This window comes from Glycomyces luteolus (assembly GCF_027622875.1).
In the GTDB taxonomy this organism is placed as follows: domain Bacteria; phylum Actinomycetota; class Actinomycetes; order Mycobacteriales; family Micromonosporaceae; genus Glycomyces; species Glycomyces luteolus.
This window is the reverse complement of record NZ_JAPZVP010000003.1, coordinates 120434-341623: the sequence shown is the minus strand read 5'-3', so window position 1 is coordinate 341623 and position 221190 is coordinate 120434. Positions and strand designations below refer to the sequence as shown.

Below are 221190 nucleotides of genomic sequence, written 5' to 3'. Positions count from 1 at the left end.
AGGAGTTCCCATGCCGTTCCCGCCGTTCAGCCGCCGCCGACTCTTCCAGGCCGCCGGAGTCGCCGCCGCGTCCAGTGCCGGAGTCGGGTTCGCCGCTGGAGCCGCGCAGGCCGCCGACACCCCCGGCGTCCGGTACGTCAACCCGCTCATCCAGCAGCGCGCCGACCCGCACATCTGGCGGCACACCGACGGGTACTACTACTTCACCGCGAGCGTCCCGGCCTACGACCGCATCATCCTGCGCCGCGCGACCACCCTGCAGGGCCTCGCGACCGCCTCCGAGGCCACGATCTGGACCAAGCACGCGAGCGGCGAGATGGGCGCGCACATCTGGGCGCCGGAGATCCACCACGTGAACGGCAAGTGGTACATCTACTTCGCCGCCGGTCGTACCGACGACGTGTGGGCCATCCGGATGTACGTGCTGGAGAACGCGAGCGCGAACCCGATGAGCGGCACGTGGACCGAGAAGGGCCGCATCGTCACGCCGCGCGACTCGTTCTCGCTCGACGCGACCACCTTCACGCAGGGCTCGACCCGCTACCTCTGCTGGGCGCAGAGCGACCCCGAGCTCGGCTCGGGCACCAGCCTCTACCTCGCCGCGATGACGAACCCCTGGACCATCACCGGCACGCCCGTGCGCATCAGCAAGCCGACCAACTCGTGGGAGACCATCGGGCACAAGGTGAACGAGGGCCCGGCCGTCATCACCCGCAACGGTCGGATCTTCATGACCTTCTCCGCCAGCGCCACCGACGCGAACTACGCGGTCGGGCTGCTCACCGCTTCCTCGGGTGCGAACCTGCTCAACGCCTCGTCGTGGACGAAGAGCGCGCAGCCGGTGCTGCGCAGCAGCGACGCGACGAGTCAGTACGGACCCGGGCACAACTCGTTCACCGTCTCGGAGGACGGGCAGAGCGACATTCTCGTCTACCACGCCCGGCCCTACAAGGCGATCAGCGGCGATCCGCTCTACGATCCCAACCGGCACACCAGGATTCAGAAGGTCTACTGGCGCGCGGACGGCACGCCCGACTTCGGCATCCCGGTCGCGGCCGGCGCCACGCCGTACCGGTTCTCGCTGTACGGGCAGAGCGGTGCCTACCTGAACCACTACGACTACCGGGTCCGCGCGGGCACTTCCGTTGCGATGCTGGCCGATTCGCAGTTCCGGATCGTGCCGGGCCTGGCCGGTTCGGGGACGGTGTCGCTGGAGTCGGCGAACTTCCCGGGCCGCTACCTGCGGCACAAGAACTACGAGCTGTGGGTCGAGGCCGACGACGGCGGTTCGGTGTTCGACGCCGACGCGAGCTTCCACCAGCGCGACGGGCTGGCCGACGCCGCCGCGGAGTCGTTCGAGTCGTTCAACTTCCCGGGCCGGTTCATCCGCGCCTCGGGCGGTCTGGCCAACATCCTGCCGGTCGCCACGGCGCAGGAGCGCACCGATGCCACGTTCCGCTTGACCTAGCGGAGTCGCGCTCTTCGATACGACCGTCCGGAGGGCGCTTCGTGGACCGACCTCCATTCTGGAGCGGTGCACGGGGGCGGGCAGTGGATCGACGCTGCGGCTCCGCTCGACGTGATCCGGGTGTCCTCCCGTGATGGCGCTTTGCCGGAATTGGCGGGTACGATCTGATCCTCGACTTGACAGGGCTCCGAAGCGAGGCGTAGGTTACGCCTGACAACGTAGTCAGATTCGCTTTGGAGCCTAATGTCCTCTCCTGCCGCACCCGACGACGCCTCGCACGGCGATGCCCGGCGCCGACCGCCCGGCATGACCGACGTGGCGCGCCTGGCAGGGGTCTCCCAGAAGACGGTCTCCCGCGTCGTCAACAACGAGCGCTACGTCAGCGAAGCGCTGCGCGAGAAGGTCCTCCGCGCCGCCGCCGAACTCGGCTTCCGGCCCAACACCGCCGCCCGTGCGCTCATCACCGGCCGCTTCAAGCGCATCGGCGTCGTCTCCCTCGGCTCGGCCCTCTACGGCCCGGCCTCCATGCTCGTGGCACTGGAGCGCGCCACCCGCGCCGCCGGGCTCTCCTTCATGGTCGCCAACACCCCTGAGGGCCAGCCGGGAGCGATCCAGGAGTCCATCGACTGGCTGCTCGCCCAAGGAGTCGACGGCATCATCCTCTCCGAGCCGAAGGACGAAGGCGAGCGCCTGCGCCCCGATGCGGGCGTCCCGATCGTGAGCCTCGGCCGGGCCGCCGGCCTGCCCGACGAGAACGTGGCCCTCGCGCGCGGCCGCACCGCCGCGTCCTGCCGCGAAGCCGTCGAGCACCTGCTCGACCTCGGCCACGAGCGGGTCTGGCACGCCGCCGGGCCGCAGGACTGGTGGGAGGGCCGCGAGCGCCTCGAAGGCTGGGCCGAGGCCCACCGCGCGCGCGGCATCGAACCGCCCCCGCCGCTGGAAGGCGACTGGACACCGGCGGGCGGGTACGCGGCCGGTCTCGCTCTGCCGCCCGAGGCCACGGCCGTGTTCTGCGCCAACGACGACACCGCGATCGGGCTCTCCCGGGCGCTTCGCGAGGCCGGGCGGCGCGTCCCCGAGGACGTCTCGCTCGTCGGCTTCGACGACATCCCCGCCGCGGCCTACCTCTCGCCGCCGCTGACCACCGTCCAGCAGGACTTCGAAGGCGACGCGGCCTACGCCCTCGATGTGCTCCTGCGGCTCATGCCCGATGCCGTGACACTCGAGCCGGAGGCGAAGGCGGTCGCACCGCGCCGCCGACTCGTCGTCCGCTCGTCGACCGCTCCACCCCTCTCCCAAAGGTAGTGCCAGAGGACAAATCCTGATTCGCACTGGCGCGCAACAGGAAGGACCCACCCGATGACTCCCCGATTCAGACGCAGGACCGGCCTCGCGGCCGCATTGGCGGGCCCACTGTCGCTCGCCGCCTGCGGCAGGCACACTGTGGATCCGCCGAAGAGCGTCACGCAGGCCGAGATCGACCAGGCCATGCAGACGCCCACGGAATTGAACTTCTGGACCTGGGTGCCGGGCATCGAGAAAGAGGTGGCGCTCTTCCAGGAGGCCTATCCGCAGATCACTGTGGACGTGGTGAACGCCGGTCAGGGCAATCCGCACTACGCGAAGCTGCGCACCGCGCTGCGCGCCGGGAACGGCGCCCCCGACATCGCCCAGCTCGAGTACCAGATGATCCCGTCGTTCGTCATCACCGAGGACCTGCTCGACCTGGGGCCCTACGGCGCCGGCGAGATCGGCGACCAGTTCGTGGAGTTCGCGTGGTCGCAGGTGACCGGCGCGAACGGCGAGGTCTGGGCGATCCCGCAGGACACCGGACCCATGGGGATGCTCTACCGCGACGACATCCTCCAAACCCACGGCATCGAAGTGCCCGCGACCTGGGACGACTTCGCCGCCTCGGCCGCCGCACTGCACGAGGCCGACCCCGAGGTGTACCTGACGAACTTCGCGCCCGCGCAGGGCGCGTTCTTCGCCGCGATGCTCTGGCAGGCCGGCGCCGACCCGTTCGGCGGCTCCGAAGGCCCCGACCTCAACGTCGACCTCACCTCGCCCGAGGCGGAGAAAGTCGCCCGCTATTGGGGCGAACTGTCCGAACAGGACCTCATCTCGGTCGACGCCGACTTCAACGACCAGTGGTACCAGGCCCTCAACAAGGGCAAGTACGCCACCTGGATCGCCCCCGCCTGGGCTCCGACCTTCCTCCAGTCCGCCGCGGCCTCCACCGCCGGCCTCTGGCGGGTCGCCCCGCTCCCGCAATGGGAAGCGGGGCAGCAGGTCTCGTCCAACTGGGGCGGCTCGACCTCCGCGGTCATGGCCACCACCCGCAACCCGATCGCCGCCGCCGTCTTCGCCCAGTTCATCAACACCGACCCGGCGTCGACCGGCACCATGGCCAACGAGCAGTTCCTCTACCCGCCCACCAAGGCGATCCTCGAGGACCCGGCCTTCACGGGCCAGCAACTCGACTTCTACGGCGGGCAAGAGGTGAACGGCCTCTTCGCCGAGATAGGCACCACGGTCGCCCCCGACTTCCAGTGGGCCCCGTTCCAGGACAAGGTCTACGCCGACTTCACCGCCACCGTCGGCACCGCCGTGGCCGAGAAGACCGACGCCTTCGCCGCCATGGAGGCATGGCAGCAGCGCATCGAAGAGTACGCGAAGTACCAGGGATTCACCGTGAGGCAGCCATGACCGCGACGACCGAAACCCGCACCAGCAGGCCCGAGAGCGCACCGGGCGGACCCGGACGCAAGCGCCGCGGCGACCGCCGCACCCTCGCCGGGTACATGTTCGTGGCCCCCTTCATGATCGTGTTCCTCGCGATGTTCGCCCTGCCGCTCGTCTACGCCGCCTACTTCAGCCTCTTCCGCGAACAGCTCGTGGGCGGCAACGTCTTCGTCGGCCTCGAGAACTACACCCGCGCCTTCGGCGACGAGCAGCTGTGGACCGGCATCGGCCGCGTCGGCCTGTTCTTCCTCATCCAGGTGCCGATCATGCTCGTAGCCGCGCTCGCCTTCGCGCTCGCACTCGACACCGGCCTGGTCCGTCTGAAAAGGACCACCAGGCTTGCCATCTTCGTCCCCTACGCCGTCCCCGGCGTCATCGCGACCCTCATGTGGGGCTTCCTCTACGGACCCGACTTCGGGCCCTTCGCGCAACTCGCCGACTGGCTCGGCACCAGCGCGCCCGACTTCCTCGGACCCGACCTCATGCTCGGCTCCCTCGCCAACATCGTGTTCTGGGAGTTCACCGGCTACAACATGGTGATCCTCTTCGCCGCACTCCGCTCGGTGCCCACCGAGATCTACGAGGCCGCCGCGGTCGACGGGGCCGGGCAGTGGCGCATCGCCTGGAGCATCAAGATCCCGGCGCTCAGAGCCGCGCTCGCCGTCTGCATGATCTTCTCCATCATCGGCGCCTTCCAGCTCTTCAACGAGCCGCAGCTCATGCAGTCCTTGGCGCCCACCGTGATCGACGCCGCCTACACGCCCAACCTCTATGCCTACAACCTCGCTTTCGTGGGCCAGGAGTACAACTACGCCGCCGCCGTCTCGTTCGTGCTCGGCCTCGTGATCCTGGTCGGCTCGTACGCGTTCATGTTCGCCACCAACCGCAGGAGCCGGCGATGACCTCCACCGTCCTCAAACCGCGCCGCCAGCGGCCCAGGCGCAGCACCGTCCTCACCATCGGGATGCTCGCCGCCGCGGCCTACTTCCTGCTGCCGCTGTTCTGGCTCGTCGTCGCCTCCAGCAAGACCAGCGAGGACCTGTTCTCCACCTTCGGCCTCTGGTTCTCCGGCGACTTCCACCTGTTCGAGAACATCAGGCTCACGCTCACCCAGGACGACGGCGTCTTCCTCAAATGGCTGTGGAACACGCTCCTGTACGCGGTCACCGCCGCGGGCGGCGGCGCGCTCCTGGCCGCACTCGCCGGATACGGCTTCTCGAAGTACCGCTTCAAAGGCAACCGCACCATGTTCATGATCGTGCTCGGCGCGGTCATGGTCCCCACCACCGCCCTCGCGATCCCGACCTACCTGGTGTTCAGCGAGATCGGCCTCGCGGACACGCCCTGGGCGATCATCCTGCCCTCGCTCGTGAATCCCTTCGGGCTCCTCCTCATGCGCGTCTACGTCGAGGCCTCGGTGCCCGACAGCCTCCTGGAGGCCGCCCGCATCGACGGCGCGAGCGAATTCCGGATCTTCTTCCAGGTGGTGCTGCGCCTCCTCGCGCCCGGCTTCGCCACCGTCCTACTGTTCGCCCTGGTGCACACCTGGAACAACTACTTCCTGCCGCTCATCATGCTCAACGACCCTGAGCTGTACCCGATCACTGTCGGCCTGGCGCGCTGGCAGGGCCAGGCCGCGGCGGCGGGCGGTGCGAGCGGAGACCTGATCCCGCTGGTCATCACCGGTTCGCTGCTGTCGATCATCCCGCTGGTGATCGCGTTCCTCTTCCTCCAGCGCTACTGGCAGTCGGGTCTCGTCGCGGGAGCGGTGAAGCAGTGACGTCGCGCCCCAGGCGGATCCGCACCACCGTCTGGGGCCGAGCGCGCGTCCGCATCCCCGGTCGGCGAGAGAGCGTGCCCACCGACCCGCACCCCAGTGCTCAGAGCAGACCGAGCTCAGATGCATCGATGCCCAGTAGTGCTTGCAAGGCGTCGGAGCCGCCATCGGTGAGGCGCACGGCCCGGGTCGAGCCGACACGGCGGATCCAGCCGTGGTCGAACAGGGCCCGGCACAGGCTCGCGCCGGCCTGACCGGCGAGATGGGTGCGGCGTTCGGTCCAGTCGAGGCAGGCCCGCGCCACCGGGCGGCGTCGCCCCCAGGCCGCCGTATCGACGCCGAGTGACGCTTCCATCCAGTGCAGGCCCTTGCCGCTCAAGGCGAACCCGCCGTCGGTCTCCAAGTGCCCGTGCGCCGCCATGGCCTCGGTGAGCGTGACCCCGAGGCGACCGGCAAGGTGGTCGAAGCACGTGCGGCCCCTGGCGAGCGCGGTCGAGGCCGCGGCCGATCTCAGGCCCGTGACCGGAGCGGGCGCCGGCGGCAGGAGCGCGGCCATGTCTTCAATGAACGCGGCCACGCGCGCATCGGCCAGCTCGACGTACCGGTGGCGGCCCTGGCGGCGCTCGGTGAGCACGCCGACCGCGGTCAACCGGTGCAGATGCTCGGTCGCCGTCGAGGCCGCGACGCCCGCGTGACGGGCCAGTTCCCCGGCGGTCCAAGCCCGTCCGTCGAGCAGCGCCAGACAGAACGCCGCCCGCGTCGGGTCCGCGAGGGCCCGCGCGAGCTCGGCCAGCCGATCCGCTCCCACATCGTTCGTCACCCGCACATTGTGCGCCCTCGACGCTTCGGCGCCCGCCGAACCGTTCCAGACCTAGCGTTGCGGCTGTGACAGCGATCCAGCACGGGATCGAAGCGATCCGCGTCCTCACCGACCCGGCCTTCATCCCCCCTCCGGCCCAGAACGGCCCGCCCGGCGGCATCCGGTGGCTACGTGCCCATGTCGCCCGGTTCTCCAGCGGCGAAACGCATCTGCGAAGGCGCAGGCTGGCGACCGGATTCCTTGACCGAGTCGATCCCGCGCTGCTTCGCCGGCGGGCACGCGACCGCACCGCCGCACTGCTCGCCGAAGGCACAATGGACATCGCCGGGCAGGTGCCGGTCGCCGTACTGGGCGAGGCCTTCGGGCTCGCCGGCACCGATACGGCCGCCGTACACCGGGTCGCCGCCCACTACAAGCTCGACACCGACGACGCGGAGGCCGATGCGGCCGTGGCGAGCCTGGTCAAGGCGTTCGGGGGAGCAGCCGACGAACGGACCGCCGCCAGGATCGGGCTGCTCGTCCAGGCCTGCGACGCCACCGCCGGCCTGATCGGCAACGCCATCCGACGGCATGGGGCAACGGCCGACTCGGCTGAACTGCTGGTGGCGGGGGCGCTGCTCGCCGATCCTCCCGTTCGAGCCACCGTCCGCAGGTCGATCGCCTCCGGGGCTCTCGTCCAGGCCGACCTCACCGCCATGCCCTTCGGTGCCGGAGCGCATCGCTGCCCCGGGATCGACCATGCGCTGGCGATCGCCATCGGCGTCTGCGAGGTGCTGCGCGATGCCGAGTGACTTCCACGCCGTGCACTACGGCGACGAACCGCTGCTGCTGCCGAACGCCTGGGACTTCGCCTCGGCGGCGGCCTTGGCGGCCATGGGGTTCGATGCGGTCGGCACCACGAGCCTCGGGGTCGCCGCCGCGGCCGGATTGCCCGACGCCACCGGGCTCGCCCGCGACGCGACCCTCGCGCTCGCGCGGGTACTCGCGGTGTTGCCCGTCCACCTCTCGGTCGACATCGAGAGCGGCTTCAGCGAAACGCCGGAGGAAGTCGCCGAGGTCGCCGCGCAGCTCGCCGAACTCGGCATCGCGGGGGTCAACATCGAGGACGGCCGGGCCGACGGCACCCTCGCCGACCCCGGGCGCCACGCCGAGGTCATCGAGGCCGTGAAGCGGCGCTGCCCGGACCTGTTCCTCAACGCCCGCACCGACCCGTACTGGCTCGGACTCGACCGGCCGCTCGAACGCACGCTGGAGCGCGCCCGGCGGTACCGCGAAGCCGGAGCCGACGGGATCTTCGTCCCCGGAGCGGTCGCCGCCGCCGACATATCGACCCTTGCGGACCGTGTCGACGGCCCGCTCAACATCCTCTTCTCGCCCGCCCATCTGCCTCTCGCGGACCTCGCCGGGCTCGGTGTCGCACGCGTCAGCACCGGCTCGCTCCTCTTCCGCGCTTCCCAAGGCGCCGTGGCCCGTACGGCCGCGGCAGTGCGCGACGGCGCCTCGGTACCCGCCGACCTGCCGGCCTACGGAGAGGTCCAGGACCTCATAGAGGGGTACTGCCCGGCCGTCATTGGGGCGGCACGATCTGGTCGACCGCCGCTGAGATGAGCGCCGCCGCCCGGTCCTCGCCGAACACGTCCGGGAGCGTCAGGCGCTCGAGGATCAGCCAGTTGAGCGAGAGGTAGAGCATCACGACCGTGTCCGCGTCCCCGGGCATCCCCGAGGCCAGGTGGAAGTCGATGTTCTCCTGCACGTTGTCGCGGATCTGCTTGGTGAGCACCTCGCGCAGCTCCGGGCGGCGCGTGGCCTCGAGCCGCAGCTCCAGCATCGCCAGGTAGCCGGAGCGGAACGCGGTGATGCGCTCGACCATCTCGTGCATGAGGCGGTCCACGGACTCGCGCGTGCGCGGCAGCGTGAGCGCCTCGCCCACGACCGCGGGGCCGGGGTCGAGCCGCTGGAACACCCGCTGACCCGCTTGCGTCAGTAGGGCATCACGGTTCGCGAAGTAGTTCGAGGCTGTGCCGATCGGCACACCCGCCTGGGTGTCGACGGCCCGGAACGTGAGTCCGCGTGCCCCCTGATCTGCGAGTACTTCAATGGCAGCGTCGATCAGTGCCGTACGGCGCTCGGGATTCTGGCGCATCGGTCCGCTCCTTCGATTGACACCACTTCATATGTAGTGGTAAGTTCAAACCACTTCAATCATAGTACTTCAAACGGAGTGTGTATGCGCAAGCAGAACCGCGAACTCACCTACTACATCGGCACCTCGCTCGACGGCTACATCGCCGGACCGAACGACGAAGTCGAACCGCTCATGGTCTTCGCCGACGTCCTCGAAGCGATCAAGGAGGAATGGCCCGAGACCTTGCCGAGCTTCGCCCGCGAATCCTTCGGCATCGCCGACGCGCCGAACACCCACTTCGACACCCTCGTGATGGGCAGGCGCACCTACGACCCGGGCCTCGCCATGGGCGTCACGAGCCCGTACGCCCACCTCGAGCAGTACGTCTTCACCCGCAGCCTCGGCGCCGACACCGACAAGGACGTCAACTTCGTCGACCGCGACCCGCTCGAACTCGTGCGCGAACTCAAAGCGCGCGAAGGCAAGGGCATCTGGCTGTGCGGCGGCGCGAACCTCGCCTCGGCGCTGATCTCCGAGATCGACCAGATCATCGTCAAGCGCTATCCCGTGCTCTTCGGCGGCGGCATCCCGATGTTCGCCGGCGCCTACGAGCCGACCGCGTTTACGCTCGCGGACAACCGCGTCTTCGAATCGGGAGCGGCGATCCAGACCTACCGAAAGGCATAGCCCCGTGCGACTCCTCCAACTCCTCGCGCTCCTCGCGTCCACCCTCAGCGTCGGCCTCATGGCCGGGCTCTTCACCGGGTTCTCCTACGCGGTGATGCCCGGCCTCAAGATCCTCGACGACCGCGGCTGGATCGCCGGGATGCAGCACATCAACAGGGTGATCCTCAACGGCTGGTTCATGACCGCGTTCCTCGGCTCGGTGCTCTTCACCGCCGCCGCGCTCGCCCTGAACTGGTTCTCGGGCGACCGCGCCGCGTCCCCGTGGATCCTGCTCGCCCTCGTGCTGGCCCTCGTCATGTTCATCGGGACCGTGGCGGTCAACGTGCCGATGAACGACCGCCTCGAAGCCGCCGGCGACCCGGCCGCCATCGGCGACCCGGCGGCGCTGCGCGCCAGCATCGAATCCCGCTGGATCGCCTGGAACACGGTGCGCGGCGTGGCCTCGCTGCTGTCGCTCCTCGCGCTGGCCTGGGCCCTCGTCGTCCACGGCCGCAACTCATGAGCCGAAACGGAAACGGGGCGACCAGCGATGGTCGCCCCGTTTCCGGTTGCCTTGCTTAGCAGCCGATGCTGTCGAAGCCGTCCTTCACCACGTTCACCACGGACGGGCGGGGAAGGGCCCCGTCCGGGCCGTCGGGCCACTGCGAGAGCGGGGTCTCGGCGGTCGCGCCGTCGATCTCGCCCGGGTGCTGCACGGCGACCAGGATGTGGCGGTCCTGGATGACCGGGCCGCAGGTCTCCGCACCGAGCGGCACGGTCAGGAACTGCTTGGTCAGGCCGCGGGTCGAGCCGGTGAGCGAGACGCCGAAGAGGCCGTCGTTCATGCCCAGGGCGTTGCCGTCGGTGGAGATCCACAGGTTGCCCTGCGGGTCGAACGCGACGTTGTCCGGGCAGGAGATCGGGCTGACCTCCTCCTTCGGGTAGCCCGCGAAGTACGTGCTCGGGTCCTCGGGGTCGCCGCAGACGAGCAGCAGCCGCCAGCCGAAGCTGGTGGCGGCCAGGTCGCCGTAGCGCTCCTCGAGCTCGAGGACGTGGCCGTGCTTGTTGCTGTTGCGCGGGTTGGCCTCGTCGGCCGCTGCCTTGCCGCTGGTGCCGCGCTGCGAGTTGTTGGTCAGGGCCGCGTACACCTTGCCGGACTTCGGGTTGACCTCGACGTCCTCGGGACGGTCCATCTTGGTCGCGCCGACCTTGTCGCCCGCGAGGCGCGTGAACACGTACACCTCTTCGGCGGTCATGCCGTCCACGAAGGACTCGTCGCCGCTGGCGAGCTTGATCCACTCGCCGGAGCCGTCGAAGGCGCCGTCCTCGGGAAGGGTTCCGGTGCCGTCGATCTCACCGGGGCTGTCGCCGGTGAACTTGGCGACGTAGAGGGTGCCCTCGTCGAGGAGCTTGCGGTTGTGCTCGCGCGCGCTCCTGCCCGTGCCGGTCTTCATCTTGAGCTTGGAGACGAACTTGTACATGTAGTCGAAGCGCTCGTCGTCGCCCATGTACACGACCACGCGGCCCTGCCGGTCCACGCGCGGCCCGGCGCCCTCGTGCTTGAAGCGGCCCAGGGCGGTGCGCTTGCGAGGGGTCCAGTCGGGGTCGTACGGGTCCAGCTCGACGATCCACCCGAAGCGGTTGGGCTCGTTGGGCTCCTGGAGCACGTCGAAGCGCGGGTCGTACTGCTCCCACTTGCGCTCGCTGGCGTTCCCGGAGAGGCCGTAGCGGGCGAGGCGGGCCTTCGCGGTCGCGTCGGCGACCTGCCCGGCGTTCGCGAAGTACTGGTTGAAGTTCTCCTCGCCGGAGAGGATGGTGCCCCACGGGGTGACGCCGCCCGCGCAGTTGTTCAGGGTGCCGAGCGCCAGCGAGCCTTCGGCGTCGGCGGTGGTCTTCAGCAGGTCGCCGCCGGCGGCGGGTCCGGAGAGGACGAACTCGGAGGTGGCGGTGATGCGGCGGTTGAGCTCGTGGCCCACGACGGGCGTGAGGTCGCCGTTCTCCCTGTCCTCCTTGAGGACCACGACGGAGAGGCCGTGCGAGGCCCAGCCGATCTCGACCTGCTCGCGCGTGGGCGCGGCCGCGTCGTAGCCGTAGTGCATCATCTCCTCGCTGGTGTACTCGTGGTTGGCGACGAGCACCTTGCGGCGCCGCTCGCCGGGGAGGTCGAGCAGGGCCAGGAAGTCGCAGTTGTAGCCGAACTGCCCGGCGGCGTCCTCGGGGGTCTGCGCGGCGGGGTCGAAGTCGGCGGCGCCGTCCAGGATCGGGTCGCCCCAGCGGATCACGACCTGCTGCTCGTATCCGTCGGGGATGGTGACGGCGTCTTCCCGGTTCGGTTCCACGGCGTCGAAGCGCAGACCGCGGGGGACCGAGCCCCAGAGCGCGGAGGTCTGCGCGTCGTCTTCGGAGGCGTAGACGGCGCTGCTGCCGAGCGCCCCCGCGACGCCCGCGCCCGCGCTCACGACGACGCCGGCCTTGAAGATGGAGCGGCGGGAGACGGCGGAGGCGATGAGGTCGCCCATGTAGGGGTTGTCGGAGGTGTTCGGCACCGGGTGGCTGCAGGCGTCGCCGCAGCGGTAGAGGCAGGTGAGCTGCGAGCGGCCGCCGATGTGGTCGGACAGGAGCGGCAGGCTGCGCCGCTTTGCGGCGTCACGACGATTCATTTGGGACTCCTATGGCAGTACGTCCGGAACAGGATCGCCGATGCGCGGTTCGGGGTGGCGGATCGACGCGTTCCGATTCCGGAGGCTATGCGCCGCGGGTACCCCGCCCGCCAACCATAAGTGAACAAAAGGTGAAGGGGCGCTCTCGGATTGCGCAAGGCCGCTCTGTTTCGGAAACGCTTTCGGAGGCCTTCCGGCGAAGTGGCGTTCCGCAGCATGAGACCGGTGTATCGGTAAACAAGCGACCCGGGTAGCCTGACCGAAAACCTTTTCCGTCCGCCCTCTCCGCCACGCCGAAGGAAACCCCATGCCCGCTCCGCACCGGACCTCGCTCCACCTCGCCGACGTCCAGATCGCCGACGAGTTCTGGTCCCCGCGCCGCGAAACCGTTCGCACCCGGACCATCCCGCACCAGGAGGCCCGCCTGCGCGAAGGCGGCCAGTTCGAGGCCCTGCTCCTCAAGCCGCGCAGCCACGACGACGACGACCGCGAGCGCGTCCCCATCTTCTGGGAGTCCGACGTCGCCAAATGGATCGAGGCCGCCAGCTACGTCCTCGCCACCACCGACGACCCCGAACTGGATGCGGCCGTTGACAAGGCGATCGAGCTCCTCGCTGGAGCGCAGCAGCAGGACGGCTACCTCAACAACTACTTCACCGCCGTCAAGCCCGGGAAGCGCTTCACCGACCTGCGCGACGCCCACGAGCTCTACTGCGCCGGGCACCTCATCGAAGCCGGCGTCGCCCACTACGAGGCCACCGGCAAGACCACCCTCCTCGACATCGTGCGCCGCTACGCCGACCTCATCTGGCTCGAATTCAGCCCCGGCGGCCCCTGCGAAGGCGGCTACGACGGCCACCAGGAGGTAGAGCTGGCTCTGGTGAAGCTCTACCGCGCCACGGGTGAGCGCCGCTACCTCGACCTCTCCCTGCTCCTCACCGACAACCGAGGCAAGGCCCCGTTCTACTTCGACGCCGAGGCCGAACGCCGCGGCGACACCGGCTACTTCGGCGGCGAATGGAGCCCCGGCGGCGTATACGTCCGCAGTGGACAAAGGGACCGCGAGTACAACCAGTCCCACGCGCCCGTACGCGAGCAGGACAAGGCCGTCGGCCACGCCGTGCGCGCCATGTACCAGTACAGCGCCATGGCCGACCTCGCCCTCGAGCTCGGCGACCAGGGCCTTCGCGAAGCCTGCGAACGACTCTGGGACGACCTCGTCACCACCAAGCTCTACGTCACCGGCGGCATCGGCGCCGACCCCTCCATCGAGGGCTTCGGCAAGCCCTACGACCTTCCCGACCACACCGGCTACGCCGAGACCTGCGCCGCCATCGGCCTCGTCTTCTGGGCCCACCGCATGATGATCCTGACCGGCGACGCGAAGTACGTCGACGTCCTCGAACGCGCCCTCTACAACGGCGTCCTCTCCGGCGCCTCCGCCGACGGCACCAAGTACTTCTACGGCAACCCGCTCGCCAGCGACGGCACCGTCGAACGCAGCGACTGGTTCGACTGCGCCTGCTGCCCGCCCAACCTCGCCCGGCTCCTCACCTCCCTCGAGCAGTACGTCTACGTCGCCGACACCGAGGGCCTCTGGGTCAACCTCTACGTCACCGGCTCCGCCCGCTTCGCCCACGGCGGCCAGCGCGTCACCGTCGCGCAGGAGAGCGGCTACCCCTGGGACGGCGCCATCGCCTTCGAGATCACCGAAGCCGAAGCGCCCCTTCCCATGACGCTCCGCCTCCGCCTGCCCGATTGGGCCACCGGCGCGGCCGTCGTCACCGTCAACGGCAAGGTCCTCCCGTACACCACCGACAAGGGCTACGCCGTCCTCGACCGCACCTGGGCGCGCGGCGACCGCGTCGAGCTCACCCTCCCGATGGCCCCGACCCTCGTCCGCGCCGACCCCCGCGTCACCTCCACTGCGGGCAAGGTCGCGGTCCAGCGCGGCCCGATCGTCCACTGTGTTGAAGAGGTCGACAACGCCGCCCCCGTGCCCCGCCTCGTGATCGCCCGCAGCGGCGAACTCCGCACCGAGCACGCCGACGGCCAGGACGCGATCATCGCCGAAGGCCTGGTCGACGGCCCGCCTTCGGACGGCCTCTACGCGACCGAGCCCGTCTCGGCCGAGCCGACCGCGATCCGCACCGTGCCCTACTACGCGTGGGCCAACCGCGGCAAGGGCACCATGGCCGTCTGGGTCCGCGAGACCCCGTAGCCGGTTCGCCAGCGCCTTGTCGGTGTCCTGTGGCAGCCTGGCCGCATGGCTTACGACAAGGCGCTGGCCGACCGCGTGCGCGACATCTTCGACAACCGGCCGTACGTGTACGAGAAGACCATGTTCGGCGGTCCCTGCTGGTTCGCGCACGGCAACATGGCGGCCGCCGTGCTGAGCGGCGGCGGTGCGATGATCCGCGTCGGCGACGACGACTTCACGGACCTGGTCCTGGAGCCGGGCGCCGAGCCGATGGTCATGGGCGGGCGCGAGTCCAAGACGTGGCTCCGCATCGACGAGGAGGCATGCGCCTCGGACGAGCGGCTGCGCGAGTGGATCGAGCGGGGCCTGACGTACGCGGAGTCCTTGCCCCGCAAGTCCTTAGCGCGCCCGGTGACAGCGGCAGCCGCTTGAGCGTCCCCGCAGTGAAGAGCGCGGCGGGCCTGCCGTGGTCTTGGTCTGCCAGACGATCTCGTAGACGCGCCGCAGTTCGGCGATGGTGAACTCGGTGTCGCAGAAGGCGGTCGCGTCGGTCGTGTACTCGAGCTGCCTGCGGGCGTGGTCGACGGCATCCTCGAGGATCTTCACGTGGTCGCCATGACCGACCTGCCGACCGCCGTCCTCTGCCCGACACCATCGTGAACAACGGCGTCATCAACTACGGCAAGCTCCAGACCGGTGCCGCGGGCACCGGTTCGAGCGCCAAGGTCGGCGACGGCGCCCGCGGCTCCGTCGAATCCTCCTGAACGCACTCGTCGGTGCGGCCGCAGCGACCGCACCGACGAGTGCGGCCTAGGCGAAGTCGACGGTCAGGTCCGCCGCCCCGGCCTGAACGAGCTTGAACTCGCCGCCGCGGTCCCCGAACGTGATGCTGTAGTCGCCGAGGAAGCCGTTGAAGCGCACGCGGCCCTGCTCGTCGGTCGTGAGGGTCGTGGCCGGGGTCTTCCACTCCTCGTTCACCAAGTGGTGCAACCGGTCGTAGGAGGGCTTGGGGGTGCCGTCGAGGCGGATGAAGCCACCCGGGGCGCCGAGCCACATGCCCGTGTCGTACATGCCCCAGTAGGTGATCGCCTCGACCGACGGGTGGGCGAACAGGGTGCGGTAGTGGCGTTCGATCTCGTCGGCCTGGCGAGCCTCGCCTTCGGGGGTGGAGGGCCAGGAGTCGACCTGGTGGTCGTTCAGGTCCTCGATCTCGGGCGGCATGACCTCGCCCGAGACGATCGTGGTCTCGGTGAAGTGGATCGGCAGTCCGTAGCGGGAGAACCGGTCCAGGATCGCCTCGGTCTTCTCCTCGCCCCAGTAGCCCTGGTGCATGTGGCTCTGGAGGCCGAGCGCGTCGATCTTGACACCTGCTTCGAGGACCCCTTCGATGAGGCACTCGTAGGCCGCCGACATGTCGAAGTCGTTCAGGAGCAGCGTCGCGTCCGGGCCGGCCTCGCGGGCGGCGTCGAAGACCATGCGCACCATGGGGATGCGGCCGATGTCGCGGCAAATGCGGGTGATGCCGTTGTCGTACTTGTCGAAGATCGGCATGATGACGACCTCGTTGATGACGTCCCACATGTCGATGACCCCTGCGAAATCGGCGACCTCGCGCTTGATGCGCTCGACCTGGACGCGGGCGATCTCCTCGTTCTCGAGGTCGAGCAGCCAGTCGGCGGAGACGGTGTGCCAAGCGAGCGGGTGGCCCTTGACCGGGTGGCCGCGATCGGCGAACCACTGCGCGGCCTTGCGGAGCGGCTCGGTGGCGGGCTTGCCGCGCTCGGGTTCGAAACGGCCCCAGTAGAAGGGGAGCGTGGCGAAGTTGAAGAGGCCCTCCCACTGCTCGGCCTTTCGGGCGTCGAGCTCGGGGTCGGCGGAGGTGCCGTTGGCGTGGTCCATCAATTCGAACCCGGTGCAGCCGAACAGGAATTTGTGCCGCGTCTGCTCAATCTCGACCTCGCGCCCGGCGAGCGGTGCCCCGTCGAGTGTGAGGGTGACCGTCGCGTCGGCGGTGCGATGCTGCCTGATCCGATCGTCACTGAAAGTTTCAGTCATTTGAGGGCTACTTTCCATGGAAGTTTCAACGCCCTGTATTCCAGCAGTCCGGGGCCCCGGAGTCAAGCGATCTTGCCGACGTCACGATCCGGGGTGTCGGTGCCCGTCAATAGACTCGCGCACAGGCCACGAGAGGAGCAGCCATGGCAATGTTCAACCGGTCCGACGATCTCGAGGGCGCGGAGTTCACCGAGGTGAATCTGCGCGGTGCCCGATTCGTCGAGTCCGACCTGTCCGGCGCCGTGATGCGCGGGGTCGAGGTCAAAGACGCGGACATCGATTCACCATGGCTCTCCGAGGGCCAGCGCTTCCATGTCAACGGCATCGACGTGGTCCCGTTCGTCGAAGCCGAACTCGACCGCCGCTTCCCCGGCCGTGCCGAGCGGCGCTCCGAATCTCCGGAAGGCCTGCGCGCGGCCTGGGCCAAGCTCGAACACACCTGGGCGGCAACGGTAGAGCGTGCCGGGGCGATGCCGCCCGGCACGGTCGACGTGTCGGTGGACGGCGAATGGTCGTTCGCCCAGACACTGCGGCACCTGGTCTTCGCCACGGACCTGTGGCTGGGGCTAGCGGTCCTCGGGGCCGATCAGCCCATCCACCCGATCGGACTGATGCACGTCAGCGCCGAGGACGATCCCGGCCAGGGCAGGTGGGCCTTCGTACGGGACACGCCGTCGTACGCAGAGGTGCTCGAGGTTCGGGCCAGTCGCGTTGCACTCGTGCGCGACTTCCTAGCCGCGGTCACCCCTGGCGAGCTGGCCACGCCGCGCCCGAACCCGCACCACCCCAAGTACGAGGAGACCACGCTCTCCTGCCTGCACACGATCCTCGATGAGGAGTGGGAGCACCACCGGTTCGCCGTGCGCGACCTCGACGCCATCGAGGCGGGCTGAAACCGGTTTGCTCAGGTCCGATCCTCTGACTAGGGTCGCGCCATGGAGATACGTGAAGAGACCGCGGGCGATCACGAGGCCGTCCGGAGCGTCCATGAGCTGGCGTTCGGGGACAGCGGACCGAAGGTCGCGGACTTGAACGACGCGCTGCGGGAGACCCGGGATGCGCTTTCGCTTGTCGCCGTGGACGATGGACAGGTCGTCGGCCACGTGATGTTCACGTCCAGCCTGCTCGACGCGCCGCGCGAACTGGTCAGGGTCCCGGTGCTCAGCCCCGTCGGCGTGCTGCCCGAGCGCCACGGCCAGGGCATCGGATCGGCGCTCATCCGCCGAGGACTCGAGATCCTGGACGAACGCGGTGAGCCGCTCGTGTTCCTCGAAGGCCACCCCGGGTTCTACGCGAAGCTCGGTTTCAAAGCGGCCGGCGAACTCGGCTTCCGCAAGCCGTCGCTGCGCATCCCCGATGTCGCGTTCCAGGTGTATCTGCTCGCGGCGTATCAGGACTGGATGACGGGAACGCTCGTCTACTCGCAGGCCTTCTGGGACCACGACTCGGTCGGGCTGCGAGACCCCGACGCATAGTGCCCCGGATCGAGCCCGCTATCGCCCGGCGGCCCTGCGGGCGCTCTGTTCCAGGCGGTTGCGGTAGTCGGCCCACCATGCCTCGCCGCCCTCGGGCAGACCGTTGAAATCGGGGCGCAGCCCGACGGTGCCGTCGATGAGCTCGCGGACGATGTCGGCATGGCCGCCATGGCGGTTGGTCTCGCCGATCATGAGGACGATCATCTGGTGGAGCGTGACGTCGGCGCTCTCGGCGGGCCACCAGGGGACCGTGCCGGGAGCGTCGAGGCCGAGGGCATCGATCGTGGCGTCCGAGTGGGCCCAGACTCGGCGGTAGAAGTCGATGACGTCCGCGCTCGACTCTTCTGCCCGAACCCACATGTCAGTGTTGGGTTCGTCCGGGTCGTCGGCGAACCAGGGCGGCGGATAGGCAACAGGCCGACCGAGGACCTCGCCCAGGTACCCGGCTTCGATGCCGCCGATGTGCTTGACCAGGCCGAGCAGGTTGGTGCCGGTCGGCGTCATGGGACGGCGCAGGTCGTATTCACCCAGGCCGTCGAGCTTCCACAGCAGGCTTTCGCGGGCATTGCGGAGGTCATGGTGCAGCCGCGCCTTCGTGTCGGTCATGGTTGCGATCGTGCCACTGAGGTGCGACACCTGCGCCGTTTTCGGTGGACCGCAATGTCGGACCCGGCGGGTAGCGTCCCCGGCATGGGTGAGATCCAGACTCGGCCGCTGCGCGACCGGAACGAGCTCGTCGCATTGCTGCGCAAAGGCTTCGGCTTGATCGAGCCAGCGGTTCCCCAGCTTCGGTACCGGCTGGTCGGCACAGGTTCGGCCTGCCTGCAGGGTGTCGACCTCCCGGTCGGCGACATCGACATACTGCTGGCCCGGCGAAGCGACCTCGACGCGATCGCCGCGGCGCTCGCGCATCTGCCGTGCGTGACCCCGCCGCAATGGATCGAGGTCTCCCGCCAGTACTTCGCCTGCTACAGCCTCGACGGCGTCGGCTTCAGCTTCAGCACCGTGGAAGCCCCCATCGTCGAGGACGGATGGGAGTGCATGGGCCCCGGCCCCTGGCGGCACTACGTGACCGTGGACTGCGACGGCCTTCGCGTCGACTGCGTGCGACTGGAACTCAGGCTGCCCAGCGAGTTCAACCGCGACCGGCCCGACCGGTATCGGCCGCTGCTGGACCACTTCGCCGCGCACGGGGCGGACCTCGACCTCCTGCGGCAGAGCCTGACCGTGGGCAATGTCGGCGAACCGTTCTTGTCAATGGCCGGCGGCCTGCGGCCGTGAAACGCATCTGCAGAGGCGCGGGCCGGTCGAACGGGTGGCGATCGACCGGCCCGCAACGCGGCTAGGAGCCCGCTGCCTCGTATTCGTCGTAGTCGTGCCTCATGCGGTCCAGCTGCTCAGTGATCATCTGCTTGACGGGCTCGTGGTCTTCGAGGCCGAGGCGCTTGATGGCGTCGGTCGCGGCGGCTTCCCAGTCGTCCGGGTTTTCTCCTTGCGCCTCAAGGCAATCAAGGAGCTGCGAGACGGCCTGCGCGCCGAGCGACCCGTCGAACTCGCCATCGAGGAGGACGCGCAGGGCCTCCTCGTTGAGGGCCTGGCATTCCTCCGGTGTGCCCAGGCCGCGGGCATCCTGTTCGCCGACGAGCATGTTCGCGTGCTGCATGAGGGTCTTCGCGAGTTCGTGGCGGCAGGCCTCCCGGTACCCGGGAGGAAGTTCGGCGTCCTGCCAGTGCTCCCGCAGCTCCGCTGCGAGCGTGCGCATTCCGGCGGTCACGGGCTCGCCTGTGCCGTGCCGGAGTTCGACCCACATCGCCGCGCGGGCCGCGTTGGCCGCCGTCGGGAACGCGCCGAGTTCGCGCCAGGCCTGCATGGAGCGTCGATAGGTCAGGATCGCGTCGTCGAATTCGCCGATCCGTTCGAGCAGCGTTCCGGCCAGGTGCGCGATGCGCGCGAAATAGGTCCGGTCCCGGTGCGCGAGTCCGCCGTCCATCAGTTTCAGGGCTTCGAGCGCTTCGTGGAGGGCGGGCCGGAGCTCCCTGAGCTGGTGGTACGACTCCGCAAGGCAGCCGTGCGAATCGACCAGTCGCCAGTGCTCGTGCTCATGCATCTCGGGCAGGTCGGCGAGCGCCGCCTCGAAGATCACCACCGCCTCCTGGTGGCGGCCCTGCCGGGCGAGCGCGACGCCGAGCAGGTGGCGGGCGACGCCCGCGCAGCCGCGTTCCCCGGCCTGGTCGTAGTAGTGCGCCGCCTGGATGGCATGGGCTTCGGCCTTGGCCGGGATGCCGAGGTTGGTCGTGCATTCGGTGATGGTCAAGTGCAGCACGGCGAGTGCGAACGGGTGGGACCCCGGTCCGGAGTTGGCGAGCCCGGTTTCGGCGACGCGAATCGCCTCCTCGAAGCTGCCGGTTCCATTGAGGATGCTTCCGTACTCGATGGAGCAGGAGAAGAGCTCCTGGCGGTGCTCTCCTGCCGATGCGAGTTCGAAAGCCTTTCGGAACGCGTGCAGGCGAGGCTCGGGTTCGTTGACGCAGCCGGCGAAGTACATCGCGAGCTGCGTCCGGGAGAGGGTGTTGCGGCGGTTCTCGGGAGCGGCGGCGAGTTCGGCGTCGAGCGCTTCGACCTGGGCCAGCAGTTCGGGCCCGGGTTGTGCGCCCGTGGACCGGCAGTGCAGCAGCAGGGCGCTGAGCGCCGCCGCGCGTGCCCTGAACGCGAAGACCGGTTCGGTCGCGGCATGGGCGGGCGCCTCGGCGAGGACTTGAGCGGCCACCTCCGGAATGCTCTCGACGTCCTCTTGGAGTCTCCAGTGGAGCGTGGCGGCCAGGTTCGCGAGGGCTCGGCCCGGCTGTCCCGCTGCGGTGAATCGTTCGCGGACTTGCGCCGCGAGTTCGAGGGAGTGGTCGAGGCCCTTCGACTCGTCGATCCGGCCGAGCAGGACGTTCGCCTCGTCGGCGGGTTCGAGTTCGACTCCGAGCGCTTGAACGAGGCGGTCCACCGCCTTCCAGTGGTCCATGACGTCTTCCGCGAACGCGTCGTTGGCAGCCCGCGCCTTGACGAGGGCCGCCTCGAGCGCTTCCAAGGACGCGGCCTGCGGTTCCGGCATCACCGGTTCGGGCGCAGGCGGAGCGGCGGTGAAGGTCTTGAGTCCGAGCGGCACATGCGGATACGTCCGCTCGGAATCGACGGCCAGCTGCGATTCGCGCGAGACCGCGTCGGTGCCGTTGCGGCGGTCGTAGCGTTCGCAGATCGCGCGGCGTTCGGTGTCGGCATGCGCGTACAGCTCGTCGGCGTTCCATCGCCGCCCGCCCGGGCCGGTGAGCTCCGTGTCCCCGAGCCCTCGTGCGCGCAGCGAACCGCAGACGACCTGGACGCCTTCGAGGAACGTCAGCAGCACATCGGGTTCGAGCCCGAGCTGGAAGCAGCGGGCGTGCGCGTCCAGGATCTCGACGGCGCGGGCCTCGTTGCCGGTGAGGGCGCAGAACCGCATGTGCCGGGCGATGATCCGGACCATGTCGTCGTTGTCGCGGCTGATCCGGTACCCGTGCAGGTGGTTCGCGCGGGCTTCGTCGAGCCGCCCGAGCGCGGCGAGGGGCAGCAGCGACCGGGCGAGGGTCGCGTGGGGCTCGTGCGCGCAGCGCAGCTCGCCCTTGAGGATCGGGCTCCAGTCGGCCAGGGCCCGCTCGTAGTCGTCGCGTTCGATCGCGATCAGCCCGAGGGTGTTGCAGCGGCAGGCCTCGCAGTTGCTCATCGAGTCGGGCTCGGTGGCGAGCATGGCTTCGGCGGCCCGGGCTGCCCGCTCCTTGTCGCCGATGTGGAGGTACAGCCAGTACTCGGACTCGTGCACGGGATGGAGCGAGTGGCCGGCCTCGGCGTACCGGCGCCGCATCTGCGCGATGGCCTCTTCGATCGACGCGAGCGGCACGTCGGGGTGGTCGGTCATCTTGCTGACCACCCACTTGAACATCCAGTACAGGCGCCGGATCAGCTCAGTGTCGAAGTGCTCGGGCTCGGTGTCGTAGTTGTGCAGGAACTTCGCGTACGGCACGAGCAGGCGCGTGGCGTCAGGTGAGAACTCGTAGGAGTTGATGAGGGTCGCGAGGGTTTCGTTGACCAGCGGCCTGTCGCCTTCCGCCTCGGCCGCTTCGAGGTGCAGCTCCAGCGCGGCGGAGCGGGCCTCGCCTCTGAGGGTCCGGCGGATCTGGTCGAGGCGCTGGCGGAGGTCGTCGCTTTGGTGCATCGGGTCATCCAGTTGTATAAGAGCGGTCGGGGTGTCAGCAGTGTGCCATGTGTACACCGCCGGTCAGACGCGACCTGAGTCAGCCGTGCCAGCGCTGCCAGAGGGCGGCGTACGCGCCGTTCTTTGCGATGAGTTCGTCGTGGGAGCCGAGTTCGGTGATGCGGCCGTGTTCGACGACGGCGACGCGGTCGGCGTCGTGGGCGGTGTTGAGGCGGTGGGCGATGCTGACGACCGTGCGGCCCGCGAGGATGCGGTTGAGTCCCTGCTCGATGTCGCTGGCGGCGTTGGGGCTCAGCATGGAGGTGGCCTCGTCGAGGACGATCACCTCGGGGGCGGCGAGGATGACGCGGGCGAGCGCGACCTGCTGGACCTCGGCCGGGGTCAGGGCGTGGTCGCGGCCGCCGACCACCGTGTCGAGGCCGTCGTCGAGGCGGTCGGGGAGGTCGCCCGCACCGACCACGTTCAGGGCCTCGCGCAGCTGCTCGTCGGTGGCACCCGGCGCGCCGAGGCGCAGGTTGGAGCCGAGGGTGTCGTTGAAGAGGTGGTACTCCTGGGTCGCGAGGATCACGAAGCGCCGCAGCATGGTCTCGTCGATCTCGCGCGTCTCCGCGCCGCCGACCCGGACCGTGCCCTCGTTCGGCTGGTGGATGCCCGCCATGAGCCGCGCCAATGTGGACTTTCCGGCGCCGGTGGGCCCGACGAGGGCGAGGCGCTCGCCTCTTCGCAGCGCGAGGTCGACTTCGCGCAGCACCGGCTTCTCCGGGGTATAACCGAAGGTCACGTCTTTGAGCTCGATGATCTCGTCCTCATCGCGGTCCGGCCTCGCGTCCCCGGCGACGGTCTGCTCGCCGCGCACGCCGATGAGCCGCGCCAGCGAGATCGTGCCGTTCTGGACCCATTCGAGCGAGAGGATCATCTCGATCGCCGGGGCGACCGCGAGCTGCATGATGAGCACCACGGTGGTCGTCTGCGCGATCGTCAGGTACCCGGTCGCGGTCAGGACGCCGCCGAGCAGCAGCGCCGTGAAGCAGGGCAGGAACGCCGAGAAGTCCAGCACAGGGAACAGCGTGCCGCGCAAGCGCATCGACCGCATCTGCGCACCGAACAGCTTGTCCACCGCCAAGTCGGTATGCGCCACGCGGCGATCCTGCCAGCCGAGGGCTTCGACGGTCTTGACGCCGTCGATCGTCTCGGCCACAGCCGAAGTCAGCTCGGCCTTGGCCGCCTGCACGTCGTGGAAGATGTTGAACGCCCGCTTGAAATACCAGCGCAGCACCAGCACCATCGGCGGCACCGCGACCAGGATCGCCGCGCCGAGCACCGGCGAGACCCAGAAGGCCCCCGCCACGTACACGAGCACCGTGATCAGCCCGGTGAAGAACTGCGGCGCGGCCTGCACGAGCGAATGCTGCACCTGGGCCACGTCGAGGCTGGTGCGGGACAGCAGCTCTCCCGTCCCGGCCGCCTCGACCTGGCCAGGCGGGAGGGCGAGCGTTCGCTCCATGAACTCCTCGCGCACGTCGGCCACGATCTGCTCCGACAGCACCGCGAGGTTCCGGTACGAAGCCCACGTCAGGCCCGCCTGCGCGAGGACCGCGGCGAGGATCAGCGGGATCTGCCACCGCAGGTCCGAGCCCGGATCGGTCGCGCCGCCGCGGGCCCAGGACGCGAACGCGTCGGTCATCAGACCGACGATGTACGGCGTCGACATGCCCGCGAGGGCCGCGCCGATCGTCAGGGCCACAACGAGACTGAAGCGCATGCGGTGGCGGCCGATGAGCACCCGCAGGTACCTGCGGGTCTCGGCCGGGGTCGCGATGGGGAGCGTCGTCCCGCTCATCGGGTGACCGCCTCTCGGTACTCGGCGTGGTGCAGCAGTTCGGCGTGCGTGCCCGCGACGACCGCGCCGTTGAGGAAGTGGACGCGGTCGCAGACGGCCAGGAGCTGCGGGGAGTTGGTGAGGATCGCGGTGGTCCGGCCCCGGCGGTGCCGGGCGAGCCGATCCGCGATGCGGGCTTCGGTCTGGGCGTCGCACGCGCTGGCCGGATCGTCGAGGATGAGGATCTCAGGGTCGGCCAGGAGCGCGCGGGCGAGGATGAGGCGCTGGCGTTCCCCGCCGGAGAAGTTGCGGCCGCGTTCGCCCGCAACGGTGTCGAGATCGTAACCGCTGGTCGGGACGTCCGCGCTCTCGATGAGCGAGGGGTCGACGCCGACGATGTCGACGGCGGAGGCGGTGTGGAGGGCCCGCATGATGTCGGCGTCCGTGCGGGCGCCGTCCACGTCGAGCTGGTCGCGGAGCGGTCCGCTGAAGAGTTGTGCGCGGGCTTCGAGCAGGTGGAGGTGACGCCGGACCGTGGCGGTATTGAAGGCGTCCAAGGGGATCGAGCCGATGCGGGCACTTTCGCCGGTCTCGCCGTAGCCGCTGAGGCGGTCGAGGAGTCCGGTCGCGCCCTTGCCGTCACCGGTGGCGATGCCGGTGATCAAGCCCGGCTCGAGGGTGATGCCGCTGGCCGGGTCATGCAGGGGTTCGCCTGCGGGCCAAGGGCACTCGTCATCGGTTTCGGGTTCGGGGTGCTCGTCCTGGAGCTTCTGGAAGCGCCCGGAGGCGACGATGGCCCGGGTCAGGGCGTCGACGCCTTGGATGGTGTACCCGAGCGGCCGGGTGAGCGCGACCAGGTACCCGAAGAGCGCCACGAACTCGCCCGCGGTGATGGTGCCGTTGAGGGTCATCTCCGCGCCCATCCACAGGACGAGCACGAGCAGCGTGCCGGGCAGCGCGAGTCGCGCGAATTCGAGGCCCGCGGCGGTGCGGCGCACCTGCACTCCGGCGCGGCGGGACGCCTGCGAGGCGGCCTTGTACCGGCCGATGAAGTGCGCTTCGCCGCCGATGCCGCGCAGGACGCGGAGGCCCGCGACGGCGTCGGTGCCGATGCCGGTCTGCTCGCCGATGCGGGTGCGGAACTCGCGTCCGCGCGCTTCGAGGCGAAGGAACAGCGGCCGCAGGAGCATGAACATGGCCGGGACGCCGACTCCGGCGGCGAGTACGAACCACCACGAGAGGGTGGCGAGGATCGCGAGCGCGAGGATGAACGCGAGCAGCGCGGAAGCCAAGCGGCCGAACATCATCGAGACCGAGCTGAGGGCGTGCGCGTCGGCCGCCGAGATGGCCACGAGCTCGCCCGCGTCGGCCCGCGACCTGATGCGCGAGCCGACCGCGACGACGGTGTCGACGAGGCGCCGCTGGACCCGGAAGTCGGTGTCCATGGCGGTGTACATCATGTAGTAGAAGCTCGCCACTCCCGTGGCCGTGGCGATCCCGATGCAGGCCATGAGGGCCGCCGACCACCAGTAGAGGGCGGTGCGGTCGCCCGCGACGAGGCCCGTGTCGACCGCGCGTCCGACCACGAAGGGCACGAACTGCTGGCAGCCGAGGAACGCGAACGAGACGACCGTGCTCATCGCGAGCATCCGCCACTGCGACCGGAAGAGCCAGCCGATGACGGCGACCGCCGGTCTCGGGTGCGCGAGGGGTCCGCCCGGGTCGCGTGGGGGAGTGAAGCGTGCCATCTGCTGTACTTTCGGTTCGGGGATGCGCGAAAGAACGCTACCGGTTGCCCGTTACGAGGCGACACTCTTTTTTCAACCCTTGGACAATGCGGATCACGTCCGTTGCTGCCCGGCCCGAAAACGGCTGGCGCGGCGCCCTGCGCTCCGGGATACTGTCCCGATGCCTCCAGAGACCGCCTACCACGGCGCGCTCGGCGATGCCTTCGCCGCCCATTCCGCGACCGGCGCGTACAACGCCTACATCGACCGGCCCGCGATGCTCGGCCTCGCCGGAGACGTGACCGGCCGGCGCATCCTCGACGTCGGCTGCGGCCCAGGCCATTACGCGGCGGCGCTCCTCGAACGCGGCGCCTCGGTGGTCGGCATCGAAGGCAGCGCCGAACTCCTCGCCCACGCGAAGGAGCAGGTGGGGGAGCGGGCCGAACTTCGGCAGCACGACCTGGAGCTGCCGCTCGACTTCGCCGAGGACGCCTCCTTCGACGCGGTCCTGTGCGCCCTCGTCATCCACCACATCACGAACCGAGCCGCGCTGCTCGCCGAGATCTTCCGCGTCCTCAAGCCCGGCGGGCGGTTCCTGATCTCGACCACGCACCCGGCCGCGGACTGGCGCCATTTCGGCGACTCGTACTTCTCGGACGAGTGGGTCGACCTGCACGTCCGCGAGGGACTGCCGCCGATCCACTTCCAGCGCAGCACGGTCGAAGGATTCATCGGCGACCTGCTCGAGGCGGGCTTCGCCCTCGAGCGGCTGATCGAGCCCCGCCCAGTGCCGGAACTGGAGGCGGTCGACCCGGAGGCGTTCGCGGAGCTCAGCGCGCGGCCGTCGTTCCTGGCGGCCCGGCTGCGCCGTCCCTAGTCGGCGAGCCCCGCGTCGTTGACCAGCAGCGCGAGCTGCACGCGATTGTCCAACCCCAGCTTGCTGAGCGCCGCCGAGACGTGGGTCTTCACCGTGGGGACGCTGAGGTGCAGCGCGGCCGCGATCGCCGCGTTCGAGCTGCCGCGCCCGACCTCGACGGCGACTTCGGTCTCGCGGGTGTTCAACGCGCCCAGGCGTTCGCGGGCCTCACCGCGGCGGTCGACGGGTGCCCCGCCCGCGACGATGCCGATCAGCCGCCGCGTCACCTCGGGCGACAGCACCGGCTCCCCGGCCGCGACGCGGCGCACCGCCGCCACGATCTCGGCGGGCGGCGTGTCCTTGAGCAGGAACCCGCCCGCCCCGGCGCGGAGCGCCCGCCGCACATGCCCGTCGGCCTCGAACGCGGTGAGCACCAGGACTTCCGGCGCGTTCGGCGCGGCCCGCAGCCGCTCGGTCGCGGTCAGCCCGTCGACTCCGGGCATGTGCAGGTCCATGAGCACCACATCGGGCCGCAGGCGCGCGACCAGCTCCGGCACGTCGGCGCCGCTGCCGGCCTCGCCGACCACGTCGAGGTCCCCGGCGCCGCCGAGGATCATCCGCAGTCCGGCGCGCACCAGCGGATCGTCGTCCACGACCAGGACTTTCACGGAGGGCTGCTCGTTCATGCGGTCCAGGGTAGCCACGAGTGCACCCGCCAGCCCCCATCGGCCACCGGTCCGTATTCGAGTCGGCCGCCCGCGAGCGCGGCCCGCTCCTCCAGGCCGATGAGGCCGTGCCCGGAGCCTGGGCCGGTGTCGCGGCCCGGGCCGTTCAGGACCGCGACGCTGAGCCCGACATCGGGCCGTCCCTCCACAGTGATCTCCACTGGTGCGTCTTCGGCGTGCTTGCGGGCGTTCGTCAACGCCTCCTGCACGATCCGGTAGGCGGTGCGACCGGAGCGCTCGGGCACCTCGCCCTCGACATTCACCTGGAGCCCGATCCGCATCGCGGGCCGGGCCTCCTCGACGAGCGCCTGCAGGTCGGCCATGCGCGGCTGCGGCAGCTCGCCGATCGGGGCGCGGAGGATCGCGATGATCTCCCGCAGGTCCCGCATCGCGAGCTGCGACTGCTCGCGCACGACGCCCGCCGCCCGCGCCAGCTCCTCGGCCGGGGCGTCGGGCCGGTACTCCATGCCGCCCGCGTGCAGGCTCAGCAGCGACAGCCGGTGGCCGAGCATATCGTGCAGCTCGCGGGCGAGCTCGTCGCGCGCCCGCTGGCGGGCCCGCTCGCGCTCGTCCCGGTCCGCTTGGGCCGCACGCGCTTCCAGCTGCCGCCGGTACCGCACGAACAGGCCCCAGCCGGCGACGGCCGCGTGCAGGGACACCGCGAGGGCGATCGAGGCGACGAGGCCCATCTCCTCGGGTCTGAGGACTATGTAGACAGCCGAGGACGCGAGCGACCCGGCGTACACCCATGCGGCGGTGCGCAGCGGCCGCCGCACGACCACCGAGAAGAGCATCACGAGCAGCGGGAACGCGATGGTTTCCGCATACGCCGATGCGACGACGAGCGCCACCGCGGCCTGCGTCGGCCAGCGCCGCCGCATCCACAGCAGCGGCAGCGCCAGCAGCCCGGTCGCCATGTCGACGTCGAACAGCCAAGCGGGCGAAGGCATCTCGGAGCTGAGGCGTTCCCCGGCGATGAACAGCCACGCGAACACCCCGACGGCCAGCACGCCCAAGTCCACTGTCAGGCCCCGCGCCCCGCGCCTCGTTCCCTCACCGCTCATGGGCCCGAACCTATCCGCCCCGGGCTTCGGAAGCGAGGATCGGCGACCGATCCGATACTTTCGTCGGCCCGCGCGGTCCGTCGGTCGCGCCCCGGGCCCGCGGCGCGATGCCTTGGACGGGCCGTTCGCTACCGACAACCGATGCCCCGGACCAGCTCCCGCCCATAGCGTCGAGAGCATGGAAACCACCACCTCCCTCGCGTCGCCGCGGCGGCCCGGCCCGATCCGGTTGCTCCCGGTCCTCGCGCTCCTCGTGCTCTCGCCGATCGCGGCCGAGAGCCTGGTCGGCTACGACGACACCACCGGGAACCCGCTCGCGCTGCTCGCAGGGCTGTTCATCTTCATCCCGCTCTACGGCGCCCCCGCGCTGCTCCTGCGCGAGGCCGCCCGCCGCTTCGGCATCGGCTGGGGCGGCGTACTCGCGATCGCCGCCGCGCTCGGCGTCGTGCAGGCCGGGGTCATCGACCAGTCGATGTTCTCCACGGACTACCGCGGCATCGACTACTGGCAGGACCTCGTCGGCCCGACCTGGATCCCCGCGTTCGGGCTCGCCGCCTCGTCCGCGCTGACATTCGTGATCGGGCACATGATCATGAGCTTCGCCGCGCCGATCGCGCTCGTCGAGGGCCTCGCGCCGCGCCTCGCCGACCGACCGTGGCTGCGCCCGTTCGGGCTGGTGGTCACGGTCCTGCTGTACGCGGCCGGGGCCTGGGCGGTCCTCGACTGGCACTACCGGACCGAGTCGGACCACGCCTCCGCCGGGCAGCTCGCGGGCGCCGGCGCGATGGCCGCGGCACTGGTCGTCCTCGCGTTCCTGTTCGGCCGCAGAAAGGCCGAACGCGTCGAGCGGCGCGTCCCGCCCCTGTGGGTGCTCATCGTCGCCTCCGCCGCGGCGGTGTTCTCGTTCGGGCTGTACGAGACCTGGACCGGCGTCGCCATCACCGCGGCCGTGCTGTGCGCCATGGGTGTCGGAGCCGCGCACTTCGCGCGTTCGGCCGCGTGGGGCCCCCGCCAGGTCACCGCCATCGCGGTCGGCGCGCTGCTCTCGCAGGCGCTCACCGGCTTCCTGGCGACGCCGATCGGCGACGTGGCACCGTTCGCGAAGTACGCGCACAACACGGCCGCGACGCTCCTCGTCGCGGCGCTCGGTTGGCGGGCGTTGCGACGCGCCCGCTGAATCCGTTGCGGGAGGGCGTGAACTGCGCCAGTCTGGTGGTATGCACGAGGCGCTCACCGACGGCACGGTCACGCTCCTCCCGCTCGGCCCCGCCGACTTCGAGGCCCACTACGCGGGGGAGGACGAGGAGATGGTGCGCTGGCTCAGCGGCGATCCCGCAACTGCGCAGGGCCTGCGCGACTACCTCGACGCCTGCGCCCGGTGGTGGCGCGAGGGCGGGCCCTTCCACAACTTCGGCATCCGCGCCGAGCCAGGCCTGGCGCTCGCCGGAACCGTGGACGTCCAGACCGGCCAGTACTACCTGCGCGAGGGCCAGGCCAACCTCGCCTACGGCCTCTACCCGCAGTGGCGCGGCCGCGGCCTCGCCACCCGCGCGGTGCGCCTCGCCTGCACCTACGCCGCCCGGATCGGCTGCACCGAAGCGGTCATCCGCTGCGAACCGGCGAACGCCCGCTCGGCGGCGGTCGCCGCCCGTGCGGGCTTCACGTACCTGCAGCGCCGCAGCGAACCCGACGGCCGCGTCCTCGACTGGTACACGCTCGGCCTGCGGCCCTGAGTCACTTGCCCTCGACGGCCCGCTCGAGCCGACGCTCGAGCCCGCTGAAATCCGGGGCGTCGTCATTCGCGAGCCTGCCGTACAGCTCGTCGCGGAACGCGTAGCTGAACTGCGCATACCGGTCCACCTCGGGGCGCTGGCCCGGCCCCTCGCCGGTCAGCGCCTCGTACATCGCGCCGGCCTCGCGCCGCGGGCCGCCGATCGACTCGCAGTCCCCGTCCGCCACCCCGCTCGCGACCTGCGCCATGGCGTCGAAGTACGGTTCCGGCCGCGTCGCCGCGAACCCGCCGCGGTCGAACAGGAGCTGCTGGCTCGTCGGGCCCGTAAGGAACTCGATCAGCGCCCGGGAGACGTTCTTGCGCTTCGAGTACGCGCTCACGGCGAGGCTCCCGCCGCCGAGCACGCCGCCCGGCATCGGCACCACGCCCACCTCGAACGGCACGTCCGATCCGGCCGCCGCGAACGCCTCGCACGACTCCAGCGTCCGGATCGCCTGCGGCCAGTGCCGCAGGAACGGCGTCAGCCCCGCCTGGAAGGCCGCGAGCGACTCGTCCTCGTTGTGCTGCACCGCGGCAGGCAGCACCGTCCACTTGTTCTGCCGCACCGGCTCCCACAGGTCGCTCCAGAGGTCCTCGAGCAGGCCGACGGCATCGGACCGCGGGCCGAAGCCGATCATGCCGGTGTCATCCGCGACATCGATGCCGTTGGCCAGCAGGTACTCCCAGACGTTGACCGTGAACCCCTCGTACGACGCCAGCTGCATCGCGATGCCGCCGGTGAACCCGTTGTCCTCCCGCAGGATCCAGCCGATGGTCCTCCGCAGATCGTCCCAGGTCCGGATCGACGACGCCTCCAGCTCGGTAAGGACGCCGTTGCGGTAGTCGGGGTCCGACTCGGGGTCGATGTGCTTGCGGTAGTACAGCATCCCCACATTCGTGTTGAACGGCAGCGCGTACAGCTCGCCCTCGAAGCGCCCGGCCTCCAAGGGCCGCTCCAGGAACCCGCCGGTGTCGATGCCGTCGAGCGGTTCGAGGCGGCCCGCCGACGCGAACTCGGCGACCCATGGGATGTCGAGGTCCACCACGTCGACGTCCGGGTCCTCGGACTGCAACGCGGCGTGGATCGCGCTGTACTGGAGGTCGGCGATCGGCGACAGCTCCACCATCTCGACGGGGTGGTCGCCGTGCCAGGCGTTCCACTGGTCGACGAGGAGCCTGCGCTGGCCGTTCGCGGTGTCGTCGCGTGCGGCCAGCAGCTGCAGCGGCTTCCCGTCGAGGTCTTCCCATTCCCTTTCGGTCTCGCGGTTGCCGAGCCAGTAGGCGCCGCCGATCGCGCCCGCCGCGACCGCCGCGCCGGCCAGCTCGAAGACGGTCCGGCGGGACATCCGCAAGCGGGACCTCCAATGCCCGGTCACCTGCCGCTCCACAACTGGTTGAACAGGCTGTCGAAGGGTTCCTCCTCGGCCTCGAGGCAGGTCACCCGAGGGTCCTCGTCAAGCTCGGCGAAGACCGCCGACCGGCAGGCGACATCGCCGACCGCGATCAGGTACAGGTTGGCCTGGTGCTCGGCCAGCACCTCGCGCACCTCATCCACTGTGGTGTCGGAACGGTCGAGGTTGGCCCCGTCGGTGATCACCACCATCGCGCTGGACCCCTCGTCCGGGCCGGCCGCGTCGAGTTCGGCGATCCCGTCGACCATGGTCTGGTGGAGGTCGACCCCTTCGCCCGTCCCGTTGGACCGCAGGAGCTCCGCGACGTCCTCGGGCGGATCGGCGGTCATGTCGAACACCGGTGCGTGCGAGCCGGACCCCTTGACCGGAAACGTCCACAGTGCTGCTTGATCCTCGTCGTTGACGCCGAGGTAGTCCAGTGCCGTGACCACGCCGTCGCTCGCGAGCTCGAAGCGGGACCGGCCGCCGCCCGCCTCCTCGTTCATCGATGCCGAATTGTCCACGGCGAGCAGCACGGTGGTCGGCAGGCGGCTGCTTCCATAGCGGCCTTGCAACGTGGTGAACCCGTCGGCGCTGAGCGGATCGGCTTCGGCCTCGAAGCCGGTGTCGAAGCGGTAGTCCCCCGCCAGCGCGTCGCGTTCGTAGTCTTCACTGCGCATGCTCAGGGCCTCCGGGTACGCGTCGCTGCTCTCTCCCGCGAGCCAGGACTGCAGGGCGTCGGCCACGGCCGTTCGCCGCCCGGCCCAGGGGTCGCCGGTCCAGTCGAGCCGGACCCCTTGGTAGTCGAGCGCGCCCAGCCCGGTGCTGTAGACGGGCACGAGCCCCGAGTGCTCATCATCGGCGCCAGGGCAGTCGTCGCCGAGGGCCTTTCCTGTGTTGTAGTGCGCCAGCGCCATCTCGGTGGTGAGCACCGCCGCGTAGGGGATCGCCCCCTGGGTGCGGCGGACCTCGCACAGCAGGTCGGTGTCGCTGGGGGCCAAGGCGATGCCCGTCGCCGCCGCCGCGCCGGCGAGTCGGCTCTCCGCGAGTGCGGCCGAGCCCTCGTCGTAGAGCGAGCGGAAGAAGAGCAGCCCGGTGGTGGACGCCGCCGGGTCGGACCTGAGCACCGGCGTGGCGTACGCGTCGCCGAGTTCGACGATGAGCTCGTGCAGCGCCCTGTCGGTGGTCTGGAGGCCGCCGTTGAACCCGTGCGTGTCGAGCACCGCCTCCGGAACGGCCAGCACGAGCGGCGTCCGGCCGATCGGTTCGGCGTCTTTGGGTTCGAAGACCTCGTAGTTGACCCCTGAGTCGTTGTCGCTCAGCTTCTCGTCCGCCAGCTCGACCTGGGTCTGCGACTCGGCGATCCAGAAATGGGGGCGGGGCCCGACGTCGCGCAGCGCCTCGAAGGTCCCCTCCTCGCCGTCCTGCGGCGGCTGCCAGCCCTGGGCCATCGCCTTCTCGACCTCGGGCCACGGCGCGCTGTAGGCGGTCACGTTCGCCGCGCGGCAGTCGCCCTCGCCGTACTCGCGGTTGAACTCGGTGATCGACTCCTGGAACCAGGCGGCGCCGTCGGCCGGGACGAGGACCGTGAGCTCTACCGGGTCGGCGCAGGAGTAGTGCTGGTCGTAGATCCGCAGGGCCATGGGGCGCAGGATGAAGCCGAGGATGAAGGAGCAGACGACCGCGAAGACGACGATGGCGAAGCCGGTGAACCTCGCGGTGCGCCTGCCGGTGCCGACCCGGAACAGGCTCCACAGCAGCTGGACGATGATGATGCCGATGCCGATGGCGACGAGTACCGTGCTCCACGGCTGCGGGGCGGTGCCGATGAGCAGCTGGATGAGCGCGCCCAGCAGGCCGCCGATGGTCACCGCGGCCCCGCCCAGGTACATCGCGGGCGGGGGCGGCGCCCAGGCGGACAGCGCCTCGTCCACGATGCGCGCCACGGCGGACGCGTCAAGCCGCTCCCCTTCGGGCGGTGCCGTCGGCGGGGTCGCGGGGGTCTCGTCTTCAGATGATCCGGTCGGGTTCGGTTCGGCGTTGCCTGCTTCGTCTCCGGGCACTGGTGGCTCCGTTGCCGTGTCGCTCTGGAATGTCGTTCGGGGGCGGTTCCGCAAGAGTTGCAGAACAGTATGCCGCAAGCGCGCTCCCATCGGGGAGCGTCGATGTCCGCACCCGTACCCCCAATGCGCTCGCGACACGGCAGAATCAAGTCATGATCACCATTCGTCCCATCGCCCTCGCCGATGCCGAGGCGATCGCCGCGCTGCGCCGCGAAGGCCGGGACTACCTGGCGCCCTGGGAGCCCGACCGGGGCGAGGCCGCGTTCGCGGCCGAGGGCGTGCGGACCGAGATCGAAGCGGCGTTCGCCAGGGCCGAGGCCGGCGTCGGCCTCACGTACGCCATTGAGGACGACGGCAGGTTCGTCGGCCAGATCTTCCTCAACTCGATCGTGCGCGGGCCCTACTTCCGCTCGTGCAGCATCGGGTACTGGGTGGCGAAGTCCGCGGCCGGGCGCGGGATCGCGACCGAGGCCGTGCGGCTCGCAAAGCGGCTGGCGTTCAAGGACCTCGGCCTCGCCCGGGTGCAGGCCGAGACCCTCGTCGACAACTACGCCTCGCAGAAGGTGCTGCAGCGCAACGGCTTCGAGCCGATCGGCATGGCCCCCGTCTATCTCAAGATCGCCGGGAAATGGCAGGACCACCTGCTCTTCCAGGTCCTCAACCCCGAACTGGACGACTGACGTGGCATACAAGGTCAACTACCCCGAAGCGGGCGCGACCCGCGCCGGGCCGCTCCCGCCCGGCTACCGCCACCTCGAGCGCACCGCCGACCTCGACGCGACCCTGCACGACGCCGCCGAGCTCCTCATGACCTGGGGCCTCCACGAACGGTGCGGCCTGCACCCCGAGGCCACCGCCGCACGCGCCGCGCCCGGGGTCGAAGTGCGACTCCGCTTCGCCGGGGTCCTGCATATTCCGTGCCAGGTGGTGTGGGCCGAGGAGACACCCGATAGGGTCGGGTTCGGATACGGCTCCATGCCCGGCCATCCCGAACGGGGCGAAGCCGCGTTCCTGCTCGAAGCGGTCGACGGCCGCGTCCACTTCACCGTGCGGTCCTTCTCCCGGCCCGGCACCGCCGCCGCCCGCCTCGGAGGACCCGTCGTGCGATTCCTGCAATCGCGCGCCACCGACCGGTTCGCCGCCGCCATGCGCGACGCCTGCATACGCACTGAACGGCATTTCCCCTGAATCCCGGAACCCGGGAGACCCGGCCCGTAGATTTCGGGCTGTGGAGCGCTGACACGGAGGTGAGGACATGGACATCGCGCTGCTCGGCGTCGGACATCTCGGCGAGGCCGTGCTCGCCGGACTCCTCGACTCCGGCCTGCCGCCCGCCCAGATCTGGGCCACCGCCCTGCCCGCCGAACGCGCCGCCACACTCGCCGACGCGTACGGCGTCGAGGTCGGCACCGACAACCCCAGCGCGGTCGCCGAAGCCGACGTCGTGCTCGTCGCCGTGCCGCCCGTCGCCGTCGGGCCCCTACTCTCCGCGATCGGCCCCCACCTCGAACCGGAAACGGTCGTCGTCTCCCTCGCCGCCGGCGTCCCCCTCGCCAAGCTCACCGAACGGCTCCCCAAGGGCATCACGGCCGTCCGCGCCATGACCAACATCGCCGCCCGCGCCCGCCGGGCCGCCACCGCGCTGGCCGCGCCCGAGGGCACCGACCTGACCGAGATCGAGGACCTGTTCGACCGCATCGGGGTCACCGTGATCGCCGACGAGTCCATGATGGATCTCATTACGGCCGTTGGCGGTTCGGGCCCCGCGTTCCTCTACTACCTCGCCGACGCGATGACGAACGCCGCGGTCGACGGCGGCATGGACCCGGTCGCCGCCCGCGTCCTGGTCGACCAGATGCTCCTCGGCGCCTGCCTCCACCTGCAGGACTCGGACGAGCCGCCCGCCGCGCTCCTGGACCGGATCGCCACCCCCGGCGGTACCACCGAGGCCGCGCTGGCATCGCTCGACGCGTCGAATGTGGACGAGGCGATCCGAGCGGCCGTGGCCGCCGCGGCCGAGCGCGGCGGCGAACTCCCCGGCGGCTGATACGCTCCGGCACTGCCGCTTGGTTGCCTGAGGACACATGCGACTTAGGTGATAACTCCCTCGTTGCGCCACAACGGAAGTCCCGCCACGATGTTCGCATGAAACATCTTCGCTTCATGGTGGCCGCCGCCGCGGCGGTCATCGGCTCCCTCCTCCTCTCCGTCCCGGCGCACGCCGCCCCGGCACCGGCCCCCGTCGCCGCCGACGACCCCTGGAACGGCCAGATCTTCCTCACCTTCGACGACGGCCCCGGCGGGACCTACACCGACGAGATCCTCGCCGTCCTCGAGGCGAACAACGCCAAGGCGACGTTCTTCCAGCTCGGCCAGAACGCCCAGCGCGACCCCGCCCGCTCCCGCGCCGTCCTGGCGGCCGGGCACGCGCTCGGCAACCACTCCTGGGACCACCCCGACATGACGACGCTGACGCGCGCACAGATGGACTCGCAGATCGGCCGCACCCAGACCCTGCTCGAAAGCTTCGGCGCCGAAGTGAACTGCTTCCGCCCGCCGTACGGGGCCCACAACACCACGGTCAACCAGGCTATCACCGGGGCAGGTCTCCAGCGGCAGATGTGGAACGAGGACACCAAGGACTGGTCGAGGCCGGGCGTGGACGCGATCGTGAACGTGCTGCTCGGGGCCACCCCGGGCGACGTGGTGCTCATGCACGACGGCGGCGGCGACCGCTCGCAGACCGTGGAGGCGCTGGAGATCGCGCTGCCGCAGCTCGCGGCGAAGGGGTACACGTTCGGCATCACCCCGAAGTGCAGCCCCGCCCCTTAGGGGACGCAGGCTCGTACGGCCCATCTGGTCCGCCAGGTGGGCCGTTTGGGCGGGCCTAGTTGTTGTAGTCGTCCTTGTAGTCGTTCACGCGGTCCATCCAGGCGTCCCAGCCGCCCACGGCCAGCGCGATGGCGAAGATGATGAAGCCGAGGACCGTGATCCAACCGAGGACGATCGCCGCCGTGGCGAGGCCGCTGCCGGAGTTGTCGCGGGACTTGATCTGGCTCTTCGCGACGTAGCCGAGGATGAGCCCGAGGAGGCCCAGCGGCCAGCACAGCCCCACGACTGAGAACACGAAGGCCGCGATCGCGGTCCCGTTCATCTCTCTGGCCCCGTCGACCTGCGCGCGCGGTCCGTAGTCCTGCGTCATGACGCCTCCAATGCGTACGTGAGTGTGCGCAGTCTACGGAGTAATTCGGGTGTTCTGGTGCATTTCGGAGGAATCAGGCGTGCTGCTTGAACCAGGTCATGGTCCGCGCGACCGCCTCTTCGTGCGGGGTGACCTGGACGCGGTCGGGAAAGGCGGCGCGGAACGCGGTGTCGTCGACGATCCAGGCGCGGTCGCGCTGGTACCAGGTCTCGCCGAGCTCCTTGACGATCGGGTTGAATACGCCGACGAGGCGCTGCAGGCCCCGGCCGAGGGCGGCGCTCTTGGCCTTGGTTCCAGCGGCTTTCCAGACGAGCGCGAGGAACTCGTCGCCGGTGACGGGCGGCCCGACCGGCAGGTGCCAGGCGTAGCCGTCGGCCTTGGGGTTCTCGCCCAGGGCGACGAGGCCGGCGGCGACGTCGGGGAGGTAGGAGACGGTGTGCGGCTCGTCGGGTTCGCCGAGCCAGCGGGCGGTCTTCCCGGCGGCCGCGGCGGCGAAGATCGGGGGGCCGAGGACGGTGTTCATGCCCCCGGGTCCGAAGTAGTCGGAGGCGCGGCCGAGGGCGGCGCGGATGCGGCCTTCCTTGTGGGCGTTGAGGATCATCTCGGCGACCCGGACGCGGGCCCGGCCCTTCGGGAAGGCGGCCGCGTACGGCAGGTCCTCGTGCATCGGCCCGTCGACGGGTCCGTACATGTAGAGGTTGTCGGCCATGACGAGCCGCGCCCCGGCCTTCTCGACTCCGGTGAGGACCGTGTCGGTGAGGCCGACGAACTCCTTGGCCCACGCGGCGTAGGGCGGCTGCGCGCACTGGTAGACGACGGCGGCGTCGGCGCAGGCCGACGTGGCGCCCTCGGCGGTGGTGATGTCCGCGCGGAAGCCCTGGGGGCCTTCGGGGTTGCGGCTGACGGCGCGAACGGTGTGCCCGCGCGCGGTGAGCTCGGCGACGACGGCGCTGCCGATGGCGCCGGTGGCGCCGAGGACGACGTGGAGATCAGACATGGGGTGCTCCTGATTCACGGTTTAGTAACACTGTTATGTAACCACGTTACGATACGCTTGTCAACATGGCGAGACCCAGGAAACGAGACTACGAGACGCTGCGGCGCGAACTCATCGACGCGGGCGGACGGATCCTGGCCGCGGAGGGCCCGGCCGCCCTGAGCACCAGGCGGGTCGCGCAGGAGACCGGCACCTCGACCACCGCCGTCTACAGTCTCTTCGGCGACAAGGCGGGCCTGCTCCGCGAGATGTTCCTGGAAGGCTTCGACCGGCTCGCCGCCGCCTTCGCGGCGGTGCCGCGCACCGGCGATCCGCTCGCCGACCTGCTCGCCCTCGGCGACGCGTACCGCGCCAACGCCCGCGCCAACCCGCACCTGTACGAGCTCATGTTCGGCCGCCCGGTGCCCGAGTTCCAACCCGATGCCGCGGCGGCCGGACGCATCCAGCCCACCTTCGACGCGCTCGTGGAGGCCTGCGGCCGCTGCGTCGACCAAGGCGTCTTCACCGACATCGGCGCCTATCCGATCGCCGTGCAGCTCAACGCCATGGCCCACGGCCTGTGCAGCCTCGAACTCCGAGGGGCCCTCGGCGACGAGGACGAGGCGAACGCACACTGGACGCGCTCGTTCGCCTCGCTCACCAGAGGACTCGCCGCCTGAGCCGAGGTCCTTCGCCCGCAGGTTGCTCGCACCACGAGCTACGCGCCCTCCTCCGCGGCGCTCCTGCGCGCGGGGAGGCGCTCGATGCCGTCGAGGATGAGGCCGAGGCCGAGTTCGAAGAGGTCTTCGAGGTCGAGGTCGTATCCGTCCGACATGGAACCGAAGTGGCCGAACAGCTTCGAGAAATGAGGGTGGGCGGTCATGAAGGCCTCGTCGCCGAAGCGGTGCTGGTACTGCAGGTCGGTCCACTCCTCGGAGGAGAGCCCGGTCTCGGAGACGGCCTCGTCCTCGGCCTCGAAGTTCGCGGCCAGGCCCACGATGTGGCTGAACAGGAGCACGTGCACGTCGAAGTGCAGCTTCGGCGGCAGCCCGAGCGGTTCGAGCGCGCCGAGCAGGCGGTCGCCGAGACGGATCACGTTCGGCAGCGGCAGCGGCCGGGTGAGCGGCTGGGTGCGGCCGAGCCAGGGGTGGGCACGGTGCAGCCGCCACAGATCCCGGCACAATGACTCCACTTGGGACCGCCACGAGGCGGACTCGTCGCGGTCGAACGCGGCCGAGCCGTACACGTTGTCGGCCATCGCGTTCACCAGGTCCTCTTTGTCCTCGACGAAGCGGTATAGCGACATCGGCGCGACCCCGCACCGGCCCGCCACCGCGCGCATCGAGACCGCTTCCAGCCCTTCGGCATCCGCCATCGCTATCGCCTCGCCCAGGACCCGCTCCCGGGTGAGCTCCGCGGCGGGCTCGCCCGCCTTGCCGCGGCGCGGTGCGACCACCGTGCCCGAACGCGGGCGCGTGATCACCAGGCCCTCGGCGCGCAGCGCATCCAGCGCCTTCGTCGCAGTGGCCAGCGCCACACCGAAATCTTGGGCGACCTGCCGAGTCGACGGCACCTTGTCGCCCGGAGCCAGCTCCCGATCGACGATGCGCCTGCTCAGCTCCGCGGCGATGCGAACGTACGGCGGCTCGGTCGACTCGGCCACGGCGGCCCTCCCTCTGGTCTGTACTACGACAGATCCTAGCCGCACCCCACCCTCCCGATCCCATCTGCACTAGGGCAGTTGGAGCACGTATTTGCAGGTCAACGGCATCTTCCATACGGTTGCCCCAGTCAACCCAGTACAACGTATCCGGAGGGACCCCATGGCCACCGTCCTCATCTCAGGCTCCAGCATCGCCGGCACCGCCCTCGCCTACTGGCTGCGCGAGCAGGGCCTCACCCCCGTCGTCCTCGAACGCGCCCCGCGCCTCCGCCGAGGCGGCCAGGCCATCGACGTCCGCGGCGCGGCCCTCACGGTGCTCCGCCGCATGGGACTCGAGACCAAGGCCCGCGCACTCGCCAACCACAGCAACGGCATGGACATGCTCGACCCCGAAGGCAACGAGATCTTCCGCTCCGAGGAGTTCGCGCTCTCCTCCGGCGGCGTCGACTCCGACGACATCGAGATCCTCCGCGAAGACCTCGTCGACCTCGTCCACGCCGAGAACGACGGCATCGAATACGTCTTCGGCGACTCGATCACCGCCATCCACCAAGAGGCGGAAGGGGTCCTGGTCGAATTCGAGCACGCCGCCCCGCGCCGTTTCGACCTCGTCATCGGCGCCGACGGCCTCCACTCCAACACCCGCAAGCTCGTCTTCGGCCCCGAATCGCAGTACACCGACCACCTCGGCAGCTATCTCGGCGTGTTCAGCCAGGAGAACTTCCTCGGCCTGGAGCACTGGCAGACCTGGTTCAACGACGGCGCCAGCGGCGGCGCGGTGATGACCGTGCGCGACAACCGGGAACTCCGCATCTACCTCGGGTTCGCCTCCGCCCCGATCGAATACGACTACCGGGACGTGAACGCGCAGAAGCAGCTCATCGCCGACCACCTCACCGGCTTCGGCTGGGAGGTGCCCGGCTTCGTCGAGCGGATGTGGAAGGCCGAGGACTTCTACTTCGACGCCATGGCACAGATCAAAATGGACACCTGGTCCGAGGGCCGCGTCGCCCTCCTCGGCGACGCCGCCCACTGCGCCGCCCCCACCTCGGGACAGGGCACCAGCCTCGCCCTGGTCGGCGCCTACGTCCTCGCCCTCGAGCTCGGCCGCACCGACGACCACGAGCTGGCCTTCGCCCGCTATGAGCGGCGTATGCGCCCGTTCGCCGACGTGAACCAGGCGCTGGCCCTGCTGGACCCGCAGGGGACGTCCCCGGAGCAGCGGACCGCGCGCACGGACGCCGCGAAGGACGCGATCGAGCTGGATGCGATCGTCGACTAGTGAAAACAGGAAGGGCCGCACCCGGATTGAACTGGTGCGGCCCCTGAACGCGTTTCAGCTGCTGCGCGGCGGCAGTGGCAGCGGCAGGGCCGGGAGCCCGTCGATGCTCTTCACGTTGTACTCCTTGGACTCGCAGTACTGGGCGAACTCGTCGTCGCTCTTGCGGCCCAGGAACTGCCGCAGGAGCGGCCGGTCCTCCTGATACTCCATAAGGGGCACCCCGAACCCGCAGGTGTCGCTGATGCGCTTGGCGCGCACCACGATGATCCCCCGCACGCCCGGACCGTCGGCCTCCGCGAACCGGGGGATGAGCTCCTCGAAGCGCGGGTCGTCCCGGTAGACGGCCTCGCCGGTGCCGTGGACGCGCACGATGTTCGGCGGGCCGGTGAAGGCGCACCACATGAGGGTGACACGGCCGTTCTCGCGCAGGTGCGCGTGGGTCTCAGCGCCGGAGCCGCCGAAGTCGAGGTAGGCCACGGTCAGCTCGTCGAGGACTTTGAGCGAACCGTTGTGGCCCTTGGGGGAGAGGTTGACGTGGCCGTCCTGGGCGAGCGGCGCGGTGGCCACGAAAAACACCGGCTGCGCCTCGATGAACTCGCGCAGGCGACCGTCGATCACGTCGTACGTCTTTCCCATTATGCGAACCTCGACTCCCATTCCTCGGCGTATCCGCGGTCGAACCTACGCCTGGTCCGACTGTGCCGCAACCGCCTTCCCGGTGGCCGGGCGGTCGCAGCAGCGGGTTCAGGCTCCAGTGCCGAATTCAGCGGCGTACTGAGCGGCGAGCGACTGACGCCGTAGGAATTCGAGCTCGACCCGGTCGAGGAACGAATCGACCTCCTCCACGTCGTAGCCCTCCCGCATCCGGGTGGTCGTGAAATGGCTGTTCCTGACGTCCTCGGGCCGCATCCGCTGCGGGCCCAGCGGCGGATCGTCCAGCGCGGCCGCCGCCTTGTCGAGGAAGTCGTCCACTTCGTCCTCGTCGTATCCCGCGGTGAGCCGCACGGTCTTGAACTGCGCCGCTTCGATGTCGCGGGCGGTCACCAGGGCATCCGCGAACGACCGGTACTTGAGCTTCGGGTCCGCCTTCGCGGGAGCGACCGACCCCGGCGCATTGATCGCCGGATCGCTGAGGGAACCGGCCTCGTCGCTCTCGGCCTGACGGTTCCTCGCGAGCGGCAGCAGTTCGGCGGTGTGCGTCCCGAGTTTCTGCGGTTCGGGGAGGTGATTCGCCTGGGCGTGGTGGAGGAGCTCGAGGTGGATGTCGCCGAGGGTCAGCATCGCTCCCGCACGCGGGCTGCCGTGTTCCAGCACCTTCAGCAGTGCACCGGTGAACACGGTGTGGCCGCGGCCGTCGACGGCGAAGGACGGCTCGTTCGCGGGAGAGGACGTGAGCGTGAACGCGCCGTTCGCCGTGATCTGGCCGAGGATAGTGCTCTCCTCGCCGCTCAGCAGCTGGGTGGCCTTCCCGGAGAAGCAGCAGTCGAGGATGAGCACCTTCGTCTTCGCGCGCGAGACCTGGACGGCGTGGTGCAGCAGCTTGAAGGGGATGCCGCTCCAAGGCAGCAGCCGCTGCGAGGTCTGGGGCAGCGCGAGGTGCAGGAGCCCGTCGGAGGCGACGAGGCCGTGGCCGCTGTAGTAGATGAGCAGGAGATCGGCGGCGTCCCTGGTCGCGGCCTCCACCTCGCGGCCGACCGCGGCGAGGTCGGGTGGGTCGAGGAGCGTGCGGCAGTGCTCGGGCGGCAGGCCGGTGTACGACTCGAGCGCCGACTTCAGCGCCCTGAGGTTGGACCGGATCTCGGGCACGCCGTTCAGGTGCTCGTACGCGCCGGTGCCGATGAGCAGGGCCCGGGACCGCGCGCCGTCGGGGAGGCGCATCCGCTATCCGCCCTGGCCGAGCCGCTTGGGATCGTCGCCGAACACGTTCTCGGCCACGGTCTTCGCGATAGGGCCGCTCGCACTCACCTCTTCGATGGTGCCGTCGGCGCGGAGCTTCACCGCGATCGTCGACTGGCGGGTCTGGAGCCAGACGGCGATGGTGCGGCCGAGCGCGTCGAGCCCGCCGGCGGCGATCGCCGCCAGCAGGATCTCCTGCAGAGCCCCGAGCTCGCCCGGCTTGATCTCGGCGGGCGCGAAGTCGACCAGGCCCCGGTAGTCCTCGTCCTGGTTCAGCCACTGCCGCAAGGACTCCAGCTCGCCCCGGGCATCCTCGGAACCTGCGATCGTAATCTCGACGTCCATCCCCGAATTCTCCCAGACGGCCGCCACTCCCGGAGGACTCGAAAATCCTTCTCGCCGCGGCGATGAATCCCGCTGAGCCCGCTCGTCTATACGGGCATACACCGAACGACACGAATCAAGGAGATCCCGATGAGCGCCGACGACCTGACCTACACCCTCACCGCCGAAGCCGACGCCCCCATCGCCGCCGTCTGGGCCGCCTGGACCGAAGACGAGCCCTACGAGGCGTGGAGCTACTCCAAGGCCGGCTCGGTGTCGATGGACCCCACCCCGAACGGCCGCTACACCGCCACCGTCGTCACCCCCGACGGCCAGGAGTTCCCGATCACCGGCCGCTACATCGAGGTCGTCGAGCACGAACTGCTCCTCATGGGCATGGACACGCCCGGCGGCGGCGAAGAGGTCATGCGCCTCGACCTGGTCGGCCTCGGCGAGGACCGCACCCGCCTCACCATCTCGCAGACCTGCGCGACGAAGGAGGAGTACGACATGGCCAAGGAAGGCAGCCAGATGCTGCTCGACTCCTGCCTCGCCTACCTCGCGAAAGCCTGAACCCCGCGGAGACGCCGGGGCCGGACTACCAGGATCCGGCCCCGACGCGCACTCGACGCCGATCCGCCCCGTACCGGGCACAATGGGAAGCGCACCGCCCCTGCCGCCACACCGCGACCGGGGCCCGACGCTGAACGGAGACCCATGATCGGCATTACCGGAGCCACCGGCGGCGTCGGCTCAGGCGTCATCCGCCACCTTCTCGCCGCGGGCCGAGAAGACCTCGTCGCCCTCGCCCGCCGCCCCGAAGCCGTCGCCCCCGGCATCACCGCCCGCCGTGCCGACTACGACGACCCCGAGTCCCTGAACGAGGCCCTCCGCGGACTCGACACACTCGTGATGGTCTCCAGCGACGGCACCGCCGAGACCATGACCCGCCACCACCGCAACGTCATCGCCGCCTGCCCCGCCGACGTCCACATCGTCTACACCAGCATCCTCGACATCGCCCCCGACTCGCGCTTCTACTACTCGCCCGGCCACCAGGAGACCGAAGCGCTCCTCGCCGACCGCCCCCACTGCCTGGCCCGCACCTCCGTGTTCGCCGACTTCTTCGCCGCCACCTGGCTCGACGACGCCGCGCGCACCGGCGAGCTCGCCCTGCCGCTCGGCGACGGCGCCCCCGGCACCTCCTTCTGCACCCGCGACGATGTCGCCCGCGCGCTGGCCGCCGCCGCGACCGCCCGCACCGAAGGCGTCCTCGACCTCACCGGCCCCGAAGCCCTCACCGGCGACCAGATCGCCCGGGCCGCGACCGAAGCACTCGGAAGACCCATGCGGTACCGGGCGATCGACGACGCCGACTACCGCGCCCGCCTCGCCGCCGACGGCGAACCCGCCTGGCTCATCGAGGCCTACGCCAGCATGTTCCGGTCCGTGCGCGAAGCCCGCTTCGCCGCCGCGCCCGGCGACATCGAGCGCCTGACAGGGACGCCCCCGACGAGCCTCGCAGCCCACCTGCGACGCTGACCCCATGCAGCTCACCGCCGACCAGCTCAACCGCGCGCTCCTCGACCGGCAGTCCCTCCTGCAGCGCCGACCGGGCGACGCGCTCGCCGCCGTCCGCTCCGCCGTCGCCGTCCAGGCCCAGTCGCCCGCCTCCCCCTACATCGGACTGTGGAACCGCGTCGCGGACTTCGACCCCGCCGACCTCGACGCCGCCTTCGCCTCCTACGACCTCGTGCGCGGCAACCCGATCCGCATGACCCTCCACGCCGTCGCCGCCGACGAATACCGGCCGTTCCGAGAAGCCACCGAGCCGTCCCTCTACGCCGCGAAACTCGGCGGCCGCATCGCCGAATCCGGCGTCACCCCAAGTGAAGCCGCCACCCACGCCGCCGACATCCTCGACTTCGCCACCGAAGTGCGCACCGCCCGCGAATGCGAAGCCCGCCTCGCCGAACGACTCGGCACCGAGACCGCGAAAGCCGTCTGGCCCGGCATCCGCCAATACGCGCCCCTCCTTCGAGTCCCGCTCGGCGGCCCCTGGTCCTTCAACGAGAAGGTCGCCTACCTCGCCGCGCCCGACCGGCCCGTCCTCGGCGACCGCGACGCCGCCGACGCCGCCCTCCAAGGCCTCGTCCTCCGCTACCTCTCCGGCTTCGGCCCCGCCTCCGTCCCCGACGTCGCCCAGTTCGCAATGGTCCAGCGCGGCAGGGTGAAACAAGCCGTCAAGGCCCTCGGCGAACGCCTGCGCCGATACCAAGGCCCCGACGGCACCGCACTCTACGACCTGCCCGAAGCCCAGATCCCCGACGCCGACACCCCCGCACCCCCACGACTGATGGCCATGTGGGACAACGTGTTCCTCGCCCACCACGACCGCGGCCGCACCGTCCCGCCTGAACTGCGCACCGCCCTCATCCGCAACAACGGCGACGTCCTTCCGATGATCCTCGTCGACGGCCGCGCCGCCGGCGTCTGGCGCAGTGGCCCCCACGGCATCGAGGCCACCGCGTTCCGGCCTCTCACCGACGACGACTGGGCCGGACTCGCCGCCGAAGCCGAAGCGCTCACCGCGCTCCTCACCGACCGCGACCCCGATGTCTACAGCCGCTACCACCACTGGTGGAAGCGCCTCCCCGCGGGCAAGACCGTGACACTGGCGCCTCGGTTAGGATTCCGTCCCCGCATTCGTCCAACCGGAAGGAGCCCGCCATGAGCGGCCGCGAACACCACTACGAGATCACGATGCGCTGGACCGGCAACACCGGCAAAGGCACCGCGAACTACCGCGAATACGGGCGCGACCACGACCTCATCGCCGAGGGCAAACCCGTGATCCAGGCCAGCGCCGATCCCGCCTTCCGCGGCCAGCCCGAACGCTGGAACCCCGAGGAACTGCTGGTCGCCGCCCTCGCCGACTGCCACATGCTCACCTACCTGTCGCTCTGCGCGCGTGAGCGACTCGTCGTCACGGCCTACGAGGACACCGCGACCGGCACCATGGCAGAAGAGGGCGGCGGCGGGCGCTTCACCGAGGTGACGCTCTCGCCCGTGGTCACGATCGCCGACCCCGCGCTGGCCGACCGTGCGATGGAGCTCCACCACGACGCGAACCAGGACTGCTTCATCGCGCGATCGGTGGACTTCCCGGTCCAGCACCGCCCGACCATCCGCTCCGCCTGAGCGCTCAGGCCGGTGTGCAGGGGACGGTCGCCGGGATCTCGTACCGCCCTTGGACGTCGGCCTGGAAGCTCGCGTCGACGCTGCCGCCCTGATCGATGGCGGCGTTGAGCAGGATGTCGCCGTAGCGTTCGCCCTCGATGTGGGTGAGCCCCCAGGTCGTGGTCACGCTCAGGTGCTTGATCCCGATCTGGATCTCCCAGCCGTCGATCGCTTCGGCGCCGGTGTTGGCGATCGTGACGGCGACCGACACCGACCCGTCCCATTCGCTGTCCAGCGTGAGCGACGCCGTGCACTGCGGGCTGCTGTCGGCGGCCTCGCCGCTGTCGGAGGACTCGGTCGCGGGCGCGCTGCTCGAGGCCGCTTCGGTCGGCGACTCGGAGACGGCTGGGGAGGGCGTCTCCGGAGCCTCGACCGAGGAGCCGTCCAGGGCGCTGTCGCTGCTCTCATCGGTGGCCGCCGGCTCGCCGAAGTCGGCGAGGTCGGGGTCGTGGTCCTCGCGGAGCGCGCTGAACTGCCAGATCGCGGCGACCGAAGCGAGGACGGCGACCGCGACGAGGACGAGCATGAGGCGGCCGTGGATTCGTCCGCGCAGCACGGCGCGGTCCATCCATGGGCGCATGGTGAACTCCTCCAACGGGATCGGCTGCAGCGGGGGTTTACGGCCTTGGGGCTGGGGCGCCGGTCTCTATTGTGCAGCGCCGAACGAAGCCTACAAGGCGCCGCTGCGCGGGCTTGAACGCCTGAACCGCACGTGATGCCGGTGTAGATTCGGGCAGAACGGAAGGGATGTCCATGCGTGCCGTCGTAGTCACCGATTTCGATACCGAACCGAGCCTTGCCGAGCTGCCCGTCCCTGAGCCCGGCCCTGGTGAGGTGCTTGTGCGCCTCGCCGCCGCGGGCGTGAACCCGTTCGACTGGAAGGTCATCGAAGGGGCGATGCGCGACTCGGTCGAGCATGCCTTCCCGCTGGTGCTCGGCTCCGACGGCTCCGGCACGGTGGAGCGCGTCGGTGAGGGCGTCGACTTGGAGCCCGGCGACCGCGTCTTCGGGCAGTTCATGGACCTCGAGCACGGTCGCGGCTCGTACGCCGAGTACGCGGTCACGAAGGCCTCCAAGCTCGCCCGGCTGCCCGCGGGCCTTCCGTTCGACGTCGCGGCCGCCCTGCCGACAGCCGGGGCCGCGGCCCACGACTTCGTGGAGGGCACCGGAATCGGGCCCGGGCAGACCCTGCTCGTCAACGGCGCTTCGGGCGGCGTCGGCCAGGCCGCCGTGCAGCTCGCCGCCGCCCAGGGCGTGCGCGTCATCGGTACCACGGATCCCGAGACGGCCGCGTACCTGCGCGAGCTCGGCGCGGCCGAGACGGTCGACTTCACGGTGGGGCCCGCGGCCGACCAGGTGGGCGCAGCCCATCCCGGCGGGATCGACGCCATTGTGGACCTGATTTCGGATCCCGGCGAGATCGAGCCGATCGCGGCGCTGCTCAAGCCGAACGGCGTCATCGTCTCCTCGAACGGCGCGGTCGACGCCGAGGTGCTCGCCGCCCGCGGCCTGCGCGGCGCGAATCTCTACGCGAACGCCCGACCGGCGACGCTCGCGTCCCTCGCCGACGCGGTCGAACGCGGGCAGTTGCACCTGCGCATCGACTTCAAGGTCCCGCTCGAGGACGCCGCGGACGCCTTGGCGCGCTTGAAGGCGGGCAAGTCCCGCGGCAAGACCGTGCTCACCATCGAAGCCGCATGAAGCGGGCCTGTCCTCTTTCCGTGCCCGCGCATGGCGCTGCCCGAGATCCGCGCGCCTTGATCCGCACCATGCGATGACAGGGCCGGAGGCGCACTCCTCCGGCCCCGCCCCACGTCCCGGTTCAAGCCGCGGCGGCCTTGGGGCTCAGGCGGACTCGACGGGCAGGCCCGCTTCGGTCCAGTCCTCGATGCCTTCGCGGTACTTGCGGACATTCGTGTAGCCCAACGCGGTCAGCCGATCGGCGACCTGGCCGCTGTTGGGACAGCCGGGGTTCGAGCAGTAGGTGACGATCGCGGCGTCGCGGTCGGGCAGCAGTGTCGGCGCCTGGGCGTCGACGTCGGCGAGCACGAGCGGGACGGCCCCGGGCAGGTGCTGCTTCGCGTGGTACTCGCCGCCGAGGGCGTCGACGACGGTCACGTCGCCGTTCGCGATCGCCTTCTGGAGTTCCTCGCGGGTGATGAGCGCGGTCATGGCATCGCCTTCCAAGTAAGTGGACTATAGTCCATATGTGTCTGACGACAGTAACGGACTACAGTCCGGTTTTGCAATACCGCTTGAGCTGCTGCGGACTCCGCCGCCGAAGGAGCGCGCCGATGCGGCCCGCAATCGCGCCGCGATCCTCGACGCGGCGGCGCGGCTCTTCGCCGAGCACGGTGTGGAGGCCGTCTCGATGGACCAGGTGGCGGCCGCCGCGGGGGTCGGGAAGGGGACGCTCTTCCGCCGCTTCGGCGACAAGGCCGGGCTGGCCGCCGCCCTGCTCGACGCCCGCGAACGCGTGCTCCAGGAGGCGGTCATCAGCGGCCCGCCGCCGCTGGGACCCGGTGCGCCCGAAGGGGAACGCCTAGCGGCCTTCGCGGACGCGTACCTGGACTACGCGTTCGAGTACCTGCCGCTGCTGCGCATGTCGGAGACCGCGAGCCCCGGCGCGCGGTACCGCATCGGCGCCTACCGCTTCTGGCACCGGCACGTGTCGATCCTGCTGCCGCAGGGCGAAGACCCGGCATACGCGGCGCACGCGCTCCTGGCGATGCTCGACGCCGAGCACCTGACCGCGCTGCTGCCCGAACTGGGGGAGGAGCGGATCAGAGAGGGCGTTTGTCGCATGTGGACTATTGCTGTTCGGGCCTGAGGGGGCACCCGGTGACCGCTCGTTCGGCCAGTTCCTCGCGCAGGACGGCGAGTTCGCTCATCTTCGCGTCCACGACGGCGATCTTCTCGGCGAACAGCGCCGAGAGCGCGGCGGCCGAATCCGGCGCCTCGCGCAGTTCGGCGCCGTGCGCGGCGATCGCAGCGAGCGTGAATCCGAGCCGCTGCGCGGTGCGCACGTAGGCGAGCCACGGCACCGCGTCGGCCGCGAACTCGCGGTAGCCGTTGGGGGAGCGGTGTGATTCGAGCAACCCGCGCGTCTCGTAGAACCGGATGGCGTCCCTGCTCAGGCCCGATCGCTCCGCGAGCTCACCGATGCGCATGCCGACTCCCCGCTCTGTTCGACTTGACCTTGGAGCGCGCTCCACTGTTTACGGTAGGCCGTCCCCGACACCCGATCGAACGGAGTCCGCCATGGCGGCCCTGACCTTCACGCCCGCAACGCAATCACCGTCGTACCTGCGCCTCGTACGCGCCAGCGCGGTATACGACCTCGTCGTGACGGCGGGTTTCGCGACGCCATGGACGTTCGCGCTGCTGCACGCCGGGCTCGACGCCGCGAGCGGTGCGCTCGGTCTGCGCGGATTCCCCGAGCCCGATCTGATGCAGGTCTTCTACGCCACCCTCATGGGCTCGGTCGTCGTGGTCTGGTCGCTGCTGCGAGTCGTTCGGCCCCAGGCGATCCACGGTCTCTTCGACGGCATCGCGCGCGTCCTGTTCTCGTCCGCGATGGTCTACGCCCTCGCGCACGGCGGCCCGGAACTGCTGTGGGGCTTCCTCGTCGCCGAAGCCGCCTGGGGCGTCGCGCAGCTCGGCCCGTGGCTGCGGCAGGGACAGGGGCGCCTCCTGCCGCGCCCGGGTGCGGGGCGGCAGGGGGCCTAACTGGTTTCCTTGCAGATCAGCGGAAGTCGTCGGCGTGGTCGGCGGTCCAGTCCGCGAAGGTGCGGGCCGGGCGGCCGGTGACGGCTTCGGCGGTGGGGCCCCAGGTCTCGGTCGAGCCGCTCGCGAGCATGTCGAGCAGCGACTCGGGCAGGAACTCGGCGGCCACGGCGCGCGGCAGCTCCTCGACGGCGATCTCGCGGCCGATGGCTTCGCCGATGAGTTCGACCTGGCGGCGCTGCGTCAGGTGCCCCGGCCCGTCGATCACGTGGGTGCGGCCTTCGTGGCCGTCCTCGGTGAGCGCCGCGAACGCGACTTCGGCGATGTCGCGCTCGTGGATCGGGTTGACCGGCGCGTCCGGGTAGGGCAGGCGCACGACGCCTTCGCCGCGGATCGATTCGGCCCACCACAGGGAGTTGGTGGCGAACATGGCGGGGCGGACGAAGGTCCACGGGATGCCGGAGGCCTCCAGCGGGCGCTCGACCGCGAGGTGCATGCGGCCGATCTCGTTGTCCGGGTTCGCCGAGGCGGCCGAGGACAGGAGCACCACGTGCTTCACCCCGGCGTCCTGCGCGGCGGCGACGAACGCGTCGATGCCCTCGTGGGCGGCGTACAGGAAGACCTTCTCGACGCCTTCCAAAGCGGGCGTGAGGGTCTCGGGGGCGGTGAAGTCGACCCGGACGGGTTCGACGCCCTTCGGGAGGTCGGTCGCGCCGGGGACGCGACTGGCGGCGCGCACGGCCCGGCCGGTGTCGAGCAGCTGTGCGATCACATGGCGCGCGATGGTGCCTCGGGCGCCGGTCACAAGTACGGTCATGATTCGGTGTTCCTCTCGTGGTGGTGTTCGGTTTCCTCGGCGAGCCTCGCGATGATGCGAGACAGGGTGTCGCCGTAGCGGGTTTCGAATTCGGGGTCGTCGATGTCGATGCCGAAGAGGCGCTTCGCGGTGCGCCGGAAGACGACCGGGGCGAAGGTCATGCCCATCATCGCGATCTGGACTGCCGCCGGGTCGAGCTCGGCGGCGATCTCGCCGCGCTCCTGGCGCACGCGCATCTGCGTGAGCTCGAGGTCGACGTCCTCTTGGGACTGCTCCTCGGGCTCGTCGTCGGCAAGGGCCTGCCACATGGCGAGGCGGCCGATCCGGGGGTCCCGCAGGGTGTCGTGCAGGTACCAGCGCATGACTTCGTCGGGCGGCACGTCCGGGCCGGCCTGATCGCGCTCGTCGTCGAGCCATTCGCGCTGCATGGCGCGGTAGAGGCCTTCTTTGCCGCCGAAGTAGTAGCTGATCAGCTGCTTGTTCACCCCGGCGCGGGCGGCGATCGAGCCGACCCGGGCGCCGTCGTAGCCGTTGGCGGCGAATTCTGACAGCGCGGCGTCGATCAGCTTCCGCTTGGTGCGCTCGGCATCCCGCACCCGCTCCGCGGATTCGGGGGAGCGCCGACCGGGCGTCTTCGGTTCCATGTCGAAGACGCTATCAGTTAATCAACCAAATGGATAATTGAATTATCTGTGAGGATGATTACCTAGTCGATCCGTGTGCCCTCCGGCTTGCGGACGAGCAGGTAGCCGTAGTGGAAGCCGCGCAGCTCGTCCTCCTCCGCCGCCGTGATCTGGCGGGCGACCTCCTGGAATCCGGCCTCGGCCAGCAGGTCCGCGACGCGCCCCACCGAGAGCCGGTACGCGGTCGTCACGGAGTGGTCGAAGGCCCAGGCGAGCTGCGAGGTGTCGGTGTGCGCCTGGAACATCAGCAGTAGATGCCCGCCGGGCGCGAGGAGGCGGTGGCACTCGCTGAAGACGGCGGGCAGCCGCTCGGGCGGGGTGTGGATGATCGAGGAGCGCGAAAGCACGCCGCCGAGGCCGCCGTCGGGCAGGTCGACGGCGGTCATGTCGCCGGTCTCGAAGACCAGGTCCGGATACGCCTTCCTGGCCAGGGTGATCATCTCGGGGGAGAGGTCGATGCCGCGGGCCTCGAGGCCCAATCCGCGCAGGTATTCGGTCACATAGCCCGGCCCGCAGCCGATGTCGAGCACCCGCGGATTCCCGGAGGCCTCGACGAGTTCGGCGAACGCCGCGATCATGGCCCGGTCGAAGGTCCGCTCCTGCATGGAGTCCCGGAACCGCTCGAAGTACTCGCCCGCAAAGTGGTCGTATCGGTCGCGCGTCGCGCGCTCGTATCCGCTGTCGCCCATGGCGGGACCCTAGCGGGTGCTCGAGAAGCCCCGCCGGCCGTATCCGACTCGCCGGGAATCCGCAAACACCCGCCGGCCCCGGCCGCTTTCGGTCAGGCGGGGAGGTGGCCGGTGAAGGTGGTCTGGAAGTGGTGGCTCTCGTCCATGTGGCTCACGTACTTCGGGTCGGTCGCCTCGATGAGGAGGTCGGCGCGCTCGCCTGCCTCGTCGCCCGTGACGAGGAAGGAGGCGATCACCTCGTCCGTGCGGTCGAGGAAGGCCTTCCGGTCGGGTTTGAGCACGAGATAGTCGTAGCCGTCCCAGCGGCCCCTGGCGCTGTCGAGCCTGCCCGCGTAGTGTTCCTCGGCTTTCACCTTGGGCCGCAGCGGCTCCTTGGTGGCTTCGTCGAGAAGATGGCCCTCCTCGTCGGTCCAGACCTTCTTGCCGAGGAAGAGTTCGAAGCACCCTTCGAACTCCTTGGCCGCGGATTTGTCGATCGTGAACGCGCCGCACCCGTGGAACCAGGCGTCCATCAGCAGCTGCAGGCCGAACTCCGGTCCTTCGTAGAACCGCACCGGTTCGCGCACGAGGCTCGTGAGTCGGACCTCGACCTTGGTTCCCTCACGGGCCCAGGTCATCACATCGAAGATGAACGTCATGGTCGCGAATCATAACCAGTAGGGGCAAACCCGTCATTAAGCGCTACCGCATGGTTACTCGCGGGTAGTAGCGATCGGGGAGGGCCTCGGCCCTCCCCGATGCGCCTGCGGCTCAGCCCCAGTTGTCGACGTGCACGTCGTGCGGCCAGGGCGCGCCCCGGCCCGTCTCCAGGAACTGCTTGAAGCTCATGAGGAACGACCCCCACTTGGTGCTGCAGTGGTGCATGAACTCGATGGGTTCGCGCCACCCTTCGTGCTTGAACAGCACGACCGTGTATTCGCCTTCCTCGCGCAGATCCCAGTGGATCTTCGTGCCGATCCACTCGGGGACGTCGCCGCCGACGACCTCCCAGAGGACGCGCTTGCCCGGCTCGGCTTCGACCACTTTCATGCCGAACTCGCCGTTCTCGAACTTGAACGAGATCTCGCCCCCGACGTCCGTGGCGCCGGTGGTGTTCTCGGTCCACCACCTGGAGAGTCCCTCCAGTGTGGCCAGTGCATCGTAGGTCTCCTGGGAGTCCTTGCCCTCGACCGCGATGCGGTGCAGGATGTCGACCATTGCCTTGTCTCCTTCTACTGCTCGTTCTGCGATTCGCGCCGCTGCTTCTCGATGCTCTCGGCGAGGCGCTTGATGCGCTGGAGCCGGGAGTCCCATGAGGAGCCGACCTCTTCCAGCTGGGCGGCGGCGCGCGCCAGCCGGGTCTCGTCTACGCGGAAGTGCTTCTCGCGCCCGGCGGTCGCGGCGTGCACCAGGCCGACGCGGTCGAGGACGGCGAGATGTTTCGCGACGGCCTGGCGGGTGACCGGCAGGCGCTCGCTGAGGCTCGTGGCCGTGCCGCTGCCCTCGCTCAGCAGCAGGTCGAGCATCCGGCGGCGGGTCGGGTCGCCAATCGCCGACCAGAGGTCGTCGTCGACCGCGGTGCTCATCGCCCCGCTCCGACCTTCTCCGCGTACGGCGCCAGGCGCGGCAGGAAGTAGTCCCAGCCGCGCACGTGGTCGGCGTGCTCCGCCGCGACCTTGGCCTCGGCCCAGCCGCGTTCGCGGAAGCCGGTCTCGGTCATCTTCAGGAGCGTGCCGGTGCCGACGGGCTCGAGTTCGAAGACGACCAGGTACGAATTGCCGAGGACCGCCTTCTCTCCCGCGGGATGGGTCCACCGGAACGAGAAGCGCCGCGGCGGCATCGCGTCGACGACCGTGAACTGCTCCCAGCCGATCCCTTCGCCGCCCTTGTCGAACCCGATGCGGCCGTCCCCGGCGGGAGAGAGCTCCGCCTCGTCGGGCCACCATTCCTTCAAGTGCTCGGGACTGCTCACCACGTCGAAGACGACCTCCGGTGAGGCCTCGATGCGGATCTCCCGCTCGATCGATCCGAGTTCCATGCTCGCCACCTTTCGCAACGTTTGGTTGCACATAACGCTACCGCGTTCCACGGAGACGCGCAACCGTTAGTTGCTAAAAGCCGGGATTCTTTCTCACGAGCGCGCTGCGCGGCCGGGGCGGTTCAGCAGTCGAGGAGTCGCCGCGTCTCAGCACCGCGAAGCGATGGTCAAGACGATCGTTCACAAACGGGCGCAGCGCCCGCGGGACGCGTGGCAGGATTGCCGTCGGAGCACAACGGCAGCAGGACGTCACGCGTCCCGGAAGCACCGACAGCACGGAGGATCGACATGGCCAAGCTCGGCAGGACCGACATCGAGATCTACCCCCTCGTCCTGGGCACCAACACCTTCGGGTGGAACACCGAGGAAGCCGAGGCGCACGCCGTCCTCGACGCGTTCACCGCCGCGGGCGGCAACCTCATCGACACCGCGGACTCCTATTCCGCCTGGGCCGAAGGCAACTCCGGTGGCGAATCCGAGACCGTCATCGGCACCTGGCTGGCGAAGAACCGCCACAAGAACGTCCTGGTCGCCACCAAGGTCTCACAGCATCCCGAATACAAGGGGCTGTCCGGACCGAACGTCAGGGCCGCTGCCGAGGCCTCCCTCAAACGCCTCGGCGTCGAGGCCATCGACGTCTACTACGCCCACTTCGACGACCCCGACACGCCGCTCGAAGAGACCGTCAACGCCTTCAACGACCTCGTCACCGACGGCAAGATCCGCCACATCGCCGTCTCCAACTACAGCCCCGAGCGCCTCCGCGAATGGCTCGACATCACCGCGTCGATCGGCGCGGCCCGACCGGTCGCCCTGCAGCCCAAGTACAGCCTCGTCAGCCGCGGCACCTTCGAACCCGGACTGCGCGACATCGCCGTGGCCGAGGACCTCAGCGGCCTCCCGTACCACGCGCTCGCCTCCGGCTTCCTCACCGGCAAGTACCGCACCGAGGCCGATCTCAAGCAGAGCGTCCGCGGCGGCACGGCCGCCAAGCACCTCAACCCGTCCGGCCTCGCGATCATCGAGAAGCTCGACCAGATCGCCCGCGCCCGCGGCGTCGCGATCGCCTCGGTCGCGCTGGCGTGGACGCGGACCCGGCCCGGCATCGCAGCGCCGATCGCGGGCGCGCGCACCGCCGACCAGCTCGGTCCGCTCCTGGCCTCGGCCGAACTGGAGCTGACCCGCGACGAGGCGGACGAGCTCACCGCGCTCTCCGACGTCATCGGCGCGTAAGGGAACGGCGAAGGCCCTTGCCCCCGATCGGGGGCAAGGGCCTTCATGCATGCGGGCCTTCGCAAGAAGCGGGTCATCTGCGGCGGCAGGTGTCGTAGCCGCCGTCGTAGATCCGGCCCCACGCGACCCGCGCGGACTCGAGGAGGCTGTCGAGCGTGTCGACGCCGTGTGCGCGCTGCTGGGCGACGAGGATCCCGGCGGCGGCGAGCGTGTCCGACGCGGCCTCGTGGTGGCGGGCGAGGTTCACGCCCGCGGCGGCGGCCACATCGGGCAGCCGGTACGAGGGCATCGGCCAGGTCTGCTTGGCGATCACCATGGTGCAGGCGTAGCGCATGGTCGGCCACGGAAGGTCGGCCTCGCTGTTGGCGGCCCGGATCACCGAGGTGTCGAAGGAGGCGTTGTGGGCCACCAGCGGATCGTCGCCGACGAACTCCTCCAGGCGCGCCCACACCTGCCGCCATCTGGGCGCTCCGACCACATCGGAGGCCTGGATGCCGTGGATCTGGGTGTTCCGGTATTCGAACCGGTCATGCCCGGCCGGGGGCCGGATGAGGGTCGCGAACCGGTCGACGACCTCGTCGCCCTTGACCCGCGCGACCGCTACCGAGCAGGCACTCGCCCTGCTGCCGTTGGCGGTCTCGAAGTCGATCGCCACCCAAGAGTCCATCCGCCACCCTTCATGTGAGACGGCCGACGTTAGCATCAGAGGGCGAGCGTCAAGGAAGGTCATCGCTCTTGGACCCGAACGAACCCCCCGAAGGATTCCGCCGCGACTACCAGGGAGCATCGGCCCCGCTCGACCTCATCGCCTTGCGGTTCTGGCTCGAGCGGATCATCACCGACTACCGCGAGCTGATCGGACCGCAAGGCAGGCACAGGCGACCGGGACCCCATCGGGAACCGGCCCACGGTACGGCGGCAGTGCAGGGCAAGCACCGCCTACTGGTCCTGGAGACCGTCCGCGGCAACCTGACCCATCCCGAATGCGAGGAAGGCAAGCGGGCCCTGCGCTCGCTGGCAGCCGGCGGCATCGTCGCCTATCTCGGCCGCGCACCCCGAACGCCGAGTGAACGAGTGCCCGAAGCGGTCCTGCTCGACCTGGTCGTCTTCGCCATGTGGCCGATCGTCACCGCCGAGTACCTCCCGGAGCACTGGCAGGAAAGCCTGGCCGAACTGACCTCACCGCGACTGGCGGCCCTGGTGGACGAGGCGAGACTCAGCCGAGGCGACGGCGATCCGCACGCCGCCGAGACGTTCGCCCGAGCGGTCGCCAACCGCTCGTTCGCCCGGTCTGTGCTGGTGCTGTGCGACGACTTGGCCGACCCGGGCCGCGGGGCACCGGTGCTGACCGCGTTGACGGTGGCCGCCGATGTCCCGCAACCGAAACGGAAGGACGCCGCAGGGCTCCTTCGCTGGGCCCTCGGCATCGGGACCGGTGTCGTGGTGGGGATCGCGGTGCCGCACGGCGATGAGCTGGCGGGGTTCATCGAACGGCTCATCGAGGAGATCCGACCCGAGGGATCGGGAGGGGGCTCGCCGGCGGACGGCGGACAAGACGGCGAGGGCCGTGAGCATAGCGACGGCGACGAAGGCGGCAGCGACGACGCCGGTGATGACGGCCGAGACGCCGGTCATGACAGCGGGGAAGACAATGGAGGTGACAGCGGTGGCGACTGACCTGAGCGGCTCCTCGATCGACGCGGAGATGATCTGGGGGTTCGTCATCGTCATGGTGCTCCACCTTCCGCTCTACCTGATGGTGCATCGCGACATTCGGGGGGACGCGCAACCAGCCCGACCTGTGGTGGGTCGGCCGACCTCACCGCTGCTCAGGTTCCTCGAGGAGTTTCCGAACCATGCGGTCGTCCAGCAGGGAAGCACGCACCGGTCGCTCACGGTCATCGTCTACGACACCGAGACGGACGAGGAACGCGAGGTCATGGTCCCGCCGAAGGTGCTCTACGGCACTCGGTTCAACGATCCCCACAGCCCGAAGCTCCCACCGGAATCCATGCGAACCTTCCGCGAGCACCTACGTCGGGAAGCGCGAATCGCCGCGCGGAGACGCCCGCCCAAGTCGAATCGGACGAGTATGCGGCTGTTCCTGTTCTGGTCCTATCCCGTCGTGCTCTTCCTGCTCCTGCTCTGCGTCTCGAGTACCGAGCCGTGAGGCCCCGGCGCGAGTGGAGACGGCGAAGGGGCCCTTACCGCCGAACGGCGGTAAGGGCCCCGCTTACGCTCGATCCCTTACACGGCAGGGGCCTTCGCGTAGACCTCGATCTCGCTGAGGATGATCCAGCCGGCCGTGCCGCCGGTCCCGGCGGTCATGGCCACCCGGATCGCCGAGGTCTCGGCGTTCACCTCCACGTCGATGATCGGGGCCTCACCGGTGGGCACGTCCACGACGTCACCGGCGTTCTGCCAGTTGCCCTCCGCGTCCAGGTACTGCACCTGCAGCGTGTCGGCGTAGCTGTTGCGGCCGCCGTCACTCCAGAAGTGCGACACCACGCGGGTCACGTCGCGCGTCTCCGGCAGCGCGACGGTGATCGTGTCCTCGGTGTTGAACGGACCCGACTTCCAGTTCGACCAGGCCTTGTCGGTCAGGTTCCCGTTCCGCAGGGCCTCGGTCGAATAGCCCGGCTCCGTGTACGTCGCCGAGGTCGTCACACCGTCCTCAGTGGCCACGTTGACCTCGATCGGGTCGGTCACCTCGACCTCGATGGTCGCGGGCAGCTCCGTCCCGTCGATCAGCGTGGCCGTGCCGTTCAGCGTCACCGTCCCGTAGTCGTCGAAGGCGCCGGCAGGCGGCTCCTCCCATACCACCGGGACCGTGGCCTGCGTGCCGCGGCTGCCGATCGCCGTCACCGTGCCCGGCAGGTCCGGCGTGAAGCCCGGGTAGGTCTTCGCCGAAGCGGGCGCGGTCTCGCTGAACGTGTCGACGTAGACCTTCGCCTTGGCGCGGAACGTGTTCCCGAGCGCGTCGGTCGCCGTGCCCTTCACGGTCACGGTCCCCTTCTTGTCCCAAGTGGATTCACTCGGCATGGTCCACTCGACCGGGAGCGCGCCGCGCGTGCCGTCGCGGTAGATGCCGGCCACGGTGTCCGGCAGTTCGGGCGTGTAGCCCGGGACGGTGTACGTCTCGGCCGTCGCCGTCCCCATCACGGTCTCGTCGATCAGGGTCCAGCGCTGGTTGCTCGCCGAAGTGGGCGTGTAGACCTGCACCGGCGAACCGTCCGCCGTGGCCTCGCCCCACACGTCCAGCACCACGCCGGTCCCGACGTTCACCGGCACGTACGTGCCGTCGCCGGTCGTCGACAGGAACCACTGGGCCGCTTCGGACGGGTCCGCATCGGCCGATTCGAGCACCGCCCTGCCGTCGGCCACCGCGAGACGGGCGCCCGTGTCGGCGTTGACGATCGCGAACTTCTCGCGGTTCGAGTAGCCGTCGGTGAGCTGGTCGATCTCCCACAGCTGCGCGGCGCTCGAAGCGTCGTCGGTCGCCAGCACGATGCCGGTGCCGTCCGCCGAAGGCGCGATCGACTTGCCGCTCTGCACGCCGTCGAAGCGGTACACGTGGTGCTTCTGGATCATCGCCGCGTCCTCGGCGACGCCTGAGACGCCGTCGATCTTGAAGGTGGTGACCGACTTGCCCGGCACCGTCAGCGTCGCCGCCGTGCCGTTCACGACGACCGGCTCGCCTTCGACGAGCGCGCCGTCGGCGCTGGTGGTCACCGGGGTCACCGTGGTGCCGGAGTCGACCGAGCCGAACTTCGACAGGTCGAGGGTCACCTGGACCGAGCCCTCGGCGTTGTTGGTGTACACGGCGACCGCCGCGTCCTCGGAGTCCTTGATGGCCGCGGTGGTCGAGGTGTTGTCCGTGCCGATGATGTAGTCGCCCGGCTCGATGTAGTGCGTGAAGTTCCGGATCGTGTGGTACTTCGTGTTGGTCTCGATCTTGCAGGTCTCGAGGGTGTCCTCGGCCGTGCAGTCGAACGGCAGCTGGATCGAGCCCCAGCTGTGGCCCAGGTTCTTGTCCTCGATCGGCTGCCACAGCACCCACGCCGACGGCTCCAGCTCGCGCAGGTCGTCGGTGATGCGGGTGGCCATGCCCAGGCCGTTCTCCATGGACACGTAGTCCTGGCCGTCGGTCCAGGCGCCGCCGACTTCGCTCATCCACAGCGGCTTGTCGCTGCCCTTGGCGAGGTCGCGGACGCCGGTGCGCCCGCCGGTGCCGTAGGTGTGGACGTTCATCTGGCCGACGTTCGCCCGGGACGCCTCGGTGTAGGCGTTCCAGTTGGTGGTGAACCGGCCCGGGTTGGTCTCGTCCATCGCCGAGACCACAGTGTCCAGTTCGGACTCGGAGAGCTGGGAGGCGAGGGCGTTGATGACCAGCTGCTGCAGCTCGGGCCCGGCGTGCGCGCCTTCCTGGCCGCCGCCGGTCGGCTGCACGCCGTCGGCGCCGAGCTGGGTGCCCCAGTAGTTCGTGTTGGGCTCGTTGAGCGGGTCGACGGTGTCGAACTCGATGCCGTGCTCGGCCTCGACGTGCTCCATGACCTCGGTCAGGTAGATCGCGAACTCGTCGACCGAGTCGGCGCGGATCTGGTCGGCGTTCGAGTCGAAGCCGCCCGAGACGTAACCGGAGACGGTCTGGAAGTACGGCGGGGAGTTGGAGAAGGCCTCCCAGTGGGTGACGTCGTCCTTGACCTGGTCGATCCACCAGCGCTGGTTGGCGTCGGCGTCCCAGTTCCAGTGCTCGGGGTTCTCGGGGTCCCACCAGTCCTTGTCCTCGTGGGTGGTGCCCTCGGGGGCGGCCCAGTAGCCGGGGACGGCGGAGGCGCCGCCGCGCAGGTACTCGTTGTCGATGTTCGGGGCGTTGCCGCCGCCGATGTTGTACCTGGCGATGTTGAGGTTGAGGCCCTCGTCGCCGAAGACCATGTCCACCAGCTGATCGCGGATCTCGTCGGGGTAGCCGCCCGTGGCGTTGGCGAACCAGACGAGGCTCGTGCCCCAGCCTTCGAACTGCTGGCCGCGGTATGAGGGATCGAGGGTGACGTTCACGGCGGTCGCGGGGCCCTCTTGCGCGTTGGCGCCCGCGTTGAGGAGCGGCAGCGCGGACGCGGCGATCACGGCGGCGAGGCCTACCGCACCGGCCGCGGCCAGTGGGCGCCCGCGCCTCGGTCGGGGAGATGACATCGTTGTCTCCTTCAAAGGGGGTGCAATCGAGTTATTTGAATATTGCACAAAAACCAACGCTTGTGAACACCCTTTGTCTAACGGATTGAAAAACCCTGACCTGGAATCGCTCCCGAACCAGGAACTGTCGCACCCATACGTCAGGGTTGATGCTTTTGCGAATTTACGGCTCGCAAGCTCCGCCGAGGCCGGGCCCACCGATGTCCGATTCGCGCAGACCCTCCGCTCCTCCGGCGGCGTGCGTCAACTCCTCGCCACGCGGGTGATCGCCAGGATGCTCACGTCGTCGTCCATGCGCGACGCGAACCGCTCCGCGTCGTCCCACACGAACTCGATCAGCCTCCGCGGCAAGGCCGGCGCCACCAGCCCGTCCAGATGTTCCGCCAGCGGGTAGTAGCCCCCGTCCTCGTCACGCGCCTCGACCAGCCCGTCAGAGAACGCCAGCAGCGTGTCCTCGGCCCCGAACGGCACCGACACCGTCCCGCTCGGCTTCACCGGCGCCGCCAGCCGCAGCCCCAGCACCGGCGCGGGCTTCAGGTCGACCTCCTCCACCCGCTCGCCCCGCAGCAGCAGCGGCGGCGGATGCCCGCACGACAGCAGCCGCACCTCTTCCTGCTCCTCGGTGAACTCCGCCAGCAGGACCGAGGCGAACAGCTCCGGCACGTACCCGTGCGCCGCGTCCTCAAGCATTCGCCGCTCCAGCCGCCAGGCGATCCGGCCCAGCTCGGCCTCGTCGAGGATCGCCTCGTGGAACACCGAGAGCAGCATCGACGCGGTCCCCACCGCGTCGAGCCCGTGCCCCTGCACGTCGCCGAGGATCATCCGCGTCCCGAACGGGCTCTGCCGCACGTCGAAGAAGTCGCCGCCGATCCGCGCGCCCTGCTGCGCCGAGTGGTACAGCCCCGCGCACGCCAGGTCGCCTACGCGCTCGGGAAGGTCGGGCAGCACCGCCCGCTGCGCGGCCTCCGAGACGCTGAGCATCGTCACGAGGCCGGCCTCGAAGCGCTGGCGGACCCAGGAGATGCCGATGGCAGTGGCGAAGACGATGCCGACCACGACGATGTCGTCGCCGTCGAACGGGCGCGAGTACGGGATCGGCGCGGCGACGATGGTCAGGGCGAGTGCCGCGATGACGGTGGTCCAGCCCGGTCCGAGGACGAACGCGGCGAGCACCGGCACCACCGCCGTCGCGATCCCGGCGTGGAGCGGGTCGGACCGGAAGAGCTGGAGGGCGGAGGCGATGAAGAGGGCCCCGAGCGGCAGCAGCCGGACCCACCGCGGAATGGCCGTGCCCGGCCGCAACTCGCCCGCTCGCGGGACCTGCGCAGCCATGGCTGAATTCTAGGTGGATACTGGCTCGCCACCTGCGATTTCGAACAGGTTGAGTGAAGAATTAGGACGCGCGGCGGGCGTCGTATTCGGCCTGCGAGTCGAGCACCTTGGGCATTTCCTCGTAGAGGTGCACCACGAGTTCGCGAAGGCGGGCTTCGAGTCCGGCGCCGACCTCGGTGAGCCGGTACTCGACGCGGGACGGGTAGCCGTCCTCGGGCGCGAGCCGGTCGACGATGCCGTCGCGTTCGAAGTGCTTGAGGCTCTGGGAGAGGGCCTTCTCGTTGATGCCCTCGACCGCCCGCCGGATCTCACTGAAGCGCATCGGCCCCTGATGCAGTGCCAGCAGGATGAGCGTGCCCCAGCGGCCGGTGATGTGGTCGAGGATCGTGCGCGACTCGCAGCCCGCGGCCTGGACTTCGAAGCCGGGGAAGAGTTCGATCGGCTGGGTGCTCATGACGCGATGTTACCTCCGCAACAGTACTTTCCAAATGATTGTGCTTTCGTTTCGTAAGTGCAATGGTAGACGCAATCGACAGTTGAAGGAGCAAGAAATGATCGTCGTCACCGGTGCCACCGGCCAACTCGGCCAGCTCGTCGTCGAAGGCCTCATCAACGAGGTCCCCGCTGAGCAGATCGCCGTCGTCGTGCGCGACCCGGCCAAGGCCGTCCGCTTCGGCGAGCTCGGCGTCGAGGTCCGCGTCGCGGACTACAACGAGCCGTCGACCCTCGAGGACGCCTTCCGCGAAGGCGAGAAGGTCCTCCTCATCTCCGGCAGCGAGGTCGGCCAGCGGGTACCGCAGCACAAGGCGGTCATCGACGCGGCGAAGGCCGCGAACGTCGCACTCCTCGGCTACACCAGCGTCCTCGGCGGCCCCGCCGCCGACTTCGAGCTCGCCCGCGAGCACCAGATCACCGAGCGCTACCTGATCGACTCGGGCCTGCCGTACGTGCTGCTGCGCAACGGCTGGTACCACGAGAACTACACCGGCGCCCTGGGCCAGGCCATCGCCAACGGCGGGGTCCTGACCAGCGCGGTCGAGGGCGCGAAGATCGCGAGCGCCACGCGCGCCGACTTCGCCGCGGCGGCGGTCGCCGTGCTCACCACCGAGGGCCACGAGAACCGCGAGTACGAGCTCAGCGGCGACCACGCCTGGACGTACGAGGAGTACGCGGCGGAGATCTCCCGCCAGCTCGGCAAGGAGGTCGCGGTGAACCGCGTCCCGGCCGAGCAGCACCGCGAGATCCTGGTCGGCGCGGGCGTCCCGGACCCGTTCGCGGCGATCCTCGTCGGCGTCGAGGACGCGATCTCGCGCGGCCTGCTCGCCGTGCAGACCGGTGACCTCTCGAAGCTCATCGGGCGTCCCACGACCCCGATTTCGCAGTCGATCACCGAGGGCCTCCAGGCCGCTCAGGCGTAGCAGGATCGAGTGAACGGCCCGCGGGATTCCTCCCGCGGGCCGTTTCGCGTCTCAGACCTCGATGTGGGCGCCGATGGTCACGGTGCGCTCGCGCGGCAGCTTGAAGTGGTCGGCGGCGTCGGCGGTGATGTGGGAGGTGGCTATGAACAGGCGTTTGCGCCAGGCCGCCATGGTCGGCTCGCGGCCGACGCGCAGCTGGATGGTGGAGAGGAAGTAGGTCGCGCCCTTGAGTTTCAGCCGGCGGCCCTCGGACTCGCGCGATCTGACCAGCCGCAGGGCGGCCGGCACGTCCTGCGGTTCCATGTAGCCGAAGCGGGCGGTGACGTGGATGATGCCGTCGTGGGCGAGGCCGAGGTCGTCGACGAGGACGCGGTCGGCCTCGGCGACGCGCGGGACCGGTTCGGTCTCGACGGAGAGGATCACGATCTGCGCGTGCCGCACATGGTTGCGTTCCATGTTGGCGCGCATCGCGAGCGGGGCGGTCGTGGCACCCCGGTTGAGGAAGACGGCGGTGCCGGGGACCTGGGCGACCTTCGGCTCGCCGGCGTTGAGCCGGCCGACGAACTCGCGCAAGGACCCTTCGAGCCGGTCGCGCTGGTCGGTGACGATCTCGCGCCCGCGCTGCCAGGTGACCATGACGGCGAACGCGCCGATGCCGATGACGAGCGGCAGCCACGCGCCGTGCGCGAGCTTGGTGGTGTTGGCGGCCAGGAACAGCAGGTTGAACGCGAGCATGAGGCCGCCGCCGGTGAGGACGAGCCACCTGGGCGCGTGCCAGTGGATGCGGGCCACGAAGCAGAACAGGAGCGCCACGATCGTGATCGTGCCGACGACGGCCATGCCGTACGCGTACGCGAGCGCGGCGGAGCTGCGGAAGGCGAACACGAGCGTGAGCACGGAGACCATGAGCATCCAGTTGATCCACGGCACGTAGATCTGCCCGATCTCGTGCTCGGAGGTGTGGGCGATGCGCAGGCGCGGCAGGTAGCCGAGTTTCGAGGCTTGGGAGGCCACGGAGTACGCGCCGGTGATGACGGCCTGGGAGGCGATCACGGTGGCGGCGGTGGCGAGCACGAGCAGCGGGATGCGGCCCCATTCGGGCGAGAGCAGGAAGAACGGGCCGCTGACGTTCTCGGGGCTTTCGAGGATCATCGCGCCTTGGCCCATGTAGTTGAGCAGGAGCGCGGGGAAGACGAAGAAGATCCAGCCGGCGGTGATGTTGCGGCGCCCGAAGTGGCCCATGTCGGCGTAGAGGGCCTCGGCGCCGGTGAAGGTGAGCACGACCGCGGCGAGGGCGAAGAACGCGATGTGGAAGTGGTCGACCAGGAATCCGGCGGCGTAGGTGGGGGAGAGGGCGCGGAGGATCTCGGGGTGGCTGCCGATGCCGCCGATGCCCAGCAGGGCGAGGGTGGCGAACCAGACGATCATCACGGGTCCGAAGAGGCGGCCGATGGTCGCGGTCCCTTTGCGCTGGAACCCGAAGAGCAGCACGATGATCACGGCGGTGACCGGGACGACCCAGACGTCGAAGACCGGGTCGATGACCTTGAGGCCTTCGACCGCGGAGAGCACGGAGATCGCGGGGGTGATCATGCTGTCGCCGAGGAAGAGCGTCGCACCGAAGATGCCGAGGGCGGCGAGGACGAGTGTGGTCCTGCGGCCGAGGCCGGTGCCATGGCGCCGGATGAGGGTGATGAGGGCCATGATGCCGCCTTCGCCGTCGTTGTCGGCGCGCATGGCGAGGCCGACGTAGAAGACGGTCACGACGAGCGTCATCGACCAGAAGATGAGGGAGATGATCCCGTAGACGTTGTTGTCGTTGATCGGCACGGGATGCGGGTCGGCGGGGTTGAAGATCGTCTGGAGCGCGTAGATGGGGCTGGTGCCGATGTCGCCGAAGACGACGCCGAGCGCGCCTACGACGACCGCGAGCCGCAGGGTGCCTCGCGGGGTGACGCGACTGTGCGGGGGCGCGGGCAGCGACTCCGGATCCGGGGCGGGATCCGGAGCGCTGGCGTCGAATCTGGAGGTCACGGCTGCTCCTTCTCGGAGGTCAGACATCGGCGGTCCGAGCCCGATCGATGGACGATACCGCGCGGAACGGGTGCCCAGCCGTCGAGTGAAGTAACCCGAGAACCCCTTGCGACCTGCGGGCCGGCTCCGGATCCGGCTACCGGAAGGCGTCGGCGTGGTCCCGCGCCCAGGCAGCGAAGGTCCGCGCGGGCCGGCCCGTGGCGTCGGCGACGGTGGTGAAGACGGTGCGGGCGAACTCCGGCGGGTTCGCCCGCCAGTCGAGCACGTAGCCGATGGCGTGCTCCTCGATGCCGATGGCGCGCATCCGCTCCTTCGCGCCCTCGGGGTCCTCGGCCTCGTACCGCACGTCCTCGCCGATCGCGGCGGCGATGGCGGCGACCTGCTGGGGGACGGTGAGCACCTCGGGCCCGGTGAGGGTGTAGTCCCGCCCGGCGTGGCCGTCCTCGGTGAGGGCGAGGGCGGCGACCGCGGCGATGTCGCGCACGTCGACGGGGGAGTGCCCGACCTCGCCGTAGGCCTCGCGCACGACGCGCTCGGCGCGGATCATCTCGGCCCACCCGAGCGCGTTCGACATGAACTCGCCGGGCCGCAGGTGGGTGTACTCGAGTTCGGAGTCCTCGACGGCCTCCTCGACGGGCCCGGTGTAGCCGTTCCACAGCAGGGTCACGCGCCGCACGCCGGCCTTGACGGCGGCGGCGACCAGGTCGCGGCTGTTCGGGACGGTCTCGTTCCCGGGCCCGAAGGCGGTCATGAGGTGCATCGCGGTGACGCCCTCGAGCGCGGCTTCGAGACTCGCGAAGTCGGTGAAGTCCCCGGCCCGGACGTCAACGCCCGCAGGGAGATCCGCCTTGGCGGGGTCGCGGGTCAGGGCGCGTACCGGCCGCTTCGCGGCGCTGAGCCGCCGCACGAGGTGTCGTCCTACGTTGCCGGTCGCCCCGGTGATGAGGATGGTCATGGCTGCTCCCTCTCGGTTCGCCGGGGCCGTGGGCACGGCCCTGCGGCGGCCCGGCCAACATTAGGGGTGAAGGGGCGCACTGCCATCGGACCAGCGGCGTGGAAGCGGCTACACCGCTGGTCCTAAGACGCTCACGTGACGACGACGAGCTTGCCTTTCGCTCCGTCGGATTCCATGAACGCGTGAGCCTCTCGGACCTGGTCGAGCTCGAAGACCCGGTCGAGCGGCACGGCCGCCCTCCCCGCCGCCACATCATCCAGATAGGACTGCAGCACCTCAGGAGAGAGGTCGGCCGCGTCCCCGGAGTACGCGGTGAGCCGCACCCCGGCGGGTAGGTAGTGGATCGGGTAGAAGTCCTTGACGATCCACTCGTTCGAGAGCATCCCCGTGAAGCACACCGTGCCGTGGACCCTGGTGGCGCGCAACGTGTCCGGCAGGGTCGGCGTGCCCACGAGCTCCAGCGCGGCGTCCACGCCCGCAGGGAACAGCCGCCGCACCTGCACCGCCACATCGCCGTCGTCGACGAGCACATGGTCCACGCCGGCGCGCGCCATCGCCTCCGCCTTCGCCTCGCTCCGGGTCGTGGCGAGCACGGTCATGCCGATGCGCTTGGCGAGGATCGCCGCCGCGAGCCCCACCGAGGAGGTGCCGCCGCGGATGAGGAGGCGCTGGCCCGGCTGCGCGTCCAGGCCCACCGTGAGCGACCCGTTCGCGGTCTGCAGCATCTCCGGGACCGCGCCGAGCACCGCCCAGTCCAGTTCGGACTTGAAGGGCACGATCTGACTGCGCGGGACGCACGTGTACTCGGCATACCCGCCGTCGAAGACCCGGCCCATGCCGCCCATCATCGCCATGACCTGCTGGTCGGCGGCGTACGTGCCGCTCGGGTCGGCGTCCACCACGCCGACGGCCTCGATGCCGAGCACCCGCGGGAACGTCACGCCCTCGGCCAGGCCGAGCCGGGTGTGCAGCTCGGACCGGTTGAGCCCGAACGCCTTCACCTTGATACGCACCCAGCCCTCAGCCGGTTCGGGCACCGGCAGCTCGCGAATATGCAGGTCGGTGACCGGTCCGGGGGCGTCGAGGACGACGGCTCGCATGGTCATGGGCGGTGCCTCTCGGTCGAGATGTCGAGTTGCTCGCGCAGCCAAGCGCGTTCGGCCCTGCTGGTCGCCTTGGCGATCACGAGCATCCCGTGCCGGTACGGGTCCTCGATCTCCTTGGCACGCAGGGGATGCGCGCCGTCATAGAAGAAGCTCGCGGGCTGGTCGAGGAAGTCGAGGCGGCGGCGCAGCACCGCCCGCCGCTCCTCGGGGTCGGGCAGCTGCGACAGGAACGCCAGCACCACGAAGTACCGGCCGGTGTCGGTGATGTCGTACCCGTCCGCGTCCCGCAGCAGTCCCCGCAGCCGCTCCCGGCCGGTCTCGGTGAGCCTGAGGATGCCCTTCTGCGCCGCGCCGTGCCCGGGGTGCATCTCCCGCGCGAGCGCGCCGGAGGCGACGAGCCGGTTGATCGCCGGGTAGACCGTGCCGTCACTGAAGGTCCGGGCGTATCCGTGCAGCTGAGCCATTTTGCGGCGCAGCTCGTAGCCGTGCAGCGGACCCTCCGCCAGAAAACCCAGGATCATCAATTCGATCACAGGTCCTATCGTATACCTCGATTCGTTGTATAGACTGGGACGTGACCGCTTTGCCCACCTCATCCCGGGAATCCGCTGTGATCGAGTTCGAAACGGTGTCGAAGACCTATCCGGGCCATGCCGCGGCCGTCTCCGACTTCTCACTCGTCGTCCCCTCGCACCGCACCGTGGTGCTCGTCGGCTCCTCCGGCTCCGGCAAGTCCACCCTGCTTCGCACCGTGAACCGCATGGTCGAACCCACCTCCGGTCGCGTCCTCATCGACGGCGAGGACGTGCGCGAACGAGACCCCGTGGCGCTGCGCCGCTCCATCGGCTACGTCCTCCAGCACGGCGGCCTCCTTCCGCACCGCTCCATCCTCGACAACATCGCCACCGTGCCCGTTCTCAACGGCACCCCCAAACGCCAAGCCCGCACGGCCGCAAGCGAACTCCTCGAACGCGTCGGCCTCGACCCCAGGCTCGGCCGCCGCTACCCCGGCCAGCTCTCCGGCGGCCAGCAGCAGCGCGTCGGCGTCGCCCGCGCCCTCGCCGCCGACCCGAACATCCTGCTCATGGACGAGCCCTTCGGCGCCGTCGACCCGATCATGCGCCGCGAACTCCAAGAGGAACTCCTCCGCCTCCAAGCCGACCTCCACAAGACCATCGTCTTCGTCACCCACGACGTCGACGAGGCCTTCCTCCTCGGCGACGAGGTCGTCGTCCTGCGCGAAGGCGGCGTCATCGCCCAGCGCGGCACCCCCGCCGAGATCCTCGGCGCGCCCGCCGACGACTTCGTCCGCGACTTCGTCGGCGCCGACCGCGCCGAACGCGAAATCCACATCACCACAGTGGATGGACGCTCGATCGCCGTCGACGGCACCGGCCGGCCCGTGGGGGTGCTCGCGCCTTGAACTGGCTCAGCCTGAACTGGCCGCAGGTCGTCGAACTCGCCCGCGACCACCTGCTGCTCAGCGCCCCCGCCATCCTGCTGAGCGTCCTCATAGCCGTCCCCATCGGACGCCTCGCCCAGCAGCGCCCCCGCATCGGCGGCACCCTCCTCGGCGCGGCCAGCCTCCTCTACGCCATCCCCGCCCTGCCCCTGCTCATCATCATCCCCGCGATCTTCGGCATCCCCCTCCGCTCGCCCGCCACCATGATCATCGCCCTCACCGTCTACGGCGTCGCCCTCCTCGTGCGCACCGCCGCCGACGCCTTCGGCTCCGTCGACCCCCGCGTCCGCGAAGCCGCAGTCGCCGTGGGCCACTCGCCCCGCAGCGTCCTCTGGCGCATCGACCTCCCCCTCGCCGTCCCAGTCCTCCTCGCGGGCGTCCGCGTCGTCGCCGTCTCCACCGTCAGCCTCGTCACCATCGGCGCCCTCATCGGCGTCCCCAGCCTCGGCACCCTCCTCACCGACGGCTTCCAGCGCGGCATCCCCGCCGAAGTCGCCACCGGCATCATCGCCACCATGGCCCTCGCCCTGCTCTTCGACGCCCTCCTCATCGCCGCCGGACGCGCCCTCACTCCCTGGACCGCCACCCGACACGAACGCCCGCTCCCGCAAGAGGAGACGACATGAACCTCTTCCTCGACGCACTCGCCTGGCTCACCGACCCCGCCCACTGGACCGGCCCCGGCGGCGTGCCCGCCCGGGTCCTCCAGCACCTCGCGATCACCTTCGCCGCCGTCACCGCCGCCGCGATCCTCGCCCTCCCCGCGGGCATCCTCATCGGACACACCCGCAAAGGCGCCGGCCTCGTCGGCGCCATCGCCGGAGCCGCCCGCGCCATCCCCACCCTCGGCCTCCTCACCCTCCTCGGCCTCGCCCTCGGCATCGGCCTCAACGCACCCTTCATCGCGCTCATCGTGCTCGCCGTCCCCTCCGTCCTCGCCGGCGCCTACGCGGGCGTCCAGAACGTCGACACCGACATCACCGGCGCCGCCCGCGCCATCGGCATGAACCCCCGCCAAGTCGTCCTCCAAGTCGAGATCCCGCTCGCCGCACCAGTCCTCATCGGCGGCATCCGCGCCGCCACCCTCCAAGTCGTCGCCACCGCCACCCTCGCCGCCTACACCGCCGACTTCGGCCTCGGCCGCTACCTGTTCTCCGGCCTCAAATCCCGCGACTACGCCGAGATGCTCGCCGGGGCGCTCCTCGTTGCCGCGCTGGCCCTCCTGCTCGAACTCCTCCTCGCCGCCGCACAGCGGACGGCGGCCAAGCGCATCGCCGCGCCCGCCCCTGGCAAGAGCGCGGCGCCGAAACCAGACAGTCCCCGAGAGAAGGAACCCGTATGAACACCCGCACCAAGGCCCTGGGCGCGGTCGCGCTCGCGGCCGTCCTGACCGCCACGGCCTGCTCGTCCGGCGACCCGCTCTCCAGCGGCGACTCGGACGGCGACACCATCGTGATCGGCTCGCAGGACTACTACTCCAGCGAGATCATCGCCGAGGTCTACGCCCAGTCCCTCGAGGACGCCGGGTTCACTGTGGACCGCCAGTTCCGCATCGGCCAGCGCGAGGCCTACCTACCGGAGATCGAGGGCGGCTCGATCGACCTCTTCCCGGAGTACACGGGCCCGCTGCTGCAGTACTGGGTGCCGGACACCGAGGCGCGGCTGAGCGACGACGTGTACGCCGCGCTCCAGGAGGCCACCCCCGAGGGACTGCGCGTGCTCGACCAGTCGCCCGCCACGGACCAGGACTCCTACACGGTGACGAAGGCGTTCGCCGACGAATGGTCGCTCACCACAGTGGACGACCTGGCGAACGTGACGGTGCCGATGACCATGGGCGCCAACTCGGAGGCCGAGAACCGCCCCAACGGCCCGCAGGGCCTGCGTGACACCTACGGCGTCGAGGTCGGCTTCACGCCCATCGAGGACGGCGGCGGCCCGCTCACCGTGCAGGCGCTCAACGACGGCGACATCCAGCTCGCCATCATCTACACCGCCGACCCTTCGATCACCGCGAACGACCTGGTGTCGCTTGAGGACACGAAGGGCCTGTTCCTCGCCTCGCACGTGGTGCCGCTCGCGAGCGACAACGTCAACGACGAGGCGGCCGAGATCATCAACGCGGTGAGCGCCGCGATGACCGCGGAGGACCTCCTCGCGATGAACGCCCGCAGTGTGAACGAGGAGCTGCCGGCCGAGACCATCGCAAAGGACTGGCTCGCCGAAGCGAATATCGGTTAGCCGCAATACGACCGCGCCTCCCTCGCCGCCTCGGCGGGGGAGGCGTTTCGCTGTGCGGTGGTCAGGCGGCGGCGAACTTCCGCACGGCTTCGGCGAGGGCTTTCGGCTGGTCGATGGGGATGAGGGTCCCGCAGTCGTCCAGTTCCAGGAGTTCGGCTCCGGGGATGAGCGCGGCGAGGCGGCGGCCGTGCTCGGGCGGCATCATCTTGTCCTGCCTGCCCCAGACGACGAGGGTGGGATTCGGGAACTCGGCGAGTTTCGCCGCGGCTTCGAGCATCTCGGTGGGGCGGGTGGCGCGGAGGTATCTGACGAGGTCGGCGCGGACGGCGCTGTCGGTGCGCAGCGGGGTGAGCCATGCGTCGGTGAGTTCGTGCGGCACGCCTTTGGCGGTCATGACGGCGAAGCCGGTGCCGGGGATGCGGCGCAGCGGCCGCGGGGTGAGCGCGAGGGCGAGGGCGCGGATGCCCCCGGGGATCTTCGCGGCGGCGTTCATCAACGTCCCGCCCGCCTTGGGCGGGTAGTTGTCGAAGGCCTCGCACCCGGCGATGACCATGCGGCCCACGCGTTCGGGGCGTTCGGCGGCGAGCTGCTGGAGGCGCCCGGCGTCGTTCTCGACGAAGACGGTGTCGGCGGGCAGACCGAGGGCGTCGGCGAACTCGCCGATGAGGAGCGCGGTGCTGCGCGGGGTGAGGTCGGCGTCGGGCCGCAGCGGCACTGTGTGGCTGCCGTAGGGGAGGGTCGGGGTGATGACGCGGTGGTCGGCGGCCAGGTCGGCGGCGACCTCGTGCCAGACGCTGGCGGACTGCACGAGGCCGTGGAGGAGCAGGACCGCGGGGCCGGAACCGGTGTCCTCATAGGAGACGGTTCCGAGGGTGAGATCGATGGTAGGCATCGTGGCCTTCTGGTCGCAGGGTGTTGCGTTTGGCCCGATCGTATCCGGCGGGGACCTTCCGCATCGATCGCGGCGCAACGCGGGCCCGGCAAGCATTGCCGAGCCCGCGTCTCGCGCTTAGCGCCTCATGAGGGCGAAGACGCCCCAGCCGAGGTAGTCGCGCTGGTAGCGAACGTGATTGATGCGGTCGACATCGAGTTTGCGCCGCATCTCATCGGCCAGCTCGTGTCCGGGGTTGGCGTCGAGCCAGAGCCGGATGTTGAGCCAGTGCGGGGCCGCGTAGCGGTCCCAACTGTCCTGGTCGGCGAGGACCATCTCGACGACGTCGTACCCGAGTGAGCCGAAGTGGTCGATGAGTTCCGGGAGCGAGAGGAGCGAGTCCCTGCTCTCGGCGTAGCAGCCCTTGACGGTCGCTTCGTCGGGCGGGTCGAGCCGCCAATAGCACTCGCCGATGAGCATCAGCCCGCCCGGGCGCAGGCTGCGCTCGAGCAGTTCGACCGTGCCGGCGGTGCCGCCGCCGATCCAGGTCGCGCCGATGCACGCGGCGACGTCGACGGGTTCGCTCGCGACGTAACCGGAGGCGTCCCCGTGGACGAATTCGATCCGCTCGGCGACGCCGAGCTCCTCGGCCCGGGCCTCGGCCTTGGCGAGGAACGCGGTGCTGATGTCGACACCCGTGCCGCTGACGTCGTGGTCGCGCGCCCAGGTGCAGAGCATCTCGCCCGATCCGCTCGCGAGGTCGAGCATCGTGGATCCGGGTGCGAGGCGCAGCGCCTCCCCGAGGTCGGCCAGCTTGCGGCTATCGAGCGGGTTGTGGATGCGGTCGTTGCTCTCGGAGATGACGAACGATTGTGGAAGATCCACTCGTGTGGTCCTTTGCTTTCGATGATTCATTGACGGTGTCGAAGAGCGGTCGACCGGTGCCGACCGCATACGCCTGGACCTTCAAAAAAATCATCTCCAAAGCTCGTTCGCCTGCGTTTGTCGCCGCACTGTACGACCTCAGCGGCCGGCGTGTCCAGTGCATATCGAGCACCCTGATAGCGTTTTCGGCATGAGCGAGCCGATGCCGTCCGCCTTCCCGCTGCGCCTGCCCGAGATGCCGCTGCACGATCCCTACGTGGTCGCCGACGCCGAGTCCGGCCTGTACCACCTCTACACCGCCAACCAGGGATTCACCTCGGGAGCGACCGGGGCCCTCTCCGGCGCCGGAGTCGGCACGATGTGCTACCGGTCCCCGAACCTGCTCGATTGGGCCGAGCCCGTCCCGGTCTTCCGCGTGGCCGAGGAGGACTCGCCCTGGGCGGTGCACGGCGCGTGGGCTCCGGAGGTGCACCGCTGGAACGGCCGCTGGTACCTGTTCACGACCCTCCACGACACCGATGCCGCACTGCCCGTACCGGAACCGGGGGAGTTCGGCACGCCGTTCCCGGTCCCGAACTACCGCCGCTCCACGATCGTCGCGGTCGCGGACTCGCTCACCGGCCCGTTCCGGATGCTCAAGCCCGAAGCGCCGATCCTGCCCGCCGAGCTGATGACCCTCGACGGGACGCTCTTCGCCGACGGCGACGGCCGCCCGTGGATGGTGTACGCCAACGAATGGCTCCAGCGCATCGACGGCACCATCGAGGCGTTCCCGCTGACGGACGAGCTGGACGCAGTGGCGGGCGCCGCGGTGATGCTGTTCAAGGGCTCCGACGCCCCCTGGCTCACCCGCGACATCCCGGCCGGGGTGCCGCATCAGCTCGCGCCGTACGTCACCGACGGTCCGCAGCTGGTCCGCGCCCCCGGCGGCGCGCTCGTCTGCCTGTGGTCGACCTACGAGAAGAACCGGATCACCGCGGGCGGCGTGGACGGCGACTACGTCCAGACCTGGGCCGTGTCGCGCTCGGGCCGCCTCGAAGGCCCTTGGGAGCAGCGGGAACCGCTGGTCCGCGGCGACTCGGGCCACGGGATGCTCTTCACGACCTTCGAGGGCGAACTCATGCTCGTCCTCCACCGCCCCTTCACCGGTGCGCGCGGCAAGCTCTACGAGATGGCCTGGGACGGCGACGAACTCCGTGTGGTGCGCCAGCGCACCGACCTCGACGGCGACTGATTCGCGGCATTCGTTCGCATTGACATATTGACATGTGGCAACCCCTTGCCTAGGCTCGGTGGACAAATCGCGTTTTATTCGCATTTCCACGCAGCGTAGCGACGCGACGACGAACGCGGGCCGCGCCCGAACGAGCGCGTCCCGCTCAGAGCGACGCCCTTGAAGGAGCGACTCCACATGTCCAGAACACGAACCAAGACCGCGGTCGTGGTCGGCGTGAGCGGCCTCGTGGCCGCGGCGACCACCATGGCCGCCATGACCACCGCGAACGCGGGCCCGGTCGAAGTGCCGCAGCAGGACGGCGCGATCTTCGCCGCCCCGGACGGCGCCGAGGGCGCGGCCGGGACCGAGGAGGACCCGACCACCGTCGCGGCGGCCATCGGCATGGTCGAGCCGGGCGGCACGATCTACATGCGCGGCGGTACCTACGAACTTTCGGAAACGGTTGCCATCGAACCCGGCAACGACGGCACCGAAGGCGACCGCACCGAGCTCTTCGCCTACCCCGGCGAGACCCCCGTCATGGACTTCTCGGCGCAGGCCGAGGACCCCGCCAACCGCGGCCTGGCCATCGGCGGCGACTGGTGGCACGTGCAGGGCGTCATCGTCGAGCACGCCGGCGACAACGGCATCCTCGTCGGCGGCAGCGACAACGTCATCGAGCGCGTCGTCACGCGCCACAACGCCGACTCGGGTCTCCAGCTCTCCCGGTACACAGCTGGGGCCCCTGAAGCAGAGTGGCCCGCGAACAACCTCATCGTCAGCGTCGAGTCCCACGACAATGTGGACTCCGACGGCGAGGACGCCGACGGATTCGCTCCGAAGCTCACCGTCGGTCCGGGCAACGTGTTCCGCTACACGGTGTCCCACAACAACATCGACGACGGCTACGACCTCTACACCAAGGGCGACACCGGCCCCATCGGCGCGGTGACGATCGAACACTCGCTCGCCTACGAGAACGGCACCCTCTCTGACGGCTCGCAGGCCGGCGCGGGAGACCGCAACGGCTACAAGCTCGGCGGCGAGGACATCGGCGTCGACCACATCGTGACCGGCAGCATCGCCTACGACAACGGCAAGCACGGGTTCACCTACAACTCGAATCCCGGCTCGATCACGGTGTCGGACAACGTGAGCGTCGGCAACGCCGAGCGCAACTTCAACTTCGACGAGGGCTCGCACGCGTTCAGCGGCAACACGTCCTGCGACTCCGGCGACGCGGACCGCATCGTCGGCTCCGACGACGGCTCGAATCAGTTCTGGGAGGGCTCGAACGGCTCCCGCTGCGCCGACTACGCCGGTGCGCTCGACTGGAGCTTCGCCGAGGACGGCACTCTCGCGGTGACCTTCGGCGGACAGCAGGTCATGGGCTGACCCGAACACCGTTCAACCGGCCCGCTTCCGCTTCGGGAGCGGGCCGTGACGTTTCGTGTCGGAGGATTTCGTCTTTTCGGCGCAAACCCCTATAGTTGGACATGCCAACGCGAACGCGAACGCGAACAAGGGGGTACACCATGGGTTTTGCGGACAAGTTCAACGAGCTGAAGGACATGTTCTCGGGGGCCGTCGAAGACGCCAAGGGCAAGGCCGAGGAGATGATCGGCGGCGTCACCGACGCGCCGGTCGACCAGCTCGGCGAGCAGGTGGGCGGAGCCGCCGAAGACCTCCAGGGGCAGGCCCAGGAAGGCGTGGAGAACGCGCAGGGCCAAGTGCAGGAAGGCGTCGACGGCGCTCAGGGGTCCGTGGAGGACTTCCGGAACCAGACCGGTCTCTGACCGCATCGCAAGGGCGGGCGAATCCGATGGATACGCCCGCCCTTGCGCACGTCAGCGGGAGTTGAGGGTGCCGCACAGACGTGTGTAGTCGCCGAAGGCGTCCTCCACCTCATGCATCGACAGGCCGTAGCGCGAGAGCGAGTACTCGTGGCGGCGGTCGCGCTGCGGACGGGCCAGCACGTTTTCGAGGTTCCCCGCGTCCTTGTGGGTCCACTCGGCGCCGATCGCCTTGTACAGCTTCGGAACCTCGTTCACCGGGTCCGAGCTGAGCCGGTGGTACGGAACATCCACGATGGACTCACTCGGGAGCGTGAGGCGCGACTGCCGCCCCCGCTCGATCGACTCGACCAGCAGCGTCAGCGCCACCTGCCCGATCTCCTCGAGGTCCGGGCGGCGCTGGTACAGCGACCACGAGGTCTCCATCAGCGAGCACACCGAGCCCATGACCGTGGTCGGATCGCGGTGCGTCCAAACGAATGTCGCGTCCGGGAAGACCTTCTTGATCACGTCGAGGTCGTTCAGGTGCGCCGGGTACTTGAGCGTCCAGCGCTTCGGCTCGCGCCCGTGCTGCAGCACCTGCAGCGTCCGCTTCAGGTACAGGTAGTCGGCGGTGCAGTCCCGCTCGCTCAACCAGCGCCGGTACTCGGGCATCGCCGCGCGCAGGATCAGGTGATAGGTGCCGTGCGGCAGGATCAGCATCGACTCCTCGGGCGAGTGCACCCGCATCGGGTGGATGACCTCCCACGACGGCGAGAACCGCACCATCATGCGCGTGCCGTTCTCGATGGTCCTGATGGTCTTGTCCGCCTCGGCGCGGTGCTGCGGGAGGTCGGTGTGCATCATCTCCCACATCAGCGGGCCGCGGTGCGCGTCGGAGGCCGCGAGGATCTTGTGCGCCAACGTAGTCGCCGTACGCGGCAAACCCACGACGAACACCGGGGCGACGATCTTCTCGTCGGCGATCTCCGGATGCTCGATGAGCCGCTGCCGCACCCGCAGCCGGTTCTCCAAGCGCGCCTTGGCGTCCTCGATCGCCGACTGCCAGCCGAGCGGCGTCAGCTGCCGCTCATCGGCGAGGCACCGCAGGTGGAAGCCCAGATCGGCGGCGAAGTCCTCGTCGCCGGCGGTCGACCATCCGGTCGACTTCTCGACGGACGCGACCGTCCGCTGCCAGGTTTCGAGGGGCCGCTTCCGGCCCTTGAAAGCGGGCCGCAGCATCGCGTTGACGAACGCGGCGGTAAGAGTGGTCCGGCTCATTGAGGGGTTCCTTTCGGAGCACAAGGCCCGCAAGGTGACGCAAGGTGACAGCTGGTCCGCACAGACTACCTCCGCCGGCCTGCGGCGACCAGGGGCCAGCCGCCGCAGCCGGTGGCATCGAATGGACCTAGTGGACGGACAGCCCGCCGTCGACGAAGATCGACTGGCCGGTCACATACGCGGAGGCGCGGCTCGCGAGGAACACGGCCGCTCCCGCGAAGTCCTCGGCCAAGCCGTTGCGGCCGGTCATCGTGCGCGCGGCCAGCGCCGCCACCTGCTCGGGGTCGGAGGCGAGCCGCTCATTGAGCGGCGTCATCACGAACCCCGGCACCAGCGTGTTGCAGGTGACTCCGTGCGGGGACCACGCCTCGGCCTGGGACCTGGCGAGGGATTCCAAGGCGCCCTTGGACACCCCGTAGGCGCCGCTCTGGACGAACGCCCGGTGCGCCTGCTGCGAGGTGACGTGGATGATCCGCCCGAACCCGCGCTCGGCCATGCCCGGCCCGAAACGCTGGCCGAGCAGGAAGGGCGATTCGAGGTTCACGGTCATGGTCGTGTCCCAGACCGATTCGTCGATCTCGCCCATCGGAGGGCGGAGGTTGATCCCTGCTGAGCTGACGAGGATGTCCGGCTCCCCGAACGCCTCGGCCGCCGCTTCGGCCCCGGCGCGGATACCGTCCCGGCTGCCCAGATCGGCGCTCACCCAAGCCGCCTGGCAGCCCTGACCGGTGAGGCCGGTAACCGTGGCGGCCAGCGCCTCCCGGCCCCGTGCGACGACCACGACCTTCGCGCCCGCCTTCGCCAGTGCCGTGGCGATGGCCTTGCCGATCCCGGAACTGCCCCCGGTCACCAGCGCGACGCGCCCTTCCAACGAGAACAGATCAGTGAGGTAATCCTGTGCGCTCATGCCGGAACCTTAGTCCGGCAGGCTTATCCGGACCGCAGCCCCGATCCGGCCACGGGCCGAGGCGCCCGCGAACTGCGCGAATCCATTCGACCACGCGGGCGGTCGCGGGCTAGGCTCCGCAATCGTGACGACTCCGAAGCACCTCCTGGCCCAAGCCGCCGCCCGCAACAACGCCGAGTGGTGCGCGGCAATGAGCCGCTCGCACGGTCTGGCAGGCGAATTCGGGGAACTCGCCTGGGCCGCCCCGACCCGCACACCGCTCTTCTACCCGGATGCGGTGACACTGGCGCCGGGCGCCGACCCGGACGCAATCGTGGCCCGGATCGACACCGCCGCGACCGGTGCCTCCATCAAGGACAGCTTCGCCGACCTCGACCTGACCTCCGCCGGCTTCCAGCTGCTGTTCGAGGCGCAGTGGATCCACCGACCGGCTGGTGCTCCCGCCACCGCGACCGCCCTCTCCTGGGAGGCGGCCGCCGACCCGGACAGCCTGCGCGCTTGGGCGATCGCCTGGGACGACGGGGAGGGCAACGCCGATCTCTTCCGCCCGGAGCTGCTCGAGGACCCGGCCGCGTATGTGCTCGCCGGACTATCCCCCGACGGCCGGGTAGTCGCCGGAGCGGTTGCGAGCCGCAGCGATGAGGTGGTCGGCATCTCCAACGTCTTCGCACTGGACGGCGGCCCTGGCATGGCTTGGCCGGTCGTTCTGGATGCGGTGCACCGGTTGTTCCCAACCCTGCCAGTGGTCGGCTACGAACATGGGGATGACTTGGATGCCGCCGTGCGCCACGGCTTCGAACCCGTCGGTCCACTCCGGGTTTGGCTGCATGGCTAGTACTCAAGTGAGAGTTCATGGTGCGAGCTGCGGGGTTGCTGGTGCTGGGCGCAGCGCGGCCAACGTGATCATTGTTGTTGTGAGGCAACTGAAAAGCACGAGGCCGTTGAGGAGAGTGTAGACGTGGGCCGCTGGCGGTCGGCTTCGCCACCAAGCCCAAACTCGCCGACGACATGATCGAGGCCACGCTCGATGCAGGAATCAGCGCGGACTGCGCGGTTGGCGAGGAAACCTACGGCGCAAACCCTCACCTGAGATCACGCCTCCAGCGCTGGAGACTGTCCTATGTCCTGGCCGCCGCCTGCGCTGCCCCAGTCCAGGTCGAGGCGGGCAAGACCACCGCCGCTGAAGCGATCGAACAGGCCGGTGTCGCCTGGCAGGCCCGATCGGCCGGGAACGGCGCCAAGGGCCTGCGGCTCTACGACTGGGCCTGGATCGACCTAGTCGGTGAAGACGCCGGGCACGCGCGCCTGCTCGCCCGCCGCAACCGGCGCATGCCGCATGAAAACCGGACCTTACCGCTGGAGTATTGTTCGGCCGCGTCGTTCAGAACTCGGCGTAGATCTCGATCAGGTTCCCTTCGGGACCACGGAAGAACAGCGTTCGATGCTGGGCTCTGGGGATGTCGGTCAGGTCTCGGACGATGGGCACGCCGGGCAGAGGTGAGGCCGGTCGGACTCCACCTTGTCCGACCGGCCTCGGAAGAAAGTCTAGAAGTCGAAGCGGCTGGGTTTGGTGACCAACTCGCGGGCATTTTCAAGAATCCACAGGCACCACTCGTCGCCTTGCCACGCGCCGCGCCAGATCACGGGTTCGTCGCGGTCGTCGCCGAAGCGGCAGACCTCGTGCGGGCCGACGCCGTCGTCGCAGTCGACGCGGTAGACGTTGGGCGTGCCGAGCGGCGTCGAGACGAAAATGACGGAGAACTCGGCCGGGTGCCGCCGGAACTTGCCGAGGCAGTGTTCGCCCTCGGGTTCGGCTGGATCGTCGAAGGTCGTCTCAACCACGGCAGAACCGGACGTTTCCGGGGACGACGGGACTGGACGGGTTGGACGGGTCGGCCGGGCTGACGGTGTGGAAGGCCTTGAACGCGTTGTTCCTCGCCCACTCGCGCCACTCGGGTGTGGAGGTGCGCCACTCCTCGCTCCAGGTCGCATGGAGGTTCCCGGAGGTCAGGCCCGAGACGATCAGGATGACATCGGACGGGTTTCCCTTGGTGTGCACCTGGAATGAGTCGGGTGCTTCGGCACCGGAGGCGCGGACGACGAAGATGCGGCTGCCATCGCTGAACTGCCCCCGCTCCAACGGGTCCGAGACGGATTGGTGATTGTCGGGCTTCGGCTTCGCGGCTCGGTTGTACATCGCGACCTCCAATGGAGAGAGTGTCAGATAGCCGACAGTAGGAGTGCCGAGGAGTCCACGAAGAGCTCGACAAGTGCATTGCGAGGCAGCGACTCCCCGGCATTCCCACCGCTCGCGAGCCGGGAGGTGACCCGCGATGAAACTACCTTAGGAGATATTTTGCCTGGTCAGTCGATATGTCTCCCACGAAGTTCCGGTGCTCCGAAGCGTAGTTCCATGATGGGTATCCATTTTCGGTGCACTGTCATGAAGGCTCCGTTACGGTGCACCGAAATTGAGCCGAGTCGTGATGAATGCGGTTGAGGAGGTTCGTGCGATCATCGCTACAAACCGTTATTCGCGCAGCGCAGGGAGCACGGAATGGCAGGCACGGTCTTGTACCAGAAGTTCGCTCGGGCCTACTTGACCGCCGAGGTCAACACCATTTCGCAGGACGCGGGCTGGACGCCGAACAAGTTCGCAAGGGTGATGAGCAAGAGCTCCACCACGATCCGAGCCTGGCTCGACGGGAGCCGCATCCCCGACAAGGGGAACCTGTCACTTCTGTGCGACCAGGCGGAGGTCGAACCAGACCGCAAGAGGTTCATCCTGCATGTCAGTGACCAGCTCCTCAAGAACTCGGAACTGATCTCGGATCTCGATGAGCGCAACCTCTACATCGTGGAGAGCGGCGAGCGAACATACCCAGTTCATGTCAAGTGGAATCCGCTCCTGCTTTCAGCTGTGTTGCAGACAGAGCCGTACCACATGAAGGTTCTGGCTGGACCTATGGAGGACCCTGCGAACAAGATCAAGACCTGGAAGCGGAAGGCGCGACGCGCGACGAGGTTCTTCGGTCGTTTCAGTGACAGCAGTCGCCCAAGGGTGGAGTTCTACATTCCCGCCAGTGCGATCGCTGACCTCGGCATGCTCGACCCTGAAGAGCGGGTGGCGCAGATCGAGCGACTCAGGTGGGTCGACTCGCTTCCTGGGGGCGAGGTTAGGGTCGTTCGACCCCCACACTTTGCAAATTACGCATTCGAAGCGTTTGAATCCGATGAGCAGACATACGCGGGGCCTAGCTTCGTTTACGTCGACAACCTGGATCAGAGCCGCCACGTGGTCGATGAGAACAAACTCGACTTGTATGATCAAGCCCGCAGGTTCCTGCGATCGAACTCGCAAGGTATTGGAAGGTTCCTCGATGGTGGAGTACACCAGCTGGCGGAAGAGCACCCGGAGCAGCGACTCCGGTCAGACCAACTGCGTTGAGTGCCGCCAGACCTGGCGGAAGAGCTCCTGGAGCAGCAACTCTGCACAGGCTGACTGCGTCGAGGCCAGAAACACGGACTCCGGCTTCCAGGTCCGGGACTCGAAGCTCGGACACGATTCTCCCGTCTTCGACCTGAGCGCCTCGGACTTCACCGGCCTCCTGCGCGTCGCCGACCGCAACTGAGCCCTGTCGGGCCGCCGTAACACGTCGCCCTCGACTCCCGTCCCGGAGTCGGGGGCGTTCTGCATTTCGGCTTCTGAACATGCTGCGTCCCAATCGATCGCGTCCGGAGGCGATGTCGTCCCTATGCGTCTGCCGGACTCGTGTGGCTTCCCGGTGGTCTCCCGGCGGGCTGCCGTGTGCTGGTCTTGCCTCCCGATGAGCACCTTGCCGTGCCTTGGGGTCCCGTCGTGGAGGCATGGCCTCATCCGCGCATGGCGGCCTTCGATGGGGGTGGTGCTCGCCATGGACGTGATGGTGCTGCGGAACCGAGTCCTCTCATTGCTCGGCATGGCATCGCCGGTCACGCTGGCGGGTCTTGCTCTGGTCGCATATGCCACCGTGTGCGGCACTGCCTTCTGGTTGGGGTGATCCCAACTAGGAAATCGTCCACCCAGTCACGGCCCATCGGGGGCGCGGACAGCTGCGGGCGATAGCACGGGGATGAGGTCTGGAACCCCCGGTGGGGGCTGAGTGCCTCGAAACAAGTCGGTTTGTCGATTCAGCCAGAGGCTTGTCGTAGTCTGCTTACACCTACTCGACACCTGTACGAATTCCCTGTCCCTGTACGTATCTCAATCATCCTCAATACGCCCCCCCACCGTCATCACCCACACGATGCGAAAACCTTCACGTCCCGCGCCCGCCGCGCACCCCGACCGACTGCGCCCCAACCCCAACCGAGCCGACCGCCGCCTCCCGGCCCCGCCCCGTCACCGCCTCTTCGTCGCTGACCGCCTGAACCCCGACCCAGAACCAACCTCGCTGGGAACACGGCGGCACCTGTGCGTCGGCATCGCCGTCGAGCGTCGAGCGGCGAGCAGTCAGCAGTCAGCAGTCAGCAGTCAGCCGTCGGCGGCGGCGGCGCGACTTACCCGCTTTCCATTCGGCCCGGCGACGCCTACCGTGTTGACATGACCGCAGCAACGCAAGTCGAGCCGGGTTCTGGTGGGAGGTCGCGGCGCGTCATGCCGTCACGGCCGGTCCTCGTCGTGGTCGCGCTGGCGATCGTCTACGTCGTGTGGGGTTCGACCTACCTCGGCATTCGGATCATGGTCGAAGACATGCCGCCCATGATCGCGGCTGGCGCCCGATTCCTCTGCGCGGCAATCGTTCTCGCGGTAATCCTGATGGCTCGCGGCGGCTTGCGGCGACTGGCGCTGACCCGAGCCGAAGTGCTCTCGTGCGCGCTGATCGGCCTGCTGCTGCCCGTCCTCGGGCAGGGCATGGTCACGGTCGCTGAGAACGGCGGCGCGCCTTCGGGCCTGGTCGCGCTGCTCATCGCGGCCGTGCCGCTGTTCGTGCTGATGTACCGCCTCTTCGCCGGCGAGCGGCCCAAGCGGGCCACCGTCCTCGGCGTGCTCATGGGCTTCGCCGGGCTCGCCCTGCTGCTCGCCACCAACGGCATCGGCGGCGACTTCCCGTTCTGGGCACTCGCGCTGGTGGTGTTCTCGTCGGCGTCATGGGCGTTCGGGTCGTGGCTGCAGCCCCGCCTTGAAATGCCGCGCGACGCGTTCGTGGCGGCCGTCTACGAGATGGCGATCGGCGGGGCGCTGCTCTTCGCCGTGGGGCTCGGCAGCGGCGAGCCGTTCACGCCGGCCGAGTATTCGGCGAAGTCCTGGGCCGCTTGGGTCTACCTTGTAGTGTTCGGATCAGTGGTGGCGTTCTCGGCCTACGTGTGGCTGCTGCAGGCGGCGAACATCTCGCTCGTCGCAACCTACGCGTATGTGAACCCGCTGGTGGCGGTGTTCCTCGGCTGGCTGATCTTGTCCGAGGCGGTGACGGCGCCGATCATCGCGGGCGGGGCGATCGTCATCGCCGCCGTCATACTCGTGGTGAGTACCGAGCGGCCGCAACGAAAGCCACCGATCACGGAGGAGCCCGACCATGGCTGACAACGAGAGCGCGACCTTCGTGCTGATCCACGGCGGCGGGAGCAGCGGTTGGGACTGGCACCTCGTCTCGCCGGTGCTGCGCGAACTCGGGCACGAGGTGATCGCCGTCGATCTGCCCATTGAGGACAAGTCGACCGGCGTCTCCGAGTACGCCGACGCGGTCGTGGAAGCCTGCGGGGACCGACCGAACCTGGTCGTGGTCGCGCATTCGTGGGGCGGGCTCGTGGCCCCGATCGTGTGCTCCCGCATCGAGACCGAGCTGCTGGTCTTCGTGACCGCGATGGTGCCTCTCCCGGGTGAAGCACCGAACGACTGGTGGGATGCGACCGGTTTCAGCGGCCTGGAGCCGGGCGACCCGGAGGCCGATGCGTTCTACAACGGCGTTCCGGCCGAGCTGGCCGAGGAGTGCAACGCGCGCGGCCGCGAGCAGACGGGGGAGCGCGACGGCGAGCCGTCGCCGCTCAAGGCCTGGCCCGACGTGCCGACCCGGTTCCTGCTCTGCCGCGACGACCGGTTCTTCCCGCCCGAGTTCATGCGCGGGATGGTCCGCGACCGCCTCGGCATCACTCCCGACGAGATCGACGGCGGCCACATGATCGCCCTCGCCCGGCCCCGCGAGCTTGCCGAACGGCTGCACCGGTACTGGGCGGAGCTGCCGCGCTAGCACCCCGCATTCTTCAACGCGACCTAGTCCTTCAGGCCGAGTGACCGGGCCAGGTCGCGCAGTTCGGCCCGGTAGAGCCTCGCAGGGTCCTTCGCCTGCGAACCCAGGTGCCCGTAGACCTCCAGCGCGACCAGGCCGTGCATCCGGCCCCACACGCGCAGCGCGAGCGCGACCGCGCCGGGCGGGAGGTCCGGGAACTTCGTCTTGATGAGATCGGCGAGCCCCGGATCGAAGTCGTCCCAGGTGTATTCCTCTTGCGGCCCTTGGTCTTGCAGCGGCCAGGCCGCCGCGACGAGTCCGGTGAGTCCGGCGCAGGCCCGTGACGCCGCCTCGGGGGCGGCGCCGACTTCGGGCACCTTGTAGCCGCGCACGGGATCGCCGTAGACGAGCCGGAACCCGGCGGGATTCGCGACGGCCCACGATCGGAACGCCTCGCCCCAGGCCAGCAGCCGGGCGGCCGGCGCCTCCGCCGGATGCGCGTCGCGCGCCGCTTCCGTCTTGTCCACCAACGAGGTGTACATGTCGCTGGTCAGCGCGGTGATCAGCTCGTCGCGGGTCCCGTAGTAGCTGTAGAGCGCCCCGGCGGTCATCCGCATCTCGCGGGCGATGGCGCGCAGCGAGATCGCGTCCGGCCCGCCTTCGGCGAGTAGCGCCAGCGCGACCCGCTTGATCTCGGCGGTGGTGTCGAGCCGGAGTTGCTGGCGCCGAGTGGGAGTCGTGTTCGTCACCTTGACAGTCTACCCCATGCAGAAACTATGCTCCGTATGAAAACTACACGGCGTTCAATATTTGAGTGCCGTTGCATCGAGAACGGAGGTCCGCCATGCGGATCGGAGTCTTCGGCGCCACCGGCGCCATCGGCGGTCAGATCGTCGCCGAAGCAGTCGAACGCGGCCACGAGGTCACCGCGTTCACCCGCGACCCGGACCGGTTCGGCCCGGTTGCGGACGGAGTGGCCTGGCAGGTCGCGGATGCGCTCGACCCGGCGAGCATCGCCGCGAGCATCGGCGGGCTCGATGTGGTCGTGAGCGCGATCAACGCCGGTCGCGGCGTCGCGGAGACCATCGCGAACGCCGACGTGTTCCCCAGGGCCGCAAGGGCGATGATCGAAGCGCTCGCCTCCCACCCTGATATCAGGCTCATCGTCATGGGCGGGGCCGGGAGCCTCGAAGTGCGGCCGGGGCTGACCGTGGTCGACACGGAGGGCTTCGCCGAGGGCCTGCCCGAAGCGCTCGGCGTGCCCGTCGAGTACGTCATTCCCGTCAGGGCCGGTGCCGAGGCGCTGAACCTGTACCGCACGTCGAACCGGAACTGGACCTACATCAGCCCGTCCGCGGGGCGCATCGAGTCCGGCGAGCGGACCGGCCTGTTCCGGATCGGCGGCGACCAGCTGCTGGTCCGCGCCGACGGCACGAGCGACATCAGTCTTGAAGACCTGGCCATGGCGGCCGTCGACGAGGCCGAGACCGCGCGGCATGTCAAGCGCCGCTTCACCGTCGGTTACTGAGCGGGTGGACGCGGGAAGGCCCCGCACTGCGAGGGGCCCTTCCCGAGTCCGTGCGGGACTACATGAGGCCGAGGGAGTAAGCGGTGATGCCGACGACCGTGGCGAGGAGGGCCGAGCCGGGGTGCATCCAGATCGAGGCGCGGATGTCCCGCTTGTCCCAGACGAACCAGACGCCCGGGAGCAGGAACACGAGCTTCGACAGGACCGTCCAGGGCGCCCAGAAGTGGTAGACCGAGAACAGGGTCGTGTTGAACAGCGGGGCCCAGCGGCCGAGCTGCGGGAGGCGGGGCAGGAGCAGGCCGCGGAAGTAGTACTCCTCGATGAGCGGCAGGATGAACCCGGTGAAGGGGCCGCAGATCGCGATCGTGACGAGGACCGTGGACTTGGAGTAGCCGTCCAGATAGGTGGTGGCAGCGCTGCCGGAGCCCTCGAACTGGACCCAGGTGAAGAAGGTGTCGTAGACGATGCCGTCCAGCGGCAGCAGCGCTTGCGAGACGACGGTCATGTACAGCATGAAGCCGATGCCGATCCAGGTGATCCTGCCTCGGGGGTACGGCTTCCCCATGTAGCCGAGCACGCTGCGCAGGTTGTAGCCGCCGGTGCGCTGCTTGCCGAGCCACATGAGGCCGAACATGAGCGGGAAGAGCACGACTGCGAGGGCGATCGCCCAGGCCGCGAAGATCGGGACGCCCATCGCTCGAGTGAGCGGTGCGGCGGCGAGTGCGTAGACGGCGACGATCAGCGCGCCGGGGGCGAGGTGGAGGGCGATGGACAGGGGGATCGAGTGGCGGTCGGCGAGGAGCTTCGCGACGAATCCGTTGGTTTCGGGGGCTTCCGCAGTGGCGGTGGGCGTGGGCTTGTCGCTCATGTCGAATAGGTTCGCCGCGCGTGCTGTCGCCGCCCTGTTCGTGCCGCTGTCCTGCTGGGAGGGAGGGCTGACAGGCGGGCGTTCCCGGCGGCAAGGTCACCGGGAGGCCGGTCGGGGAGGCGTCGAACCCGGGACCGATCGTCTAGAAGGGATCCGCTTCGAGCTCGGATCGGCAGTGCAGGCATCGCAGCACGAGCGAACTGTCCGCGAGCTTCGTCGGACCGCTCGCGAGGAGGCACCAGGCGCAGGTCAAGGTCTTGCAAGAGCCGCACCGGAACCCGTGGCCTCCCATTTGAAGGCCGTCGAGTGCGTAGTACCGCCGCACGCTGCTGCCGTAGGAGACCTCCGCGATCCCCGCGGTGCGGGCGTGGACCGGCAGCACCTGGTACCCGCACCGGCCGCAGTCCCGCATCGTCGACCGGGACCCGTCGCTGCGTTCGGCGAGTTCGACGAAGGACCCGTCGGTCTCCTCGAAGATCATGATGAGGTCCTTGCCGAGATTGCCCTCCGGGTTCTCGGCGATGACGTACACGAGCTCTCGGCGCACTTCGCACCCGCGCAGGTACCGCAGTGCGGTCGCCCGGTCCGGGAAGTCCACGATGAGGTAGTAGCCGCCGGCCTTGTGAAGCGCGCGGAGTTCGCGGGTCTCGCCGTCCCGCGGAAAGGTCACCCGGGCGTCTTCGGGGCCGAGCGGCTCGGGGCGGGGGCGTCGCGGCAGTCCGCTCGTGCGGCGCCTGCGGTGCACGGACACTGCGACGATGGCGGCCACTGCGGCGACCTGCGCCGCGACCCAGATCCACAGCATGCCGCCTCGCCTTCAGAAGTCCGTTCTGAGGGATCGTAAGTCGCGAGGTTCGGGACCGGTCCCGGTCGGGCTCACCAGCATTCGATGAGCGGGGCGTCGTGTTCGCCGCGGCGCCACTGCTCGCTCACTCGGGCCAGCCGGCCCCTGTCGGCGATGCCGCGAAGGGCGGCGATCTTGTCGCCGCGGGGATCGAGCACGACGACGCCCGCCACGCGGTCGCCGATGACGGCGATCATGGCGGGGGTCCCGTTGACGATCCCGGCGTGGATCGAAGGGGAGCCCCCCGCGAGGTCGCGCTTCGCCTGCGTAGGTTTGAACGCCGCCCGGAAGGTCGCAGCGATGCGGGCGGGTACGGATTCAAACCAGGTCTTGCCCATGAGTCCGGCGCCGTCCGACACGCCGATGGCGTCATCGGTCAGCAAGGCCACCAGGCGTTCCGTGCGGCCCGACGCGGCGGCGTCCACAAAGGCCTCGACGATGCGGCGCGCGGCATCGCGGTCGACCTCGTCGGTGCGGTGTCCGGCGGCGACGTGCCGCCGGGCGCGGAGCGCGTGCTGCTGGCTCGCCGCAACGGAGATGTCGAGGATCTCCGCGATCGCTTTGTGGCTGTAGGCGAACGCCTCGCGCAGGACGTAGACGGCCCGTTCGATCGGCGGGAGCCGCTCCAAGAGCATGAGCACCGCCAAGGACACCGATTCGCGCTGCTCGGCGGTCTCGGCCGGGCCGAGCATCGGGTCGCCCTCGAGCAGCGGTTCGGGCAGCCACGTGCCGACCGCGCGCTCGCGCCGCGCCTGCGCCGACCGCAGCCGGTCGAGCGCGAGGTTGGTGACCACTTTGGTCAACCACGCCTCGGGCACCTCGATCCGCTCGCGGTCGGCGGCCTGCCAGCGCAGGAACGCGTCCTGCACGACGTCCTCGGCGTCGGCGGCCGAGCCGAGCAGGCGGTACGCCAGCGAGGCCAGCCGGGGCCGGCCGGCCTCGAAGCGTTGCACGGTGGCGATGTCCATGAACGCCACTCTAGGCCGGCACCGCCTCGGCGGCGCGCGCCGCGGAAGTCGTCGTGCGGTGGCTGCGGACCGGGAGTTTCGCGGTCGGGTTCGCGACGCCCCAGGTGGCACCCTTGAGAATGGACTCCTTGATGCGCGCTGCCGCGCGGCCGGTCACGGCGTACCGCGACCGCACGTCGCCGTCGACGACCTGGAGGATGCCGTCCCGGCGTCCCAGACTGATGTGGTTGCCCACATAGGGGAGTCCCTTGTGCTTGACCTCGCGGCCGGTGAGGTCGCCGATGATCGCGGCGGTGGCCTGCTGGCTCGTGAATCCGGCCGAGGCGCACGACATCGGCAGCGGCTGCCCGTTCTCGCCGATGATGAACGCGGCGTCGCCCGCGGCGTAGACCTCCGGGTGGGAGACCGAGCGCATCTGGCGGTCCACGGTGATCTGGTCGTTGGCCTCGACCGCGAGGCCGCTGGCGGCGGCGATCGGGTGGACGGCGAAGCCCGCGGCCCACACGGTCGCGTCTGCGGCGTAGCGCGTGCCGTCGGCGGCGATCACGCCGTCCGCTTCGACGCGGTCGATCCGGGTCTGCTCGTGGACTTCGATGCCGAGCCGGTCGAAGACCCTCATGAGGTGCTGCTGGGACTTCGGGGCGAGCCAGCCTCCGAGCGCACCGCTGGTGGTGAGTACGACCTTGAGCTCCGGGTGGGATTCGGCGATCTCGGCGGCGCCCTCGATCGCGGTGAGGTTGCCGCCGACGACGAGCGCGGTGCCGTCTTGGCCCATGGTGTCGAGCCGGTCGCGCAAGCGCAGGGCCGCGGGTCGGCTGGTGATGTGGTGGGCGTGCTCGCCCACGCCCGGGACGCCGTGGTCGGCGGCGGTGCTGCCGAGGGAGTAGACGAGGGTGTCGTATTCGAGGAGTTCGAGGTCGTCCGCGCCGGAGACCGTGACGGTCTTCTGGTCGGCGTCGACGGCGGTGACGCGCGCCTGCCTGAAGTGGACACCGGTGTCCGCGAAGATCGTCGCGAACGGCCGGTGCTTGAGCTGCTGCCCGGCCGCGACCTGGTGGAGGCGGAAGCGCTCGACGAAGTCGGGTTCGGCGTTGACGGCGGTGACCGTGACGTCGTCGGTGTGGAGGTGGCGGGCGAGGTAGCCGGCGGCGAAGGTGCCGGCGTACCCCGCGCCGAGGACGATGATGCGGTGCTGCATGGTCTCGCTCCTGTCTGGTTCGATTGACGCCCTTTGAACGGGACAGCCTCGATTTCCATGACAGGTTCGGTCGGTGTCTTGCGTCACCGCCTGGTCTCGTGAAGGGCTGCTGGAGCCGAGCTTCGCGGCGCGGCCGTCGCTACCTGCGCCGAAATGGTTGGATGGCGGCTCGGACCGCCGCCGCGGCGCCCCAGTCGTCATCGCCGTGGGCCCCGCCGAGGTCGCGGAGTTCGGCCAGGCCGGCGGATTCGACGGCGAAGACGTCGGGTTCCTGATCGAGCAGGGTCTTGGCGAAGAGCCGGGTGCCGTCCTGGAGCGTGACCAGCCCGGCGCTGGCGACCACGCCGCCGACGGCCCGTTCCACTTCCCGTGCGGCGTAACCGGCTTCACGGAGCCGGTCCGCAAGGATCTCCTCGTGTGACACGTTTCGAATCCAATCACGTCCGCCTCCGGTCATGGCGGGGGTGGCCGCCGCCGCGGCGGACCGCGGCGACGGCGCTCGGATCGTATTGCGGGGCAGCGCTCAGCGGAACGCGGCGGCGTTGCGCTGCGCCCAGTCCGCGAACGCGGCCGCCGGGCGGCCGAGGACGCGTTCCACGTCGCCGCTGATCTCCTGCTCGGCCGCGTTCGGGTTGCCGATGATGTCGAGGGTGTCCTCGACGACGTGGTCGGGCCAGAACCGGGCCAGTTGCGCGTAGGCCTCGGCCCGGCGCTGCTCGACGAACTGGACGGGTTCGCCGATCGCCGCCGCGATCGCCTCGGCCTGCCGGCGGGGCGTGATGAGCGCCGGGCCGGTCAGCAGGTAGGCCTTGCCGGCATGGCCGTCCCCGGTGAGTGCGGCCGCGGCGACGTGCGCGATGTCGCGCGGGTCGATCACCGGGAGGCCGACGTCGCCGAAGGGTGCGAGGACCTTGCGCTCCTTGCGCACGGACTCGGCCCACAGCAGCGAGTTGGAGGCGAAGCCGCCCGGACGCAGGATCGTCCACTCCAGACCCGAGTCGGTGACGGCGCGCTCGAATGCCTCGAGCGCCGGGGTGGGTCGGGTCACGACGCGCTCCGAGGACACGAGCACGACGTGGCCGATCCCGGCGGCCGCGGCCGCTTCGAGAATCGGCGCGTGGTCGAGTTCAGGGTCGATCGTGAGCAGGAAGAGCTTGCCGCCGCCTTCAAAGGCGGACTTCAAGGTCGCGGTGTCGGCGAGGTCCGCCTTGCGGTGGAGGACCCCGTCGGGGAATGCGGCGTCGCCGCGCGAGACGGCGACGACCTTCTCGCCTGCGGTGGTGAGGGCCTCGACGAGCGGGCGGCCGATGTTGCCGGTGGCTCCGGTTACGACGATCATCTTGGGTTCCTTTCGGTTTCAGGTGCGGAACCCAAGGTAGAGCCAAGACTTACTTTCGGGAAGGGCCTACCTCGAGGTAAGCTCCTGGCGTGCCGGGAGGAAATCAGATCATCGCATGGGCGCCGCCGGACGGTCGTGAGGTCTTTCACACCAACTGTCCCGCAAGGCAAGTGCTCGACCACATCACCAACCGCTGGGGCATCTGGGTGCTGCTCGGCCTGCGGCACAGGGAACTGCGGTTCTTCGAGCTGCGCGACCGCATCGAGGGCATCAGCGAGAAGATGCTCTCGCAGACCCTCCGCCAACTGGTGGCCGACAACCTGGTCTGGCGGCGCGTCGAAGCCACCGTCCCGCCCCAGGTCACCTACGGTCTCACCGAGTTCGGCAAAGGCGCCGCCGACCATCTGGGCGGCATGTTCGACTGGATCCGCCTCAACGCGGCGTCCATGATGGAGGACTGCCCTGAGGAAGCGGCGGAAGGCTAGAACCGCAACTCGGCCTTGACGATCCGGCCCGGCCGCTCATCGGCGCGCGCCGCGACCGAGCCGTCCGGCGCCCAGACCGCCGAGTTCCCCGTCGTCTCCAGGTCGGTACCCGGCCCCGCGAAGCAGGCCTGCACCACCCACATGCCGTAGCCGCGTGCGAGCTGCGGCATCCGCTTGTCACGCCGGACCAGGCCCTTCGAGGTGAAGAGCGAGCCCGCGACGTACGCGTCGATGCCGCCGATCCCGGAGCGCTTCGCGAACTCGGCGACGGCCGGGGCGTGCTCGAACATCATGGAGTCGCGGCAGATCGCCAGCCCCAGCCGCCAGCCGTCCAGTTCCAGTACGGCCGGATCGGCCGCGGCCCGGAAGCGCCGCGACTCCTCCTCGTCGGGGTGCATCTTGCGGTAGGCGACCTCGACGCCCCCGCCGTCGAAGCGGAGCATCGCGATGCACTCGGCGTCGCCCTCCTTGAGCGGCGCGCCCGCCAAGGCGACCGCACCCGTCTCGGCGCACGCCGCCACGATCGCGTCGAGCGCCGGGTCGTCAAGGGCCACAGCGGGAGCCGCCAACACATACGAGGAGAGCGACAGCTCCGGGAACACGACCAGCCGCGCGCCGGCCGCGCGGATCGCCTCGGCGTGCACGGGAGCGTTGAAAGCGAGGTCGCCAGGCCGCAGCTCAGGCTGCGCGGCGGCGACGGTCAAGGGCGCGGGACGCTCGTTCATGCTCCGAGCGTATCCGGACCGCCCAAAGGCGCGCCCGCCTCGCGGCAGTACGCTCCACCCACTGCCCCACCGTGACCAGAAGGAGACCTTCGCATGTCATACCCCGAACCGAAGTACTTCGGCGACACCGGCGAGATCAGCGCCGTCGCCCGCCGCGGCGACTCGCCCGCCGACATCCTCTTCGACAACGGCTCCGCCGACTACCTCGCCAAAGGCGCGGCCACCGGCGGCGAGTTCGGTCTCTACCGCTGGAACATGGGCCCGAAGAAGGGCGGCCCGGCAGCGCACTACCACAAGACCATCTCGGAGTCCTTCTACATCCTCGACGGCACCATCACCATCTACAACGGCAACGAGTGGGCCCCGATGAGCAAGGGCGACTTCGTGTACGTCCCGCAGGGCGGCCTGCACGGCTTCCGCAACGACACCGACGAACCGGCCTCGATGCTGCTGCTCTTCACCCCCGGCGCGGCGCGCGAACCCTACTTCGAAGGCCTGCTCACCATCGGCGAGATGACCGAGGAGGAGCGCGCCGCGTTCTTCATCGAGCACGACAACTACTGGGTCGAAGAAGCCTAGCGCCCCCGCGGCTGCAGCAGGCCCCGCTCGTACCCCGCCGCGACCGCCGCGGCCCGATCGTTGACCTCGAGCTTCGCGTACACATGCATCAAGTGGGTCTTCACCGTGGCCTCGCTGATGAACAGCTCCGCGGCGGCCTCCCTGTTGCTGCGGCCCTTCGCGATCAGCGCCAGCACCTCCAGCTCCCGCTCGCTCAGCGGGCCCGTGCGCGGCGCGGGCCTGCGCACCTGGTCCATCAGCAGCGACGCCACCGAGGGCGCGAGGACCGTGCCGCCCTCGTGCGCGGTCCTGATGGCCCGCTGCAGCTCCGCGGGCGACGCGTCCTTGAGCAGGTAGCCGCTCGCGCCCGCCTCGATCGCGGGCAGCACGTCCGAATCGGTGTCGTACGTGGTCAGCACCAGCACCTTCGCCGCCGCGCCGCGCGCCGCGAGCTCCCGGATCGCGGTCACGCCGTCGGTCCCGGGCATCCGCAGGTCCATGAGCACCACGTCCGGGCCCAGAGCGACCGCCCGCTCGACGGCCTCGCGGCCGTCCGAGGCCTCGCCGACCACCGCGATGCCCTCCACGCGCGCGAACATGCCGCGCAGCCCGTCGCGCACCACCGGATGGTCGTCGACGATGAGCACGCGGATCGGTTCAGGCGGCATCGGCCACCACCCGGGGCACCGCCGGGACGATCGCCGAGACGACGGTGCCCGACCCGGGCTCGGACTCGATCGACAGGCTCCCGGCGAGACGGCCCACGCGCTGGCGCATCGCCGCCAGACCGTACCCGTTCCCCTTGGCGGCCTTCGTCTTCGCCGGTTCGAACCCGATCCCGTCGTCCCGCACGTCGAGCGCCAGCTGATCATCCATGTAGGAGAGCGTAATACCGACCCGTTTGGCGCCGCTGTGCTTGGCGGCGTTGGTGAGCGCCTCCTGGGTGACGCGCAGGAGCGTCACCTCGACCTCCGGGTGCATCGGCTTCGCGTCCCCGGTCAAGGTCACCTCCACCGGCACCGCATTCGCCTCCGACCACTTGGCCGAGACCTCGGCGAGCGCTTCGGGCAGCTGCGCGGTGTCGAGCGGCGGCGGGCCGATCGCCTGCACCGTGCGGCGGGCCTCGGCCAGGCTCTCGCGGGCGAGGTCGGCGGCGCTGTCGAGGTGGCGGCGGCGCTGCGCCGCGTCGTCGGTGCCGTCGGCGGCGTGGAGCTGCGCGATGATCCCGGCCAGGCCCTGCGCGACCGTGTCGTGGATGTCCCGGGCCATGCGCTGGCGCTCGTCCAGGATGCCCGCTTCCCTTGCCTGCGTGAACAGCTGCATGTGGAGCCCGGCGTTCTCCTGCAGTGCGGCCTCGCGGGCGAGGAGCGCCTCCTCGCGCTGGGTCCGCAGCCGCACGAGCCGTTCGTTCAGCAGGAACCCGGAGCCGATCGCCCCCGTCTGGACGACGACGATCACCGCGAACACCGCGACGGCCTGCGGTTCGGGGCGGTTGAAGTCGATGATGCTGGAATTGACCACCAGGGAGGTCGCGCCGATGCCGGCGACGAGCATCCCCATCGACTTGAGGTACCCGGCGTGGAAGAACCCGGTGACCACGAAGACGAAGAACATCATGTCGCGGGACATCAGCGCCGCACCGAACGCCAGCATCACCAACAGGTGCACCGCGATCCGCGTCTCGGACGCCTCGGTCTTCGACGGGATCCGGGTGTAGGCGACGTACACCCACAGTGCCGCCGCGGCCGCGAGGCCGAGCGTCGGGAGCTGGACCGCCCACGGCCGCTGGTTGATCAGGGCGCTCAGGGCCGCGCTGAGCGCGAGCGTGCCGTACGGCAGCCAGTCCAGGAGCCGGTGGTAGGCGCCCTCGATCTTCGAGTGCCGTTCGGACAGCTCCTCGGGGGTCCGCTCCACCGGCTCCATGATCGCTACTCCCACTTGAAGATTCGGGCGGCGACCGCTCCGGCGCCGATCGCGGTGGCGGCCATGACGACCAGGGGGATCACGGCGGGGGCCGTCCCGGTCCAGGCGTCGAGCAGCGACTGCACGCCCGGGGGCACGTAGTCGCCGATGCGGGCCACCGCGTCCGGCAGCATGAACCGGGGGAGGTACACGCCGCCGAAGAACATCACCGACATGAACAGGACCGTCGAGAGTCCCGAAGCGGCCCGGGCGGTCGGCGCCACGGCCGCCACCAGCATACCGATCGCGAACACCGAGGAGATGCCGAGCACGAACGCGATCGCGAAGCCCCACGGGTGCTGGGGCATCGGCACGTCGAACACGAGCTTCCCGGCGACGATCACCAGCAGCGCCGAGGCGAGCGACGCCCCGATGTTCACGATCAGCTGCGCGAGCAGGAGTTTCGCCGGGTGGATCGGGGTGGTCCGCATGCGGCGCAGGACGCCCCGCTCGCGGTAGGCCGCGAGGACCGCCGGGAGGTTGGTGAGGCCGATGACGCCGACGGCCATCACGAGCGTGGAGGGCGCGAAGTAGTCGATGAACCGCTGCCCGCCCATGTCGGGGGAGGGCTCGCGAAGCATCGGCACGGCGCCGAGCCCGAGGAGGACGGCGGCGGGAAGGAGCAGGCCGATCGTGAACGACATGGGGTCGCGCAGGAACAGCCTGGTCTCGATCTGAACGAGCTTGCCGAGGGACGACATCACATACTCCTCTTGGGGGCTTAGTTCTCGGGGGACTTGCCGGTGAGGGCCACGAACGCGTCGTCGAGGCTTACCTGCTCGACGCGCAGGTCCGCGGCCACGATCTGGTTGCGCGCCAGGACGGAAGCGACGGCCTGGAGAAGGTGCTCGCCGCCGGTGACGACCACGTGCGGGCCGCTGCGCTCGAGCCGCGCCACCTCGGGCAGGTCCAGCAGGAGCGAGTCCGGGAACTCGGCGGACGGGCGGAACCGCACCCGCTGCTCCTCGCTCACCCGCGCGGTGAGCCCGGCCGGGGTGTCGAGCGCGACGATCTTCCCCGAGTCGACCACCGCGATCCGGTCGCAGAGCCGCTCGGCCTCGTCCATGAAGTGCGTGACCAGGATGATCGTGACCCCGGAGTTCCGGACCTGCTCGATGAGGTCCCACGTGTCGCGCCGCGCCTGCGGGTCGAGGCCCGTGGTCAGCTCGTCGAGGACCGCCACGCGCGGGTTGCCGACGAGCGCGAGCGCGATCGACAGCCGCTGCTGCTGGCCGCCGGAGAGCTTCCCGTACGGCGTCTTGCGCTTCCCGCCGAGGCCGAGCTTCTCGATGAGGCGGTCGGTGTCGGCGCGCTGGCGGTAGAACGACCCGTACAGGTCCAGGGCCTCGCCGACGCGGATGCGGTCGGGCAGGCGGCTCTCCTGGAGCTGGATGCCGAGGACCTGCTTGAGTTCGGCGCCGTCGCGTTCGGGGTCGAGGCCCATGACCTTGACGCTGCCGCCGTCGCGCGAGCGGAGCCCTTCGACGCATTCGACGGTGGTGGTCTTGCCCGCGCCGTTCGGGCCGAGGATGCCGAAGATCTCGCCTTCGCCCACCTCGAACGAGATCCCGTCCACGGCACGGAAACTGCCGTAGTCCTTGACCAGGTCCTGCACTTCGATGATCGCCATGGCGGCCTCCCTGCTTCGTGTAGGTCAACACTCGCAAGAACGGCGGCGCGCGGCATCGACCGCGCGGCTGGGGCACCGGTTGATCCCGCCGGTCAACCGATCGGTTGATCCGCCCACCCGTTGCGGGAACGGCGAAGGGCGCGCCGCTTCCGCGGCGCACCCCTTGGGCTGGTTCAGGACAGGGTGAACCGCTGGGTCGCGTCGCCGGCGTCGCAGGTGTCGGTCGCGGTCGGCTCCCCGGCGGTCGCGGAGCGGCTGCCGAGGATGCCCACGCACATCCCGGAGGCGCTGGTGGCGATCGTGTAGACCCCGCTGCCCTGCGGTTCGAGCTCCCAGAACTGGGTCTCGGTGAACTCGCAGCCGTAGGCGGCCATGAGGTAGCCCTCCTGGTCGGCGGGGGCGTCGGCGCCCATGCAGGCGCTCCAGTCCGGGAAGTGCAGGTTGAACACGTACACGCCCTCGTCCCACGCCACGACCTGGATCGAGGACGGGTTCGCCGAGCCGCAGGCGGCGAGCACGACGACGGTGCGGCCCTCGTTGCCCGGCTCGGGGCCGGTGCTCAGGCACAGGCCGCTGGCCTCCTGCTTCACCTGGTACCAGCCGTCATCGGGGTACGCGGGCGCGGGTGGGGCGGCCTCCGTCGGCTCCTCCGCGGTGTCCTGCGGCTGCTCCGGTTCGTCCTCTTCGGACGCCGAGGCGGTCGGCGACCCGGAGGGGCTCGGACTAGGGCTGGGCGACGCGGCGGGCGTCGCGGTCGCGGCCGGCGAGGTCGCGGCGGGTTCGTTGGCCGCGGCGGGCTCCGGGTCGCCTTTGCCGCCGCCCGCGGTCATCACAGCGGCGACGACCGCGATCGTCAGGACGAGCGCGACGCCCGCCGCGACGCCGGCCATGGCCTGCCCGGTGCCCAGGCGCATCCGGGACTTGTCCCAGATCTCGCGCAGCTTCGCGGGCAGGTCCGTCCCGGCCGAGTGCCGGGGGAGGTGCGGGTCTCGTTGTGCCACCAGGGGTTCCTTTATGGAGGGGCGGTTCGGGTCAGGGGACCAGCAGCGCGAACCGCTGCTTCGGGTCGTCCGGGTCGCACGGTGCCGTGGCGAGGGCCGCGCCCGCTTCGGCGGCCGCGTCCTCCAGGAGCCCCATGCAGAGTCCGGAGGCGACGACCGCGATCGTGTAGGAGTCGGCGCCGACTCCGGTGAGCTGGAACCGCTGCAGGTCCGAGTCGGCGCAGTCCTGCCCGGCGGAGAGGTAGCCCGCCTGGTCGGCCGGTTCGTCGGCGCCCCAGCAGGCCTGCCAGTCGTCCTCGGTGAAGTCGAGGCCGACGGTGTACGCGCCGCCGCCCTCGGAGGTGAAGGCGAGGCTCGCGGGATACGTTGCGGCGCAGTCGCCGAGGACCATGACGCTGCGCTCGGGGTTGCCCGGTTCGGGCCCGTTCGTGACGCAGAGGCCCGTGGCCTCCTGGCGCGCCAGGTACGCGCCGTCGGCCGGGAGGGTCGGCGCGGGTTCGCCTGCCGCCGCGGGGGAGGAGGTCGCCTCGTCTGCGGGCGGCGCGGCCCCGTCCCCGTCGCCGCCGTTCGAAGCGATGACGGCCGCGACGATCGCGACGAGGAGGACCACGGCCACGACGGCGGCGGTCGCGGCGACGGCCTTGTTGGCGCCGACGCGGTCGCGGAGCCCTTCGAGGCCGTTCTGGAGGCGGTCGGGCAGGTCGCGCCCGTCGGGTTTGCGGCTCGCCGCCGGGGGCGGGTCGATTCGGGTCACAGTGGAGGGTTCCTCGTCGGTGGGCGGGCGGTGGCGGGGCGCGCTATCCGCCGGTGTCCTTGCGCTGGAGGTTGAAGGAGTTGTTGAACTTGTCGACTTTGTCCTTGAGCTTCTGCTCGAGCAGGCGGTGGAGCTCCCGCTCGGCGTCGCTGTAGGTGTACATGCCCTTGTCTTCGGCCTTGCCTGAGGGCTCGTGGATCTTCATCAGCTCGTCGGCGGGGCGCAGCTGCCACTTGCCGTTCGCGTCCTGCTCGACGAGGCGGGAGTCGGCCTGGCGGATGTCCTCGATCGTGATGCCCGAGTCGGTGTCCTTGAGCTGCTGTTCGATCACGGTGTGGGTCACCGCGAAGTTGAACTGCTCGTAGCTCGGGTCGCCCTTGCGGTCGAAGTCCTCGGCTTTAGGGGCGACGCCCTTCTCCCAGACGAGGTCGTACGACTGGACGACGCCGGGCGTCCACTTGAAGCTCTCGGCGACCTGCCGGATGATCTGCTGCGCGCCGCGGCCGAGGCCTCGGACGAACGGCAGTTCGGTGACGACCTCCTTGACGGCGGCGGCGCCGGCGCGCGCCCAGCTCGCGTGCTGCGTCGACTCGGAGGTCTTCGCGTTGGCGTCCACGTTGGCGTCGTCGAAGACGCGCTGGAAGCCGGTGTCGAGCAGGCCCATGAGCCGGCCGGTGCGCATGGCCTCGTCGTTGGCCTCCTCGGTGTCCTTCCAGCTGTCGGCGTAGTGGGCGTCGAGGAGGACGTTGCGGTAGACCTCCGCGCCGAACTTGTCGCGGGAAGCGTCGCCGCCCATGATGAGCTCGACGAAGTCCTCGCGGGTCTGCTGGGAGAGGTACATGTCCGCGGCCTTGGGGTCCTTCGACATGAACAGCTGGTCCTTGCCGCCGGTGTCGGTCTCGGCGAAGTAGTCGAGGTACGGCACTGCGGCCTTGGCCATGGAGTAGGTGATCGCGCCGTTCGCGGCTCCGATGGGGGCGTTCTCGAAGCTGCCGATCTTGCCGTAGGAGTCGGTGAAGAAGTCGTAGGCGGACTTGTCGAAGAGCCCGGAGGTGTTGTCGCGGTCGGTCATCGTGGTGAAGAGCGCGTAGGCGGCTTCGGTGGCGCGGTCCTTGGTGGCCGGGTCGTTCGAGCCGGCGTCGGTGCCGATCCAGTCGATGAGGCCGGCGGCGGCCTTGCCGGCGTCCTTGTCCCAGGTGTTGCCGAACAGGGCGCGCACCAGGTATTCCGGGGTGTGCTTGCCGATGTCGGGGTGCTGGATCTTGCCGGTGAGGAGTTCGTGGTTGACGTCGGTGTTGCGGGTGCTCGCCTCCAGCAGGTGCGGGGCGAACTCCTCGAGGTCGGTGAAGGGCACCTCGTAGGCCGGTCGCCGACGCGTGACTTCGGAGTAGAAGTCGGCGACCGCGAAGGTGAGCGCCGCCGAGAACTCCTTGCCGCCCTCGAGTCTTCCGAGGCCGATCTGCTTGGCGGTGGTCGCTCCGAGGTAAGGGGCGAGCGCGATGAGCTGGTCGTGGAGGGTGTGGACGTTGAAGTTGTCGACCTTCCCGGAGTAGTACCCGAGAGTGTCCCGGAGGCTCTCGGGGAGCCGGCCGAATCCGCCGCCGATCTTCTCGTTCGTCATCGCCAGCAGCCCGCCGCCGAACGCGCCCAGGATGAGGGTCTGGTCGGCGCCGGACACGTCGCGCGCCTTGAGCCAGTGCGGGAGCGCTTCGAACACGGTCCCGCCGTTCGGGTTGTTGTCGTTCGCGGGGATGTCCAGGCCCTTGAACAGCTGCTGGAGGAAGTCGAGCTGGCCGGGGTCGAGCTGCTTTCCGGCGTCCTGGATGCCCTGCGCGTGCCGGGCGATGGCGAGGAGGTTGTCGATCTGCGTGCGCAGCGCGGGAGGGATGGCGTCGTCATCGCCGGCGAGGAAGCCGATCAGGGCCTCGGCGAGCCGCTTGCCGTCGGCGCCGTCGAGCGGCGGGATGCCCGCTTTGAGCCCGAAGGCGTTGAACAGGGCCCAGGTGGTGGTGCCGCCGCCGGAGAGGGCTCTGAGGTTCGCGGGGGTCGGGCCCTGCTGGAGGCGGGTCCCGGCGAGCTTCGCCTCGTCCTTGTACTTCTCGTACGCGGCGTTGACGGCGCCCTGCATGGCGGCGAGCTGTTCGGCGCCCGCCTCGGCCATCTTGTTGTCCATGATCTTGGACGCGACGTCGCCCGGCATGCCGGCGGTGACCCCGGCCGACTCGGCGGTGACGCCGAAGCCGCTGCGCACCGCTTCGTTCCACGATGCCGTGTGGCTGGCGGCGATCTGCTGGTACGTCTCGGCGGCGTCGGCCCACTTCCCGGTGACGGCGCCGCCCCACACCGAGCCCTGCATGGCGGTGCGGGCGGCCTCGATCGACTCGGTGCCGCGGGACTTCAGCTGCTCGGAGACGAGCTCGGTGAACTCGACGGCGGTGGACTTCATCTGGGCCACGACCTCGCTGCCGCGGCCGATGATGGCTCCGGACTTGGACTCGAACTCGGTGGCGCCCTCGCGCAGCGTCCCGACGTCCGCTTTGGACTCGGGGACGCTGAGACTGGCCGCGGTGGGAATGCTCGGCATGGGGGTTCTCCTTCGAGCGGATCAGACCAGGTTGATGCCGGGGGCGCTGGGCTTCGGCGCCTCCACGCCTTGCAGCCCCGCGTTCGCGGCGTCGGTGCCGACGCCGTCGCCGACGGTGAGGTGGGTGGTGGTGCCGACGCTCGCGCCGTGCTCGGCGGTCTTCGCGAGGTCGGTGGCCCAGGTCGCGCCGAACTCGTCGTAGCCGGTCATGACCTCGGTCTCCCCGGCGGCGGTCGTGCATTTGTCGACGATGCTCCGCAGCTCGCCCTCCAGCGAGCCGAACGACTCCGCCGAGGCGATGGTCTGGCCGCCTTTGAAGTTGGCCTGGCCGGGGTTCATGCCGATGCGGTCCATTGGTCCTCCAGGGGGGTGCGGACTCTTGGCTGGGGTCAGCGTACCGAGAATCAATGAGGATTGGAATAACATCAGGTGAACTGTCTCCGTTGCGCCCCAACGGAAGTGAAGCAAGTTGATCAAGTGGTGCGATGATGCCGAAGCAGTCCAGAGTGGTGGACGCGGCCCTTTACTTTCACTTCACCGCCGTGTCAACATGAACCGATACGCTCCCCCCGCACGGGCCATCCACAGCTCCCTAGGAGGCACCCCACATGGCCGGAATCGGAACGGAATTCGGGCTCTCCGTAGCCAACGCACTCACCACCAGCGCCAACAACCACGGCATCTCCGTCGAGAGCCTCACCGGCGACCTGCAGGCCCTCATCAACGAGATGGAGGCCGACGTCGACGCCCAGCAGGGCGAGGCGCTCGCCGCCTTCCAGCGTGCCAAGGCCGCGTTCGTCGAGTCCTACAACAACATGGCCGAGAAGTACGGCATCAGCGCCCTCGCGCAGGGCGAGACCAGCAACGACGGCTTCGGCACGGACGACATGAACGTCGGCGGCTACACCGGCGCCGAAGGCAACCTGCCCGGCATCAAGCCGATCACGATCCAGATCTAGAAGGGACACTCCACTATGCCTGGTTCAGGATTCGAGCTCTACGGCAACGTCGGCAACCTCCAAGACCTCGCCGGCGTCCAGCACACCTACCGCGGCCGCTTCGAAGCCATCCTCGGCGAGATCAAAAGCCACGTCAGCACCGTCCAAGGCCAATGGGTCGGCGCCGGCACCGACGGCTTCGGCACCTTCAACACCACCTCCGAAGCCGAGTTCACGGAGATCCAGGCGGCCTTCAACAAGCTCGCCTCGGCCACCGACGACTCCGCGACCAACTGGTCCGGCACCATGACCCGCATCAACTCCCGGTGGGGCGGGTGACCTCGGAGGCACCCCAGGCCCCGGCGAGACCCGCCGAACCCGGCACCGACCTCGCCCCGATGGCCATGCGGCGCACCGGCCAAAGCGAGCGCTACGTGCTCCAGGCCGCCGCCCTGCGCCGACGCCAGCTCCGCGCCGCCGTCCTCTACGGCTCCGCGCGGAGCTGGCGCCAGCGCCAACCCCTATGGCCCGCCGCCCTCATCGGCGCCATCGCAGTCGCCCTCGTCGTCGCCGCCTTCGCCGTCGCCAACGCCTTCGAGAAACAGCAACAGCGCGAAGCCGAAGAAGAAGCCGAACGCAACGCCCTCAGCACGCCCCCCGCCGCCGTGCAAGTCCACACCCCCTGAATCCGCACCTGAACCTCCCGAAAAGGCTTGCCTTGCCCGGTCGATACAGCACCGTCACCGTCGTCGGCCCCCGCGCCACCCGCGACCTCGCGCTCCCCGACGACCTCCCCATCGCCGAACTCCTCCCGCAACTCCTGCGGCACACCGGACCCGAGGAACCCGACGAAGACGGCACCGGCTGGGCACTGTCCACCATCGACGGCACCACCTTCACACCCGCCGAAACCCTCGCCGCACGAGCCGTCCCCGACGGCGGCGTACTCCTCCTCCACGACGCCACCGCCGCCGCCCTCCCCGACACCGTCGAAGACGTCCGCGACGCCGTCGAAGACGCCGTCGACGCCAGCGGCGCCCGCTGGGACCCCGCCACCGGCCGCCTCCTCGCCGTCGCCACCGCCGGACTCCTCATCGCCGCCGCCGCATTCAGCCCCGGCACCGACCAAGCCATCCTCCTCACCGGCGGCCTCATCAGCCTCCTCGCCGTCCTCATGTCCTGGTGGTCCGCCCGCCAGCACGACCTCATGACCCACCTCGCCCTCACCGGCGGCGCCCTCTGGGCCGGACGCGCCGGCTACAGCGCCGTCGACGTCCTCGCCCCCGACGGCACCGCCCACCCCGCCACCCAACTCATCGGCGCGGGCATCGCCGCACTCGCCCTCATCGTCGCCGCCCGCGCCGGAGCCCGCCTCGCCACCGCCTACGCCGTCGGCACCGCCAGCGCACTCGCCCTCACCGCCCTCGCATGGGCACTCTGGGCCCACACCGGACTCAGCCCCACCCGAGCCCAAAGCCTCACCATCCTCATCGGACTCTTCGCGATCGCCCTCATACCCCGCCTCGCCATGGCCTCCGCCGGACTCTTCACCCTCGACCGCGACGTCCGCGCCGGCGAACCCACCACCGACCTGCACCTCGCACGCCGCCTCGAAGCCACCGACGCCCGCCTCACCGGCGCCATCTGCGGCCTCGCCGCCACCACCGCCGCAGCCGCCACCCTCCTCGCCGCCAAGCCCGACACCTGGGCCGCCCTCATGGGCACCGGCGCCGCACTCGCACTCCTCACCCGCTCCCGGATCTTCGACCTCGTCCGCCACGTCGCCCCACTCCGCCTCACCGGCATGACCGCACTCGCGTGGGCCGCATGGCAATGGATCGACCAGTCCGAACCCCTCCTGGCCTGGCTCCCGGCGCTGGCGGTCCTGGCCGGGCTCGCGTACGTGTCCGTGGCCTCGGTGTCCCGTTCGGCGGTCTCGGCCGCCTGGTGGCGGCGGGTCGTGGCCGTCGCGGAGACGATCCTGGTGGCGTGCATGATCGTCCTGGCCGGGCACCTCGCGGGCCTCTACGCGATGGTCGCCGGGATCTGACATGGGCACCGACGTCGTCCGCCGCCCCGCGCGCCGCCCCGCCACCGAGGTCTCGACCGAGCCGATCACGCTCGCTTCGCCTCCGGCCCTGGGCGATCCGCCATCGGCCGCGATGGGCGCGCCGATGCTCATGATGCCGCTCATGTCCGGATCGGGCGCGATGATCATGGTCCTGTCGAACCTCCAGCGGCCGCTGTACGCCACGGCGGGCCTGCTCATGCTCGTCGCCAGCGTCGCCATGGGCATCGTGCTGTTCGCCGCGATGCGCTCGGGCCCCAGGCGGAAGCTCCGGCAGGAGCGCGAACGCTACCTCGACTACCTCGAGGACGCCCGGCACACCATCCGCGAAGCGGTGAAGGCCCAGCGCGACCACGCGGCCCGCCGCCACCCGCACCCCGGACTGCTGCTCGGCCTCGCGTGCGACCCGGGCCGCCGGTGGGAGCGGCGGGCCACCGACACCGACCTGCTGACCGTCCGATGCGGACTCGCGGCGGTGCCGCTCAGCCGGTCCCTGTCGCTGAAACTCGACGAGCAGAGCCCGCTCACCGTCTACGACCCGGTATGCCAGTCGGGCGCCGAGGAACTGGTGGACCAATACGCGCGCCTCGCCGACCAGCCGCTCACCCTCGACCTCGCCGAGATCGGCGACACCGCGATCGTCGGCGACTACGCGCACACGCGGGCCGCCGCCCAGGCGATGCTCGCCCAACTCGCGGTCCTGGTCGCCCCCGAGGACCTCCGCGTGGCGATCGTCGCCCACCCCTCCGTCGCTCCCGAGTGGACGAAGCTCTCATGGCTGCCGCACCTCCTCGCCGACCCCTCGGACAGCGAGGCCCCCGTCCCGCTCATCTGCCCCACCACCATCGAACTCACCGAGATCCTCGCCGAGGACCTCGCCGTCCGGGCCGCCGAACTGCGCCGCAGGCGCGGCGGCCCGCCCGGCCCCGGCTCGCGCCGCCTGCTCGTCATCGTCGACGGCGAGCACCAAGTGTCCCTGCCGGGCTTGATGAACGACTTCGAAGCGCCGCAACTGCTCGGCGTGCACCTCTGGACCCTCGTCGCCGAACAGCGCCAAGAACCCGAGCACACCGCCGCACGCATCAAAGCGGACGAAGCTACCGTCGCGGTCACCCGCATCGAACGCACCGAAGGCAGCATCGCCGAAACCACCGCCACCGGCACGCCCGACCGCCTCGACCCCGCCGACCTCGCCGCCATCGCGCGAGCCCTCAGCCCCTGGCGGCTCGCCCTCGACGACGTCTCCCGCGCCCTCTCCGGCGTGCACGGCCTCGCCGACATCCTCGGCGTCGACGACCCGGCCGAAGTGGACTGGAAACGCACCTGGGCCCCTCGCGAGGAATCCGCGCTGCTGCGCGTCCCGTTCGCCGTCGACGCCGACGGCCGCCCCGTCGAACTCGACCTCAAGGAATCCGCGCTCGGCGGCATGGGCCCGCACGGCCTCATCGTCGGCGCCACCGGCTCCGGCAAATCCGAGGCCCTCCGCACCCTCGTCGCCGCGCTCGCCGTGCGCCACCCGCCCGAGCGACTCGCACTGCTCACCGTGGACTTCAAGGGCGGCGCCACATTCGCCGACTGCGACGCCCTCCCGCACAGCGCCGGTGCGATCACCAACCTCGCCGACGACCTCGGGCTCGTCGACCGCTTCGCCGAAGCGCTCTACGGCGAGATGAGCCGCCGCCAGCAGCTCCTCAAGGACGCCGGGAACCTCCCCAACGTCCACGCCTACGCCAAACAGCGCCAGCAGCACCCGGAGCTTGAGCCGCTGCCGCACCTGCTCGTCATCATCGACGAGTTCTCCGAGCTGCTCACCGCCAAACCCGACTTCTCGGACCTGTTCGTCGCGGTCGGCCGGATCGGACGCTCCATCGGCGTGCACCTCCTGCTCGCCACGCAGCGCCTCGAATCGGCGCACCTGCGCGGACTCGAATCCCACCTGTCGTACCGGATCGGCCTGCGCACCTTCTCCGAGGCCGAGAGCCGCGAGGCCATCGGCGTGCCCGACGCCTACCGGCTGCCGCCCGAACCCGGCTCCGGATACCTCAAAGTGGACACCACGATCTTCACGAGATTCAAGGCCGCCATGGTCTCCGGCAAGTACACGCCGCCGCGCGAGGAGGCCGAGCAGACACTGCCGGTGCTGCCGTGGCCGGTCCCGCCGATCGTCCACACCGTCGAAGCCCTGGCGGGCACCGCACGCGGTGCGGCGGAGCTGCCGGACGCCGAGCACAGCGTGCTGCGCGTCCTCGTCGCCTCCCTCGCCGACGCGACGAACACCGAAGGCGTCGACCGCGTCCGCCCCGTCTGGCTCCCGCCCCTCCCCGAAGCATTGCCGCTCAACGCGATCAGCCCCGACGCGGCCGCGCTCGACGGCACCGTCAAGGCCGTGCTCGGCCTCCTCGACCACCCCCGCGAGCAGCGCCAGGGCCCGCTCGAATGGGACCTCTCGGGAGCCGACGCCAACCTCGTCGTGCTCGGCGCCCCCGGCTCCGGCAAGTCCACGCTCCTGCGCACCCTCGTCTCGGGCCTCGCCCTGCGCTACCCGCCGAACGCGCTGGCCGCCTACGTCATCGACTACGGCGGCGGCGCGCTCGGCGGGCTCGCCGCGCTCCCGCACGTCGCCGTCGCCGCCGGACGGGCCGAACCCGAACTCGTCGCCCGCACCCTCGCCGAAGTCCGCTCGCTCCTCGACTCCCGTGAAACCCTGATGCGCGGCAAGGCCATCGACTCGGCCGCCGGTCTGCGCCGCGCCGCAGCCGAAGGCGCCGTCGACGTCCCGGGCGACCTCGTGCTCGTGATCGACGGCTGGGGCGGCCTCACCGAGGCCAACGAAGACGCGAACGACCTGCTCACGGAGATCGCCTCCCGCGGCCCCGCGCTCGGCGTGCACGTCGTGCTCACCGCCGTGAACTCCACGCAGGTGCGCGCCCGCCTCGCGGCCTCGTTCTCCGGCCGCATCGAACTGCGCCTCGCCGACGCCTTCGACTCCGGCATCGACCGCAAACTCATCGAGGAACTCCCCAAGGAAGTGCCCGGCCGAGTCCTCACCTCCGACAAGCGCTTCGGGCACATCGCCCTGCCTCGCATCGACGACCGAGACTCCATTGAGGACCTCGCCGAGGCCTTCGCCGACCTCGCCGACGAAGTCCGGCGCCGCTGGCCCGGACCCGGCGTCGCCGCCGTCAAAGCACTCCCGGTCGACGTGGCGCTGCACGAACTCGTCCCGCCCGCCGCGTCCCCCACCGGCGACCCGTACGCGCTCGCGCCCGTCGTCGGCGTCGCCGAAAGCGATCTCGCCCCGGCAGTGATCGACTTCAAGACCGACCCCCACCTGGTCGTCTTCGGCGACACCCAGACCGGCAAGACCACGCTCCTGCGCGGCATCATGCGGCAGATCGTGCGGCGGCCCGGCACCGAAGCGGGGATCTTCCTCGTCGACTACCGCCGCTCGCACCTCGAGGAGGTCCCCGAGGACCACCTCATCACCTACTGCAACACCGCCGCCCACGCCGCCCAGAACGCCGCCGAGCTCGCCGAGGCCCTCAAGAAGCGCCTGCCCGGCCCCGACGTCACGCCCCAGCAGCTGCGCGACCGCGACTGGTGGACCGGCCCCGAGGTCTTCGTCGTCGTCGACGACTACGACCTCGTCGTCACCACCGCCGGCAACCCCTTGGCGCCCTTGACCGAACTCGCCCCCCACGGCGCCGACCTCGGCCTTCACCTCATCCTCGCCCGCCGCACCGGCGGCGCCAGCCGCGCCGTCTACGAACCGCTGCTGCGCCAGCTCTGCGACATGTCCAGCCCCGGCCTCCTCTTCTCCGGCGACCGCCTCGAAGGCCGCCTCATCAACGGCACCGCCAGCCGCCAGCTCCCGCAGGGAAGGGCCCTCCTCGCCCGCCGAGGCCAGAACCCCGACCTCGTCCAGATCGCCAGGCCCTGACCGCGACCCGAACGCCACCACCGCAACACGCACCGAGAGGCGACCCGCCGCCCGCCCGCGCCGACCCGCGCGAGCTAGCATCGCTGCGGCGACTGCAACCGAAGGAGACAGGCACATGGGACGCACAGCGGCAGTGATCGGCGGCGGCGCCGCAGTCGGCCGCTGATGGCCTTCGCCTGGTTCGTCGTCCGCCTCCTCGCCGTCACGGTCGGCTTCGCCGCACTGCACTACTACCTGTGGTGGCGGCTCTTCCGCGACACGACGAAGCCGCGCTCGGCGTGGCGCCCGATCGGGGCGGTCGTACTCGGCGTCCTGACGGTGCTCGGACTGCTCGCGCGGATGTTCGCGCCGTCCGAGGCGCCGATGCGGCTCCAGGAACTCGTGGGCTGGCCGGGCTGGATCTGGTTCGGGATCTTCATGTACCTGTTCGGTCTGCTCGTCGTGGGAGAGGCGCTGCGGTTCGTCCTCATCCGCCGGTCCCGCCGAAACATGTCCGAGGCCGAGATCGCCGCCGACCGCGCGGACGGGTTCTGGCACCACCTCCGCTCGATCCTCATCAGGCTCAGACTGCGGCGGCGACCGGCGGCCCCGCTTGCCGCCGCGGCACCAGCCGCCGCACCGCCCTCCGACTCGACACCAGCCGCTACGCCATCCGCCGCTGCGGTGCCTTTGCCCGCGGCATCTGAGCGCATCCCGAACACCGACCCCAGCAATACGTCACACGCCACCACCCCAAGCGGCGAAACCGAAGTCATCAACCCCGGTACCACATCACATGGCACCGGTCAGACCCGACGACGAGTCATGTCCCGCGCCATCGGGCTCAGCGCCTCGGCGCTCGCCGTCGCCACGGTCGGCCACGGCCTGTACGAGGGCTACCGGACGCCGCCGCTCAAACCCGTCACGGTCGACCTGGCCCGCCTCCCACCGCGATTCGACGGCTACCGGATCGCCGTCGTCGGCGACACGCACTTCTCCGCGATCCGCGGCCGCGAGTACTGCCGGCGCGTGGTCGACCAGATCAACCGGGCCCAAGCCGACCTCATCGCGTTCGTCGGCGACCTCGCCAGCAACGAGGCCGACCAGGTCCGGGACGCGACCGACCCGCTCGCGAGACTCCAAGCGCGCGACGGGGCCTACTTCGTCTCGGGGAACGCCGAGCACTATGTGGGCGCCGACGAATGGTACGACCGCGTGGCCGAACTCGGCATGATCGGACTCCCGAACACACGCGTCGAACTGGCGGGCTTCGACCTGGCGGGCGTCAACGACCTCATCGTCGAGCAGCGCCACATCGCGGACGAGACCGGCCCCGACTTCGAAGCGGCCCTTGGCGACCGCGATCCCGATCGCCCGGTGATCCTGATGGCCCACCAGCCGAACGCGGTCGAGCGGATCGCCGGGTACGGCGTGGACCTCCAGCTCTCCGGCCACACCCACGGCGGGCAGATGTGGCCCGTCCACTACGCGTCGCTCATCCGCAGCGGGCAGCTCTCCGGCCTTGAGCAGCATGGGGACACGCAGGTGTACGTGACGAACGGCGCGGGCACGAACGGCCCCCCGATCCGGGTCGGCGCGGACGCCGACATCACGGTGATGACCCTGCGAGCGGCGAACTAGCCGCCGCTGTCGGACCCTGCCGTTATCGTCGGGCGATGGACATCATCCTCATTCCCGGTTTCTGGCTCGACGCGTCCTCGTGGAGCGAGATCACGCCCGCGCTCGAGAAGGCCGGGCACCGAACCCATCCGCTCACGCTGCCCGGCTTGGAGTCCCGCGACGCCGACCGCAGCGGGATCGGCCGCCGCGATCACGTCGACGCGGTGGTCGCCGCCGTCGACGCGCTCGACGGCCCGGTCGTGCTCGTGGGCCACTCCGCCGGCGGCGCGATCGCGCACGCGGTCGCCGACGCCCGGCCCGACCGCATCGCCCGGGTCGTCTATGTCGACTCCGCGCCGCTCGGCCCCGGCGGGGCCGTCAACGACGAGCTCCCGGTGGTCGACGGCGAGATCCCGCTGCCGGACTGGAACGTGTTCGAGGACGAAGACCTGGTCGACCTCGACGACGACCTGCGCGAGGCCTTCCGCGCCAAGGCCATCCCGACCCCGCGGGGCGCCGCGTTCGACAAGCAGGTGCTCGGCGACGAGCGCCGCTTCGACGTCCCGATCACCCTCATCTGCTGCGAGTTCAGCAGCGCCATGGTCCGCGCTTGGATCGAGCAGGGCGTGCCGTTCGTGAGGGAACTCGCCGCGATCAAGGACATCGCGTACATCGACCTGCCGACCGGCCACTGGCCGCAGTTCACCAAGCCGACCGAGCTCGCCGACGCGATCGTCTCGGCCGTCGGTCACGCCTGAGCAGAGCCGACCTGCGGATCGATGGTGATGTCGCTTAGTGGCCAGCCACGAGGCGACATCGCTGCTTTCATTGTCGACATGACGAACCAGACCGCCGCCCGCTTCCGCTCCCTCCACACCACCCCGGCCCTGCGCCTCCCGAACTGCTGGGACGCCGCCAGCGCGGCGGTCATCGCCGCCGCCGGCGCGCCCGCGATCGCCACGACGAGCGCCGGGATCGCATGGAGCCTCGGCCGTCCCGACGGCGACGCGCTCGACCGCGACGCTGCCGTAGAAGCGATCGCGCGGATCGTGCGCGTCGTGGACGTGCCGGTGACCGCTGACATCGAGTCCGGGTTCGGTGCCACGCCGAAGGAGGTCGCCGCGACGCTCGCTGCGGTGGCCGAGGCGGGCGCCGTGGGTGTGAACATCGAGGACACCACGGCGGAGGCCCCCGGGTCGCTGCGCGAGCTCGCCGATCAGATGGAGCGCCTGGGCGCGGCCCGGGAGGGCGCCGGGCCGGACCTGTTCATCAACGCGCGCATCGACATGTACCTCGCCGGTATCGGCGAGGAGTCCGAGCGCTTCGACGCGACCGTGGCCCGCGCCGAGGCCTATGCCGAGGCCGGTGCCGACGGCATCTTCGTGCCGGGCGTGACCGATCCGGCCGTGATCGCCGCGCTGGTGCAGGCGATCCGCTTGCCACTCAATGTGATGGCCGGACCGGGTGCGCTCGCGCCCTCGGAGCTGGAGCGCCTGGGCGTGGCGAGGATCAGCCTGGGCCCGGGTCTGGCGACGGCCGCTTACGAACTGGCCCGCAAGGCGGCGGTCGGGTTCCTTGAAGACGGTTCGTACGAAGCGATCGAGGGCGGCATCGGCTACGGCACGATGAACGATCTCCTCGCCTGACCACGGGTCGCAGCTGTCAGCTCCGCCCGGCTGTTCGCGGAGGCTGGCCCGATTTCCTCGTCGCCAGTCGCGAAGGCCGGTCCGCTCGGCCGCTCTCGGGGGCCGGCCTGATCGCCTCGCGTGTGCGCGAGAGGCCCGGCTCGCCTGGCCGTTCACGAAGGCATGAGCGCCAGTCGCGAAGGGCAGCTCGGTGGCTCGCTGGGCGGCTTCTCTCGGCTGCGGCTGTGAGCCGGCGAGTGCCGCCCGCATTTCCATGGAGGAGGCGGCTCCTGCGGCGGCCGCGCGCGGGGGGCTTCCCGCGCGCGGCCTCGGTATGGCGACGTTCGCGAATCCCCTTTGTCGCCGCCATCCCGCGGGAGCCGGATGGTTTTTTGTATCAAGGCTGACACGTGCGGTAGTCGAGTCGCAACAGGAAGTTTTCTGCCTGTGGATAACTTTGTGCGCTGAGCCGTTACCGCTCGTCAGTCCTTCGTTTCGGCTGCCGCCGCCTGGTCCTCCGGTCGCAGTGCCGCGCTTGCGAACGAGAGCACGTGTGCGCGCATGAGCTCGGGGTCCTCGCTCGTGTCGGCGCCCATGATGAGGCGCGCGAGTTGCGGGACGACGCTCGGCCAGGCCGCGAGTCCGATGAGGATGAACAGCGTGGGGGCGGCCTGGAGCCGTCCCTGCGCCGCGCCGAGCGACTGCTCCAGCGCACCTACCTTCTCCCGGTACCGCGCCCGCCGGTCCTCCTCGCCCGGCAGCGGTTCGGACCGGTAGTGCAGCGCCTCCCAGAGCAGCAGCCGGAGCAGCTGCGGGTGGAGGCGGTGGAACTCGTGCACCCGGTCCACGTACTCGACGAGGTCCTCGCCGGGCGTGAGCGGCACGGCCTCCGCGAGTTCGTCGAGCGCGTCGTTGATGACGGCGTCGAAGAGCCCTTCCTTGCTGCCGAAGTACCCGTAGACCCGCTCGCGGTTGACGCCGGACCGCACGGCGATGTCGGAGATGCGGGTGTGGGCGAGTCCCTGCTCGGCGAACACCTCCCGGGCGGCGTGGAGGAGTTTCTCGCGGGTCGTCATCGTTGACGTCTGGGCGGTCTCGTCTGGTTTACGAAGGTCTGGATCCGACATGCAGGCAATAATACTCCAACTCTGATGTTGACCAACAAACGAGTTGGTGGTCTAATGGGGCCATGAGGCAGGAAGCCCCGATCCGATCCGCGCCGCCGGGCGACGGCGCTGCGACGCATTGGGTCCCGACCGGACGCACGATCGTTCCGCTCGCCGCGTCGGCGGTCTGCATCGTCGGCCAGCTCTACGTCGTCATCCCGCTCCTCGGCGAACTCGCCTCAGGCTGGAGCGCGGGCACCGCCCGAACCGCCTGGATGGTCACCGCGTTCGGCTTCGCCTACGCGACCGGGCTCCTGTTCTCCGGCCCCGCCGCCGACCGCTTCGGCCGCCGCCGCGTGCTCCTCACCGGGCTCGTCGCCGCCGCCCTCGCCACTGCCGCCGTCGGCCTCGCCGACGGCCTCACCGCCGGACTGGCCCTCCGAGTCGTCCAGGGCTTCACCTCCGCGTTCTTCACCCCGGCAGCCCTCGCCTACGTCGCCGAGCGCATCGCACCGCCGCGGCGCGCGATCGCGCTCACCGCAATGACCAGCGGCTTCATCGGCTCTGCGATCATCGCCCAGGTCGCGGCGACCGTGCTGCTGCCCGCGTTCGGCTGGCAGGCCCCGTTCTTCGGCGGGGCGGCCGCCCTGCTGGCGCTCGCGGTCATCCTGTGGTTCGTGCTCGAACCCGACCCGGAACGCCAGGGCGGCAAGCGGATCAGCCCGGTGGGCGCCATGGCGGCGCTCCTTCGCCGCCGTGACACGATCCTGCTCTACCTCGCCACGGCCACCGTCCTCTCCTCGTTCGTCGCGGTCTACACAGGACTCGAAACGGTCGGTCCCGAAGGCCTGTCCGGCCACCCCGCCGAGATGCTCGCCCTGCGCGCCTCGGCGCTGCCCGCCTTCCTCGCCGCGCCCTGGATCGCGGGACGCCTGCGGCATGTTCCCGCGGCCGCCCGTGTGGTCGGGGCCCTCGCCACCGCTGCCGCCGGGGCGCTCCTCACCGCCGCCGTCTCCGGGTTCGGCATGTGGGCGATCGCGTTGAGCCTGTTCGTATTCGTCAGCGGCATCGGGCTCTCGGCCCCGGGACTCATCGAAGCGGTCGGCGAGGTCGCGGGCCAGGCCCGGGCCGCGGCCACCGCCCTCTACACGTTCGTCCTGTTCGTGGGCGCGAGCCTCGGGCCGCAGTTCGCTGCCGCCGCGGACGGCGCGGGCTTCATCGGCGTCTGCGCCGCGGCCGGGGCGCTGCTCGCCGCAGGGACACTGACCGCCTTTGCGGCGCAACGCATCAGGAACCGCCTGGCCTGAGCGACATGGTCGCGGGCCATCCAATACCGACGCACTCAAGCAACGTCCAATCGAACCATTATGGAGTGAGAAGACCATGCGCGCGAACCCACAGCAGCCCAACGAAGCGAACGCGGCGAACGGCGGGCGGGCCCGCCGTCTCCTCGTCGTCCCGGCGATGGCGGCGATCGTGGCCGCGACAGCCTGCACCCCAACCGAAACGGAGGCGACCGGCACCGACTCGGGCGCAGGCTCGATGCAAGGGCCAGGGGAAGCCGTCTGGGACGGCCTCTCCTCGCCGGTGGGGATGGCCTACGACGCCGACGGCGCCCTGTACATCGCGAACTGGTCCGGCGGCACCATCGAGCGGTTCACCGAAGACGGCGAGCGCAGCACCTTCGCCAGCGACCTCGACGGCCCCTCCGGCCTGGCGATCGACGCCGAAGGCGTGGTCTACGCCGCCTCGTACGGCGGCGACGTGGTCTGGCGCTTCAGCGAGGACGGCGAGCCCGAGGTCTTCGTCGAGGGCCTCGCGACGCCCGCCGGGCTGTCGTTCAACGCCGCGGGCGAACTGCTGATCGCCAACCGCCAGGCCGACGAGATCCTCGCGGCCGACGCCGAAGGCCAGACGCGCGTGGTCGCGACCGGACTGCAGACCCCGGTCGGCGCCGTCGAACTCGACAACGGCGACCTCATGGTCAGCAACATCAACGGCGGCGTCTCCCTCGTCTCCGGCGGCACCGAGGCCGAGCACGTCAACACCGAGCTCTCCAGCCCCGGACCCGGCATCGCCCCCGCGGGCGGGGGCGCGGTGTACGTCGTCGACTACGGAGGCTCGACTGTGGACATGATCGAACCGGACGGCACCCGCACCACCGTCGCCGACGGCTTCGACAGCCCCACCGGGATCACCGTGGCGCCCGACGGCCGACTCGCCGTATGCGACTGGGGGACGAGCTCGGTCTACCTCATCGACGCGGTCCACTGAGGCCCGTGCCTCAGCGTTCCGCCTTGCGGCGTTCGTAATAGCGGGCGACGCGGACGCGGTTGCCGCAGCGTTCGGGGGAGCACCACTGGCGGCGCGGATGCGCCGGCACGAAGAGCAGCACGCAGTCCTCGGCGCCGCACCGGCGCAGCTTCGCCACGGCCGGGTCGGTGAGCAGGTCGACCGCCGCCTGGGCGAGGTCGGCGGCGAGCCGTTCGGCCGCAGCGCCTTCGCGCCGCACGCTCGCCGCCACCGCCGTGCCGTCCCACGCGAGCCGCACGCGCCCGGGCGCGGCGTTCACCGCCGCCGCTAGGCCCCGCAGGCTCGACTCCGGCGGGCGCCGCCCCTCGGCCAGAGCGCCGAACGCGGCCGCCGCGTGCTCGCGCACCGACCGCACCGCCTGCAGTGCAGCGCGATCGGCGTCCCCGTCGAACCCCGGCAGCCGGTCGGCCTCGAGCGCCAGCCACGCGCCCAGCGCGTCCGTGTCCTCGAGCAGGTCCCCTTCCGCGGTCACGGTGTTCACCAGATCAATGGCCAGGGGCTCGCCGACCAGTGGTGTCGTCGCGTTCATAACCCTAATGCTACATCGAATCAGATATGCATTAGCATGATGTCTCGAAGCTAATGGAACATCAAGCAGAGAAAGCGTGTGAACGATGAACCGACTCCCCTTGGTCCGCCACGGCCGCATCGACATCGACGGCGTCGAAGTCCACTACCGCGAATCCGTTCCCGACCGCGCCGACGCCCCCGTCCTGCTCCTCCTGCACGGCTTCCCGACCGCCTCGCACCAGTTCCGGCGCCTCATCGACGCCCTCGGCGCCGACCACCGCCTCATCGCCCCCGACTACCCCGGGTTCGGCCAGACCACCGCCCCCGACGACTTCACCTACACCTTCGACCGCCTCGCCGACATCGTCGAAGGCTTCGTCGACCGGCTCGACCTGCACCGCTTCGCCATGTACCTCTTCGACTTCGGCGCCCCCGTCGGCCTCCGCCTCGCCGAACGGCGGCCCGAGTCGATCACCGGCCTCGTCGTCCAGAACGGCAACGCCTACGCCGACGGCCTCTCCGAGGCCGCGCGGAGCTTCATCGCGCTCGCCCCCGAGCAGACCGGCGCCGAAGGCCAGATCCGCGACCTGCTCACCCTGGAGGGCACCAGGTTCCAGTACGAGACCGGCGCGCCCGACCCCTCGCTGATCGCGCCCGAGAGCTGGATGCTCGACCAGCACTACCTCGACCTGCCCGGCCGCAAGGAGGCCCAGGTCGCGCTGGCGTTCGACTACAAGTCGAATGTGGATCGATATGACGGCTGGCAGGCGTGGCTGCGCAAGCACCGGCCGACGACCCTCGTCGTCTGGGGCACCGGCGACCCGTTCTTCACCGAAGCGGGCGCCCGCGCCTACCTGCGCGACCTGCCGGAGGCCGAACTGCACCTGCTCGAGGCCGGGCACTTCACCCTCGAGACGCACCTGGACGTCATCGCCCCGCTCATCGGGGACTTCATGGAACGACTGCGCTGAACGCCTGGATGATTGCGGCGGTTGCGGCTTCAGTCCTGCGGCGCGTCCCGGATCAGGCAGGTGAGGCGCGCGGTGCAGACGCGTTTGCCGTGCTCGTCGCTGACGACGATCTCGTACGTCGCGGTCGACCGTCCACGGTGGATCGGCGTGGCGACGCCGGTGACCGTGCCCGAGCGGACCGCCCGGTGGTGGGTCACGTTGAGGTCCACGCCCACCGAGATCTTCCCGGGCCCGGCGTGCAGCATCGACCCGACCGACCCGAGCGTCTCGGCCAGGACCGCCGAGGCCCCGCCGTGGAGCAGTCCGTACGGCTGCCGGTTCCCCTCGACCGCCATCTGCGCCACCACCCGCTCCGGGGCGGCCTCGAGCACCTCGATCCCCATGCGGTCGCCCAGCTCGCCGGCGGAGAACAGCTTGTCGAGGTCCATGCCCGCACCGGCGAACCGGTCGCGGACCTCAGGGGGAAACTCGGTCATCTCAGGCGGCTCCGTTCATGTCCTGCACGGCGTTGTGCGCGCGGTGAGGCCAGTCTAGGGTTTCGCGCGTGCCGATGCGCTCAGCGGAAGACGCCGAGCACCATCGCGATCAGCGCCTCGACGTCGTCCTCGGCCATCGGCTCCCCCGAGATCCCCATGCGGTGGAGCAGCGTGCCGATGATGACGTCGATGACGAACCGGACGCGCTGCTCGGACTCGCCGAGCGCGTACTGCAGGACCCGCAGGTAGGGCGCCTGCAACTCGGTCGACAGGATCTCGCGCAGCCCCGGATCGCTGACCGCGTCGGTGAACACGCCCGCGAACGCCGCGCCCACACCGGCCTCGGCGATCTTCGCCGCCCCCCAGCGGATCGCGGTGGTCAGGAGCTCCTCGCGGTCCTCGCTCACGACCGGCGCGGGGCCGAACACGTCCACGAGGCACGCGGTGATCAGCGCGCCCTTCGACGGCCAGCGCCGGTACAGCGTCGTCTTCGCCACGCCCGCCGCGACCGCGATCCGGTCCATGGTCGCGCCCGCGTACCCGAACTCGTGCACCGAGCGGAGCGTCGCGGCGAACACGTCGGCGTTGAGGTCCGAGCGGGGTCGACCGGCCGGGGAAGTGGATGCCTGCACGGGATCAGGCTATCCCGTCGATTACGCTACCGGAAGTAGCGTAATTAAACCGGGAGGACACCATGACCACCAAAGCCCCGATCGGCGCCCGCCTGCTCCTCAAGGACCGACCCGACTGGGAATCCGTGACCGCCGACGAGGTCATCGCCGGTCGCGCCAAGCTCGTCCGCCTGCTCCGCTCACCGGCCATGCGCATCGTCGCCGGCCTGCCCGACCGCCGCGCCGGCATCGAGGAGCGCACCGTCGAACTGCCCGGCCGCCGACTCACCCTGCGCGTCCACCGCCCCAAAGGCCCCCACGAACGGCTCCCGCTCGTCCTCTCCTTCCACGGCGGCGGCTTCATCACCGGCACCGCCGCCCAGAACGACTGGCTCAACAGCCGTCTCGCGGCCCGGCTCCCCGCCGTCGTGGTCGCCGTCGAATACCGGCTCGCCCCCGAGCACCCGCTCCCCGCGCCCGTCGAGGACGCCTGCGACACGCTCGACCTGCTCGCCGGCGACCCCTCCGGCTGGGGCATCGACCCCGCCAGGATCGCCGTCGTCGGCGAGAGCGCCGGAGGCGCCCTCGCCGCGCTGCTCGCGCTGCGCTCCCGCGAGACCGGCCCGGCCGTCAGCGCCCAAGTCCTCGTCTACGCGGCCCTGGACTGGACCGCGACCATGACCGACCACCCCTCGGTCGCCCGCAACATCGGCCGGCCAGGGCTCTCGGCAGGTGAACTGCGCCTCGCCCGCCGCATCGCCCTCCCCGCCGGGTTCGATCCGGACCTCGTGTCCCCCTTGGCGACCGCGGACCTGCACGGCCTTCCGCCCGCGCTGGCGGTCGCGGGGGAGCTCGACCCCGTGTACGACCACGGGCGCGAATACGTCGAGCGGCTGCGCGACGCCGGGAACGACGCCCGCTTCACCGCCTACCCGAATGCGGTGCACAAGTTCATCAGCATCCCCGGCGTCGTCCCGGCCGCTCGGCCCGCTCGCCGCGAGATCCTCGAATTCCTGGGCGCCCGCCTGCGGGCGGGCGCGGCGGCCCGGTAGGCCGACGGGGCCGCGATCGCCTGAGCGACCGCGGCCCCGTTCCTTCGGTGGGGTAAGGGGATCACGCGGGTGTGCACGTCACGGCCGGGGTGGCGGCCGTTCCGGTGCCGATGAAGCCCCAGGTGGAGGTGCGGGTCTGGCCCGCGGCGACCGAGCCGTTCCAGCCCACGTCCTCGGCCGTCACCGAAGCGCCCGAACTGGTCACGCCCGCGTTCCACGAACTGGAGATCGTCTGCCCGCTCGGCCAGGTCCACTTGAGCGTCCAGCCGGTGATCGCGGCGCTGCCCGCCGTCACGTCCACATTGGCCTGCCAACCCGAGTTCCAGGTGCTGACCACCTTGATGACCGCCGAGCACCCGCCCGCCGGGCCGCCCGTGGGGCTCGTGGTCGGGTCCGTCGGGCCGGTCGTCGGCGAGGTGGTCGGGTCGACCGGCTTGTCGATGCCGAAGAACTCGAGCGCCTTGGCCGCCATGCCGTTCGCCATCAGGTTGTGGCCGACGCCCTGGAGGCTGATCGCCTCGACCTGGGCCTGCGCGCCGGTGCCGCCGTAGCGGGTCCGGTTCCAGTTCGCCTGCGGCGTGTCGGAGAGCTCGGGCGCCTGGTCGGTGCCGTTGACGTTCGTCCACTGGTCGATCTGCTCTTGGAAGTTCTGGTAGAACAGCACGTCGTCGTTGGTGCCGTGCCAGATCTGCATGCGCGGCCACGGGCCGGTGTAGCCGGGGTTGGTGGTTCGGACCTCGTCGCCCCACTGCTGCGGGGTGCGGTTGATCCGGCCCTGCGAGCACTCCGAGTTCCACTCGGAGCCGTTGGTGGTCCGGAAGCAGGTGTAGGGGACGCCGGAGAACGCCGCGCCCGCTTCGAAGACCTCGGGGTAGACGCCGAGCATCACGTTGGTCATCATCGCGCCGGAGGAGATGCCGGTGGAGAAGATCCGGTCGGTGTCGACGTTGTGCTCGCGGATCGTCCAGTCCATCATGGACTTGATGCCGAGCGAGTCGGATCCGGTGCCGCTCAAGGAGGCCGCTGATGCGACGTCCCAGCACTTGCTCGAGCGCGTGACCGAGGGGTAGACCACGATGAAGCCGTACTGGTCGGCGAGGCGGGCCCATTCGGTGCCGTTGTAGAAGTCGTTGGCCGAGCCGGTGCACCAGTGGATGCCGAGGACCATGGCCGGTTCGGGGGCCACGTTGTCGGGGACGTAGAGGTACATCTCCAGGTTACTGGGGTTGCTCCCGAAGTCCGTGATCCTGGTGAGGGACGCGGCGTTGGCGGGCTGCGGGATCATGACCGCGATGAGCGCGGCCGCTGCGACGAACACTGCTGCGGCCGCGGCGATCAGGCTTCTTCGCATACGGGGGAGGGAGATGGCTGACATGGGGTCCTCTCTTGACGCTGCCGGAGGCGTCGTGACGGCCCGAGCGGGCCGTGCGAGCCGTGAGATGCGGGGATCGCGGTGAGGGGTCCACACACTATATATCTATGATTATCTATATGCAAGCGCTCCCAAATGGATCCGCCACCCGAGGTCGGGCGTTTCGAATAGCGCCGCCCCCCGAATCCGAAGGGCCGCGTGCCAACGGTTCGAACGGCGTCTGTCAGGCCCGTTCCCCTGCCGCGGCGGCGATGCCGAGGCCGATGAGGGCCGTGCCGCCCGTGCGGCTGAGGATCAGCTTCGGGCGGGGGCGGCGGAGCACGTCGCGGGCGGCCGCGGCCACCAGGCCCCAGACCGTGTCGCAGGCCGCCGCGAGGGCCGCGAAGGTCGCGCCGAGCAGCAGCATCTGCACCGTGGCCGAGCCGGACCCGGTGTTGATGAACTGGGGGAGGATCGCCAGGAAGAACAGGATCGTCTTCGGGTTGAGCATCCCCACCACGAAGCCCTCCGCCATGGTCGCCAGCGCCCGCTTCGGACTCCCCGCCTCGTCCTCGGGCGCGGCCATCAGGCCCTTGCGGTCGCGCAGCGCCTTGACGCCCAGGAACACCAGGTACGCCGCGCCCGCGTACTTCACGACCGCGAACGCCAGCGCCGACTCCTGGATGAGCGCGCCGAGCCCGACGGCCGCGAGGGTCGCGGCCGCGAAGGTGCCGATCGCGTTGCCCCAGGCGGTGAGCACGGCCTGGGTGCGGCCATAGGCCAGGGCCCGGCTGACGGTGAACATGACCGACGGGCCGGGGATGAGGATCAGGATGAGCGCGGCGACGACGAAACCCAGGTATTGCGCGGTGCTTGGCATGACTCGATCCAAACACTCGGGCGTTGCGGCGGCAACCCTATTCAGGGAGCCGGGAGCCGGGAGCCGGGAGCCGGGAGCCGGGAGCCGGGAGCCGGGAGCCGGGAGCCGGGAGCCGGGAGCCGGGAGCCGGCCGTGTGCCGGTCCTCTGAGCGGTGGGCTTCCATTGGCGGGTCCGGGAAATGGCGCGTCATGCGTGACATGTGATGCATTACTGCGCTGGTAAGCGTTGCAGTTCCAGCTCCATGCCCGCTTGATTTCCGTTAGGTGACGTGGAGCATAATTCTCATGACCTCCCACCCTTTATCCATACAGGAGTGTTCATGGACCACCCGCCCCGAGCCGGCGGACCGCCCCCGTCGTCCCGTTCCGCCCCGGCCCGCATCGCCCCCCAATACCTCCCCGCCCCGAACCGCAACCCGCCCCCGCAGCCCGACGGCACCCGCACCGGCACCACCGGAGCCATCCCCCGGAACCAGCCCGCGGCCCCGCGCGAACCCGCCCCCGCAAGCACCCGAAGCACCGGTCGAACCGACCTCGACCCGCCGTATTCGACATTGCTGCAGACCCAGACCGACGCCGCCCGCGTCGTCCTCGGCCTCATCCTCCTCGCGGCGCCCGTGATCGCCGCAGTGAGCGCCTACCTCCTGCCCACGATCCGCACGATCCAGCTCAGCCGCATCGAAGGCCTCAGCGTCTTCGGCTCCGCCGAGACCATCGGGCCCGCCAACTACGACGCCGTCTTCGCCGAAGGCGCCTTCAGCGAAGGCCTCACCAGCCTCGCCGGTCCGACCGCCGCGATGATCCTCGCCGGAGCCGTCCTCGCCCCGCTCGCCGCCTGGCTCCTCCACCGGGCCGGCCCGCGCCTGCGCACCGCCGCCCGAATCGCCTGGAGCCTCACCGCCATCGCCTTCGCTCCGGCCGCGCTCTCCGTCGCCTGGCTCATCGGCCGCATCGTCTCCGAGAGCGATCGCGAAGCGAGCCTGTACGACTGGTCCGGCCTCAGCGCCGGCGTCGTGGTCGGCCTCGGGGTCCTCGCCGGACTCGCCGCCATGCGCGGCACCGGGACCGGCAGGAAGTCCGGGCTCCTCGTCACCGCCTGCCTGGCCGCGTTCGCCATCGCCGCAGCCGGACTCCAGACCTTCGCCTACAGCATCGTCAGCGGCCTGCCCAAGGACATCGAGACCCCGGTCGCCCAGATCTTCAACGGCCTCTACTCGGGCATCTCGCCAGGCCTCTCCACCGCGAAGTCGGTGCTGCTCATGGCGATCCTCGCCGCGCTCGGCGTCGGCGCCGCCCTCGTGTACATCGCCGCCCGCACCAGGATCGACGTCATCCCCGCTCCAGCCGACCAGGATCCCGACGACGACGCCAGCGACGGCGGCACCCCGGTCGACCCGGCACCGACCCGGCCCGCGGCGAACCTCCTCGGCATCGCCGCGCTGGTGCTCCTGCTCGCCGCCGTCGGCTTCTACCTGCTGCCCTGGCTCGCCCGCATGGGCGAGGACACCAGCGAAGGCGCCGACCTGTGGCTCGCGATCCGCCGCACCTGGGGGCCGCCGCTCATCACCACGGCGGTCGCGCTGCCGGTCGCCGTCCTCGGCGGTTACGCCATCGGTGCGCTGCGGCCCTTGGGGAACGCCTCGCGCTGGCTGCTGATCGTGTTCGCGCCCTGGCTCTTCATCGGCACCGGGCCCCTCGGCGCCGCGAACCTCGAAGCCGTTGCGGGCGAAGGCGAGTACATGGTCATCGGGTCGTTCCCGCCCCGGGCCTGGATCGCGATCCCGCTGCTGTTCGTCTTCACGGCCCTGTTCTGGGGTTTGGAGGACCGCCGCCGCGCCGCCCTCATGCAGGGCGCCGAACCGGGCGCGGCCCGCCTCGCCTTCCTGAACGCGGCCTGGCCCATGACCGCGCTCATGGGCCTCGCGCTGCTCCTCGTCAACGCCCAAGACCTGTTCTGGCAGCAGCTGACCTTTCAGGACATGCTGTCCTCCGGTCCGATGATCTCGGCCCTGGAGAACCTCGAACTCGAGCAGTCCGGTGTGGCCCTTGGCTTCCCGGTCCCGCTGCTGATCCTGTACGCGCTCGCCGCGATCGCCGCCGCGGTCTGGTACCTGCCGCGCCTGGCGATCAGGGTCGGGAAGGACTGACGGGAAGGACTGCGACGGGAAGGGGCCGGGGCATCCCCGGCCCCTCCGTCATGCCGCTCGCTCAGCCGCGCACGAACTCGATGTCGTGGAAGCGCCGGGCGGCCGCGTCGTAGTGCAGCCGTGCGCCTTCCATGTACCCGAACAGCGCCCCCCACTCGTCGTGGTTGGCCTCCGGGAACAGCGTCACGAGTCCGCATTCGATGTGCCCGCCGTGGCCGATGACCAGGGCGGCGTCGCCCGGACCGAGCGGCGCCATCAGGTCCGACCACTGCCGGGCGAGCGCGTGCGCGTAGTCCGATGCGGTGCTGCCGCGCCGGTTCACGAGTCGCGCGAGCCGGGTGAACGGGGCGCCGACGTCGTACGTCGCCGCCTGCGACTCCTGCAGGAATCCGTTGACGTTCGGCAGTGTGGGGAGTTCCAGGGTGACCGCGAATCCCATCGCGATCGCCGTCTCCCGGGCGCGCGGGGCGACGCTCGCGGCCACGACTTCGAAGGGCCCCATGAGGGTTCCCGACCAGCGGGCCAGCTCGACCCCCTCTTGGGAGAGGTGGACGGCCTCGTCGCCATTGCGCTTGCTGTGCCGGCGGATCTCGAGCATGGGCATTGGCGGTCTCTTCTCTTCTCGAACACGCTGCGCGGTACCAATCTACGGCGCCGCCGCTGCCGCCGCGCCTGAGGGCTTGGGCTATGACAAGACAGTCAGCGCGGTCGATATCCCGCCCATGCGACCGGCTCGCGCGGCGCGCGCCCGTGTCAGGGCTTGACCGCGATGCCGGCCATCTGCGTGCGCTCGTACGGCTCGAAGTCCTCGAACGCGGGGACCTTCCTGTCGGGCTCCTCGGGATACCAGCGCGAGACGTACTCGAGCCCGGGCGGCACCAGCGGCATGCCCTGGAAGTGCTTCTCGAGGCGTTCGATCGGCCTGATCCAGCCGTTGCCGAGCGTCTCGAGGCACCCCTGCGAGAGCCCGCGCTGCGCGGGGTCGCCGGTGTCGGGCCAGGCGGTGAGGAACAGGTGCGAGCCGGAGGCGAGCGGCTCCATGAGGGTGCCGATGATCTCGTCGGGCTTCTCGTTCTCGTGGATCTGCATGATCATGCCGACGATGACCAGGGCGATCGGCCGGTCGAAGTCGAGGTGTCCGCGCACTTCGGGATTGGCGAGGATGCCGTGCGGGTCGCGCAGGTCGGCGGTGACCACAGTGGTGGTGCGGTTGTCGGCGAGGAGCGCGCGGCCGTGGGAGAGCACCATCGGGTCGTTGTCCACGTAGACGACCCGCGTGTCCGGGTTGATCTCCTGTGCGGCCTCGTGGGTGTTCTGCTCGGTCGGCAAACCGCAGCCGATGTCGAGGATCTGGTCGATCCCGGCACTGCGCACCAGGTACTGGACGCCGCGGATGAGCGCGTCGCGGTTGAGCCGGGTGGCTTCGCGGACCTGCGGGATCCGGCGCGCGAAGACGTCGACGGCCTCGCGGTCGGCCTTGAAGTTGTTCTTGCCGCCCAGCGCGGCGTCGTAGACGCGCGCGGTGGAGGGGATTGTGGGATCGATCCCCGACGGCGACCAATGGGGAGCTGCGTCGTCCAAGACTATCCAATCAGCACTGAATGGGCAGGTGACAGGGGAGCGGGGGCGTCGCGTCGGGGCAGTCGCGCCGTACTCGGCGCCGAAGCGCGCGAGCGGTCCCTCGCCGGTACGGGACGTCGCTCCAGACTAGCCCATGGGGGAGTCGAACACGAGCGTGCGCGCACCGGCCGTGGCGACCGGTTCGGGCCCGCCACACTGCGGATACGCTCCCCGCCGGGGTGAGGAACGGGGCGCCCGGCAACCGGGCACCCCGTTCTGGACTTGTTTATATGAGGCGGCCTCTGCTGGCAGGCGCCGTCGTCAGGAAACGCGAACCCTAAGCGGCACTGCCGGTCACGGTCGTGCCGGAACGCTCCAAGGTGTACTCGACGGTCGTTCCGCTCCAGAAGTGGAACGTGAGCTGGACGGTCGAGCCGTCGTTCATCGCGGCGAAGAACGCCTCGGGGATCACGATCCGCCCGGCCTCGTAATCGGGCTTGAACGCGGTCGCGAACTCCTTGTACGCCGTCCAGTCGTGCGGACCCGCGGCGGTCCCGTCCGGGTAGACGGCCTCCATCGTCGCGAGCTGGTCCCCGTTGAACGCCACCGGGATCGCCAGCTCGGTCGTGGTCCCGCTCGCGTCCTGCGCGACCGGGGCCGCCGAGGCGATCACGTGGAGCTTCCACGGCACGCCCGAGGAGAACCGGACTTCGAGCACGGCCTGCTCGCCCGTCCCGCCGTCGCCGGCGAGGCCCGCGAGGAGCTCGGCGCTCAACGTCAGGTTCTCGGTCTCGTCCACGGTGTAGTCGGTGCCTTCGGCGAGTTCGGTCTCGCCGTTCCAGACCCCTTCGAAGCCGAGCCCGTTCGAGTGCAGCGGGATCGTCTGCGCCGCAGGCGCTTCTCCCGCCGGAACGTACACGAGGTCCGTGTAGGCGGTGCCGGAGCGGCCCTCCCAGGCGCCCGCGACGTGCGCGAACAGCTCCGGGTCCTTCCAAGTGAAGCTCTCGCGGTCGAGGTGCTGGCCGTTGTCCCACCACATGGTGGTCAGGCCGACCTCGCCCGCGTAGTGGCCGAGGAACTCGAAGAACTTCAGCTTCTCGCCCTGCTCGACCACGCCGGTGTGCTTGTCGAAGCCGAGCAGGCCCCACTCGCCGAGGATGACCGGCACGCCCTTGTCGATGAACGTGGCCTTGACCCGGTCGAACGTGGAGACGATGTCCTCGCGCACCTCCTCGTTGAACCTGGTGTAGCCGGCGACGTTGACGCTGAAGGGCCAGTACCCGTAGTAGTGCACGGTGGCGGCGATCATCGGGTCGTCCAGGGCCGCGATGCTCTCGGCGGTCGCGTCGAGGCGGGCCTGGTCGCTGCTGGTGTGCAGGGTGGGGATGACGAGCAGCCGTTCGGCGTTCACGCCGCCCGAGCCGCGCACGATCGCGTGGAAGGAGTCGTTGAGCTCGTCCAGCAGCGCGTCGCCCTCCTCTTCGCTGACGTCGGCGAACTGCGGCTCGTTGATGTTCTCGAACACGAGTTCCGGCGGGGCGTCGACGAAGGCCTCGGCGATCTGGGTCCACGCCGCGTCGTAGCGCGCGAGGACCGCGTCGTGCTGCGTCGGCATCTGGTTGACCCATTGCCATGAGTCGTGGTGGACGTTGATGAGCACGTACAGGCCCTCGTCGAGCGCGAGGTCGACGACCTCCTGGACGCGGGACAGGTAGGCCGCGTCGATCGCGTACGGCGCCTCGGCCTCCTGGTGCGCGGACCAGGTGACGGGGATGCGGACCGAGTTGAAGCCTTGGGCCTCAATGTTGTCGAGCAGTTCAGCGGTGATGCGCGGGTTGCCCCAGGCGGTCTCGTCCTCGCCGACGGCGTCGAGCGAGTTGCCGAGGTTCCAGCCGGGCTGCATGGCCGCGACCGTCGCCTCCGCGCCGAGCTGCTCGGCGCCGCCCTCCTTCGGGGTCTCGGGTTCGGCGAAAGCGGTTCGCACGGTGAAGGCGGCGGCGACTGCCGCCGCCACCGCAACCAGCGCCGCTATGAGCCTGATCGGTTTGCGTCGCAAGGGTGATCACTCTTTCTGCGCGCCGCGGGAGGGCATGCCGGGTCGGCCTCCCGTGTAGGGCGCGTTCAATCGATTTGCCGGGATGATCCTGTATTGCGGGGTCGAAACACTGCGGCAAAGATTACCGGATCATTGGCGCATGTCAACCTTTTGATCGTCAGTAACAACAAAGAAACTGCTAGTCAGCGGCCGGTTACCTCAGTCATCGAGGGACTTCAGGACCGCGTCGAGGAGGCCGGGGAAGCGCTCGTCCAGGGCTTCGCGGTTGATGCGGATGTGCCGGTCGCGTCCATCCACTCTGGTCCTCGTCACGCCGGATTCGCGCAGCACCCGGTAGTGGTGGGACAAAGTGGACTTGTGTATCTCGATGTCCTCGCTGAGCAGGGTGCAGTTCCCCTCCCAGTCGTTCGAGAGGCGGCGGACGAGCTCGAGGCGGACCTCGTCGCTGAGCGCGTGCATGACCGCGCTCAGCCGGATGTCCTCGGTTGCGGGGTGAGGCAGCTCACGCATGGTCGTCACCTGGCCCTTCTCGTCGCCGCCAGGATAACGCACGTCAGACGGTTGCACAACTATCCAACCATCACTTAGTTTGATGGTCACCCAACCATCAAAATCGAAGGAAACCCCATGGACCGCAGGCTCATCCCCCTGGTCGCAGCCGCCTTCGCCGTCGGCACCGACGCCTTCGTCATCACCGCGCTCCTTCCCGCCATCGGCGCCGACCTCAACGTCACTCCCGCCGCCGCGGGCCAGCTCATCACGGTCTACGCCCTCACCTACGCCCTCGCCGCCCCCGTCCTCGGCGCCCTCACCGCCTCGCTCGACCGCCGCACGGTCCTGCTCGCCGCACTGGCGGTCTTCGCCGTCGGCAACGCCGCGTTCGCCGTCGCGGACGACTACGCGTTCGCCATCGCGGCGCGAGTCGTCACCGGGCTCGGCGCGGCCCTGATCACGCCGCAGGCGAGCGCCATCGCCGCCTCGATCGCCCCGCCCGAGAAGCGCGGCCGCTTCCTCGCCGTCGTCATGGGCGGCCTCACCGCCGCCACCGCGCTCGGGGTCCCGCTCGGCTCCCTGCTGGGCGCCGTCGACTGGCAGCTCACCCTGTGGGCGGTGGCGGGGCTCGGGGTCTTGGCCGCCGCCGGCATCGCCGCGCTGCTGCCGCCGCTGACGGCCCCCGCCGCCGGGCTGGCCGCGAGGCTGGCCCCGTTGCGCGACAAGGGGGTTCTCGGCATCGTCGCGACCACCGGCCTGGTCATGGCCGCGGGCTACGCGCTCTACACGTACTTCGGCGCGGCCGCCGAGGAGGCGACCGGGGGCTCGCAGGGCCTGCTCACACTGATGCTGCTGGCGCAGGGCATCGGCGCGGTCCTCGGCAACCAGCTGGCAGGGCGACTGACAGACCGCTTCGGCCCGGAGCGGCTCATGCTGGTCGTCCAGGCGGCCATGATCGGGCTGCTGGCCGCGGCGCCCCTGGCCTTCGCGGACCTGGTCGCCGGGACCGCGATGTCGTTCGTGTTCGGGGTGGTCGGATGGATGGCGATCGTGCCGCAGCAGCACCGGCTCATCTCTCGCCACCCGCAGTCGGCGATCGTCCTGATCGGATTGAACTCCTCGGCGCTGTACGGGGGCATCGCCCTCGGCGGCCTCGTCGGCGGCCTCAGCCTCAACTGGGTGCCGATCACGGCGCTCGGTCCGGTCGGCGCGGTCATCGGGGCCGCCGGCCTGGTGCTCACCATCGTGATGGTGCGCGGGAAGGCGGCCGCGCCGCAGCCCGCCGCGGGCTGAGCGGCGGTGGCCGACGACACCGGGCACCGGCCGTGGCCTGCGGGTAGGCTTGTTCCATGGAGGAGTCGCCAGGCGAGCCGTTGAGCATGGGCACCGCATTGGTGCGCACCGCGTTCATGGTCGACGCGGTGTACGCCGACTCGGTGCGCGAATTCGACCTCACCATGCAGCAGGCGCAGCTGCTGTGCGTCCTCATTCCCCGCCCGTTCGGGATGTTCGAACTCGCGAAGACCCTGGGCCTCGCGAAGTCGAGCATCTCCGGGCTGGTCGACCGCTGCGAGAAGCGCGGCCTGGTGCGCCGTGAATCCGACCCCGGCGACGGCCGCGCGTTCCGCGTCGCGCTCACCGACAAGGGCGCCCGGCTCGCCGAGGAGTTCCATGACGAGACCACGAAGCGGGTGGCCGAGCTCCCGCTCGGCCTCGGTGCCGCCGAGCAGGAGGTCCTGGTCGGCCTGCTCTCCCGGATGGTCGCCGACAACCACGTGCCGGTGGTCTTCACCGACTCGGGCTGCCCCTCCGAGCAGGACGGCACCGAGCGCTGAAGGCGCCCAACCGCTTCCAGGCAAGACGAAGCCCCCGCCTCAGGATTGAGGCGGGGGCCTTCCCGTTCCTGCGACGATCAGACGGAGCGGGGAGCCTTACTGGGCCGGGGCGAGCCGGAACGCGGCGTCGAAGTAGCCGGTCATGAGGTCGCGGCCCTTCCACTCGATGACCGATTCGATCGGCAGCTGCACCGGGCCGTCCTCGGAGGGCATCTGGCCGACGCCGAACTCGGGGCCGAGCGGCACGATCGCGACGCGCACGGGCGAGGGCTGGTACTCCTGCTCGGGGGCTTCGCCGTTGATCTGCGCGAGGATGTTGGCGGCCACCACCGCGGCGTGCTGTCCGGCCGCGGACGCCCGCTTCTCCTCGTTCATGTCGGTGAGGTCGCCGATCGCGTACACGTGCTCGTGTCCCTCTACATTGAGCTTCGGGGTGACGGGCAGCTGGCCGCGCCGGTTGAGCGGCGCGATGCCGTCCTTCAGGTAGCCGGAGTTGGTGGTCATCCCGAAGGCGCGGAACCAGATGTCGGCCTCGATCGGCTCGTTTTCCGCGGTGACCGCGACGGCCCCGGCGCGGCCGGGCTCGACGGCGGGCTCGTCGTCGAGGGTGACGCCGAGGCGCACCTCGATGCCGAGCTTCTCGAGCTGCGCGTGGAGTTCGGTGCGCAATGCGGCCTCGTAGCCGGGCATCAGCTCTTCGGCCGGGTCCACAATGGTGATCTGCTTCTCGGGCCAGACGGCCTTGATCTCGCCGGCCAGCTCCAGGCCCACCGGCCCGGCCCCGGCGATGAGCACGCGGGCGGCCCCGGCCAGCTCGGCGTGCGTCTCCTTGAAGTGCGCGAGGGCCTCTTCGGTCGAGTCGGTGCGGGTCTTGGCGGGGTACGGGTAGCCCGTGCCGGTGGCCAGCACGATGTAGTCGGCCTCGACGCGCTCGCCCGAAGCGAGCACGACACCCTTGTCATCCACACCGGACGCGTACTCGCGAAGGTGCTTGCCGCGCTTGAGGAACCCGTCGTACGGGTAGAACATGCGCTCGGCCCACTCCTCGGGCTGCGTCAGCGCCCGGAGCGATCCGGCGGCGTGGACGAAGGCGTCCTTGGGTTCGATCAGCACCACGTCGGCGTGCTCGTCCAGCGCCTTCACGAGTGCGGCGCCGCCGTACCCGCCGCCGACGACCGCCACGGTCTTCCCCTGCTGCGTCATGTCGTTCCCTTTCCGGAAATCTAGTTCGTACTACGAACCATAATAGTTCGTATTGCGAACTACAAGGCTTGAGTGCGGTGCGATGCCGTGACGCCGCTCACGCCTGATCAGCGCTCGACATTGACAGGTACCTGTCAAGCAAGTAGCCTCGTGGACGTGGAGCAGCTCAGTCCCCGCGGCCTCGCCGTGTCCGAACTCGCGATCGAGGTCTTCCGGGCCAACGGCGCCCTCATCGCCGCCGGCGACGCACTCGCCCGGCCCGCCGGGCTCACGAGCGCCCGCTGGCAGGTCATGGGCGTCATCGGCGACGCCCCGGCCACGGTCGCGGACATCGCCCGGACGATGGGGCTGCGCCGCCAGAGCGTCCAGCAGACCGCCGCCGCACTCGTCGCCGACGGCCTCGCGGCTTTCGGGGAGAACCCGCGCCACCGGCGCGCGCAACTCCTCGAACCCACCGCCGAAGGGCGACGCGCGCTGGCCGAAGTCGAACGCGCCCACGCCGAATGGTCCGACGCGCTGGCCGCGGCGCTCGACCCGTCCCAGATCGAGGCCGCCACGGCGGCCCTCCGTGCGCTGACCCGCGCGCTCGAACCGGAAGGAAGCCGATGAGCGGCGCGTACACCATCCCGTTGCTGCCCTGCAGGTCCATCGACGAGACCGCCGAGTTCTACCGGATGCTCGGCTTCCGCACGACCCACCACCAGACGCGGCCGAACCCGTACATCGTGATGGCGCGCGAGGACTGGCAGCTCCACTTCTTCGGCGTCGACGAACTCGACCCCGAGACGACTTACGGCACCTGCCTGGTCTTCGTGCCCGACACCGGCGTCCTGTGGGACGAGTTCGCCGCCGGGATGCGCGAAGTCCACGGCAAGGTCCTCGTCGCGGGGATACCGCGCGTGACCCGCCCGCGCAAACGCGCCAACACCGGCAACCGCGCCGGGTTCTCCCTGACCGACCCGAGCGGCAACGTCATCCGGATCTTCCCGCAGCAAGAGGACACTGCGGAACCTGAAGCGCCGCAGGGCAAGCTCGGCAAGACACTCGAGCGGGCGATCGTCTTCGGCGAAGCCAAGGGCGACACCGCCCAGGCGATCAAGCTCCTGGACTCGACGCTCGCGCGCAGCGGCGCCGAAGCCTCGAAACCCGAACGCCTCGACGCCCTCGTCTACCGCGCGGAGCTCGCGCTGCGCATGGGCGACAACGAGAAGGCCGCCGCGCTCCTCAAGGAGGTCGAGCGGGCCGAGCTCGACGAGGGCGAGCGCGAAGCCGCCGCAGGCGCGTTCGCGACGGCCGCGGAACTCGCGAAGCTGCTCTAACGCCGCCAGCGCAGGTGGAGATCGGGGAGGCGTTCCTCGTTGTCCGACCCGTCGCCGGAAGCGATCTCGCTGAAGCCATGGCGCGCATAGAAGGCGCGGGCGCCGGTGTTCTGCTCGAATACGCGGAGGTCGAGCTCGGGGCGCCGGCGCTTCGCCCGGGCGAGCAGTGCCTCACCGATGCCCCGACCCTGGTGCGCGGGCTCGTCGCCGAGGAGTATCGGAAGGCCTCTGACCTGGGCGACAGCGCGAGTGCGGCGCTGCTGACGCTCGAGGAGTCCCCGGATTGGCCGTGACGAGCCTCGGGCGCTACATCGGCTTGAGCCAGCCCGCCGCGTCCCGGATGGTGGACGGCCTGGTCCTGCGCGGGCTCGTGGAGCGCCGCGCCGGGGCGGGCCGCGCCGTGGCAGTGCACCTCACCGCCCAGGGCGAGCGCACGGCAGCCCGGTTGCTGGAGCACCGCAGGGAGGTCCTGCGGCCGCTCGTGGACGCGCTCGACCCGCAGGAACGCGTTGCGCTGGAAGCGCTCTTGGAGAAGCTGCTGCACGCCGTCTACGGGGAGAGCGGCCGGGCCGAGAGCCTGCCGGACGACGCCTTGGGGGCGTTGCTCTGCCGGCTGTGCGACCGCGCCGCGTGCGTTCGCGGAGGGGCGGCCTGCCCGGTCACTTAGGCCGGGGCACTCGCCATCGCCGAAGGGAGCAGCCATGCGTGACCGACCGCCGCAGCACCGCCCGTCGCGGCGCGCGCCCGGCGACCGGCGCAGCGGCCCTAGTGAGACGACTACCTGCTCGGCGTGCGGATGGACCGATGACGACGGGGGCGACGTCGTGTCCCGGCACCACACCTCTGAAGGCGTGATCGTCTGGACCCGATGCGTCTGCGGCGCCGTGCGGGCGCGCCGGCACCGGCTCGGTCCGGCCGAACCGGTCGCCGGCGCCGACCCTCCGCACGACTGGCGGCTGGGTCCGTAATCACTTGCGCGGCAATGGGAGTCCGGTGAGGCGGCACAAGACCGCGAAGCCGTCCGCGGTGCCGGGCCAGTGTCCGCGCACGGCCTCGATGCCCGCCCGGCGCACGACCGAGCGCAGCACGAGCGCCACGACGATCGCGTCGTCGGCGTACCCGAGGACGGGGATGAAGTCGGGGACCAGGTCGAAGGGCAATGCCAGGTAGGCGAACAGCAGGACGAGCAGGATGCGCACGCCGCGAGGCAGATCCGCGTCCGCCGCGAGGCGCCGCAGCAGCCGGAGCAGGTCCGGCAGTACGCGCAGCGCTTCGCGGAGCAGCGGCCCGCGCGGACCGGCGACCGCCAAGGCGATGACGAGCGCGATCCAGATCAGCGCCAAGCCGCCGACGACCGCCAGCAGCAGGTCCAGCCACCACCGGCCGGTCATCGCGTGCGCCTTCGTGCGGCGAGCGGGCGGCCGGGCCATCGGTGCTGCATAGCTTGCAACCTTAGAGCCGCGCCCGCCCGCTCGTCCACGCTCGTGTCATCCGATGGGCGTGGGCCGCCACATCGGGTAGAGCGGCGGCCCGCCCTCGCCGATCCGGAACGGTTCGCCGTGCGACCGGTAGCCCAGGGACGCATACAGGTTCGCGGTCTGCAGCGAGACCGCCTCCAGGTACGCGGGGGTGCCGGTCGCGTCGAGCCGCTCGTGGTGGCGGCGGAGCATGTCGCTCGCGATGCCGCGCCCGCGCGCGTCTGCGCGGACGCCCACGAGCGCCACGTAGTTGTGCGGCTCGGCGGGATGGTGCTCGTCCATGATCCGGTCGAGCTCCGCGAACCCTTCGTAGTGCTTCCCGCAGGCCTCGCGCAGGCGCTCTTCGTATCCGGGGATCGGCGCCTCGTCCTTCGTGCGGTCGAACCAGACGACCGCGCCTTCGGTCCCGGAGGTGACGACGCCGCCGTGGGCGAGCGCGTGCTCCACCAGGATCTCGAACTGGCCCTGCACGGCCGCAAGGCGTTCGGCCGGGTCCCCGACGAGCCAGACCGCGGTCGGCACTTCCACGAAGGCCTCGGCGAGCAGGCCCGCGACGTGCACGGTCCTAGCGGCCACCGGCCACCCCCACCGGTTCGGACGCCTCGGTCACGAGCGCGGCCTTCGCGCCGTGGCCGATCCCGGCGTACACCTCCGGGCGGCCCCGTTTCAGGTACGCGCCCCAGGCCGCGCCGAGGACCGCCAAGCCCGCGAACAGGATCGGGACGAGCACCGGCAGCGTCGATCCCTTCTCGACACCCAGCAAGGTGTGGAAGTGCAGGACCGACAGGTACAGCACCCACAGGAGCGCGACGACCGCGAGCACTGGCGCGATCCTGGTGGCCCACAGGGATTCGCCGCGCCGGTCGCGCGCGAAGTACACGACGACCGCGATGGCGCACGTGGCGATCAGGGCGAGCAGGCCGATCCCCGCCGAGGTGCTCATGTAGAAGAACAGGTGCACGAGCGGGTCGAGGCCCAGGACCGCCCAGGCGATGATCACCACGCCGCTGACGACGGTCTGCGTGAGCGAGGCGGCCGCGGGGGATGAGGTCCGCGGTGAGGTGCGTCCCAGCCAGGCGGGCGCGACGCGCTCGCGGCCGAGCGCGAACAGGTAGCGCGCGGTCGTGTTGTGGAAGCTCAAGGCGGCGGCGGTGACCGAGGTCAGCAGCAGCACCTCGCCGATGATCGCCCACGGGGCGCCGAGCTGGTCACCGGCAAGGGTGAACATGAGCGACGGGTCCGCGATCGCGGCGTCCACGACGTCGTCCGCGCCGACGGCGGCGATGATCGACCACGACGAGGCGATGTAGATGAACGCGAGAATGCCGACGGTGGCGAGGGTGGCCCGCGCGACCGTGCGGCGCCGGTCCTTCGCCTCCTCGCCGTAGACGGTGGGCGACTCGAAGCCGATGAAGCCGGTGACCGCCAGCGCCAGCATCGCCCCGGCCGCCTCGCCGCCGAGCGTGGACGGCGACATCGCCGCGAGCGGGACGCCGTCGGCGGCGTTGGCGAAGTTCGAGACGCTGAACAGCAGGATAACGGCGATCTCCACGGCCAGGAGGATCGCCAGCACCTTCGCGTTGATGTCGACCGCGCGCGTGCCCAGGAGTCCGATGAGGAGCCACGCGACGAGCGCGCAGGCCCACCACGGCGCGTCCAGGCCTATGCGGGCCAGCACGCTCTCCGCCGTGAGCCCGAGCAGGCCGTAGAGGCTGATCTGCATGGCGCAGTAGGCGGTCGCCGCGACCCACGCGGCCGCGACCCCGGGAATGCGGCCGATGCCGCGTGCGACGAACGCGTAGAACGCGCCTGCGTTCGTGATGTGCCGCGACATCGTGGTGTAGCCGACGCTGAAGAGCCACAGGCAGGCGGCGACGATGAGGTACCCCAGGGGGATGCCGATCTGCCCGGCGAGGGCGAACATGACGACGACGCCGCCCGCGATCACCGTCAACGGCGTCGCGGCGGTGAGGGAGAAGTGGAGGAGGCTGAAGGTGCCGAGTTTGTCGCGGGCCAGGACGGCCTGCACCGCGCTCGGCGGCGAGGACGGAGTGGGCATGGGGGCGGGACTCCTTCTTCCGGTGACGGGTGTGTCAGCGGCCGCCGGTGATGGCGATGTCCGCCACCGAAGCGGCCAGGTGCGCCAGGACGGCGCGCAGCGCGGCGGGCAGCGCCTGCCTGCGCTTTCCGGCGTACACGCGTGCGCCGGAAGGCAACTGGTGGTAGAGCGGCTTGGAGAGGCCGACCGCCTCGGTGAGCGCCAGCAGGAAGGCGTCCTCCACCGAGATCGATCCCTCCGAAAGGGACAGATGGCGGCGCAGCCGCGAGAACACGGCGTTCGCGATGAGCGGGTCGCTCGGCTCGTAGCCGACCTCCACCCGCTGGCGCCACCGCGAGCGGTACTCGCGGCGGACCATGAAGCCGAGCATGGCCATGTGCTCGGCGGTCTTCGTGTAGACGTCGGAGGCGGAGAGGAAGTCGAGCCAGTCGCGCACCGGGAGGCTGGCGTGCTCGGCGCGGACGTGCTCGACCAGCCACAGCGCCAGGGAGTCGTCCGGCGGCCGGTACCCCTCGCCCGTGCCTCCCATAGGGTCGATGCACACCCGATCGACTCCCTTTGCGGCCCAGACGGTCAGATGCTGCGACAGCACCAGCTCCGCCAGCAGCGCCGCGCCGATGCCGAGCCCCGTCACACGAGGACCGGTGGCGGGCTTGTAGGCATCGTCGAGCGAGGTGATCAGGAGGGCGTCGTAGACCAGACGAGTGGAGGGCACGTCGGGCACCAGGGGTGGTCCTTCCTATACAAGGCGATTCATGCGATCACCTTACCGGTGCCGATCAGGCGTTCGTACTGGGCATTACCGACAGTTCATGCCAGCCAACCGCATTCTCCGTGGAAGCGTGCCCGCGCATGACAAAGCGCCGGCCGCGGGACCGAACGGTTGGTCCCGCGACCGGCGCAGTCGCTCCCCAGAGCGTCTCAAGGGCCGCCGTCAGGCGGCCGTCAGTCCGCGATGTCGCCGTAGATCAAGCCGCGACCGTTCGTCGCGATGTAGACGCGGCCGTACACCTCCGGGTCGCCCGTGATGGACTTCCCGGTCCAAGCCCATTGGTGCGCATCGTCATTCACGCGCTGCCAGCTCAGCCCTTCATCGGTGGAACGCCAGATGCCGCGCTGGCCGCCCGCCTTCGCCGACGTGAAGATCGCCGGATAGCCGCGCCGCCCGCGTCCCTTGCCGAACCCGACCGCGTCGGCCTCTTCGAAGTCCCGGATCCGCGACCAGGTCGCACCGCCGTCCTTCGAACGCCACATCCCGTACAGCGGGTCGACCACGTCGGGGTCGTTGCCCCCGGCCAGCCACAGGTGCCCGCGCTTGCCCGGCGCCGCCCGGAAATCCACGTCGCCGGTCGGCGGCAGGCCCGACGCGCCGGTCTCGGCGAAGCTCAGCCCGCCGTTCCCGCTCGCGTAGAACTTCCCGGAAGCATAGGCGTACAAGCGGTTCGGGTCGACACGGTCGGCGCGCACCTTCGCGCCCGCGGGCAGCCCGTCCACCGTCGTCCACGTCTGGCCGAGATCGGAACTGGACACCGGCGCGGTCGTCCCGTCGCCCGGCGTCCACACGATCACCGCGCCGTCCGCGCTCACCGCGACCGTGCCGCCGTTCGCCCCTCCCGCAACGCCTTCGAGGCGCTTCGTCGTCAGCCAGGTCGCGCCGCGGTCCGTCGAGACGCCCACGTGCCCGTCGACGTCGCCGTGCACGTCACCGGAGCCGACCACGATGTCCGGGTTCAGCGCCGCGAAGTCCACGCTCCGCCCCGACGACCAGTCCGGGTGGCGGATCTGCTCGCCCGCGCGCCCCAAGTCGTCCTGCACGAACCCGCCGAGGTCCCCGGTCGCCGACACCAGCGTGCCGCCGAGCGCCGCGATGTCCTGCACCGCAGTCTCTTCCACGCCGTCCGCGCGCACCGCCACGGTGAACTGCTCCACCGGCAGCGCCACCTGGTGCCCGGCCTCGGCGTCCCAGCCCACGAGCGGGCCCTGCGCGTCCCAGGCCGTCAGCTGCTCCGTGCCCCAGATCGTGGCGCCCGTGCCCCACATGATCCGGTCCGAGTTGTGCGGGTCGATCGCCAGCGCGTCGATCATCCAGCCGTGCTTGACCGCGTACGCCGGGCCGTCGTCGGCGGCGCCGAACGACAGCCACTCGCTGCCCGAAGCGTCCATTTTGAACCGGTCGACCCGCTCGGGCGGCCACGACCAGTTCGCGTCGAACGCGTAGTCCCAGCTGGTCTCCCAGGTCGCGCCCGAATCCCTGGAGCGGTAGATGATCTCGTCCGGATACCAGTTGTTCTGCGTGGCGGCCATGAGGGTGCCGGGGCGCTGGCGGTCGACGGTGATCCCGCCGAAGCCGGGGGTCTTGCCGACCGGGCTGTAGGTCGGGGTCACGTCGGCCCAGCCGCCCGTGGCGAGGTCGAGGCGCCAGATCGCGCCGCCCTTGCCGGAGGCCGGGGCGCCGTTGTAGGGTCCGGGATCCCAGCTGGTGACGATGAAGAGGTGGCCGTTGGCGTGGTCGATCGCGGCCTGCTTGGGGATGGTCCGGTTGCCGTCCACGGAGCCGATCGCGGCGGCGCCGGGGACGGGCTGCCAGGTCTGGCCCCGGTCCTCGGAGACGTAGAGCGGGTCGTCCGGGTCGGCGACGCCGACGAAGATGCGGCCGTCGGCCTGGTCGAACTCGATCCAGATGACGCCCTGGTTGTCGTCGGAGTAGTCGCTGCCGGGGTCCTGCACGAAGTCGCCCGCGTTCGGGAACGCCTCGACCTTCGCCCAGGTGCGGCCGTGGTCGGTGGAGCGCCACAGGCCGTTGCCGTTGGGGGCGCCCAGGTAGACGACGGCGTTGTCGGCCGGGTCGACGGCGAGGCGTTCGCCCATGCCGCGGCCCGGCATGTTGCCGCCCTGCTTGAAGGGGAGCTCGGCGACGCCCCACGTGGCGCCGCGGTCGTCGGAGTAGAGGACCGCGCCGGGGTTGGGGTCCCAGTCGTTGGTGTAGGTCCCGACCGCGGCGTAGACGCGGTCGGTCTCGACGGGGTCGGTGGCGACGGAGACGACGCCGGTCCAGCCCCAGTTGTCGAAGCCGACCCAGTCGAGGAGCGGTAGCCAGGCCTGGGTGGCCTCCTGCCAGCGGTAGAGGCCGCCGATGTCGGTGCGGGCGTAAGCGAGGTCGGCCTCGGTCTCGTTGAAGACGATGCCGGGGACGTAGCCGCCGCCGTTGACCACGGCATTGCGCCAGGTGTAGGCGTCCTCGCAGCGGCCGGAGGTCTTGGCGGCCGCGATGCCGGGCACGGCGGTGGCGGCCACGGCGGCGGCGCCGAGGGAAGCGGCGAATGTGCGTCGTCGCACGGGTGCTCCTAGGGGGCAGAGGGACGTGAGGGTTCGGCCCCCGGAAGGGCCGTGCAGGGTTAGTTTGGAGACCCAACATAACAGGGCGCGGTGACGCTGGCAAGCACGCGGCGAAAGCGACTCCTCCTCGCCCGGCGGTACATGACATGTGCCATGTGATGCACTACCGCGCTCCCGGGGCGTCGAACGCGAAGGCTCGCCAGCTCGACCTGGACATGGGAGCGCTCTTCCGCTAGAGTCGAACCAGGTTGGGGCCCTAGTCGATCGCTCACCCCTCAAGGAGCCCGCCCCATGGGCGCACACCTGCCCCCAGCCCTCCGCCGCCCGGCCGTCCTCTGGACCGCCCTGATCGCCGCGCTGGCCGCCGCCGTGATCACCGTGCTCGTGGTCGTCCCCGGCGACGACACCGGCGAGGCCTCCTACCTCGACCCCGACGCGCCGATCGCCGACCGCGTCGCCGACCTCCTCGGCCGCATGACGATCGAGGAGAAGGTCGGCCAGATGACGCAGGTCGCGGTGCCCGCCATCGAGGGCGTCCCGGCGGACATCGGCGATCTCGGCATCGGCTCGCTCCTCAACGGCGGCTCGGACGCCCTCCGCGACACCCCGGAGGCCTGGGCCGAGATGATCGACGGCTTCCAAAGCGAGGCGATGGGATCGCGCCTTCGCATCCCGCTCATGTACGGCATCGACGCCGTCCATGGCAACGGCGCGCTCCCCGGCGCCGTGATCTTCCCGCACAACATCGGCCTCGGCGCGGCCCACGACCCCGCCCTCGCCGCGGAGGCCGCCGCGATCACCGCCGCCGAGACCCGCGCGACCGGCGTGCACTGGACCTTCGCGCCGTGCGTGTGCGTCGCCCGCGACAGCCGCTGGGGCCGCACCTACGAGTCGTTCGGCGAGGACCCGGGCCTGGCCGTCGAGTACGCCGGGCCCGTCGTGGAGGGCTACCAGGGCGAGGACCTGGCCGCGAACGGCAGCGTCCTGGCCACCGCCAAGCACTACGCGGGCGACGGCGGCACCGCCCTCGGCTCCTCGACCACGGACGACTACCTCCTCGACCAGGGCGTCACCACCCTCACCGAGGAGGAACTGCGCTCGATCCACTTGGCGCCCTTCAAAGCCGCCGTGGACGCGGGCGTCGGCTCCGTCATGGTCTCGTTCTCCTCGACCGACCTCGGGGACGGACCGCTGAAGACCCACGGCGACGCTTACCTCGTCAACGAGGTCCTCAAGGGAGAGCTCGGCTTCGACGGCTTCGTCGTCTCCGACTGGCAAGGCGTGGACCAGGTCAGCGAGGACTACGCCGAGGCCGTGCGCACCTCGATCAACGCCGGGGTCGACATGGTCATGGTGCCGTTCGAGTACCGCCGCTTCATCGACACGCTGCTGGCCGAAGTGGACTCCGGCGGCATCGGCGAGGAGCGGATCGACGACGCCGTCTCCCGCATCCTCACGCAGAAATTCGCCCTCGGCCTGTTCGAGCAGCCCTACGCGGACACCGCAGGCGCGGCCGAGATCGGCTCGGCCGAGCACCGCGAGGCCGCCCGCCGGGCCGCCGCCGCTTCGCAGACGCTGCTGCGCAACGACGACGGCCTGCTGCCGCTCGCCGGCGACGAGTCGATCTACCTGGCCGGCTCCGGCGCCGACTCGCTCGGCCGCCAGATGGGCGGCTGGACCGCGTCCTGGCAGGGCTCCGTGGAAGCGGTCACCGAGGGCACCAGCATCCGCGCGGGTCTCGAAGCCGTCGCACCCGACGCGGCGATCGCCTACAGCGAGACCGCGTCCGAGCCGATCGGCGACGCCGACGTCGGCATCGTCGTGGTCGCGGAGGACCCGTACGCCGAGGGCATCGGCGACGCGGGCGCGGGGGCGCACGACATGCGGGTGTCCGAAGCGGACGCCGCCGCGATCGACACCGTCTGCGCCGCAGTCGCGTGCGTCGTCATCGTCGTCTCCGGCCGCCCGATCGAGATCACCTCTCACCTCGCCGAGGTCGACGCGCTCGTCGCGGCCTGGCTGCCCGGCAGCGAAGGCACCGGAGTCGCCGACCCGCTGTTCGGCGAGACGCCCTACGGCGGCCGCCTGCCGGTCACCTGGCCCCGCTCGAACGACCAGGAGCCGATGAACGTCGGCGACGCCGCCTACGACCCGCTGTACCCCTTCGGCTTCGGCCTCCAGACCGCGTGAACCTCAGCGCTCGCCGAAGCCCTTGGCGCGGTACAGATCGCGGAGGAGGCAGATCTCCGCGCCGTGGGCCATCACCTCGCGGTTGAGGTGGAGGACGAGGGCCGCCATCGAGTCCTCGGCGAACCAGGCGCCTTTGGGTCCGAGCGGGCGTTCGATCGCCTCGGCGTCGAGCGCCCGCACGCCCGCGCACCAGTGCGCGTACGAATCCTCGAGCATGGCGATCGCGTCGGCGGCCGTGGCGGGCAGCGGATCGGGCCAGAGCCTCAGGTCCCACATGTTCGCGTCCTCAAGGCCCTCATGGGGTCCGAAGAACGCGCGGGCGCGGACGCCGAGCACCTCGCGCCCGATGTGGACCATCCGCCACGCGATCGTGGTCACCGGCGGCGGCTCGGGGGCGGGCTCGGTGAACTCGAACTCGCGGGCGCCGTCGGCGCCGGGCCGGAGGCTCCAGCAGCCGTCGACCGGCTCCCACAGGTACTCGTCGTCGGTCAGCCCCTCCAGCCGGGGCCGCAGATGGAAGTCCCAGTAGAACTCGAGCTGTCCGAGGATCGCCTCAGGCCATTGCACCGTCATGCCACGACCCTAGGGGACAGGACCGACAAAGGCGGCGACTCGCGGCGCCACGTCAGCGGGGCGCGCCTGCACGCCTCGGACGCAACGTGAACCAGAGCGCGATGCCCGCGACCGGGCCGCAGATGAGGGCCGGCGCGAACCAGGCGTTGAACCGCCGCATCTCCCGCTCGGCGAGTTCGGCACAGGTGCGACCCGAATCCGCGCCCTCCGAGGGTGCGTACTCGAAGCACGACAGCGAAGTCTCGTCAGCCCACAACCACGCCAGTACGGCGACCCACGCCGCGGTCAAGACCGCCAACGCGAGCAAGCGGACCGCCCCGGGCCGCCGCTGCATCGCATTCATGGCGCCACGGTATCGAGGCCGGGCCCGCCGGCTCGAATCGCCCGGAGCGAAGCGGGACGACCGGGAGGGCAGAGGACCGGCAACGGGCTCGACCGGAGCCATGCCCACGTTGCACCCACGATTGAGACTCCGGAGTCGCCGATCGAGCGCGAACCCATTGCAAGTCTCAACCGAACTTTCAAGGATAGGTTCGAGGCCATGACTCAGGACATTCGCGATTTCGTCAACGACTCACACGACCTCGTGGCCCTCGGCGAACCCGACCATCGGGAGCCCGCGTTCGGGGAGATCCGCAACGAGCTGTTCGCCCAACTCGCCGACCGCGGTTTCCGGTCGTTCGCCCTCGAATCCGACCGGCTCGCCGCTCTCGCCGTCAACGCCTTCGTCCAACATGGAGTCGGAACGCTCGATGCGGCCGTGGCCCAGGGATTCTCACACGGCTTCGGAGCGTTCCCCGCCAACCGGGCGCTCGTCGCCTGGATGCGCGAGTACAACTCCGGTCGGCGCCCCGAGGACCGCCTCGCCTTCCACGGCATCGACGCGCCGTTCGAGTTCACCGCCGAGAGCCCCCGCCGCTATCTCGAGCACGCCATCGACTACCTGGGGCTCGACCTCGACGTCCGCGGCCTCGCGGGCGACGATGACCGCTGGGCCGGCATGGACGCCGTCACCGACCCGGCTCGATCACCTGGCGACACACCGGAGGCCGCGAGGCTCTGCGCGATCGCCGACGACCTGCTCACCGAGCTCTACGTGCGCGCTCCCGAACTCGTCCCGGGGAAGTCGCGGGCCGACTGGGACCGCGCCCGCGTCCACGTGACCACGGCGCTCGGCCTGCTGCGCTATCACCGCGAGGCGGCGCGGCCCGGTGCGGATGCCGACCGGTGGAGCCGCCTCGGCGCCGTCCGCGACGCGGTCATGGCCCAGAACGTGCTCGACATCCGGGCCCTCGAAGCCGACCGCGGGCCGACGTTCCTTTCCGGACACAACCTCCACCTTCAGCGGAACTTGAGCCGGATGTCCATGGGCGGCATGGACCTCGCCTGGTACGGCACCGGCGCGATCCTCGCGTCGCTGCTCGGCGACCGGTACGCCTGCATCGTCGGCAGCCTCGGCCGAAGCGAGGGCATCGGGGTGCCCGCGCCCGACCCGGACACGCACGAGGGCGGGCTCCAGCGGCGATTCGACACGTGGGGCCTGATCGCCGCCGCCGCTCTGACCGACGCGTCCGAACGCACGGACATCACCGCACCGCAGGGCCCCTTCCCGCTGAACCGGGCGATCCTCGAAGGGGCCGATGCGGTCCTCCATGTCAGCGAAGGCCGCGCGGCGAACGCGTTATGCCGCAAGGCGGTTGCGGCGGCCTCCGGTCCGGCCGGTCATGCGGGCAGGGATCGCCCGGCGCGACCGGTAGAACTTCAGGGGGCTGCCGCTGACCGCCTCCTTGTACGCGATCGCGGCCTTCCCCTTGAGGTACCAGCGGCTCGGCGTGTCGTCGGCGTTCGTGAACTGGATGACGGCGTCCTTGCGGCCGAGCGACACCGGCTGGTGGATGTAGCCGAACCGGAACGGCTTCGGCTCCTTGCCGCGCAGCCGCCGCGTGATCGACTCGGCGGCGTGCGCGGCCGACGGGATGCCGCTCTGGCAGGTCCCGTGGATCACGCCGTAGGCCTGGCGGATCGCGGCGGCGTCGCCGATCGCGTAGATCTCGGGGTGCGAGACCGAACGCAAGGCCGCGTCGACCAGGACCCGCCCGGTGTCGTCGGTCGCGATGCCCGCCTCGGCGGCGAGCGGCGCGACCCGGACTCCCGTGGTCCACAGTGCAGTGTCAGTGGGAATCCGCTCCCCGCCTTCGAGGACCACCGCCTCGGGTGCCACCTCGGCCACGGTCGCGCCAGTGCGGACCTCGACGCCGAGCCTGTCGAGCGCCCGCATCAAGTGCGCCTTCGCCTTGGGGCCCATCATCGAGCCGGGCTCGCCGCGGCTGAGCAGCCGCACCCGCATCCGCGGGTAGGCCTCGGCGATCTCGGTCGCCGCCTCGATGCCGGTGAGCCCGGCCCCGCACACCGTGAGCGTGCCGTCGGGGCGCTCGCGCAGGCGCCCGGCGAGGAGCGGGTCGTCGATGGTGAAGGCGCCCTTGACTTTGCGAGTGGCGCTGCCGATCGCGTAGACGAGGAAGTCGTACCGCAGCTCGCGCTCGTCGGTGAGGACGACCCGGCGTGCGGCGGGGTCGATGGCGGCGGCCCGGCCTTCGACGAAGCGGATGCCCGCCGGTGCGACGAGGTCCGGTATCCGGTGGTCGCCGAGCTCCTGCCCGGCCGCGACCTGGTGCTGGCGCAGACGCTCGTCGAAGCGGTCGGTCGGGTTGAGCAGCGTGACGCGGGCGTCGCGGTTGCGGTGGGCGATGCCGTGGGCGGCCATCATGCCGGTGTAGCCGGCGCCGATAACGAGGATGTCATTCATGCCCCAAGGACGAGACGGCACCATCGAACGTGAGTTGATGTGACGATCATCACAGATTGCCGAGTTTCTCGGGGTTGCTGACCAGGTGAATCTCCTCGACCACCCCGTCGACCAGGTACAGCATGACGACCGCCGCGGCAGCCTCGCCCGACCGGATCACGATCGCCGGGCCGCCGTTCACCTCCGCGAACTCGATGCTCGGATCCTCCGGCATCCGCCCAGCGAACGTGACCAGCGCCCGCGCCACCAGCTCCAGGCCCTGAATCGCCTTGCGCGGCGCCGGAGCCAGCCCGCCCCCGTCGCACACCAGCGTGACGTCCGGCGCCAGGATCGCCATCAACCCCGCCAAATCACCGCCCGCCGAAGCCTCCATGAAGGACTCCACCGCGCGCTTCCTCGTCACCGGATCGGTGTCGTACCGCCGCCTGCGCCCCTCCACATGCTCCCGGGCCCGCATCGCCGTCTGCCGCACCGACGCCTCGCTCCGGTCGAGGATCTCGGCGATCTCCCTGTGCGAGTGCCCGAACGCCTCGCGCAGCACGAAAACTGCCCGCTCCAGCGGCGACAGCGTCTCCAGGACCAGCAGCATCGCCGAGGACACCGTGTCCGCCAGCGCCACCTCCTCGGCCACGTCCCCGCCGGTGAGCACCGGCTCCGGCAGCCACGGACCCACATACGACTCCCGCCGGACCTGCGCGCTCCGCAGCCGGTCGATCGCCAACCGCGTCGTCACCTTCACCAGGTACGCCGTCGGATCCTCCACCGCGTCCGCATCGACACCGCTCCAGCGCAGCCACGCCTCCTGGACGATGTCCTCCGCGTCCGTGACCGTCCCGAGCACGCGGTACGCCACGGCCTGCAGCAGCCCGCGCCGGTCTTCGAAGATCTCCACGCTCCGCAGCGTAGGCGCCGATGCCCTGCGCGCGCCAGCGCGGTCCTGCCATGCTGGGCGAGTGCACCAGTCGCCCGAGCCCGTGACCCCCGAGCCGCCCGCGCCGATCAGCCGCCCGCTGCTCACCCAATCCTGGCTCGACCTCGCCTTCCTTCACTGGCAAGTGCCCCAAGCCGACGTCGCGCCCCTGCTCCCCGCCGGGACCGTCCCCGACACCTTCGAAGGCGCCACCTACGTCGGCCTCATCCCCTTCCGCATGCACCGCGTCGGCTGGTTCCGCCTCCCCGGCATCCCCTACCTCGGCACCTTCCCCGAAACCAACGTCCGCCTCTACACAGTGGATGGACAGGGCCGCCGCGGCGTCGCCTTCCTCTCCCTCGACGCCGCCCGGCTCCTGCCCGTACTCGCCGCCCGCATCGGCTTCCGCCTGCCCTACCTCTGGTCCCGCATGCGACTCCGCGCCGCCGGCGACACCCGCACGTACACCAGCGCCCGCCGCTGGCCCGGACCCCGCCCGGCCCACTCCCGCATCACCGTCCGCATCGGCGAACCCCTGACCGCCCCAACGCCACTCGAACACTTCCTGACCGCCCGCTGGGGACTCCACCACACCGTCGCCGGGCGGCTCCACTACCTCCCGAACGCCCACCGGCGCTGGCCCCTGCGCCGTGCCGAACTCGTCGATTGCGAACAGAACCTCCTGGCCGCGGCCGGGCTGCCGCGAATCGTGGGCGAGCCGATGAGCGTCCTCTACTCGCCGGGCGTCGCGGTGCGCCTTGGCCGCCCGCGGCGCGCCTGAGCTCCACGCCCGAGCCGGGTTCGCGGGCCCGGACTACGATCGGCGCATTTCCCTTGAAGGCGAAGAGGAGCCATGGAAGCCGCAGCGACGCCACCCGACTTCGGCCACGCCGTGCAGTCGCGGGACGAGACCCCTTCCGGCGACCGCATCGCGATCGCCACCAGCGCCTACCTCGTCTGCCTCGACCGGGCCGGGGCCGAACTGTGGCGCTTCGACTTCGGGCCGAGCACCGGCGAGAGGGCTAACGCCCGCACCAACTGCCGCTTCTCGCTCGACGGGACCGCGGTCTGGCTCTACCGCCCCGACCTCTACTCCGGGCACGGCGAGATCGACCGCTGGTTCGCGCTCGACGCGGCCACGGGCGCGATCCTCGGCGACGCGGCCCTGCCGACTTACGGCGGCCACGGCGGCTACCACGTCGTCCACCCCGACGGCGTCCACGTCCTCCTCGAGGTCGGCTGCGGCCAGGACGGCAGCTACCTCTTCAAAGGATGGATCGACGACGGCGTCATGACCTCGGCCCCGTGGCCGGTCGCCGACGACCCCCATCAGTGCGACCAGCGCATCGCCGCGCTCTCCTCGGACGGCGGCCAGGTCATGGCGTTCGAGCACGACGACGCAGCAGTCACGTTCCGCGACTTCCCCTCAGGGGCCGTGCAGTGGCAGATCGCTTTGCAGGACTTCGGCTTCGACCTCGACTCCGACCAGATCGAGACCATCTTCCTGTGGTCCGGCCGGTACGTCGACGACCGCATCGCCATGGTCGAGTTCAAGGGGGAGACCGGCGAGCTCGACGAAGACGACGAGGACGAGCCCGCTTGGGCGGCCGACGGCCTCGGCGAGTGGGAGGACTACCGCGCCTACGTCGCCATCGATCTGCAGGCGCGCCGAGTGCTCGGCCCCGCGGACGCCGACGGCGCCCACACCGGCGATCACCCGCGCTTCGTGCCCGAACCCTAAGAGGGACCGCTCAGCCGTCGAGCTCGGCGAGCATCGCGGCACGGCGTCCGTCCGAAGTGAACGCCGCGCGGATCGCGTTGCGCGTGAACCCGGCGAGCTCCCGGGCGCCCAGACCCAGCCCGGCCGCCGCCGCGTACTCCCGCTCGATCGTCGTGCCGAGCTGCACCGGGTTGTCCGTGGCCAGCGTGACCGCGACCCCGGCCTCGACCAGCCGCAGCAGCGGATGCTCCTCAAGATCCGGCAGGACCCCGAAGAACTCGTTGCACGTCAACGCGCACTCCAACGTCACGCCGCGCTCGACCAGCAGGCCGAGCAGCTCCGGATCGGCCGCGGCGTGGACGCCGTGCCCGATCCTGGTCAGACCCGGCATGCGCGCCGCCGCGGCGATGTTCGCCGTCGACACCTCGCCCGCGTGCGCCGTGATCCCCAGCCCGACCCCGGCGAACCGCTCCGCGAGCCGGTACATGGGTGCCCAATCCGCTTCGGTGTCGTACGGCGCGTAGAGGAAGTCGATCCCCGCGAGACCCTCACCGGCAGCTCGGACGCACCCGTCGGCGAACGCGTCCGCACGCTCGCGATCCTGCCCCGCCCCGATCACGATCGCCAGCGCCTCGGCGCGGAGCCGCGGAAAGTCGGCCCGCACCCGCCGCTCCGCCTCCCGGAACATCGACATGAAGCCCTCACGCGTGACCACTTCACCGCCGCAGCGGATCTCGACGTAGCACGCACCGGCCGCGGCGTGGTCCCGCATGAGCGCCGCGAACCGCGCGACGAACAACTCGTCGTCCTCATCGTGTTCGATCCCGACCGGCTGCACCGACCCGATCCGCTGCAGCCGCTCCTTGCCGGGCGGCACCTCGGCCGCCAGCCGCCGACGCCACGCCGACCAGTCGTACGGGTCCCGGCACTCACGCTCGGCCAGCACCAGATCGAGGTACCGCGTCGCCTCCTGGTGGACGTGCAGATCTGCTTTGGGCAGGCTCGCAAATGCATCCGGTGCGCTCATCACCCGACCCTAGCGAGCGGCGGCCGACGCGGTCAACGACGGCCGCCTCCCCCATCGCCGAGCCCCTACCAGGGAATGCCCAGCGACGCCGCGAGCTCCTTCGACCCCGAGACGACCTTCGCGAACCGCTTCGGATCGCCTTCCCTGAACTGGCTTGCGATCCGCTCGACCGCGATCCCGACCGCCCGGTCGTCCACCGCTGCCGCGTCTGGAATCTCGGTCCGGTACACGAACTGCAGCCACGGTCGATCTGATGCGGACGACGGCGCATCCGGATACGAGAAGGACAGCTCGAGGATGGAACGGTCGGAGTTCCAGGAGTTGACAAGGCCGAGCCGACAGTCCCAGCGAGCCATGAGATCGGGGGCCAGCCGCTCCCGCAGCAGCCTGGCCGCGCGCCGCGCGGGCCACTCCCACGTGAAATCGCTTGAGACGCGTGCGATCTCGGCATCGTAGGCGGCGGCGTCGAACACGAGGCGCTCCCGATGCTCATGGGCGCTGCGGGTCCTCCGGAGCTCCCACTCCACGCGACCACCGGCCTCGTCCCGCCTGATCTCGGCGTACAGCGCACCGCAGCATTCCTCAACGCAGTCGGGATCGGCGATCTTCACGTCCCTAGGCTCCACTGTGGCTACCAGACCGCTCTCGCACTGGAGGACCCGATCCGGCATCGCCGCGACCCCGAGACTGAACACGCGCGGTACGAGCGGCATCCCGTCGATGAGCAGATGCGTCCGCACCTCCTGCCTCGAACCCGGAGGCGGCACCGCGACCCGGATCGCCAGTCCCTCGGGGAACCCGGCGATGGCGCCTCGGCGTGCCTCGAGGACTCGGCGTTGCAGCCAGATCAACTCGCTGTCGCGCGGGTGCCGCTCGAGCGCCGCCGTCACCGACGCCCAAGCCGCGGGCGCGGCCAGCGCGGACTCCAACCCGGCGATCACCTGCTCGCGCCGGCCGGGGGAGTAGGGCAGGAAGGCGGCGGTGCCGTAGGCGACCTCGTCGATGAGGCACGCGATCGACATGAGCGCTGGGACGCCCTCGCCCAGCAGGCTCGGGGACTCGGCGGCCGCCACGACCGTCGCGGCGAGCGCGTCGTTCCCCTCGATCCACTTCGGAGTGCCTTGGATGTCGCCGATCATGGTCAGGAGCGCGATCGTGTCGGCGACCGAGAGCGTGGTCATGAGCGCGTCGATGTCGGCTCGAGGCGACCCTGCGAGGGCGGCCGCGAACTGCTGCCGATCGGTGCGCGGTGCGCGCATGGCCAGCGCGAACTGGTGGGGTGCGGGGAACTCGAGGCGCCGGACGGCCTTCGAGGCGAGGTACCCGTAGTTGCGGCCGAGATGGCCCAGCGTGCGGATCAGCGAGGCGTCGGCCGGTTGCACGACCGTTTCGATGAGCTGGAGGCCCACGAAGATCTCGCCGCTGGAGACGCCGGTATGCAGGAGATGGAGTGCGATGGCGCGCGTCTGCTCGGGCTGGAGCCCGAGGCCGAGCATTTCGGGATCGAAACGCAGTCGGCGATGGTCGCCGAGGCGGCGAAGCCGGTCGCCGAGCCGCTCCAGGTCTGCCGTCGAGCCGGACACGGCGGACCGGACCCACTCGGCCAGTTCGGCCAAGGCGGCGTCGCGTTCGCGCTTGTAGGCCCCGAATTCCTCGCGGGTCCTGGTGCGCCGATCCGGCAGGAGCGTCCGCTCGACCGGGCCGGGGGTATCGATGGACTCGCGAAGGGCTTTGACTTCCGCTGGAGGGAGCGGGCCTTCGGGGAAGCGCCCGCAGAGTTCGCGGACGCGGTGGAGGACAGGGACGGGGTCGGGTTCGAGCGCATTGCGCTCGCCGGACCGCGTCATGAACCTTGGGTGCTCGTTTCGTTGAACATCATGGGCGTCAATCTACTCCACCCGCGCCGCAGTCGGCGATCAAGCAATGGACGGCATCGCGGGGCGCCGCGTCGGTAGCCTTGCCTCGTGCCGCATTACCCGCCGAAACCGGTGCCAGGAGACCAGGTCGCGATCGTCTCGCCGTCCTCCGGGCTGCCCGCGCTGCTGCCGCTGCCGTACGAACTCGGCCTGCGCCGCCTCCGCGAATCGTTCGGGCTCGTCCCGGTGGAGTACCCGGGCACGCGCCGGTGGGGCGCGAGCCCGGCCGAACGGGCCGCGGACCTGCACGCGGCGTTCGCCGACCCGACGGTGAAGGCCGTCATCAGCAGCGTCGGCGGCGACGACCAGATCACGGTGCTCCCGCACCTCGACCGCGACCTCATCGCGGCGAACCCCAAGCCGTTCTTCGGGTTCAGCGACTGAACGAACCTGCTGGCGCTCCTCGCCGAGACCGGGATCGTCGGCTATCACGGCGGCGCGGTCATGACCGCGTTCGGCCGGCCCGGCGCGATGCATCCGGCGACGGAGGCGTCGCTGCGAGCGGCCCTCTTCACCACCGGCCCTTACACGCTCACCGAACCCGCCGAATTCGGGGAGACCTCGGGAGACTGGGCCGACCCCGCCACGTTCGAGCGACCGCCCGACATGCGCGAGGCCGCCGCGTGGGAGTGGCGCCACCCGGGCCCGGCGGTCGAGGGCCCGACCTGGGGCGGGTCCCTCGAGATCGTCTCCTGGCTGCTTATGGCCGACCGCTGCGTCCCGGGCCCGGACCGGCTCGACGGCGCCGTGCTGTTCTTCGAGACCTCAGAGGAGATGCCGAGCGCCGACGATGTGTACCGCGTCCTGCGCTCGATCGGCGAACGCGGCTGGCTCGAACGCTGCGCCGCGTTCCTGATGGGGCGGCCGAAGTCGTCGAGCATGGATCGCCGGCTCGACGCGTTCGACGCCGACCGGTTCCGGGCCGAGCAGCGCGAAGCGGTGCTGCGGGTGCTCGACGAGTACGCGCCCGGTAAGCCCGCTGTACTCGGAGTCGATTTCGGGCACACCGACCCGCAGTTCACCATCCCTTACGGCGGAACGGTCCGCGTCGACGGCGCGACCCGATCCCTCACCGCGATGTACTGAGCGCCCGCCTCAACGCACCCGCACGGCGCCGGGCTGGATTTCGATCGTGAAGCCCGACGTCTCGCCCAGTTCGTCGCCGTCGACCTCCAGCGCTCGCGGCTCGGACAGGACGACCGACACGCTGCCGACCCTGGCGTGCGTCGCGGTGTCGGCGCTCTCGGCACGTTCCCGGCCGGTGAAGAACCGCCGGATGCCGTTGTCCCACACGAACGATCGGACCGTGTCGAGCCATTGACCGATGCCTTCGGCGCTCAGCAGGAGCAGATCGAGTTCGCCGTCCGAGGGGTCCGCGTCCGGCAGGAGCGCGACGCCGCCCTGGAGCGTGCCGCAGTTGCCGACGAGGAGTGTGTGCGCCTCCGTGCGTTCGGGTGCCGCGCCGTCGACGGCGATCTCGATGTCCACGACCTCGCTCGAGCTGAGGGCGCGTCCCAGCGACTCCACATAGGCCAGCCACCCGACCTTGCTCTTGAGGTCGTCGTCGGTCTCGACGATCATGTGCGCATCGATGCCGATTCCCGCGATGACGGCGAACGCCCGGCGTACCTCCGCATCGTTCACGTCAGTCGTGACCCAGCCGAGGTCGATGGCGCGCGACCGGCCCTCGAACGCCCGCGTGAGCGCGCCCCCGGGGTCGCCCAGCGGCACGCCGAGATTGCGCGCGAGGAGGTTGCCCGTGCCGAGCGGGACGATCGCGAGCTCGGCGGCGTCGTCCTGCGCCAGTCGCTCGGCGACCGCTCGCACGGTCCCGTCACCGCCCGCCGCCACCACGACTTCGGCACCCGCCGCGAGCGCGTCGCTCGTCGCGCCCTGGCCGGGGTCGTCGGGGCTGGTCTCGAACCACATGACCTCCGCGTCAGCGGCGCTGGCGGGGAGTGCGCCCTCGAGGTCCTCGCGTGAGGTCTTCGACGGATTCCAAACGATCGCGATCCGGCTGCCGGCCATCATGCTCCCCTTCCGCGCCTCTCAGCGCCGCCGCTTCGTCTGAAGAGGACTGCCAGCGTACTGCCCCTGGGCGGCAGGGCGCCCCGCGACCCGCGGCCGGCGATACCCGATCAGCGAGACAAATAGTCGTGAATCTTGTCCATATTGGTCTCAAGCGGGTCGGCGGCGTCGGTGACGAGCCGTTCGAGCGTGAACGACGGCAGCTCGGCGCGCATGCGCTCGACGTGCGCCCAGTCGATCTCATGCCAGCCGGGGATGCCGCGAACCCGCCCCTCGACCCGGCTCCGATGCAGCTCCACATCGCTGCAAGTGCATTCGACGACTCGCAGCCGCGCACCGTACCCGGCCGCGATCCCGGCCCAGCGCTGCGCGGTGTCCTCGTCGAGCACGCAGTCGGTGATCGCCGACTGGCTCAACCGGAGCTGCCGTACGACCAGCGTCTCCATGAGGCCGTCGTGGAGCGCCAGGTAGGTCTCTTGATCCAGGTCGTACAGGACCCCGTGCGGCTTCAGCGAGCCCAGCAGCCAGTCCGCGGCGAACACCGGCACGCCGGTCGCCCGGCTCAGGCGCTCGGACAGCGTCGACTTGCCCGTCCCGGGCAGGCCGGTGAATATGATGACCTGCGGATCCGAAGGGTTCACATGACTCATCGGAAGCCTCCCGAAGCTCGAAGCCGCCCACTGAAAGAGCGCGGCTCCAGCTATCCTCCCGCACGTGCAGGCCCGCCGCGGCACCGGTCCCTTGCGCCCGCACCCCAGAATGGTCGGCTCAGGCCGATACCGTTCGAACGGGGAACCGATGCGCGTACTGCTCTCGACCTACGGTTCGCGCGGAGACGTCGAGCCGATGGCCGCGCTGGCGGTCGGCTTGCGCGCGCTCGGTGCGGGGGCCGTGGTGTGCGCGCCTCCCGACCCCGAATTCGCGCGGCTCCTCGCTGACGCGAACGTGCCGATGGTCCCGATAGGCCGGGCGGTACGCCCCCTCGTGACCGGCACCGGGCCGCCGCCGACCGGCGCCGTCGCGGACCGGACCGCCGCGCTCATCGCCGACGCCTTCGACCGGATCGCCGCGGCCGCAGCGGATTGCGACGCGATCGTGGCGACCGGCATGTTCCCGGTCGCCGCAGCGGCCCGCACCGCCGCCGACGCGCTCGGTCTCCGCTACCGTCACGTCAGCCTCCAGCCGACCCTGCTGCCGTCACTGCACCATCCGCCGCCCGAACGCCCCGGTCACCCGCTGCCCGCCGGCATCGCCGACAACCGGACACTCTGGACACACGACGCAGCCAGCATGCAAGCCCTCTACGGCGAGGCCGTCAACCGTCTCCGAGTCGGGACCGGACTGCCGCCCTTGGGGAACGTCCGCGACCACGTCTACACCGATAACCCCTGGCTCGCCACCGACCCGGTGCTGAGTCCGCGTCTCCCGTCCGACCTCCCCGTCGCACAGACCGGCGCATGGACACTCACCGACCAGCACCCGCTCGCACCCGACCTGGAAGCCTTCCTCGCCGCGGGCCCGCCGCCCGTCTACATCGGATTCGGCAGCATCCCGCTGCGCCCCAAGGAGGACGCCGCACGTGTGGCCATCGGCGCCGCCCGAAGACAAGGCCGCCGCGTCGTCCTCGCCAGCGGCTGGGCCGACCTCGCCCCCATCGACGTCCACGACGACTGCCTCGCCGTGGACGAGGTCAACCAGCAGGCGCTGTTCCGGCGCGTGGCCGCCGTCGTCCACCACGGCGGCGCGGGCACCACGGCCACCGCCGCGATCGCCGGTGCGCCCCAAGTGGTCGTCCCCCAGATCGTGGACCAGCCCTACTGGGCCCGCCGCGTCGCCGAACTCGGCATCGGCGCCCACCACACCGGTCCCGGCATCACCACCCGGTCTCTCAGCGCCGCAATCGAAACCGCCCTCACGCCCGAAACCCGTCACCGCGCCGCCGAAGTGGCCGCCTCGATCCGCACGGACGGCGCGACCACCGCGGCGAGGCTCCTGCTCGACGCCTCCGACTGAACCGACTCAGGCCCGGGCCGTGCAGGCCACCGCATCCGGCAGCTCGGCGTGGTCGCCGACCGTCGCCTGGAACCCCGCGATCGCGTTCTCCTCTGGATCGAGACGCCCGTTCCAATCCTCACTGCCGTATCGGCCGTCTTCGAGTTCCCGCATGGCCCAGTGGTTGTAGATCTCCACGTCACGCAGATCGAGATCGATCTCCCACGACGCCGACGCGACGCTTCCGGTGCTGACCACCTCGACCGTGACCTCGACCGAGTCGTCCCACGCATTCTCGAGCGTCAGGTTCGCCGTGCACGAGGCCGGCGCGGCCGCTTCCGTCGCCGCCGAAGCGGTCTCGCTCGGCGCCGCCGGTGTGGGACTCGCACTCGACGGCTCCGCGGAGGTGGCCGCCGCGCTCGACTCCGAAGGGGATTCCACCGTCGCGCTCGCGGCCCCCGCGGACGCCGCCCCCTCCGACTCGGACTCGCCGTCCGGAACCGACGGCGTCTCAACGCCCTCGATCACGTCCACCGGATCCCGGTCGGGCCCCTCACCGAACACCCCGAACTGCCACAGGGCGATCAGGGCTGCGACCGCCGACACCCCGCCGAGCACCTGCAAAAGACGACCGTGCAGACGACCGCGCCCGCCAGGAGCATCATCATGCGCGCCAGCAGCATCGCCCATGCACCACCGCCTTCCACAAGGGACACTCTCGCGGGGCCGGGACGGTGGACCCGCGCCGGTCCGCACCGTTCAGCCTACCCGGGCTACCATCCCCGAACGGTCCGTGATGATTCGCCCCGATACCCCCTACCCTGCCCCCAAGAGCTGGGATTTCTGCCCCAAAACGGTGCCGCGACGAAACCCTCCCGCGCGGCCTGAGCGAGTGTTCCCCGCCCGACGCCGCCGCGCGCCGACCTACACTGCACCAATGAGCAAGGCGCCCGAACTCGACCCCGCCCAGGACACGCCCGACGTCCGACGCCCGAAGCACCACGCCGTCGGCCTGCCCGCCGTAGCCAGCTCGATCCGGGTCGTCGGCACCCAAGCGGGCGTCAAACGCGGCCTGCCGCTCCTGCGCGACGTCAACCAGGCCGGCGGCTTCGACTGCCCCGGCTGCGCCTGGCCCGAACCCGGACACCGCCACCCCGCCGAATTCTGCGAGAACGGCGCCAAAGCCGTCGCCGAAGAAGGCACCCGCCGCCGCGTCGACCCCGAATTCTTCGCCGCGCACCCCGTCGCCGACCTCGCCGGAAGATCCGGCTACTGGCTCGGCCAGCAAGGCCGCCTCACCCAGCCCGTCCACCTCGCCGAAGGCGCCACCCACTACGAACCGATCAGCTGGGACGACGCCTTCGCCCTCATCGCCGCCGAACTCGCCGCCCTCGACCGCCCCGACGCCGCCGCGTTCTACACCTCCGGTCGCACCGGCAACGAAGCCGCGTTCCTCTACCAGCTCTTCGCCCGCAAACTCGGGACCAACAACCTGCCCGACTGCTCCAACATGTGCCACGAGTCCTCCGGCTCCGCCCTCGCCGAGACCATCGGCATCGGCAAGGGCAGCGTCACCCTCGACGACCTTTCCCAGGCCGACCTCATCATCGTCGCGGGCCAGAACCCCGGCACCAACCACCCGCGCATGCTCACCGCCCTCGAGAAGGCCAAACGCGCCGGCGCCCGCATCGCCACCGTCAACCCCCTCCCCGAAGCGGGGATGCGGCGCTTCAAGAACCCGCAGACCGCGCGCGGACTCGCCGGACGCGGCACCGACCTCACCGACCTGTTCCTCCAGATCAAAGTCGGCGGCGACCTCGCCCTCTTCAGCATCCTCAACCGGATGCTCCTGCGCGCCAGCACGACCGACCCCGGCGCCATCGACCGCACGTTCATCGACACCCACACGCACGGCTTCGACGCCTTCGCCGCGCACCACGGCATCCACGACCCCGCGGGCGACGCCGCCGCGCTGGACGAGGCGGTCCAGCGGACCGGCCTGCCCGCGGCCGAGATCGAGCGGCTCCTGGCGATGGTCCTGGCCGCCGACAAGATCGTGGTCTGCTGGGCGATGGGGCTGACGCAGCACCGGCATGCCGTGCCCACCATCCGGGAGCTCGTCGCGTTCCTGCTCCTGCGCGGCAACATCGGGCGGCCGGGCGCCGGAGTGTGCCCGGTGCGCGGGCACTCGAACGTGCAAGGCGACCGCACGATGGGCATCTGGGAGCGGATGCCCGACCGGTTCCTCGACGCGCTCGGCACGGAATTCGACTTCGCGCCGCCTCGCGACCACGGCCTCGACACGGTCGGCACGATCCGCGCCATGCGCGACGGCCGCGTCAAGGTCTTCTTCGCGATGGGCGGCAATTTCGTCGCGGCCACGCCTGACACGGCGTCCACCGAGGCGGCGATGCGCCGCTGCCGACTCACCGTGCACGTGTCGACCAAGCTCAACCGGTCGCACGTGGTGACCGGGGCGCGGGGGCTCATCCTCCCGGCGCTCGGCCGCACTGACATCGACGCGCCCGGCGGGCGCGAGCAGTTCGTCACGGTGGAGGACTCGATGGGCATCGTCCACGCCTCCCGCGGGAGCGTGCCGGCGCTGAGCCCGGAGATGCGATCCGAGGTCGCGGTCGTGGCGGGCCTCGCCCGGGCGGTCTTCGGGCCCGGCGATCCGGTGCCTTGGGAGGACTTCGCCGCCGACTACGACCGCATTCGCGCGCGGATCGAGCGGGTCGTGCCCGGTTTCACGGACTACAACGCGCGGGCCCGCGTGCCCGGCGGTTTCGCGCTACCGCACGCGCCGCGCGACGGACGCGTGTTCCCCACGGCCACAGGCAAAGCCAACTTCACCGTGAATCCGGTGACGTCGCCGGAGGCCGGTGCGGGGCGGCTGGTGCTCCAGACGCTGCGCAGCCACGACCAGTTCAACACCACGATCTACGGGCTCGACGACCGCTACCGGGGCATCCACGACGGGCGTAGAGTCGTGCTCGTCAATCCCGAGGACGCCGCTGACCTCGGTCTCGTCGACGGCGACTACTGCGACCTCGTGAGCGAATGGTCCGACGGCGACCGCCGGGCCCCGCATTTCAAGATCGTGCACTATCCGACCGCGCGCGGCTGCGCCGCCGCGTATTTCCCGGAGACGAACGTGCTCGTGCCGCTCGACTCGGTGGCGGAGTTCAGCAACACGCCCACCTCCAAATCGATCGTGGTGCGCTTCGAGCCCGACAGCGGCGCCGAGACCCCGAAGGGAACCTGAAGTCCGATGGGCCGCGTTACCGTCCGCCGCAAGACCACTCGCCTCGCCGGGGAGCACCGCTCCGAGCGGGTCGACACCCTCGCCGTCGAAGAACCGCTCGAGCTGCGGGTCGGGGGCGAATCGCTGCAGGTCACCATGCGCACCCCGGGGGACGACTTCGATCTCGCCACCGGGTTCCTCCTCGCCGAGGGCGTGATCACCAAGGCGCGCGACATCGTGAGCATGCGCTACTGCGCCGGCGTCGACGCGAACGGCGAGCAGACCTACAACCTCCTCGACATCGTCCTGGCCGCCGACCTCCCCGCCCCGCCGAAGTCGGCGAAGCGGAACACCACGGTCACCTCGGCCTGCGGGGTCTGCGGCAAGGACAGCCTGGAGGACGTCCGGACCAAGGCCGCCTGGAGCGTCGCCGAAGACGACACCGCGATCAGCGCCGAGGTCCTCGCCTCCCTCCCCGACCGGCTCCGCACGGCGCAGAAGATCTTCGACCGCACCGGCGGCCTCCACGCCGCGGGCCTGTTCACCTCCGAGGGCGAACTCCTCACCGCCAAGGAGGACGTGGGCCGCCACAACGCGGTCGACAAGGTCCTCGGACAGGCCCTGCGCGAGGGCCTGGTCCCGCTGCGCGGCAAGATCCTGGCCGTCTCGGGTCGCGCCTCCTTCGAGCTCGTCCAGAAGGCGGTCATGGCCGGAATCCCCGCGCTCGCAGCGGTTTCGGCCCCGTCCTCCCTCGCCGCCGACCTCGCCGAGGAGTCCGGACTGACGCTCGCGGGCTTCGTCCGCGAGGACACGATGAACCTCTACACCCGCGCGGACCGCATCGTCTGACTCACGGTTTACCGGCGACCACTGTTGCGGCAGTGGCCTGCTGGCATCAGGACCCGCTTTGTCCGTATCAGGAGATATATTTCTGAAAGTCACCGATCTTGTGCTCATGAATTCCATCGCGATCTAATATTTACGTCCGTAAATATTAAGTGCGGTCGGGGTCGCGAGTTTCCGTCGGGCGTGCTCGCGGGAGCGCTGCGGCAGCGGCCGCGGGCGCACCGATGTCGTTGCGCCCGAGCGAAGGAGCGCAGCTCATGGAAGTCAAGCGAAGTCGGAGACGGCGGCTCGGGGCCGTCGGATTGGCGGTAGGGGCGGTCCTGGCCGCTTCCGTCGCAGTGGTGGCGGTAGTTCCGGCATCTGCCGCCGCCTGCGACGCCGTCCAGTACTCGATCACGTCGCAGTGGGGCACCGGCCACAACGCCGCGGTGTCCATCAAGGCCGGTTCCGAGTCGCTCAACGGCTGGAAAGTCGAGTTCGACCTCCCCTCGGGATCGAGCGTCCAGAACGCCTGGAACGTCGACTTCACCCAGTCCGGCGCCCACTTCACCGGCGAGGACGTCGGCTGGAACGCCCAGATCCCCGCCGGTCAGACCAAAGAGGTCTTCGGCCTCACCGTGACCGGCACCGGCACCATCCCGACCGCGTTCAAGGTCAACGGGGCGGCCTGCGGCGGCACGAGCACGCCGACCGAGACGCCCAGCGAACCCGATCCCACCGGAGAACCCCAGCAGCAGAAGCAGACCCGCACCCCCGCGTTCCTCATCGAAGCCGGGGCCTCCACGAGCAACTACGTCGAGTCCGAGAACTTCACGGTCCGCTGGGGCGACGCGGTCGACGCCGTCGCCTGGGGCCGCCAGCACGGCTACGACAACTACCCGCAGTGGGTGGCGAACCACATGGAGGAGATCTGGGACTTCTACGTGGACCAGGTCGGCTTCGTCGACCCCGCCGACCACGGCCCCGGCTCGCAGTACCGCATCAACCTCTACCTGTGCGGCACCTGGTCGAACGGCTTCCTGCCGCCCGCGAACTGGGCCGGGCCCGACGACGCCGGGGTCGGCCACATGTGCCTGCCGTACGACAAGATCTGGGACGACTGGGTCGAATCCCACGAGTTCAACCACATCCTGCAGTCCTACGCCAGTGACATCAACGCCGACAACGGGAACGGCGGCGGCTGGGGCCACGGCAACCCCGTAGCGGGGCCGGTCTGGGAGGCCCACGCCAACTACATGGCGCGCATGCAGCGGCCCGAGGTCGTCCTCGGTTCCGGCTACTACCTTGAACGCCAGCACTACCGCTGGCTCGCGCAGGAGACCTACTACGGCGACTGGCTCATGTTCGACACCATCGCCGAGCTCTACGGCGCCGAAGCCGTCGACCGACTCTGGTTCGAGGCCAGGCAGGGCGAGCATCCGATCGACACGATCAAACGCGTCCTCCAGCTCGACCACCAGGAGTTCGCGACGCTCATCGGCGAGATGACCTCGAGGCAGGTCGTCTACGACTTCGACCAGGGCGCGGCCATGCGCACCGACCTGTGGCGCGGCGGCGGCAGCTACCGCCCGCTCCACACCGACCCGCTCACCAGCCTCGGCTCGAACCGCTACCGGATCGCGAACACCGATGCGCCGCACCAATACGGCCACAACATCATCCGCCTCAACCCGACCACGGGCAACGTGGGCGTCCAGCTCACCGGCGCCTCCAGCCTCGCCGGGGCCGACTGGCGCTTCCGGCTCGTGGCGGTCAAGGCCGACTTCTCGGTCCGCTACAGCCCGCTGTTCGCGCCGGGCCAGGCCGCCAACTTCTCGCTCCAGAGCGGGGAGACCCACATGATGCTCGTGGTCGCCGCGACCCCGTCGCAGCACCGCAACTACACGATGTGGCAGACCGGCGTCGGCGACCCGTTCCCGTACGAACTCACCATCACCGGCGCGACACCGTCGTGACGTCGCGGAGCGGGGCGGGCCGCGAGGTCCGTCCCGCCGGCGTCGGCTGGCGACCGAAGTCGCCGAGCAGGCGCGGCAACCGTGTTACGGTCGAGGCCATCCCCTCATCGGGTCCGATCGCATTCTCCAAGAAGCAGGCCCGCTATGGCGCACGGCGACTCCGCTCTCATCGAATCCGGACTGCAAGTGCTCAAGCGATACGCCTCACAGGGCGAAACGCTCTCCTACGGTGATCTCAACCGCGAACTCGGCGAGCCGTTCAATCTCGGCGCGCATCTTCCCGGTCAGATCGGGAAGCTCTGCGACGACATCACCACAGCCCACTCCAGCGCGACCGGACTCAAGCTCATGATCTCGGTCCTGGTCCGCGACGAGGACACGGGCCTCCCCGGCGACGGCTTCTTCACGTTGGCCGCGACCCTCGGGCATCTGGCTCCGACCGACGACGCCGATGTCAAGCGCGCCTTCGTGAAGCAGCAGGAACGGAGGGTCTTCATGGTCTTCCGGCCCGCGAAGGCGTCGACCTCCGGCTTCGCGCGCAACCACTGATCCCGGCCGCCGAACGACACCTACCTGACGACTCGGACCGTTCGTACGAGCCGCGGACACCTTCGGTCTCGCTACAGTGAACACTTCGCTGCAGCGAGACGGAGGCGAAGGGTCATGTACGCGGTTCTGGACGTAGAGACGACTGGCCTGTTCAACAAAGACCGTGTCATCGAGATCGCGATAGCACACGTCGACGGCGACGGCAGGGTCACCGGCCGCTGGGAGACCCTCGTCAACCCCAAGCGAGACCTCGGCCCGCAGGAGCTGCATGGCATCCGCTCCGCCGACGTCAGGAAAGCCCCCACGTTCGATCAGGTCGCCGGGGAAATCCTCCACCGCTTGCGCGGCCGCATCCCCGTCGCGCACAACCTCGCCTTCGACAGCCGCCTCCTCGCCCACGAATACCTGCGATTGGGCCAGGAACTGCCGAACCTCCTCGACCTCGGCGTCTGCACCATGCAATGGGCGAACTACTTCCTCCCGGAATCGGGGCGGAGTCTCCGCGACTGCTGCCTCGCTGCCGGGATCGCCAACGAACGGCCCCACGCGGCGATGTCGGACGTGCTCGCCACTGCCGAACTGCTCGCTCTCTACCTCAACAGCATGGGCCCCGAGGCGCTGTGGGCCGATCGCGCTGCGCTGGTGCGCGAACTCCGCTGGCCGACTCTGCCCACCGGTCTCGCCAAGCCCGTATGCCGTGGAGCGGGCGCGAATGAAGGCACTGATTTCCTCGCGCGCCTCGTCGACCACATTCCGCGCGTTCCCGACCCGCCGCAGGCCGACACGTACCTGTCCCTGCTCGACCGGGCGCTCTTGGACCGCCACGTGTCCGCAGCCGAATCGGACGCGCTCGTCGAAGCGGCGGCACGACTCGGCATCGGACGCCCGACGGCCTTGGAACTGCACGGCGGCTATCTCCGCGCGCTGGCCGCGGTGGCGTTGGCGGACGGTGAGGTGACCGAGGAGGAGCGGCAGGACCTGCATCGAGTCGCGGCACTGCTGTCGCTGCCGACGCATGCGGTCGGCGCGGCGCTGCAGCCCGGACCTGCCGACGGACCACTCACCACAGGTCACGAGTTCCATTTGGCGTCCGGAGACCTGGTCGTACTGACCGGCTCGTTCGCCGAATCGAAGCAGCACTGGGCCGACCGCCTCGAGGCCGCGGGCCTCAAGGTCGCACCGAACGTCACCAAGAAGACCGTTCTAGTCGTAGCGGCCGACCCGGACTCGATGTCCGGCAAGGCGGCCAAGGCACGTCAATATGACATCCCGGTCATCGGCACCGAGTCGCTCGACCTGGTCCTGGCTCGGATCCGCTGAACCACGGCTCACTGCAGAGAACCCGGTGAGCGCAGGGCAGGTAGCTGACCAGCCGGGGGAGTGTGGCTATGGGCGCCAGGCGGGGTCGCGGCCGGTGAGGGCGATGAGTTGGTCCTGCCGGGGTGCGTCGGCGGGGAGCGTGACGACCGGGCCGTAGATGCCCTCGCGGGCGGACTGGTCGTGGGCGTCCTGGCCGGTGAAGGCGGTGAGGGCTTCGACGACGCCGGGGTCGAGTGCGTAGTCCTGGCCGGTGGCGCGGGCGAGGTCCCAGCCGTGGATGGCGACCTCGTTGAGGGCGACGAGGCCCATGATCGAGGCGGGGAGCGTGACGCCGCCCGCGAGCGCGTCGCCCTCCCAAGCCGAAGGCGCGCTCCATACGTCGGCCAGTGTCGCCAAGCGGCGCTGGAGTTCGCCGCGCCACTGCGGTTCCAGGGCGGTCGCGGGTTCGCCGGGGGGCGCGTCGTTGTGCGGGCCGGTCTCGCCCCGTGCCGCGGCGGTGAACGCGAGGCACAGGCCGAGCAGGTGGTTGAGCAGCTGCGCCTGGGTGTAGTGGCCGCACGGGGTCGGGTCGGCGAGCCGCGCGTCGTCGACGCCGTCGAGCAAGCCCGCGACCAGGTCGGTCACGGGCGTGAAGTCGATCGTTGCATCGGTCATGTGGAGTCGCTCCTCGATGTGGATGTTCCTTGCATGTGGGGACGACGCCCGACGCGCGGATTCATCGGCGGGCGGCGGCCGGTTCGAGCGAGACGGGGGACCCGGGGCCGCGAGCGGCGTAGCCTACGAGGGAGAGAGCCCCTCTCCTTAGGGGGATCGATGCAACGTTCAAGAATCGCTGCGGCTCTGCTCGTCGCGCCCCTGCTCGGGGCGGTCATCGCCGGATGCGGCGACGAGGGCACTGACGGGGGCGCAGATGAGCCGTCGCCGTCGGGCGAGCCCACGTTGGCCGAGATGCCCGACGCCTCGGCGTTCAGCACCGTCATCGACAACCCGTTCATGCCGTGGATCCCGGGCACCGTATTCACCTACGAGGGCGGCGGCGAGACGATCGTCGTCGAGGTGACCGATGAGACCCGCGAGGTCATGGGCGTCACCACCGTGGTCGTCCACGACACCGTGAGCGAGGACGGCGAGGTCGTCGAGGACACCTACGACTGGTACGCCCAGGACGCGGACGGCAACGTCTGGTACTTCGGCGAGGACTCCAAGGAGATGTCGGACGGCGAGATCACCAGCACCGAGGGCTCCTGGGAGGCCGGGGTCGACGGCGCCCTCCCCGGCATCGCGATGGAAACCGACCCCCAGGTCGGCGACTACTATTACCAGGAGTACTACGAGGGCCACGCTGTGGACACCGGTGAGGTCCTGGCCAGGGACGAGCAGGTCGAGGTGCCGTACGGGTCCTTCGACGACTGCCTCCGCACCGAGGACGTCAACCCGCTCGACACCAGCGTCATCGAGCACAAGTTCTACGCCGCGGGAGTCGGCTTCGTCCTCGAGACCGGCGTCCAGGGCAGCGACCAGCGGATCGAGCTCGTCAGCGTCGACCCGACGGGCTCAGCCCCCGCACCGCCTCTTGGCACGGGGCCGGGGCCCGCGGCGGCAGCCGCGGGCCCCGGTTTCTCGGAGGAGGTCAAGGCGTGGTGATGGACGGGAACGGGTAGCTCGTGACGTCGCTGCCGATGTAGAAGCTCGGGTGCGGCGGCTGGTTGTACGCCGTGTTCTGCCAGGCGATAGCCACCCGGTACTGCGGGTTGTGCATGAGCGTGGCGATGCGCAGGCTGGTGGTGGAGGGCGTGGCGTAGATCCGCAGGGCGCTGTTGTCGCTGGTGCGCCAGACGACCTCTTCGCGCCAGTCGCCGAACAGGTCGGCGGAGAGGCCCGGCGTGGCCTTGGTGCCGTTGTTCGACGCGACCCCGGAGCCCGACAGGAGCGTGCCGGACGGGTAGTTCGTGATCGCGGTGCCGTCGAGCAGTTCGCGCTCGCCGTCGCCGTCCCACCAGGACAGGAAGTTGATCGAGCCGGGCTTCGCGCCGATGTTCGCGCCGGAGGCGTTGAGCAGGCCGCTCACGTTCGAGGACCAGTACTCGGCGCCCGCGTTGCTGCCCAGGACGTTCGCCGCGACACCGCGGCCGTTGTCCCCGCTCGCGGGCGTCTGGAACAGGATCGCGCCGTTGCTGCCGTTCAAGCTCGAGGAGGGCTGGCTGGCGCTCTCATGGACCATGAACACCTCCTGGCCCGCGCGGCTCGGGACGAGGTCGCTCACGTGGAGCGCGTCGCCGTGGCCGAACCCGGTGTTGTAGAGCGCCTGGCCGTTCGAGCCCACCGCCATCGCGCCGAACACGACGTCCTGGCGGCCGTCTCCGTTCAGGTCGGCGATCGAGAGGCTGTGCGCGCCCTGCCCGGTGTACTGGCCGCCCGCGCTGTTGGAGTCGAACACCCAGCGCGACACCAGGTCCGTGCCGTTGAAGTCGACCGCCCAGATGACGCTGCGGGTGTAGTAGCCGCGGCTGAAGATCATCGACGGGCGGCTACCGTCCAGATAGGCCGTTCCGGCGAGGAACCGGTCGACCCGGTTGCCGTAGTTGTCGCCCCAGTCCGCGACCGTGCCGCGCCCCGGCTGGTAGTTGATGGTGTCGAGGACCGCGCCGTTGGCGCCGTTGAAGATCGTCAGGTACTCGGGCCCGGCGAGGATGTAGCCGCCGCTGTTGCGGTGGTCGGCGCTCGCGCTGCCGATGACCTGCCCGGTGCCGGAGACGGTGGCGTCGGCGGTCTTCATGGCGATCTCGGCGTCGCCGTCGGAGTCGTAGTCGTACACCTGGAACTGGGTGTAGTGCGCCCCGGCCCTGATGTTGCGGCCCAGGTCGATCCGCCACAGGCGCTGGCCGTTGAGCTTGTACGCGTCAATGTAGACGTTCCCGGTGTACCCGGACTGCGAGTTGTCCTTGGCGTTGCTGGGATCCCATTTGACGAGGTACTCGTACTGGCCGTCGCCGTCGAGATCGCCGACGCTCATGTCGTTGGCGTTGTAGGTGTACGCCTCGCCCGAGGGGGTGGTGCCGCCCGCGGGCCGCTGCAGCGGGATGTCCTTGTACCCGCTGGAGTTGAAGACCGCTTCGGCGCCGGCCTGGCCGCCGACGGTCCCGCCGTTCACCGCCGCGACGGTGTACGTCCCGCTGCCGCCGGTGTCGAGGTAGTTGGTGGCGCCGGTGATGGGGGAGCCGTTGAGCAGGGTCCCGTTGCGGTACACGTTGAATGCCGTGTTGGCCGTGTCGGTGCCGAGGAGGCGCCAGCTGACGAGGTTGCCGCCGCCGGAGGGCACGACGGTGACGCCGCGGCCGAGGTCCTCCATGATGGGCCCGGTCTGGGCCGCGCCCCCGTCGGTGACTTCGACATAGTCGATGTTCGGCAGGCCGGTGGCGGTGGCGGCCACCAGCCGGATCGTGTTGCTCCCGGCGTTGACCGGGACGGTGACGGTCTTCGTCAACCAGGTCGTCCACGCGCCGGTCGCGCTGAAGGCGCTGGCCGATTCGGCCGTGTTGCCGTTGACGAGGATGTTCGCCGGGCGGGAGTCGGTGGCGCCGTGGGCGTACCGGATCGCCACGGTGGCCGTTCCCGCGCTCGCGGCGTTGACGGTGAACTGGGCCGCGGCGCCGCTCGCGTTGCTGGAGTTGCAGAAACCGCTGCCGGAGTACCCGGTGTGGTTCGATTCGATCGCGCCGTCGCAGACGGCCGGGGCGTTCTCGGCCTCGTAGCGGACGGTGGCGGCGTCAGCGCCGGTCGTCGCCGCCAGTGTCGCCGCCGCGGCGGCGACCAGGCCGATGAAGGCCGCTGCCGGGGCTCGCAGGCGTCTCGCCCGTCGAGAGCTCGACTCGTTCATGTTCACTCCGTATCTGATGGGGGTCCGAACGCGGCCGTACCGGGACTGCACGCCGGGCGGCCGCGCGAGGAGCGCGCCGTGGCACAGGGGGAGGTGGCAGGCGGCGCGGCGTGCCGGGCTACCGCGGTCGTCTGGATTCGAAGATATTGAAATATCGAATTGAATCGATATAATGGTCCTAGGATAGCTGGAGAGCGCCTTCAAGGCAATGGGCGCACCGCAACCCGTGCGGCCTTAGAGGCGGAGGTCCGGCTCGCGCCGCAGGTACTCGCCCGGGGTGAAGCCGAACGCCTCCCGAAACGCGCCGATGAACGCGCTCGGGCTCGCGTACCCGCACGCGCCCGCGATCCGCGTGACTTGGTGCCCCTCCGCGAGCAGCACGAGCGCATGGTGCAGCCGGAACTGCCCGCGCCACTGCGCGAACGTCATCCCCGCGTGCTCGCGGAACAGCCGGCTCAGCGTCCGCTCGGACGCGCCGATCGCGGTGCCGAGCTGGGCGAGGGTCCGCCGGTCGCCCGGATCGTCCTCGAGGAGCGCCACCACCTCGCGCAGCCGCGGATCGGGCAGCGCGGGCAGGAACCGCTGCGGCGCTTCCACACTCCGCAGGAGATCGAGGACGACCCGCTCGAGGTGCCCTCTGGTGCCGGCTTCGAGCGCGGCGTCGTCGGTCAGGCAGGTGACCGCCTCGCGCAGCAGCGGTGTGAACGCCAGGACCGTCGGACGCTCGATGAACGGTCCCGGCCCGTCGGTCGCGAAGAGGATCGCGCGCATCTCGGTCGCCCCGCACGCGCGGTGGGCGTGGTCGGTCCCGGCCGGGATCCACACGCCCTGCGAAGGCGGCACGACCCACACGCCCGAGGCCGTGAACACCCGCAGGACCCCGCGCCGAGGGTAGATCAACTGGTGGCCGTCGTGGCGGTGCCGGTCGATCCGCTCCAGGTGCGTGAGCATTCGGATCGGCGAGCTCGGAATGCTGTGCCCGTCAATGTGGCCGTCAATCGACATGACTCGGCAGAATACCGTTAGCCGGAGGCCGCGGCGAGTCGGAATCCTTGGGCCAGAAGGACAAGGAGTACCAAGCATGACCCAGACCGCTGCCCTGCCCGAGACCCGGGACACCGCCCCATCGCCGCTTCGGCGCATGTGGCTGTGGGGCACCGCCCACGCCGTCGACGACCTCTACCAGGGACTCGTCCCCGCCGTCGTGCCCTACTTCGTGCTGGACCGCGGCTACGGCTACGTCGCCGCCACCGGCCTCACACTCGCCGCCGCACTCGGCGCGTCGATCCCGCAGCCGTTCTTCGGCCTCCTCGTCGACCGCCGCCGCCTCGACTGGTTCGCGCCCGCCGGGGTGTCCCTCGCCGGCCTCGGCCTCGGCCTCGCGGGCCTCGCCGGACCGTACCCGCTGGTGCTCGCGCTCCTGTTCCTCTCGGGACTGGGCGTCGCGATGTTCCACCCGGCGGCGGGCAAGGGCGCGCGCGAATCGGCGGGCGACAGCGCGGCGGGCATGAGCATCTTCGCCGCGGGCGGCTCCGTCGGCTTCTTCCTCGCCCCCGTGCTCGCCACGCCCGCGCTCATCGCGATGGGCGTCGGCGCGACGGCCCTGTTCATCCCGCCCGCCGTCCTCACCGCTTTCGTCATGCTCCGCAAGCACACCCGCACCGCCGCCGGACCCGCGAAGGCCCGCACCGGCACCGACCGCTGGGGCCCGTTCGCCGTCCTCACCGCGATCGAAGTGGTCCGCTCGATCCTGTGGGTCGGGACCATCACCTTCATCGAGCTGTACTGGATTCGCCACCTCGGCGCCAGCCACGCCGTCGCAGGGATCGCCCTGGCGGGCTTCATGTTCGGCAGCGTCGTCGGCACCCTCCTCGGTGGACGCCTGGCCGACCGCCTCGGCGCGATCACCGTCACCCGCATCGGCGGCGTCGCCATCATCCCGCTGCTCGTGCTGCTGCGGTTCGTCCCCGACGAGTACGCGGCCCTCGCGGTCGCCCTCGCCGTCGGCATCGCGATCAACCTCCCGTTCGTCGTCCTCGTCAAACTCGCGCAGGACTACCTGCCGACCCGCCCCGGCACCGCGGCAGGCGTCACGCTCGGCCTGGCCATGAGCGTCGGCGGCCTCTTCGCCCCGGCGTTCGGCCTCGTCGCCGAACACCATGGCCCCGAAGGGGTCTTCACAGTGCTATGTGCCATACCACTGGTCGCCGTCGTACTCGGCATGCTGCTCAAACGCCCCTGAGCGGCGAGCATCCGGTCGGAGCAGGCCCCGCGGGCCCGCTCCTGCCGGTATCTTCGGCTGTACCCCTTGACAGCGCATCCGAGGAACACCCCCATGAAACTCCGATTCTCGTTCGCATCGGTCCCGATCGCCGCCGGCATCGCCGCGGCCGCCGGGTTCGTCTTCACCCTCTTCGATCCCGGTGACGACATGGACTTCGTCGAGCTGGCCGCCGCCACCGCGATCATCGGCGGCATCGTCGCCCTCATCGCCCTGGTCTGCCTCGCGATCCCTCACTCCAAGATCGACGAGCGCGGCTTCTGGCAGTTCCTGAACAACGGGGGCATGCAGCTCGTGCGCCCCATCGGCCACGGCGAACGCTTCGTCGTCCGCGAGCGGCGCCTCTTCGTCCTCCGCGCCGACGGCGAATACGAGCAGCTCAAGCTCTACCGGTGGTCCGTCTCCAGAAGCACTTGGGCGCGACTCGCAGCGGCCTACCCCCTGGAACTCGCCGAACAGGACGAGTCGGCCACCGGCTAACCGTTGCCCCGCAGCCACTCCGCGAAGGTTCTCGCGGGGGTGGCCGGTCACTCTCTCAACATTGCTGCTCACTGTCGCTGGGATCTCTCCGAGGTTCGCCGCCGCCTCCAGCGGCGAATCGAACATCGCCTCCGGGAACCATGCGAGCCGCCCCGGCCGGCTTCCCCCGACTGGCGCTTCACCGGATTGCACTCGTTTCCGCTGCTAGCGTCAGCGACATGACCGATCCGATCTATTACGTCGACCGATCCGACATCCGCGAAGGGAAGCTCGCCGAGGTCCGCAGCGGCATGCGAGACCTGGCCGCGTTCGTCGAGGAACGCGAGCCGCAGCTGACCGCGTACCGCTGCTGCATCGACGAGTCCGAGTCCATGATGACCGTGCTCGCCGTCCATCCCGATTCGGCGTCCATGGAACTGCACCTGTCGCTCGGAGGACCGAAGTTCAGAGCGTTCGGCGCACTGATACGCCTCCGGTCCATCGACGTCTTCGGCCGACCGAGCCCGGCCGTCGTGGAGCGGCTCCACCAGAAGGCCGAGATGCTCGGCGGCGGCACCGTCACACTCCACACCCTGGAGGCCGGCTTCACTCGGCCTGGCTGAGTCTGAGGACAGCGGCGAGGTTCGAACGGCACCGGATCGCGGGTTAGATCCCGGGCTCGTTGTCCCGCAGCCACTCCGCGAACGATCGCGCTGGGTGTCCGGTCACACGTTCCACGTTGTTGTTCACGGTCGCTGGACGCTCACCGAGGTTCGCGGCCACCTCCAAGAGCGACGCGAACATCGCCTCCGGGAACCAAGCGGGCCGGGCCGCCAGCGCCTGCTCGTGCGTCAGCTCCTCCACCTCGATCGGCTTGCCGAGCGCGTCGGCGATCTGAGCGATCACCTCGCGCTGGCTGAGCGATTCGGGGCCGGTGAGGATGAGGCTGCAGCCCCGGAACTGTTCGCGCACCAGGAGGTCGGCGGCGACCTCGGCGATGTCGTCGAGGTGGATCGGGTTGATCCGCCACTCGGGGTGGGCGATCGCCACCCTGCCCGCGCGGATCTGCTCGGCCCAGTCGCGGTCGGGGTTGGTGGCGAGCCAGGAGGGGTAGAGCACGGTGTGGCCGAGGCCGGAGTCGCGGACGGCGGCCTCGATCGCCTGGTGCGCTGCGCCGATGGGCCCGGCGTGCTCGACCGGGTCGTAGGCGGCGGGGGAGGAGAGCAGGACCACATGCTCCACTTCGGCTTCGGTTGCGGCCGTGAGGAACCCGGTGATGTCGCCGAACGTCGGATAGAGGAACGCGGTGCGCACGCCTTTGAGGACGGCAGGGTCGGCGTCGGTGAGGTCGAGCGCGGCGGTCTCCACGCCTGAGGGGACGTCGAGTCCGGCGGTGTCGCGGGCGGTGGCCCGCACCCGGTGCCCGGTCCTGGCGAGGTGGGCGGTGAGGCGTGAGCCGATGTTGCCGCGGGCTCCGGTCACGAGAATGGTGCCGTCGAGGATGGTGCCGTCGGGTTCGGTCATGGCGTCGCTCCTGGTGGTGGGTGTTTCGCGGGCATGCGAACGAGGGGCGCGTGCCGCGCCCTCGGGTAGCATGAACCTGGAACCTATTTGCTTTGCAAGCAAACATTATTTGAGAACAAAGGTAATCTGGAGGCGTGCTCGTGTCAAGTCCTGGGAACACCGATGACGCGATCCGCGAGCTCCTGCTGCTCATGCCGCGCATGGTCGGCCGGGCCAAGCGACTGCCCGTGCCCGAGCGGGTCCGCTCCCTCGAACTGAGCCCGCGCCACCTCTCACTGCTCGCGCTCCTGCTCTTCGACGGCCCCGCCGCCGTCAATGACCTGGCCCTGCGCCTGGAGGTCGCCCCCACCACCGTGAGCCTCATGGTCGCCGAGCTCAGCCGCAAAGGCGTCCTCGAGCGCCGCGAGGACGAGGCCGACCGCCGCCGCCGCATCGTCAGCGTCACCGGGGAGATGCGGCCCGAGATCGAGGACTGGCTCGCCGGGAGCGCCGCCGCCTGGCGAAAAGCTCTGGCGCCCTTGACGAACGAGGAGCGCCGACGCTTCGTCGACACCCTGCTCGCCTACGAGCGGGCCCTGGAGGAACCGGACTCGTAACCTGGTCAGCGCGGCGGCGCGGTCGATTCGCGCACTACGAGGCTCGTCGCGAGCTGCACGTGGTGCGAGTCCGGGACTTTGCCCGCCGCGAGGTCGAGCACGGTGCGGGCGGCCACGCGGCCCATCTGCCGCAGCGGCTGCTTCACCGTCGTGAGCGGCGGCTCGACCCACATCGCGTTGTACGTGTCGTCGAAGCCGACCACGCTGAGATCGCCGGGGACCTCGAGCCCGCGTTGGCGGGCGGTCCGGATGACGCCGACGGCGATGCTGTCGCTCGCGGCGAAGATCGCGGTCGGCGGGTCGTCCAGGTCGAGCATCTGATTCGTCAGGGCCGCACCGGTCTCGGCGTAGAACTTGCCCGCGCCCGTGAGCGCCGGGTCCACTTCGATCCCCGCTGATTCGAGCGCTTCCCGGTAGCCGTGCAGGCGTTCGCGCGCGGGCAGCGACCCGGGCGGCCCGCCGGCGAAGCCGATCCTGGTGTGCCCCAAGTCGAGCAGGTGCCGTGTGGCCTGGACGCCCCCGGCCCAGTTCGTGGCCCCGAGGCTCGTCACCCGCTCGTCGAGCGGGTTCGCCGGGTCGATCACGACCAGCGGCAGGCCCAACTGCTCGCACGTGTCCATTTCGGCGGTCGTGAGCTGCGCGGTCACCAGGACCAGGCCCGCCGCCCCCTGCGCGGCGATCTCCTTGATCCGGTCGGCGCCGATCGGCTCGTTGTCGCCCGGGGTCTCGGCCTCCAGCGAGCTGGTGACGACCTCGACGCCGAGCTCTCGTCCGCCGCTGATGATCCCGTCGAGGACGTACACGGCGTACATGTTCAGGAGCGTGTCGAACACGACGTGGATCGTCTGCGGCGCAGGCGATTCACGCGGTCCCGTGGTGGGCACGTACTCGAGTTCGGCGATGGCCTCGCGCACGGCCCTGCGGGTCTCCTCGGCCACGCCCGGGCGGCCGTTGAGTACCTTGGACGCCGTGGCCTTGGAGACGCCCGCTCGTTCGGCCACCTCGGTCAGCGTCGCCCGCGAGCGATTGCCCATCTGCTGTGCTCCTTCGATGCGTGTGCGGCCATTCTAGCCGCCATCAGAAACAGTTTCCAAATCTCTTGCCGAAACATTCTGAAACTGTTTTCCGTCCGAGCGGTGCGGAGCGCCCCTAGACCACTCAGGAGTGACGCAGCGTCACGGACCGTTCTTATTGCGGCACAATGGATTTCCCTGCCTATAATGACGCGGTCCTCCGGCGGGGGACCCCACCCGGGACCTTCCGCCGGTCCGTCGACAACAAGGAGACCCTGTGTCCTTCAAGGAAGGCAAGTCGCGCCGCGTCCTCACCCGCGTGGCCGCCGTAGCGGCGGCGGCAGGCTTCGGCGTCGCCGGCCTCGCCGGCTCCGCCTCGGCCGACATCACCATCCAGCAGTACGTCGCGCTCGGCGACTCGTTCGCCTCGGGCGTCGGCGCGGGCGACTACGCCGACGACGGCACCGACTGCTACCGCTCCGCCAATGCCTACGCGCAGCAGGCCAACGTCGAACTCGGCGAACGCCTCTGGTTCGAGGCCTGCTCCGGCGCGCGCATCGAGGACGTCGTCGCCAACCAGCTGAACCACCTCTACCCGGTCAACACCGAGCACGTCACGATCGGCGTGGGCGGCAACGACGCCGGGTTCTCCTCCGTGCTGACCGCATGCGCGGGCACCGACACCGCCCTGTGCAAGACCGCGATCACCAACGCGCGCACCGTCATCACCGACTCCCTCCCGGCCGAACTCGACGACCTCTACACCCGGGTCGAGACCAAGGCCGCCAGTGCCGACATCGTCGTCGTCGGCAACCCGCGCCTGTTCAACGAGACCGCCTGCTCCGGCGCCCTCGCGATCACCCCCGAAGAGCAGGCGCTGCTGAACGACGCCGCCGACCTGCTCGCCGAGACCACCGCCTCGGTCGCGGCCGACCACGGCTTCGACTTCGCCGACCCCCGCGCCGCCTTCGAGGGCCACGGCGTCTGCTCGGCCGACCCGTGGATCCTCGGCTACACCGGGACCCTCGAGTCCTTCCACCCGACCGCCGCCGGACAGGACGCGTACACCGACGTCGTCCTCCCGCTGCTCGACTATTAGAAGCAACCGAAACCGGCCCCACAGGAGTCTTCCCGTGGGGCCGGTTTCGTTCACCGCCAGTTCCGAAGCACTTTGGACTGGCGCGCATACAATGCCGGGACCCTCAGGGGCCGGGCCTCCCGGGCCCGTCCCGCAACGAGAAGGAGACCCATGACCCGAAACTCCAGCAAGCGCGGCATGATCGCCCGCACCCTCGCGGCCGCGGCGGTCGCCGGCATCACGGCCGCCTCGTTCGCCGCCCCGGCCTCCGCCGGTTACACCTGGTCGCCCCGGTACGTCGCCCTCGGCGACTCCTATGTGTCCGGTGTGGGCGCGGGCGACTACGCCGACGACGGCACCGACTGCTACCGCTCCGCCAACGCCTACCCGCAGCTCGCCGCCGAGGCGACCGGCGCGCGGCTCTCGTTCGACGCCTGCTCCGGCGCGCGCGTCGAAGACGTCGTCGCCGAGCAGCTCGGCAACCTCACCTGGCGCACCCGCGAGGTGTCGATCGGCGTGGGCGGCAACGACGCCGGGTTCTCCTCGGTGCTCGGCGCGTGCGCCGGGACCGACACGGCCCTGTGCCAGGGCGCGGTCGCGAACGCGCAGGCCGTCATCACCGATTCGCTCCCGGCCGAGCTTGCAGACCTCTACACGCAGGTCGAAGACCGCTCGCCGTTCGCCGACGTCACGATCGTGGGCAACCCGCGGCTCTTCAACGGGACCAGCTGCTCCGCGACCCTGGCGATCACGCCGGACGAGCAGGCGCTGCTGAACGAGACGGCCGATCTCCTCGCCGAGACCACCGCCTCGGTCGCGGCCGACCACGGCTTCGACTTCGCCGACCCCCGCGACGCCTTCGCGGGCCACGAGATCTGCTCCGCGGACCCGTGGATCCTCGGCTACACCGGCACGATCGAATCGTTCCACGCGAACGCCGCCGGTCAGGCCGCGTACGCCGAGGTCGTCACGCCCTACCTCGAGAACTGCTGACGGCACGCCGCACCGGCCCCCGGGCCGGTGCGGCGCTCCGGCACAATCCTGGAATGCCCAGACGCAACCGCCAGCCCCGCCCGTGCCCGTGCGGCTCGGGCGCCGCGTACACCGCCTGCTGCGGGCCGCTGCACGCCGGGACCGCGAAGGCCGCCACCGCCGAAGCCCTCATGCGCTCCCGCTACAGCGCCTTCGCCCTCGGCGACGCCGCCTACCTGCTGCGCACCTGGCACCCGTCGACCCGCCCTGAACGGCTCGACCTCGCGGCCGACGACCGCCGCTTCACCGGCCTCGAGATCCTCGAGGCCACCGGCGGCTCCCCGCTCCACACCCAGGGCACCGTCCGCTTCCGCGCCCACTACACCGACGCCGAAGGCCCCGGCTCCCAGACCGAGAACAGCGCATTCGAGCACATCGGCGGCGACTGGACCTACGTCGACGCGATCAGTTTCAGTTAACGATTGATCCGTCGAACGACTTGTCGAAGCATCGACACGTGTCTAACCTCGTCGGGTGAGCCTCCCGACTCCGCCACCCGCCAAAGACCGCCGGGTGCGACGAACCCGCGCCGCCCTCCTGGGCGCCGCGACGGCGCTGGTCAGCGCGCGCGGCACCGCGAACGTCCCGGTATCCGACATCGCCGATGCCGCCGGAGTGAGCCGCCAGCTCGTCTACCTGCACTACGGGGACCGGGACAACCTGCTCCTGGAGGCGGCGCTCGATCTGGCCCGCCGTGAGCTCACCGAACCGTGGGAGGACGCTCCCGGTGAGGCCGTCGGCCGCGACCGCGCCCTCGCGATCGCCCGCCACTTCGCCGCCCACCAGGGCTTCTACCGCGCGATGTTCGCCACCGCGAGCGCGTTCGCGCTCAACCAGGTGGTGTGCGGCCTGCTCGCGCCGCTGCGGCGCGAAGCGCTCCTCGCCCGCTTCGGCGAGACGCAGATCCCGCCGCGCGTCGCCGACGACCTGGCCGTGTTCGTCGCCGGCGGCGGCGCGGCCCTGATGAGCGCGTGGCTGAACTCCGGCGAGGACCCCCTCGACCCCGAGACCATGGCCGACCGCCTCCAGTCGATCGGCCGCCTCCTCACCACCGGACTCCCAACGCCCTAGTCGAAGACGGCGTTCTCCGTCCGCGGCTTGCGGATCGGTACGATGAGGAGCGGGGGCCTAGCCGAGGAGCGACGATGGACGAAGACGGACTCAAGTCGATCGCCATGCTGCTCCAAGCGCGGAACGAGATCGAGGCCCGGATCGCCGACATCGTCGGCCGCCCGCTCGTGCACGGGCACCTCTCGGACTGGATCGCCGCCGAGATCTTCGACATCGAGCTTGAACCCTCCGCGAGCCACGCAGTGGACGGCTGGTTCCGCAGCGGCCCGCTCGCCGGGCGCACGGTCAACATCAAGCACTACACCCGGGTCGAGGGCCTGCTCGACCTCACCGACTCCGACGAGCTCGAGTACTACCTGGTCATGACCGGACCGCGCGCCGCCGCCAGGCCGGGAGCACACCGGCCCTGGGGGATCGACCACGTCTACGTCTTCGACGCCTTCGAGCTCACCCAGTCGCTGCGCACCTACATGCGCCGCATCGGCGTCGCCACCAGCGTCCGCTCCGAACTCTGGCACGCCGCCGAGATCTACCCCCGCGCCGCCAACCCCTCCTTCAAACTCACCCCGACCCAGGTCGCGGCCCTCGAAGGCTTCGCTTCGGCGCCCGCCTCGTTACGTCCCGGCAGGCGCCGGACGCCGCGAACCCGACTCCCGAACGCCGGATCGGCTGCAGTGTGACGCCGATCGTGCTTTGGTCGAGGTCACGGACGCCAGGGTGGTCGTGACAAACGGGGCAAGCGGCCGTTAGGATGCGGGCACTGAGGGATGATGTCAACCCTGCAGTCGTGATGATGGCAATCTGACGGAGGAAGCGTTGCTCGAAATCAGCCCACTCACTTGGGCCGGAACCATCGGCCTCATCGTCGTCCTGCTGGCGGTGGACCTGATCCTCGCGGCACTGCGCCCCCACCACGTCGGGTTCAAAGAGGCCACGGCCTGGTCGGTCTTCTACATCGCGATCGCGATCGCCTTCGGCATCTGGTTCGGTGGGGTGTACGGGAACGCGGCGGGTACGGAGTACTTCGCGGGTTACATCATCGAGAAGAGCCTCTCGGTCGACAACCTGTTCGTGTTCGTGATCATCATGAGCACCTTCGCGGTGCCCGACCACCACCAGCACAAGGTGCTCACCTTCGGCATCGTCCTCGCGCTCATCATGCGGGCCATCTTCATCGCGCTCGGCGCGGCCCTCATCAACTCGTTCTCGTTCATGTTCCTGGTCTTCGGGCTGCTGCTGGTCTACACGGCGGTCCAGCTCTTCCGCCACCGCAACGAGGACCCCGATGTGGAGTCGAACGTGATGGTGCGCGGCGCCCGGCGCTTCCTGCCCATCACCCCCGACTACGTCAACGGCAAGCTCATCACCAAAGCGGACGGCAAGCGGCTCTTCACCCCGCTGTTCATCGTCCTCATCGCGATCGGCAGCGTGGACCTGCTCTTCGCGCTCGACTCCATCCCGGCGGTCTTCGGCGTCACGCAGGAGGCGTATGTCGTCTTCACCGCGAACGCCTTCGCGCTGCTGGGCCTGCGCGCCCTGTTCTTCCTCGTCAAGGGCCTGCTCGACCGCCTCGTCTACCTCTCGGCCGGCCTGGCGATCATCCTGCTGTTCATCGGCGCGAAGCTGATCCTGCACTGGGCCCACGTCGACATCAACACCTCGATCCCCGAGGTCTCGACGCCAGTGAGCCTCATCGTGGTCATCGGCGTCCTGATCGTGGTCACCGTGGCCAGCCTCATCAAGACCCGCCTCAGCCCTGAGGAGAAGGCGCACGCCGGTTCGCTCTCCGCCGCCAAGAAGCGGGAGGAAGAGCGGTAGACCGCGGGAAGCGGCCCTGGACCTTCACGGTCCGGGGCCGCTTTCGCTATGCCCGCCTTGACAGGACCAGCAGGACCACCAGCAGCGGGATCGGCAGCAGGAACGCCTCGCGCAACCCGATCTGCCCGTCCAGCCAGCCCAGTGCCGCCGGGGCCGACAGGATAGCCGTCCCCGACGCGAGCGACCCGATCGACGCCGAGTGGCGCCCGCTCAGGCCCGGGATACCGACCAGGCGCCCCAGCATGATCGGGTACAGCGGCGCGATGCCCAGGCTCGCGACCGCGATCCCGGCGGTGACCGTGACCGGATCCTGCCCCAGGTAGACCACCAGGGTGCCGACCGCGATCGTCGCCAGCGCGGCGTGCACCGCCCACGGCCGGTCCACGAACCGCGGCCCGACCAGGCGGCCGACGGCCATCCCGATCCCGAAGCCCGCGCCGAGCGCCGAGGCGGTGCCGAGCGTAACCCCGGTGTCGACCAGCCGGGCGACGCTCCAGATCGAGAAGCAGAACTCGATCCCCACACAGAGGACGATCCGCGTCCACGCGAGCGAAGCCGGTCCGACGGGCATCCCGCCGCCCGCCGCCGTGTCGTCCGGCGGGCCGTGGACCGTCCGGTGCGCGACGGCCGCGAGCAGCACGGGGACCGCGCTGAGCAGCGCCCAGCGGCCCGGCACGTCCACCGATTCCAGCGCGCCGAACGCCAGCGGCGCGCACACGCCGGCGGCGCTGGAGAGCCCGACCATGACCGCGATCCGCTTCGCCGCCCCCGGTCCTCGCAGCAGCGACGGCGTCGCCAAGGCGATTGCGGCGCAACCGAGACCGACCAGCACCGAGCCCGTCCCGGCGAGTGCGAGCTGCGGGGTGGCCGCCATGACGCACGCGCCGACCGCGATGACCGCGCACGCCAGGCGCATGACCAGGCCCGCGCCCGCGCGGAGCACGGCCGGGCCGGTCGCGGCCGCGAGCACCAGGCCCGCGCCGAAGGTCATGGTGAGCCAGACGAGTTCGCCGCGGGACCGGTCGAGCTCGGCCGAGATCCCGGCCAGGTACGGCCCGTAGGAGCACACGAGCAGGCCGAGCCCGATCTGCGCGAACGCGACCACGCGACTGAGGTCGCGGCTGGCCGCCCGCTCCTCCCGGGTCTGGACGTCAACGGCCATCGGACACCAGCAGCTCCGCGAGGTGCCCGAGGTCCCGCAGCCGCACGTCGGCGGCGAGCCCGCGCAGGGACGCGGTCATCGCGCCCGCCGCCCGGCCCGCGGCCAGACCCGGTTCGGAGTCCTCGACGACGAGGCACGCGGCCGGGTCGACGCCGAGCGCCTTGGCGGCCAGCAGGTATCCCTCCGGGTCGGGTTTGCCGCGCTCGACGTCCTCGAACGTGAACAGCAGCGGCGGCCGGATGCCAGCGGCGGCCAGCCGGGCCTTCGCGAGCCGGTCGTCGGCACTGGTGACGACGGCCCAGGGGAGTGCGACCCGGTCGAGTGCGGCGAGCAGTCGTTCGGCGCCTTCGGTGGGGACGACGTCGGCCAGGTCGTCGTACTGCAGCTCGAGCTGCCGTGCGGCGGCCGTGCGCACCTGCGCCGCGTCGAGGTCGGGCCGCAAGCGGGCGGCGGTGACCGAAGCGGGGCTGCCGTGCGCGTTCGCCAGGGCGAGCGCCGGGTCGACGCCGTATTCGACGGCCCATGCCGCCCATGCGCGTTCGACGGCGCCGTCCGAATCGACCAGTGTGCCGTCCATGTCGAGCAGGACGGCCTCAGGGGTGCTGTAGCTTCGCATGAAGCCCTCCGGGGTAGAAATAAACTCGTAACGCGAGGATAATTGGTGGAGGTCCCCGAGTGCAAGCCAGAACCCCTGCTCCCGGCGACGACTCGAGCGCCGAGCCCGCCAGGGTCGGCCGCGCCGAGGCCGCCCGCTGGAGCGGCGCGCTCGACCTGCTCAAACTCGTGCGCTCCCGGCCCGGCGTCACCCGCGCCGAGGCCGCCCGGGAGCTGCACGTCGGCAGCGGCACGGCCACCGAGATCTCCGCCCGCCTCCGCGCGCTCGATCTCATCGCCGAGGCACCCGCCCCGCCCACCGGCCGCGGCCGCCCCACCACCACCCTCCACGCGCACCCCGACGGGCCCCTCGCCGCCGTCGTCGACGTCCGCTTCGCCGACTGGGTGGTCGCCATCGCGGATCTCGAAGGGAACCTTGTCGACACGACATCCGGCCGCCACGCCTCCAAACGACCCGAACGGGTCTTCGCCGACATCCGCGCCGCCGTGGGCGAACTCGCGGGCCGCTACGACGGCCGCGTGCGCGCCGTCTCGATCTCCGCTACGGGCACGGTGCGTCGCAACGCGATCGTGCAGTCCAGTGTGCTCGGATGGCGCGATCTCGAAATCGAGCCGCTGCTTCCCGGTGTGCCCCAAGCCCTCGGCAACGACGCCACCTTGGCCGGTCTCGCCGAGGCCCGCCGCTCCCACCCGGGCAGGAGCGTCCTGTACCTGACGATCGAGGTCGGGATCGGCGGGATCTTCGTCGACGAGGGCCACGCCGTCACCGGCGCGACCGGCGCGGGCGGCGAGTTCGGCCATGCGCCCCTGGGCGATCCGGCCGTGCCGTGCCCGTGCGGCGCGTACGGCTGCTGGGACGTGGCCGTCGACGGCCGCGCCGTGGCGCGGCTGCGCGGCGAGGACGAGCCGGAGGACCCGCGCGCGTACCTCATCGAAGCGCTCGTCGATCCCGGTGCCCGTGCGGCCGTAGAGGAATGCTCCACGGTGCTGGGCCGCGGCACCGCCGGTCTGGTGAACATCCTCGACCCGGAGATCGTCTGCCTCGGCGGTCTCGCCCCTGAGCTGCGCCGCGCCGCCGCCGAACCCTTCGAGGCCGCGTTCGGCGCGGGCCTCATGGGCTTCCGCCGCGACGACCCGCCGCGCGTCGTACCCTCGGCCCTCGGCCCCGACGCCCCGATCCTCGGCGCCGCCGAAGCCGCCTGGGACGTGATCCTCACTGAAGCCGGGATCGCCGCCTGGACCGAGCAGCGCTTCGGCTGAGGGCAAAAGGTGCTGCCCTGACGCCGTCGCCGATCCCTTTCACCAATGCCGGTTGCAGCATTCGACGTGGAGCTCAGCGTAAGTCGTCGGCCGCCAGTAGGAGCCGGGCCCGATTTCGGCGCAGGCGTGGGCTCCTGGTTTCCGGGCCAGCAGGGCCGGGCGCCCCTCGGCGAGCTCCCGGAGCCTCCATCCCTCGAAGTCGAAGGCGGGGCGGCTGCCGACGATGAAGAGGGTGTCGGCCGCGACCTTCCACGCCAGGCGGTCCCGGAAATCACGGTGGGACCAGCGTTCGAGGGCACCCCGGTCGGGTGTCGGGAGCGCACCGGACGGCAACGCGACCTTGTGGACTTTCGACTCCGAGACCCGGGAGCGGACCCGCTTCCATTCGGACACGCGAAAACCCCGCACGGCAGATCGCCGCACGAGTATGACCGCGGAGACCGGACGCGGGCCACCGGGTTTCGCCGGGCTAGACCGCGGCCTGCTCCCGCTCCCGGCGGGCCGGGTCGTACACGGGCACCCACTTGGCGAGCCAGGCCGCGCCGAACCACGTGATGAGGCCGAGGGCGATCGCCGCCGCACCGAGCGGGAACACCAGCGACACGAGGCTGATCAGTCCCGGACCGGCGACGCCGCCCAGGTCGCCGCACAGGCGCCACCCGCCGAGGAACTGGCGGCGGCCCTCGTCCGGCGCGACGTCCGCGCCGAGAGTGAGGACGATGCCGGAGGAGATCCCGTTGCCCAGGCCCATGAAGCACGCCACGAGGCCGATCGCGACCGCCGTCCCGGACAGGGGGAGCAGCAGGAACCCGGCGCCCATCACGATCATCGCGGGAAGCGCGACCCACATGCGCCCGAAGCGGTCCATGATCGCGCCGCCCGGATAGAACAGCAGCATGTCCACGCCCGCCGCGATACCGAAGATGACGCTCGTGGCCGTCGCGTCGAGGCCCTGGTGCTCGGCCCACAGCGGGATGATCGCCTGCCGCGAGGCGCGCGCGATCATGATGAGCAGCACCCCGATGCCGAGCGTCGCGAGCACCTTGCGGTGCTCCGCCAGCACCGACCACATACCGCGCTGCTCCGGTACGACTGCCGTCCGCGAGACGGGCAGATCCGGCAGGGCAAGGCTGAGGAGGCCGCCCGCGAGGCTCGTCGCGGCGGCGAACGCGTAGGCCGCGCCGAACGAGTACTGCTCGATGAGGAACGCGCCCACGAACGGGCCGATGAACCCGCCGATGCGGAACGTCCCGCCGAGGGTCGACATCGCGCGGGCGCGGAACCCGGCCGCGACGGCCACCGACAGGTACGCGTGCCGGGCCAGCCCGAACACGGCCGACGACATGCCGATCACGAACACCGCCGCCGAGAGCACCAGAAGCGAACCGGTGCGCGACGCCGTGATCAGCGCGGCCGCCTCGACCACGCACGCCGCCAGCAGCACCCGCTTCTCACCGAACCGCTGCGCGAGCGCCCCCGCCGGGAGGTCGCCCATGAGCTGACCGAACCCGATGAGCCCCACGATGATCGCGGCCTGCGTGACGCTGGCGCCGAGGTCGAGCGCGGAAAGCGCGATGAGCGGCATCACCGCGCCCATGCCCACCGAGATGAGGATCGTGGGCCCGTAGATCGGCAGGGCCAGCCGCCTCAGGCGGACGGAAGGTACGGGCTGGGACACTTCGGGAACGTATCAAGCGGCCGCGATGATCGTCCGCCTCGCGGGAGCGCCCTGTGACGCGTTCGGGCCGGGGCGCGACGGCGCCCCGGCCCTTGATCTATGCAGGCGTGCAGGTCACCACCGGTACCGTACTCGGGCCGCTGGCCACGAAGCCCCCACGCGGTCGCCGTCCGCCCGGCCGCGATCGAGCCGTTCCGGCCGACGTCCTCGGCCGCGACGTTCGCCCCCGAGCTCGTGACGGCGGCGTTCCAGGAGCTGGTGATGCGCTGGCCGCCCGGCCGCACCCAGGTCAGCCTCCAGCCCCCGTCTGACCAGAGCGACAGTCCATCATCGATGGTGAGGAGGGCGCGGCTCGAGAGCGCGGGCCGGCGTCAACGGTGCGACCACTCATGCCGGATACGAGTGAACAACCGTGAGGGTCCCAACAGGACACATTGGTGAACTTCGATGCACAACGCTTGCGAAGGCCTCGGGACGCCTGCATCCGCGCTCGGAGCGGCGGGCACCGGCCACGCCGTGATGGGGCCGAAGACGCCGAAAGCCCCGGCCGATCGGCCGGGGCTCCCGCAACTGGAGCGGGTGACGGGAATCGAACCCGCGCAATCAGTTTGGAAGACTGAGACTCTACCATTGAGCTACACCCGCGCGGTCCGCCAGAAGCGGACGCAGACGAGTGTAGCGCATGGTGTCAGGTTCCCGCTGCGATGGCCGCTTCCAGCGCGTCCGGGTTCGCGTAGGTGTGGACCTGCCAGCCGCGGGCGGCGCCTTTGGCCGTGTTCTCGCGGTTGTCGTCGATGAAGAGCAGGTCGCCCGGGTCCGCGTCGAGGGCCGCTTTCAGGTCGCGTTCGACAGCCGCGAAGGCGGCGTCGTCGGGTTTGCGGGACTTGAGGCGGCAGGCGAAGTAGCGGTGGCGGAACCAGCGGGCCGCCTCGGGATAGCGGACGTCGAAGAAGTCGGCGAAGAGCGGGCCGTTGTTCGAGAAGATCGCCAGCGGCAGACCGGTCGCGACCAGCCGCTCCAGAACATCGTGGTTCAGCGTGAACGCCGAGGTCCACAGCTCGCTCAGCTCCTCCAGTCCGCCGTCGAAGCCGATGCGCTCGGCCACCTCGGCGCGGATCTCCTCCGCCGTGAACTCGCCCGCCTCGCATCGGGTCTCGAAACCCGACGCGAACAGGTCGCGGTCGAGTCTGCCGCGCCGGTGCCCGGTCCGTTCGGCGAGGAGGTCGAGGCGGTGGCCGGGGTCGAAGTCGAACAGGACCGAGCCGATGTCGGTGACGATGACGCGCGCGGTGCCCATGAGCTGCCTCCCGGGTGTCGGAAGGACAGCATACGAGCCGGGGCTCAGGCGGGTGGGAGGACGCTGCGGAGGCCGCCCTCGACGTGCGCCAGGAAGACCTCGTCCTCGTACGCCTCGGCGGCGTGGCCGAGGGCCGTATAGAAGCAGCGGCCCTGCTCCAGGCGGCGGTGCCACGCGATCGGGTGCGGGTTCCCCATGGCGAGGTCGGCGGTGTCGTACGTGTCCTCGTCGGCTTCGAGGAGGATCTCCCAGCCCGTCGGCCGCTCGTCGAAGCTGTACCACTCGTCGGTCCAGGACCAGCGCTTCGGCAGGTGCTCGGTGGACGGGTGGCCCTGGTCGACGACGTCGATCTCGCCGGGGGTGCACCCCGGCGGGTGGCCGATGAAGCGGGCGCCCACGAGCTCGCGGAAGAACGGCCAGGAGCGCTCGGCGGTGGAGGCGGCGTGGACGCCGCACCAGCCGCCGCCGCCGGTCACGAAGTCGGCCAGGGCGGCGCGCTCGAGCTCGTCCAGGATGTCGCCGGAGGGGGAGAGCCAGACGGTGGCCGCGAAGCGGGCGAGGTCGAGCGGGTTGTGCACGCCCGCGTCCTCGGTGTGCTCGGTCTCGTAGCCCAGGTCGGCCGCGATGCGCTCGACCGCCGCGACGCCGGCCGGGATCGAGTCGTGCCGGAAGCCGGTCGTCTTGGTGAAGACGAGGATTGCGGGTGAAACCACGGCGTTCACTCCTGTTCGGGGCGGGGGTGTCGTTCGATCGAGCCGGATGCCGGGCCGTCCGACTCGTCCTGAGAACGATTGCAGGGCGTAGTCTAGGCGATCTCGGCGCTGACCGGTCGGCCCGGCCGCGATCCCCTCAACAGGTGACGAGCGGCGATATCGACCACACCCGCCGGGGCCGCGACGGTGCGGCGGCCTAGACTCGATCGGAGCGGGGGTCGATGCTGCGCTGCCGGCGGACCGATGCGGCCATGGCAACCCCTCGCCCCGACGCAAGTCAATGTCGCAAGGCAATTGAGCGAAATGATCTAGGAGTACGTCTGTGAAGAGCACTGTCGAGACCCTGAGCCCGACCAGGGTGCGGCTGTCGGTCGAGGTGCCGTTCGAGGAGCTGGCGCCGTTCATCAACGAGGCGTACAAGACGGTCGGGCAGCAGGTCCGCGTCCCCGGGTTCCGTCCCGGCAAGGCGCCCCGCCAGGTCATCGACCAGCGCATCGGCCGCGAGTCGGTCTACGCGCAGGCGATGGACCCGGCCGTGCAGGCGAACCTCAACAAGGCCGTCACCGAGAACGACGTGAACGCGCTCGGCCGCCCCGAGCTGACCGAGGTCAAGCCGATCGAGGAGGGCAAGCCGTTCGAGTTCGTGGTCGAGACCGACGTGACCCCCGCGTTCGAGCTCCCCGACTTCGCGTCGCTGAAGGTCACGGTCGAGGCCGAGGGCGTCAGCGAAGAGGACGTCGACAAGGACCTCGAGTCCCAGCGTCTGCGCTTCTCGTCGCTGAAGACCGTCGAGCGCGCCGCGGCCGAGGGCGACTTCGTCGTCATCGACCTGCGCGCCACCCAGAACGGCGAAGAGGTCGAGGGCGGCTCCGTCACCGGCATGAGCCACGAGGTCGGCTCGGGCAACCTGCTCGACGGCCTGGACGAGGCCCTCATCGGCATGTCCGCGGGCGACGAGAAGACCATCCAGTCCACCCTCGCGGGTGAGCAGGAGGGCGAGACCGCCGACGTCGAGGTCAAGGTCACCCAGGTCAAGGAGCGCGAGCTCCCCGAGCTGGACGACGACTTCGCCGAGATGGCCAGCCAGTTCGACACTCTCGCCGAGCTGCGCGACTCGACCCGCGAGCGCCTGGAGAACCAGGCCCGCACCGGCAAGGCCAACGAGGCCCGCCAGAAGACCCTCGAGGCCCTCGTCGAGGCCGTCGAGCTGCCGCTGCCGGAGAAGGTCGTCTCCGAGGACGTCGAGCACGAGCTCATGCACATGAAGGGCGGCCACGACGGCGAGACCGCCGAGGCGCTCGCGCAGTTCGACGAGTACCTGAAGCTCATGGGCAAGACCGAGGACGAGTTCAAGGCCGACATGATCGCCGACTCGGAGGCCCGCCTCCGCCAGTCGATCATCCTCGGCAAGATCGCCCGCGACCGCGAGCTCGAGGTCTCCGGCGAGCTCATGACCGCCGAGGTCGTGCGCCAGGCCCAGCAGCGCGGCGTCCCGCAGGACCAGTTCCAGAAGTTCGTCGACGAGCTGCGCACGAACGGCGGCCTCCAGCAGATCGCCGCTTCGCTGCGTCAGCAGCTCGCCCTCGAAGAGGTCGTCAAGGAGGCCTCGATCTCCGACGCCTCCGGCACCGAGCTGACCGAGGAAGACCTCTTCCCGGGCCGCAAGGCCGCCGAGGCCGAGGCCGAGGAAGCCGAAGAGGAGAAGACCGAGGAGTAGATCCTCAGCACGGTTTTCAAAGGGGCCCACCGCAGCTGCGGTGGGCCCCTTTTCGCGTTGCCGGAATGGGAGCGCTTTGCCCTGGCTGCTCCCGAAATTTTTGCTACTCACGGGTAGAGACGATCGTCACTTTGACCTATGGTGTGTATCTAAACCCATCAATGACATGACGCAGGCCGAGGTCTGCAAGACACCGTCTCGGGAGTGCCCCATATGATCCCCCGACACCGTTCCAAGGGTTCGATGCCGATTTATGCCAGTGCCGCAATGGTTCTCACTGTGCTCGCCTGGCCCGCCCCGGCCGCCGCGCAGGAGGAGTCCGGAGGAGAGGAGCTGAGTTTCGACTACGGCGTGGACGGCGTCTCCTGGTACTGGAGCCGTCAGATCGACGAGACCCTCGAGCTCGGTTCGATCTCGCAGCAGGTCGAATGGCCCAATCCGCAGTCGGCGACGACGATGCCCGTCGCCGTCGAGCTCGGCGAGAACACGAAGGTCGCCGCCCTCTCCTTCAACCTCGCCGAACGCGGCGTCACCGAGGGCTCCGAGATCACCGACTTCAAGCTCACCGTCGCCGAGGGCGACGACGCGGGCGACTCGCCCACCTTCAACCCCACCGGCAAGCTCGTCCAGGCCTGCCCGATCACCGAGGCCTGGACGACGGGCGAGGCCGAGATGTGGGACGTCCAGCCGCCCGTCGGCGACGGCTGCGTCGTCGGCGAGCGCGCCGAGCCCGACCCGCAGGAGGTCGCCGACGCCGAGGCGCTGCTGGCCGCCGCGCAGGAAGCGGTCGAGGGCGGCGGCGAGGAGGTCCCGGTCGTCGAAGTCCCGCTGCCCACGTGGACGTTCGACCTCACTGAGCTCGCCAAGGACTGGGGACAGGACCCGTTCGCGAACTACGGGGTCATGTTCATGCCCGTCATGGACGAGGCCACCCCGGTCGACACCTGGCAGGTGAACCTCAAACTGCCGCTTCGCGACGACACCCAGACCCCCGTGAACGAGTACGACGCCACCGCGTACCGGCTCGCCGCGACGTTCTCGTACACGCCCGGCGAGGCGCCCGAGGACGGCGCGAGCGACCCGGGCGGCGACGTGATCGGCGGCGGCTCAGGCGGGAGCGGCGGCGGTTCGGGCGGCGGCGGCGGGGGCACCGGAGGCGGTACGGACGAGCCCGCACCCGAGGAGTCCGCCTCGGCCGAGGAGCTGGCGCCTGCCGCGTACGAACCCCTCGAACCCAAGGCGCCCTGGTACGTGTGGACGCTGATCCCGGCCGGGATCGTCGGCGCCTACCTCCTGCACTCCGTGTTGGGCGCTTCGAGTGCGGCTGCGGGCGGCGGCGGCGCGATCGACCGCATCCGCGCCCACAACCTCGACAAGCGCGGCTGGGCCCTGCCGGTCCCGGCCGGCCTGTGGCAGAAGCTCACGGGACGCGGGGGCCGCTCATGAGGCTCGCTCTTCCCAAACGGCGCCGGACGATCTTCGCGCTCTTGGCGGGCGCGCTGCTGGTACTGCCCGCGTGCGGCCAGTTCGAAGGCGTGCATGACGACTTCGTCGCCCAAGGCGGCGAGAACGAGGGCCTCGGCGGCTCCGAAGGCGCCAGCGCCGACGACGGCGCCACGGGCGGCGACGGCACCGAATCCACCGGCGGCGGGGGCGACGACGCCTCCGGCGGCGGTGGCGGCGGGGGAGGCGGCGGCAACGACAACGGGAACGCCGGGAACGGCGACACCACCGGCGTCACCGCCGACACCATCACCATCGGCATCCACGCGCCCCTGACCGGCGCGGCCCCGCTCAAGCAGGAGTCCTTCGCCACGGGCAAGGACCTCTACTGGCAGTACGGGAACGGCGGCAAGCCGGTCGAGATCCACGGCCGCACCGTCGAGACGGTGTTCGCCGACGACCAGTACCGGCCCTCCACCGCCCGCCAGGTCTGCCAGACCATGGCCGAGGAGCAGCAGGCGTTCGCGCTCATCGGCGCGGGCGGCACCGACCAGATCCAGGCGTGCGCCCAGTACGCCGCGAGCGAGGACGTCCCGTATCTGTCCACAGGGGTCACCGAGACCGGCATGGGCTCGCTCGACACCTATTTCGCGGCCTCCATGACGTACAAGCAGCAGACCCCGATGCTCGCGGACTACATCAAGAACGAGCTCGGCGTCACCGACGCGTCCAAAGTGGCCGCCGTCGTCACCAACACGCCGAACTTCGACGACGCGGTCGAGGGCTTCACCGGCTCCTTCGACGGCGTGGACGTCTTCCGCCCCGACAAGAACGAGCGCGGCTCCTCCGCCGCCGGGAACCTCTGCACCGGCACGGTGAAGAACTACGACGTGGTCTTCGTGCTCACCAGCCCCACCTTCTACCTGGAGATGGCCGCCGCCTCCGGCTGCCGCCCGCAGTTCGTGGGCGTCGGCGTGAGCATGGGCATCGACCAGGTCGCCAGCACCGGCTGCAGCGCCGCGGGTTCGACCGAGGGCGCGCGGTTCTTCAACCCGACGCCGGCGTTCGCCGACGCGGGCGAGTACGACCCGGACTTCCTCGCGGCGGTCGACGCGGCCGGGATCGAAGCCGACGACGTCACCTGGATGATGTGGGGCCAGTCCAAAGTGCTCCATCAAATGCTGGAGCAGGCGGGTGAGGCGCTCGACCGGGGCGCGTTCATGGATGCCGTTGCGGGGCAGAAGTTCTCGACCGGGGTCTTCCCCGATCTGAACTACTCCGACGGCCCGTTCGGCGCCACGCAGGTGAGCGTGCTCCGCAACGTCTGCGACGGCGGCGGGCACTACGAGACCGACTTCGCGTTCGTGAACGGGTTCTGACGTGGGCGCCTTCCTCGCACTGGGCCTCTTCCAAGGCGCGGTCTACGGCCTCCTGGCCGTCGGCATCGTCCTGGTCTACAAGGCCAAACGCGTCTTCAACTTCGCCCAGGGCGAATTCGGCGGGGTCGCCGCGTTCACTGCCTTCGCGATCGTCGTCGGCGCGGGCCTGCCCTACTGGGTCGGCGTCGTCGGCGGCCTCGCCGCGGCGGTCGCCATGGGCCTCATCGTCGAACGCGTCATCGTCCGGCCGCTGGAGTCCTCCTCGCGGACGATCATGCTGGTGGCACTCGTGGGCGTCGCGCTCTTCACGATCGCGATCATCGTCCTGCTGGGGCAGCCGATCCCGAGGGTCATGCCGCCGCTGATCTCGGGCGGCGGCGTCAACATCCTCGGCGCCGGGATCCTGCCGCAGCAGCTGATCCTGATGGCGGTGCTCGCGGTCCTCGCGGCAGCGATGGCGTGGTTCTTCAAGACGGACATGGGACTCGCGGTCCTGGCGTCCTCACAGGACACCCGTGCCGCGCAGGTCGTGGGCATCAGCCCGGTGGCCGTCTCCCGGCTCGTGTGGGGCATGGCGGCGCTGCTCGGCGGCATCGCCGGGCTGCTGTACGCGCCGGTCGGGATCTTCACGCCCGGGTTCATGACCCTCACGATGCTCGTGCCCGCCTTCGCGGCGGCCGTGCTGGGCGGCATGACGAGCCTGCCCGGCGCGTTCATCGGCGGACTCGCGATCGGCGTCGTCCAAAACCTCGGCATCTACTACCTGGGGCAGCAGTTGAAAGTCCCGGGAGCGGCCGAACTGGGCGTCTTCGCCCTGCTGATGCTGGTGCTCCTCATCAGACCCCAAGGGCTGCTAGGGAAGGAGGCGTAAATGGCTACTGCGACCATGGTCCTGACCCGGGTGAAAGTCCAGCGCCGCTTCGGCCTCGCCCTCCGCGTCACCGTCGTCCTCGCCCTGCTCGTGCTCGCCGCGCTGCCGCTGCTCCTGGGCGGCGACGTGTGGGCGCAGCGGATCAGCCGCGCCGCGATCTACGCCGTCATCGGCCTCTCGATCAACACGCTCACCGGCCACGCCGGGCAGATCTCCCTGGGCCACCAGGCGTTCGTGGGGATCGGCGCGTTCGCGGCCGCGTTCATGGCCTCGCGCCTCGGCGCGCCGCTCGGCTTCGGGCTCGCCGCAGCCGGTGTCGCGGGGGCGTTCACGGCCGTCGTCATCGGCCTGGTGGCGCTGCGCGTCACCGGCCTCTACCTCGCTCTGGTGACGCTCGCGTTCGGGCTCACCGCAGAGACCACGATCTTCAACTGGCGCGAGTTCACCGGCGGGGGAGCGGGCGCCTTCGCGCCCCGGCCCGCGGTCCTCGCCTCGGACCACGCGTTCGCGCTGCTGTGCCTCGGCGTGCTCGGACTCGTGCTGTACCTCGACTGGCGGATCGTCTCGACCAAGACCGGGCGGGCACTCGCGGCCGTGCGGAACAACGAGCGCATCGCCTCCACGCTGGGCGTCAACGTGACCGGGTACAAGCTCGCCGCGTTCAGCCTCTCCGGGCTGATCGCGGGGCTCGCGGGCGGCCTGTTCGCCCACTGGAACCAGATCGTGCAGGCCATGGACTTCGAGTTCCAGGTCGCGCTCGTGTGGGTGCTGATGACCGTGGTCGGCGGCCTCCGCTCCCGGCTCGGGGTCATCCTCGCCTCCGCGTTCTTCGCGCTGCTGCCCTTGACGCTCCCGAACTTCCTCTCGAGCCTGCCGTGGCAGCCGCCGTTCCTCAACGAAGCGGTATATCACGTACTACCGCCGTTCATCGTGGTCGTGATGCTCCTGGTCGTCCTGCGGTTCTTCCCGGGCGGCTTCGGCCAGCTGCTCCGCCCGGCGACGGACTGGCTTGCCGGAAAGAGGAAGCAATGAAGCGCCGCCAACTCCTCAAGGTCGAGGGCCTGATGCTCCGCTTCGGCGGCCTCCAGGTCCTGAACGACCTCTCGCTCTCAGTCCGCGAAGGCCAGATCGTCGGCCTCATCGGACCCAACGGCGCGGGCAAGACCTCGTGCTTCAACTGCCTCACCGGGATCTACCAGCCCCAGGGCGGCCGGGTCTTCTTCGACGGGCGGGACGTCTCGCACCTGCCGACCCACCGCCGGGCGCGCCTCGGCATGGCCCGCACGTGGCAGAACCTCGGCGTGATCGACGCGCTCACCGTCACCGAGAACGTCATGCTCGCCCAGCACCAGCGGGCCGGGTACTCGGCGCTCGCCGGGATGCTCGGCCTCGCCGGCACCTGGCACCGCGAGCGCGAACTCCGCCGGGACGCCGCCGAGATCATCGAGTACTTCGGACTCGAGGCCGTCGCCGACGAGCGCACCGGCGAACTGCCCTACGGCGTCCGCAAGACCTGCGACATGGCGATGGCCCTCGCCTCCGACCCGAAGATGCTCCTCCTCGACGAGCCCGCCTCGGGCCTCAGCCCGGAGGAGGCCCTCGGCCTCGCCGACACGCTCCGGGAACTCCGTGACCGCCTGAAGCTCACCATCCTCATGATCGAGCACCACGTGCCGCTCGTCGCCGAGGTCTGCGACTACGTCTACGTGCTCAACTTCGGCGAACTCCTCACCGAGGGCGAGCCCGCCGCGATCCAACGCCACCCCGAGGTCATCGCCGCCTACCTCGGCGGTACGGCGGAGCCCACCGAACCGCCCGAGTGGCCGCTGCAGCCCGAAGGAGCCCCCCATGGCACTGCTTGAGGTCGAGAACCTGCGCGCCGGGTACGGCTCCGTGCCCGTCCTCCACGGCGTGAGCCTCAACGTCGAGGAGGGCTCCAACGCCGTCCTGTTGGGACTCAACGGGGCCGGGAAGAGCACCACCCTCATGACCCTCGCCGGGCTCCTCCCCGCCACCGGCGGTGAGATCCGGTACGACGGCAAGCCGCTCACCGGCTCGCCGGGCGCCCGCGTCCGGGCCGGCATCGTCCTGGTTCCCGAAGGGCGTCTTGTGTTCCCAGCGCTCACCGTGAAGCAGAACCTGCGCCTCGGCGCGTGGACGATCCGTCGGGACGCCCGCCGGGTGCGCCGCAACCTGCAGGAGGTCTACCAGATCTTCCCGCGCCTCGAAGAGCGCGCCGACCAGACTGCCGGGACCCTCTCCGGCGGCGAGCAGCAGATGCTCGCCATCGGCCGCGGCATGATGAGCTCGCCGCGCCTGCTCCTCATCGACGAGGCCTCACTCGGCTTGTCGCCCAAGCTCACCGAGCAGGTCTTCGCGGCGGTGAAGCTCATCAACCAGCGCGGCGTCACGGTCCTCATGGTCGAGCAGAACGCGGGCGTCCTTGCCCAGGCCGACACCGCCTTCGTGATGCAGCAGGGCCGCGTCACCATCACCGGCTCGGGCAGCGAGACCCTCGCCGACGACGTGGTCCGCGCCGCCTACCTCGGCGTCTGACCCGATTGGGGTGCAACGGTTCCCGCGCTAGGATCGCGCCATGTACCTCGTAGCGGGAGTGACCGGGAACGTCGGTGGAGCGGTCGTGCAGGCTTTGGCGGAACAGGGTCTGCCCGTGCGGGCGCTCGTCCGCGACGCGAGCCGCGCGAGACTGCCCGAAGGCTCCGAGGCCGCCGTGGCCGACCTCAACGACCCCGACTCGCTGACGCCCTGGCTCAAAGGGGTCGAAGCGGTGTTCATGCTGCCCGGCTACCCCGACATGGCCGGGCTCTACCAACGGATGCGGGAGGCGGGGGTGAAACGCGCCGTCCAGCTCTCGGGCAGCTCAGCCGGGACCGGCGACACCTCGAACGCCGTCACGGCGATGATGGAGGGCTCCGAGGCCGCCGCGCGCGAGTCCGGCATCGCGTGGACCGTCCTGCGGCCCAGCGCGTTCATGTCGAACACCTTCCGCTGGCTGCCCGAACTCCAGGCCGGCGACCTGGTCCGCGCGCCTTGGGGCGACATTCCGCTCGCCTGCATCGACCCGGCCGACATCGCTGCCGTCGCCGTGGCCTCGATGACCGACGACACCCACGCCGGGGCGGTCTACCGCCTCACGGGCCCGCGCGCGATGTTCCCCGCCGAGCAGCTCGAGATCCTCGGGCGCGTCCTCGACCGCGCCCTCCGCTTCGAAGGCCTCTCGCTGGAGGAGACCCGGGCGCAACTGGAAGCGACCATGCCCGAGAAGTACGTTCACGCCTTCTGGGACTTCTATGTGGATGGATCGCTCGACGAGTCGCTGGTCCTACCCACGGTCGAAGAGGTCATCGGCCGTCCGCCGCGCACGTTCGAGCAATGGGCCGAAGCCCACGCCGACGACTTCCGCTGAGCTCTTAGAGGTCGGCCTGAAGCACCTTCGGTGAGGCGGCGAACCCGTTGCGGGAGTAGACGGGCACGGCACGGGTGGTTGACTGCACGGTGACATTCGGCAGTCCCAATGTCCGCGCCTCATCGAGCGACGCGGCGATGAGCCGACTGCCGAGACCGCCGTTGCGCGCCTCGGGGACCAGGTAGACGGACTGGAGATCGCCGGTCGCGCGTGCCATGCTGTCAGGTGTCGGCACGCGCTCGATGACCGCGAGCCAGGCCATGCCTACGACGGTGCCGTTGCGGCTCACCACGATGCACCGATGCGAATCGATGTGCCGCCGCGCCCATTCGGCGAACCCCTTCTCGAAAGTCTCACGGGGCATGGTCGGCGTCTCGCCGACCTCCACCTCCCACTGCCACCGCAGACCGGCGACGGCCGTGAACTCATCGGCACGGGCAATGCGGATCTCGACCTTGTCGTCTGCAGCCGTGCCGTCTTCACCAGTGTCCATGCCGCCCATGCTCCCGCGAGCCTGATCGAGGGAGGAGGCAGGCTGCGACGGGACTCAACCAGTGGGAAACCGGGAGCCGATGGCGATCCGGGCGCATGAGTTCGGGCGGTGAAGCTGGCCGACCTGCCCTTCGTGACCAACGGCTGGAACTCGATCACCCCTACCGAGCGCTCCGGCGGGTCCGGGGCTGCGACCTGGCGGCCCCTCGAATTCGTGGCCACGCGAGTGCGGATCGTCTTCGGTGCGCGGTTCGGGCGGGCAGCGATGGAGGGATGGGGGGTTTGCTCGGGGCGGCTGGCCGGGGCCGGGTTCTCTTCGGCCTGGCTTCAAACGGGCGGCGATGAAGAGGTGAGTGGCTGCTCGGGGGTGCGTCGCCGGGGCGGGGGCCTCTTCGGTGCGCGGTTCAAGCGGCAGCGATGGAGGGGTGGGCGATTGCTCGGGGTGGCTGGCCTGGGCCGGGTCCTCTTCGGCCCGGCTTCAAACGGGCGGCGATGAAGAGGTGAGCGGTTGCTCGGGGGTGCGTCGCCGGGGTGGGGCCGGTCGTCGCCACTCGGCAGGCGATGCGGGCCGGGCGGGGCCGGTTGCCGCTTCCGGCCGGGCCGGGCGGATTCGTGCCGGTGCTGAAGCGACCGGGTGAGTCCGGCTCGAAGCCGCAGCGACGGTGGTGGACTGCGGAGCGACAAAGCGGGTGGCGCTGTGGGAGCCGTCAGCGGCGGGCGTCGCCTCGGTCGCGGCTGCGGTGACGGTCGTGTGCACGGTCGTGGTCGTCATGTCCTCTCGCCTCCTTCCCGCTGCTCCTCGCGCTTCCCCCGCCTCGGCCTCCCTGGCCCAGGCTTCCGATTCAGGCTTCGGCTTTCGCCTGAGCCTGCGATCAGCGGCCCTGACCTTCACAGGCACCGGCCGCTAGACCCCTGCCGCCGAGACGTTTCGGGGCACCGGCCTCCAAGCCTTTGCCCCTCTTGCACATCGGGGCACTGGCCTCCAGACCCTCACTCCCACTTGCATATCGGGGGCGCTGGCCTCTTCATTCTTGGCCCCTGGCTCCTGATCGTCCGATCGGGCCTGGGCCTGCCGGCAGGCACCATGTGGGTGCTCGCCGCTGTCCGTCCCGGGTCTCACCCCGGTCCGGGAGTACACGCCGTGTCCCTGTCCCTGCCAGGACAGTTCAACAGCTCATCGCAAAGGGCCGTGGCCGAGTGACGCCGGAGCTCCTCATGGCTCCGACACCGATCTCAACGTCCGTGCAATGCAGGCATATGGCCAGAGGCTTATGTCGTAGTCTGCTTACCACCATATCGTTCACCTACACGGATTCCGTATCCCTGTACGTACTCTCAATTATCCCCACTACAGACCCCGCCGTCATCACCCACACGCAGGGAAAACCCTCACATTCGCCGCCCCGGCCGCGCCCCCAGTTCCACCAGAGCCCCTGCACCCCAACGCATGTCAACCCGCCACCCGACAACCAACCCCGCCCGTCCCCCTCCTCGTCGCTGCCAGGTTTGACCTGGAGCACCGTGGACCCGTAAGCGTCGGGGCGGGGAAGCGACCGAGTCGCGGACGACAATGTGGGTGCCGCGCCTCCTAGGCGGGGTCCAGACGCCGATGGAGAAGGCAGAAGACGTTGCCTTCGGGGTCCTGCAGCACATGCCAGTTCTCCTCGCCGGTCTGGCCGACGTCGGCGGGCCTGGCGCCCAGTGCGAGCAGCCGCTCCAGTTCGGCGTCCTGGTCGCGGTCGACGGCGTTGACGTCGATGTGGAGGGGGAGCTTCCAGGGCTTCGGATCGATGCTGGGACTGAGGATCAGCGTCGGCTGGAGGCCTCCGAAGCCGACGTCGGCCGGGCCGATCTCGATGCTGCCATCGTCCTCGCGATCGAGTTCGACGTAGTCGAGGACCGCGCTCCAGAACGCGGCCAGCCGCTCGGGGTCCTCGCAGTCGAGGACGAGTTCGCTGATGCGGGATGCCATGCCCGCCAGTATACGAACGGGTCTACGCAGGGGCGTCGGCGAAAAGCGCGACCAGCAGGTCGAGCCGCTGCTCCTGCTGCTCCTGCGGGATGCGCCCGCTCCGCAGCAGGACCGCCATGCCGTGCAACGAGCCCCAGATCAACTCAGCGAGGGCCGCGTTCCGCTCGTTATACGGGCCGAAGGCGCTCACGATCTCATTGAACGCGGCGCGCAGCGGGGCCGGGGTCTCGGCGCTGGCCCACTTCACCTTGGTGGGCAAGGAAAACATGGCCTGGTATGCGGCGGGATGCGCAGCCGCGAACGCCAGGTACGAGGTGCAGATCGCGCGGATGCCCTCCGATTCGGGGGCGGCTAGGCGCGCTTCGCGCATCTGCTCCGCCATCTCGCCGATGCCCTCGACCGCGACGGCGTCGCGGATGGCCTCCATGTTCGCGAAGTGGCCGTAAAGGACCGGCTGGCTGTACTCGACCTTGTCCGCGAGCTTGCGGGTGGTCACGGCCTCCCAGCCCTCGGTCTCGGCGAGTTCGCGGGCGGCGGTGATGATCAGCTGGTGTCGTTCGGCGCGTTGCCGTTCACGGCGTTCAGTGGCAGTCACCACAAAAGTATAGCACTGCTAGATTTCCGGTCGCGGTTCAGTCTATCGTTGAAACTGAATCTAGCAATGCTAGAGTTAGCGACACGACTTCCGGAAGGAACCACCCCCATGCTCGCCATCATCGCCACCGCCCTCGCCGCACTCATCGGCCTCGCCGTCGTCGCCATGGGCACCACCGGCATGCTCAAGCCCCAGTTCTTCATGGGCTTCGGCATCCCCGGCACCCCGGCCGACGACCCCGTCCTCAACCACTGGCTCACCGTCAAAGGCGGGCGCGACATCGGCACCGGCCTCATGCTCCTGGTCGCGACCGCGCTGGCCACCACCTCGGTCACCGGCTGGATCATGCTCGCCGCCGCCGTGATGCCTGTCTTCGACGGCCTGATCGTCCTGCGCTCCAAGGGAGCCCGCGCGACCGCCTTCGGCGTCCACTTCGCCACCGCCGCGGCCATGGTCGTCATCGCCGTGCTCCTGCTCATCGCCTGAGCACAGTGAAGGCCGGTCCCCGTGCGGACCGGCCTTCACCATGCGGTCAGTCGCGGTCGGCGAAGACCTCCTTCGCGGCGTTCATGGCGTTCAGCGCCGCCGGGAACCCCGCGTACACCGCCATCTGGAGGATCGTCTCGACGACTTCCTCCCGTGTGCCGCCCACATTGAGCAGACCGTGGATGTGCACCTTCAACTGCGGCAGCGCACTCCCGAGCGCCGTGCACGCGGCGATCGTGACGATCTCGCGCGAGCGCAGGTCCAGCCCGCCGCGCACGTAGAGGTCGCCGAACGCGAACTCGATGATGTACCGCCCCAGGTCGGGCGCGATCGACTGCAGGTTCTCGATCACCGCTTCGCCCGCGTGACCGTCGATCTCCGCCAGGGCCTTCCAACCGCGCTCATAGCGCGAGCCCTCCGGCTCCGGCGCCGCATCCGCGTAGCCCGGCTCGTCGTCGTCCCGGGAGGCGAACACGTCCTTCGCCACGGTGATCGCGTTGAGCACCGCCGGGAACCCCGTGTAGGACGCCAGGTGCATGATCGCTTCCACGATCTCGCGCCTGCTGCAGCCGATGTTGAGCGCCCCTGCGATGTGGAACCGCAACTGCGGCAACGCGTACCCGAGGGCGGCCAGGCCGCCGATCGTCGCCAACTGGCGCTCGCGGAGGTCCAGCTCGGAGCGGTGGTACACGTCCCCGTACGGGAACTCCACGGTGAGTCGCCCCAGATCGGGCGCGATGTCGGTGAAGTCCCGCGTCACCGCGGGCTCGTCCTCACCGGCCAAGCGCCGCAGGATCTCCAGGCCCCGGTCGTAGCGACCGAGTTCGGCTTGCTCGTCCATTGAATACAGTCCTTTCAGATTGGTCAGCGACGGCGGCTGAGCTCGGGGAACTCCGGGTTCGTGGCCATGATCCCGGCCTCGCCCCAACGGGCCTGCGGGACCTCGTGAACGACCACGGTGATCTTGTCCAGCGGCGCGCCAGTGACCTCGTGGGTCGTGGCGGTGAGTTCCTCGATGAGCTTCTGGCACTGCTCGTCGGTCTGGTTCGGCCAGGTCGTGACGGTGATGAACGGCATCAGTTTCCTCCTTGACTCGGTTGCGGAACAGGACGCCTCGACCGCGCGGCCGAGGCGAGGACCGCCGCGGCCAGCACCGCGGCGATCCCGGTGAGCACCACGCCCGTCCAACCGCTATTCGTCCACACGGGACCGAGAGCGGCGCTGGCGGCGGAGCCCGCCAGCAGGCAGACGAGCATGTACAGCGAGGAGGCGCCGCCCTGGCTGCCGGGCGGCGCGGCGGCGGCGAGCATGACCAGTACCGCGGGCTGGCAGGCGAAGACGCCCGCGAACAGCAGCAGCGTCCCGGCCGCGATCATGGTCGGGTGCGCGGCGAAGCCGAGCAGCGCGATGCCCGCGAGCACCGTGCCGAGCCCGGCGAACACCACGGCGGGTGCGCCGATGCGCGGCACGAGCCGGCCGGCGGCCGGGGCGCCCACCACGCCGACGAGCCCGGCGAGGTTGAGCAGGCCGATCGCGGCCACGTCGTACTCGAACGGCGCGGCCTGCAGGCGGTAGGTCAGGAACGTCGCGACCCCGAGGTACCCGAAGAACAGGCACACCCCCAGCGCGAGCAGCCGCACCGTGGCCGGGAGCCGGAACAGGCCGAGGACCGCCCCGTAGGCCGACCGCACGGGCCCGCCCGTCCCCGCCGGAGCGGACAGGCGCGGCAGCGTCAGCATCGCGGCCGCGCCGATCAGGTTGAGCACGGCGACGCTGACCACCGCAGTGCGCCAGTCCGTCCATTCGGCCACCACGCCGGTGACCGAGCGGCCCAACGTGATGCCCGCGACCGAAGCGCCGATGACGAGGCCGAACAGCATGCCCTTCAACGCGGGCGGGGCCAGGCGCGGCATGAGCGCGATCATCGCCGAGGGCACCGCCGCGGCAGCGGCCCCGGCGAGGCCCAGCAGCGCCACGAACACGCCGAACCCTGGGCTGAACGCCGCCACCGCCAGCAATGCCGCCAGCGCCACCGCGCCGCCGAAGCCCATGAACCGCAACGGGACACGGTCGGTCAGCGGTCCGAAGAGGAAGAACGAGAGGGCGTAGGCCAGGCTCGCGCCGGTGAACGCGTAGCGGGCCTGCTCGTCGGCGACGCCGAAGTGCGCGGCGATCTCGGGGAAGATCGGCTGCGTCAGGTACACGGAGGCGACGGCGACGCACGTGACCGCGGCGGCGGTGATCGCGGCCGGCCAGGGGACGGTGAGGAGCGCGGTGTCCTCCGGTGCGGCGGGAGCGCTGACGGCGGTCATGGCGCTACACCGAGGCCCGCGCGCCGCCATCGACGGTGATGAAGGCGCCGTTGACCATCGCGGCCCCGGGCGAGACGAGGAAGGCCACGGCGGCGGCGACCTCCTCGGGGTCGACGAGGCGGCCGAGCGGCACGCCGCTCTGGATCTGCTTGTCGAGCTCCGCGGGGTCGACGCCGAGCCGGGAGCCGAGGTCGGCGACGATGTCCGCCCACAGTGCCGTGTCGGTAGCGCCGGGGTCGACGGTGTTGACGCGGATGCCCTTGCGGCCCAGGTCTTTCGAGATGGCCTTGGCGAGGCCGCCGAGTCCGGCGTTGGCGACGGAGTTGACCACGAACATCGGGTCGGGTTCGGAGCGGAAGACGCCGTTGACGAAGACGATGCGGCCGCTGCCGCGCTCGGTCATCGGGGCGGCGACGGCGCGGGTGAGGCGCATCGCGCCGAGGAGCTTGCCGCCCAGCGTGGTCGCCCACATGTCGTCGTCGGCCTGGTCGAGCGGGGCGACCGGCCCGTCGCCCGCGGCGTTGACGAGGATGTCCACGCGGCCGTGCTCGGCGATCACGGACGCGACGCCCGCGTCGACGGAGGCGGTGTCGTTGATGTCGAGGACCAGGCTGTGGAGCCGGTCGGCCGCTTCGGGTGCGAGCGAGCCGGCGAGGCGTTCACGGGCGGTGTCGAGGCGGGCGGCGTCGCGGCCGAGCATGACGACGAGGGCGCCGTCGCTCGCGAGGCGGGCGGCGATGGCGCCGCCCATGCCGCCGGTCGCGCCGCTGACCAGGGCGATGTCGATCGTCTCGGAGTGCTGCTGTGCGGACATGGTGCTCCGTTCAGGTCTCGAGGCCGTACCGTCCGCTATGGAGGTGACGGCCTTCGTGGACCGGGCGCCCGCTTCGCGGCCGTCCGGATGGTTCTATCAGAAGCGGTTCGGGCCGACCGAGGCCGCCCAACCGGTTAGTTGGCGAGATACAATGCCGCGATGCCCGCTCAATCCGTCGCCCGGCCCGTCTCGAACCGGACCCGGGACGCCATATTGCAAGCCGCCTACGAAGAGTTCACCGAGCACGGCCCTGCCGGGGCGCGCGTGGACCGCATCGCCACCCTCGCGGGATGCAACAAGCAGCGGATCTACGCGTACTTCAAGAGCAAGGAGAACCTGTTCGCCGAGGTGCTGCGCGAGGCGCACCGGCGGCTCGGCGAGGCGGTGCCGCTGCCGACCGACCGCGCCGGGCTCGACGAGTACGTTGGCGCGGTCTTCGACTTCCACCTGCGCGATCCCAGCATGGTGCGGCTGATCGCCTGGGAGGGACTGACGTTCGGGGATTCGCCGCTGCCGTGGCGCGACGAGCGGCAGGCGTTCTACGAGGACAAGATCGCCGCCCTCCAGCGCGCGCTCGGGGTCGACAACGCGCCCGCGGTGGCCGCGCTGCTGATCACCCTCATCGGGATCTCCTCGTGGCCGTTCGTGATGCCGCAGCAGCGGAACCTCCTGTTCATCGAGCTGCGCCCGGAGGTAACGACCCTGGAGGCGCTGCGGGCCTCCCTGAACGCGTTCGGGCGGGCGAGCATCGAAGCGGTCGCCAGCGCCCCGGACGACTTCCCGCCGGGCGCGGCGCGACTGCTGCAGGGTTAGGGCCGGGGCCCGGCCGGCGGGGGAGGCCCCGCCGGCCGGGCGGACCGTCACCGGCGGCTCCAGCGCAGGACGGCGCTGCCGATCGACATGCCGCCGCCGAACCCTGAGAGCAGTACCTGGTCGCCGTCCTCGAACGCCCCGGACCGGTTCGCCCGGTCGAGCGTGACCGGCACCGACGCGGAGCCGGTGTTGCCGTACTCGGCGACGGTGCGGTGGCTCGAGGCGTTGTGGAGCCCGAGGCTCGGCTGGATCTCGTCGAGCATCTGCCCGTTCGCCTGGTGCGGCACGAAGTGCCGGATGTCGCTGGTGGTCGTGCGGGCCTCCTCGACGGCCTCCTTCACCGAGAGCGGGAGCTGCTCGGTGACGAAGGCGCGCACGGCCCTGCCGTCCATGGCGAAGTAATGCGCGTCGTCGTCGGCGTCGCGCAGCCGCGCCGGGTAGCGGCTGCCGCCGGCGGGCACGTTGATCATCTCGTGGTGCGCCCCATGGGTTCGCAGGGTCGCGGCGGTGATGCCGCGGTCTTCGGGGACCGGCCCCAGGACGACCGCGCCGGCGCCGTCGCCGAAGAGGACCGCGGTGCGCCGGTCGGCGGGGTTGATGATGCGCGAGTAGATGTCCGCGCCGATGACGAGCGCGCGGCCGCCGTCGGCGACGAGCCTCCAGGCCGCGGCCATCGCGAACAGGAAGCCGGTGCAGACGGCGTTCACGTCGAACGCGGGAACGCCGTCGGCGCCGAGCCGGTGCTGCACGATCGCGGCCGTCGCGGGCTGCGGATGGTCCGGTGTGGACGTGGCGACGATGATGCAGTCGAGACGGGCCGGGTCCACGCCGGCGTCCTCCAGCGCCGCGCGCCCGGCGTGGGCGGCGAGGTCGGAGGTGGCCTCGTCGGCCGCGGCGTAGCGGCGGGCGCCGATGCCGGTCTTGCGGAGGATCCATTCGGCGTCGACGCCTGCTCTGGCGCCCACTTCGTCGTTGCCGACGACGCGGGACGGCAGGTAGGAGCCGGTGCCGACGATCCCCACGGGCCGCCTTGCGGCGGTGGGGGAGTCGGTCGGGGTTGCGGTGGGAGACAAGGGCATGGCCATGATCGGTCACCTCGAATCGGGTCGGCGATCGGTGGAGGGAGGGTGTTCGCCCGGTGCCGCGTCGCTGCGGCCCCGGGTTCCCGGGGATCGCTCACCTCGCTCGGCTATGAGCGTGTGATCAGCTCTTGAAAGGACGGTCCGGTCAGCTTGAGCTGGGCGTGGATGTCCCCGCCGAGTCCGAAGTGGCCGATAGCGCCGCCGTAGTTCTGCTGGTAGCTCATCCACAGCACCACGACGTTGATGACGCGGTTGGCGCCGAGCCGGTCGGGTGCGGGGAACGGGTCGGGCAGGCGGGCCGTGTAGTGGGCCGCGCCGCCCCGGTCGGCGTAGAAGGCGTTCGGGATCCCGAGCGGCCCGGGACGGGTCGGTCCGGCCGGGTCGAGGTCCTTCTGGCGCAGGGACATGACGGTGTAGACGCTGTCGGGGATGAGGCCGGTGAACCAGAACTCGAACTCGGCGGCCGTGCCGCCTTCGGTCACCGTGACCTCGACCTGGCCGCGGGCCCGCCGCCACTGCCCGAGGGTGATCGGGTCCCTGCGGCGCGGGCCGTCGGCCTCGCGCAGGTCCGGGATCGGCGCCTGGTGCAGCGGGTGGCTCGGCCGCACCACCTCGTGCGCGTCGGGACGCTGCTCGGGGGCGAACAGCATCGGGTAGTTGTTGCACGGCAGCGGGAGCGGCAGCGTGTACAGCTCCATGTCGCGGTCGTCGTCGGTGAGTTCGCGCAGGATCCGGTACGGCGCCTGGGCGCCGAACGGCGGTAGCGGACTGTCCTGCGCGACGAGCGCCGATCCCCATGCGGCGCTGACGGTGTCGTCGTCACCGGCGCGGTTGATCCGGCCGATGGTGACGAAGTTCCCGTCCTTGTCCATGATCTCGCTGGGCGGATAGGTGGGTCCCTGGGTGGTGACGCTGAGGTCCAGGACGACAGAGCTCACGAGTGCGCCCCTAGCGTTCGATGCGCTCGTAGCAGCGGGTGTAGAGGCCGCCGGGCCCGCCGGTGATGTAGCGGTCGCCGGCCTGCTGGACGATCTCGCGGTAGCGGTCCGAAGTGAACGGACGCTGGTACTGCTCAGGGGGGCAGGAGAAGCCGCTGACGAAGAGCACGCCGGGCTGGGTGCTGACCACGGTGTGGTACGCGCTGAAGGAGTCCACTTCCTCGGCGCCGCGCACGACGTCGAAGATGGTGGCCTCGCGCCAGGCCCGGTAGGCCTCGTACGCGGTGGGCTTGACCTCCACATAGCGCAGCTGCACGTACGGGGTCACCGGGAGGGCGGTGCCGGGTTCCTTGGGGGCCTCCACGAAGCGCAGCGCCTGGCGGCGGAAGTCCCCGGCGGCGTGCGGTCCGACCGCGTGCCATTGGGTTTCGAAGTCCGCGTCGGCCGCGGCGATCTCGTCGAGCCCGGTGAGGGCGCGCAGTTCGAGCAGGGTGTCGGCTTCGAGGCAGCGGTAGAGGACGCGGTCCTTGTCGGCCGCGTCGGCCAGCAGTTCGCTCCAGGCGGCTGCGGCCTCGTCGGCCCGGTCGGCCTGCACGGGAAGTTCGGTGGTGAGGAGATAGGTCGCGGACATGGCGGTGCCTCCAGTGGTGTTCGGGTTCGGTGGCGGGGACCGGATTCGTCGGGGTTGACCGGTAGAGCGCGCTGGTTCAGGCGGCGATGCCGGGCCGCGCGGGGGTGCGCTCAAGGGGCGCGGTGCGCGGAGTCTGCGGCAGAGTGCGCCAGGCGGCCGCATCCGCGCGGCGGCGGAGCACCGCGTCGTCACCGACGACGACGGCGGTGCCGGTGGTCTCGAGCATCGGCAGGTCGGTGGCGTGGTCGCCGTACGCGATGCAGTGGTCGAGCCGGTAGCCGCGCAGGCGGGCCACCGCTTGGACGGTCTCGGCCTTGCCCCGGCCGATGACCGGGTAGTCGATCTCGCCGGTGAGGAGGCCTCTGCGGATCTGCAACGGCGGGCCGTGCGTCTCGGAGGCCCCGAGGAGCGCGGCGGCGGGCTCCAGGCAGGCGAAGAACGAGCCCGAGACGAGGTGGGTCGGGACGCCTCGCGCACGCAGCTCCGCGTGCTCGGCGACCGGTGCTTCGAGGAGGAACCCGGGGTCGGACAGCTCGTCCTCGAACCATTCCCGGCCCACAGTGGCCAGGAGCTCGGCCGATTCACCGGCGTAGAGCCGGTAGTACGCCCGGTTGACCTCCTCGCGCGGCACGCCCGCGGCGGCCAGCGTGCTCAGCTCGCCGGCGAGACGCTCGTAGAGGAGCTCCGGTTCGCCCTTGCGGCGCAGGTAGAACCGCAGGAAGCGGAACATGCTCTTGCTCGCCAGGAGCGTCTCGTCGACGTCGAAGAAAGCGGCGTCGAACTCGGACTCCCCATCAGTGGACGGCTGCATCGGCATAGGCCCCTTCGCGCCGCTCCACGACCGCGGCGAGGGCCTTCTCGGCCCGGCGCTGCTCCTTGGACTCGATGAGCCGGTTCTCGAAGGCCGTGAACCTCACTTCGGTGCGGGTGCAGCGGCGTCCGGCCTGTTCGATGCCGATCTCCACGGTGAACGAGAGGCGGTCGGGGTCGGCCGTGTCGGATTCGACGATGCGGTAGTCGATCTCGGCGGCCAGCGGGAACAGGAAGTTCTCGAACTCGGTGTCGAGCGAGTTGATCACGAAGTACCGCTCGCGGTCGTCGGGGAGCAGGAAGCGCTCGGTGACGGTGAGGAACATCTGCCGGGCCGCCTCGACCGCGACCATGCCCTGCACGTGCTGGCCGGTCTGGTGGTCGATGAGCAGCTCGTTGTCGTTGTGCACCCGCAGATCCGCTCGGTACCGGCCGGGGCCGGTCATGCGGGGACTGGCGATGAGGCGGTTGACCTCGAGGTGCTTGTGGGTCTCGTGGCGCCCGGCCGGAGCCGGGAGGGCCGGCAGGAGGTGGATGCGGTGGGAGAGACCGCGTTCGGCGATCTCGAGCCGCAGCAGGTCCCATTGGGACTCGCCGATGCCCTGGCCGGGCTGGAGGGTGAGGTGCTCGGGTCGGGGAGCGCCCGCGTCGTTGCGGAGGTGTCGGATGAACTCACTGACGGTGAGGACTTCCGGGTGAGCGGCGCTGAATCCGGAGAATCGGTTGCCTACGAGCAGCAGAGTGGGGTGGTCAGTCAACATGGCATTGACCTCTTTAGATAGAGGGTGTCAAGGAGAACCGTTGCTCCGCAAGAGGATCGATCGATCACGAAGCGTGTTTGGTCCCAACCTATAGGAGTGACGGCGCCATCGCAACCATCTAGTTGGTTGTGTGTCGGCTATCACATATTAGGCTATTGACAATTCATTACGCATGCGTATGGCCAATGTTTCCATTCCCGTAGCCCATCGGTCAAATGCCGCCAAGGGGGGACATTACCGAGCCTGGAACACCACCGTGGAACGACCGCTGGAAGGCAGCGGCACGTACACCCGGAGACCTTGGGCCGCATCGGTACCCGACAGGTGCGTGTAGTCCTCCCCGGGGTGGTACCCGAGCGCGGGGCCCGTCCCCGGACCGTCCACACTGACCGCGATCCGGTGCCCGCCCGCCGCATAGGCGAACTCGCCGCCGACCGGCTCGAACCCGCCGGACGCCGACGGCCGCACGCCCTCCAGCTCGCCCCCCTCGCGGAACGCCAGCTCCAGCACCTGCCGCACGCGTCCCGGATCCGCCGCGATGTCAAGGCGCACTGCACGTTCACCGACTCGCACCCGAGCCTCGGTCTCCAACGACAACACCTCCCGAGGCCGGTGCGGGAAGTCCATCGACGCGGAGAAGCGGCCGTCGTCGGTGAGGGCGTACTCGCCGTCCGCGCGACGGAACTCGGCGGGCAGCGGGTGGTAGTACGCGGCGGCGACCCGCTCCGTCAAGACGAACGAGCCCTCATCCAGTTCGAAATCGCCGGACCTGAAGGGCCCCATGCCGAAGAAGTCCCGCGAGAGCCGCACCGAATCCAGCACGGCCTCGCCCGCGAACACCCGCAGGAACGTCGGATTGCTCGACAGCCCCGAGCGGATCCAGCCGTGCTCGGCGTAGTCCGTGCCGCCGAAGACCGTGACCGCGAAGTCATCGTCCCGGATCACCGCCAGGCCCGCCGAATCGAACACCGCGCTCACCGGCTTCGGCGCCTCGGCTTCAGGCAGCGGCCCGGCCAGCGCCGGCTCCAGCAGGATTTCGGCCAGCGCCTCGCTCGGATACGCGATCGGCGACTCGAGGATCTCGCGCACGACCGCCGCGAAGTCCCCGCGTTCCCGCGCGATCGCGAACCGCCGGAACTGCATCAGGAACGGCGCCAGAGGGATCGGGACGCGCTGGTCCTGCCGCCGCGAATGCACGGTCTCCACAGTGCCGTCGGGCAGCGCGGTGGCCGCGACCGCCTCGAGGTTCCGGTACACCGCGTCGAGCAGTTCCGGCCGCCCCAGCAACGTCCCGATCGCCGTCAACGACGGGTTCGAGACGTGCAGCGAGTAGTTCGGGCTCCGCTCCGAGTACAAGCCGTCCGGGGCGATGTCGATACCCTCGGCCAGCCACTCCTCGACCCGCGCCACCAGGCGCTCGTCGGGCCAGTGCGCGTTGAGCCGCGCCAGCGCCGCGCACAGCTCCCAGCGGTGGTTCGGCGTGTGGACGCCGCCGAGCCGCAGCGGCCCGGCCGCCGCCATCGCGATCGGCTCCAGTGCCCCGGCCAAGGGCCGCAGGGGCTCCGGTGCGTCCCGCAGCAGTGCGTACGTGTCGCACAGGTCGTTGACCGTGAACGCGGTGTCCGGCGGCGAAGCGAGGTTCTCGGCGTCGAACAGGCCGTTCCCGCCCTGCATCCGGGCCAGGAACGCCACGAGCCGTTCCGCCGCCCGGGCCGCGTCCTCCGAGGCGTAGAACGCCGAGGCCCGGTGCACCCCGCACGCCACCAGCGCCTTCGCGGCGGACATGACCGCCCGGTGGTGCGGCGCGCCCGCGAGGAGTTCGTCGACCCCCGCGAGCACCTCTTGCGCCCGCTCGTCGGCCGCCGCGGTGACCGCGTCCAGGAAGACCGTGTCAGTCCTTGAGTCCGGCATTGATGTCCTCGTTCATGACGTACTTCTGGAACACGATGAAGATGAGCACCAGCGGCAGGATCGACATCACCGAGGCCGCCAGCAGCAGCGGCCAGTCGATGTTCTCAGCCCCCACAATGGACCGCAGGGCGATCTGCAGCGTGAACTTCCGCTCGTCGCCCACCACGATCAGCGGCCAGATGTAGTCGTTCCAGCGCCACTGGAACGAGAAGATCGCCAGCGTCATGATGATCGGCCGCGACATCGGCAGCATGATCCGGAAGAAGATACCCGTCTCGCGCGCCCCGTCGATCCGGGCCGCCTCGAGGATGTCGTCCGGAATGGACACGAAGTACTGCCGGAACATGAACACGCCGGTGGCCGTGAGGATCGACGGCACCACCAGGCCCGCCATCGAGTCGTACATGCCCAGGTCCCGGATGACCAGGAACGTCGGCGAGAGGATGACCTCGGTCGGCAGCATCGTCGTGGCCAGGAGGCACACGAAGAAGATCCGGATCCACACCTTGTCCTGGTACTTCGCGAGCGCGTACCCGGTCATCGCGCTGGCGAACACCGTCAGCACGGTGGTCGTGAGCGCCACGGCGAGCGTGTTCGAGAAGTACAGCATGAAGTCGAACCGGTCCCAGGCCTTCTCGAACCCGGCCGCGGTCGGGTTCTCCGGCAGGATCGTGAGCGGGTATTGGAACAGCTCCGACCCGGGTTTGAAGGCGCTCAAGAGGAACCAGACGAGCGGGAAGGCGTACAGCACCGCCAGCAGCCACATGAACGTGGTCATCGGGACCACGCTGCCGAGCTCCTTGGCCTTGCGCGCCTTCGGCTTCACCGGTTGCTGCGGTGCGGTTGTCGAGGTGCTCATGCGCTCCTCCGGTTCACGGCCATCTGCACCAGGGCGATGGTCAGCAGGATGAGCAGGAGGACCATCGAGACGGCGCTGGCGTAGCCGATGTCGGCCCGCTGGAAGCCGGTCTCGTAGATGTACTGGATCAGGAGCACGTTCGAGGTGCCCGGACCGCCTTCGTTGAGCGCCTGGATCATCGCGAACTCCTTCATGGCGCCGAGCGAGGACAGGAGGATCACCAGGAACGAGGTGGGCGCGATCGACGGCAGCGTGATGCTGCGGAAGCGCTGCCAGGCGTTCGCCCCGTCGATCTCGGCGGCCTCGTAGTAGGCGCGCGGCACGTTCTTGAGCGCGGCGATGAAGATCAGCATGTTGAAGGCCGTGCCGCCCCAGGTCGCGGCTATGACGACGACCATGAGCGCGAGGTCGGGGTCGGTCTGCCAGGCGAGGGGGTTCCCGCCGAGGCGGTCGATGACGTAGTTGACGAAGCCGAAGCTCTCGCCGAACATCCACCGCCAGATGACGCCGGCGACGATGGGGGAGATGAGCCAGGGGAAGAAGAACACGAGCTTCGCCGCGGTCTTGCCCCTGGTGTGGTTCGAGACCAGGAGCGCCGCGACGGACAGCGACATGACGTACATGAGCGGCACGCTCAGGAGCGCGAACAGCAGGGTCCGCGTCAGGGACTCGTAGAAGGTCGGGTCGCCGAAGAGCCGCTCGTAGTTGTCCGTGCCGACGAACTCGGGAGTCCCGAGTCCGGAGTAGTCGGTGAACGAGTAGATCAGGCCCAGGCCGCCGGGCCAGACGAAGAACACGAGGAACAGGACGATGCTGGCGCCGGCGAGCGCGAGCGGCGCGAGCCGGTACTGGGCGCGGCGGCCCCTGCGGGGCCGCGCGCGCGGCCCCGCAGGGGTCTGGGAGGTGGTGGCAGTGGCCGTCAAGGGGTTACTCGCAGACGATGTTCTCGTTGAGTCCGGCAATGATGTTGGCGATGGTCGTGGGCACGTCCTGCTCGCCGTTGGCGAGCTTGATCGCCTCTTCCTTGAGCGGGTCGGCGTCGCCGCCGGCGCTCTGTCCCGCGTACGCCATCTGGAGGTTGTTCCGCTCTTGGGCGCTCGAGATCGGGTCCGAGGCTGCGATCTCCTCGTTGTACAGGTCGAAGCTGGTCTGGGCGGCGCCGTAGTCGATGTCGAGTCCCTGGATGACCGGCAGGAACCCGGAGATCTCGCAGATCTCGGTGTAGTTCTCGGCTGTGAAGAGCCAGTTGATGAAGTCGAGCGCGGTCTGCGACTTGCCGCCCTTGTAGACCACGATGTAGCCGCCGCCGAGGTTGGTCGCGCGGCGCGTCTGGGCCGGCATGATGGCCGAGGCCCATTCGAAGTCGGCGATGTTGGCCTGGAAGTCGGCCACCTGCCACGAACCGGAGTAGTAGGCCGCGACCTGGCCGCTCTTGAAGAGGGCGTTCGGGTCGTCGCCGGAGACCCACACGGAGCGGGGCATCACGTCGTCGTCGTTGATGTTCGCGAAGAACTCGAGCGCGGCGGTCGTGGTCGGCTCGTCGGTCGAGTACGTGCAGTCGTCGCCGAGCTCGAAGCCGTTGCTGCCGAACTGGTACATCATCGCGCGCAGGCGGTGCGAGGACGGGTCCATCACGAGCCCGTAGCGCGCTCCAGTCGCGGCCTTGACCTCCTTGACGGCGGCGATGAACTCGTCCCAGGTCCAGATCTGGTCGGCGGTGGTCGGGTAGGCGACCCCGGCCTCGTCGAACAGGGACTTGTTGACGTACAGTCCCACCGCGGTGAGGTCGGTGAGGAAGGTCGGGACGGCGCCCTCTTCGTTCTCGGTGACCAGGTTCTCCATGACCCCGGCCTCGCTCGCGACGTCGCTCAGGTCCTCGAGCTGGTTGATCCAGATCGGGTCGAGGGCCTGGACTCGGGCGAGGTCGGGCAGGCCGTCGGCCTGGGCGGCGTTGCGCAGACGGGTGTTGAAGTCGTCGTAAGGGATGTCGTCGATGTCGACGGTGATCCCGGTTTCCTCGAAGTACTTGTCGGCCATCTTCTGGAAGCCGCCGCCTTGGTTGGCGTCGCCTGAGAGCCAGAACTTGACGGATTTCGCGTCGCCCTCGTCGTCGCCGCCGCCGATGAAGCCGCAGGCGCTGAGTGGCAGGGCCGCCGCACCGGCGGTGCCGGCGGTGAGGATGAGTCTTCTCTTCATTGAGCTCTCTCTTCAGGATGCGGGCCGGTGAGACCCGTCGGGGTTCGGAGCGAATGCCGACCCCCGGCCGGGCGTTCGCAGGCGCGCCACCACGTGTGCCAAGTCACCCGGGTATGCGCTTGCCCGACCATAGCAGATACTTCCTAACGCGCGACAGTAGCGCGCGTTAGGTGGTATTGAACTGCAACTTTTCCTTGAGCCTAGACCTGCCTAGGCGGCGGCGGCCTCGCTCTTCACATCCGCTTCAGAAGGCTCGGCGGACGCCCGCTCCTGCTCCTCGACCGCCTCGTCGGCGGCCTGCTTGAGAAGTTCGGCCGTGCGCTGGGCGCCGCGCTCGGCCGCATCGAACATCGCGGCGGAGAGGATGAGGGTGGAGCCGACGATGATGAGCGCGAGGCCGGCCGCGCCGCCGGAGACGAGGTAGGGCATCTGGCCGTCGACGTACGCGAGCTCGGCCATGCCCATCCAGGCGAAGGTGAGCACGACGCCTCCGGCCATCCAGAAGAGCAGGCCGAGGAAGCGGAGACGGGTTGTGGGGGAACCGGACACATTCACTCCATTGTGGGTTGAAGAGGGATTTTCGGTTTTCGCTACCGCGAGGTAACCAAATCTATCAATTTCTTGGTACCTTGTGACAGATGCCATAGCCCGTTTCCTCCCGAAGGGTGCATGTACATGGTGAACCATCCCCCCGTACGCCGTTACCTCCTTACCGCCTCGCTCGTAACCCTCGCCGCGACCGGCTTCGCGGCGGCTCCCGCCCAAGCCGAGACCGCCGAGATCCTCGCCGCAGACAGCCCCGACGCCATCGCGGGCTCCTACCTCGTCGCCTTCGAGGAAGGCGTCGAGACCGAGGTCGTGGACGAGTTCGGCGGCGACGTCGAGACCGTCTTCGGCTCCGTCGACACCGTGCTCGCCGCGATGAGCGAGCGCGAGGCCGAACGGCTCGCGGCCGACCCGGCCGTGGCCTACGTCGAGCAGAACCAGACGATCGAGATCCAAGCGACGCAAGACGACCCGCCCTCGTGGGGCCTCGACCGGATCGACCAGTCCGGCCTGCCGCTCTCGGGCTCCTACACCTATCCCAACGCCGGTGAGGGCGTCACCGCCTACATCATCGACACCGGGATCTGGGCGAGCACCGCGGACTTCTCCGGGCGCACCGGCACCGGCTACTCCGCGATCCTCCCCGGCCTCCAAGGGCTCGACTGCAACGGCCACGGCACGCACGTGGCGGGCACCGTGGGCGGCACTACTCACGGTGTGGCCAAAGCGGTCACGATCGTGCCCGTGCAGGTGCTCAACTGCCTCGGCTCCGGCACCACCGCCGGGGTCATCCAAGGGGTGAACTGGGTGACCGAGAACGCCGTCAAGCCCGCCGTGGCGAACATGAGCCTCGGCGGGGGCGTGAGCGACGCCCTGGACGCGGCCATCGCCGCCTCGATCGACTCGGGCGTCACCTACGCGGTGGCGGCGGGCAACGAGACCGCCGACGCGTGCGGCGTCTCCCCGGCCCGCACCCCGGAGGCGATCACCGTCGCCGCCTCGACCGAGGCCGACGCCCGCGCCGACTTCTCCAACTTCGGCGACTGCGTCGACCTCTTCGCGCCCGGCGAGAACATCACCTCGCCCTACCTGCTCGGCCAGCCCAGCTCGCTGAGCGGCACCTCGATGGCCTCGCCGCACGTGGCCGGGGCCGCCGCGGTGTACCTCTCGGCCCACCCTGACGCGTCCCCCGCCGAGGTCTCGGACGCGCTCACGGGCGCGGCCGTCTCCGGTGCGATCAGCGACGTCCAGGGCAGCCCGAACCTGCTCCTGCAAGTGACGGACTGACCGATGCGACGGTGAGGGGCCCGGCCGCTGCGGCCGGGCCCCGATCGCGTTTCCGGGCACCGGCTGCGCTTCCGCTCCTTCGGAGGCCGGTCATCCCGTGCGCTCGCCGCGGCGGCCCGGGATCCAGGACGGGCGGGGCGACGCGGGGCGCTCCGCTCGCAGCGAACACGGAGCCCAGGCGCGTCCGATCGTCGCCCCGACGGGCTAAGGTCTGGATTGGTAACCGCAACGCCGAGTGCATATCGCCGAGACAGAATGAAGGTGCAAGACATGGACCGTTCGATTCCATTCTCCTCGCAGCTGGAGAAGGACGTCGTCAGCGCGGTGGCTCGCCGGGGCGGCGGCGACTCCAACTCAATCGGCCTGGACAGCATGGTCTTCGACCGCCTGCTGAAGGAGCACATCCTGTTCCTCGGCTCGGACGTCAACTCCGAGATCGCCAACCGCCTGTGCGCCCAGCTCCTCCTGCTCGAGGCCGAGGACGACCAGCGCGACATCAAGCTCTACATCAACTCGCCCGGCGGCTCGGTCTACGACGGCATGGCCATCTACGACACCATGCAGTACATCAAGAACGACGTCGCCACTGTCGGCATGGGCATGGCCGCCTCCATGGGCCAGCTGCTCCTGTGCGCCGGCACCGCGGGCAAGCGCTACGCGCTCCCGCACGCGCGCATCATGATGCACCAGCCCTCCGGCGGCATCGGCGGCACCGCCTCCGACGTCGCGATCCTCGCCGAGCAGATGCTCTACACCAAGCAGATGTTCCAGGAGCGCGTCGCCGAGCACACCGGCCGCACGATCGAAGAGATCGAGCGCGACTCCGACCGCGACCGCTGGTTCACCGCCGCCGAGGCGAAGGACTACGGCTTCATCGACCACGTCGTCAAGCGGGTGGCCGACGTCCCCGCCGAGGCCAACTAAGTAAGGAATAGGGGAACCAGATGATGGACATCCACGCCCAGGCCGGCGGCTACGACCCGCGCGCCCGCTACATCGTCCCGTCGTTCACGGAGAAGACCTCGTACGGGATCAAGGAGATGAACCCGTACAACAAGATGTTCGAGGACCGGATCATCTTCCTCGGGTCCCCGGTCGACGACACCTCGGCGAACGACATCATGAGCCAGCTGATCGTCCTCGAGGGCAACGACCCCGACCGGGACATCATCATGTACATCAACTCGCCTGGCGGTTCGCTCACCGCGCTGATGGCCATCTACGACACGATGCAGTACGTGCGCCCGGACATCCAGACCGTGTGCATGGGCCAGGCCGCCTCGGCCGCCGCCGTGCTGCTCGCGGCCGGGACCCCCGGCAAGCGCACCGCGCTGCCGAACTCCCGCGTGATCGTCCACCAGCCCGCCACCGAGGGCACCTTCGGCCAGGCCTCCGACATGGAGATCCAGGCCCGCGAGATCATGCGCATGCGCGACCAGCTGGAGAAGATTCTCGCCCGCCACACCGGTCAGCCCGTGGACAAGGTCCGCCGCGACATCGAGCGCGACAAGATCTTCACCGCCGAGGAGGCCGTCGCGTACGGCATCGTCGACAACGTCCTGACCTACCGCAAGAAGAACGCCCTGCCCGCCGAGGCCGCGGCGTAAGCAAGCCCCAGGAGCGGCGGGCCGGCGTCCAGCCCGCGGCACGCCCGGCCCGCCGCCTCCGCACCGCCATCCGACGGAGCCTCACCTCCGATCGATCCGCCCCCCGATGTCGCCCGGCCGCGATACCGTGGCCGAGGCCGGCCCCGAGCCCCGCAAGGGTGGCGCGGTGACGGCAAATGCGAAATACTGGATCGAGACACCGGTTCGTCCTGAATCAACGGAGCCGGATCGGTGGCACGGGTTGACCTTTCAGCAATGGAGCAAGAAAGCACGCTCGGCACGAGCCCACGGGTGCGCCGAGGAAGGGAGTTACCGCGATGGCACCTCGCCTGGGTGACAGCGAGATCTTGAAGTGCTCGTTCTGCTCGAAGTCGCAGCGGCAGGTCCGCAAGCTCATCGCCGGCCCGGCGAACGTCTACATCTGCGATGAATGCATCGACCTGTGCAACGAGATCATCGAAGAGGAGTTCGCCGAAGAGGCCGAGGTCGCCTGGGAGGATCTGCCCAAGCCCAAGGAGATCGTCGAATTCCTCGACCAGTGGGTCATCGGCCAGGACTCCGCGAAGCGCTCGCTCGCGGTCGCGGTCTACAACCACTACAAGCGCGTGCAGCTCGACGAGCTCGGCTCGATCCGCGGCGGCGACCACGTGGAGCTCCAGAAGTCGAACATCCTCATGGTCGGGCCCACCGGCTCCGGTAAGACCCACCTGGCGCAGACCCTCGCGCGGATGCTCGACGTCCCGTTCGCGATCGCGGACGCCACGGCCCTCACCGAGGCCGGCTATGTGGGCGACGACGTGGAGAACATCCTCCTCAAGCTCATCCAGGCCGCCGACTTCGACGTGAAGCGCGCCGAGACCGGCATCATCTACATCGACGAGATCGACAAGGCCGGACGCAAGGCCGACAACCCCTCGATCACCCGCGACGTCTCCGGCGAGGGCGTGCAGCAGGCGCTCCTGAAGATCCTCGAAGGCACCCACGCGGCCGTGCCGCCGCAGGGCGGGCGCAAGCACCCGCACCAGGAGCACATCCAGATCGACACCACGAACATCCTCTTCATCTGCGGCGGCGCGTTCGCCGGGATCGAGGAGATCATCAAGACCCGCGTCGGCAAGCGCACCGTCGGCTTCACCGCCCACCTGCACGACGCTGAGGACTCCGCGGAAGACGCGATCGTCTCCCAGGTCATGCCCGACGACCTGCTGAAATACGGGCTCATCCCCGAGATGGTCGGGCGCCTCCCCATCCTGACCACTGTGGACCACCTCGACAAGGAGGCGCTGCTGCGCATCCTCACCGAGCCGAAGAACGCGCTGGTCAAGCAGTATCAGCGGCTGCTCGAACTCGACGGCGTCGAGCTCGAGTTCGCCCCGGACGCGCTCGAACCCATCGTGGAGTCGGCGATGCTGCGCGGCACCGGCGCGCGCGGGCTCCGCGCCATCATGGAAGAGGTGCTGCAACCCGTCATGTTCGAGATCCCCTCGCGCGCCGACGAGGTCGCGAAGGTCGAGATCACCGCTGACGTGGTGCGCCGCAACGTGAATCCCACGCTCGTGCCGAGGACCAAGGCCACTCCGCGCCGGGCGGTCCGCCTGCGGCGCGAGAAGTCGGCCTGAAGGTCAGTCCTCCTTGTTGTCGTCGCGCAGGCGGCGGTCGATGTCCCGCAGGAAGTCGGGGTCGTCGTCGGGCGCGACCGGGCCATTCGGATTCCGCGGCCCGGCGCTGCCGTGGCGCGGCCCCGGTTGCGGGCGCGGGGGCCTGGCACGGCCTATGGTGAACCACAGGATGCCGCCGGCGATGGGGACGAGCACGATGATGAGCACCCACCAGGCGCGTGTGAGCTTCCTGGGGGCGTGTTCACCGCCGAGGCAGTCTGCGACCGCTGCGATGACCAGCGCCAGGTGTGCCAGGACCAGGAAGACGAACGCGCGGATCATGATCCAATCATGCCTGTCCGCCGCGCCGGGGACAACAACGCCTCGGGTGGTTACCCGTAAGTAACTTCGTAGGATATAGTTCAGGCCGAGACGCCTGAACGAAAACTAAGGCCAACAAGCGTCCTCTAGTACGACCTCGGAGGTTGTCGATGAACATCGTGGTTCTGGTCAAGCAGGTCCCGGACTCGGGACTCGCGAGACAGCTGGACGCCCAGCTGCGGGTCGACCGCAACGGCGCCAACAACGTCATGGGGGAGCTCGACGAATACGCCGTCGAAGCCGCCCTCCAGCTCAAAGAGGCCCACGGCGGCGAGGTCACCGTCCTCAACCTCGGCCCCAGCCAGGCCATGGAGACCGTGCGCAAGGTCCTCGCGATGGGCGCCGACAAGGCCGTGCACATCGAGGACGACGCCGTCGGCGGCTCCGACGCGCTCACCACTTCCGCGATCCTCGCCGCGGCACTCGGCCGCCTCGAATGGGACCTCGTGATCGCGGGCGCCGAGTCCACCGACTCCGGCATGGGCGTCATGCCGCACCTGCTCGCCGCTCGCACCGGCGCCCCCGCGCTCACCGGCGCCCGCAAGATCGACACCGACGGCACCGCCATCACCGTCGAGCACCAGAGGACCAACGGATACGACGTGCTCAGCGCGAACCTTCCGGCGATCGTGTCCGTCTGGGACACCATCAACACTCCGCGCTACCCGTCCCTCAAGGGCATCATGGCCGCCAAGCGCAAGCCCGTCGAGACGCTGAGCCTCGCCGACCTCGGAGTGACCGAGGCCGGGCCCGCCGCCGCGGGCAACGAGGTGCTGAGCGCCGCCGAGCGTCCCGCCCGCACCGCCGGCCAGATCGTCACGGACGAAGGCCAGGGCGGCGTCGCGCTCGCCGAATTCCTCGCCGTCGAGAAGTTCATCTAGGAGCCGATGATGACTGACATCCTTGTGTACGTACCGAACTCGGGCAAGCACGCCGCTGAGGTCCTCACTCTTGGACGCTCGCTCGGCGACGTCTCGGCCATCGCCTTCGACGACGCCTCGGCCTCGCTGGCGGGCGAATACGGCGCGGCGAAGGTCTACCGTGTCGACGCCGCCGGTGCTGACGACTACTTCGTGGATCCGAAGGCGACCGTCCTCATCGACCTGGCCCGCTCGGCCGCTCCGAGCTGCTTCCTGCTGCCGAGCACCGACGAGGGCAAGGCCCTCGCCGCCCGCGTGGCGGTGGCGCTGGAGAACGGCCTGCTGACCGACGTGACGGGACTGGAGTCCGACGGCACCGCGACGCAGGACGCGTTCGCGGGCGGCACGATCGTGAAGTCCAAGGCCACCAAGGGCTTCACGCTCGCAACGGTGAAGGCCGGCTCGACCGAGCCCGCTCCGGCTCCGGGCTCGCCGACCGTGGAGGCCGTGACGGCGAGCGTCGCCGAAACCGACCAGCGCGTGCGGATCACCGAGCGGGTCGACGAGCCCGCAGGTGACCGCCCGGGCCTGGCCGAGGCCAGAGTCGTGGTCTCCGGCGGGCGCGGTGTGGGCTCGGCGGAGGACTTCGCGCTCATCGAGCGCATGGCCGACGCCCTGGGCGGCGCGGTCGGCGCCTCGCGCGCGGCGACCGACTCGGGGTTCTACCCGCACAAGTTCCAGGTCGGCCAGACCGGCACGACGGTGAGCCCGCAGCTGTACGTCGCGGCGGGCATCTCGGGCGCGATCCAGCACCGCGCGGGCATGCAGACCTCACGGGTCATCGTGGCGGTCAACAAGGACGCGGACGCGCCGATCTTCGGCATGGCCGACCTCGGCATCGTGGGCGACCTGTTCCAGGTGCTCCCGCAGGCGCTCGAGGAGATCGAGAAGCGGAAGTAAGCGAAGACGAGCCGCGGCCCGGCCCGCCCGGAGGGGGGGGGCCGGGCCGCGGGCGTTGGAAGCCGAGCGGGGCTCGCGTCCGATGCCGCCCCGTTTTCGATGGGCTCGGGCAGGGTTGGCGGGCCGGTTTCGACGGGCGCTCGCCGGGGGCGTCACGTTGCCGTAACAAGGGTGCGTTAGGCTTCCCGGAGCCTCTCGTTATATAGAACCTACATACGATGTTGGAGGAATCCGCTATGGCCGCCCCAGCTGCCGCGATCGCCGCGCCAAGCGTGCTCGCAGATCTCCTGCCCGCCCGCACGAAGGCCGCCGCGTACGCGCGCGACGCCGTGCTCGTGCTCGGCGGTGCCGCCGCCGTCGGCGCTTCGGCGCAGATCGCGATCACCATCCCGCAGATCACCCCGGTCCCGTTCGTGCTCACCACGTTCACCGTGCTGCTCCTGGGCGCCGCCTACGGGCCGCTCAGGGCGGGGATCACCCTCGCGCTCTACCTCGCCGCCGGGGCCGCGGGCGTCCCGTGGTTCACCGACGGCACCTCCGGCTACGCCATGCCGAGCTTCGGCTACATCATCGGCTTCCTGGCCGCCTCCGTCGCGGTCGGCTACCTCGCCAAGCGCGGCGGCGACCGCACCATCCTGAAGACCGTGGGGCTCATGGTCGTCGGCAACGTGCTCATGTACGCCTTCGGCGCCCCCTACCTCGCCCTGGCGACCGGCATGGACGCCGCCACGACCATCGAGAAGGGCGTCCTGCCGTTCCTCGCCGGTGACGCCGTCAAGCTCGTCGTCGCGGCGCTGCTCCTGCCCGGAGCCTGGGCGGCAGTGGACCGCTTCCGTAGCGAGCGCCAGCGAGGCGCGGAATCGGAAGCGCAGTCGTAGCGAGCGCCAGCGAGGCGCGGAATCGGAAGCGCAGTCGTAGCGAGCGCCAGCGAGGCGCGGAATCGGAAGCGCAGCGAGCGCTAGCGACACGAAGTAGCGAGAGCTGAAGGGCCCCACCGTTTCCAGTGGGGCCCTTCGCTTTGCTCGTCTATTCGATCTCCCAGCCGATGCCCAGCGCGCCCGGCCTCGGGACCGGCTCCGCCAGCGCCACGGTCCGGTTCGGGCCCAGCTGGAGGTCCCCGGTCTCGCGCTTCTCGCGCTGCAGGCTCGACTGCGCGAAGCGGTACACGCGCTTCGGGATCGCATCCGGTGCGAAGCGCACCTGGAGCGAGTACTGGTCCACCGGGTACCGGAACGCGTTCCCGTGCCCGCTGGAGGTGCCTCCGTTGCCCTGCACGACGATCTCGAACAGGTGCGTCGCCCCGCGCGGCAGCGGCGTGTCGAACACGATCTCCGCCAAGGCGACCGGCGCCTCGGGGTGGCGCAGGATGTTCGGCACCGTGCAGTCGCGTACGGGCTTGAACTCGATGTCGTCGATGTCGCAGCCCTCGTCGCCGCGGTACAGCAGGATGTAGCGGTCCACGTCGTCGCGCCTGGCGCGCACGAGCATCGACAGCTCGAACACCGACTCCTGCCATTCGGAGTCGACGTGCACGATCACCTGCTGGCTGAGGATGTCCAGGGTGTGCTCGCGCGAGGCGGGCACCTGGTCGCACAGTTCGCGGACGGCGTCGCCGCCGAGCACCGCGTCGGGCCGGGGGAGCTGCCCCCGGATCGAGCGCGGCCCGCGGGCCCGCTTGGGGCCCAAGAGGACCCGCAGGGACCCCGCGGGCAGTTCGAGGAGGTCTTCGAGGGCAGTCACGGCGGCGAGTGACTCGGCGCGCTCGGGCCGGGACCGGCCCGACTGCCAGTAGCTCAGGCTCGTGGTCGACACGGTGATGCCCCGCATGGCGAGGCGGTGGCGGATGCGGTCGAGACCGAGCCCGCTGGTCTGGATGGCCACGCGCAGGGCGGTGTGGAACGGCCCGGCGCGAAGCGCTTCGGCGAGCTCAGGCGTCATCGGCACACACTTTCTCTCGACTCGGGCGGCGAAGGCTCCGGCTTCCTAGGACACCAGTTTCCGCGGCCCGGTCTCGGGGCGGTGACCCCTCACGATCGGAAAGGTAGGAGGATTCGTCAGATTCTATCTCGCGCGCACCACGACGCATTACGCCGACTAATGCGGAAGATCCCGGCACCGGAATCCCACCCCTCGGAACGGCGCAGACCCCGCCTCGGCAGCGCCGCCGCGGCCCGCCTGAGTGAGCCGGGACGCGCCGTAGAATGGACGGGCCATGGCCTATCTCGATCACGCCGCGACCACGCCGATGCTCCCCCAGGCGCTCGACGCCTACGTGCGCACCGCCCGCGCCCTCGGCAACGCCTCCTCCCTCCACGGTTCCGGGCGCGCCGCCCGCCGCACGGTCGAGGAGGCCCGCGAGCGCATCGCCGAAGCCCTGGGCGCCAAACCCGGCGAGGTCATCTTCACCGGCTCCGGCACCGAGGCCGACAACCTCGCCGTCAAAGGCGTCCACTGGCACCGCCGCACCGAGCACCGCAACCGCGTGGTCACCACCGCGATCGAGCACCACGCCGTCGCCGACGCCGTCGCCTGGCTCGGCGACCACGAGAAGGCCGACGTCACCGAGCTCCCCGTCGACAAGCTCGGCCGCGTCGACACCGGCGCCCTCGCCGAAATCCTCGACGAGCGCGGCGCCGAGATCACCCTGCTCACCTGCATGTGGGCGAACAACGAGGTCGGCACCCTCCAACCCATCCCCGAGATCGCCGAACTCGCCGCCGCCCACGGCATCCCCGTGCACACCGACGCCATCCAGGCCGTCGGCCACGTCCCCGTCGACTTCGCCGCCTCCGGCGCCGCCTCCCTCGCCCTCTCCGGCCACAAGCTCGGCGGACCCACCGGCACCGGCGCGCTCATCCTGCGCCGCGACGTGAAGGCCGTCCCGCTCCTCCACGGCGGCGGCCAGGAACGCGAGATCCGCTCCGGCACCCTCGACGTGCCCGGCATCGCCGCACTCGCCGAAGCGGTCGCTCACGCCGTCCGCACGCAGGAGACCGAGTCCCAGCGGCTGGTGCTCCTGCGCGACGACCTCGTCGCCCGCATCCGCGCGATCGTCCCCGAGGCGATCTACAACGGCGACCCCGAATCGCGCCTGCCCGGCAACGCCCACTTCTCGTTCCCCGGCTGCGAAGGCGACGCCCTCCTCATGCTCCTCGACGCCGCCGGTGTCGAATGCGCCACAGGCTCCGCCTGCTCGGCCGGGATCGCGCAGCCCTCGCACGTCCTCCTCGCCATGGGCACCGACGCCGACGACGCCCGCTCCTCCCTGCGCTTCACGCTCGGCTGGCCCACCACCAAGGCCGAGACCGACGCGCTCATCGGGGCCCTGCCCGAAGCCGTGCGGCGCGCGAAGACCGCCGGGCTGTCCTAGCCGGTACAGAAAACGGGCCTAAGCTGGACCACGTGAAACTGCGAGTACTGGCCGCCATGAGCGGCGGAGTCGACTCGGCCGTCGCCGCCGCCCGCGCCGTCGAGGCCGGGCACGACGTCACCGGCGTCCACCTGGCGCTGTCCAAGAACCCCCAGACCTACCGGACCGGGGCCCGCGGCTGCTGCACCATCGAGGACTCCCGCGACGCCCGCCGCGCCGCCGACGTCATCGGCATCCCCTTCTACGTCTGGGACATGGCCGAGCGCTTCCACGAGGACGTCGTCGAGGACTTCTACGCCGAATACGCGGCCGGGCGCACCCCGAACCCCTGCCTGCGCTGCAACGAGAAGATCAAGTTCGCCGCGGTCCTCGACCGCGCGCTGGCCCTCGGCTTCGACGCCGTCGTCACCGGCCACTACGCCCGCAAGGGCGACGACGGCCTCCTGCGCCGCGCCGTCGACCCCGGCAAGGACCAGTCGTACGTCCTCGCCGTGCTCACCCCGACCCAGCTCGCCGGGTCGATGTTCCCGCTCGGCGACACCCCCAAGGACCAGGTCCGCGTCGAAGCCGAGACCCGCGGCCTCGCCGTCGCCCGCAAGCCCGACAGCCACGACATCTGCTTCATCGCCGACGGCGACACCTCCGGCTTCCTCAAGAACAAGCTCGGCACGAAGGAAGGCGAGATCGTCGACGCCGCCTCCGGGGAAGTCCTCGGCAGCCACGACGGCTCCCACCAGTTCACCATCGGCCAGCGCCACGGCCTCGGCCTCAAGCGCCCCGCCGCCGACGGCAGGCCCCGCTACGTCCTCTCGATCACGCCCGTCGACAACCGCGTCGAGGTCGGCCCCCGCGAGGCCCTGCGCGTCGACCGCATCCGCACCGGCAAGCCGGTGTGGCTCGCCGCCGAGCGCACCGCGCCGTTCGAGGCCGAGATCCAGCTCCGCGCCCACGGCGAGGTCTACCCGGCCACCGTCACCCCCGAGGACGGCGGCCTCACCGCGAAGCTCCACACGCCCGCGTTCGGCGTCGCCGCCGGGCAGGCCCTCGTGGTCTACGGCCCCGCCCCGGAAGGCGACGCGGTCCTCGCCTCCGGCACCATCGACTCGACCCAGGCGTACGCCGAAGCGGGCGTCAGCGAATCCGCCGAGGCGGCCGGTGCCTGACCTCGCGAAGGACATCGACGCCCTGCCGATGGGCGTCGCCACCGGCGTCGGCTCCCTGCCCGGGACCGACGTCCAGGAGGCCGTCAACATCGTCTTCGGGGAACTCCCCGAATGGCCGTACCTGCCCGAACTGCCCGACCGCGGCCTCGGCGCCGACATGATCGGCCGCGGCGCAGCCCTCCTCGAAGGCCTGCCCGTCCAATGGTGGGCCTTCCGCTGGGAACTGGCCGACCTTCCCGGCCGCGACGCCCGCCGCGCCCTCGACTTCCTCGAACGCGACCTCGACGCCCTCCACGAAGTGGACACCGCCGGACCGGTCCGCCTGACCGCCGTCGGCCCCTTCACCCTCGCCGCCAACCTCTGGCGGCGCACCGGCGGCGCGATGCTCGCCGATCCGGGCGCGGTCGCGGACCTGACCGCTTCGCTGGCCGAAGGACTCCGCAACCACATCGCCGCCGCGCAGGCGCGAATGCCCAAGGCCGCCTTGTCGATTCAACTCGACGAACCGAGCCTCCCGGCGGCGCTGGCGGGCCGCGTGAACACCGAATCGGGGCTCGACTTCTACCGGCGCGTGCCCGTCGAGGTCGCGCGCGAGCGGCTGCGCGAGCTCACCGAGCAGGTCGGCGTACCCGTGACCGTGCATTGCTGCGCCCCGGACGTGCCGGTGCGACTGCTGGAAGAAGCCGGAGTGCAGGCGCTCTCAGTCGACCTCACCCTGCTGGACCTCGACGACGTGCCGAAGGTCGACGCCCTGGGGGAGTACCTCGACGGCGGCGGGCGCCTCATCGCCGGCGTGGTGCCGCCGCTCGGGCAGCCCCGGCCCGGCGTCGGCAAGGAAGCGGCCGAACGCGTTCAGGCCCTGTGGAACCGGCTCGGTTTCAGCGCCGAGCAGCTGCCGCGGCAGGTGAGCATCGCGACTACGTGCGGCATGGCCGGGGCGAGCCCCGACTACGCGCGGTTCGCGATGGAGGCGAGCCGCGAAGCCGCCGAGCGGCTCCGCGGCTGACGCTCTGCTGAGGACTGCTCGGCCTCGGCCGACGCCGCGGTCAGCTCTTCGGCCGTCCGGCTGTTGAACTCGGCGGTCGAGTTCAGGTGGGGGAACGGCTCGTCCGGGATCGGCAGGCCGAGCGCGTCGCACAGCGGCTGCTAGCCCGCGCCGGTCTCGAATTCGACGAGCCGCGATGCGGGGATCGTCTCGCGCACCCGGTCGAGGTAGCGGCGGTAGGCCGCCTCGACGGTTTCAGGGTCCGAGCGCTCGGCGTCGCCGAAGGTCTTCTTCCAGAGACCGTCGATCATGGGCTGCCAGTCCGAGCCGCCGAAATCCGCCTCGGGGCCGAAAGCCTTGAAGATCGTGGCGGCGCGGCAGCTCAGTGGCCGCCGCGCCGCCCAGGGTGACGACATTCCGTCAGGCGAACGTCCCGTACAGGCCTTCCATCTGGTCGGTCAGCTCGTCGGCGGCGGCCTCGGACACCACGTCCCGCGAGACGCCCGTGACCAGCGCGTAGAACACCAGGTTCCCGCTGGCGCGGTAGTACTGGAACTGGCGCTCGGCGCCGTCGCCGTACGAGAGGCAATAGCCGTCCGAGCGCTCCTGGACGAGCCAGTCGCCGCCGGAGTAGGCGTCGACGGCGTCCGCGATGTGGCCGCTCGCGGCCGCTGAGGACTCCGTGTACCGGAGCTGCCCTTCGATGGTGACGCCGCTGTTGAAGTACCCGCAGGAGA

At 70.2% G+C, this 221190-nt stretch carries 225 protein-coding genes, 1 tRNA gene and 4 pseudogenes (1 of these 230 running past the window's edge); 111 read left to right on the top strand and 119 right to left on the bottom strand.

Annotated features, from left to right (window positions below; translation table 11 throughout):
• The first annotated feature begins 10 nt into the window (after positions 1-10).
• The 5 genes from O1R50_RS05560 to O1R50_RS05540 all read left to right on the top strand — a co-directional run bounded on the left by O1R50_RS05560 (position 11) and on the right by O1R50_RS05540 (position 5993).
• Positions 11-1468, top strand: a complete 1458-nt coding sequence (locus O1R50_RS05560) for a family 43 glycosylhydrolase (protein ID WP_270108910.1) — start codon at positions 11-13, stop codon at positions 1466-1468.
• Positions 1469-1711: 243 nt separating this feature from the next.
• The gene (locus O1R50_RS05555) at positions 1712-2773 is read left to right on the top strand and encodes a LacI family DNA-binding transcriptional regulator (protein ID WP_270108909.1); all 1062 of its coding nucleotides are present in this window, start codon (positions 1712-1714) and stop codon (positions 2771-2773) included.
• 54 nt (positions 2774-2827) lie between these two features.
• Entirely contained in the window at positions 2828-4177 is a 1350-nt protein-coding gene (locus O1R50_RS05550; RefSeq protein ID WP_270108908.1) for an ABC transporter substrate-binding protein, read from the top strand.
• Entirely contained in the window at positions 4174-5115 is a 942-nt protein-coding gene (locus tag O1R50_RS05545; protein WP_270108907.1) for a carbohydrate ABC transporter permease, read from the top strand. Before O1R50_RS05550 ends, O1R50_RS05545 begins: the two co-directional genes overlap by 4 nt.
• Complete coding sequence (locus O1R50_RS05540; RefSeq protein WP_270108906.1) at positions 5112-5993, top strand: carbohydrate ABC transporter permease; 882 nt, start codon at positions 5112-5114, stop codon at positions 5991-5993. Before O1R50_RS05545 ends, O1R50_RS05540 begins: the two co-directional genes overlap by 4 nt.
• 100 nt (positions 5994-6093) lie before the next feature.
• Here the strand turns inward: O1R50_RS05540 and O1R50_RS05535 are convergent, their stop codons facing one another.
• On the bottom strand, positions 6094-6810 hold the full coding sequence (locus O1R50_RS05535; RefSeq protein ID WP_270108905.1) for an ArsR/SmtB family transcription factor: 717 nt from the start codon (positions 6808-6810) through the stop codon (positions 6094-6096).
• Between the two features lie 65 nt (positions 6811-6875).
• On the opposite strand from O1R50_RS05535, the gene O1R50_RS05530 reads away from it, so the two are divergent.
• Positions 6876-7601 carry a cytochrome P450 family protein gene (locus tag O1R50_RS05530; RefSeq protein WP_270108904.1) on the top strand — a complete coding sequence of 242 codons (726 nt, stop codon included), beginning with the start codon at positions 6876-6878 and terminating at the stop codon, positions 7599-7601.
• Complete coding sequence (locus O1R50_RS05525) at positions 7591-8418, top strand: isocitrate lyase/PEP mutase family protein (protein WP_270108903.1); 828 nt, start codon at positions 7591-7593, stop codon at positions 8416-8418. Before O1R50_RS05530 ends, O1R50_RS05525 begins: the two co-directional genes overlap by 11 nt.
• On the opposite strand, the gene O1R50_RS05520 is transcribed toward O1R50_RS05525, so the two are convergent.
• A complete protein-coding gene (locus O1R50_RS05520) occupies positions 8378-8953 on the bottom strand; it encodes a TetR/AcrR family transcriptional regulator (RefSeq protein ID WP_270108901.1) in 576 nt (191 codons plus the stop codon). The two genes, O1R50_RS05525 and O1R50_RS05520, sit on opposite strands and share 41 nt — an antisense overlap.
• A gap of 84 nt (positions 8954-9037) precedes the next feature.
• Here O1R50_RS05520 and O1R50_RS05515 point away from each other — a divergent pair, with 84 nt between their 5' ends.
• A complete protein-coding gene (locus O1R50_RS05515) occupies positions 9038-9622 on the top strand; it encodes a dihydrofolate reductase family protein (RefSeq protein WP_270108900.1) in 585 nt (194 codons plus the stop codon).
• 4 nt (positions 9623-9626) lie between these two features.
• On the top strand, positions 9627-10124 hold the full coding sequence (locus O1R50_RS05510) for an anthrone oxygenase family protein (protein ID WP_270108899.1): 498 nt from the start codon (positions 9627-9629) through the stop codon (positions 10122-10124).
• Between the two features lie 55 nt (positions 10125-10179).
• Here the strand turns inward: O1R50_RS05510 and O1R50_RS05505 are convergent, their stop codons facing one another.
• Entirely contained in the window at positions 10180-12261 is a 2082-nt protein-coding gene (locus tag O1R50_RS05505) for a PhoX family protein (RefSeq protein WP_270108898.1), read from the bottom strand.
• Between the two features lie 307 nt (positions 12262-12568).
• On the opposite strand from O1R50_RS05505, the gene O1R50_RS05500 reads away from it, so the two are divergent.
• Together O1R50_RS05500 and O1R50_RS05495 are read left to right on the top strand one after the other, a co-directional pair.
• On the top strand, positions 12569-14482 hold the full coding sequence (locus O1R50_RS05500; protein WP_270108897.1) for a glycoside hydrolase family 127 protein: 1914 nt from the start codon (positions 12569-12571) through the stop codon (positions 14480-14482).
• Positions 14483-14527: 45 nt separating this feature from the next.
• Positions 14528-14893, top strand: coding sequence for a TfoX/Sxy family protein (locus O1R50_RS05495; RefSeq protein ID WP_270108896.1), 366 nt, complete (start codon positions 14528-14530; stop codon positions 14891-14893).
• Here O1R50_RS05495 and O1R50_RS05490 read toward each other — a convergent pair.
• Together O1R50_RS05490 and O1R50_RS05485 are read right to left on the bottom strand one after the other, a co-directional pair.
• Positions 14861-15067, bottom strand: a complete 207-nt coding sequence (locus tag O1R50_RS05490) for a hypothetical protein (RefSeq protein ID WP_270108895.1) — start codon at positions 15065-15067, stop codon at positions 14861-14863. The genes O1R50_RS05495 and O1R50_RS05490 overlap by 33 nt on opposite strands.
• 204 nt (positions 15068-15271) lie before the next feature.
• Positions 15272-16516, bottom strand: coding sequence for an endo-1,4-beta-xylanase (locus tag O1R50_RS05485; protein ID WP_270108894.1), 1245 nt, complete (start codon positions 16514-16516; stop codon positions 15272-15274).
• A gap of 143 nt (positions 16517-16659) precedes the next feature.
• On the opposite strand from O1R50_RS05485, the gene O1R50_RS05480 reads away from it, so the two are divergent.
• Both O1R50_RS05480 and O1R50_RS05475 read left to right on the top strand, forming a co-directional pair.
• A complete protein-coding gene (locus O1R50_RS05480) occupies positions 16660-17409 on the top strand; it encodes a DinB family protein (RefSeq protein WP_270108893.1) in 750 nt (249 codons plus the stop codon).
• Positions 17410-17451: 42 nt separating this feature from the next.
• Positions 17452-17991, top strand: coding sequence for a GNAT family N-acetyltransferase (locus O1R50_RS05475; protein WP_270108892.1), 540 nt, complete (start codon positions 17452-17454; stop codon positions 17989-17991).
• Between the two features lie 18 nt (positions 17992-18009).
• Here the strand turns inward: O1R50_RS05475 and O1R50_RS05470 are convergent, their stop codons facing one another.
• Positions 18010-18597: a DinB family protein gene (locus O1R50_RS05470; protein ID WP_270108891.1), complete on the bottom strand. Its 588-nt coding sequence runs from the start codon at positions 18595-18597 to the stop codon at positions 18010-18012.
• A gap of 84 nt (positions 18598-18681) precedes the next feature.
• On the opposite strand from O1R50_RS05470, the gene O1R50_RS05465 reads away from it, so the two are divergent.
• The gene (locus tag O1R50_RS05465) at positions 18682-19272 is read left to right on the top strand and encodes a hypothetical protein (RefSeq protein WP_270108890.1); all 591 of its coding nucleotides are present in this window, start codon (positions 18682-18684) and stop codon (positions 19270-19272) included.
• 61 nt (positions 19273-19333) lie between these two features.
• Here the strand turns inward: O1R50_RS05465 and O1R50_RS05460 are convergent, their stop codons facing one another.
• The 3 genes from O1R50_RS05460 to O1R50_RS05450 all read right to left on the bottom strand — a co-directional run bounded on the left by O1R50_RS05460 (position 19334) and on the right by O1R50_RS05450 (position 25792).
• Positions 19334-22225, bottom strand: coding sequence for a tetratricopeptide repeat protein (locus O1R50_RS05460; RefSeq protein WP_270108889.1), 2892 nt, complete (start codon positions 22223-22225; stop codon positions 19334-19336).
• A gap of 79 nt (positions 22226-22304) precedes the next feature.
• A complete protein-coding gene (locus O1R50_RS05455) occupies positions 22305-24065 on the bottom strand; it encodes an ABC transporter ATP-binding protein (protein WP_270108888.1) in 1761 nt (586 codons plus the stop codon).
• Entirely contained in the window at positions 24062-25792 is a 1731-nt protein-coding gene (locus O1R50_RS05450) for an ABC transporter transmembrane domain-containing protein (RefSeq protein ID WP_270108887.1), read from the bottom strand. The genes O1R50_RS05455 and O1R50_RS05450 overlap by 4 nt, the downstream gene beginning before the upstream one ends.
• A gap of 160 nt (positions 25793-25952) precedes the next feature.
• On the opposite strand from O1R50_RS05450, the gene O1R50_RS05445 reads away from it, so the two are divergent.
• Entirely contained in the window at positions 25953-26648 is a 696-nt protein-coding gene (locus O1R50_RS05445) for a class I SAM-dependent methyltransferase (protein ID WP_270108886.1), read from the top strand.
• On the opposite strand, the gene O1R50_RS05440 is transcribed toward O1R50_RS05445, so the two are convergent.
• Both O1R50_RS05440 and O1R50_RS05435 read right to left on the bottom strand, forming a co-directional pair.
• Positions 26645-27313: a response regulator transcription factor gene (locus O1R50_RS05440; RefSeq protein WP_270108885.1), complete on the bottom strand. Its 669-nt coding sequence runs from the start codon at positions 27311-27313 to the stop codon at positions 26645-26647. The genes O1R50_RS05445 and O1R50_RS05440 overlap by 4 nt on opposite strands.
• On the bottom strand, positions 27310-28416 hold the full coding sequence (locus tag O1R50_RS05435; protein ID WP_270108884.1) for a sensor histidine kinase: 1107 nt from the start codon (positions 28414-28416) through the stop codon (positions 27310-27312). The genes O1R50_RS05440 and O1R50_RS05435 overlap by 4 nt, the downstream gene beginning before the upstream one ends.
• Positions 28417-28594: 178 nt before the next feature.
• On the opposite strand from O1R50_RS05435, the gene O1R50_RS05430 reads away from it, so the two are divergent.
• Together O1R50_RS05430 and O1R50_RS05425 are read left to right on the top strand one after the other, a co-directional pair.
• Complete coding sequence (locus O1R50_RS05430) at positions 28595-29593, top strand: hypothetical protein (protein WP_270108883.1); 999 nt, start codon at positions 28595-28597, stop codon at positions 29591-29593.
• Between the two features lie 40 nt (positions 29594-29633).
• A complete protein-coding gene (locus tag O1R50_RS05425; RefSeq protein WP_270108882.1) occupies positions 29634-30149 on the top strand; it encodes a GNAT family N-acetyltransferase in 516 nt (171 codons plus the stop codon).
• Position 30150: 1 nt separating this feature from the next.
• On the opposite strand, the gene O1R50_RS05420 is transcribed toward O1R50_RS05425, so the two are convergent.
• Complete coding sequence (locus O1R50_RS05420) at positions 30151-31533, bottom strand: extracellular solute-binding protein (protein WP_270108881.1); 1383 nt, start codon at positions 31531-31533, stop codon at positions 30151-30153.
• A gap of 26 nt (positions 31534-31559) precedes the next feature.
• A complete protein-coding gene (locus O1R50_RS05415) occupies positions 31560-33641 on the bottom strand; it encodes a vWA domain-containing protein (RefSeq protein ID WP_270108880.1) in 2082 nt (693 codons plus the stop codon).
• Positions 33642-33793: 152 nt separating this feature from the next.
• Here O1R50_RS05415 and O1R50_RS05410 point away from each other — a divergent pair, with 152 nt between their 5' ends.
• From O1R50_RS05410 to O1R50_RS05395, 4 genes are all read left to right on the top strand, one after another.
• Positions 33794-34321, top strand: a complete 528-nt coding sequence (locus O1R50_RS05410; RefSeq protein ID WP_270108879.1) for a GNAT family N-acetyltransferase — start codon at positions 33794-33796, stop codon at positions 34319-34321.
• Between the two features lies 1 nt (position 34322).
• On the top strand, positions 34323-34829 hold the full coding sequence (locus O1R50_RS05405) for a DUF1990 family protein (RefSeq protein ID WP_270108878.1): 507 nt from the start codon (positions 34323-34325) through the stop codon (positions 34827-34829).
• A 67-nt stretch (positions 34830-34896) separates the two neighbouring features.
• The gene (gene proC / locus O1R50_RS05400) at positions 34897-35688 is read left to right on the top strand and encodes a pyrroline-5-carboxylate reductase (RefSeq protein WP_270108877.1); all 792 of its coding nucleotides are present in this window, start codon (positions 34897-34899) and stop codon (positions 35686-35688) included.
• Between the two features lie 98 nt (positions 35689-35786).
• Positions 35787-36473 carry a polysaccharide deacetylase family protein gene (locus O1R50_RS05395; RefSeq protein ID WP_270108876.1) on the top strand — a complete coding sequence of 229 codons (687 nt, stop codon included), beginning with the start codon at positions 35787-35789 and terminating at the stop codon, positions 36471-36473.
• Positions 36474-36528: 55 nt separating this feature from the next.
• Here the strand turns inward: O1R50_RS05395 and O1R50_RS05390 are convergent, their stop codons facing one another.
• Positions 36529-36843, bottom strand: a complete 315-nt coding sequence (locus tag O1R50_RS05390; protein WP_270108875.1) for a DUF4190 domain-containing protein — start codon at positions 36841-36843, stop codon at positions 36529-36531.
• 73 nt (positions 36844-36916) lie between these two features.
• A complete protein-coding gene (locus O1R50_RS05385) occupies positions 36917-37840 on the bottom strand; it encodes an NAD-dependent epimerase/dehydratase family protein (protein WP_270108874.1) in 924 nt (307 codons plus the stop codon).
• Positions 37841-37905: 65 nt separating this feature from the next.
• On the opposite strand from O1R50_RS05385, the gene O1R50_RS05380 reads away from it, so the two are divergent.
• Positions 37906-38499: a TetR/AcrR family transcriptional regulator gene (locus tag O1R50_RS05380; RefSeq protein WP_270108873.1), complete on the top strand. Its 594-nt coding sequence runs from the start codon at positions 37906-37908 to the stop codon at positions 38497-38499.
• 38 nt (positions 38500-38537) lie between these two features.
• Here the strand turns inward: O1R50_RS05380 and O1R50_RS05375 are convergent, their stop codons facing one another.
• Complete coding sequence (locus O1R50_RS05375) at positions 38538-39482, bottom strand: GntR family transcriptional regulator (protein ID WP_270108872.1); 945 nt, start codon at positions 39480-39482, stop codon at positions 38538-38540.
• A gap of 160 nt (positions 39483-39642) precedes the next feature.
• Here O1R50_RS05375 and O1R50_RS05370 point away from each other — a divergent pair, with 160 nt between their 5' ends.
• On the top strand, positions 39643-40764 hold the full coding sequence (locus O1R50_RS05370) for an FAD-dependent monooxygenase (protein WP_270108871.1): 1122 nt from the start codon (positions 39643-39645) through the stop codon (positions 40762-40764).
• 54 nt (positions 40765-40818) lie between these two features.
• Here O1R50_RS05370 and O1R50_RS05365 read toward each other — a convergent pair whose 3' ends face one another.
• The 3 genes from O1R50_RS05365 to O1R50_RS05355 all read right to left on the bottom strand — a co-directional run bounded on the left by O1R50_RS05365 (position 40819) and on the right by O1R50_RS05355 (position 43005).
• Positions 40819-41400 carry a pyridoxamine 5'-phosphate oxidase family protein gene (locus O1R50_RS05365; protein ID WP_270108870.1) on the bottom strand — a complete coding sequence of 194 codons (582 nt, stop codon included), beginning with the start codon at positions 41398-41400 and terminating at the stop codon, positions 40819-40821.
• 108 nt (positions 41401-41508) lie between these two features.
• Positions 41509-42642: a caspase, EACC1-associated type gene (locus tag O1R50_RS05360; RefSeq protein WP_270108869.1), complete on the bottom strand. Its 1134-nt coding sequence runs from the start codon at positions 42640-42642 to the stop codon at positions 41509-41511.
• A gap of 3 nt (positions 42643-42645) precedes the next feature.
• Entirely contained in the window at positions 42646-43005 is a 360-nt protein-coding gene (locus tag O1R50_RS05355) for an effector-associated constant component EACC1 (RefSeq protein WP_270108868.1), read from the bottom strand.
• Between the two features lie 129 nt (positions 43006-43134).
• Between O1R50_RS05355 and O1R50_RS05350 the strand changes: the two genes are divergently transcribed.
• From O1R50_RS05350 to O1R50_RS05335, 4 genes are all read left to right on the top strand, one after another.
• The gene (locus O1R50_RS05350; protein WP_270108867.1) at positions 43135-43557 is read left to right on the top strand and encodes an SRPBCC family protein; all 423 of its coding nucleotides are present in this window, start codon (positions 43135-43137) and stop codon (positions 43555-43557) included.
• A gap of 144 nt (positions 43558-43701) precedes the next feature.
• Positions 43702-44526, top strand: coding sequence for an NAD(P)H-binding protein (locus tag O1R50_RS05345; RefSeq protein ID WP_270108866.1), 825 nt, complete (start codon positions 43702-43704; stop codon positions 44524-44526).
• A gap of 4 nt (positions 44527-44530) precedes the next feature.
• Positions 44531-45718: a winged helix DNA-binding domain-containing protein gene (locus tag O1R50_RS05340; protein ID WP_270108865.1), complete on the top strand. Its 1188-nt coding sequence runs from the start codon at positions 44531-44533 to the stop codon at positions 45716-45718.
• Complete coding sequence (locus O1R50_RS05335; protein WP_270108864.1) at positions 45715-46185, top strand: OsmC family protein; 471 nt, start codon at positions 45715-45717, stop codon at positions 46183-46185. The genes O1R50_RS05340 and O1R50_RS05335 overlap by 4 nt, the downstream gene beginning before the upstream one ends.
• Before the next feature lie 4 nt (positions 46186-46189).
• Here the strand turns inward: O1R50_RS05335 and O1R50_RS05330 are convergent, their stop codons facing one another.
• Positions 46190-46804 carry a cellulose binding domain-containing protein gene (locus tag O1R50_RS05330; RefSeq protein ID WP_270108862.1) on the bottom strand — a complete coding sequence of 205 codons (615 nt, stop codon included), beginning with the start codon at positions 46802-46804 and terminating at the stop codon, positions 46190-46192.
• A gap of 173 nt (positions 46805-46977) precedes the next feature.
• Between O1R50_RS05330 and O1R50_RS05325 the strand changes: the two genes are divergently transcribed.
• Positions 46978-47925: an NADP-dependent oxidoreductase gene (locus O1R50_RS05325; protein WP_270108861.1), complete on the top strand. Its 948-nt coding sequence runs from the start codon at positions 46978-46980 to the stop codon at positions 47923-47925.
• 144 nt (positions 47926-48069) lie between these two features.
• Here the strand turns inward: O1R50_RS05325 and O1R50_RS05320 are convergent, their stop codons facing one another.
• Positions 48070-48396 (bottom strand): rhodanese-like domain-containing protein, encoded by a 327-nt coding sequence (locus O1R50_RS05320; protein ID WP_270108860.1) that lies wholly within the window; start codon positions 48394-48396, stop codon positions 48070-48072.
• A gap of 37 nt (positions 48397-48433) precedes the next feature.
• On the opposite strand from O1R50_RS05320, the gene O1R50_RS05315 reads away from it, so the two are divergent.
• Positions 48434-49054, top strand: coding sequence for a TetR/AcrR family transcriptional regulator (locus O1R50_RS05315; protein WP_270108859.1), 621 nt, complete (start codon positions 48434-48436; stop codon positions 49052-49054).
• Here the strand turns inward: O1R50_RS05315 and O1R50_RS05310 are convergent.
• Positions 49035-49394, bottom strand: coding sequence for a MerR family transcriptional regulator (locus O1R50_RS05310; RefSeq protein WP_270108858.1), 360 nt, complete (start codon positions 49392-49394; stop codon positions 49035-49037). The two genes, O1R50_RS05315 and O1R50_RS05310, sit on opposite strands and share 20 nt — an antisense overlap.
• A 91-nt stretch (positions 49395-49485) precedes the next feature.
• On the opposite strand from O1R50_RS05310, the gene O1R50_RS05305 reads away from it, so the two are divergent.
• Positions 49486-49953 (top strand): hypothetical protein, encoded by a 468-nt coding sequence (locus tag O1R50_RS05305; protein ID WP_270108856.1) that lies wholly within the window; start codon positions 49486-49488, stop codon positions 49951-49953.
• 16 nt (positions 49954-49969) lie between these two features.
• Here O1R50_RS05305 and O1R50_RS05300 read toward each other — a convergent pair whose 3' ends face one another.
• The 7 genes from O1R50_RS05300 to O1R50_RS05270 form a co-directional block, all read right to left on the bottom strand.
• Complete coding sequence (locus O1R50_RS05300; protein ID WP_270108855.1) at positions 49970-50767, bottom strand: NAD(P)H-binding protein; 798 nt, start codon at positions 50765-50767, stop codon at positions 49970-49972.
• Positions 50764-51411, bottom strand: coding sequence for a TetR/AcrR family transcriptional regulator (locus O1R50_RS05295; RefSeq protein ID WP_270108854.1), 648 nt, complete (start codon positions 51409-51411; stop codon positions 50764-50766). Before O1R50_RS05295 ends, O1R50_RS05300 begins: the two co-directional genes overlap by 4 nt.
• 62 nt (positions 51412-51473) lie before the next feature.
• The gene (locus O1R50_RS05290; RefSeq protein WP_270108852.1) at positions 51474-52139 is read right to left on the bottom strand and encodes a class I SAM-dependent DNA methyltransferase; all 666 of its coding nucleotides are present in this window, start codon (positions 52137-52139) and stop codon (positions 51474-51476) included.
• A gap of 92 nt (positions 52140-52231) precedes the next feature.
• Positions 52232-52777, bottom strand: coding sequence for a hypothetical protein (locus tag O1R50_RS05285; protein WP_270108851.1), 546 nt, complete (start codon positions 52775-52777; stop codon positions 52232-52234).
• 112 nt (positions 52778-52889) lie between these two features.
• Positions 52890-53336 (bottom strand): SRPBCC family protein, encoded by a 447-nt coding sequence (locus O1R50_RS05280; RefSeq protein ID WP_270108849.1) that lies wholly within the window; start codon positions 53334-53336, stop codon positions 52890-52892.
• Positions 53337-53350: 14 nt separating this feature from the next.
• Positions 53351-53704, bottom strand: a complete 354-nt coding sequence (locus O1R50_RS05275) for an ArsR/SmtB family transcription factor (protein WP_270108848.1) — start codon at positions 53702-53704, stop codon at positions 53351-53353.
• Positions 53701-54156, bottom strand: coding sequence for an SRPBCC domain-containing protein (locus O1R50_RS05270; RefSeq protein ID WP_270108847.1), 456 nt, complete (start codon positions 54154-54156; stop codon positions 53701-53703). Before O1R50_RS05270 ends, O1R50_RS05275 begins: the two co-directional genes overlap by 4 nt.
• A gap of 288 nt (positions 54157-54444) precedes the next feature.
• On the opposite strand from O1R50_RS05270, the gene O1R50_RS05265 reads away from it, so the two are divergent.
• A complete protein-coding gene (locus tag O1R50_RS05265; RefSeq protein WP_270108846.1) occupies positions 54445-55389 on the top strand; it encodes an aldo/keto reductase in 945 nt (314 codons plus the stop codon).
• A gap of 73 nt (positions 55390-55462) precedes the next feature.
• Here O1R50_RS05265 and O1R50_RS05260 read toward each other — a convergent pair whose 3' ends face one another.
• Positions 55463-56056: a 3'-5' exonuclease gene (locus tag O1R50_RS05260; protein WP_270108845.1), complete on the bottom strand. Its 594-nt coding sequence runs from the start codon at positions 56054-56056 to the stop codon at positions 55463-55465.
• Between the two features lie 68 nt (positions 56057-56124).
• On the opposite strand from O1R50_RS05260, the gene O1R50_RS05255 reads away from it, so the two are divergent.
• Positions 56125-57066 carry a hypothetical protein gene (locus O1R50_RS05255; RefSeq protein WP_270108844.1) on the top strand — a complete coding sequence of 314 codons (942 nt, stop codon included), beginning with the start codon at positions 56125-56127 and terminating at the stop codon, positions 57064-57066.
• Positions 57056-57559 carry a hypothetical protein gene (locus tag O1R50_RS05250; protein WP_270108843.1) on the top strand — a complete coding sequence of 168 codons (504 nt, stop codon included), beginning with the start codon at positions 57056-57058 and terminating at the stop codon, positions 57557-57559. Before O1R50_RS05255 ends, O1R50_RS05250 begins: the two co-directional genes overlap by 11 nt.
• 77 nt (positions 57560-57636) lie before the next feature.
• Here the strand turns inward: O1R50_RS05250 and O1R50_RS05245 are convergent, their stop codons facing one another.
• The 3 genes from O1R50_RS05245 to O1R50_RS05235 all read right to left on the bottom strand — a co-directional run bounded on the left by O1R50_RS05245 (position 57637) and on the right by O1R50_RS05235 (position 62368).
• On the bottom strand, positions 57637-60582 hold the full coding sequence (locus O1R50_RS05245) for an RICIN domain-containing protein (RefSeq protein WP_270108842.1): 2946 nt from the start codon (positions 60580-60582) through the stop codon (positions 57637-57639).
• 243 nt (positions 60583-60825) lie between these two features.
• Positions 60826-61914: a PP2C family protein-serine/threonine phosphatase gene (locus tag O1R50_RS05240; protein WP_270108841.1), complete on the bottom strand. Its 1089-nt coding sequence runs from the start codon at positions 61912-61914 to the stop codon at positions 60826-60828.
• Positions 61915-61975: 61 nt separating this feature from the next.
• The gene (locus O1R50_RS05235; protein ID WP_270108840.1) at positions 61976-62368 is read right to left on the bottom strand and encodes a winged helix-turn-helix transcriptional regulator; all 393 of its coding nucleotides are present in this window, start codon (positions 62366-62368) and stop codon (positions 61976-61978) included.
• Between the two features lie 97 nt (positions 62369-62465).
• On the opposite strand from O1R50_RS05235, the gene O1R50_RS05230 reads away from it, so the two are divergent.
• Complete coding sequence (locus tag O1R50_RS05230) at positions 62466-63332, top strand: SDR family oxidoreductase (RefSeq protein ID WP_270108839.1); 867 nt, start codon at positions 62466-62468, stop codon at positions 63330-63332.
• A 51-nt stretch (positions 63333-63383) separates the two neighbouring features.
• Here O1R50_RS05230 and O1R50_RS05225 read toward each other — a convergent pair whose 3' ends face one another.
• The 4 genes from O1R50_RS05225 to O1R50_RS05210 form a co-directional block, all read right to left on the bottom strand.
• Positions 63384-65366 carry a potassium transporter Kup gene (locus tag O1R50_RS05225; protein ID WP_270108837.1) on the bottom strand — a complete coding sequence of 661 codons (1983 nt, stop codon included), beginning with the start codon at positions 65364-65366 and terminating at the stop codon, positions 63384-63386.
• Positions 65367-65502: 136 nt separating this feature from the next.
• Positions 65503-66321: an NmrA family NAD(P)-binding protein gene (locus O1R50_RS05220; protein WP_270108836.1), complete on the bottom strand. Its 819-nt coding sequence runs from the start codon at positions 66319-66321 to the stop codon at positions 65503-65505.
• A gap of 131 nt (positions 66322-66452) precedes the next feature.
• Positions 66453-67421 carry a zinc-binding alcohol dehydrogenase family protein gene (locus O1R50_RS05215; protein WP_408612610.1) on the bottom strand — a complete coding sequence of 323 codons (969 nt, stop codon included), beginning with the start codon at positions 67419-67421 and terminating at the stop codon, positions 66453-66455.
• Positions 67422-67423: 2 nt separating this feature from the next.
• On the bottom strand, positions 67424-67960 hold the full coding sequence (locus O1R50_RS05210; protein ID WP_270108834.1) for a PadR family transcriptional regulator: 537 nt from the start codon (positions 67958-67960) through the stop codon (positions 67424-67426).
• A gap of 77 nt (positions 67961-68037) precedes the next feature.
• Here O1R50_RS05210 and O1R50_RS05205 point away from each other — a divergent pair, with 77 nt between their 5' ends.
• Genes O1R50_RS05205 through O1R50_RS05190 form a run of 4 tightly spaced genes read left to right on the top strand, consistent with a single transcriptional unit; the run spans position 68038 to position 71130 of the window.
• Complete coding sequence (locus O1R50_RS05205; RefSeq protein WP_270108833.1) at positions 68038-68850, top strand: ABC transporter ATP-binding protein; 813 nt, start codon at positions 68038-68040, stop codon at positions 68848-68850.
• Positions 68847-69515 (top strand): ABC transporter permease, encoded by a 669-nt coding sequence (locus O1R50_RS05200; protein WP_270108832.1) that lies wholly within the window; start codon positions 68847-68849, stop codon positions 69513-69515. The genes O1R50_RS05205 and O1R50_RS05200 overlap by 4 nt, the downstream gene beginning before the upstream one ends.
• Positions 69512-70231, top strand: a complete 720-nt coding sequence (locus O1R50_RS05195) for an ABC transporter permease (protein ID WP_270108831.1) — start codon at positions 69512-69514, stop codon at positions 70229-70231. The genes O1R50_RS05200 and O1R50_RS05195 overlap by 4 nt, the downstream gene beginning before the upstream one ends.
• Positions 70228-71130: an ABC transporter substrate-binding protein gene (locus tag O1R50_RS05190; protein ID WP_270108830.1), complete on the top strand. Its 903-nt coding sequence runs from the start codon at positions 70228-70230 to the stop codon at positions 71128-71130. Before O1R50_RS05195 ends, O1R50_RS05190 begins: the two co-directional genes overlap by 4 nt.
• Before the next feature lie 61 nt (positions 71131-71191).
• On the opposite strand, the gene O1R50_RS05185 is transcribed toward O1R50_RS05190, so the two are convergent.
• Positions 71192-72022 carry an alpha/beta fold hydrolase gene (locus tag O1R50_RS05185; RefSeq protein ID WP_270108829.1) on the bottom strand — a complete coding sequence of 277 codons (831 nt, stop codon included), beginning with the start codon at positions 72020-72022 and terminating at the stop codon, positions 71192-71194.
• A 117-nt stretch (positions 72023-72139) separates the two neighbouring features.
• Complete coding sequence (locus tag O1R50_RS05180) at positions 72140-72886, bottom strand: SAM-dependent methyltransferase (RefSeq protein WP_270108828.1); 747 nt, start codon at positions 72884-72886, stop codon at positions 72140-72142.
• A 190-nt stretch (positions 72887-73076) separates the two neighbouring features.
• Here O1R50_RS05180 and O1R50_RS05175 point away from each other — a divergent pair, with 190 nt between their 5' ends.
• The 3 genes and pseudogenes from O1R50_RS05175 (at position 73077) to O1R50_RS05165 (ending at position 75898) form a co-directional block, all read left to right on the top strand.
• Positions 73077-74120 (top strand): glycoside hydrolase family 43 protein, encoded by a 1044-nt coding sequence (locus O1R50_RS05175; protein WP_270108827.1) that lies wholly within the window; start codon positions 73077-73079, stop codon positions 74118-74120.
• 309 nt (positions 74121-74429) lie between these two features.
• Positions 74430-75497: pseudogene (locus tag O1R50_RS05170) on the top strand (right-handed parallel beta-helix repeat-containing protein); the annotation flags it as partial.
• A gap of 140 nt (positions 75498-75637) precedes the next feature.
• The gene (locus O1R50_RS05165; protein WP_270108825.1) at positions 75638-75898 is read left to right on the top strand and encodes a hypothetical protein; all 261 of its coding nucleotides are present in this window, start codon (positions 75638-75640) and stop codon (positions 75896-75898) included.
• A gap of 51 nt (positions 75899-75949) precedes the next feature.
• On the opposite strand, the gene O1R50_RS05160 is transcribed toward O1R50_RS05165, so the two are convergent.
• Entirely contained in the window at positions 75950-77155 is a 1206-nt protein-coding gene (locus tag O1R50_RS05160; protein WP_270108824.1) for a sulfotransferase family protein, read from the bottom strand.
• A 127-nt stretch (positions 77156-77282) separates the two neighbouring features.
• Complete coding sequence (locus tag O1R50_RS05155) at positions 77283-78062, bottom strand: SDR family NAD(P)-dependent oxidoreductase (RefSeq protein ID WP_270108823.1); 780 nt, start codon at positions 78060-78062, stop codon at positions 77283-77285.
• A gap of 124 nt (positions 78063-78186) precedes the next feature.
• Between O1R50_RS05155 and O1R50_RS05150 the strand changes: the two genes are divergently transcribed.
• Positions 78187-78897, top strand: a complete 711-nt coding sequence (locus O1R50_RS05150; protein WP_270108822.1) for a hypothetical protein — start codon at positions 78187-78189, stop codon at positions 78895-78897.
• A 710-nt stretch (positions 78898-79607) separates the two neighbouring features.
• On the opposite strand, the gene O1R50_RS05145 is transcribed toward O1R50_RS05150, so the two are convergent.
• Together O1R50_RS05145 and O1R50_RS05140 are read right to left on the bottom strand one after the other, a co-directional pair.
• A complete protein-coding gene (locus O1R50_RS05145) occupies positions 79608-79904 on the bottom strand; it encodes a hypothetical protein (protein WP_270108821.1) in 297 nt (98 codons plus the stop codon).
• Positions 79897-80259 (bottom strand): hypothetical protein, encoded by a 363-nt coding sequence (locus O1R50_RS05140; protein ID WP_270108820.1) that lies wholly within the window; start codon positions 80257-80259, stop codon positions 79897-79899. The genes O1R50_RS05145 and O1R50_RS05140 overlap by 8 nt, the downstream gene beginning before the upstream one ends.
• A gap of 360 nt (positions 80260-80619) precedes the next feature.
• Between O1R50_RS05140 and O1R50_RS05135 the strand changes: the two genes are divergently transcribed.
• From O1R50_RS05135 to O1R50_RS05120, 4 genes are all read left to right on the top strand, one after another.
• Positions 80620-81510, top strand: a complete 891-nt coding sequence (locus O1R50_RS05135; protein ID WP_270108819.1) for a Scr1 family TA system antitoxin-like transcriptional regulator — start codon at positions 80620-80622, stop codon at positions 81508-81510.
• Positions 81443-81694: a DUF397 domain-containing protein gene (locus tag O1R50_RS05130; protein WP_270108818.1), complete on the top strand. Its 252-nt coding sequence runs from the start codon at positions 81443-81445 to the stop codon at positions 81692-81694. Before O1R50_RS05135 ends, O1R50_RS05130 begins: the two co-directional genes overlap by 68 nt.
• Before the next feature lie 950 nt (positions 81695-82644).
• Positions 82645-83625, top strand: coding sequence for an EamA family transporter (locus O1R50_RS05125; protein WP_270108817.1), 981 nt, complete (start codon positions 82645-82647; stop codon positions 83623-83625).
• Positions 83618-84289 carry an alpha/beta fold hydrolase gene (locus O1R50_RS05120; RefSeq protein WP_270108816.1) on the top strand — a complete coding sequence of 224 codons (672 nt, stop codon included), beginning with the start codon at positions 83618-83620 and terminating at the stop codon, positions 84287-84289. The genes O1R50_RS05125 and O1R50_RS05120 overlap by 8 nt, the downstream gene beginning before the upstream one ends.
• A 23-nt stretch (positions 84290-84312) precedes the next feature.
• On the opposite strand, the gene O1R50_RS05115 is transcribed toward O1R50_RS05120, so the two are convergent.
• On the bottom strand, positions 84313-85017 hold the full coding sequence (locus tag O1R50_RS05115; RefSeq protein WP_270108814.1) for a TetR/AcrR family transcriptional regulator: 705 nt from the start codon (positions 85015-85017) through the stop codon (positions 84313-84315).
• Positions 85018-85112: 95 nt separating this feature from the next.
• On the opposite strand from O1R50_RS05115, the gene O1R50_RS05110 reads away from it, so the two are divergent.
• On the top strand, positions 85113-85796 hold the full coding sequence (locus O1R50_RS05110; RefSeq protein WP_270108813.1) for an NAD(P)-dependent oxidoreductase: 684 nt from the start codon (positions 85113-85115) through the stop codon (positions 85794-85796).
• 58 nt (positions 85797-85854) lie between these two features.
• On the opposite strand, the gene O1R50_RS05105 is transcribed toward O1R50_RS05110, so the two are convergent.
• The 6 genes from O1R50_RS05105 to O1R50_RS05080 form a co-directional block, all read right to left on the bottom strand.
• A complete protein-coding gene (locus O1R50_RS05105; RefSeq protein WP_270108811.1) occupies positions 85855-86664 on the bottom strand; it encodes a CPBP family glutamic-type intramembrane protease in 810 nt (269 codons plus the stop codon).
• Between the two features lie 142 nt (positions 86665-86806).
• Positions 86807-87469, bottom strand: a complete 663-nt coding sequence (locus O1R50_RS05100) for a hypothetical protein (RefSeq protein WP_270108810.1) — start codon at positions 87467-87469, stop codon at positions 86807-86809.
• A 71-nt stretch (positions 87470-87540) separates the two neighbouring features.
• Positions 87541-88476, bottom strand: a complete 936-nt coding sequence (locus O1R50_RS05095; protein WP_270108809.1) for a sigma-70 family RNA polymerase sigma factor — start codon at positions 88474-88476, stop codon at positions 87541-87543.
• Between the two features lie 10 nt (positions 88477-88486).
• Entirely contained in the window at positions 88487-89674 is a 1188-nt protein-coding gene (locus O1R50_RS05090) for an NAD(P)/FAD-dependent oxidoreductase (RefSeq protein WP_270108808.1), read from the bottom strand.
• Between the two features lie 139 nt (positions 89675-89813).
• The gene (locus O1R50_RS05085) at positions 89814-90098 is read right to left on the bottom strand and encodes a hypothetical protein (RefSeq protein ID WP_270108807.1); all 285 of its coding nucleotides are present in this window, start codon (positions 90096-90098) and stop codon (positions 89814-89816) included.
• 99 nt (positions 90099-90197) lie between these two features.
• Positions 90198-91013 carry an SDR family oxidoreductase gene (locus O1R50_RS05080; protein ID WP_270108806.1) on the bottom strand — a complete coding sequence of 272 codons (816 nt, stop codon included), beginning with the start codon at positions 91011-91013 and terminating at the stop codon, positions 90198-90200.
• 89 nt (positions 91014-91102) lie between these two features.
• Here O1R50_RS05080 and O1R50_RS05075 point away from each other — a divergent pair, with 89 nt between their 5' ends.
• Positions 91103-91498 carry a winged helix-turn-helix transcriptional regulator gene (locus O1R50_RS05075; RefSeq protein WP_270108805.1) on the top strand — a complete coding sequence of 132 codons (396 nt, stop codon included), beginning with the start codon at positions 91103-91105 and terminating at the stop codon, positions 91496-91498.
• On the opposite strand, the gene O1R50_RS05070 is transcribed toward O1R50_RS05075, so the two are convergent.
• On the bottom strand, positions 91495-92223 hold the full coding sequence (locus O1R50_RS05070) for a carbon-nitrogen hydrolase family protein (RefSeq protein WP_270108804.1): 729 nt from the start codon (positions 92221-92223) through the stop codon (positions 91495-91497). The two genes, O1R50_RS05075 and O1R50_RS05070, sit on opposite strands and share 4 nt — an antisense overlap.
• A gap of 93 nt (positions 92224-92316) precedes the next feature.
• On the opposite strand from O1R50_RS05070, the gene O1R50_RS05065 reads away from it, so the two are divergent.
• Positions 92317-92802 (top strand): cupin domain-containing protein, encoded by a 486-nt coding sequence (locus O1R50_RS05065; protein ID WP_270108803.1) that lies wholly within the window; start codon positions 92317-92319, stop codon positions 92800-92802.
• On the opposite strand, the gene O1R50_RS05060 is transcribed toward O1R50_RS05065, so the two are convergent.
• The 8 genes from O1R50_RS05060 to O1R50_RS05025 form a co-directional block, all read right to left on the bottom strand.
• Positions 92799-93449 (bottom strand): response regulator, encoded by a 651-nt coding sequence (locus tag O1R50_RS05060; RefSeq protein ID WP_270108802.1) that lies wholly within the window; start codon positions 93447-93449, stop codon positions 92799-92801. The genes O1R50_RS05065 and O1R50_RS05060 overlap by 4 nt on opposite strands.
• The gene (locus tag O1R50_RS05055; RefSeq protein WP_270108801.1) at positions 93439-94719 is read right to left on the bottom strand and encodes a sensor histidine kinase; all 1281 of its coding nucleotides are present in this window, start codon (positions 94717-94719) and stop codon (positions 93439-93441) included. The genes O1R50_RS05060 and O1R50_RS05055 overlap by 11 nt, the downstream gene beginning before the upstream one ends.
• The gene (locus O1R50_RS05050) at positions 94710-95444 is read right to left on the bottom strand and encodes an ABC transporter permease (protein WP_270108800.1); all 735 of its coding nucleotides are present in this window, start codon (positions 95442-95444) and stop codon (positions 94710-94712) included. The genes O1R50_RS05055 and O1R50_RS05050 overlap by 10 nt, the downstream gene beginning before the upstream one ends.
• A gap of 20 nt (positions 95445-95464) precedes the next feature.
• A complete protein-coding gene (locus O1R50_RS05045) occupies positions 95465-96373 on the bottom strand; it encodes an ABC transporter ATP-binding protein (RefSeq protein WP_270108799.1) in 909 nt (302 codons plus the stop codon).
• Between the two features lie 173 nt (positions 96374-96546).
• Complete coding sequence (locus O1R50_RS05040) at positions 96547-97374, bottom strand: RICIN domain-containing protein (protein ID WP_270108798.1); 828 nt, start codon at positions 97372-97374, stop codon at positions 96547-96549.
• A 31-nt stretch (positions 97375-97405) separates the two neighbouring features.
• Positions 97406-98128 carry an RICIN domain-containing protein gene (locus O1R50_RS05035; RefSeq protein ID WP_270108797.1) on the bottom strand — a complete coding sequence of 241 codons (723 nt, stop codon included), beginning with the start codon at positions 98126-98128 and terminating at the stop codon, positions 97406-97408.
• Positions 98129-98171: 43 nt separating this feature from the next.
• On the bottom strand, positions 98172-100712 hold the full coding sequence (locus O1R50_RS05030; protein ID WP_270108796.1) for a TPR repeat region-containing protein: 2541 nt from the start codon (positions 100710-100712) through the stop codon (positions 98172-98174).
• Between the two features lie 21 nt (positions 100713-100733).
• Positions 100734-101066 carry a hypothetical protein gene (locus O1R50_RS05025; protein ID WP_270108795.1) on the bottom strand — a complete coding sequence of 111 codons (333 nt, stop codon included), beginning with the start codon at positions 101064-101066 and terminating at the stop codon, positions 100734-100736.
• A gap of 254 nt (positions 101067-101320) precedes the next feature.
• Here O1R50_RS05025 and O1R50_RS05020 point away from each other — a divergent pair, with 254 nt between their 5' ends.
• From O1R50_RS05020 to O1R50_RS04985, 8 genes are all read left to right on the top strand, one after another.
• A complete protein-coding gene (locus tag O1R50_RS05020; RefSeq protein ID WP_270108794.1) occupies positions 101321-101671 on the top strand; it encodes a hypothetical protein in 351 nt (116 codons plus the stop codon).
• 15 nt (positions 101672-101686) lie between these two features.
• Positions 101687-101989: a WXG100 family type VII secretion target gene (locus tag O1R50_RS05015; RefSeq protein ID WP_270108793.1), complete on the top strand. Its 303-nt coding sequence runs from the start codon at positions 101687-101689 to the stop codon at positions 101987-101989.
• Positions 101986-102336: a hypothetical protein gene (locus O1R50_RS05010; protein ID WP_270108792.1), complete on the top strand. Its 351-nt coding sequence runs from the start codon at positions 101986-101988 to the stop codon at positions 102334-102336. Before O1R50_RS05015 ends, O1R50_RS05010 begins: the two co-directional genes overlap by 4 nt.
• A 32-nt stretch (positions 102337-102368) precedes the next feature.
• Complete coding sequence (gene eccD, locus O1R50_RS05005) at positions 102369-103700, top strand: type VII secretion integral membrane protein EccD (protein ID WP_270108791.1); 1332 nt, start codon at positions 102369-102371, stop codon at positions 103698-103700.
• 1 nt (position 103701) lies between these two features.
• Positions 103702-107658 carry a type VII secretion protein EccCa gene (gene eccCa, locus O1R50_RS05000; RefSeq protein ID WP_270108790.1) on the top strand — a complete coding sequence of 1319 codons (3957 nt, stop codon included), beginning with the start codon at positions 103702-103704 and terminating at the stop codon, positions 107656-107658.
• A 165-nt stretch (positions 107659-107823) separates the two neighbouring features.
• Positions 107824-109278: a metallophosphoesterase gene (locus O1R50_RS04995; RefSeq protein ID WP_270108789.1), complete on the top strand. Its 1455-nt coding sequence runs from the start codon at positions 107824-107826 to the stop codon at positions 109276-109278.
• 35 nt (positions 109279-109313) lie between these two features.
• Positions 109314-110015: an alpha/beta fold hydrolase gene (locus tag O1R50_RS04990; RefSeq protein ID WP_270108788.1), complete on the top strand. Its 702-nt coding sequence runs from the start codon at positions 109314-109316 to the stop codon at positions 110013-110015.
• Positions 110016-110093: 78 nt separating this feature from the next.
• Positions 110094-110903 (top strand): isocitrate lyase/PEP mutase family protein, encoded by an 810-nt coding sequence (locus O1R50_RS04985; protein ID WP_270108787.1) that lies wholly within the window; start codon positions 110094-110096, stop codon positions 110901-110903.
• Positions 110904-111364: 461 nt separating this feature from the next.
• Here O1R50_RS04985 and O1R50_RS04980 read toward each other — a convergent pair whose 3' ends face one another.
• Positions 111365-112009: a TetR/AcrR family transcriptional regulator gene (locus tag O1R50_RS04980; RefSeq protein WP_270108786.1), complete on the bottom strand. Its 645-nt coding sequence runs from the start codon at positions 112007-112009 to the stop codon at positions 111365-111367.
• A gap of 62 nt (positions 112010-112071) precedes the next feature.
• On the opposite strand from O1R50_RS04980, the gene O1R50_RS04975 reads away from it, so the two are divergent.
• Complete coding sequence (locus tag O1R50_RS04975; RefSeq protein WP_270108785.1) at positions 112072-113295, top strand: MFS transporter; 1224 nt, start codon at positions 112072-112074, stop codon at positions 113293-113295.
• Between the two features lie 76 nt (positions 113296-113371).
• Complete coding sequence (locus O1R50_RS04970; RefSeq protein WP_270108784.1) at positions 113372-114262, top strand: NHL repeat-containing protein; 891 nt, start codon at positions 113372-113374, stop codon at positions 114260-114262.
• A 10-nt stretch (positions 114263-114272) separates the two neighbouring features.
• Here O1R50_RS04970 and O1R50_RS04965 read toward each other — a convergent pair whose 3' ends face one another.
• Complete coding sequence (locus O1R50_RS04965; protein ID WP_270108783.1) at positions 114273-114830, bottom strand: CGNR zinc finger domain-containing protein; 558 nt, start codon at positions 114828-114830, stop codon at positions 114273-114275.
• An 85-nt stretch (positions 114831-114915) separates the two neighbouring features.
• Between O1R50_RS04965 and O1R50_RS04960 the strand changes: the two genes are divergently transcribed.
• The gene (locus O1R50_RS04960) at positions 114916-115782 is read left to right on the top strand and encodes an alpha/beta fold hydrolase (protein ID WP_270108782.1); all 867 of its coding nucleotides are present in this window, start codon (positions 114916-114918) and stop codon (positions 115780-115782) included.
• 29 nt (positions 115783-115811) lie between these two features.
• On the opposite strand, the gene O1R50_RS04955 is transcribed toward O1R50_RS04960, so the two are convergent.
• Both O1R50_RS04955 and O1R50_RS04950 read right to left on the bottom strand, forming a co-directional pair.
• The gene (locus tag O1R50_RS04955; protein WP_270108781.1) at positions 115812-116258 is read right to left on the bottom strand and encodes a PaaI family thioesterase; all 447 of its coding nucleotides are present in this window, start codon (positions 116256-116258) and stop codon (positions 115812-115814) included.
• 80 nt (positions 116259-116338) lie between these two features.
• A complete protein-coding gene (locus tag O1R50_RS04950) occupies positions 116339-116890 on the bottom strand; it encodes a TetR/AcrR family transcriptional regulator (protein WP_270108780.1) in 552 nt (183 codons plus the stop codon).
• A gap of 62 nt (positions 116891-116952) precedes the next feature.
• Between O1R50_RS04950 and O1R50_RS04945 the strand changes: the two genes are divergently transcribed.
• Positions 116953-117921, top strand: a complete 969-nt coding sequence (locus tag O1R50_RS04945) for an alpha/beta hydrolase (RefSeq protein WP_270108779.1) — start codon at positions 116953-116955, stop codon at positions 117919-117921.
• A 61-nt stretch (positions 117922-117982) separates the two neighbouring features.
• On the opposite strand, the gene O1R50_RS04940 is transcribed toward O1R50_RS04945, so the two are convergent.
• Complete coding sequence (locus O1R50_RS04940) at positions 117983-119272, bottom strand: extracellular catalytic domain type 1 short-chain-length polyhydroxyalkanoate depolymerase (RefSeq protein WP_270108778.1); 1290 nt, start codon at positions 119270-119272, stop codon at positions 117983-117985.
• Between the two features lie 244 nt (positions 119273-119516).
• Positions 119517-120152, bottom strand: coding sequence for a LysE family translocator (locus tag O1R50_RS04935; protein ID WP_270108777.1), 636 nt, complete (start codon positions 120150-120152; stop codon positions 119517-119519).
• A gap of 320 nt (positions 120153-120472) precedes the next feature.
• On the opposite strand from O1R50_RS04935, the gene O1R50_RS04930 reads away from it, so the two are divergent.
• Positions 120473-122299 (top strand): hypothetical protein, encoded by a 1827-nt coding sequence (locus O1R50_RS04930; protein WP_270108776.1) that lies wholly within the window; start codon positions 120473-120475, stop codon positions 122297-122299.
• 61 nt (positions 122300-122360) lie between these two features.
• Here the strand turns inward: O1R50_RS04930 and O1R50_RS04925 are convergent, their stop codons facing one another.
• The 4 genes from O1R50_RS04925 to O1R50_RS04910 all read right to left on the bottom strand — a co-directional run bounded on the left by O1R50_RS04925 (position 122361) and on the right by O1R50_RS04910 (position 126425).
• Positions 122361-122903: a hypothetical protein gene (locus O1R50_RS04925; RefSeq protein WP_270108775.1), complete on the bottom strand. Its 543-nt coding sequence runs from the start codon at positions 122901-122903 to the stop codon at positions 122361-122363.
• A 149-nt stretch (positions 122904-123052) separates the two neighbouring features.
• Positions 123053-123880 carry an SAM-dependent methyltransferase gene (locus O1R50_RS04920; RefSeq protein WP_270108774.1) on the bottom strand — a complete coding sequence of 276 codons (828 nt, stop codon included), beginning with the start codon at positions 123878-123880 and terminating at the stop codon, positions 123053-123055.
• A 316-nt stretch (positions 123881-124196) separates the two neighbouring features.
• Positions 124197-125915, bottom strand: coding sequence for a cellulase family glycosylhydrolase (locus tag O1R50_RS04915; protein WP_270108773.1), 1719 nt, complete (start codon positions 125913-125915; stop codon positions 124197-124199).
• A gap of 198 nt (positions 125916-126113) precedes the next feature.
• Complete coding sequence (locus O1R50_RS04910; protein WP_270108771.1) at positions 126114-126425, bottom strand: ArsR/SmtB family transcription factor; 312 nt, start codon at positions 126423-126425, stop codon at positions 126114-126116.
• A gap of 117 nt (positions 126426-126542) precedes the next feature.
• On the opposite strand from O1R50_RS04910, the gene O1R50_RS04905 reads away from it, so the two are divergent.
• On the top strand, positions 126543-127700 hold the full coding sequence (locus O1R50_RS04905) for an MFS transporter (RefSeq protein WP_270108770.1): 1158 nt from the start codon (positions 126543-126545) through the stop codon (positions 127698-127700).
• A 56-nt stretch (positions 127701-127756) separates the two neighbouring features.
• On the top strand, positions 127757-128242 hold the full coding sequence (locus O1R50_RS04900; protein ID WP_270108768.1) for a MarR family winged helix-turn-helix transcriptional regulator: 486 nt from the start codon (positions 127757-127759) through the stop codon (positions 128240-128242).
• 96 nt (positions 128243-128338) lie between these two features.
• Here the strand turns inward: O1R50_RS04900 and O1R50_RS04895 are convergent, their stop codons facing one another.
• Positions 128339-129445 carry an NAD(P)/FAD-dependent oxidoreductase gene (locus O1R50_RS04895; protein ID WP_270108767.1) on the bottom strand — a complete coding sequence of 369 codons (1107 nt, stop codon included), beginning with the start codon at positions 129443-129445 and terminating at the stop codon, positions 128339-128341.
• A 156-nt stretch (positions 129446-129601) separates the two neighbouring features.
• On the opposite strand from O1R50_RS04895, the gene O1R50_RS04890 reads away from it, so the two are divergent.
• Together O1R50_RS04890 and O1R50_RS04885 are read left to right on the top strand one after the other, a co-directional pair.
• Complete coding sequence (locus O1R50_RS04890) at positions 129602-130054, top strand: MarR family winged helix-turn-helix transcriptional regulator (RefSeq protein WP_270108766.1); 453 nt, start codon at positions 129602-129604, stop codon at positions 130052-130054.
• Complete coding sequence (locus O1R50_RS04885) at positions 130051-130764, top strand: hypothetical protein (RefSeq protein ID WP_270108765.1); 714 nt, start codon at positions 130051-130053, stop codon at positions 130762-130764. Before O1R50_RS04890 ends, O1R50_RS04885 begins: the two co-directional genes overlap by 4 nt.
• Here the strand turns inward: O1R50_RS04885 and O1R50_RS26280 are convergent.
• Complete coding sequence (locus O1R50_RS26280) at positions 130761-130931, bottom strand: N-acetyltransferase (RefSeq protein ID WP_408612609.1); 171 nt, start codon at positions 130929-130931, stop codon at positions 130761-130763. The genes O1R50_RS04885 and O1R50_RS26280 overlap by 4 nt on opposite strands.
• Positions 130932-131053: 122 nt before the next feature.
• Between O1R50_RS26280 and O1R50_RS04875 the strand changes: the two genes are divergently transcribed.
• Together O1R50_RS04875 and O1R50_RS04870 are read left to right on the top strand one after the other, a co-directional pair.
• A complete protein-coding gene (locus O1R50_RS04875) occupies positions 131054-131431 on the top strand; it encodes a MarR family winged helix-turn-helix transcriptional regulator (RefSeq protein ID WP_270108929.1) in 378 nt (125 codons plus the stop codon).
• Between the two features lie 34 nt (positions 131432-131465).
• The gene (locus tag O1R50_RS04870; RefSeq protein WP_270108763.1) at positions 131466-131732 is read left to right on the top strand and encodes a hypothetical protein; all 267 of its coding nucleotides are present in this window, start codon (positions 131466-131468) and stop codon (positions 131730-131732) included.
• On the opposite strand, the gene O1R50_RS04865 is transcribed toward O1R50_RS04870, so the two are convergent.
• The 5 genes from O1R50_RS04865 to O1R50_RS04845 all read right to left on the bottom strand — a co-directional run bounded on the left by O1R50_RS04865 (position 131733) and on the right by O1R50_RS04845 (position 137637).
• Complete coding sequence (locus O1R50_RS04865) at positions 131733-132155, bottom strand: YkvA family protein (protein WP_270108762.1); 423 nt, start codon at positions 132153-132155, stop codon at positions 131733-131735.
• Between the two features lie 96 nt (positions 132156-132251).
• Positions 132252-132818 (bottom strand): GNAT family N-acetyltransferase, encoded by a 567-nt coding sequence (locus O1R50_RS04860; RefSeq protein ID WP_270108761.1) that lies wholly within the window; start codon positions 132816-132818, stop codon positions 132252-132254.
• Positions 132808-134301, bottom strand: coding sequence for an APC family permease (locus O1R50_RS04855; RefSeq protein ID WP_270108760.1), 1494 nt, complete (start codon positions 134299-134301; stop codon positions 132808-132810). Before O1R50_RS04855 ends, O1R50_RS04860 begins: the two co-directional genes overlap by 11 nt.
• A 34-nt stretch (positions 134302-134335) precedes the next feature.
• The gene (locus O1R50_RS04850) at positions 134336-135025 is read right to left on the bottom strand and encodes a GPP34 family phosphoprotein (RefSeq protein ID WP_270108759.1); all 690 of its coding nucleotides are present in this window, start codon (positions 135023-135025) and stop codon (positions 134336-134338) included.
• Positions 135026-135246: 221 nt separating this feature from the next.
• Complete coding sequence (locus tag O1R50_RS04845; RefSeq protein WP_270108758.1) at positions 135247-137637, bottom strand: exo-alpha-sialidase; 2391 nt, start codon at positions 137635-137637, stop codon at positions 135247-135249.
• 291 nt (positions 137638-137928) lie between these two features.
• Here O1R50_RS04845 and O1R50_RS04840 point away from each other — a divergent pair, with 291 nt between their 5' ends.
• The gene (locus tag O1R50_RS04840) at positions 137929-139827 is read left to right on the top strand and encodes a glycoside hydrolase family 3 protein (RefSeq protein WP_270108757.1); all 1899 of its coding nucleotides are present in this window, start codon (positions 137929-137931) and stop codon (positions 139825-139827) included.
• Positions 139828-139830: 3 nt separating this feature from the next.
• Here the strand turns inward: O1R50_RS04840 and O1R50_RS04835 are convergent, their stop codons facing one another.
• Together O1R50_RS04835 and O1R50_RS04830 are read right to left on the bottom strand one after the other, a co-directional pair.
• Positions 139831-140400, bottom strand: coding sequence for a DinB family protein (locus tag O1R50_RS04835; RefSeq protein WP_270108756.1), 570 nt, complete (start codon positions 140398-140400; stop codon positions 139831-139833).
• Between the two features lie 52 nt (positions 140401-140452).
• The gene (locus O1R50_RS04830; protein ID WP_270108755.1) at positions 140453-140743 is read right to left on the bottom strand and encodes a hypothetical protein; all 291 of its coding nucleotides are present in this window, start codon (positions 140741-140743) and stop codon (positions 140453-140455) included.
• A gap of 198 nt (positions 140744-140941) precedes the next feature.
• Between O1R50_RS04830 and O1R50_RS04825 the strand changes: the two are divergent.
• A pseudogene (locus O1R50_RS04825) lies at positions 140942-141862 on the top strand (erythromycin esterase family protein); the annotation flags it as partial.
• A 219-nt stretch (positions 141863-142081) separates the two neighbouring features.
• On the opposite strand, the gene O1R50_RS04820 reads toward O1R50_RS04825, so the two are convergent.
• The gene (locus tag O1R50_RS04820; RefSeq protein ID WP_270108754.1) at positions 142082-143206 is read right to left on the bottom strand and encodes an NAD(P)/FAD-dependent oxidoreductase; all 1125 of its coding nucleotides are present in this window, start codon (positions 143204-143206) and stop codon (positions 142082-142084) included.
• A 49-nt stretch (positions 143207-143255) separates the two neighbouring features.
• Positions 143256-144098, bottom strand: coding sequence for an RNA polymerase sigma-70 factor (locus O1R50_RS04815; RefSeq protein WP_270108753.1), 843 nt, complete (start codon positions 144096-144098; stop codon positions 143256-143258).
• 61 nt (positions 144099-144159) lie between these two features.
• Between O1R50_RS04815 and O1R50_RS04810 the strand changes: the two genes are divergently transcribed.
• Positions 144160-144897: a YqjF family protein gene (locus O1R50_RS04810; RefSeq protein ID WP_270108752.1), complete on the top strand. Its 738-nt coding sequence runs from the start codon at positions 144160-144162 to the stop codon at positions 144895-144897.
• Between the two features lie 72 nt (positions 144898-144969).
• Positions 144970-145857, top strand: coding sequence for a hypothetical protein (locus O1R50_RS04805; RefSeq protein WP_270108751.1), 888 nt, complete (start codon positions 144970-144972; stop codon positions 145855-145857).
• 10 nt (positions 145858-145867) lie between these two features.
• On the opposite strand, the gene O1R50_RS04800 is transcribed toward O1R50_RS04805, so the two are convergent.
• A complete protein-coding gene (locus O1R50_RS04800) occupies positions 145868-146863 on the bottom strand; it encodes an amidohydrolase family protein (RefSeq protein WP_270108750.1) in 996 nt (331 codons plus the stop codon).
• Between the two features lie 65 nt (positions 146864-146928).
• Positions 146929-148710 (bottom strand): hypothetical protein, encoded by a 1782-nt coding sequence (locus O1R50_RS04795; RefSeq protein ID WP_270108749.1) that lies wholly within the window; start codon positions 148708-148710, stop codon positions 146929-146931.
• A gap of 117 nt (positions 148711-148827) precedes the next feature.
• Between O1R50_RS04795 and O1R50_RS26275 the strand changes: the two are divergent.
• Positions 148828-149865, top strand: a pseudogene (locus O1R50_RS26275) (S66 family peptidase).
• Positions 149866-149874: 9 nt separating this feature from the next.
• Here O1R50_RS26275 and O1R50_RS04780 read toward each other — a convergent pair.
• Both O1R50_RS04780 and O1R50_RS04775 read right to left on the bottom strand, forming a co-directional pair.
• Complete coding sequence (locus O1R50_RS04780) at positions 149875-150810, bottom strand: diacylglycerol/lipid kinase family protein (protein ID WP_270108746.1); 936 nt, start codon at positions 150808-150810, stop codon at positions 149875-149877.
• A gap of 107 nt (positions 150811-150917) precedes the next feature.
• Positions 150918-151457: an AAA family ATPase gene (locus O1R50_RS04775; RefSeq protein ID WP_270108745.1), complete on the bottom strand. Its 540-nt coding sequence runs from the start codon at positions 151455-151457 to the stop codon at positions 150918-150920.
• A 148-nt stretch (positions 151458-151605) separates the two neighbouring features.
• Between O1R50_RS04775 and O1R50_RS04770 the strand changes: the two genes are divergently transcribed.
• Positions 151606-152820: a glycosyltransferase gene (locus O1R50_RS04770; protein WP_270108744.1), complete on the top strand. Its 1215-nt coding sequence runs from the start codon at positions 151606-151608 to the stop codon at positions 152818-152820.
• A gap of 6 nt (positions 152821-152826) precedes the next feature.
• Here the strand turns inward: O1R50_RS04770 and O1R50_RS04765 are convergent, their stop codons facing one another.
• Positions 152827-153489, bottom strand: a complete 663-nt coding sequence (locus O1R50_RS04765; protein ID WP_270108742.1) for a cellulose binding domain-containing protein — start codon at positions 153487-153489, stop codon at positions 152827-152829.
• Positions 153490-153736: 247 nt separating this feature from the next.
• On the opposite strand from O1R50_RS04765, the gene O1R50_RS04760 reads away from it, so the two are divergent.
• From O1R50_RS04760 to O1R50_RS04740, 5 genes are all read left to right on the top strand, one after another.
• Positions 153737-156064, top strand: coding sequence for an FdhF/YdeP family oxidoreductase (locus O1R50_RS04760; protein ID WP_270108741.1), 2328 nt, complete (start codon positions 153737-153739; stop codon positions 156062-156064).
• A 6-nt stretch (positions 156065-156070) separates the two neighbouring features.
• Positions 156071-156892, top strand: coding sequence for a formate dehydrogenase accessory sulfurtransferase FdhD (gene fdhD, locus O1R50_RS04755; protein WP_270108740.1), 822 nt, complete (start codon positions 156071-156073; stop codon positions 156890-156892).
• A gap of 254 nt (positions 156893-157146) precedes the next feature.
• Positions 157147-158844, top strand: a complete 1698-nt coding sequence (locus tag O1R50_RS04750) for a DUF6055 domain-containing protein (RefSeq protein WP_270108739.1) — start codon at positions 157147-157149, stop codon at positions 158842-158844.
• A gap of 144 nt (positions 158845-158988) precedes the next feature.
• Entirely contained in the window at positions 158989-159393 is a 405-nt protein-coding gene (locus O1R50_RS04745; protein WP_270108738.1) for a hypothetical protein, read from the top strand.
• Positions 159394-159507: 114 nt separating this feature from the next.
• Positions 159508-160713, top strand: coding sequence for an exonuclease domain-containing protein (locus O1R50_RS04740; RefSeq protein ID WP_270108737.1), 1206 nt, complete (start codon positions 159508-159510; stop codon positions 160711-160713).
• Positions 160714-160779: 66 nt separating this feature from the next.
• Here the strand turns inward: O1R50_RS04740 and O1R50_RS04735 are convergent, their stop codons facing one another.
• Positions 160780-161367 carry a TIGR03086 family metal-binding protein gene (locus tag O1R50_RS04735; protein ID WP_270108736.1) on the bottom strand — a complete coding sequence of 196 codons (588 nt, stop codon included), beginning with the start codon at positions 161365-161367 and terminating at the stop codon, positions 160780-160782.
• A gap of 159 nt (positions 161368-161526) precedes the next feature.
• On the opposite strand from O1R50_RS04735, the gene O1R50_RS04730 reads away from it, so the two are divergent.
• Positions 161527-162357, top strand: a complete 831-nt coding sequence (locus tag O1R50_RS04730; RefSeq protein WP_270108734.1) for a hypothetical protein — start codon at positions 161527-161529, stop codon at positions 162355-162357.
• On the opposite strand, the gene O1R50_RS04725 is transcribed toward O1R50_RS04730, so the two are convergent.
• Together O1R50_RS04725 and O1R50_RS04720 are read right to left on the bottom strand one after the other, a co-directional pair.
• A complete protein-coding gene (locus O1R50_RS04725; RefSeq protein ID WP_270108733.1) occupies positions 162344-164590 on the bottom strand; it encodes a rhamnogalacturonan lyase family protein in 2247 nt (748 codons plus the stop codon). The two genes, O1R50_RS04730 and O1R50_RS04725, sit on opposite strands and share 14 nt — an antisense overlap.
• A gap of 234 nt (positions 164591-164824) precedes the next feature.
• The gene (locus tag O1R50_RS04720; protein ID WP_270108732.1) at positions 164825-165595 is read right to left on the bottom strand and encodes an AraC family transcriptional regulator; all 771 of its coding nucleotides are present in this window, start codon (positions 165593-165595) and stop codon (positions 164825-164827) included.
• 76 nt (positions 165596-165671) lie between these two features.
• Here O1R50_RS04720 and O1R50_RS04715 point away from each other — a divergent pair, with 76 nt between their 5' ends.
• The 3 genes from O1R50_RS04715 (at position 165672) to O1R50_RS04705 (ending at position 167953) form a co-directional block, all read left to right on the top strand.
• The gene (locus tag O1R50_RS04715) at positions 165672-166832 is read left to right on the top strand and encodes an MFS transporter (RefSeq protein WP_270108731.1); all 1161 of its coding nucleotides are present in this window, start codon (positions 165672-165674) and stop codon (positions 166830-166832) included.
• A 93-nt stretch (positions 166833-166925) separates the two neighbouring features.
• Complete coding sequence (locus tag O1R50_RS04710; RefSeq protein WP_270108729.1) at positions 166926-167351, top strand: hypothetical protein; 426 nt, start codon at positions 166926-166928, stop codon at positions 167349-167351.
• A 218-nt stretch (positions 167352-167569) separates the two neighbouring features.
• The gene (locus O1R50_RS04705; protein WP_270108727.1) at positions 167570-167953 is read left to right on the top strand and encodes a hypothetical protein; all 384 of its coding nucleotides are present in this window, start codon (positions 167570-167572) and stop codon (positions 167951-167953) included.
• Between the two features lie 43 nt (positions 167954-167996).
• On the opposite strand, the gene O1R50_RS04700 is transcribed toward O1R50_RS04705, so the two are convergent.
• A complete protein-coding gene (locus tag O1R50_RS04700) occupies positions 167997-168854 on the bottom strand; it encodes an NAD(P)H-binding protein (RefSeq protein ID WP_270108726.1) in 858 nt (285 codons plus the stop codon).
• Positions 168855-169045: 191 nt separating this feature from the next.
• On the opposite strand from O1R50_RS04700, the gene O1R50_RS04695 reads away from it, so the two are divergent.
• A complete protein-coding gene (locus tag O1R50_RS04695; protein ID WP_408612608.1) occupies positions 169046-169450 on the top strand; it encodes a MarR family transcriptional regulator in 405 nt (134 codons plus the stop codon).
• 5 nt (positions 169451-169455) lie between these two features.
• On the opposite strand, the gene O1R50_RS04690 is transcribed toward O1R50_RS04695, so the two are convergent.
• Complete coding sequence (locus tag O1R50_RS04690) at positions 169456-170484, bottom strand: LacI family DNA-binding transcriptional regulator (protein ID WP_270108724.1); 1029 nt, start codon at positions 170482-170484, stop codon at positions 169456-169458.
• A 256-nt stretch (positions 170485-170740) separates the two neighbouring features.
• Between O1R50_RS04690 and O1R50_RS04685 the strand changes: the two genes are divergently transcribed.
• From O1R50_RS04685 to O1R50_RS04660, 6 genes are all read left to right on the top strand, one after another.
• On the top strand, positions 170741-171562 hold the full coding sequence (locus O1R50_RS04685; protein ID WP_270108723.1) for an SGNH/GDSL hydrolase family protein: 822 nt from the start codon (positions 170741-170743) through the stop codon (positions 171560-171562).
• 150 nt (positions 171563-171712) lie between these two features.
• Positions 171713-172534, top strand: coding sequence for an SGNH/GDSL hydrolase family protein (locus O1R50_RS04680; RefSeq protein WP_270108722.1), 822 nt, complete (start codon positions 171713-171715; stop codon positions 172532-172534).
• Between the two features lie 53 nt (positions 172535-172587).
• The gene (locus O1R50_RS04675; RefSeq protein ID WP_270108721.1) at positions 172588-172992 is read left to right on the top strand and encodes a YchJ family protein; all 405 of its coding nucleotides are present in this window, start codon (positions 172588-172590) and stop codon (positions 172990-172992) included.
• Between the two features lie 94 nt (positions 172993-173086).
• Positions 173087-173644, top strand: a complete 558-nt coding sequence (locus O1R50_RS04670; protein WP_270108719.1) for a TetR/AcrR family transcriptional regulator — start codon at positions 173087-173089, stop codon at positions 173642-173644.
• Between the two features lie 74 nt (positions 173645-173718).
• Complete coding sequence (locus O1R50_RS04665; protein WP_270108717.1) at positions 173719-174324, top strand: hypothetical protein; 606 nt, start codon at positions 173719-173721, stop codon at positions 174322-174324.
• Between the two features lie 136 nt (positions 174325-174460).
• Complete coding sequence (locus O1R50_RS04660) at positions 174461-175462, top strand: TerC family protein (protein WP_270108716.1); 1002 nt, start codon at positions 174461-174463, stop codon at positions 175460-175462.
• Between the two features lie 46 nt (positions 175463-175508).
• Here the strand turns inward: O1R50_RS04660 and O1R50_RS04655 are convergent, their stop codons facing one another.
• Positions 175509-176624 (bottom strand): MFS transporter, encoded by a 1116-nt coding sequence (locus O1R50_RS04655; RefSeq protein ID WP_270108715.1) that lies wholly within the window; start codon positions 176622-176624, stop codon positions 175509-175511.
• Positions 176614-177240 (bottom strand): HAD-IA family hydrolase, encoded by a 627-nt coding sequence (locus O1R50_RS04650; protein WP_270108714.1) that lies wholly within the window; start codon positions 177238-177240, stop codon positions 176614-176616. Before O1R50_RS04650 ends, O1R50_RS04655 begins: the two co-directional genes overlap by 11 nt.
• Positions 177241-177299: 59 nt before the next feature.
• Here O1R50_RS04650 and O1R50_RS04645 point away from each other — a divergent pair, with 59 nt between their 5' ends.
• Positions 177300-178499, top strand: a complete 1200-nt coding sequence (locus tag O1R50_RS04645; RefSeq protein ID WP_270108713.1) for an ROK family protein — start codon at positions 177300-177302, stop codon at positions 178497-178499.
• Between the two features lie 39 nt (positions 178500-178538).
• On the opposite strand, the gene O1R50_RS04640 is transcribed toward O1R50_RS04645, so the two are convergent.
• The 6 genes from O1R50_RS04640 to O1R50_RS04620 all read right to left on the bottom strand — a co-directional run bounded on the left by O1R50_RS04640 (position 178539) and on the right by O1R50_RS04620 (position 182187).
• Positions 178539-178892, bottom strand: a complete 354-nt coding sequence (locus O1R50_RS04640) for a hypothetical protein (RefSeq protein WP_270108712.1) — start codon at positions 178890-178892, stop codon at positions 178539-178541.
• A 76-nt stretch (positions 178893-178968) separates the two neighbouring features.
• Positions 178969-180177 (bottom strand): MFS transporter, encoded by a 1209-nt coding sequence (locus tag O1R50_RS04635; RefSeq protein ID WP_270108711.1) that lies wholly within the window; start codon positions 180175-180177, stop codon positions 178969-178971.
• On the bottom strand, positions 180147-180470 hold the full coding sequence (locus O1R50_RS26270; protein ID WP_408612607.1) for a cellulose binding domain-containing protein: 324 nt from the start codon (positions 180468-180470) through the stop codon (positions 180147-180149). The genes O1R50_RS04635 and O1R50_RS26270 overlap by 31 nt, the downstream gene beginning before the upstream one ends.
• 278 nt (positions 180471-180748) lie before the next feature.
• Positions 180749-180822 (bottom strand) — tRNA-Gly (locus O1R50_RS04630).
• Positions 180823-180865: 43 nt separating this feature from the next.
• Positions 180866-181474: an HAD family hydrolase gene (locus O1R50_RS04625; RefSeq protein ID WP_270108710.1), complete on the bottom strand. Its 609-nt coding sequence runs from the start codon at positions 181472-181474 to the stop codon at positions 180866-180868.
• 44 nt (positions 181475-181518) lie between these two features.
• Positions 181519-182187: a ThuA domain-containing protein gene (locus O1R50_RS04620; protein WP_270108709.1), complete on the bottom strand. Its 669-nt coding sequence runs from the start codon at positions 182185-182187 to the stop codon at positions 181519-181521.
• Positions 182188-182509: 322 nt separating this feature from the next.
• On the opposite strand from O1R50_RS04620, the gene tig reads away from it, so the two are divergent.
• From tig to O1R50_RS04580, 8 genes are all read left to right on the top strand, one after another.
• Positions 182510-183904: a trigger factor gene (tig, locus tag O1R50_RS04615; protein ID WP_270108708.1), complete on the top strand. Its 1395-nt coding sequence runs from the start codon at positions 182510-182512 to the stop codon at positions 183902-183904.
• 267 nt (positions 183905-184171) lie between these two features.
• A complete protein-coding gene (locus O1R50_RS04610; protein ID WP_270108707.1) occupies positions 184172-185350 on the top strand; it encodes a hypothetical protein in 1179 nt (392 codons plus the stop codon).
• The gene (locus tag O1R50_RS04605) at positions 185347-186726 is read left to right on the top strand and encodes an ABC transporter substrate-binding protein (RefSeq protein ID WP_270108706.1); all 1380 of its coding nucleotides are present in this window, start codon (positions 185347-185349) and stop codon (positions 186724-186726) included. Before O1R50_RS04610 ends, O1R50_RS04605 begins: the two co-directional genes overlap by 4 nt.
• 1 nt (position 186727) lies before the next feature.
• Positions 186728-187597 carry a branched-chain amino acid ABC transporter permease gene (locus O1R50_RS04600; RefSeq protein WP_270108705.1) on the top strand — a complete coding sequence of 290 codons (870 nt, stop codon included), beginning with the start codon at positions 186728-186730 and terminating at the stop codon, positions 187595-187597.
• Positions 187598-188629, top strand: coding sequence for a branched-chain amino acid ABC transporter permease (locus O1R50_RS04595; RefSeq protein WP_270108704.1), 1032 nt, complete (start codon positions 187598-187600; stop codon positions 188627-188629). It abuts the gene before it with no gap.
• Entirely contained in the window at positions 188626-189459 is an 834-nt protein-coding gene (locus tag O1R50_RS04590; protein ID WP_270108703.1) for an ABC transporter ATP-binding protein, read from the top strand. Before O1R50_RS04595 ends, O1R50_RS04590 begins: the two co-directional genes overlap by 4 nt.
• Complete coding sequence (locus tag O1R50_RS04585; protein ID WP_270108701.1) at positions 189446-190153, top strand: ABC transporter ATP-binding protein; 708 nt, start codon at positions 189446-189448, stop codon at positions 190151-190153. Before O1R50_RS04590 ends, O1R50_RS04585 begins: the two co-directional genes overlap by 14 nt.
• 40 nt (positions 190154-190193) lie before the next feature.
• Complete coding sequence (locus O1R50_RS04580) at positions 190194-191024, top strand: NAD(P)H-binding protein (protein WP_270108700.1); 831 nt, start codon at positions 190194-190196, stop codon at positions 191022-191024.
• Between the two features lie 4 nt (positions 191025-191028).
• Here O1R50_RS04580 and O1R50_RS04575 read toward each other — a convergent pair whose 3' ends face one another.
• The 3 genes from O1R50_RS04575 to O1R50_RS04565 form a co-directional block, all read right to left on the bottom strand.
• Positions 191029-191517, bottom strand: a complete 489-nt coding sequence (locus tag O1R50_RS04575) for a GNAT family N-acetyltransferase (RefSeq protein WP_270108699.1) — start codon at positions 191515-191517, stop codon at positions 191029-191031.
• 1587 nt (positions 191518-193104) lie between these two features.
• A complete protein-coding gene (locus O1R50_RS04570) occupies positions 193105-193488 on the bottom strand; it encodes a VOC family protein (protein WP_270108698.1) in 384 nt (127 codons plus the stop codon).
• A 22-nt stretch (positions 193489-193510) separates the two neighbouring features.
• Complete coding sequence (locus tag O1R50_RS04565) at positions 193511-194083, bottom strand: TetR/AcrR family transcriptional regulator (protein ID WP_270108697.1); 573 nt, start codon at positions 194081-194083, stop codon at positions 193511-193513.
• 108 nt (positions 194084-194191) lie between these two features.
• Between O1R50_RS04565 and O1R50_RS04560 the strand changes: the two genes are divergently transcribed.
• On the top strand, positions 194192-194569 hold the full coding sequence (locus O1R50_RS04560) for a DUF4267 domain-containing protein (protein WP_270108696.1): 378 nt from the start codon (positions 194192-194194) through the stop codon (positions 194567-194569).
• Positions 194570-194615: 46 nt separating this feature from the next.
• Here O1R50_RS04560 and O1R50_RS04555 read toward each other — a convergent pair whose 3' ends face one another.
• Genes O1R50_RS04555 through O1R50_RS04540 form a run of 4 tightly spaced genes read right to left on the bottom strand, consistent with a single transcriptional unit; the run spans position 194616 to position 197695 of the window.
• Positions 194616-195410, bottom strand: coding sequence for a carboxymuconolactone decarboxylase family protein (locus O1R50_RS04555; RefSeq protein ID WP_270108695.1), 795 nt, complete (start codon positions 195408-195410; stop codon positions 194616-194618).
• A gap of 23 nt (positions 195411-195433) precedes the next feature.
• A complete protein-coding gene (locus O1R50_RS04550) occupies positions 195434-195646 on the bottom strand; it encodes a tautomerase family protein (protein WP_270108694.1) in 213 nt (70 codons plus the stop codon).
• Positions 195646-196881: an MFS transporter gene (locus O1R50_RS04545; protein ID WP_270108692.1), complete on the bottom strand. Its 1236-nt coding sequence runs from the start codon at positions 196879-196881 to the stop codon at positions 195646-195648. Before O1R50_RS04545 ends, O1R50_RS04550 begins: the two co-directional genes overlap by 1 nt.
• 4 nt (positions 196882-196885) lie before the next feature.
• Positions 196886-197695, bottom strand: coding sequence for an SDR family NAD(P)-dependent oxidoreductase (locus O1R50_RS04540; RefSeq protein WP_270108691.1), 810 nt, complete (start codon positions 197693-197695; stop codon positions 196886-196888).
• A 159-nt stretch (positions 197696-197854) separates the two neighbouring features.
• Between O1R50_RS04540 and O1R50_RS04535 the strand changes: the two genes are divergently transcribed.
• Positions 197855-198508 carry a TetR/AcrR family transcriptional regulator gene (locus O1R50_RS04535; RefSeq protein ID WP_270108690.1) on the top strand — a complete coding sequence of 218 codons (654 nt, stop codon included), beginning with the start codon at positions 197855-197857 and terminating at the stop codon, positions 198506-198508.
• Positions 198509-198555: 47 nt separating this feature from the next.
• Here O1R50_RS04535 and O1R50_RS04530 read toward each other — a convergent pair whose 3' ends face one another.
• The 10 genes from O1R50_RS04530 to O1R50_RS04485 form a co-directional block, all read right to left on the bottom strand.
• Positions 198556-199593: a 3-oxoacyl-ACP synthase III family protein gene (locus O1R50_RS04530; protein WP_270108689.1), complete on the bottom strand. Its 1038-nt coding sequence runs from the start codon at positions 199591-199593 to the stop codon at positions 198556-198558.
• Between the two features lie 104 nt (positions 199594-199697).
• Positions 199698-200528 carry a hypothetical protein gene (locus O1R50_RS04525; RefSeq protein ID WP_270108688.1) on the bottom strand — a complete coding sequence of 277 codons (831 nt, stop codon included), beginning with the start codon at positions 200526-200528 and terminating at the stop codon, positions 199698-199700.
• A gap of 10 nt (positions 200529-200538) precedes the next feature.
• A complete protein-coding gene (locus O1R50_RS04520) occupies positions 200539-201159 on the bottom strand; it encodes a hypothetical protein (protein ID WP_270108687.1) in 621 nt (206 codons plus the stop codon).
• Positions 201160-201235: 76 nt separating this feature from the next.
• On the bottom strand, positions 201236-201976 hold the full coding sequence (locus O1R50_RS04515; protein ID WP_270108686.1) for an HAD family hydrolase: 741 nt from the start codon (positions 201974-201976) through the stop codon (positions 201236-201238).
• Entirely contained in the window at positions 201954-202730 is a 777-nt protein-coding gene (locus O1R50_RS04510; protein WP_270108685.1) for an AfsA-related hotdog domain-containing protein, read from the bottom strand. Before O1R50_RS04510 ends, O1R50_RS04515 begins: the two co-directional genes overlap by 23 nt.
• Positions 202731-202964: 234 nt before the next feature.
• Positions 202965-204641, bottom strand: coding sequence for a hypothetical protein (locus O1R50_RS04505; RefSeq protein WP_270108684.1), 1677 nt, complete (start codon positions 204639-204641; stop codon positions 202965-202967).
• A complete protein-coding gene (locus O1R50_RS04500) occupies positions 204622-205500 on the bottom strand; it encodes a carbohydrate ABC transporter permease (RefSeq protein WP_270108683.1) in 879 nt (292 codons plus the stop codon). Before O1R50_RS04500 ends, O1R50_RS04505 begins: the two co-directional genes overlap by 20 nt.
• Positions 205497-206423, bottom strand: coding sequence for a carbohydrate ABC transporter permease (locus O1R50_RS04495; RefSeq protein WP_270108682.1), 927 nt, complete (start codon positions 206421-206423; stop codon positions 205497-205499). The genes O1R50_RS04500 and O1R50_RS04495 overlap by 4 nt, the downstream gene beginning before the upstream one ends.
• A gap of 4 nt (positions 206424-206427) precedes the next feature.
• Positions 206428-207696 (bottom strand): ABC transporter substrate-binding protein, encoded by a 1269-nt coding sequence (locus O1R50_RS04490; RefSeq protein ID WP_270108681.1) that lies wholly within the window; start codon positions 207694-207696, stop codon positions 206428-206430.
• Between the two features lie 210 nt (positions 207697-207906).
• Entirely contained in the window at positions 207907-208245 is a 339-nt protein-coding gene (locus O1R50_RS04485; RefSeq protein ID WP_270108680.1) for a hypothetical protein, read from the bottom strand.
• A 126-nt stretch (positions 208246-208371) separates the two neighbouring features.
• Between O1R50_RS04485 and O1R50_RS04480 the strand changes: the two genes are divergently transcribed.
• The 4 genes from O1R50_RS04480 (at position 208372) to clpX (ending at position 212755) form a co-directional block, all read left to right on the top strand.
• Complete coding sequence (locus tag O1R50_RS04480; RefSeq protein WP_270108679.1) at positions 208372-209529, top strand: S8 family peptidase; 1158 nt, start codon at positions 208372-208374, stop codon at positions 209527-209529.
• A gap of 270 nt (positions 209530-209799) precedes the next feature.
• Positions 209800-210453 carry an ATP-dependent Clp protease proteolytic subunit gene (locus tag O1R50_RS04475; protein WP_408612599.1) on the top strand — a complete coding sequence of 218 codons (654 nt, stop codon included), beginning with the start codon at positions 209800-209802 and terminating at the stop codon, positions 210451-210453.
• A gap of 20 nt (positions 210454-210473) precedes the next feature.
• On the top strand, positions 210474-211136 hold the full coding sequence (locus O1R50_RS04470; RefSeq protein WP_333490252.1) for an ATP-dependent Clp protease proteolytic subunit: 663 nt from the start codon (positions 210474-210476) through the stop codon (positions 211134-211136).
• 317 nt (positions 211137-211453) lie between these two features.
• On the top strand, positions 211454-212755 hold the full coding sequence (clpX, locus tag O1R50_RS04465; protein ID WP_270108678.1) for an ATP-dependent Clp protease ATP-binding subunit ClpX: 1302 nt from the start codon (positions 211454-211456) through the stop codon (positions 212753-212755).
• Between the two features lie 3 nt (positions 212756-212758).
• Here clpX and O1R50_RS04460 read toward each other — a convergent pair whose 3' ends face one another.
• On the bottom strand, positions 212759-213076 hold the full coding sequence (locus O1R50_RS04460; RefSeq protein ID WP_270108677.1) for a PLD nuclease N-terminal domain-containing protein: 318 nt from the start codon (positions 213074-213076) through the stop codon (positions 212759-212761).
• Positions 213077-213225: 149 nt separating this feature from the next.
• Between O1R50_RS04460 and O1R50_RS04455 the strand changes: the two genes are divergently transcribed.
• The 3 genes from O1R50_RS04455 to O1R50_RS04445 all read left to right on the top strand — a co-directional run bounded on the left by O1R50_RS04455 (position 213226) and on the right by O1R50_RS04445 (position 215813).
• On the top strand, positions 213226-213996 hold the full coding sequence (locus tag O1R50_RS04455; RefSeq protein ID WP_270108675.1) for an electron transfer flavoprotein subunit beta/FixA family protein: 771 nt from the start codon (positions 213226-213228) through the stop codon (positions 213994-213996).
• Between the two features lie 9 nt (positions 213997-214005).
• On the top strand, positions 214006-214935 hold the full coding sequence (locus tag O1R50_RS04450) for an electron transfer flavoprotein subunit alpha/FixB family protein (RefSeq protein WP_270108674.1): 930 nt from the start codon (positions 214006-214008) through the stop codon (positions 214933-214935).
• A gap of 236 nt (positions 214936-215171) precedes the next feature.
• Complete coding sequence (locus tag O1R50_RS04445; protein ID WP_270108673.1) at positions 215172-215813, top strand: biotin transporter BioY; 642 nt, start codon at positions 215172-215174, stop codon at positions 215811-215813.
• Positions 215814-215961: 148 nt separating this feature from the next.
• Here the strand turns inward: O1R50_RS04445 and O1R50_RS04440 are convergent, their stop codons facing one another.
• Positions 215962-216873 carry a hypothetical protein gene (locus O1R50_RS04440; protein ID WP_270108672.1) on the bottom strand — a complete coding sequence of 304 codons (912 nt, stop codon included), beginning with the start codon at positions 216871-216873 and terminating at the stop codon, positions 215962-215964.
• Positions 216874-217147: 274 nt separating this feature from the next.
• Between O1R50_RS04440 and O1R50_RS04435 the strand changes: the two genes are divergently transcribed.
• From O1R50_RS04435 to O1R50_RS04425, 3 genes are read left to right on the top strand one after another with little or no spacing between them, the layout of a single operon-like run.
• A complete protein-coding gene (locus O1R50_RS04435; RefSeq protein ID WP_270108671.1) occupies positions 217148-218305 on the top strand; it encodes a cysteine desulfurase family protein in 1158 nt (385 codons plus the stop codon).
• A 38-nt stretch (positions 218306-218343) separates the two neighbouring features.
• Positions 218344-219468 (top strand): tRNA 2-thiouridine(34) synthase MnmA, encoded by a 1125-nt coding sequence (gene mnmA / locus O1R50_RS04430; protein WP_408612606.1) that lies wholly within the window; start codon positions 218344-218346, stop codon positions 219466-219468.
• Positions 219461-220474, top strand: coding sequence for a uroporphyrinogen decarboxylase/cobalamine-independent methonine synthase family protein (locus tag O1R50_RS04425; protein ID WP_270108669.1), 1014 nt, complete (start codon positions 219461-219463; stop codon positions 220472-220474). Before mnmA ends, O1R50_RS04425 begins: the two co-directional genes overlap by 8 nt.
• Here the strand turns inward: O1R50_RS04425 and O1R50_RS04420 are convergent.
• Positions 220417-220869: pseudogene (locus O1R50_RS04420) on the bottom strand (sulfotransferase). The gene O1R50_RS04425 and the pseudogene O1R50_RS04420 sit on opposite strands and share 58 nt — an antisense overlap.
• 4 nt (positions 220870-220873) lie before the next feature.
• Positions 220874-221190, bottom strand: the 3' end of a protein-coding gene (locus tag O1R50_RS04415) for a DUF4153 domain-containing protein (RefSeq protein ID WP_270108668.1). It continues 2134 nt past the right edge of the window; 317 of the gene's 2451 nt are visible here — the last part of the coding sequence; its start codon lies off the right edge, out of view; its stop codon occupies positions 220874-220876.

What these genes read in the sequence shown, in the direction of transcription:
- O1R50_RS05560 (WP_270108910.1), top strand. Translation starts at nt 11, where the DNA reads ATGCCGTTCCCGCCGTTCAGCCGCCGCCGACTCTTCCAGGCCGCCGGA.
- O1R50_RS05555 (WP_270108909.1), top strand. Translation starts at nt 1,712, where the DNA reads ATGTCCTCTCCTGCCGCACCCGACGACGCCTCGCACGGCGATGCCCGG.
- O1R50_RS05550 (WP_270108908.1), top strand. Translation starts at nt 2,828, where the DNA reads ATGACTCCCCGATTCAGACGCAGGACCGGCCTCGCGGCCGCATTGGCG.
- O1R50_RS05545 (WP_270108907.1), top strand. Translation starts at nt 4,174, where the DNA reads ATGACCGCGACGACCGAAACCCGCACCAGCAGGCCCGAGAGCGCACCG.
- O1R50_RS05540 (WP_270108906.1), top strand. Translation starts at nt 5,112, where the DNA reads ATGACCTCCACCGTCCTCAAACCGCGCCGCCAGCGGCCCAGGCGCAGC.
- O1R50_RS05525 (WP_270108903.1), top strand. Translation starts at nt 7,591, where the DNA reads ATGCCGAGTGACTTCCACGCCGTGCACTACGGCGACGAACCGCTGCTG.
- O1R50_RS05520 (WP_270108901.1), bottom strand. Translation starts at nt 8,953, where the DNA reads ATGCGCCAGAATCCCGAGCGCCGTACGGCACTGATCGACGCTGCCATT.
- O1R50_RS05515 (WP_270108900.1), top strand. Translation starts at nt 9,038, where the DNA reads ATGCGCAAGCAGAACCGCGAACTCACCTACTACATCGGCACCTCGCTC.
- O1R50_RS05505 (WP_270108898.1), bottom strand. Translation starts at nt 12,261, where the DNA reads ATGAATCGTCGTGACGCCGCAAAGCGGCGCAGCCTGCCGCTCCTGTCC.
- O1R50_RS05500 (WP_270108897.1), top strand. Translation starts at nt 12,569, where the DNA reads ATGCCCGCTCCGCACCGGACCTCGCTCCACCTCGCCGACGTCCAGATC.
- O1R50_RS05495 (WP_270108896.1), top strand. Translation starts at nt 14,528, where the DNA reads ATGGCTTACGACAAGGCGCTGGCCGACCGCGTGCGCGACATCTTCGAC.
- O1R50_RS05485 (WP_270108894.1), bottom strand. Translation starts at nt 16,516, where the DNA reads ATGACTGAAACTTTCAGTGACGATCGGATCAGGCAGCATCGCACCGCC.
- O1R50_RS05480 (WP_270108893.1), top strand. Translation starts at nt 16,660, where the DNA reads ATGGCAATGTTCAACCGGTCCGACGATCTCGAGGGCGCGGAGTTCACC.
- O1R50_RS05475 (WP_270108892.1), top strand. Translation starts at nt 17,452, where the DNA reads ATGGAGATACGTGAAGAGACCGCGGGCGATCACGAGGCCGTCCGGAGC.
- O1R50_RS05470 (WP_270108891.1), bottom strand. Translation starts at nt 18,597, where the DNA reads ATGACCGACACGAAGGCGCGGCTGCACCATGACCTCCGCAATGCCCGC.
- O1R50_RS05465 (WP_270108890.1), top strand. Translation starts at nt 18,682, where the DNA reads ATGGGTGAGATCCAGACTCGGCCGCTGCGCGACCGGAACGAGCTCGTC.
- O1R50_RS05460 (WP_270108889.1), bottom strand. Translation starts at nt 22,225, where the DNA reads ATGCACCAAAGCGACGACCTCCGCCAGCGCCTCGACCAGATCCGCCGG.
- O1R50_RS05455 (WP_270108888.1), bottom strand. Translation starts at nt 24,065, where the DNA reads ATGAGCGGGACGACGCTCCCCATCGCGACCCCGGCCGAGACCCGCAGG.
- O1R50_RS05450 (WP_270108887.1), bottom strand. Translation starts at nt 25,792, where the DNA reads ATGGCACGCTTCACTCCCCCACGCGACCCGGGCGGACCCCTCGCGCAC.
- O1R50_RS05445 (WP_270108886.1), top strand. Translation starts at nt 25,953, where the DNA reads ATGCCTCCAGAGACCGCCTACCACGGCGCGCTCGGCGATGCCTTCGCC.
- O1R50_RS05440 (WP_270108885.1), bottom strand. Translation starts at nt 27,313, where the DNA reads ATGAACGAGCAGCCCTCCGTGAAAGTCCTGGTCGTGGACGACGATCCG.
- O1R50_RS05435 (WP_270108884.1), bottom strand. Translation starts at nt 28,416, where the DNA reads ATGAGCGGTGAGGGAACGAGGCGCGGGGCGCGGGGCCTGACAGTGGAC.
- O1R50_RS05430 (WP_270108883.1), top strand. Translation starts at nt 28,595, where the DNA reads ATGGAAACCACCACCTCCCTCGCGTCGCCGCGGCGGCCCGGCCCGATC.
- O1R50_RS05425 (WP_270108882.1), top strand. Translation starts at nt 29,634, where the DNA reads ATGCACGAGGCGCTCACCGACGGCACGGTCACGCTCCTCCCGCTCGGC.
- O1R50_RS05420 (WP_270108881.1), bottom strand. Translation starts at nt 31,533, where the DNA reads ATGTCCCGCCGGACCGTCTTCGAGCTGGCCGGCGCGGCGGTCGCGGCG.
- O1R50_RS05410 (WP_270108879.1), top strand. Translation starts at nt 33,794, where the DNA reads ATGATCACCATTCGTCCCATCGCCCTCGCCGATGCCGAGGCGATCGCC.
- proC (WP_270108877.1), top strand. Translation starts at nt 34,897, where the DNA reads ATGGACATCGCGCTGCTCGGCGTCGGACATCTCGGCGAGGCCGTGCTC.
- O1R50_RS05395 (WP_270108876.1), top strand. Translation starts at nt 35,787, where the DNA reads ATGAAACATCTTCGCTTCATGGTGGCCGCCGCCGCGGCGGTCATCGGC.
- O1R50_RS05390 (WP_270108875.1), bottom strand. Translation starts at nt 36,843, where the DNA reads ATGACGCAGGACTACGGACCGCGCGCGCAGGTCGACGGGGCCAGAGAG.
- O1R50_RS05385 (WP_270108874.1), bottom strand. Translation starts at nt 37,840, where the DNA reads ATGTCTGATCTCCACGTCGTCCTCGGCGCCACCGGCGCCATCGGCAGC.
- O1R50_RS05380 (WP_270108873.1), top strand. Translation starts at nt 37,906, where the DNA reads ATGGCGAGACCCAGGAAACGAGACTACGAGACGCTGCGGCGCGAACTC.
- O1R50_RS05370 (WP_270108871.1), top strand. Translation starts at nt 39,643, where the DNA reads ATGGCCACCGTCCTCATCTCAGGCTCCAGCATCGCCGGCACCGCCCTC.
- O1R50_RS05365 (WP_270108870.1), bottom strand. Translation starts at nt 41,400, where the DNA reads ATGGGAAAGACGTACGACGTGATCGACGGTCGCCTGCGCGAGTTCATC.
- O1R50_RS05360 (WP_270108869.1), bottom strand. Translation starts at nt 42,642, where the DNA reads ATGCGCCTCCCCGACGGCGCGCGGTCCCGGGCCCTGCTCATCGGCACC.
- O1R50_RS05355 (WP_270108868.1), bottom strand. Translation starts at nt 43,005, where the DNA reads ATGGACGTCGAGATTACGATCGCAGGTTCCGAGGATGCCCGGGGCGAG.
- O1R50_RS05350 (WP_270108867.1), top strand. Translation starts at nt 43,135, where the DNA reads ATGAGCGCCGACGACCTGACCTACACCCTCACCGCCGAAGCCGACGCC.
- O1R50_RS05345 (WP_270108866.1), top strand. Translation starts at nt 43,702, where the DNA reads ATGATCGGCATTACCGGAGCCACCGGCGGCGTCGGCTCAGGCGTCATC.
- O1R50_RS05340 (WP_270108865.1), top strand. Translation starts at nt 44,531, where the DNA reads ATGCAGCTCACCGCCGACCAGCTCAACCGCGCGCTCCTCGACCGGCAG.
- O1R50_RS05335 (WP_270108864.1), top strand. Translation starts at nt 45,715, where the DNA reads ATGAGCGGCCGCGAACACCACTACGAGATCACGATGCGCTGGACCGGC.
- O1R50_RS05330 (WP_270108862.1), bottom strand. Translation starts at nt 46,804, where the DNA reads ATGCGCCCATGGATGGACCGCGCCGTGCTGCGCGGACGAATCCACGGC.
- O1R50_RS05325 (WP_270108861.1), top strand. Translation starts at nt 46,978, where the DNA reads ATGCGTGCCGTCGTAGTCACCGATTTCGATACCGAACCGAGCCTTGCC.
- O1R50_RS05320 (WP_270108860.1), bottom strand. Translation starts at nt 48,396, where the DNA reads ATGACCGCGCTCATCACCCGCGAGGAACTCCAGAAGGCGATCGCGAAC.
- O1R50_RS05310 (WP_270108858.1), bottom strand. Translation starts at nt 49,394, where the DNA reads ATGCGCATCGGTGAGCTCGCGGAGCGATCGGGCCTGAGCAGGGACGCC.
- O1R50_RS05305 (WP_270108856.1), top strand. Translation starts at nt 49,486, where the DNA reads ATGGCGGCCCTGACCTTCACGCCCGCAACGCAATCACCGTCGTACCTG.
- O1R50_RS05300 (WP_270108855.1), bottom strand. Translation starts at nt 50,767, where the DNA reads ATGACCGTACTTGTGACCGGCGCCCGAGGCACCATCGCGCGCCATGTG.
- O1R50_RS05295 (WP_270108854.1), bottom strand. Translation starts at nt 51,411, where the DNA reads ATGGAACCGAAGACGCCCGGTCGGCGCTCCCCCGAATCCGCGGAGCGG.
- O1R50_RS05290 (WP_270108852.1), bottom strand. Translation starts at nt 52,139, where the DNA reads ATGGGCGACAGCGGATACGAGCGCGCGACGCGCGACCGATACGACCAC.
- O1R50_RS05285 (WP_270108851.1), bottom strand. Translation starts at nt 52,777, where the DNA reads ATGACGTTCATCTTCGATGTGATGACCTGGGCCCGTGAGGGAACCAAG.
- O1R50_RS05280 (WP_270108849.1), bottom strand. Translation starts at nt 53,336, where the DNA reads ATGGTCGACATCCTGCACCGCATCGCGGTCGAGGGCAAGGACTCCCAG.
- O1R50_RS05275 (WP_270108848.1), bottom strand. Translation starts at nt 53,704, where the DNA reads ATGAGCACCGCGGTCGACGACGACCTCTGGTCGGCGATTGGCGACCCG.
- O1R50_RS05270 (WP_270108847.1), bottom strand. Translation starts at nt 54,156, where the DNA reads ATGGAACTCGGATCGATCGAGCGGGAGATCCGCATCGAGGCCTCACCG.
- O1R50_RS05265 (WP_270108846.1), top strand. Translation starts at nt 54,445, where the DNA reads ATGGCCAAGCTCGGCAGGACCGACATCGAGATCTACCCCCTCGTCCTG.
- O1R50_RS05260 (WP_270108845.1), bottom strand. Translation starts at nt 56,056, where the DNA reads ATGGACTCTTGGGTGGCGATCGACTTCGAGACCGCCAACGGCAGCAGG.
- O1R50_RS05245 (WP_270108842.1), bottom strand. Translation starts at nt 60,582, where the DNA reads ATGTCATCTCCCCGACCGAGGCGCGGGCGCCCACTGGCCGCGGCCGGT.
- O1R50_RS05240 (WP_270108841.1), bottom strand. Translation starts at nt 61,914, where the DNA reads ATGGCTGCGCAGGTCCCGCGAGCGGGCGAGTTGCGGCCGGGCACGGCC.
- O1R50_RS05235 (WP_270108840.1), bottom strand. Translation starts at nt 62,368, where the DNA reads ATGAGCACCCAGCCGATCGAACTCTTCCCCGGCTTCGAAGTCCAGGCC.
- O1R50_RS05230 (WP_270108839.1), top strand. Translation starts at nt 62,466, where the DNA reads ATGATCGTCGTCACCGGTGCCACCGGCCAACTCGGCCAGCTCGTCGTC.
- O1R50_RS05220 (WP_270108836.1), bottom strand. Translation starts at nt 66,321, where the DNA reads ATGACCATCCTCATCACCGGGGCGACCGGCAACGTAGGACGACACCTC.
- O1R50_RS05215 (WP_408612610.1), bottom strand. Translation starts at nt 67,421, where the DNA reads ATGCGAGCCGTCGTCCTCGACGCCCCCGGACCGGTCACCGACCTGCAT.
- O1R50_RS05195 (WP_270108831.1), top strand. Translation starts at nt 69,512, where the DNA reads ATGAACCTCTTCCTCGACGCACTCGCCTGGCTCACCGACCCCGCCCAC.
- O1R50_RS05190 (WP_270108830.1), top strand. Translation starts at nt 70,228, where the DNA reads ATGAACACCCGCACCAAGGCCCTGGGCGCGGTCGCGCTCGCGGCCGTC.
- O1R50_RS05185 (WP_270108829.1), bottom strand. Translation starts at nt 72,022, where the DNA reads ATGCCTACCATCGATCTCACCCTCGGAACCGTCTCCTATGAGGACACC.
- O1R50_RS05175 (WP_270108827.1), top strand. Translation starts at nt 73,077, where the DNA reads ATGAGCGAGCCGATGCCGTCCGCCTTCCCGCTGCGCCTGCCCGAGATG.
- O1R50_RS05165 (WP_270108825.1), top strand. Translation starts at nt 75,638, where the DNA reads ATGGGTTTTGCGGACAAGTTCAACGAGCTGAAGGACATGTTCTCGGGG.
- O1R50_RS05160 (WP_270108824.1), bottom strand. Translation starts at nt 77,155, where the DNA reads ATGAGCCGGACCACTCTTACCGCCGCGTTCGTCAACGCGATGCTGCGG.
- O1R50_RS05155 (WP_270108823.1), bottom strand. Translation starts at nt 78,062, where the DNA reads ATGAGCGCACAGGATTACCTCACTGATCTGTTCTCGTTGGAAGGGCGC.
- O1R50_RS05140 (WP_270108820.1), bottom strand. Translation starts at nt 80,259, where the DNA reads ATGTACAACCGAGCCGCGAAGCCGAAGCCCGACAATCACCAATCCGTC.
- O1R50_RS05135 (WP_270108819.1), top strand. Translation starts at nt 80,620, where the DNA reads ATGGCAGGCACGGTCTTGTACCAGAAGTTCGCTCGGGCCTACTTGACC.
- O1R50_RS05130 (WP_270108818.1), top strand. Translation starts at nt 81,443, where the DNA reads ATGGTGGAGTACACCAGCTGGCGGAAGAGCACCCGGAGCAGCGACTCC.
- O1R50_RS05125 (WP_270108817.1), top strand. Translation starts at nt 82,645, where the DNA reads ATGACCGCAGCAACGCAAGTCGAGCCGGGTTCTGGTGGGAGGTCGCGG.
- O1R50_RS05120 (WP_270108816.1), top strand. Translation starts at nt 83,618, where the DNA reads ATGGCTGACAACGAGAGCGCGACCTTCGTGCTGATCCACGGCGGCGGG.
- O1R50_RS05110 (WP_270108813.1), top strand. Translation starts at nt 85,113, where the DNA reads ATGCGGATCGGAGTCTTCGGCGCCACCGGCGCCATCGGCGGTCAGATC.
- O1R50_RS05105 (WP_270108811.1), bottom strand. Translation starts at nt 86,664, where the DNA reads ATGAGCGACAAGCCCACGCCCACCGCCACTGCGGAAGCCCCCGAAACC.
- O1R50_RS05100 (WP_270108810.1), bottom strand. Translation starts at nt 87,469, where the DNA reads ATGCTGTGGATCTGGGTCGCGGCGCAGGTCGCCGCAGTGGCCGCCATC.
- O1R50_RS05095 (WP_270108809.1), bottom strand. Translation starts at nt 88,476, where the DNA reads ATGGACATCGCCACCGTGCAACGCTTCGAGGCCGGCCGGCCCCGGCTG.
- O1R50_RS05090 (WP_270108808.1), bottom strand. Translation starts at nt 89,674, where the DNA reads ATGCAGCACCGCATCATCGTCCTCGGCGCGGGGTACGCCGGCACCTTC.
- O1R50_RS05080 (WP_270108806.1), bottom strand. Translation starts at nt 91,013, where the DNA reads ATGATCGTCGTAACCGGAGCCACCGGCAACATCGGCCGCCCGCTCGTC.
- O1R50_RS05070 (WP_270108804.1), bottom strand. Translation starts at nt 92,223, where the DNA reads ATGAACGAGCGTCCCGCGCCCTTGACCGTCGCCGCCGCGCAGCCTGAG.
- O1R50_RS05065 (WP_270108803.1), top strand. Translation starts at nt 92,317, where the DNA reads ATGTCATACCCCGAACCGAAGTACTTCGGCGACACCGGCGAGATCAGC.
- O1R50_RS05060 (WP_270108802.1), bottom strand. Translation starts at nt 93,449, where the DNA reads ATGCCGCCTGAACCGATCCGCGTGCTCATCGTCGACGACCATCCGGTG.
- O1R50_RS05050 (WP_270108800.1), bottom strand. Translation starts at nt 95,444, where the DNA reads ATGTCGTCCCTCGGCAAGCTCGTTCAGATCGAGACCAGGCTGTTCCTG.
- O1R50_RS05045 (WP_270108799.1), bottom strand. Translation starts at nt 96,373, where the DNA reads ATGGCGATCATCGAAGTGCAGGACCTGGTCAAGGACTACGGCAGTTTC.
- O1R50_RS05030 (WP_270108796.1), bottom strand. Translation starts at nt 100,712, where the DNA reads ATGCCGAGCATTCCCACCGCGGCCAGTCTCAGCGTCCCCGAGTCCAAA.
- O1R50_RS05025 (WP_270108795.1), bottom strand. Translation starts at nt 101,066, where the DNA reads ATGGACCGCATCGGCATGAACCCCGGCCAGGCCAACTTCAAAGGCGGC.
- O1R50_RS05020 (WP_270108794.1), top strand. Translation starts at nt 101,321, where the DNA reads ATGGCCGGAATCGGAACGGAATTCGGGCTCTCCGTAGCCAACGCACTC.
- O1R50_RS05015 (WP_270108793.1), top strand. Translation starts at nt 101,687, where the DNA reads ATGCCTGGTTCAGGATTCGAGCTCTACGGCAACGTCGGCAACCTCCAA.
- eccCa (WP_270108790.1), top strand. Translation starts at nt 103,702, where the DNA reads ATGGGCACCGACGTCGTCCGCCGCCCCGCGCGCCGCCCCGCCACCGAG.
- O1R50_RS04995 (WP_270108789.1), top strand. Translation starts at nt 107,824, where the DNA reads ATGGCCTTCGCCTGGTTCGTCGTCCGCCTCCTCGCCGTCACGGTCGGC.
- O1R50_RS04990 (WP_270108788.1), top strand. Translation starts at nt 109,314, where the DNA reads ATGGACATCATCCTCATTCCCGGTTTCTGGCTCGACGCGTCCTCGTGG.
- O1R50_RS04985 (WP_270108787.1), top strand. Translation starts at nt 110,094, where the DNA reads ATGACGAACCAGACCGCCGCCCGCTTCCGCTCCCTCCACACCACCCCG.
- O1R50_RS04980 (WP_270108786.1), bottom strand. Translation starts at nt 112,009, where the DNA reads ATGTCGGATCCAGACCTTCGTAAACCAGACGAGACCGCCCAGACGTCA.
- O1R50_RS04975 (WP_270108785.1), top strand. Translation starts at nt 112,072, where the DNA reads ATGAGGCAGGAAGCCCCGATCCGATCCGCGCCGCCGGGCGACGGCGCT.
- O1R50_RS04970 (WP_270108784.1), top strand. Translation starts at nt 113,372, where the DNA reads ATGCGCGCGAACCCACAGCAGCCCAACGAAGCGAACGCGGCGAACGGC.
- O1R50_RS04965 (WP_270108783.1), bottom strand. Translation starts at nt 114,830, where the DNA reads ATGAACGCGACGACACCACTGGTCGGCGAGCCCCTGGCCATTGATCTG.
- O1R50_RS04960 (WP_270108782.1), top strand. Translation starts at nt 114,916, where the DNA reads ATGAACCGACTCCCCTTGGTCCGCCACGGCCGCATCGACATCGACGGC.
- O1R50_RS04955 (WP_270108781.1), bottom strand. Translation starts at nt 116,258, where the DNA reads ATGACCGAGTTTCCCCCTGAGGTCCGCGACCGGTTCGCCGGTGCGGGC.
- O1R50_RS04945 (WP_270108779.1), top strand. Translation starts at nt 116,953, where the DNA reads ATGACCACCAAAGCCCCGATCGGCGCCCGCCTGCTCCTCAAGGACCGA.
- O1R50_RS04940 (WP_270108778.1), bottom strand. Translation starts at nt 119,272, where the DNA reads ATGCGAAGAAGCCTGATCGCCGCGGCCGCAGCAGTGTTCGTCGCAGCG.
- O1R50_RS04935 (WP_270108777.1), bottom strand. Translation starts at nt 120,152, where the DNA reads ATGCCAAGCACCGCGCAATACCTGGGTTTCGTCGTCGCCGCGCTCATC.
- O1R50_RS04930 (WP_270108776.1), top strand. Translation starts at nt 120,473, where the DNA reads ATGGACCACCCGCCCCGAGCCGGCGGACCGCCCCCGTCGTCCCGTTCC.
- O1R50_RS04925 (WP_270108775.1), bottom strand. Translation starts at nt 122,903, where the DNA reads ATGCCCATGCTCGAGATCCGCCGGCACAGCAAGCGCAATGGCGACGAG.
- O1R50_RS04910 (WP_270108771.1), bottom strand. Translation starts at nt 126,425, where the DNA reads ATGCGTGAGCTGCCTCACCCCGCAACCGAGGACATCCGGCTGAGCGCG.
- O1R50_RS04905 (WP_270108770.1), top strand. Translation starts at nt 126,543, where the DNA reads ATGGACCGCAGGCTCATCCCCCTGGTCGCAGCCGCCTTCGCCGTCGGC.
- O1R50_RS04900 (WP_270108768.1), top strand. Translation starts at nt 127,757, where the DNA reads ATGGAGGAGTCGCCAGGCGAGCCGTTGAGCATGGGCACCGCATTGGTG.
- O1R50_RS04895 (WP_270108767.1), bottom strand. Translation starts at nt 129,445, where the DNA reads ATGACGCAGCAGGGGAAGACCGTGGCGGTCGTCGGCGGCGGGTACGGC.
- O1R50_RS04885 (WP_270108765.1), top strand. Translation starts at nt 130,051, where the DNA reads ATGAGCGGCGCGTACACCATCCCGTTGCTGCCCTGCAGGTCCATCGAC.
- O1R50_RS04870 (WP_270108763.1), top strand. Translation starts at nt 131,466, where the DNA reads ATGCGTGACCGACCGCCGCAGCACCGCCCGTCGCGGCGCGCGCCCGGC.
- O1R50_RS04865 (WP_270108762.1), bottom strand. Translation starts at nt 132,155, where the DNA reads ATGACCGGCCGGTGGTGGCTGGACCTGCTGCTGGCGGTCGTCGGCGGC.
- O1R50_RS04855 (WP_270108760.1), bottom strand. Translation starts at nt 134,301, where the DNA reads ATGCCCACTCCGTCCTCGCCGCCGAGCGCGGTGCAGGCCGTCCTGGCC.
- O1R50_RS04840 (WP_270108757.1), top strand. Translation starts at nt 137,929, where the DNA reads ATGGGCGCACACCTGCCCCCAGCCCTCCGCCGCCCGGCCGTCCTCTGG.
- O1R50_RS04835 (WP_270108756.1), bottom strand. Translation starts at nt 140,400, where the DNA reads ATGACGGTGCAATGGCCTGAGGCGATCCTCGGACAGCTCGAGTTCTAC.
- O1R50_RS04830 (WP_270108755.1), bottom strand. Translation starts at nt 140,743, where the DNA reads ATGAATGCGATGCAGCGGCGGCCCGGGGCGGTCCGCTTGCTCGCGTTG.
- O1R50_RS04820 (WP_270108754.1), bottom strand. Translation starts at nt 143,206, where the DNA reads ATGAATGACATCCTCGTTATCGGCGCCGGCTACACCGGCATGATGGCC.
- O1R50_RS04805 (WP_270108751.1), top strand. Translation starts at nt 144,970, where the DNA reads ATGGAAGCCGCAGCGACGCCACCCGACTTCGGCCACGCCGTGCAGTCG.
- O1R50_RS04800 (WP_270108750.1), bottom strand. Translation starts at nt 146,863, where the DNA reads ATGAGCGCACCGGATGCATTTGCGAGCCTGCCCAAAGCAGATCTGCAC.
- O1R50_RS04795 (WP_270108749.1), bottom strand. Translation starts at nt 148,710, where the DNA reads ATGACGCGGTCCGGCGAGCGCAATGCGCTCGAACCCGACCCCGTCCCT.
- O1R50_RS04780 (WP_270108746.1), bottom strand. Translation starts at nt 150,810, where the DNA reads ATGATGGCCGGCAGCCGGATCGCGATCGTTTGGAATCCGTCGAAGACC.
- O1R50_RS04775 (WP_270108745.1), bottom strand. Translation starts at nt 151,457, where the DNA reads ATGAGTCATGTGAACCCTTCGGATCCGCAGGTCATCATATTCACCGGC.
- O1R50_RS04770 (WP_270108744.1), top strand. Translation starts at nt 151,606, where the DNA reads ATGCGCGTACTGCTCTCGACCTACGGTTCGCGCGGAGACGTCGAGCCG.
- O1R50_RS04765 (WP_270108742.1), bottom strand. Translation starts at nt 153,489, where the DNA reads ATGGGCGATGCTGCTGGCGCGCATGATGATGCTCCTGGCGGGCGCGGT.
- O1R50_RS04760 (WP_270108741.1), top strand. Translation starts at nt 153,737, where the DNA reads ATGAGCAAGGCGCCCGAACTCGACCCCGCCCAGGACACGCCCGACGTC.
- fdhD (WP_270108740.1), top strand. Translation starts at nt 156,071, where the DNA reads ATGGGCCGCGTTACCGTCCGCCGCAAGACCACTCGCCTCGCCGGGGAG.
- O1R50_RS04750 (WP_270108739.1), top strand. Translation starts at nt 157,147, where the DNA reads ATGGAAGTCAAGCGAAGTCGGAGACGGCGGCTCGGGGCCGTCGGATTG.
- O1R50_RS04745 (WP_270108738.1), top strand. Translation starts at nt 158,989, where the DNA reads ATGGCGCACGGCGACTCCGCTCTCATCGAATCCGGACTGCAAGTGCTC.
- O1R50_RS04740 (WP_270108737.1), top strand. Translation starts at nt 159,508, where the DNA reads ATGTACGCGGTTCTGGACGTAGAGACGACTGGCCTGTTCAACAAAGAC.
- O1R50_RS04735 (WP_270108736.1), bottom strand. Translation starts at nt 161,367, where the DNA reads ATGACCGATGCAACGATCGACTTCACGCCCGTGACCGACCTGGTCGCG.
- O1R50_RS04730 (WP_270108734.1), top strand. Translation starts at nt 161,527, where the DNA reads ATGCAACGTTCAAGAATCGCTGCGGCTCTGCTCGTCGCGCCCCTGCTC.
- O1R50_RS04725 (WP_270108733.1), bottom strand. Translation starts at nt 164,590, where the DNA reads ATGAACGAGTCGAGCTCTCGACGGGCGAGACGCCTGCGAGCCCCGGCA.
- O1R50_RS04720 (WP_270108732.1), bottom strand. Translation starts at nt 165,595, where the DNA reads ATGTCGATTGACGGCCACATTGACGGGCACAGCATTCCGAGCTCGCCG.
- O1R50_RS04715 (WP_270108731.1), top strand. Translation starts at nt 165,672, where the DNA reads ATGACCCAGACCGCTGCCCTGCCCGAGACCCGGGACACCGCCCCATCG.
- O1R50_RS04710 (WP_270108729.1), top strand. Translation starts at nt 166,926, where the DNA reads ATGAAACTCCGATTCTCGTTCGCATCGGTCCCGATCGCCGCCGGCATC.
- O1R50_RS04705 (WP_270108727.1), top strand. Translation starts at nt 167,570, where the DNA reads ATGACCGATCCGATCTATTACGTCGACCGATCCGACATCCGCGAAGGG.
- O1R50_RS04700 (WP_270108726.1), bottom strand. Translation starts at nt 168,854, where the DNA reads ATGACCGAACCCGACGGCACCATCCTCGACGGCACCATTCTCGTGACC.
- O1R50_RS04695 (WP_408612608.1), top strand. Translation starts at nt 169,046, where the DNA reads ATGCCGCGCATGGTCGGCCGGGCCAAGCGACTGCCCGTGCCCGAGCGG.
- O1R50_RS04690 (WP_270108724.1), bottom strand. Translation starts at nt 170,484, where the DNA reads ATGGGCAATCGCTCGCGGGCGACGCTGACCGAGGTGGCCGAACGAGCG.
- O1R50_RS04680 (WP_270108722.1), top strand. Translation starts at nt 171,713, where the DNA reads ATGACCCGAAACTCCAGCAAGCGCGGCATGATCGCCCGCACCCTCGCG.
- O1R50_RS04675 (WP_270108721.1), top strand. Translation starts at nt 172,588, where the DNA reads ATGCCCAGACGCAACCGCCAGCCCCGCCCGTGCCCGTGCGGCTCGGGC.
- O1R50_RS04665 (WP_270108717.1), top strand. Translation starts at nt 173,719, where the DNA reads ATGGACGAAGACGGACTCAAGTCGATCGCCATGCTGCTCCAAGCGCGG.
- O1R50_RS04655 (WP_270108715.1), bottom strand. Translation starts at nt 176,624, where the DNA reads ATGGCCGTTGACGTCCAGACCCGGGAGGAGCGGGCGGCCAGCCGCGAC.
- O1R50_RS04650 (WP_270108714.1), bottom strand. Translation starts at nt 177,240, where the DNA reads ATGCGAAGCTACAGCACCCCTGAGGCCGTCCTGCTCGACATGGACGGC.
- O1R50_RS04625 (WP_270108710.1), bottom strand. Translation starts at nt 181,474, where the DNA reads ATGGGCACCGCGCGCGTCATCGTCACCGACATCGGCTCGGTCCTGTTC.
- O1R50_RS04610 (WP_270108707.1), top strand. Translation starts at nt 184,172, where the DNA reads ATGGTTCTCACTGTGCTCGCCTGGCCCGCCCCGGCCGCCGCGCAGGAG.
- O1R50_RS04605 (WP_270108706.1), top strand. Translation starts at nt 185,347, where the DNA reads ATGAGGCTCGCTCTTCCCAAACGGCGCCGGACGATCTTCGCGCTCTTG.
- O1R50_RS04595 (WP_270108704.1), top strand. Translation starts at nt 187,598, where the DNA reads ATGGCTACTGCGACCATGGTCCTGACCCGGGTGAAAGTCCAGCGCCGC.
- O1R50_RS04590 (WP_270108703.1), top strand. Translation starts at nt 188,626, where the DNA reads ATGAAGCGCCGCCAACTCCTCAAGGTCGAGGGCCTGATGCTCCGCTTC.
- O1R50_RS04585 (WP_270108701.1), top strand. Translation starts at nt 189,446, where the DNA reads ATGGCACTGCTTGAGGTCGAGAACCTGCGCGCCGGGTACGGCTCCGTG.
- O1R50_RS04580 (WP_270108700.1), top strand. Translation starts at nt 190,194, where the DNA reads ATGTACCTCGTAGCGGGAGTGACCGGGAACGTCGGTGGAGCGGTCGTG.
- O1R50_RS04575 (WP_270108699.1), bottom strand. Translation starts at nt 191,517, where the DNA reads ATGGACACTGGTGAAGACGGCACGGCTGCAGACGACAAGGTCGAGATC.
- O1R50_RS04570 (WP_270108698.1), bottom strand. Translation starts at nt 193,488, where the DNA reads ATGGCATCCCGCATCAGCGAACTCGTCCTCGACTGCGAGGACCCCGAG.
- O1R50_RS04560 (WP_270108696.1), top strand. Translation starts at nt 194,192, where the DNA reads ATGCTCGCCATCATCGCCACCGCCCTCGCCGCACTCATCGGCCTCGCC.
- O1R50_RS04555 (WP_270108695.1), bottom strand. Translation starts at nt 195,410, where the DNA reads ATGGACGAGCAAGCCGAACTCGGTCGCTACGACCGGGGCCTGGAGATC.
- O1R50_RS04550 (WP_270108694.1), bottom strand. Translation starts at nt 195,646, where the DNA reads ATGCCGTTCATCACCGTCACGACCTGGCCGAACCAGACCGACGAGCAG.
- O1R50_RS04545 (WP_270108692.1), bottom strand. Translation starts at nt 196,881, where the DNA reads ATGACCGCCGTCAGCGCTCCCGCCGCACCGGAGGACACCGCGCTCCTC.
- O1R50_RS04540 (WP_270108691.1), bottom strand. Translation starts at nt 197,695, where the DNA reads ATGTCCGCACAGCAGCACTCCGAGACGATCGACATCGCCCTGGTCAGC.
- O1R50_RS04535 (WP_270108690.1), top strand. Translation starts at nt 197,855, where the DNA reads ATGCCCGCTCAATCCGTCGCCCGGCCCGTCTCGAACCGGACCCGGGAC.
- O1R50_RS04530 (WP_270108689.1), bottom strand. Translation starts at nt 199,593, where the DNA reads ATGGCCATGCCCTTGTCTCCCACCGCAACCCCGACCGACTCCCCCACC.
- O1R50_RS04520 (WP_270108687.1), bottom strand. Translation starts at nt 201,159, where the DNA reads ATGTCCGCGACCTATCTCCTCACCACCGAACTTCCCGTGCAGGCCGAC.
- O1R50_RS04515 (WP_270108686.1), bottom strand. Translation starts at nt 201,976, where the DNA reads ATGCCGATGCAGCCGTCCACTGATGGGGAGTCCGAGTTCGACGCCGCT.
- O1R50_RS04510 (WP_270108685.1), bottom strand. Translation starts at nt 202,730, where the DNA reads ATGTTGACTGACCACCCCACTCTGCTGCTCGTAGGCAACCGATTCTCC.
- O1R50_RS04505 (WP_270108684.1), bottom strand. Translation starts at nt 204,641, where the DNA reads ATGCCGGACTCAAGGACTGACACGGTCTTCCTGGACGCGGTCACCGCG.
- O1R50_RS04500 (WP_270108683.1), bottom strand. Translation starts at nt 205,500, where the DNA reads ATGAGCACCTCGACAACCGCACCGCAGCAACCGGTGAAGCCGAAGGCG.
- O1R50_RS04490 (WP_270108681.1), bottom strand. Translation starts at nt 207,696, where the DNA reads ATGAAGAGAAGACTCATCCTCACCGCCGGCACCGCCGGTGCGGCGGCC.
- O1R50_RS04480 (WP_270108679.1), top strand. Translation starts at nt 208,372, where the DNA reads ATGGTGAACCATCCCCCCGTACGCCGTTACCTCCTTACCGCCTCGCTC.
- O1R50_RS04475 (WP_408612599.1), top strand. Translation starts at nt 209,800, where the DNA reads ATGGACCGTTCGATTCCATTCTCCTCGCAGCTGGAGAAGGACGTCGTC.
- O1R50_RS04470 (WP_333490252.1), top strand. Translation starts at nt 210,474, where the DNA reads ATGATGGACATCCACGCCCAGGCCGGCGGCTACGACCCGCGCGCCCGC.
- clpX (WP_270108678.1), top strand. Translation starts at nt 211,454, where the DNA reads ATGGCACCTCGCCTGGGTGACAGCGAGATCTTGAAGTGCTCGTTCTGC.
- O1R50_RS04460 (WP_270108677.1), bottom strand. Translation starts at nt 213,076, where the DNA reads ATGATCCGCGCGTTCGTCTTCCTGGTCCTGGCACACCTGGCGCTGGTC.
- O1R50_RS04455 (WP_270108675.1), top strand. Translation starts at nt 213,226, where the DNA reads ATGAACATCGTGGTTCTGGTCAAGCAGGTCCCGGACTCGGGACTCGCG.
- O1R50_RS04450 (WP_270108674.1), top strand. Translation starts at nt 214,006, where the DNA reads ATGACTGACATCCTTGTGTACGTACCGAACTCGGGCAAGCACGCCGCT.
- O1R50_RS04445 (WP_270108673.1), top strand. Translation starts at nt 215,172, where the DNA reads ATGGCCGCCCCAGCTGCCGCGATCGCCGCGCCAAGCGTGCTCGCAGAT.
- O1R50_RS04440 (WP_270108672.1), bottom strand. Translation starts at nt 216,873, where the DNA reads ATGACGCCTGAGCTCGCCGAAGCGCTTCGCGCCGGGCCGTTCCACACC.
- O1R50_RS04435 (WP_270108671.1), top strand. Translation starts at nt 217,148, where the DNA reads ATGGCCTATCTCGATCACGCCGCGACCACGCCGATGCTCCCCCAGGCG.